General features: G+C 73.9%; 197 protein-coding genes, 1 tRNA gene, 11 pseudogenes and 4 riboswitches (1 of these 213 cut by a window edge). Of the genes and pseudogenes, 125 read left to right on the top strand and 84 right to left on the bottom strand.

The features are described from left to right. A protein-coding gene (locus tag ACFU9E_RS12715; RefSeq protein WP_380681481.1) for a SpoIIE family protein phosphatase crosses the window boundary here: on the bottom strand, window positions 1-1,068 show its 5' portion. 717 nt of this gene lie to the left of the window's left edge; the window shows 1,068 of its 1,785 coding nt (coding positions 1-1,068); its start codon is at window positions 1,066-1,068; its stop codon lies off the left edge, out of view. Window positions 1,069-1,177: 109 nt separating this feature from the next. Beyond that, window positions 1,178-1,642, bottom strand: a complete 465-nt coding sequence (locus ACFU9E_RS12710; RefSeq protein ID WP_380681483.1) for a MarR family winged helix-turn-helix transcriptional regulator — start codon at window positions 1,640-1,642, stop codon at window positions 1,178-1,180. A 96-nt stretch (window positions 1,643-1,738) separates the two neighbouring features. Here ACFU9E_RS12710 and ACFU9E_RS12705 point away from each other — a divergent pair, with 96 nt between their 5' ends. Together ACFU9E_RS12705 and ACFU9E_RS12700 are read left to right on the top strand one after the other, a co-directional pair. After that, window positions 1,739-2,584 carry an SDR family NAD(P)-dependent oxidoreductase gene (locus ACFU9E_RS12705; protein WP_380681485.1) on the top strand — a complete coding sequence of 282 codons (846 nt, stop codon included), beginning with the start codon at window positions 1,739-1,741 and terminating at the stop codon, window positions 2,582-2,584. A 206-nt stretch (window positions 2,585-2,790) separates the two neighbouring features. Continuing rightward, a complete protein-coding gene (locus ACFU9E_RS12700; RefSeq protein WP_380714972.1) occupies window positions 2,791-3,687 on the top strand; it encodes a C40 family peptidase in 897 nt (298 codons plus the stop codon). Between the two features lie 92 nt (window positions 3,688-3,779). Here ACFU9E_RS12700 and helR read toward each other — a convergent pair whose 3' ends face one another. After that, window positions 3,780-6,014 (bottom strand): RNA polymerase recycling motor ATPase HelR, encoded by a 2,235-nt coding sequence (helR, locus tag ACFU9E_RS12695; protein WP_380681489.1) that lies wholly within the window; start codon window positions 6,012-6,014, stop codon window positions 3,780-3,782. Between the two features lie 346 nt (window positions 6,015-6,360). Between helR and ACFU9E_RS12690 the strand changes: the two genes are divergently transcribed. After that, window positions 6,361-7,578 carry an ROK family transcriptional regulator gene (locus ACFU9E_RS12690; protein ID WP_380681491.1) on the top strand — a complete coding sequence of 406 codons (1,218 nt, stop codon included), beginning with the start codon at window positions 6,361-6,363 and terminating at the stop codon, window positions 7,576-7,578. Window positions 7,579-7,611: 33 nt separating this feature from the next. On the opposite strand, the gene ACFU9E_RS12685 is transcribed toward ACFU9E_RS12690, so the two are convergent. Next, window positions 7,612-8,079 (bottom strand): DUF6623 family protein, encoded by a 468-nt coding sequence (locus tag ACFU9E_RS12685; protein WP_380681493.1) that lies wholly within the window; start codon window positions 8,077-8,079, stop codon window positions 7,612-7,614. 41 nt (window positions 8,080-8,120) lie between these two features. After that, entirely contained in the window at window positions 8,121-8,639 is a 519-nt protein-coding gene (locus ACFU9E_RS12680; RefSeq protein WP_380681495.1) for a DUF397 domain-containing protein, read from the bottom strand. Window positions 8,640-8,818: 179 nt separating this feature from the next. On the opposite strand from ACFU9E_RS12680, the gene ACFU9E_RS12675 reads away from it, so the two are divergent. The 5 genes and pseudogenes from ACFU9E_RS12675 to ACFU9E_RS12655 all read left to right on the top strand — a co-directional run. Next, on the top strand, window positions 8,819-9,574 hold the full coding sequence (locus ACFU9E_RS12675) for a class I SAM-dependent methyltransferase (protein ID WP_380681497.1): 756 nt from the start codon (window positions 8,819-8,821) through the stop codon (window positions 9,572-9,574). After that, window positions 9,571-10,164: a DedA family protein gene (locus tag ACFU9E_RS12670; protein ID WP_380681499.1), complete on the top strand. Its 594-nt coding sequence runs from the start codon at window positions 9,571-9,573 to the stop codon at window positions 10,162-10,164. The genes ACFU9E_RS12675 and ACFU9E_RS12670 overlap by 4 nt, the downstream gene beginning before the upstream one ends. 179 nt (window positions 10,165-10,343) lie before the next feature. Continuing rightward, window positions 10,344-10,967 carry a hypothetical protein gene (locus ACFU9E_RS12665; RefSeq protein WP_380681501.1) on the top strand — a complete coding sequence of 208 codons (624 nt, stop codon included), beginning with the start codon at window positions 10,344-10,346 and terminating at the stop codon, window positions 10,965-10,967. 127 nt (window positions 10,968-11,094) lie between these two features. Next, window positions 11,095-11,277, top strand: a pseudogene (locus ACFU9E_RS12660) (transposase); the annotation flags it as partial. A 221-nt stretch (window positions 11,278-11,498) separates the two neighbouring features. Further along, window positions 11,499-11,651: pseudogene (locus ACFU9E_RS12655) on the top strand (transposase family protein); the annotation flags it as partial. Window positions 11,652-11,714: 63 nt separating this feature from the next. Here the strand turns inward: ACFU9E_RS12655 and ACFU9E_RS12650 are convergent. After that, window positions 11,715-12,254 (bottom strand): SMI1/KNR4 family protein, encoded by a 540-nt coding sequence (locus tag ACFU9E_RS12650; RefSeq protein ID WP_380714989.1) that lies wholly within the window; start codon window positions 12,252-12,254, stop codon window positions 11,715-11,717. Between the two features lie 158 nt (window positions 12,255-12,412). Then, complete coding sequence (locus tag ACFU9E_RS12645) at window positions 12,413-13,459, bottom strand: saccharopine dehydrogenase family protein (RefSeq protein ID WP_380681505.1); 1,047 nt, start codon at window positions 13,457-13,459, stop codon at window positions 12,413-12,415. Between the two features lie 128 nt (window positions 13,460-13,587). On the opposite strand from ACFU9E_RS12645, the gene ACFU9E_RS12640 reads away from it, so the two are divergent. Further along, complete coding sequence (locus ACFU9E_RS12640; RefSeq protein WP_380681507.1) at window positions 13,588-14,523, top strand: helix-turn-helix domain-containing protein; 936 nt, start codon at window positions 13,588-13,590, stop codon at window positions 14,521-14,523. A gap of 16 nt (window positions 14,524-14,539) precedes the next feature. Here the strand turns inward: ACFU9E_RS12640 and ACFU9E_RS12635 are convergent. Further along, window positions 14,540-14,728, bottom strand: a pseudogene (locus ACFU9E_RS12635) (transposase domain-containing protein); the annotation flags it as partial. Window positions 14,729-14,819: 91 nt separating this feature from the next. After that, a complete protein-coding gene (locus ACFU9E_RS12630; protein WP_380681509.1) occupies window positions 14,820-15,428 on the bottom strand; it encodes a TetR/AcrR family transcriptional regulator in 609 nt (202 codons plus the stop codon). Window positions 15,429-15,570: 142 nt separating this feature from the next. Between ACFU9E_RS12630 and ACFU9E_RS12625 the strand changes: the two genes are divergently transcribed. The 4 genes from ACFU9E_RS12625 to ACFU9E_RS12610 all read left to right on the top strand — a co-directional run bounded on the left by ACFU9E_RS12625 (window position 15,571) and on the right by ACFU9E_RS12610 (window position 20,105). Beyond that, complete coding sequence (locus ACFU9E_RS12625) at window positions 15,571-16,362, top strand: cyclase family protein (RefSeq protein WP_380681511.1); 792 nt, start codon at window positions 15,571-15,573, stop codon at window positions 16,360-16,362. 103 nt (window positions 16,363-16,465) lie between these two features. Then, window positions 16,466-17,398, top strand: coding sequence for a fumarylacetoacetate hydrolase family protein (locus ACFU9E_RS12620; protein WP_380681513.1), 933 nt, complete (start codon window positions 16,466-16,468; stop codon window positions 17,396-17,398). Then, a complete protein-coding gene (locus tag ACFU9E_RS12615) occupies window positions 17,395-18,624 on the top strand; it encodes a thiolase family protein (RefSeq protein WP_380681515.1) in 1,230 nt (409 codons plus the stop codon). Before ACFU9E_RS12620 ends, ACFU9E_RS12615 begins: the two co-directional genes overlap by 4 nt. Beyond that, window positions 18,621-20,105 carry an AMP-binding protein gene (locus ACFU9E_RS12610; protein ID WP_380681517.1) on the top strand — a complete coding sequence of 495 codons (1,485 nt, stop codon included), beginning with the start codon at window positions 18,621-18,623 and terminating at the stop codon, window positions 20,103-20,105. The genes ACFU9E_RS12615 and ACFU9E_RS12610 overlap by 4 nt, the downstream gene beginning before the upstream one ends. Window positions 20,106-20,314: 209 nt before the next feature. On the opposite strand, the gene ACFU9E_RS12605 is transcribed toward ACFU9E_RS12610, so the two are convergent. The 3 genes and pseudogenes from ACFU9E_RS12605 to ACFU9E_RS12595 form a co-directional block, all read right to left on the bottom strand. Further along, window positions 20,315-20,791: a hypothetical protein gene (locus ACFU9E_RS12605; RefSeq protein ID WP_380689989.1), complete on the bottom strand. Its 477-nt coding sequence runs from the start codon at window positions 20,789-20,791 to the stop codon at window positions 20,315-20,317. A 21-nt stretch (window positions 20,792-20,812) separates the two neighbouring features. Continuing rightward, window positions 20,813-21,106, bottom strand: a pseudogene (locus ACFU9E_RS12600) (peptidoglycan-binding protein); the annotation flags it as partial. A gap of 201 nt (window positions 21,107-21,307) precedes the next feature. After that, complete coding sequence (locus ACFU9E_RS12595) at window positions 21,308-21,670, bottom strand: peptidoglycan-binding protein (protein ID WP_380689987.1); 363 nt, start codon at window positions 21,668-21,670, stop codon at window positions 21,308-21,310. A gap of 529 nt (window positions 21,671-22,199) precedes the next feature. On the opposite strand from ACFU9E_RS12595, the gene ACFU9E_RS12590 reads away from it, so the two are divergent. Further along, complete coding sequence (locus ACFU9E_RS12590) at window positions 22,200-22,694, top strand: helix-turn-helix domain-containing protein (protein WP_380689985.1); 495 nt, start codon at window positions 22,200-22,202, stop codon at window positions 22,692-22,694. 56 nt (window positions 22,695-22,750) lie between these two features. Here ACFU9E_RS12590 and ACFU9E_RS12585 read toward each other — a convergent pair whose 3' ends face one another. From ACFU9E_RS12585 to ACFU9E_RS12565, 5 genes are all read right to left on the bottom strand, one after another. Then, complete coding sequence (locus ACFU9E_RS12585) at window positions 22,751-23,470, bottom strand: peptidoglycan-binding protein (protein ID WP_380714970.1); 720 nt, start codon at window positions 23,468-23,470, stop codon at window positions 22,751-22,753. Window positions 23,471-23,668: 198 nt separating this feature from the next. Beyond that, entirely contained in the window at window positions 23,669-24,748 is a 1,080-nt protein-coding gene (locus ACFU9E_RS12580; protein WP_380684764.1) for an N-acetylmuramoyl-L-alanine amidase, read from the bottom strand. Window positions 24,749-24,891: 143 nt separating this feature from the next. Further along, entirely contained in the window at window positions 24,892-25,257 is a 366-nt protein-coding gene (locus ACFU9E_RS12575; protein WP_380684763.1) for a peptidoglycan-binding protein, read from the bottom strand. 322 nt (window positions 25,258-25,579) lie between these two features. Then, the gene (locus ACFU9E_RS12570) at window positions 25,580-26,119 is read right to left on the bottom strand and encodes an LPXTG cell wall anchor domain-containing protein (protein WP_380684762.1); all 540 of its coding nucleotides are present in this window, start codon (window positions 26,117-26,119) and stop codon (window positions 25,580-25,582) included. 37 nt (window positions 26,120-26,156) lie between these two features. Then, on the bottom strand, window positions 26,157-27,065 hold the full coding sequence (locus tag ACFU9E_RS12565; protein ID WP_380684761.1) for an NAD(+)/NADH kinase: 909 nt from the start codon (window positions 27,063-27,065) through the stop codon (window positions 26,157-26,159). 495 nt (window positions 27,066-27,560) lie between these two features. On the opposite strand from ACFU9E_RS12565, the gene ACFU9E_RS12560 reads away from it, so the two are divergent. Further along, entirely contained in the window at window positions 27,561-28,484 is a 924-nt protein-coding gene (locus tag ACFU9E_RS12560; protein ID WP_380684760.1) for an NAD(P)H-binding protein, read from the top strand. 92 nt (window positions 28,485-28,576) lie between these two features. Continuing rightward, window positions 28,577-28,756 (top strand): annotated as a pseudogene (locus tag ACFU9E_RS12555) (cupin domain-containing protein); the annotation flags it as partial. A gap of 177 nt (window positions 28,757-28,933) precedes the next feature. Here ACFU9E_RS12555 and ACFU9E_RS12550 read toward each other — a convergent pair. After that, window positions 28,934-29,764: an SDR family NAD(P)-dependent oxidoreductase gene (locus tag ACFU9E_RS12550; RefSeq protein ID WP_380684759.1), complete on the bottom strand. Its 831-nt coding sequence runs from the start codon at window positions 29,762-29,764 to the stop codon at window positions 28,934-28,936. A gap of 486 nt (window positions 29,765-30,250) precedes the next feature. Between ACFU9E_RS12550 and ACFU9E_RS12545 the strand changes: the two genes are divergently transcribed. After that, the gene (locus tag ACFU9E_RS12545) at window positions 30,251-30,937 is read left to right on the top strand and encodes an alpha/beta fold hydrolase (protein ID WP_380684758.1); all 687 of its coding nucleotides are present in this window, start codon (window positions 30,251-30,253) and stop codon (window positions 30,935-30,937) included. A 956-nt stretch (window positions 30,938-31,893) separates the two neighbouring features. On the opposite strand, the gene ACFU9E_RS12540 is transcribed toward ACFU9E_RS12545, so the two are convergent. After that, window positions 31,894-32,382 (bottom strand): hypothetical protein, encoded by a 489-nt coding sequence (locus ACFU9E_RS12540; RefSeq protein WP_380684757.1) that lies wholly within the window; start codon window positions 32,380-32,382, stop codon window positions 31,894-31,896. Window positions 32,383-32,642: 260 nt separating this feature from the next. Between ACFU9E_RS12540 and ACFU9E_RS12535 the strand changes: the two genes are divergently transcribed. From ACFU9E_RS12535 to ACFU9E_RS12525, 3 genes are all read left to right on the top strand, one after another. Further along, a complete protein-coding gene (locus ACFU9E_RS12535) occupies window positions 32,643-33,014 on the top strand; it encodes a hypothetical protein (RefSeq protein WP_380684756.1) in 372 nt (123 codons plus the stop codon). 11 nt (window positions 33,015-33,025) lie between these two features. Further along, entirely contained in the window at window positions 33,026-34,378 is a 1,353-nt protein-coding gene (locus ACFU9E_RS12530; protein ID WP_380684755.1) for an ammonium transporter, read from the top strand. Between the two features lie 180 nt (window positions 34,379-34,558). Next, window positions 34,559-34,741, top strand: coding sequence for a hypothetical protein (locus tag ACFU9E_RS12525; RefSeq protein WP_380684754.1), 183 nt, complete (start codon window positions 34,559-34,561; stop codon window positions 34,739-34,741). Here the strand turns inward: ACFU9E_RS12525 and ACFU9E_RS12520 are convergent. Genes ACFU9E_RS12520 through ACFU9E_RS12510 form a run of 3 tightly spaced genes read right to left on the bottom strand, consistent with a single transcriptional unit; the run spans window position 34,728 to window position 43,827 of the window. Further along, complete coding sequence (locus ACFU9E_RS12520) at window positions 34,728-36,416, bottom strand: acyl-CoA dehydrogenase (RefSeq protein WP_380714967.1); 1,689 nt, start codon at window positions 36,414-36,416, stop codon at window positions 34,728-34,730. The two genes, ACFU9E_RS12525 and ACFU9E_RS12520, sit on opposite strands and share 14 nt — an antisense overlap. Continuing rightward, window positions 36,413-42,097 (bottom strand): beta-ketoacyl synthase N-terminal-like domain-containing protein, encoded by a 5,685-nt coding sequence (locus tag ACFU9E_RS12515; protein ID WP_380714965.1) that lies wholly within the window; start codon window positions 42,095-42,097, stop codon window positions 36,413-36,415. Before ACFU9E_RS12515 ends, ACFU9E_RS12520 begins: the two co-directional genes overlap by 4 nt. Further along, entirely contained in the window at window positions 42,094-43,827 is a 1,734-nt protein-coding gene (locus ACFU9E_RS12510) for a methyltransferase (RefSeq protein ID WP_380684085.1), read from the bottom strand. The genes ACFU9E_RS12515 and ACFU9E_RS12510 overlap by 4 nt, the downstream gene beginning before the upstream one ends. Window positions 43,828-44,629: 802 nt before the next feature. Between ACFU9E_RS12510 and ACFU9E_RS12505 the strand changes: the two genes are divergently transcribed. Continuing rightward, the gene (locus tag ACFU9E_RS12505; protein ID WP_380684086.1) at window positions 44,630-45,160 is read left to right on the top strand and encodes a hypothetical protein; all 531 of its coding nucleotides are present in this window, start codon (window positions 44,630-44,632) and stop codon (window positions 45,158-45,160) included. A gap of 223 nt (window positions 45,161-45,383) precedes the next feature. After that, window positions 45,384-45,539, top strand: a complete 156-nt coding sequence (locus ACFU9E_RS12500; RefSeq protein ID WP_380684087.1) for a DUF6131 family protein — start codon at window positions 45,384-45,386, stop codon at window positions 45,537-45,539. 97 nt (window positions 45,540-45,636) lie between these two features. On the opposite strand, the gene ACFU9E_RS12495 is transcribed toward ACFU9E_RS12500, so the two are convergent. The 3 genes from ACFU9E_RS12495 to ACFU9E_RS12485 form a co-directional block, all read right to left on the bottom strand. Then, entirely contained in the window at window positions 45,637-46,560 is a 924-nt protein-coding gene (locus ACFU9E_RS12495; RefSeq protein ID WP_380684088.1) for a Rieske 2Fe-2S domain-containing protein, read from the bottom strand. Window positions 46,561-47,577: 1,017 nt separating this feature from the next. After that, window positions 47,578-47,751 carry a CsbD family protein gene (locus ACFU9E_RS12490; protein WP_380684089.1) on the bottom strand — a complete coding sequence of 58 codons (174 nt, stop codon included), beginning with the start codon at window positions 47,749-47,751 and terminating at the stop codon, window positions 47,578-47,580. 47 nt (window positions 47,752-47,798) lie between these two features. Next, the gene (locus ACFU9E_RS12485) at window positions 47,799-48,404 is read right to left on the bottom strand and encodes a hypothetical protein (protein WP_380684091.1); all 606 of its coding nucleotides are present in this window, start codon (window positions 48,402-48,404) and stop codon (window positions 47,799-47,801) included. Window positions 48,405-48,528: 124 nt separating this feature from the next. Between ACFU9E_RS12485 and ACFU9E_RS12480 the strand changes: the two genes are divergently transcribed. Then, window positions 48,529-49,233 carry a TetR/AcrR family transcriptional regulator gene (locus tag ACFU9E_RS12480; RefSeq protein ID WP_380684092.1) on the top strand — a complete coding sequence of 235 codons (705 nt, stop codon included), beginning with the start codon at window positions 48,529-48,531 and terminating at the stop codon, window positions 49,231-49,233. A 272-nt stretch (window positions 49,234-49,505) separates the two neighbouring features. Here ACFU9E_RS12480 and ACFU9E_RS12475 read toward each other — a convergent pair whose 3' ends face one another. After that, complete coding sequence (locus ACFU9E_RS12475) at window positions 49,506-50,024, bottom strand: winged helix-turn-helix transcriptional regulator (protein WP_380684093.1); 519 nt, start codon at window positions 50,022-50,024, stop codon at window positions 49,506-49,508. 121 nt (window positions 50,025-50,145) lie between these two features. Between ACFU9E_RS12475 and ACFU9E_RS12470 the strand changes: the two genes are divergently transcribed. The 3 genes and pseudogenes from ACFU9E_RS12470 to ACFU9E_RS12460 all read left to right on the top strand — a co-directional run. Next, on the top strand, window positions 50,146-50,931 hold the full coding sequence (locus ACFU9E_RS12470) for an SDR family oxidoreductase (RefSeq protein ID WP_380684094.1): 786 nt from the start codon (window positions 50,146-50,148) through the stop codon (window positions 50,929-50,931). A 25-nt stretch (window positions 50,932-50,956) separates the two neighbouring features. After that, window positions 50,957-51,316: a nuclear transport factor 2 family protein gene (locus tag ACFU9E_RS12465; protein ID WP_380684095.1), complete on the top strand. Its 360-nt coding sequence runs from the start codon at window positions 50,957-50,959 to the stop codon at window positions 51,314-51,316. A 246-nt stretch (window positions 51,317-51,562) separates the two neighbouring features. Continuing rightward, window positions 51,563-52,102 (top strand): annotated as a pseudogene (locus ACFU9E_RS12460) (IS5 family transposase); the annotation flags it as partial. A gap of 42 nt (window positions 52,103-52,144) precedes the next feature. Here ACFU9E_RS12460 and ACFU9E_RS12455 read toward each other — a convergent pair. The 5 genes and pseudogenes from ACFU9E_RS12455 to ACFU9E_RS12435 form a co-directional block, all read right to left on the bottom strand. Then, window positions 52,145-52,204 (bottom strand): annotated as a pseudogene (locus tag ACFU9E_RS12455) (hypothetical protein); the annotation flags it as partial. An 86-nt stretch (window positions 52,205-52,290) separates the two neighbouring features. Beyond that, window positions 52,291-52,689, bottom strand: coding sequence for a DUF2267 domain-containing protein (locus ACFU9E_RS12450; protein WP_380684096.1), 399 nt, complete (start codon window positions 52,687-52,689; stop codon window positions 52,291-52,293). Window positions 52,690-52,746: 57 nt separating this feature from the next. After that, window positions 52,747-53,151: a DUF2267 domain-containing protein gene (locus ACFU9E_RS12445; protein ID WP_380684097.1), complete on the bottom strand. Its 405-nt coding sequence runs from the start codon at window positions 53,149-53,151 to the stop codon at window positions 52,747-52,749. Window positions 53,152-53,200: 49 nt separating this feature from the next. Beyond that, the gene (locus ACFU9E_RS12440; protein ID WP_380684098.1) at window positions 53,201-53,494 is read right to left on the bottom strand and encodes an STAS domain-containing protein; all 294 of its coding nucleotides are present in this window, start codon (window positions 53,492-53,494) and stop codon (window positions 53,201-53,203) included. A gap of 130 nt (window positions 53,495-53,624) precedes the next feature. Then, entirely contained in the window at window positions 53,625-54,059 is a 435-nt protein-coding gene (locus ACFU9E_RS12435) for an Hsp20/alpha crystallin family protein (protein WP_380684099.1), read from the bottom strand. A gap of 109 nt (window positions 54,060-54,168) precedes the next feature. Here ACFU9E_RS12435 and ACFU9E_RS12430 point away from each other — a divergent pair, with 109 nt between their 5' ends. Further along, window positions 54,169-54,858, top strand: coding sequence for a hypothetical protein (locus ACFU9E_RS12430; protein WP_380684100.1), 690 nt, complete (start codon window positions 54,169-54,171; stop codon window positions 54,856-54,858). Continuing rightward, window positions 54,833-55,081: a hypothetical protein gene (locus tag ACFU9E_RS12425; RefSeq protein WP_380684101.1), complete on the top strand. Its 249-nt coding sequence runs from the start codon at window positions 54,833-54,835 to the stop codon at window positions 55,079-55,081. Before ACFU9E_RS12430 ends, ACFU9E_RS12425 begins: the two co-directional genes overlap by 26 nt. Window positions 55,082-55,579: 498 nt before the next feature. On the opposite strand, the gene ACFU9E_RS12420 is transcribed toward ACFU9E_RS12425, so the two are convergent. Further along, a complete protein-coding gene (locus ACFU9E_RS12420; RefSeq protein ID WP_380684102.1) occupies window positions 55,580-56,275 on the bottom strand; it encodes a response regulator in 696 nt (231 codons plus the stop codon). After that, window positions 56,272-57,510, bottom strand: a complete 1,239-nt coding sequence (locus ACFU9E_RS12415) for a sensor histidine kinase (RefSeq protein ID WP_380714963.1) — start codon at window positions 57,508-57,510, stop codon at window positions 56,272-56,274. Before ACFU9E_RS12415 ends, ACFU9E_RS12420 begins: the two co-directional genes overlap by 4 nt. Window positions 57,511-57,644: 134 nt before the next feature. Between ACFU9E_RS12415 and ACFU9E_RS12410 the strand changes: the two genes are divergently transcribed. The 3 genes from ACFU9E_RS12410 (at window position 57,645) to ACFU9E_RS12400 (ending at window position 61,225) form a co-directional block, all read left to right on the top strand. Further along, complete coding sequence (locus tag ACFU9E_RS12410) at window positions 57,645-58,574, top strand: ABC transporter ATP-binding protein (protein WP_380685561.1); 930 nt, start codon at window positions 57,645-57,647, stop codon at window positions 58,572-58,574. Continuing rightward, window positions 58,571-59,410: an ABC transporter permease gene (locus ACFU9E_RS12405; protein ID WP_380685563.1), complete on the top strand. Its 840-nt coding sequence runs from the start codon at window positions 58,571-58,573 to the stop codon at window positions 59,408-59,410. The genes ACFU9E_RS12410 and ACFU9E_RS12405 overlap by 4 nt, the downstream gene beginning before the upstream one ends. A gap of 174 nt (window positions 59,411-59,584) precedes the next feature. Then, window positions 59,585-61,225 carry an MFS transporter gene (locus tag ACFU9E_RS12400; protein ID WP_380685565.1) on the top strand — a complete coding sequence of 547 codons (1,641 nt, stop codon included), beginning with the start codon at window positions 59,585-59,587 and terminating at the stop codon, window positions 61,223-61,225. A gap of 141 nt (window positions 61,226-61,366) precedes the next feature. Here the strand turns inward: ACFU9E_RS12400 and ACFU9E_RS12395 are convergent, their stop codons facing one another. Continuing rightward, the gene (locus ACFU9E_RS12395; RefSeq protein ID WP_380685567.1) at window positions 61,367-62,302 is read right to left on the bottom strand and encodes a CAP domain-containing protein; all 936 of its coding nucleotides are present in this window, start codon (window positions 62,300-62,302) and stop codon (window positions 61,367-61,369) included. Window positions 62,303-62,500: 198 nt separating this feature from the next. Here ACFU9E_RS12395 and ACFU9E_RS12390 point away from each other — a divergent pair, with 198 nt between their 5' ends. From ACFU9E_RS12390 to ACFU9E_RS12365, 6 genes are all read left to right on the top strand, one after another. Beyond that, complete coding sequence (locus ACFU9E_RS12390) at window positions 62,501-63,667, top strand: AAA family ATPase (RefSeq protein ID WP_380685569.1); 1,167 nt, start codon at window positions 62,501-62,503, stop codon at window positions 63,665-63,667. Beyond that, complete coding sequence (locus ACFU9E_RS12385) at window positions 63,664-64,098, top strand: hypothetical protein (protein ID WP_380685571.1); 435 nt, start codon at window positions 63,664-63,666, stop codon at window positions 64,096-64,098. Before ACFU9E_RS12390 ends, ACFU9E_RS12385 begins: the two co-directional genes overlap by 4 nt. Continuing rightward, entirely contained in the window at window positions 64,095-65,783 is a 1,689-nt protein-coding gene (locus ACFU9E_RS12380) for a hypothetical protein (RefSeq protein WP_380685574.1), read from the top strand. The genes ACFU9E_RS12385 and ACFU9E_RS12380 overlap by 4 nt, the downstream gene beginning before the upstream one ends. Next, window positions 65,780-68,647 carry a bpX6 domain-containing protein gene (locus tag ACFU9E_RS12375; RefSeq protein WP_380714961.1) on the top strand — a complete coding sequence of 956 codons (2,868 nt, stop codon included), beginning with the start codon at window positions 65,780-65,782 and terminating at the stop codon, window positions 68,645-68,647. The genes ACFU9E_RS12380 and ACFU9E_RS12375 overlap by 4 nt, the downstream gene beginning before the upstream one ends. Window positions 68,648-68,762: 115 nt before the next feature. Continuing rightward, entirely contained in the window at window positions 68,763-69,302 is a 540-nt protein-coding gene (locus ACFU9E_RS12370) for a hypothetical protein (protein WP_380688163.1), read from the top strand. A gap of 14 nt (window positions 69,303-69,316) precedes the next feature. Next, window positions 69,317-70,168 (top strand): LysR family transcriptional regulator, encoded by an 852-nt coding sequence (locus tag ACFU9E_RS12365; protein WP_380688165.1) that lies wholly within the window; start codon window positions 69,317-69,319, stop codon window positions 70,166-70,168. 216 nt (window positions 70,169-70,384) lie between these two features. Here the strand turns inward: ACFU9E_RS12365 and ACFU9E_RS12360 are convergent, their stop codons facing one another. Further along, the gene (locus tag ACFU9E_RS12360) at window positions 70,385-71,227 is read right to left on the bottom strand and encodes a MerR family transcriptional regulator (protein ID WP_380688167.1); all 843 of its coding nucleotides are present in this window, start codon (window positions 71,225-71,227) and stop codon (window positions 70,385-70,387) included. Between the two features lie 122 nt (window positions 71,228-71,349). Here ACFU9E_RS12360 and ACFU9E_RS12355 point away from each other — a divergent pair, with 122 nt between their 5' ends. Genes ACFU9E_RS12355 through ACFU9E_RS12345 form a run of 3 tightly spaced genes read left to right on the top strand, consistent with a single transcriptional unit; the run spans window position 71,350 to window position 73,771 of the window. Further along, window positions 71,350-71,823, top strand: coding sequence for an Rrf2 family transcriptional regulator (locus tag ACFU9E_RS12355; RefSeq protein WP_355359905.1), 474 nt, complete (start codon window positions 71,350-71,352; stop codon window positions 71,821-71,823). A gap of 59 nt (window positions 71,824-71,882) precedes the next feature. Further along, window positions 71,883-73,103, top strand: a complete 1,221-nt coding sequence (locus ACFU9E_RS12350; protein ID WP_380714958.1) for an MFS transporter — start codon at window positions 71,883-71,885, stop codon at window positions 73,101-73,103. Then, window positions 73,100-73,771: an HD domain-containing protein gene (locus ACFU9E_RS12345; RefSeq protein ID WP_380688566.1), complete on the top strand. Its 672-nt coding sequence runs from the start codon at window positions 73,100-73,102 to the stop codon at window positions 73,769-73,771. Before ACFU9E_RS12350 ends, ACFU9E_RS12345 begins: the two co-directional genes overlap by 4 nt. Window positions 73,772-73,858: 87 nt before the next feature. Here ACFU9E_RS12345 and ACFU9E_RS12340 read toward each other — a convergent pair whose 3' ends face one another. Beyond that, window positions 73,859-75,148 (bottom strand): serine hydrolase domain-containing protein, encoded by a 1,290-nt coding sequence (locus tag ACFU9E_RS12340; protein ID WP_380688568.1) that lies wholly within the window; start codon window positions 75,146-75,148, stop codon window positions 73,859-73,861. Window positions 75,149-75,424: 276 nt separating this feature from the next. On the opposite strand from ACFU9E_RS12340, the gene ACFU9E_RS12335 reads away from it, so the two are divergent. Both ACFU9E_RS12335 and ACFU9E_RS12330 read left to right on the top strand, forming a co-directional pair. Further along, window positions 75,425-76,873, top strand: coding sequence for an MFS transporter (locus ACFU9E_RS12335; RefSeq protein ID WP_380688571.1), 1,449 nt, complete (start codon window positions 75,425-75,427; stop codon window positions 76,871-76,873). 396 nt (window positions 76,874-77,269) lie between these two features. Further along, complete coding sequence (locus ACFU9E_RS12330; protein WP_380689753.1) at window positions 77,270-79,816, top strand: collagenase; 2,547 nt, start codon at window positions 77,270-77,272, stop codon at window positions 79,814-79,816. A gap of 72 nt (window positions 79,817-79,888) precedes the next feature. Here ACFU9E_RS12330 and ACFU9E_RS12325 read toward each other — a convergent pair whose 3' ends face one another. Together ACFU9E_RS12325 and ACFU9E_RS12320 are read right to left on the bottom strand one after the other, a co-directional pair. Further along, the gene (locus tag ACFU9E_RS12325; RefSeq protein WP_380689977.1) at window positions 79,889-80,227 is read right to left on the bottom strand and encodes an ArsR/SmtB family transcription factor; all 339 of its coding nucleotides are present in this window, start codon (window positions 80,225-80,227) and stop codon (window positions 79,889-79,891) included. Window positions 80,228-80,359: 132 nt separating this feature from the next. After that, the gene (locus ACFU9E_RS12320; RefSeq protein WP_380689975.1) at window positions 80,360-81,889 is read right to left on the bottom strand and encodes an FAD-binding protein; all 1,530 of its coding nucleotides are present in this window, start codon (window positions 81,887-81,889) and stop codon (window positions 80,360-80,362) included. A 319-nt stretch (window positions 81,890-82,208) separates the two neighbouring features. Here ACFU9E_RS12320 and ACFU9E_RS12315 point away from each other — a divergent pair. The 3 genes from ACFU9E_RS12315 (at window position 82,209) to pgm (ending at window position 84,548) form a co-directional block, all read left to right on the top strand. Continuing rightward, window positions 82,209-82,288, top strand: a tRNA-Tyr gene (locus ACFU9E_RS12315). A gap of 103 nt (window positions 82,289-82,391) precedes the next feature. Beyond that, window positions 82,392-82,691, top strand: coding sequence for a YciI family protein (locus ACFU9E_RS12310; protein ID WP_380686693.1), 300 nt, complete (start codon window positions 82,392-82,394; stop codon window positions 82,689-82,691). Window positions 82,692-82,892: 201 nt separating this feature from the next. Continuing rightward, entirely contained in the window at window positions 82,893-84,548 is a 1,656-nt protein-coding gene (pgm, locus tag ACFU9E_RS12305) for a phosphoglucomutase (alpha-D-glucose-1,6-bisphosphate-dependent) (RefSeq protein ID WP_380686695.1), read from the top strand. A 78-nt stretch (window positions 84,549-84,626) separates the two neighbouring features. Here pgm and ACFU9E_RS12300 read toward each other — a convergent pair whose 3' ends face one another. Continuing rightward, window positions 84,627-86,162: an oxidoreductase gene (locus tag ACFU9E_RS12300; RefSeq protein ID WP_380686697.1), complete on the bottom strand. Its 1,536-nt coding sequence runs from the start codon at window positions 86,160-86,162 to the stop codon at window positions 84,627-84,629. Window positions 86,163-86,308: 146 nt separating this feature from the next. Here ACFU9E_RS12300 and ACFU9E_RS12295 point away from each other — a divergent pair, with 146 nt between their 5' ends. Beyond that, window positions 86,309-87,064, top strand: coding sequence for a hypothetical protein (locus tag ACFU9E_RS12295; protein ID WP_380686699.1), 756 nt, complete (start codon window positions 86,309-86,311; stop codon window positions 87,062-87,064). A 72-nt stretch (window positions 87,065-87,136) separates the two neighbouring features. Here ACFU9E_RS12295 and ACFU9E_RS12290 read toward each other — a convergent pair whose 3' ends face one another. The 5 genes from ACFU9E_RS12290 to ACFU9E_RS12270 form a co-directional block, all read right to left on the bottom strand. Next, on the bottom strand, window positions 87,137-89,962 hold the full coding sequence (locus ACFU9E_RS12290; RefSeq protein WP_380686702.1) for a hypothetical protein: 2,826 nt from the start codon (window positions 89,960-89,962) through the stop codon (window positions 87,137-87,139). A gap of 67 nt (window positions 89,963-90,029) precedes the next feature. Beyond that, on the bottom strand, window positions 90,030-90,839 hold the full coding sequence (locus tag ACFU9E_RS12285) for a hypothetical protein (protein ID WP_380714956.1): 810 nt from the start codon (window positions 90,837-90,839) through the stop codon (window positions 90,030-90,032). 138 nt (window positions 90,840-90,977) lie between these two features. Further along, window positions 90,978-91,829, bottom strand: coding sequence for a hypothetical protein (locus tag ACFU9E_RS12280; RefSeq protein ID WP_380686541.1), 852 nt, complete (start codon window positions 91,827-91,829; stop codon window positions 90,978-90,980). A 253-nt stretch (window positions 91,830-92,082) separates the two neighbouring features. Next, complete coding sequence (locus ACFU9E_RS12275) at window positions 92,083-92,346, bottom strand: hypothetical protein (protein WP_380686543.1); 264 nt, start codon at window positions 92,344-92,346, stop codon at window positions 92,083-92,085. Between the two features lie 341 nt (window positions 92,347-92,687). Further along, a complete protein-coding gene (locus tag ACFU9E_RS12270) occupies window positions 92,688-93,005 on the bottom strand; it encodes a hypothetical protein (protein WP_380686545.1) in 318 nt (105 codons plus the stop codon). A 354-nt stretch (window positions 93,006-93,359) separates the two neighbouring features. Between ACFU9E_RS12270 and ACFU9E_RS12265 the strand changes: the two genes are divergently transcribed. The 7 genes from ACFU9E_RS12265 to ACFU9E_RS12235 all read left to right on the top strand — a co-directional run bounded on the left by ACFU9E_RS12265 (window position 93,360) and on the right by ACFU9E_RS12235 (window position 102,847). Next, complete coding sequence (locus tag ACFU9E_RS12265) at window positions 93,360-94,592, top strand: Hsp70 family protein (RefSeq protein WP_380686547.1); 1,233 nt, start codon at window positions 93,360-93,362, stop codon at window positions 94,590-94,592. Between the two features lie 173 nt (window positions 94,593-94,765). Further along, window positions 94,766-95,662, top strand: coding sequence for a hypothetical protein (locus ACFU9E_RS12260; RefSeq protein WP_380686549.1), 897 nt, complete (start codon window positions 94,766-94,768; stop codon window positions 95,660-95,662). An 87-nt stretch (window positions 95,663-95,749) separates the two neighbouring features. Next, entirely contained in the window at window positions 95,750-96,805 is a 1,056-nt protein-coding gene (locus ACFU9E_RS12255; RefSeq protein ID WP_380686551.1) for a hypothetical protein, read from the top strand. An 85-nt stretch (window positions 96,806-96,890) separates the two neighbouring features. Next, a complete protein-coding gene (locus ACFU9E_RS12250; protein ID WP_380714954.1) occupies window positions 96,891-98,393 on the top strand; it encodes a hypothetical protein in 1,503 nt (500 codons plus the stop codon). Further along, on the top strand, window positions 98,390-100,426 hold the full coding sequence (locus ACFU9E_RS12245; RefSeq protein WP_380714952.1) for a dynamin family protein: 2,037 nt from the start codon (window positions 98,390-98,392) through the stop codon (window positions 100,424-100,426). Before ACFU9E_RS12250 ends, ACFU9E_RS12245 begins: the two co-directional genes overlap by 4 nt. Before the next feature lie 4 nt (window positions 100,427-100,430). Continuing rightward, on the top strand, window positions 100,431-101,375 hold the full coding sequence (locus tag ACFU9E_RS12240; protein ID WP_380682993.1) for a hypothetical protein: 945 nt from the start codon (window positions 100,431-100,433) through the stop codon (window positions 101,373-101,375). Then, the gene (locus ACFU9E_RS12235; protein WP_380682992.1) at window positions 101,372-102,847 is read left to right on the top strand and encodes a dynamin family protein; all 1,476 of its coding nucleotides are present in this window, start codon (window positions 101,372-101,374) and stop codon (window positions 102,845-102,847) included. Before ACFU9E_RS12240 ends, ACFU9E_RS12235 begins: the two co-directional genes overlap by 4 nt. A 23-nt stretch (window positions 102,848-102,870) precedes the next feature. Here ACFU9E_RS12235 and ACFU9E_RS12230 read toward each other — a convergent pair whose 3' ends face one another. Together ACFU9E_RS12230 and ACFU9E_RS12225 are read right to left on the bottom strand one after the other, a co-directional pair. Beyond that, window positions 102,871-103,524, bottom strand: a complete 654-nt coding sequence (locus tag ACFU9E_RS12230; RefSeq protein ID WP_380682990.1) for a hypothetical protein — start codon at window positions 103,522-103,524, stop codon at window positions 102,871-102,873. A gap of 36 nt (window positions 103,525-103,560) precedes the next feature. Beyond that, window positions 103,561-104,193 (bottom strand): hypothetical protein, encoded by a 633-nt coding sequence (locus tag ACFU9E_RS12225; protein WP_380682989.1) that lies wholly within the window; start codon window positions 104,191-104,193, stop codon window positions 103,561-103,563. A 377-nt stretch (window positions 104,194-104,570) separates the two neighbouring features. Between ACFU9E_RS12225 and ACFU9E_RS12220 the strand changes: the two genes are divergently transcribed. Next, window positions 104,571-105,953: an SMI1/KNR4 family protein gene (locus ACFU9E_RS12220; RefSeq protein WP_380682988.1), complete on the top strand. Its 1,383-nt coding sequence runs from the start codon at window positions 104,571-104,573 to the stop codon at window positions 105,951-105,953. A gap of 317 nt (window positions 105,954-106,270) precedes the next feature. Here ACFU9E_RS12220 and ACFU9E_RS12215 read toward each other — a convergent pair whose 3' ends face one another. Together ACFU9E_RS12215 and ACFU9E_RS12210 are read right to left on the bottom strand one after the other, a co-directional pair. Then, complete coding sequence (locus ACFU9E_RS12215) at window positions 106,271-107,341, bottom strand: hypothetical protein (protein WP_380682987.1); 1,071 nt, start codon at window positions 107,339-107,341, stop codon at window positions 106,271-106,273. After that, window positions 107,338-108,102, bottom strand: a complete 765-nt coding sequence (locus ACFU9E_RS12210) for a Crp/Fnr family transcriptional regulator (RefSeq protein ID WP_380682986.1) — start codon at window positions 108,100-108,102, stop codon at window positions 107,338-107,340. Before ACFU9E_RS12210 ends, ACFU9E_RS12215 begins: the two co-directional genes overlap by 4 nt. A 222-nt stretch (window positions 108,103-108,324) precedes the next feature. Between ACFU9E_RS12210 and ACFU9E_RS12205 the strand changes: the two genes are divergently transcribed. Next, window positions 108,325-109,899 (top strand): S8 family serine peptidase, encoded by a 1,575-nt coding sequence (locus ACFU9E_RS12205; protein ID WP_380682985.1) that lies wholly within the window; start codon window positions 108,325-108,327, stop codon window positions 109,897-109,899. Window positions 109,900-109,944: 45 nt separating this feature from the next. Here the strand turns inward: ACFU9E_RS12205 and ACFU9E_RS12200 are convergent, their stop codons facing one another. Further along, entirely contained in the window at window positions 109,945-110,847 is a 903-nt protein-coding gene (locus ACFU9E_RS12200; RefSeq protein ID WP_380682984.1) for a LysR family transcriptional regulator, read from the bottom strand. Between the two features lie 115 nt (window positions 110,848-110,962). Here ACFU9E_RS12200 and ACFU9E_RS12195 point away from each other — a divergent pair, with 115 nt between their 5' ends. Together ACFU9E_RS12195 and ACFU9E_RS12190 are read left to right on the top strand one after the other, a co-directional pair. After that, on the top strand, window positions 110,963-111,889 hold the full coding sequence (locus tag ACFU9E_RS12195; protein WP_380682983.1) for a pseudouridine-5'-phosphate glycosidase: 927 nt from the start codon (window positions 110,963-110,965) through the stop codon (window positions 111,887-111,889). 3 nt (window positions 111,890-111,892) lie between these two features. Continuing rightward, window positions 111,893-112,798, top strand: a complete 906-nt coding sequence (locus ACFU9E_RS12190) for a carbohydrate kinase family protein (protein ID WP_380682982.1) — start codon at window positions 111,893-111,895, stop codon at window positions 112,796-112,798. A gap of 111 nt (window positions 112,799-112,909) precedes the next feature. On the opposite strand, the gene ACFU9E_RS12185 is transcribed toward ACFU9E_RS12190, so the two are convergent. After that, window positions 112,910-113,947, bottom strand: a complete 1,038-nt coding sequence (locus tag ACFU9E_RS12185; protein WP_380682981.1) for an endonuclease/exonuclease/phosphatase family protein — start codon at window positions 113,945-113,947, stop codon at window positions 112,910-112,912. 11 nt (window positions 113,948-113,958) lie between these two features. Next, window positions 113,959-114,684: a M15 family metallopeptidase gene (locus ACFU9E_RS12180; RefSeq protein WP_380682980.1), complete on the bottom strand. Its 726-nt coding sequence runs from the start codon at window positions 114,682-114,684 to the stop codon at window positions 113,959-113,961. A gap of 142 nt (window positions 114,685-114,826) precedes the next feature. On the opposite strand from ACFU9E_RS12180, the gene ACFU9E_RS12175 reads away from it, so the two are divergent. The 5 genes from ACFU9E_RS12175 to ACFU9E_RS12155 all read left to right on the top strand — a co-directional run bounded on the left by ACFU9E_RS12175 (window position 114,827) and on the right by ACFU9E_RS12155 (window position 119,394). Then, entirely contained in the window at window positions 114,827-115,501 is a 675-nt protein-coding gene (locus ACFU9E_RS12175; protein WP_380682979.1) for a response regulator transcription factor, read from the top strand. Further along, window positions 115,498-116,646 carry a sensor histidine kinase gene (locus tag ACFU9E_RS12170; RefSeq protein ID WP_380682978.1) on the top strand — a complete coding sequence of 383 codons (1,149 nt, stop codon included), beginning with the start codon at window positions 115,498-115,500 and terminating at the stop codon, window positions 116,644-116,646. The genes ACFU9E_RS12175 and ACFU9E_RS12170 overlap by 4 nt, the downstream gene beginning before the upstream one ends. Window positions 116,647-116,983: 337 nt before the next feature. Further along, window positions 116,984-117,775: a putative protein N(5)-glutamine methyltransferase gene (locus ACFU9E_RS12165; protein ID WP_380682977.1), complete on the top strand. Its 792-nt coding sequence runs from the start codon at window positions 116,984-116,986 to the stop codon at window positions 117,773-117,775. A gap of 68 nt (window positions 117,776-117,843) precedes the next feature. Beyond that, the gene (locus tag ACFU9E_RS12160; protein ID WP_380714950.1) at window positions 117,844-118,737 is read left to right on the top strand and encodes an NmrA family transcriptional regulator; all 894 of its coding nucleotides are present in this window, start codon (window positions 117,844-117,846) and stop codon (window positions 118,735-118,737) included. A gap of 105 nt (window positions 118,738-118,842) precedes the next feature. Beyond that, the gene (locus ACFU9E_RS12155; protein ID WP_380682297.1) at window positions 118,843-119,394 is read left to right on the top strand and encodes a DUF1772 domain-containing protein; all 552 of its coding nucleotides are present in this window, start codon (window positions 118,843-118,845) and stop codon (window positions 119,392-119,394) included. Between the two features lie 24 nt (window positions 119,395-119,418). Here ACFU9E_RS12155 and ACFU9E_RS12150 read toward each other — a convergent pair whose 3' ends face one another. Next, a complete protein-coding gene (locus ACFU9E_RS12150; RefSeq protein WP_380682296.1) occupies window positions 119,419-120,180 on the bottom strand; it encodes a CPBP family intramembrane glutamic endopeptidase in 762 nt (253 codons plus the stop codon). 153 nt (window positions 120,181-120,333) lie between these two features. On the opposite strand from ACFU9E_RS12150, the gene ACFU9E_RS12145 reads away from it, so the two are divergent. After that, window positions 120,334-121,422 carry an AraC family transcriptional regulator gene (locus ACFU9E_RS12145; protein ID WP_380682295.1) on the top strand — a complete coding sequence of 363 codons (1,089 nt, stop codon included), beginning with the start codon at window positions 120,334-120,336 and terminating at the stop codon, window positions 121,420-121,422. Between the two features lie 35 nt (window positions 121,423-121,457). Here ACFU9E_RS12145 and ACFU9E_RS12140 read toward each other — a convergent pair whose 3' ends face one another. The 4 genes from ACFU9E_RS12140 to ACFU9E_RS12125 form a co-directional block, all read right to left on the bottom strand. Beyond that, window positions 121,458-121,964: a DUF1772 domain-containing protein gene (locus tag ACFU9E_RS12140; protein ID WP_380682294.1), complete on the bottom strand. Its 507-nt coding sequence runs from the start codon at window positions 121,962-121,964 to the stop codon at window positions 121,458-121,460. Between the two features lie 170 nt (window positions 121,965-122,134). Continuing rightward, window positions 122,135-122,728, bottom strand: coding sequence for a histone deacetylase (locus ACFU9E_RS12135; RefSeq protein WP_380682299.1), 594 nt, complete (start codon window positions 122,726-122,728; stop codon window positions 122,135-122,137). Between the two features lie 134 nt (window positions 122,729-122,862). After that, window positions 122,863-123,879, bottom strand: a complete 1,017-nt coding sequence (locus ACFU9E_RS12130; protein ID WP_380682293.1) for an NUDIX domain-containing protein — start codon at window positions 123,877-123,879, stop codon at window positions 122,863-122,865. A gap of 49 nt (window positions 123,880-123,928) precedes the next feature. Then, window positions 123,929-124,471: a GNAT family N-acetyltransferase gene (locus ACFU9E_RS12125; protein WP_380682291.1), complete on the bottom strand. Its 543-nt coding sequence runs from the start codon at window positions 124,469-124,471 to the stop codon at window positions 123,929-123,931. Between the two features lie 277 nt (window positions 124,472-124,748). Between ACFU9E_RS12125 and ACFU9E_RS12120 the strand changes: the two genes are divergently transcribed. From ACFU9E_RS12120 to ACFU9E_RS12095, 6 genes are all read left to right on the top strand, one after another. Next, a complete protein-coding gene (locus tag ACFU9E_RS12120) occupies window positions 124,749-126,446 on the top strand; it encodes a serine/threonine-protein kinase (protein ID WP_380682289.1) in 1,698 nt (565 codons plus the stop codon). Window positions 126,447-126,656: 210 nt separating this feature from the next. Beyond that, window positions 126,657-127,142, top strand: a complete 486-nt coding sequence (locus ACFU9E_RS12115) for a histidine kinase (protein WP_380682288.1) — start codon at window positions 126,657-126,659, stop codon at window positions 127,140-127,142. Between the two features lie 83 nt (window positions 127,143-127,225). After that, a complete protein-coding gene (gene pepN, locus ACFU9E_RS12110; protein WP_380682287.1) occupies window positions 127,226-129,718 on the top strand; it encodes an aminopeptidase N in 2,493 nt (830 codons plus the stop codon). 1,024 nt (window positions 129,719-130,742) lie between these two features. Continuing rightward, window positions 130,743-131,051 (top strand): GNAT family N-acetyltransferase, encoded by a 309-nt coding sequence (locus ACFU9E_RS12105; RefSeq protein WP_380682286.1) that lies wholly within the window; start codon window positions 130,743-130,745, stop codon window positions 131,049-131,051. Then, on the top strand, window positions 131,048-131,497 hold the full coding sequence (locus ACFU9E_RS12100; protein ID WP_380682285.1) for an OsmC family protein: 450 nt from the start codon (window positions 131,048-131,050) through the stop codon (window positions 131,495-131,497). Before ACFU9E_RS12105 ends, ACFU9E_RS12100 begins: the two co-directional genes overlap by 4 nt. 23 nt (window positions 131,498-131,520) lie before the next feature. Further along, window positions 131,521-132,483, top strand: coding sequence for a pirin family protein (locus ACFU9E_RS12095; RefSeq protein ID WP_380682284.1), 963 nt, complete (start codon window positions 131,521-131,523; stop codon window positions 132,481-132,483). 288 nt (window positions 132,484-132,771) lie between these two features. Here ACFU9E_RS12095 and ACFU9E_RS12090 read toward each other — a convergent pair whose 3' ends face one another. The 7 genes from ACFU9E_RS12090 to ACFU9E_RS12060 form a co-directional block, all read right to left on the bottom strand. Continuing rightward, the gene (locus ACFU9E_RS12090; protein ID WP_380682283.1) at window positions 132,772-133,206 is read right to left on the bottom strand and encodes an NUDIX domain-containing protein; all 435 of its coding nucleotides are present in this window, start codon (window positions 133,204-133,206) and stop codon (window positions 132,772-132,774) included. Between the two features lie 59 nt (window positions 133,207-133,265). Continuing rightward, window positions 133,266-134,462 carry a hypothetical protein gene (locus ACFU9E_RS12085; protein WP_380682282.1) on the bottom strand — a complete coding sequence of 399 codons (1,197 nt, stop codon included), beginning with the start codon at window positions 134,460-134,462 and terminating at the stop codon, window positions 133,266-133,268. Window positions 134,463-134,467: 5 nt separating this feature from the next. Then, the gene (fxlM, locus tag ACFU9E_RS12080) at window positions 134,468-136,543 is read right to left on the bottom strand and encodes a methyltransferase, FxLD system (protein ID WP_380682281.1); all 2,076 of its coding nucleotides are present in this window, start codon (window positions 136,541-136,543) and stop codon (window positions 134,468-134,470) included. 21 nt (window positions 136,544-136,564) lie between these two features. Beyond that, window positions 136,565-137,824: a lanthionine synthetase C family protein gene (locus tag ACFU9E_RS12075; protein ID WP_380682280.1), complete on the bottom strand. Its 1,260-nt coding sequence runs from the start codon at window positions 137,822-137,824 to the stop codon at window positions 136,565-136,567. Next, a complete protein-coding gene (locus tag ACFU9E_RS12070) occupies window positions 137,821-140,823 on the bottom strand; it encodes a lantibiotic dehydratase (RefSeq protein ID WP_380682279.1) in 3,003 nt (1,000 codons plus the stop codon). The genes ACFU9E_RS12075 and ACFU9E_RS12070 overlap by 4 nt, the downstream gene beginning before the upstream one ends. A 78-nt stretch (window positions 140,824-140,901) precedes the next feature. After that, window positions 140,902-141,072, bottom strand: a complete 171-nt coding sequence (locus ACFU9E_RS12065; protein WP_380684983.1) for an FxLD family lanthipeptide — start codon at window positions 141,070-141,072, stop codon at window positions 140,902-140,904. Window positions 141,073-141,177: 105 nt separating this feature from the next. Continuing rightward, complete coding sequence (locus ACFU9E_RS12060; protein WP_380684984.1) at window positions 141,178-142,014, bottom strand: TauD/TfdA family dioxygenase; 837 nt, start codon at window positions 142,012-142,014, stop codon at window positions 141,178-141,180. A 177-nt stretch (window positions 142,015-142,191) separates the two neighbouring features. On the opposite strand from ACFU9E_RS12060, the gene ACFU9E_RS12055 reads away from it, so the two are divergent. From ACFU9E_RS12055 to ACFU9E_RS12000, 12 genes are all read left to right on the top strand, one after another. Next, window positions 142,192-142,623 (top strand): NUDIX domain-containing protein, encoded by a 432-nt coding sequence (locus tag ACFU9E_RS12055; RefSeq protein WP_380684985.1) that lies wholly within the window; start codon window positions 142,192-142,194, stop codon window positions 142,621-142,623. 3 nt (window positions 142,624-142,626) lie between these two features. Beyond that, window positions 142,627-143,775 (top strand): helix-turn-helix domain-containing protein, encoded by a 1,149-nt coding sequence (locus ACFU9E_RS12050; protein WP_380684986.1) that lies wholly within the window; start codon window positions 142,627-142,629, stop codon window positions 143,773-143,775. Between the two features lie 681 nt (window positions 143,776-144,456). After that, the gene (locus ACFU9E_RS12045; RefSeq protein WP_380684987.1) at window positions 144,457-145,317 is read left to right on the top strand and encodes a Scr1 family TA system antitoxin-like transcriptional regulator; all 861 of its coding nucleotides are present in this window, start codon (window positions 144,457-144,459) and stop codon (window positions 145,315-145,317) included. Beyond that, window positions 145,314-145,544, top strand: a complete 231-nt coding sequence (locus ACFU9E_RS12040; protein ID WP_380684988.1) for a DUF397 domain-containing protein — start codon at window positions 145,314-145,316, stop codon at window positions 145,542-145,544. The genes ACFU9E_RS12045 and ACFU9E_RS12040 overlap by 4 nt, the downstream gene beginning before the upstream one ends. A gap of 126 nt (window positions 145,545-145,670) precedes the next feature. After that, window positions 145,671-146,876, top strand: coding sequence for a helix-turn-helix domain-containing protein (locus ACFU9E_RS12035; RefSeq protein ID WP_380684990.1), 1,206 nt, complete (start codon window positions 145,671-145,673; stop codon window positions 146,874-146,876). A gap of 71 nt (window positions 146,877-146,947) precedes the next feature. Then, window positions 146,948-147,547, top strand: coding sequence for an HAD family hydrolase (locus ACFU9E_RS12030; protein WP_380684991.1), 600 nt, complete (start codon window positions 146,948-146,950; stop codon window positions 147,545-147,547). 123 nt (window positions 147,548-147,670) lie between these two features. After that, the gene (locus ACFU9E_RS12025; RefSeq protein ID WP_380684992.1) at window positions 147,671-148,135 is read left to right on the top strand and encodes a hypothetical protein; all 465 of its coding nucleotides are present in this window, start codon (window positions 147,671-147,673) and stop codon (window positions 148,133-148,135) included. A 62-nt stretch (window positions 148,136-148,197) separates the two neighbouring features. Next, window positions 148,198-148,590, top strand: a complete 393-nt coding sequence (locus tag ACFU9E_RS12020) for a hypothetical protein (RefSeq protein ID WP_380684993.1) — start codon at window positions 148,198-148,200, stop codon at window positions 148,588-148,590. Further along, on the top strand, window positions 148,587-150,047 hold the full coding sequence (locus ACFU9E_RS12015; RefSeq protein WP_380684994.1) for a hypothetical protein: 1,461 nt from the start codon (window positions 148,587-148,589) through the stop codon (window positions 150,045-150,047). The genes ACFU9E_RS12020 and ACFU9E_RS12015 overlap by 4 nt, the downstream gene beginning before the upstream one ends. Window positions 150,048-150,105: 58 nt before the next feature. Continuing rightward, complete coding sequence (locus tag ACFU9E_RS12010) at window positions 150,106-150,630, top strand: LuxR C-terminal-related transcriptional regulator (protein WP_380684996.1); 525 nt, start codon at window positions 150,106-150,108, stop codon at window positions 150,628-150,630. Next, window positions 150,630-150,893 carry a hypothetical protein gene (locus ACFU9E_RS12005; RefSeq protein WP_380684997.1) on the top strand — a complete coding sequence of 88 codons (264 nt, stop codon included), beginning with the start codon at window positions 150,630-150,632 and terminating at the stop codon, window positions 150,891-150,893. The genes ACFU9E_RS12010 and ACFU9E_RS12005 overlap by 1 nt, the downstream gene beginning before the upstream one ends. Next, window positions 150,890-151,972: a hypothetical protein gene (locus ACFU9E_RS12000; RefSeq protein ID WP_380684998.1), complete on the top strand. Its 1,083-nt coding sequence runs from the start codon at window positions 150,890-150,892 to the stop codon at window positions 151,970-151,972. Before ACFU9E_RS12005 ends, ACFU9E_RS12000 begins: the two co-directional genes overlap by 4 nt. A gap of 133 nt (window positions 151,973-152,105) precedes the next feature. On the opposite strand, the gene ACFU9E_RS11995 is transcribed toward ACFU9E_RS12000, so the two are convergent. Next, entirely contained in the window at window positions 152,106-152,927 is an 822-nt protein-coding gene (locus tag ACFU9E_RS11995) for an IclR family transcriptional regulator C-terminal domain-containing protein (protein ID WP_380690416.1), read from the bottom strand. Between the two features lie 22 nt (window positions 152,928-152,949). Here ACFU9E_RS11995 and ACFU9E_RS11990 point away from each other — a divergent pair. The 3 genes and pseudogenes from ACFU9E_RS11990 to ACFU9E_RS11980 all read left to right on the top strand — a co-directional run. Beyond that, window positions 152,950-153,057, top strand: a pseudogene (locus ACFU9E_RS11990) (enoyl-CoA hydratase); the annotation flags it as partial. Between the two features lie 164 nt (window positions 153,058-153,221). Continuing rightward, a riboswitch (cobalamin riboswitch) is annotated at window positions 153,222-153,351 on the top strand. Window positions 153,352-153,451: 100 nt separating this feature from the next. Further along, complete coding sequence (locus ACFU9E_RS11985) at window positions 153,452-154,513, top strand: prenyltransferase/squalene oxidase repeat-containing protein (RefSeq protein ID WP_380714947.1); 1,062 nt, start codon at window positions 153,452-153,454, stop codon at window positions 154,511-154,513. A gap of 29 nt (window positions 154,514-154,542) precedes the next feature. Continuing rightward, window positions 154,543-155,007: a flagellar hook-length control protein FliK gene (locus tag ACFU9E_RS11980; RefSeq protein WP_380684141.1), complete on the top strand. Its 465-nt coding sequence runs from the start codon at window positions 154,543-154,545 to the stop codon at window positions 155,005-155,007. A 124-nt stretch (window positions 155,008-155,131) separates the two neighbouring features. Here the strand turns inward: ACFU9E_RS11980 and ACFU9E_RS11975 are convergent, their stop codons facing one another. Then, window positions 155,132-156,559, bottom strand: a complete 1,428-nt coding sequence (locus tag ACFU9E_RS11975; protein ID WP_380684139.1) for a hypothetical protein — start codon at window positions 156,557-156,559, stop codon at window positions 155,132-155,134. Window positions 156,560-156,687: 128 nt separating this feature from the next. Then, window positions 156,688-156,765, bottom strand: a riboswitch (cobalamin riboswitch). A gap of 81 nt (window positions 156,766-156,846) precedes the next feature. Further along, a riboswitch (cobalamin riboswitch) is annotated at window positions 156,847-156,986 on the top strand. A gap of 103 nt (window positions 156,987-157,089) precedes the next feature. On the opposite strand from ACFU9E_RS11975, the gene ACFU9E_RS11970 reads away from it, so the two are divergent. From ACFU9E_RS11970 to tcmP, 7 genes are all read left to right on the top strand, one after another. Continuing rightward, a complete protein-coding gene (locus ACFU9E_RS11970; protein ID WP_380684138.1) occupies window positions 157,090-159,969 on the top strand; it encodes a prenyltransferase/squalene oxidase repeat-containing protein in 2,880 nt (959 codons plus the stop codon). Next, the gene (locus ACFU9E_RS11965) at window positions 159,966-161,231 is read left to right on the top strand and encodes a hypothetical protein (RefSeq protein WP_380714945.1); all 1,266 of its coding nucleotides are present in this window, start codon (window positions 159,966-159,968) and stop codon (window positions 161,229-161,231) included. The genes ACFU9E_RS11970 and ACFU9E_RS11965 overlap by 4 nt, the downstream gene beginning before the upstream one ends. Before the next feature lie 10 nt (window positions 161,232-161,241). Next, window positions 161,242-162,471, top strand: a complete 1,230-nt coding sequence (locus tag ACFU9E_RS11960; RefSeq protein ID WP_380684135.1) for a CbiQ family ECF transporter T component — start codon at window positions 161,242-161,244, stop codon at window positions 162,469-162,471. Next, window positions 162,468-164,111 (top strand): ABC transporter ATP-binding protein, encoded by a 1,644-nt coding sequence (locus ACFU9E_RS11955; protein WP_380684134.1) that lies wholly within the window; start codon window positions 162,468-162,470, stop codon window positions 164,109-164,111. The genes ACFU9E_RS11960 and ACFU9E_RS11955 overlap by 4 nt, the downstream gene beginning before the upstream one ends. Next, entirely contained in the window at window positions 164,108-164,929 is an 822-nt protein-coding gene (locus ACFU9E_RS11950) for an ECF transporter S component (protein WP_380684133.1), read from the top strand. Before ACFU9E_RS11955 ends, ACFU9E_RS11950 begins: the two co-directional genes overlap by 4 nt. Before the next feature lie 18 nt (window positions 164,930-164,947). Further along, entirely contained in the window at window positions 164,948-165,280 is a 333-nt protein-coding gene (locus ACFU9E_RS11945; protein WP_380684132.1) for a hypothetical protein, read from the top strand. 170 nt (window positions 165,281-165,450) lie between these two features. Beyond that, entirely contained in the window at window positions 165,451-166,071 is a 621-nt protein-coding gene (gene tcmP / locus ACFU9E_RS11940) for a three-Cys-motif partner protein TcmP (RefSeq protein WP_380684131.1), read from the top strand. A 140-nt stretch (window positions 166,072-166,211) separates the two neighbouring features. Here tcmP and ACFU9E_RS11935 read toward each other — a convergent pair whose 3' ends face one another. From ACFU9E_RS11935 to ACFU9E_RS11900, 8 genes are all read right to left on the bottom strand, one after another. Further along, complete coding sequence (locus tag ACFU9E_RS11935) at window positions 166,212-166,952, bottom strand: ferredoxin (protein ID WP_380684130.1); 741 nt, start codon at window positions 166,950-166,952, stop codon at window positions 166,212-166,214. Then, window positions 166,949-167,767 carry an ABC transporter ATP-binding protein gene (locus ACFU9E_RS11930; RefSeq protein ID WP_380684129.1) on the bottom strand — a complete coding sequence of 273 codons (819 nt, stop codon included), beginning with the start codon at window positions 167,765-167,767 and terminating at the stop codon, window positions 166,949-166,951. Before ACFU9E_RS11930 ends, ACFU9E_RS11935 begins: the two co-directional genes overlap by 4 nt. Next, window positions 167,764-168,843, bottom strand: a complete 1,080-nt coding sequence (locus tag ACFU9E_RS11925; protein ID WP_380714943.1) for a FecCD family ABC transporter permease — start codon at window positions 168,841-168,843, stop codon at window positions 167,764-167,766. The genes ACFU9E_RS11930 and ACFU9E_RS11925 overlap by 4 nt, the downstream gene beginning before the upstream one ends. Beyond that, a complete protein-coding gene (locus ACFU9E_RS11920) occupies window positions 168,840-169,688 on the bottom strand; it encodes an ABC transporter substrate-binding protein (protein WP_380714941.1) in 849 nt (282 codons plus the stop codon). Before ACFU9E_RS11920 ends, ACFU9E_RS11925 begins: the two co-directional genes overlap by 4 nt. Before the next feature lie 217 nt (window positions 169,689-169,905). Beyond that, window positions 169,906-170,111: riboswitch (cobalamin riboswitch) on the bottom strand. After that, the gene (locus ACFU9E_RS11915; RefSeq protein WP_380682628.1) at window positions 170,098-170,334 is read right to left on the bottom strand and encodes a hypothetical protein; all 237 of its coding nucleotides are present in this window, start codon (window positions 170,332-170,334) and stop codon (window positions 170,098-170,100) included. Its footprint overlaps the riboswitch before it by 14 nt. Before the next feature lie 607 nt (window positions 170,335-170,941). After that, complete coding sequence (locus tag ACFU9E_RS11910) at window positions 170,942-171,802, bottom strand: helix-turn-helix transcriptional regulator (protein ID WP_380682629.1); 861 nt, start codon at window positions 171,800-171,802, stop codon at window positions 170,942-170,944. 44 nt (window positions 171,803-171,846) lie between these two features. Next, the gene (locus ACFU9E_RS11905) at window positions 171,847-172,491 is read right to left on the bottom strand and encodes a hypothetical protein (RefSeq protein WP_380682630.1); all 645 of its coding nucleotides are present in this window, start codon (window positions 172,489-172,491) and stop codon (window positions 171,847-171,849) included. A gap of 237 nt (window positions 172,492-172,728) precedes the next feature. After that, window positions 172,729-173,697 carry a LuxR C-terminal-related transcriptional regulator gene (locus ACFU9E_RS11900; protein ID WP_380682632.1) on the bottom strand — a complete coding sequence of 323 codons (969 nt, stop codon included), beginning with the start codon at window positions 173,695-173,697 and terminating at the stop codon, window positions 172,729-172,731. A gap of 630 nt (window positions 173,698-174,327) precedes the next feature. Between ACFU9E_RS11900 and ACFU9E_RS11895 the strand changes: the two genes are divergently transcribed. The 16 genes and pseudogenes from ACFU9E_RS11895 to ACFU9E_RS11820 all read left to right on the top strand — a co-directional run bounded on the left by ACFU9E_RS11895 (window position 174,328) and on the right by ACFU9E_RS11820 (window position 191,052). Further along, window positions 174,328-175,272: an ABC transporter permease gene (locus ACFU9E_RS11895; RefSeq protein WP_380682634.1), complete on the top strand. Its 945-nt coding sequence runs from the start codon at window positions 174,328-174,330 to the stop codon at window positions 175,270-175,272. A gap of 2 nt (window positions 175,273-175,274) precedes the next feature. After that, window positions 175,275-176,195, top strand: coding sequence for an ABC transporter permease (locus ACFU9E_RS11890; protein ID WP_380682635.1), 921 nt, complete (start codon window positions 175,275-175,277; stop codon window positions 176,193-176,195). After that, the gene (locus tag ACFU9E_RS11885) at window positions 176,192-177,010 is read left to right on the top strand and encodes an ABC transporter ATP-binding protein (protein WP_380682636.1); all 819 of its coding nucleotides are present in this window, start codon (window positions 176,192-176,194) and stop codon (window positions 177,008-177,010) included. Before ACFU9E_RS11890 ends, ACFU9E_RS11885 begins: the two co-directional genes overlap by 4 nt. Continuing rightward, window positions 177,007-177,276 (top strand): annotated as a pseudogene (locus tag ACFU9E_RS11880) (ATP-binding cassette domain-containing protein); the annotation flags it as partial. The gene ACFU9E_RS11885 and the pseudogene ACFU9E_RS11880, both read left to right, overlap by 4 nt. A gap of 116 nt (window positions 177,277-177,392) precedes the next feature. After that, on the top strand, window positions 177,393-177,935 hold the full coding sequence (locus tag ACFU9E_RS11875; RefSeq protein WP_380682637.1) for an ATP-binding cassette domain-containing protein: 543 nt from the start codon (window positions 177,393-177,395) through the stop codon (window positions 177,933-177,935). Continuing rightward, window positions 177,932-179,548: an ABC transporter substrate-binding protein gene (locus tag ACFU9E_RS11870; protein WP_380682638.1), complete on the top strand. Its 1,617-nt coding sequence runs from the start codon at window positions 177,932-177,934 to the stop codon at window positions 179,546-179,548. Before ACFU9E_RS11875 ends, ACFU9E_RS11870 begins: the two co-directional genes overlap by 4 nt. A 28-nt stretch (window positions 179,549-179,576) precedes the next feature. Then, entirely contained in the window at window positions 179,577-180,596 is a 1,020-nt protein-coding gene (locus ACFU9E_RS11865) for an LLM class F420-dependent oxidoreductase (RefSeq protein WP_380682639.1), read from the top strand. A gap of 35 nt (window positions 180,597-180,631) precedes the next feature. Beyond that, complete coding sequence (locus tag ACFU9E_RS11860; protein ID WP_380714987.1) at window positions 180,632-181,168, top strand: LLM class flavin-dependent oxidoreductase; 537 nt, start codon at window positions 180,632-180,634, stop codon at window positions 181,166-181,168. A gap of 11 nt (window positions 181,169-181,179) precedes the next feature. Next, a pseudogene (locus ACFU9E_RS11855) lies at window positions 181,180-181,716 on the top strand (M4 family metallopeptidase); the annotation flags it as partial. A 146-nt stretch (window positions 181,717-181,862) separates the two neighbouring features. Further along, entirely contained in the window at window positions 181,863-183,296 is a 1,434-nt protein-coding gene (locus ACFU9E_RS11850) for an alkyl/aryl-sulfatase (RefSeq protein ID WP_380682640.1), read from the top strand. Window positions 183,297-183,373: 77 nt separating this feature from the next. After that, window positions 183,374-183,700 carry a thioredoxin domain-containing protein gene (locus ACFU9E_RS11845; RefSeq protein WP_380682641.1) on the top strand — a complete coding sequence of 109 codons (327 nt, stop codon included), beginning with the start codon at window positions 183,374-183,376 and terminating at the stop codon, window positions 183,698-183,700. Between the two features lie 640 nt (window positions 183,701-184,340). After that, a complete protein-coding gene (locus ACFU9E_RS11840; RefSeq protein WP_380682642.1) occupies window positions 184,341-185,576 on the top strand; it encodes a condensation protein in 1,236 nt (411 codons plus the stop codon). Window positions 185,577-186,247: 671 nt separating this feature from the next. Beyond that, window positions 186,248-187,684 (top strand): MFS transporter, encoded by a 1,437-nt coding sequence (locus ACFU9E_RS11835; RefSeq protein WP_380682644.1) that lies wholly within the window; start codon window positions 186,248-186,250, stop codon window positions 187,682-187,684. Beyond that, window positions 187,681-189,357 carry a glycoside hydrolase family 13 protein gene (locus ACFU9E_RS11830; protein WP_380682645.1) on the top strand — a complete coding sequence of 559 codons (1,677 nt, stop codon included), beginning with the start codon at window positions 187,681-187,683 and terminating at the stop codon, window positions 189,355-189,357. The genes ACFU9E_RS11835 and ACFU9E_RS11830 overlap by 4 nt, the downstream gene beginning before the upstream one ends. A 104-nt stretch (window positions 189,358-189,461) precedes the next feature. After that, on the top strand, window positions 189,462-190,010 hold the full coding sequence (locus tag ACFU9E_RS11825; protein ID WP_380682646.1) for a TetR/AcrR family transcriptional regulator: 549 nt from the start codon (window positions 189,462-189,464) through the stop codon (window positions 190,008-190,010). A 646-nt stretch (window positions 190,011-190,656) separates the two neighbouring features. Next, window positions 190,657-191,052 (top strand): hypothetical protein, encoded by a 396-nt coding sequence (locus tag ACFU9E_RS11820; RefSeq protein WP_380714939.1) that lies wholly within the window; start codon window positions 190,657-190,659, stop codon window positions 191,050-191,052. On the opposite strand, the gene ACFU9E_RS11815 is transcribed toward ACFU9E_RS11820, so the two are convergent. The 4 genes from ACFU9E_RS11815 to ACFU9E_RS11800 form a co-directional block, all read right to left on the bottom strand. Continuing rightward, complete coding sequence (locus tag ACFU9E_RS11815) at window positions 190,988-191,128, bottom strand: hypothetical protein (protein WP_380714985.1); 141 nt, start codon at window positions 191,126-191,128, stop codon at window positions 190,988-190,990. The two genes, ACFU9E_RS11820 and ACFU9E_RS11815, sit on opposite strands and share 65 nt — an antisense overlap. Before the next feature lie 67 nt (window positions 191,129-191,195). Then, window positions 191,196-192,167, bottom strand: coding sequence for a hypothetical protein (locus ACFU9E_RS11810; RefSeq protein ID WP_380687040.1), 972 nt, complete (start codon window positions 192,165-192,167; stop codon window positions 191,196-191,198). Next, window positions 192,164-193,090 carry an ABC transporter ATP-binding protein gene (locus ACFU9E_RS11805; RefSeq protein ID WP_380687042.1) on the bottom strand — a complete coding sequence of 309 codons (927 nt, stop codon included), beginning with the start codon at window positions 193,088-193,090 and terminating at the stop codon, window positions 192,164-192,166. The genes ACFU9E_RS11810 and ACFU9E_RS11805 overlap by 4 nt, the downstream gene beginning before the upstream one ends. Then, window positions 193,090-193,527 carry a GntR family transcriptional regulator gene (locus tag ACFU9E_RS11800; RefSeq protein ID WP_380687044.1) on the bottom strand — a complete coding sequence of 146 codons (438 nt, stop codon included), beginning with the start codon at window positions 193,525-193,527 and terminating at the stop codon, window positions 193,090-193,092. Before ACFU9E_RS11800 ends, ACFU9E_RS11805 begins: the two co-directional genes overlap by 1 nt. 274 nt (window positions 193,528-193,801) lie before the next feature. Here ACFU9E_RS11800 and ACFU9E_RS11795 point away from each other — a divergent pair. Next, window positions 193,802-194,417 (top strand): annotated as a pseudogene (locus ACFU9E_RS11795) (M4 family metallopeptidase); the annotation flags it as partial. Here the strand turns inward: ACFU9E_RS11795 and ACFU9E_RS11790 are convergent. The 3 genes from ACFU9E_RS11790 to ACFU9E_RS11780 form a co-directional block, all read right to left on the bottom strand. Then, window positions 194,414-194,980, bottom strand: coding sequence for a DUF6529 family protein (locus tag ACFU9E_RS11790; RefSeq protein WP_380687046.1), 567 nt, complete (start codon window positions 194,978-194,980; stop codon window positions 194,414-194,416). The pseudogene ACFU9E_RS11795 and the gene ACFU9E_RS11790 overlap by 4 nt on opposite strands. 4 nt (window positions 194,981-194,984) lie before the next feature. Beyond that, window positions 194,985-195,536, bottom strand: coding sequence for a hypothetical protein (locus ACFU9E_RS11785; protein ID WP_380687048.1), 552 nt, complete (start codon window positions 195,534-195,536; stop codon window positions 194,985-194,987). Between the two features lie 360 nt (window positions 195,537-195,896). Next, a complete protein-coding gene (locus tag ACFU9E_RS11780; protein ID WP_380687050.1) occupies window positions 195,897-196,304 on the bottom strand; it encodes an ArsR/SmtB family transcription factor in 408 nt (135 codons plus the stop codon). Window positions 196,305-196,408: 104 nt separating this feature from the next. Here ACFU9E_RS11780 and ACFU9E_RS11775 point away from each other — a divergent pair, with 104 nt between their 5' ends. Further along, entirely contained in the window at window positions 196,409-198,427 is a 2,019-nt protein-coding gene (locus ACFU9E_RS11775; RefSeq protein WP_380714937.1) for a heavy metal translocating P-type ATPase, read from the top strand. Then, on the top strand, window positions 198,424-198,837 hold the full coding sequence (locus tag ACFU9E_RS11770) for a (2Fe-2S) ferredoxin domain-containing protein (protein WP_380688963.1): 414 nt from the start codon (window positions 198,424-198,426) through the stop codon (window positions 198,835-198,837). The genes ACFU9E_RS11775 and ACFU9E_RS11770 overlap by 4 nt, the downstream gene beginning before the upstream one ends. 171 nt (window positions 198,838-199,008) lie before the next feature. On the opposite strand, the gene ACFU9E_RS11765 is transcribed toward ACFU9E_RS11770, so the two are convergent. Next, window positions 199,009-200,172, bottom strand: a complete 1,164-nt coding sequence (locus ACFU9E_RS11765; RefSeq protein ID WP_380688960.1) for a low temperature requirement protein A — start codon at window positions 200,170-200,172, stop codon at window positions 199,009-199,011. A 26-nt stretch (window positions 200,173-200,198) separates the two neighbouring features. Between ACFU9E_RS11765 and ACFU9E_RS11760 the strand changes: the two genes are divergently transcribed. The 3 genes from ACFU9E_RS11760 (at window position 200,199) to ACFU9E_RS11750 (ending at window position 202,169) form a co-directional block, all read left to right on the top strand. After that, window positions 200,199-200,522, top strand: coding sequence for a helix-turn-helix domain-containing protein (locus tag ACFU9E_RS11760; protein ID WP_380688958.1), 324 nt, complete (start codon window positions 200,199-200,201; stop codon window positions 200,520-200,522). 156 nt (window positions 200,523-200,678) lie between these two features. Beyond that, on the top strand, window positions 200,679-201,689 hold the full coding sequence (locus ACFU9E_RS11755) for an aldo/keto reductase (RefSeq protein WP_380688956.1): 1,011 nt from the start codon (window positions 200,679-200,681) through the stop codon (window positions 201,687-201,689). A gap of 60 nt (window positions 201,690-201,749) precedes the next feature. Continuing rightward, the gene (locus tag ACFU9E_RS11750) at window positions 201,750-202,169 is read left to right on the top strand and encodes an SRPBCC family protein (protein WP_380688954.1); all 420 of its coding nucleotides are present in this window, start codon (window positions 201,750-201,752) and stop codon (window positions 202,167-202,169) included. Between the two features lie 75 nt (window positions 202,170-202,244). Here the strand turns inward: ACFU9E_RS11750 and ACFU9E_RS11745 are convergent, their stop codons facing one another. The 3 genes from ACFU9E_RS11745 to ACFU9E_RS11735 all read right to left on the bottom strand — a co-directional run bounded on the left by ACFU9E_RS11745 (window position 202,245) and on the right by ACFU9E_RS11735 (window position 205,500). Then, window positions 202,245-203,273 carry an alpha/beta fold hydrolase gene (locus ACFU9E_RS11745; protein WP_380684458.1) on the bottom strand — a complete coding sequence of 343 codons (1,029 nt, stop codon included), beginning with the start codon at window positions 203,271-203,273 and terminating at the stop codon, window positions 202,245-202,247. 11 nt (window positions 203,274-203,284) lie between these two features. Then, on the bottom strand, window positions 203,285-204,565 hold the full coding sequence (locus tag ACFU9E_RS11740) for an esterase/lipase family protein (RefSeq protein ID WP_380684459.1): 1,281 nt from the start codon (window positions 204,563-204,565) through the stop codon (window positions 203,285-203,287). A gap of 143 nt (window positions 204,566-204,708) precedes the next feature. Further along, window positions 204,709-205,500, bottom strand: coding sequence for a 3-hydroxybutyrate dehydrogenase (locus tag ACFU9E_RS11735; protein WP_380684460.1), 792 nt, complete (start codon window positions 205,498-205,500; stop codon window positions 204,709-204,711). A gap of 326 nt (window positions 205,501-205,826) precedes the next feature. Here ACFU9E_RS11735 and ACFU9E_RS11730 point away from each other — a divergent pair, with 326 nt between their 5' ends. The 12 genes from ACFU9E_RS11730 to ACFU9E_RS11675 all read left to right on the top strand — a co-directional run. Beyond that, window positions 205,827-208,670, top strand: a complete 2,844-nt coding sequence (locus tag ACFU9E_RS11730; protein ID WP_380684461.1) for an SdrD B-like domain-containing protein — start codon at window positions 205,827-205,829, stop codon at window positions 208,668-208,670. Between the two features lie 560 nt (window positions 208,671-209,230). Beyond that, on the top strand, window positions 209,231-210,268 hold the full coding sequence (locus ACFU9E_RS11725; protein ID WP_380684463.1) for an agmatine/peptidylarginine deiminase: 1,038 nt from the start codon (window positions 209,231-209,233) through the stop codon (window positions 210,266-210,268). Between the two features lie 28 nt (window positions 210,269-210,296). Continuing rightward, window positions 210,297-211,733 carry a M20/M25/M40 family metallo-hydrolase gene (locus tag ACFU9E_RS11720; protein ID WP_380684464.1) on the top strand — a complete coding sequence of 479 codons (1,437 nt, stop codon included), beginning with the start codon at window positions 210,297-210,299 and terminating at the stop codon, window positions 211,731-211,733. Window positions 211,734-212,077: 344 nt separating this feature from the next. Beyond that, the gene (locus ACFU9E_RS11715) at window positions 212,078-213,346 is read left to right on the top strand and encodes a phosphatidylserine decarboxylase family protein (RefSeq protein WP_380684465.1); all 1,269 of its coding nucleotides are present in this window, start codon (window positions 212,078-212,080) and stop codon (window positions 213,344-213,346) included. A 93-nt stretch (window positions 213,347-213,439) separates the two neighbouring features. Then, on the top strand, window positions 213,440-214,615 hold the full coding sequence (locus ACFU9E_RS11710) for an ADP-ribosyltransferase (RefSeq protein ID WP_380684466.1): 1,176 nt from the start codon (window positions 213,440-213,442) through the stop codon (window positions 214,613-214,615). Beyond that, window positions 214,608-214,979, top strand: a complete 372-nt coding sequence (locus ACFU9E_RS11705; RefSeq protein WP_380684467.1) for a DUF6508 domain-containing protein — start codon at window positions 214,608-214,610, stop codon at window positions 214,977-214,979. The genes ACFU9E_RS11710 and ACFU9E_RS11705 overlap by 8 nt, the downstream gene beginning before the upstream one ends. A gap of 171 nt (window positions 214,980-215,150) precedes the next feature. After that, on the top strand, window positions 215,151-216,350 hold the full coding sequence (locus ACFU9E_RS11700) for an FAD-dependent oxidoreductase (protein ID WP_380689371.1): 1,200 nt from the start codon (window positions 215,151-215,153) through the stop codon (window positions 216,348-216,350). Between the two features lie 137 nt (window positions 216,351-216,487). After that, window positions 216,488-217,912: a rhodanese-like domain-containing protein gene (locus tag ACFU9E_RS11695; RefSeq protein ID WP_380689374.1), complete on the top strand. Its 1,425-nt coding sequence runs from the start codon at window positions 216,488-216,490 to the stop codon at window positions 217,910-217,912. After that, window positions 217,909-218,721, top strand: coding sequence for a TSUP family transporter (locus tag ACFU9E_RS11690; protein WP_380689377.1), 813 nt, complete (start codon window positions 217,909-217,911; stop codon window positions 218,719-218,721). Before ACFU9E_RS11695 ends, ACFU9E_RS11690 begins: the two co-directional genes overlap by 4 nt. Window positions 218,722-218,902: 181 nt before the next feature. Then, window positions 218,903-219,682: a GntR family transcriptional regulator gene (locus ACFU9E_RS11685; RefSeq protein ID WP_380687614.1), complete on the top strand. Its 780-nt coding sequence runs from the start codon at window positions 218,903-218,905 to the stop codon at window positions 219,680-219,682. Between the two features lie 416 nt (window positions 219,683-220,098). After that, window positions 220,099-222,999: a LuxR C-terminal-related transcriptional regulator gene (locus ACFU9E_RS11680; protein ID WP_380687616.1), complete on the top strand. Its 2,901-nt coding sequence runs from the start codon at window positions 220,099-220,101 to the stop codon at window positions 222,997-222,999. Between the two features lie 9 nt (window positions 223,000-223,008). Further along, a partial coding sequence (locus tag ACFU9E_RS11675; protein ID WP_380714935.1) for an AAA family ATPase occupies window positions 223,009-225,418 on the top strand: 2,410 nt, incomplete at its 3' end.

Below are 225,418 nucleotides of genomic sequence, written 5' to 3'. Positions count from 1 at the left end.
GCCCTGCGAACGGCTGTAGCGGCGCGCGTTGTCGATGCCGGTGGCGGCCCGGGCGGCGAGGTCGCCGACCAGCACCGCGTCGTCGGGCCCGAAAGCCGGGGAGCCGGCGGTGCGGGCCAGCGTCAGCAGTCCGATCAGCCGGCCACGCGCGGTCAGCGGCACCACCAGCAGCGAGGTCACCCCGGCGGCCCGGTACACGGCCGCGCTGTCCCGGTCGGGCGCAGCCTCGGCCAGTTCCTCGGCGGTGCGCGGTGCGACCAGCACGGCGACCCCGGAGGCCAGGGCCCGGGCCGCCGTCGAACCGTCCCGGTGGCGCACCGACTCGCCCGGGCGCGGCAGCCGGTCCACGGCCGGCCGCAGCTCCTGCGTGCAGTCGAGCGCGGCCCGGTGGAAGCGACGGCCCGGCGCCCGGCCGGTGCGGGCGTCGGCGTCCGGCGGCAGGACGTCGACGGTGGCCAGCTCGGCCAGCCGGGGCACGGCGAACGCCGACAGTTCGGCGCAGGTGGTGTCGACGTCCAGGGTGGTGCCGATCCGTTCGGCGGCGGTCTCCAGGAGGGCGAGGCGGGTGCGCGCCCGGGCGAGTTCGCGCCGCAGTTCCCGGTCCGGGTCGGGGTCGTCGAGGACCAGGACCACCACGCCGGCGGGGCGGCCGTCGGCGGTCAGCAGCCGGTAGCGCACCCGCAGGCCGGGCGGCACCGGCGCTCCCGGACCGTCCGGTCCGCCGGTGGTGCGTTCACGGTCCCGCCCGTCGGCCAGCACGCGGCGCAGCGTGCCGGCGGCGTCCGCGAACGCCGTGGCCTCCACCGGCCGGCCCTGCAGGTCGGCCCGGCGCAGGCCGGTGACCGTGCTGAAGGCCGGGTTCAGGTAGAGCCAGCGCAGCTCGGCGTCGAGTAGCGCCACTCCGGCGGGCAGGACGCCGATCAGCTCACCGAGAAGATCCGGGCCGTCGCCCTCCGTAGCGCCGTAGGCCCTCCCGCGGAGCGCCGCGGCCGCCGCCGTGAGCGCGTCGGTCTCCGCGCCCGGCGGGGTGCCGCCGTCTCCTCCTCCGCCGCCGTATCGGAACCGCATAGGCCCATGATCACGCCCCGGGCCGCGCCGCGCCCACGGAGTGGCGCGTGCTTGACCGGTCGATGGGCTTCCGGTAATGCGACCGCAAGGCGACCGGGTCGGGGACGCCTCAGGCTTCGGGGCGGTGCTTGAGCTTCGCCCAGACCCTTTCCAGCGCGGCGATGTCGGCGTCGTCGAGGCGGTCGTCGAAGGCCTCGGCGAGTGCGGCGCGGCGGGTCGCGTCGGCGGCGGTGAACAGTTGCCGGCCCTCCGGCGTCAGCGCGATCCGTACCGAACGGGCGTCGGTGGGGGAGGGGGCGCGCTCGACCAGGCCGCGCGCCTGAAGGGCGTCGGCGACCCGGGAGACCTGGCTGCGGCTCAGCAGCGTCTTGGCTCCCAGGTCGGAGGCGGCGACCGGCCGGTCCTGGGCGTGCAGCCAGAGCATCACCTCGAACCAGGAGAGCGGCAGGTCGTGGGCCCGGGTGAGGGCCTGGTCGACCCGGGTGCTGAGGGTGGTGCCGGCCCAGACCAGGCCGTAGAAGGCGTGATCGCGGGCTGTGAGGTCTCCCAGGGTGATGTCGGTGCGCTGCGCCATGCCCGTCAGCCTACCTTTGTGCGTGTGCGCGCACACATCTTGCTATGGTGTGTGTGCACGCACACAAGCCGAAGCCGCAAGCGCGAAGGAGCCCTCATGGCCAGTGACCGGATCGTCCTCATCACCGGCACCTCCAGTGGTATCGGCCTCGCCGCTGCGGTCGCGGCCGCCCGCGCAGGCTTCCGCGTCATCGCCACCATGCGCGACACCGGGCGCTCCGGTGCGCTGCTCAAGGCCGCCGAGGCGGCCGGGGTCGCGCACCGGGTCGAACTCGCCCGGCTCGACGTCACCGACGCCGCCTCCGTCGCCGAGTGCCTGGCCGGGGTCCTCGACCGGCACGGACGGCTCGACGCCGTGGTCAACAACGCGGGCGCCGGGCGGGTCGGCACCGTCGAGCAGGACGGGCTCGCCCCCGTCCGCGAGGTCATGGAGGTCAACTTCTTCGGCGTCGTCGAGGTGACCCGGGCCGCCCTGCCGCACCTGCGGGCCACCGGCGGCCGGGTGGTCACCGTGACCAGTGTCGGCGGCGTGGTCGGCCAGCCGTTCAACGAGGCCTACTGTGCGGCCAAGTTCGCCGTCGAGGGGTTCATGGAGTCGCTCGCCCCGGTCGCCGCCACCGTCGGCGTGTCCGTCTCCGTGGTCGAACCCGGCGCCGTGGCCAGCGAGTTCGTCGCCAGCCAGGGCATCGACCTGCCCGCCCTGCTGGCCGCCGCCGGCCCGTACGCGCCCGCCCTGGAGGCCTATGCGGCGCGCACCCGGGCCGCCTTCGACCAGGCGCAGACGTCCGAGCGGGCCGCCGAGGCCGTGATCGACGCGCTCACCGCCGAGCGGCCGGCGTTCCGCCTGCAGACCTCCGACCGGGCCCGCGCCTTCGTCGGCGCCAAGCTCGCCGACCTCGACGGTTCCGCCGTCCAGGCGATGACGAGCGGCTGGGTGGCCTGAGCCTGAGCCTGAGCCTGGGCCTGGGCCTCGGCCTGCGCGTGAGCCTGGGCCTGGGCCTGGGGCGTGAGTCTGAGCCTGGGCGTGAAGCTGGGCCTGCGACGCCGGTCCCGTTCCGGCATGTTCACCTAAAGATCATTGACCCACCGTCAGTGTCGCTGGAACGATTCGGGGTCATGACTACGCGCGTAAACCTTCTGTCCCGTCGGTTGATCGCCCCGTTACGGTGGGCGGCCCTGCTGTCCGTGCTGGTGTCGGTCGGGGTCTTCTTCGCCGGCGCCGGAGCGGCCCAGGCGGCGCCCGCCTGCGGGGTGCTCTCCACCGGGGCGGCGCCCCAGGCCGCCGCCGCCGTCCGCTCCGCCTGCGGGCTGATCGGCACCCCGTACTCGTGGGGCGGCGGCCACGGCGCGACGCCCGGCCCGACGTACGGGCTCTGCGACCCCGCCAACGGCGCGCCCAACGACTGCAACGTCCGCGGCCTGGACTGCTCCGGCATGGTCCGCTACGCCTACGACCTGGCCGTCGGCGAGGACGTCATCAACGGCACCACCCGGACCCAGTGGCCGACCTCCAGAGCCGTCGCCCGCTACTACCGGGCGGACGGAACGGCGCCGCTGCTCCCCGGGGACCTGGTGTACTTCGGGAACACCGCCTCCACCATCCACCACGTCGCGATGTACCTCGGGCAGGGCTGGATCGTCGAGGCCCCGTACTCCGGCGGCTACGTCCAGGTGGCGGCGCTCTCCTCGCACGGCGACTACTACGGGGCCATCCGGCTGTACGGATCCGGCTCCTCCTCGACCACGCCTCCGACCACGCCCCCGGCGGGCGGCGGCCAGTACTGGGTGGACACCTTCTCCAATGCGCCGGTGTACGGTTCGCCGACGTCGACGAGCAGTACGGGGACGCTGTACCAGGGGACGAACTACGTGTACTGCAAGGCGTGGGGCCGTGAGGTGTCCAGCGGCGGCAGCCTCAATCACTGGTGGCTGAAGACCGACCCGGACGTCGGCCCGGGCGGTCAGTGGGTGTCGGCGTTCTACCTGTCCCGGTGGGGCAATGACACGGCCAAGGACAACAACGGCACCACCATCCCCGACTGCTAGGACGCGCTCGGGACGGACGGATGCCGACCGTGCCGCTCGCAGCCTCGAACCCCTGGCTGCGACCGGCACGGTCGCTCGGTACCCGCCCGCCCTCAGCCGCCGCTCGTGAGCACGACGAGCTGCCGGGTCGCCCGCGTCATCGCGACGTAGCGGTCGACCGCGCCCGCGACACCCTCGCCGAAGGACGCCGGCTCGACGAGCACCACCAGGTCGAACTCCAGGCCCTTCGCCAGCTCCGGCGTGAGCGAGCGGATCCGGTCGGTCTCCCCGGCCGCCCCGCCGGACCCCTCCCCGAACGTCTCCGCGAAAGCCGCCGTGAACGCCGCGTCGCCGATCACGCAGGCGGTGCCCTCGGTGTGCGCGTCGATCCAGGCGCCGAGCACGCCGTCCAGCTCCGCGACCGCCCCGTAGGTGACCGGCACCCCGCTGCGCCGCACCGAGGTGGGCACGTTGGCGTCCGGCAGGGCGGCCCGGACGACCGGCTCGGCCTCCGCCATGACCTCCTCGGGCGTGCGGTAGTTGACGCTCAGCGAGGCGACTTCGGCGCGGTCCAGGCCGATCCGCGCCAGCCGCTCCCGCCAGGACTCCGCGAAGCCGTCCCGGGACTGGGCGCGGTCCCCGACGACGGTGAAGCTCCGCGACGGGCAGCGCGCCAGCAGCATCTGCCACTCGGCGTCGGTCAGCTCCTGCGCCTCGTCCACGACGACGTGGGCGAACGGCCCGGCTAGCCGGTCCGGGTCGGCGGCGGGCAGCGCGTTCCCGTCGACCAGGGTGTCCCTGAGGTCCTGGCCGCGCAGCATGGTGACCGCGCCCTCGCCGTCGTCGTCGGCCGCGAGGATGTCCGTGATCACCTCGGCCATCCGGGCCCGCTCGGCGGCGAGCGCGGCCTCCTGGCGCCGCTTGCGCCGGGCGGTCTCCGGATCGCCGAGCCGCCGGCGTGCCGCGTCCAGGATCGGCAGGTCGGACAGTGTCCAGGCCTGCGCCTCGGTGCGCCGCAGCCGGCGCACCTCCTCGGGGGCGAGCCACGGGGCGCACAGCCGCAGGTAGGCGGGCACCGTCCAGAGGTCGCCGACCAGGTCGGTGGCCTCCAGCAGCGGCCAGGCACGGTGCAGGGCGGCGACCAGCTCCTCGTCCCGTCGCAGTGAGCGCAGGAACGTCTCGACCGGAATCTCCTCGCCGCCCTCCAGCTTGGCCAGCAGCAGCTCGGCCAGTTCCGCCCAGATCTCCTCGCGCGCCTCGTTGTGCGGGGTGCCCGGGTCCGGTGCCTCGAAGGCCTCGGCCCAGTCCTCGGCGCTCAGCCACAGGTCGTCCCAGTCCGTGGAGACGGTCATCCCCTCGGTCGGCGGCTCCTCGTAGATCCGCACCGCCTGCTCCACCGCCCGCACCATGGCCGCCGAGGACTTCAGCCGCGCCACCTCCGGATCGGGTTCGGGCGCCGCGTCCGCGCCCTCGGCGAGCAGGTCCCGCACGGTGCAGGTCCGCACGCCCTCCTCGCCGAGGCTGGGCAGCACGTCGGAGACGTAGTCCAGGTAGGGCTGGTGCGGGCCGACGAACAGCAGGCCGCCGCGGCGGTGGCCGAGCCGCGGGTCGGAGTGGAGCAGATACGCCGCGCGGTGCAGGGCGACCACCGTCTTGCCGGTGCCGGGGCCGCCGTCGACCACCAGCGCGCCGCGCGAGCCGGCCCGCACGATGGCGTTCTGGTCCGCCTGGATGGTCGCCAGCACGTCCCGCATCCGCGCCGAGCGGCTGCCGCCCAGGGTGGCGATGAACGCGGACTGGTCGTCGAGGGCGGCGTGCCCCGCCAGTCCCTCGGCGGCGAACACCTCGTCCCAGTAGTCGGTGATCCGCCCGTCCGTCCAGCGGTAGCGGCGGCGGCTGGCCAGGCCCATCGGGTCGCCGTGGGTCGCGGCGAAGAACGGCTCGGCGGCGGGTGAGCGCCAGTCGAGCAGCAGCCGGCGGCCCTCGCTGTCGGTGAGGCCGAGCCGGCCGATGTACACCGGTTCGCCGCCGTCGGCCGGAACGATGCGCCCCAGGCACAGGTCCAGGCCGAAGCGGCGCAGCGTCCGGAGCCGCCCGGTCAGACGGTGGACCTCGATGTCCCGGTCCATCGCGGCCCGTCCGGCACCGCCGGGCGCCCGCCGGGCGGTGTCGAGGAGCTCGGAGACCTCGGCGGTCGCCCGCTCCAGGCTCCGCGCGACGGCCGCGAAGTGCCGCTCGTCCTGGGCGACGAGCGCCGGGTCGGCCTTGGCGCGGAGGCGGTCGGGGAGGCCGAACGCACTGGTGGTGTCCGCGCCGGTGGCGAACGTGCTGGTGGCGGGGGCGGTCATGGCAGCGGCTCCGGTCCTGGAATCCGACACAAGCTGATGCACTACGCAAAACTCCCAAGTGGGGTTGGTTCCGGCTTCGGTCGACGATTGTGCGCCAGGACCGGGGCCTTGCGGCAAGGCCCCCCGTGCGCTATAGCTTGAGAGTGGCAGGAGGAGCGTGCCGTTCTTCCGCTCCCTGCTCTCCCCTTCGGTTTCCGTCCGTGCGCGCGGGACATCCCGCCGATGACGACGTGACGACCGGTCATACTGGCTGATGCCCAGGCCCGGGCACCGACCGACGCACCGCGGAGTGCGCCTGGCTGCGCCTGACCGCGCCCCACTGCCGCGTCCGAGACCGGAGGACCCGATGAGCCGCGACCTGCCGACCACCGTTCCGCCGGGCCCCGCGCCGGCGCAGCCGTGGAACCGGCAGCGGCTGCGCAGCAACAACGAGTGGCTGCTGCTCGAACGGCTGCGCCTCGGCGGACCGTCCTCCCGGGCCCAACTCGCCCGCGACACCGGCCTGTCCAAGCCCACCGTCTCCGCAGCCCTGGCCGCTCTCGAACAGGCCGGACTGGCCCGCGAGGCCGGGCGGTTCATCCCCGAGCGCGGGCGTACCGCCGTGCTCTACGAACCCGACCCGCTCGCCGGGCACGTCCTCGGCGTCGACATCGGCCGGGCCCGGCTACGGGTCGCCGTCGCCGACCTCGCCGGGGACATCGTGGCCCGCCGCTCAGTCCCCAACCGGGGGCGGACGGCGAACGCGGTCGCCGACGCGGTGGTGGCCGCCGCCCACGAGGCCATCGCCGAGGCCGGCGTCGGAGCGGCCGACATCGTGCACGCGGTGATCGGCACGCCCGGCGTCTGGGACGAGCAGCGGCGCGGCGTGCGGTACGCCACCAGCCTGCCCGGCTGGGGCAGACCCGGGCTGTTCGACCGGATAGCGGCCGGGCTCTCGACCACCATCACCGTCGGCAACGACGCCAACCTCGCCGCGCTCGGCGAGTACACGCTCGGCGCCGGGCGGGGGAGCGGCAGCCGGATGTTCGCCTATGTGCTGGTCGGCACCGGCCTCGGCGTGGGCGTGGTCAAGGACGGCGAGCCGCTGGTCGGCGCGCACGGCGCGCTGGGCGAGGTCGGCCTGGTTCCGCTCCCGCCGCACGCCGACGGGACGCCGGGCGGCACCGTCGAGCAGGCGGCGGCCGCCGACGCCGTCGTCCGCACGGCTCTGGACCTCGGCATGAACGGCCCGTTGACGGCCAAGGGTGTTTTCGACGCGGCCCGCTCCGGCGATCCGCTGGCGGCCGTCGCCGTGCACCGAGCCGCCGGTCAACTCGCCTACGCCGTAGCCGTGTTGTCGGCCGTACTCGACCCGGACCTGATCGTTCTCGGCGGCGGCATCGGCGCCGGCGCCGACCTGCTGCTCGACCCCCTCGGCCGGGCCCTGGACCGCCTCAGCCCGATGCGGCCCACCCTCGCCCCGAGCCGCCTCGGTGAGGAGGCCGTCCTCCTGGGCGCCGTCGCCACCGCCCTCGACCGAGCCCGCCCCGAGGTCTTCGAACGCCGCTCGGCGCCGGTGGACTGAGCGGCCGGGATTCTGATTTCCGGTCAGGCCGTGTCAGGTCGTGAAATCACCGCCCGCCGTTCCCAGGATCAGGCGCGAGGGGGCGATCGGCGTGTCGAACCCGATCGCCGCGACGACGAAGAAGGAGATTCCGATCCCGAAGGCCACCGAATGCGGCTGATCGAGGGTGAACGTGTTCTGACCGTCCAGCCCGGTACGGTGCTCGCCCTCGGAGGCGAGGTTCTCAAATTGTTGGAGCGGCCCTCCGGACCCGTCCCAGACGTGAACCCGGGTGAGCCGGCCGAATCCGACGTCGGTCTTGAACAGGACGAACACCCTGACCAGGTTCGTCCGGACGTCATTGACGATCACCGGCGTCGGCACGGCGACGTGGAACCAGCTGGACTTGCCCGGTGTGATGTCCACATCGGAACCCCACCCGAAGTGCCCGTTGCGGCTGAGATTCTCGGGATTCTCCACCACCATGGCGTTCCCGTGGACCCAACTCGCCTGCAATGCCACAAGACCCACCTCCTCGGCAGGTTATTTCTTTTCTTGTAGTCTCACATCCCGAAGTCGGGGCTTTCAAGAGCCGAGCCCTGCATACTTTCCGCTATCAAGGCCCCATTACTGATTCGTACAGTAATGGTGAACACCGCGGCCCCGCACCGGATCGGTGGGGCCGCGCTCGCGGTTTCAGCGGCGGGCGACGAAGCCTTCGACACGGACGCGGCCACGAAGGCGAGCCACGCATCGCTGCTGAAGGTGAGTGCGGGCCCGTGCGGCTCCTTGCTGTCGCGGACCACGATCGTGTCCTCCAGCGTGCCGCACTCCACGCAATCGTCGTTCGGGCTACTGGCCGTCGCCTTCCGCCACATCACTGGGAGGGCGGAAGCAGCGGAATGAAAGCTCGCCTGAACTGTTCTCCTTCGCGGGCGGTCCATCCAGCGGAAGGACTGGCCGAACGCGACGACGTCGAACTCGCCGAGGTCGTCCCGCAACTGCTCGGCCCGGGCCCGGATCCAGTGACACGAATCGCTCAACCCGAGTTCGGCGGCGGCCCGTTCGGCCTCGGCGATCATCCCGGCGTCCGGATCAGGGAAGACCGGGTGGACGTCAAGGGCACCGTCACCCGGGCGACCGCCGGTCTGACCAAGGTCACCGTCACGCCGTGATGACGGGGCGGCCCCCACTTTCGTCGGGGAACCGCGTCGCACAATGGCGGTCCCGGGGCGAACCGACGCTTCCTACCGTCGAGTCCATGAAGCACACCGACCGGCAGGCCGCGGACCGAGGCCCCTCCACGACACTCGGCCGTGCGGACGGTTGGGCGTTCCTGCGGGAGGCCGTGCGGGATCTGCGGACCACTGGCGCCGTCGCCCCCAGTGGCAGGGCCCTGGCCCGGACCGTGACCGACCCGATCCGAGTCCGGGCCCCGCGCCCGCTGTCCGTCCTGGAGGCGGGGGCCGGTACCGGTGCGGTCACCCGTGTCCTGCTGCCCCAGCTGCCGCGCGGCAGCCGCCTCGACATCGTGGAGGCCAACCCGCGTTTTGTCGCCCGGCTCCACGACTTCCTCGACGCGCACCCGGCCCCGCCCGCCCGGCACATCCGGGTCACCGTGCACCAGGCCCGCGTGGAGGACCTGGACACCGAGCAGCGCTACGACGTCATCGTCTCCGGCCTGCCGCTGACCAACTTCACCCCCGACCGGGTCGACCGGATCATGGCCCGCTACCTGGACCTGCTCCACCCCGGCGGCACCCTCTCCTACTTCGCCTACCTCGGCACCCGCCGGGCCCGGACCCTCCTCGCCTCCCGGGCGGAGGCCCGCCGCCACGCCGCCGTCGACGCGGTCACGGCCGCCTACCGGCGCCGCTACGCCACCGGCCGCTGGACGGTCCTCGCCAATCTGCCCCCGGCCCACGTGTGGGAACTGCGGCGCCCCGAGGCGACCGGCGAGCAGTCCGGGGAGCAGGTCGATGGGCAGGTCGATGGGCAGGCCGGTCACCGGAGGTGAACGTCCTGACCGACGCCCTCGGCCACCTGTCGCCGATCGCCGTGTACGCGGTGGTGGCCCTGACCGTCTGTGCCGAGTCGGTCCTGGTGCTGGGCGCGTTCGCCCCCACCCTCGCCCTCCTGCTGACCGCCGGTGCCCTGGCCCGCGCCGGCGACGTCAGCCTGCCGCTGGTGATCACGGCCGCCGCCGTGGCAGCGTTCGCGGGCGACTGCCTCGCCCATCGCACGGGCCGCGTGATGGGTGAGCGCCTGCGGGCCGGCCGCCTCGGCGGGCGCCTCCCCGCCGTGGCCTGGCAGCACGCCGAGAGGCTGATGACCCGCCACGGGGGGCGGGCCGTGTTCCTCGGGCGGTTCCTTCCCGTGGTCCGCACCCTCACTCCCCACCTGGCCGGCGCCACCGGTCTGTCCTACCGGAGCATCGCTCCCTACAGCGCCTGCGCCGCCGGACTGTGGGCCGTCGCCGAAGCCGGCACCGGATACGCCGCGGCGACCTCCCTCCAGCGGCTCCTCAGCGTCGGTGGCCCCGTCCTCGCGGTGGTGGCCGTTCTGGTGGTCACGGGCGCGGTTCTCTGGGTGAGGAAGCGGTACTGACAGATCCACGGCTCAGCTGGACCGAAAGGGGGCGGTATGTGATCGAAACTCTCCGCTGATCGACGCTCCGTGATCGTCAGATCTCGATCTGCTTACAAGTGCTTGAACTATGGACAGATCGTGTGGCTTATCTGGTTGACTCGCGAACCTCTTCCAAGCGGAACGGAGCGTTCACGTCCATGCCTTCACGGATGCGCGGCGGTCGTCGCGGCCTGGCCGCCGTCGCCGGACTCGTCCTCACGGTCGGCCTCGCGCTGACCGGCTGTGACCCCACGACGGGCGATGCCTCGACCACTGCGGCCTCCTCGCCCGCCGTCACGGTCACGGCCACCACCCCGGCCGCGCCGGCTCCGGAGCCGCCCGCGCCGGTGGTCACCACGCCGGTGGTCACCCCGCCGCCGGCCGTGCCCGTCGAGACGCCGCCGGTGCCCCCGGCACCTCCGGCACCGGAGCCGACCGCGGCGGCGCCCGCGCCGACCTCCCCGGCGGTACCGTCGAAGGCGCAGCCGACCAAGACCGCCGCCGCCCCCGCCAACACCCCCAAGCCGCAGCCGACGCCCACCAAGGCCGAGCCGCAGCCCAAGGTGACGACCGCCCAGCCGCCGACCGATCCCGACCCGGCGCCCGCCGAGACCAAGGCCGCGGCGGCCACCGGCGACTGCGAGATCAGGTCGAACGCGGGCAACTGCTACAAGGCCGGCCAGTTCTGCCGCAACGACGACCTCGGCAAGAGCACCCACGAGGCGAGCGGCCGGGTGATCAGCTGCGTGATGGTCAGCGGCAAGCCGCACTGGCAGGCGTGAGCCCGGCGCCGGCAGCCGGGAGCGACGGCTCAGCGCAGCTCGGCGAGCGTGCTCCGGAACAGTCGCTCGTACGCCTGTAGCAACCGGCCGTACTCGCGGGCGGCGTCGAGGTCCGGGCCGGCGTCCCCTGGACCTGCTGCCCGACCGGGAGGCGGCCAGCCGGGCGTCTTGGCTCGCGAAACGGCCGGGGGTGGAGGTGGTCTGCCGCGATCGGGCACCGTTCTTCGCCGAAGGCGCCACGGCGGGGGCGCCGCAGGCGGTGCAGGTCGCGGACAGGTGGCATCTTTGGCGCAACCTGAGCGAGGCTGCAGAGCGGTGCGTCGCAGACCACCGCGGATGCCTGCAGGTCCTGGCGCCGGATCCAGGCCAGCCTGCCCCCGAGCCGAAGAAGTTCGAGGACCCCTCCAGCTCGCCCTGGCCGAGGGGACACCGCTTCGCCGACCGCACCCGTGCCAACCACGCGACCGTCCAGGAACTCCCGCCGCGCGGGGTCGGACTCGGCTTCGGCCATCGTCCCAAGCAGAGCGGGCGATCAACCGGGCCCTGTCAGCGGCACGAGCACCGGTCGAACGAAGCATCGCGCGACTCAAGTCCTGGCAGATCCTCCGCCGAGCCCGCTGCAGCCCCAATCGGATGACCTTCATCGCCGCAGCCATCCTCACCTTGGAACGTCAATGCCGCTGAATCCCATTGCCGTTCCAGGGTGGGGACGGATTGGCAATGGCCGTCATCCAGTTGGGAGCCGTCTCACGACCAGACAAGTCGACCTTCGGTGAACCGACAGACCGGTGAGCTTCCATCGGCGATCCTCGTCAGCGTCTCCGCCACGGAGTCGAAATACTGGGCCATCGATTCGTACTCGCCCGTGACCGTGGGGTCACCCACGAACCAGCTGCCGACGCGCCCGTCCCGAACATCGACGAACTTTCCCGTCCAGCCGTCCTGGTCCGACAGGAACGGGATCCACTCATTCCGCCAGAACGGGGAGTCCGGCTGGTCCGGAGGGTCGAATCCGCAGGACGTGGAGCGGTTCGCGTGGAGCCTCTCCATCGCCCGGATGCCCAGAAAGAAGCTTCCCTCGTCGGGGAACCCGTCGAAGCCGCAGCATGCCGCTTCATCGTCGACGTCTCCCTCTGGCAGATCCAGATTGTTCTGCAACAGCCACGTCCGCAGGTCCCCGTGCAGGGAGATCCCCATCCGTTCCTCGGCTGCCGCGAGCATCTGCTCCGTAGCGGGCCCCGGCAGATCCGCGTGATCGGCCGGTGCGTGCTCCCGAAGAAGAGTCATCACACGCGACCAACTCTCAGTCACACTCATCGCCCTTTGCCCTCCGTCCTCTCCACAGGGATGTCTCCGCCCGACCACGCCACTGCGGGTTGGGAAGTATCGGCCGAAGAACCTTGCAGGGATGGTACTTCGAGCGTGTGTTCCTCCTCTCTCCGTGATCATCTTCCCGTCCGCTCGTGCGGGTGCAGGTCGAGTGTGATGTGCGGGTCGAGCGCGTGCAGGAAGTCGGGGGCGTCGAAGATCTCGCCGGCGGAGACGACGCCGACGGTCTTGGTGCGGCCGGTCAGGACGCGCTCGAGGGCCTCGGTGACGAGGGGCGCGGTGACGGCGTAGATGTCCTTGCCGGCGGCCGTGGCCCGGCGTTCGGCTCCGCCGGAGCGGACGACGACGTCGACGAGGAAGGTCTGGTTCGAGCGCCCGCTCTCGTCGGCGGCGGTCGGGGCCGGCGTGTGGGGCGCGGCGACGTCTCGGGCCGCCTCGGCGGTCATGTAGGTGGTCACATCGGGGATGGAGAGGTGCTGGGGGACGGTGACGACGTCCGCCATCGTGAATTCCCCGATCACCGGCCGGGGTCCCATCGGTTCCGGGAAGGTCCACTCCAGGGTGGGCGCGGTGTCGGTGCGGTGCTCCCACTGTCCGCCGCTGTAGCGCAGACGGTGGTTGCCGCGTCGCTTGCGGGAGACCGCACCCGAGAGCCGGGTGCCGGCGGTGGGGTGCCAGTTGCTGAGCGCGTAGGCGATGTGGGCCTCGTCGGCTTCGGTCCAATCGCCCATCGCGGCGGTGGCCAGCAGGTCGCCGAGGCCGCCGAAAAAGGCCATGGCCGGAACGATCACCGCCTCCGCGTCCCGGGCCCGCTCGCGGTAGTGGGCGAAGGTGTCGAGGTTGGCCTCGAGTTCGGCGGCCACGTCCAGGTAGGGGATCTTCGCGCGGAGCGCGGCCTCGATCACCGGGCCGGTGGTCGAGGCGAAGGGGCCGGCGCAGTTGATGACCGCCGCCGTTCCCGCCAGAGCCCGGTCCAGCGAGGCCGAATCGTCGACCGACGCCGCCCGGGCCTCCAGCCCGTGCTCGTGGGCCAGCTCTTGCAAGGTCTGTGCGTTGCGCCCGGACAGCACCGGGACGAACCCGCGCGCGGCCAGCTCGGCGACCACGAACCGCCCGGTGTGACCGTAGGCGCCGAACACCGTAACCAGCTGACCTGACCCCATGAGACCGCTCCCGTGGATTGCAACGCCCGCTGCGAGGTCGATCCGCCGCGGCTTGACTTCCCCATCCTGTCCCTCGGTCAACGCCCCGCACGAGCGTCGGAAACGACATGCCACGTACAGTTTCGGACATGCCCACCGTTGCGCTGGCCGTCACCGACGGCATGCTCCACTACGAACTCTCCGTGGCTGTCGAGGTCTTCGGATCCGACCTGACCCATATCGTGGACCCTTGGTACGAGTTCTCCCTCTGCGGGAGCGGTCCGGTGCGCATCGACCGTTTCCGCCTGGAGCCTGACCACGGACTCGACCACCTCGCCCAGGCGGACACAGTGATCGTCCCCGGCTGGGCCGACACCGACCTCGACCCGTCCGCCGAACTGGTCGAGGCGGTGCGTGCGGCCCACGCAGCCGGTGCCCGCGTGGCCTCACTGTGCACGGGGGCCTTCGTCCTGGGCGCGGCAGGACTGCTCGACGGCAGACGTGCCACCACGCACTGGGCTCACACGCGGGAACTGGCCCGGCGCCATCCGTCAGCCGTCGTCGATCCGGACGTCCTCTACGTCGACAACGGCGACGTCCTCACCTCCGCGGGCAAGGCCGCCGCCATGGACCTGTGCCTGCACCTGGTCCGCCTCGACCACGGCTCGGCCAACGCCAACAAGATCGCCCGACGCCTGGTCATCCCGCCCCACCGCGACGGGGGCCAAGCCCAGTTCATCGCCACGCCCCTCCCCGCCCCGGGCAACCACCCCCTGGGTGAGCTCTTCCCCTGGGCGCTGGAGCGGCTGGACCAGCCGCTGACCGTGGAGGACCTGGCCCGACAGGCCCGCATGAGCTCACGTCACCTCGGCCGCCACTTCAAGCACCTCACCGGCACCACGCCACTTCAATGGCTCCACACCCAGCGCATTCGCCGCGCCCAGGAACTGCTGGAGACCACCGACGCCACCGTGGACACCATCGCCGCGGCCACCGGCATGGGCACCGCTACTACCCTGCGCCGCCACTTCCACCGCAACGTCGGCGTCCCACCCGACACCTACCGCCGAACCTTCCGTCCCTAGAGGCAATACCGGTGATTTAAGTGGGTTTTCGGTTGGTTGGGCCGGTCTTGGTGTCGGTCCGACCAGCTCGCCGGGCCCGGCCGATGGCCGCCGTCGTCGGCACCCGCCAGGCACCGGCCCACCGGCCCTCCCGCTCCGGGCCCTGGACGAGAAGCCGGGCCACCTCCTCATAGCCCTGCCCGAAGAACAGGCACATCGCCAGGACGAAATGGACACTTCGCGTGCGGCGCGGTCGGCGTGGAGGGGGTCGGGGAGGTGGGTGGAGGGTGGGAAGCCGGTGGTCCGCTCCTCGGGCCTCAGGTGCCTGCGGAGGTGGGGGGCTCGGTGTCGGAGAGCGCGTCGGTGTAGATGCCGGTCATCGCCGTCACGGCGCGTCGGCGGTCCAGGTCCGGGTCCAGGCGGTGCTGGATGTTGATGCCCAGGGTGCCGCCGAGCAGGGCCGCCGCGACGGCCTCCGGGTCGGCGGCGTGCGCGCCGGTCGCGCGCAGGTGGTCGGCGTACAGGCCGCGGATCTTGGCGTACTCCTCGGCGTAGGTGGCGCGCAAGGGGGACTCGCGGCTCACGGCCTCGATCAGGAGCGTCGAGAAGATGTGCGACTCGGGGCGGGACATCAGCGCGAAGTTCGCCTCGATCAGGGCCTCGACCCCGGCCTGCGGACCGGCGGCGGAGAGGCGCTCGCGCATGAACTCCACGCCCCACCGGAACGCTTCCTCGATCACCGCCTTCAGCAGGCCGTCCTTCGAGCCGAAGTGCCAGGCCACCGAGCCCCGGCTGATGCCGGAGCGCTCCGCCACGGCCTGGACGGAGGCCGCGGCGGTTCCGCCCTCGGCGGCGAGTTCCCAGGCGGCGGCCACCAGCCGGCGCCGGGTCTCGGCGGAGATCTCCTGCTTGCGGGTCGCGCCCACGCGGTGTCCTTTCCAATGCTGCGGCCGCTTGACCGGGCCGATTCTGTCACGCCACGGCCGGGTGGTTCCGGGGCGGTGAGCGGTTGCCTGTGTTGGAAGTCCAGTTCTATGCTGAGCGTCCAATAACAAGGGAGGATCCGTGATGGAACTGATCGACCTGACCAGGACGCTGGACCCCGCCGACCGCGAACTGCTCCCCGAGCCGCTGCGCACGCTCGCCGAGGTGATCGCGCCTTCCATCGCCTACGCCCACCCCGCGGGCGAGGGCCGCGAGCAGTTCGCCGCCGCCCTGCACTGCCGCGTCGAGGACCTGCCCGACGGCGAGGGCTGGGGCGCGGAGACGCTGACCGACTTCAGCACCCACCTCGGCACCCACGTCGACGCCCCGCTGCACTACGGCTCGACCTGCGAAGGCAGGCCCGCCCGCACCATCACCGACATCGCCCTGGACGAGCTGTGGTGCGAGGCGCTCGTGCTGGACCTGCGGGGACGCTGCGAGCTCGACGCCCCGATCACCGTCGAGGCGCTGGAGTCCGCCCTCGCCGACAACGGCGCCCCGGTCCCGGCCGGCGGCGCGGTCCTGCTGCGCACCGGCCAGGAGCGCTACGGGCTGTCCGACCCCGAGTTCTTCCGCTACCCGGGGATGAGCCGTGAGTCGACGCTCTTCCTGGCCGACCTCGGGGCCAAGGTGCTCGGCACCGACGCCGGGGGCTGGGACCTGAGCTTCCCCGTGATGGCCCGCAGGTTCCGTGAGAGCGGCGACAACTCCGTGCTGTGGGACGGCCACCGGGCCGGCCGCGAGCGGGAGGTCTTCATCGTCCAGCAGCTGACCAACCTCGCCGCCCTGCCCCCGTCGGGATTCCGGGTGGCGTTCTTCCCGATCAAGATCGCCCGCGCGAGCGCCGCCCCGGCCCGCGTCGTCGCCTTCGTCTGACCCCACCGACCTTCGCCCGATCCCAGGGGTCTTCGTCCGACCCCCTCGGCCTTCGTCCGACCCCACCCCGCTTCCCGTTCCCTCCTGAGAAGAGGAACCGACCGTGAAACTCGCAACCGTGGAACACGAGCGCGCCGAACGGACCGCGCTCGTCCTCGACCAGGGCGCCCGCCTGCTGCTGCTCGACCGCGCCCACCACCTGGCGACCGGCGACCACGCCCCCGCGCTGGCCACCATGCAGGCGATCATCGACGGCGGCGATCCCGTACGGCGGATCCTGGACCGGCTCGCCGGACAGGCCCCGGACGAAGCCGTGGTCGCCGCCGCCGAGGTGCGCTGGCTCTCCCCGCTGCCCAGGCCCGTGCAGATCCGGGACTTCGGCGCCTTCCCGGGCCACTTCCGCAACGCCCGCGCCCGGATCGAAGGCATTCCGGCCGAGCAGGTCGAGCTGCCGGCCGTCATGCTCGAACGGCCCCTGTACTACTTCACCAACCGGCTCTCGGTGACCGGCCACGACAGCGACATCGCCTGGCCCGGCTACTCCTCGGTGCGGGACTACGAGCTGGAGTTCGCCTGCGTGCTCGGCCGCGGCGGGACGGACATCACGGCCGCGGACGCCCCCTCGCACATCTTCGGCTACACCGTCTTCAACGACTTCAGCGCCCGCGACACCCAGCTGGAGGAGATCGCCACCGGCCTGGGCCTGAGCAAGAGCAAGGACTTCACCGACGCCAACGTGCTCGGCCCCTGGATCACCACCGCCGACGAGGTCGGTGACCCCTACGGGCTCACCATGACCGCCCGCGTCAACGGCGAGGAGGTCAGCCGCGGCACCACCGCCGACATGCACCACACCTTCGCCGACATGATCGCCTTCGCCTCCCGGGCGACCCGGCTGCACGCCGGAGAGGTCTTCGGCTCGGGCACCGTGCCCACCGGCTGCGGACTGGAACACGGCCGCTTTCTGGAACCCGGCGACACCGTGGAGCTCGAAGTCTCCGGCCTCGGCATCCTGCGCAACCGGGTGGTGTCATGAACCGCGAAGCACTGATCCTCGGCGTCGGCGCCACCCCCTTCGGCCGCCACCTCGACCGCACCGCCGGCGACCTCGCCGGGCAGGCCGCCCACGAAGCGCTGCGCGACGCCGGACTCACCCCCGCCGACGTCGGCGCCGTCTTCCACGCCACGGTCAGCCAGAAGGCCATCGACGGCCAGCACATGATCCCCGGCCAGGTCGCGCTGCGCCCGCACGGCTTCGCCGGCGTTCCCGTGGTGAACGTGGAGAACGCCTGCGCCGGCGGCGCCACCGCGCTGTGGCTGGCGATCGCCCACGTCCGGGCGGGTCTGGCGGACGTCGCCCTGGCCGTCGGCGTGGACAAGCTGGTCTGCGCCGACCCCGCCCAGGGGCTGGCGGTGTTCGACGGCGCCATGGACGTCGCCCACCGCGAGGAGACCCTCGCCGCCCTCGCCGCCCTGTCCGACCCCCTGCCGCCCGAGCTGTCCGTGCCCGACGGCGACCGGTCGGTGTTCATGGAGATCTACGCCTCCCTGGCCCGCGCCCACATGCGGCGCTTCGGAACCACCGAAGCCCAGCTGGCCGCGGTCGCCGCGAAGAACCACGCCCACTCCGTCCACAACCCCCGGGCCCACTTCCGCAAGCCGTTCACCGCCGACCAGGTCCTCGCGGCGCGACGGGTGGCCTGGCCGCTGACCGTGCCGATGTGCTCACCGGTCAGCGACGGCGCCGCCGCCGTCGTCGTGAGCAGGGCCGGCTTCACCCGCGACGAAGCGGCCGTGGCGGTGCTCGGCAGCGTCCTGCTGTCCGGCACGGACCGGGCGGCGGACGAGGCCGAGCGGCACATCGGCCGCCGGGCCGCCCTCGCCGCCTACGAGCAGGCCGGCGTCGGACCGCAGGACGTCGACGTGGCGGAGGTCCACGACGCCACCGCCTTCGGCGAGATCCAGCAGGTGGAGAACCTGGGATTCTGCCCGATCGGCGACGGCGGCCCCTGGTCCGCCTCCGGCGCCGGCGCCCTCGGCGGCAGCCTCCCGGTGAACCCGTCCGGAGGACTCGAATCCCGCGGCCACCCGGTCTCCGCCACCGGGCTCGCCCAGGTCTTCGAACTGGTCACCCAGCTGCGCGGCCGCGCCGGCGAGCGCCAGGTCCCCGGCGCGCGCATCGCCGTCGCCGAGAACGGCGGCGGCCTCTACGGAATCGAGGAGGCGGTGGCCGCCGTCACCGTCCTGGGGAGAACACGATGAGACCCGGATACGCCGAGCTGATCCTGTCCGCGCTGCGCAGACGGCCCGAACGCACCGCCTTCCGCTTCACCGACGACGACGGGGCCGAGCACAGCTGGACCTACGGCGGGACCGCGGACCGGATCGAGCGCACCGCGGCCGCGTTCGGGCGGCTGGGTCTCGCACCCGGCGACGGCGTCGCCCTGCTGTGCGGCCCGGACCCGCGCGCGTTCACCGTCATGGCCGCCGCCTGCCTGGCCGGACTGCGCTACACCGCCCTGCACCCGCTCGCCACCGCCGCCACCGACCGGACCGTCCTGCGCGACAGCGCGTCGGACTGCCTGGTCGTGGACGACACCCGCTTCGCCTCCCGCGCCCGCCCCGAGGGCGTCCGGGCGATCACCCTCGCCGAACTCGACGGCCTCGCCGCCGACACGGCTCCCGGCCCCGACGACCCGCGCGGCCCCGCCCTGTACCTCTTCTACACCGGCGGCACGACTGGCGAGCCCAAGGGCGTGATGCTGCGCGACCGCTCCCTGCTCGCCAACGCCTGGGCCTGTTCCACCTGGGCCTGGCCGCCGGACACCCACTTCCTGATCACCACCCCCATGTCGCACGCCGCCGGCCTCCTCGTCGCCCCCGGCCTGCTGCGCGGCGCGAGCTTCGAGCTGCACCCCTCCTTCGACCCGGACCGCGTCATCGACGCGATCGAGCACGACGGGGTGAGCGCCACGTTCGTCGTCCCCACCATGCTCTACGCGCTGCTCGACCACCCCCGGCTCCTCACCGCCGACCTGTCGGGGCTGAACTGGGTCCTCTACGGCGCCGCACCCGCCGACCCCGCCCGGCTCGCCGAGGCGCACCGCCTCCTCGGCCCGGTGCTCAGCCAGCACTACGGCCAGGCCGAGGCCCCCAACGCGCTGACCGTCCTGGACCCGGCCGAACACCGCGACGACCCGCACGTCCTGGGCAGCTGCGGCCGGCCGGTGCCCGGCGTGGAGATCGCCCTGCTCGACGCGTACGGCCAGCCGGTCCCGGACGGCGAGCCCGGCGAACTGTGCGTCCGCGGGCCGCTCGTGATGGACGGTTACTGGAACAAGCCCGAGCAGACCGCGGCGGCTCTCGAAGGCGGTTGGCTGCACACCGGCGACCTGGCCCGCCGGGACGGCACCGGCCTGATCACGATCATCGACCGGCTCAAGGACACCATCATCACCGGAGGCTTCAACGTCTACCCGCGCGAGGTCGAGGACGCCCTCGCCGCCCACCCGGCGGTCGCCGCCGCCGCCGTGTACGGCACAGCCGATCCGCACTGGGGCGAAGCCGTCACCGCCGCCGTGGTCCTGCGCCCCGGGCGGCACGCCACCCCCGCCGAACTGGCCGACCACGTCCGGGCCGGCCGGGGCGCCCTCTGGGCCCCGAAGCGGATCCACCTCGTCGACGCCTTTCCCGTCACCGCTCTGGGCAAGATCGACAAGAAGCAGCTCCGCAACCGGCCCTGAACGGCCGCGAGCCCCCGCCCGCACCGACGACTCCGTGGCCGAAGCACCCCGGCCTCGATGGCGCCGGAAAGCCTCGGGACCTCGGGCACCACGCGATCGAGTCGTTTCCCGTGGTCGGCTCCGGCGGCGCGCTCGTGGAGCTGCTCGAAGCCCCGAGGGGCACCGGATGCGTCCGGTGCCCCTCGGGGTGTGGTCCTGCCGGGTGGCCGTCAGCCCGTGAAGGTCACGTCCCAGTGGTTGCCCTCGTTGGCGTAGACGTTGCCCGAGGGGGCGGTGTAGAGGGTGGCGCCGTCGCCGCGCACGCCGCTGTAGGCGAAGTTGCCGGTGATGTGGCTGGTCAGGCAGCCCACCATCGCGAAGTCCAGCTTGTAGCCGTTGGCGTGGCTGTAGGTACCGGCGGCGTGGCCGGTCTCGGTGCCTCCGGTGATGGTCAGGCCGCAGCCGCCCACGGCGTGCTTGAGCGCGACGGCGCCGTCCGCCGAGGCGCGGCGCAGGCCGTCGAAGGAGGTGCAGCTGCTGTTGTTGCGGTTGGAGCAGTTGCCCGAGGAGGACCAGGTGATGCCCGCGGAGGAGAACATCGAGGCGGCCTGGGACTGGCTGAGCAGGTCGCCGCTGCCGCCGCCGGTGCCGCCGCCCGTGCCGGAGAGCAGGGCGGACCAGGTGGCGGGGCCGGCGATGCCGTCCACCGGGCTCAGGCCCGCGGACTGCTGGAAGCCGCGCACCGAGGAGTCGGTGCCGGCCCCGAAGGCGCCGTCCACGGCGAGGTTGGCGCCGCGGGCGTTGAGCTGGACCTGGAGCGCCTTGACGGCGTCGCCGTTGTCGCCCTGGCGGACGGTGACGATCAGCTTCGGCCAGGTGGCGCCGCCGACGATGCCGTCCACCGGGCTCAGGCCGTTGGCGCTCTGGAAGCTCTTGACCTTGGCCTCGGTCGCGGGGCCGAACGCGCCGTCGGCGTCGGTCGCGTAGCCGCGGGCGTTCAGCAGGTACTGGACGGTGGACACCTTGGCGCCCTGGTCGCCGCTGCGGACGACGGGCCAGCTCGCGGCGTGGGCGGCGGGGACGGACAGCACCGCCGCCAGGAGGCCGGCGAAGATCGCGGCCGCGACGGCCGGGAAGCGCTTCACAGAAGTTCCTCATTTCTGCTGAGGTGGAGGAGGGGAAGGGGACGTACCGTCGGCGGACGGCCCCGGGAACGGGTCGGGCTACCAGGTCGGCAGGTTCTCCCAGCAGGTGGTGCCCCAGGAGAACTCGTTGTGGACGATCACTTCCTGCATCTTGCTGCCGGTCTGGATGCCGACGATCCCGTCCACGTCGAGGCCGTTGGCCTGCTGGTACCGGCGCACGGCGGCCTCGGTGCGGTCACCCCAGATGCCGTCGACCTGGAGGCCGGAGTGCAGGGAGGCGTTGACCGCGAGCTGGACGCACTTGACGCCGGTTCCCCGGTCGCCGTAGGCGATCTCGCCGGCGGTGGGCCGCGCACTGGCCGTGCCCGCCAGGACGGTGACGGCGAGGGCGGCTGTGGCCGTCACGACGGCGGCGCGCTTGATGACCGGGAACATGGGCATGGCGGGGCTCCTGGGAGACGTGGGTGAGGACGGCCGCAACGGCCGGTCGACAGCCGACACTAGGAAGCCCCGAGGACGTCCCGCGATCGTTTTCGCGTCCCTGGGACGCCCTCCCTCACGGGGCGTCGGCCGGGGACGGCGGCGGAGTCGCTAGGCCGTGCCGGGCGCTGGGCCCCGGCTCCGGACCGCGGGCGGCGACGGCGTCCCACGGCGCCCGTCCGAGGCCAGCGGTGTCTCAACCTGAGCGGTTCCGGCGTCTCAAACCGCAGCTCAGGGCGGTTCGATGCGTCGTACCCATCCCAAAAATCCGAAAGATCGTGGACTTCGTCCCGGGGATGGCACACAGTGGATCAAGCCGCAGCACGTGACCCGGGGTGGGCCGTGCCGCGGGAGGGCGCACCGTGGGGGCGGGGGGCCTCGGCCGCCGGGAGACCGGTTCGGCCCGTGGGGACCGGCCGGCGGGAGTGCGGCACGGCGCCCGGCTCCGTTGCGCGTCCTCGATCGCACCGGAACGACCTGGGGGGTACACATGATGGACCACGTTCCTTTGTCCGGCGGCGCGCCGAAGGGCCCTGCCGACCGGCTCTGCGAGGAGCTTCAGTCACTGAAGTCCTCGTCCGGCCTGACCTACGCCCGGATCAGCGAGCGCACCCACTACGCGAAGTCCTCGTGGGAGCGGTGGGTGAACGGCAAGCAGTTCCCGCCGCGTGACGCCGTCGAACGGATCGCCGCCGTCTGCCAGGCCGACGAACGGCGCCTGCTGGAGCTGTGGACCCTGGCGGAGGCCTGCCGCACACCGGCCGCCGTACTGGGCGCCGCACCGGGGGCCGCACCGGGGGCCGCACCGGGGGCCGCCGGGTGCGGCGGCGCGCCCGGCGAGGGGGACGCCGCCTCGCCGGACCGCCGGCAGGCGGTCCTGCTGCTGCTGACCGTGCTGGCACTGGCCCTGACGGCGGGTCTGGCGCGGTCCGTGGCCCTGCGACGGGAGCTGCGGCGCGACACCCTTCCCGGCGGCGGCGTATAGGGACGACGCGGGCAGGGCCCCACCCCGCCCGGGGTGGGGCCCTGCCCGCGTGCCGCTCAGTACCAGTTGTGGGACTGCCAGAAGCTCCAGGCCGAGCACGGGTCGCCGTAGCGCGACTTGATGTAGCTCAGGCCCCAGCTGAGCTGGGTGGCCGGGTTGGTCTGCCAGTCGGGCCCGGCGGTCGCCATCTTGGTGGCGGGCAGCGCCTGCGGTATCCCGTACGCGCCGGACGAGGGGTTGGTCGCGTAGACCTTCCAGCCGCTCTCGTGGGTGTAGAGCTGCTCCAGGCAGCCGAACTGCCCGCTCACGCTCCAGCCGAGGGCGGGGAACTTCCACTGCGCGGTGATCCGCACGGTGCGGGCGATCCCCAGCGCGTTCATGGTCGCGGGCCCGGCGATGCCGTCGGCGTCGAGCCCGTGCGCCCGCTGCCAGGCGGTGACGGAGGAGGTCGTCCCCGCGCCGTAGGCCCCGTCGGCGCCCGAGCCGGTCGCGCGCTGGACCTCGGCGACCTTGTTGTGGAGGGCGAGTTCGGTCCGGGGGCCGTACACGCCGTCCTCGTCGAGCCCGTTGTCGCGCTGGAAGCCGCGGACGGCGGCGGTGGTGGCCGGGCCGTAGTCGCCGTCGACACCGCCGCTCGCCAGGTAGCCGATCCCGACCAGGTTGCGCTGGATCCAGGTGGTCGAGTCGACGGCCTGCGCCTGGGCGGGCAGCAGGGCGAAGGCGACGAGTGCGAGCACGGCCACGGCGAGGCCGCGCAGGGCTGCGATGTGTTTCACGGTCATTCCTTCCGGTGCGCCTGTCGGACGAGCAGGCGGTGCGGTTCACTCTCGGCCCGGGTACGGGCGTCCCACCACGGTCCGTGGCGTCCCGGGGACGTCCCGCGACGGCCCCGGGCCGGCCCCCGTGCGCCGGGCGTGGCGCCGCCCGCGGTGACCTGGTCCGCGGGCGGCGCCGGAGCCGTACGGCATCGTGCGTCAGGCGAGCAGCCGGCTCCAGGTCCGGGCGTCGACCACGCCGTCGGCGGGCAGCGACGCCGCGCTCTGGAAGGACGCCACCCCGGACTGCGTCCCGGGGCCGAAGGCGCCGTCGACCGCCACCGTGACGCCGTGCGCGACCAGCTGGCTCTGCACGGCGGTCACCGCGCTGCCCGAGGCCCCGCGCGCGAGCGGCGCGACCGCCTGACTCCACGTCTGGTTGCCCGCCACGCCGTCCGCCGAGGCGTGCACCGTGTTCTGGAAGGCCGTGACGGCGCTGCGGGTGGCGGGACCGAACGAGCCGTCCACGGTCAGGGAGGCGCCCCGCTGCACCAGCAGGTACTGCAGGGTCTTCACCCGCTCGCCCGAGGCGCCGCTGCTCAGCACCGGCCACACCGGGCCGGTCGGGTCCCCGCCGATCTGGGCGGCCACGTCGCGGCGCAGCTGCGGAATCAGCGCGTACAGGCGGTCGCCGGGGCACTCGGTGGCGTTGAAGTCGCGGTGCCCGTAGATCTGGTAGGCCCGCAGTCCGTACTGGCGGCAGATGTGGGTGATGAGGGCGACCAGCGCCGCGTACTGTTCGCTGCGCGGGTCGACGGTGCTGTAGGTGCCCTCGTTCTCGATGCCGATCGCCACCGTGTTCTGCCCCGTGCAGTGGGCGGACTCCACGTGCTGGGTGCCGCCGGTCAGCGTGGAGAGGCTGTTGTGTCGGCCTTCCGTGATGTACGCGCCGCGGCTGACGGTGAAGTGCTGGCCGGTGTCGATCCAGCCCTCGGTGTCCATCTGGTACGTCTGCATCGACCTGGCCAGCGAGAACGCGGCGGCCTGCGAGTAGTCGGTGACGTTGGCGGTCGCGGTGTGGTGCACGATCACCTTGTCGGGCGCGCCGGGCAGGATGTTGAGCGGGCCGGACGCGGGCCGGGCGCCCCAGGCGGCCGTGGAGGCGATCGCCGGGCCGGTGGCGGCGCGTGCCGTCCCGGAGGGGAGCGCGGTGGAGAGCAGCGCGCCGGTGCCGAGAGCGAAGGCGCCGGCGAGTACCGAGCGGCGCCCGGGGTGGGAGGGGGTGGTGTCGGTGGTCATGTCGAGGGCTACCTGGTCCTTCGGAGGAGGAGTGGGAGGTCCGGGGCGCGGCGGAGCACCGCTGCCCCCGCGCCTGCTGTCGGCACGAGGGCAGCGATGGGCCGCCGGGATCCGGCGGGTGGGTGGGGCGTCCGGGCGGCGGGTCAGCTACTGGTGGGGATGTACTCGTAGCAGAGCTCGCTCAGGACCACGTCGCCCGAGTTCAGGAGAAAGCCGTTGTAGAGGACGTCGCCGGTCCTCCTACCGACGATGCCGTCCGCCGAGAGGCCGTGGCGGCTCTGGAAGTCGGTCAGTGCCGCGTAGGTCGCGTTGCCGTACTGGCCGTCGACCGCGAGGGAGTACCCCGCCCTGTTCAGCCCCGCCTGCACGCAGGAGACCGCCCGGCTGTGCTGGCCGGGCTTGATGTTCGCGGCGCTCGTACTGGCCTGGGCGACGCCGGCGAGCGAGGTGACGGCGATGGCCGCGGCGCCGAGGGTGACGGCTCCGCGCCGGAACACGTGCTTGATCATGGAAGGTTCCCCCTTCTCGGAAGCGGTCACGGGCCGCCCCCGCGGGAAACTCCCCCCGAGGCTGCGGTCCGTGACTCGGACACGGCCCATGCTCGGCGCCGCGGCACCCGTCCCTCCAGGGCCTCTCCGTCCCTGGGACGCCCCGGACCGGCCGGGGGAGAGCGGCCGGGGCGTCCCCCTCCGTCCCGCTCCCTCCCTGCCCTTTCCCGCCCGCGTCCCGGCCCCGGTCCCCGGTGCGGGACGCCGTCGCGGCCCCTCCTGGACATGCCGGAGGGGTGTCCGCGGCGGGCTGCCACGGACACCCCTCTCAGGTTTGCCTGCCTCAGCTGTTGCGGCGGCGCCTGCTGAGGCCGAGGGCGAGTCCGCCGATGATCAGCAGTGCGCCTGCGATCCCGACCACCGTGAGGACGGCCGTGCCGGTGCGGGCGAGGATGCCGGTCGGTCCGGGCTCGGTGGGCTTGCCTGGCGTCACCGGGTCGGGTTCGACCTTGACGGTGGCGGTGGCCTCGGAGGGAGTGGCTCCGGGGCCGGTGCCCGTGGCCGTGTTCCTGATCGTGCCCGCGTCCACGTCGGCCTGGGTGACGGTGCAGGTGGCGGTGCAGGTCATCGTCGCGCCCGGGGCGAGGCTGGTGCGGGGGCAGGTGACCTGGCCGGGGGTGGGGTCGTCGACCTTGATGCCGGTGACGGTGGCGGTGCCCTGGTTGGCGACGGTGAGCTTCCACTCGATGAGGTCGCCGGTGTCGATTCGGTTGTTGCCGTTGCCGTTGCCGTTGACGTCGACGGTGTCGGCGGTCTTGGTCAGGGCGAGGGCTCCCTGTCCGGTCGACCGGATCGAGGCCTGGTCCGCTGGTGCGTAGCCCACTGAGGCCGGGCGCGCGTTTCCTCACCGGACCGGGGAGTCAGCCGTGTTCCGCCGAGCCGCTGAGTCGGAGTTTGCGCTGGGCCCGCTGGTAGAAGGTGGTGTGGCCGAGCCGTACGACGCGGGCGGCGGCAGGGAGCATGGTCACCTCGACGGTGTCGCCCGGTGCGACGTGGCCGACCAGGAGGCCGTCGGCCTCGACGGCGAGGTCGCCGCTGTGCGGGAGGACCTTCAGTTCGAGTCGCTCGCCGCTGGAGAGGAACACGGAGCGGTTGAACGCGGCGTGCGGTGCCACGGGCGTGATCAGCAGGCCCTCCGCGTTGGGGGAGACGATCGGGCCGCCGGCGGAGAAGCTGTAGGCGGTGGAGCCCGTCGGGGTGGCCACGACGACCGCGTCGGCGGTGTAGGCCACGAACGGCTCGCCCTGGACCCGCACGGCGACCGCCGCGGACCTGTGCCCGGGGCTGCGCAGGAGCACCACGTCGTTGAGGGCCGTCTCCTGCGCGGCCCCGAAGCGGGCGTGGACGCCGGAGCGGGCCTCCACGGTGAAGCGTTGGGCGTCGATCGCGTCCAGCGCGCCGGGGAGTTCCGGGATGTCGACCTCGGCGAGGAATCCCAGGCGTCCGACGTTGACGCCGAGGACCGGCGCGTGGCCGCCGGTCGCGAGCCGCATGGCGCGCAGCATGGTGCCGTCCCCGCCGAGGCTGATCAGCAGGTCGGCGTTCGCGGCCATCTCCTCGGCCTCGACCGGAACGGCCTCGCAGCCGATCCGCGTCACCTCCGCCGTCAGCCCCAGCACCTTGGTGCCCCGGGCCCGGCTCCACTCGATCACGGCCTCCACGGTGGGCGCGCAGGTGCGCTCGGGGTGGAGGACCAGTCCCACCGTGCCGATGAATCCCATCCGGGCCACCTCGATGTCCGCCTGGCTGCTGTTGCCCCCTCCAGTCATGCACAGCCCGGGCCGGAACGCCTGCGCTGAGGCGGTCCGACTGCTGCTCGTGGCGGCCGCTCCGTGCGAGTCGGCCGGTCGGGATCCGGACGGGCGGCCCGACGGCTTCGGCGTCGACCTGCCCGGGAGAACATCCGCCCCAAGGCCTTCTCGCCTGCGGACCGGCTCTCGGGCGAGCGGGTGTAGAAGACGTCGAGCACCTTCGCGGGATCGATCTCGGGGGTACCGACGGCATCGATGACCCAGGGCGCCCAGCCGTGCATGCCGGGCGCCCCTGAGGTGCGGCCGAGGCGAGCACGAGACGCCGGACCAGTGAGGGTCGGATCAGCGCGATCTCCTGGGCCACGAAGGAGCCCAGGGAGAAACCGTGCGCAGTGATGGATCACCCCGTCGAGCGGGCGGTGCCGGCCGAAGGCGGCTGCGTGGACGATTCGTGGTCCGTAGGGTTGTCCCGAACGGGCCGAGCGGAGTGGCTGTCCGGCCCGGGGGCAGGAGGTGGTCGTGGTGCAGGTCCAACCCGTCCTTGTCACCGGTGTCGGCGGGCGCGTCGGGGGAGTCGGACGAGCGGTCCTGGACCGGTTGCGTGCCGGGGGTGTGCCCGTGCGGGCGTTTGTGCACCACGACGACGAACGGGCCTCGGCGCTGCGGGCCGTGGACGGCGTCGAGGTGGTGGTCGGAGACCTCACCCGCGGCGCCGACGTGCTGAAGGCCCTGGCGGGCTGCCGTCGGGCCTACTTCGGGATGGGCGTGTCGCCCGCGTACCTGGAGGCCGCGACGACGGTCGCCGCGGCCGCACGGGAGGGTGAGGGCCTCGACCTGCTGGTGAGCATCTCGCAGATGACGGTCTCGCAGATGGACCTCACCAGCGCCGCCGAGTCCCGGCAGCAGCGGCTGCACTGGCTGGCGGAGCACGTCCTCGACTGGTCGGGTGCGCCGGTGGTGCACGTCCGGCCCACGGTGTTCATGGAGAATCCGTTGTTCGCGCGGATCGCCGTCGCCTCGATCCGGCGGGACCGCACGATCCGCCTGCCGTTCGGCTCCGCCCGGACCTCACCGGTCGCCGCGGCCGACGTCGCGGAGGTCGTCGCACGGCTGCTGCTCGATCCGGCGCCGCCGTCCCGCCGCGTCTACGAACTGACCGGGGCGCGCTCGCGTGACATGACGGCCGTCGCGGCCGAGTTCTCCGCCGCCCTGGGCGATGCCGTCACCTACGTCGACGTGCCGTACGAGGAGTGGCTGGAGCGCGACCTGAAGACGCAGGACCTGCCGCCCCACGTCTTCGAGCACATCGCCACGATGGCGCGCCTGCACGGCGAGAACCGGTACGACCGGGCCACGAACGACGTCGCCGAGCTGCTCGGGCGCCCCCCGCTGGGGTTCGACCACTTCATCAGGAGCACCCCCGGCCTGCGGTTGTAGGCCGACTCCGCCGGCCCTTGCCGTGGAGGTCGTACGCGGTCCGCAACTGCGTTCGGGCCGCTTGGCAGTGGCGCTTGCGGCGGAGCTGTGCCGTGCCCGGCGGCGGTGCGATCCCGCACGCCCACGGCCGCGAGGAGGAGGCGTTCCACGTGCTCTCCGGCGACTGCGGCTTCGTCAATGGCGACGTGATCATCAAGGCGGGGCCCGGGGACCTCCGCTTCGTCCCACGAGGCAACCGGCGCGGTTCCACCGGCACCGGTGACCTGCCCGGCCGACTGCTCACCTTCATCATGCCCGGCGGACACGAGGGCTTCTGGCTCGACAACGGCATCGCCCCCGAGCCCGGCAAGGCGGCGCCTCCCCTGACCCCGGAGGACCTCGCGGCCCTCACGGCGGAGCCGACGAGGCACCAGGTGACGATCATGCCCGACCGGGAACCCCGCCCCCCCTCACAGGGAGTCCACGAGCCCGCCGTCGATGACGAAGTCGGCGCCCGTGATGTTCGCGGCGCCGGGACCGGCGAGGAACAGGACGAGGTCCGCGACCTCCGCCGGGCGGGTGAAGCGGCCGGTCGCGGACTGGGCCGCGGCGGCCCGGGCCACGTCGTCGGGGCCGGTACCACGGGACCGTCCGATCGTGGCGGCGACACCATCGGCGCCCTTCCACAGCGCGGTCTCCACCGGGCCGGGGCCGATCGTGTTCACCCGTACACCCCGTGGGCCCACCTCCTTGGACAGGGCTTTGCAGAAGTTGGTCAATGCGGCCTTGGCGGCGCCGTAGTCGATGACCAGCGGGTCCGGCAGCCGGGCGTTGACCGAGGAGACGGTGACGATGCATCCCGCGCCGGAGGCCAGCAGGTGCGGCAGGGCGGCCCGGGTGGCGCGGACGGCGCTCAGGAGGTTGACGTTCAGGGCCCAGTCCCACTCCTCGTCCGTCACGCTCAGGAAACCATCCACCCTCGGGCGCACCGCTCCGACGTTGTTCACCAGCACGTCGATGCCGCCATGGAGCCCGGCGGCCTTGGTGATCAGCTCGGCCGGACCGCCCGGTGTCGCGAGATCGACTTCCACGACGGTGAGGTCCGCGCCCTGCTTCACGTGCGCGTCGAGGGCCCCGGTGCGTGCCCGTGATCCCGCGACGACGTGGCATCCCGCTGCAAGGAACGCCTCGGTGATCGCGAGCCCGATGCCGCGCCCGGCCCCGGTGACGACGACGGTCCGGCCGGCCAGACCCGGGTCGGCACCCGGCACTGCCCCTCGCGACGGTGTGGAAGGGGTCATCGCAAGGTCTCCGCGGTCGGTCGTGTCGGACCGCTGAACGCGGTGTCTGCCAGGCTGCTGTGCGGTCGGCGTCCGTGAACGAGGACGACGGGAATCGAGGTTGTCACGGTTGCGGCCTCTCTGCGCGTGCGTGCGCGGGTGCCCTGACCCGGTATGCCCATATCAGACCGGAACCCTGGCGGCCCCGCATCAGGAAGGGCCGTGGTGTTCACGGTCGGTTACCGACAGCCGCGGGCCGGGCGTGAATCCGGCGGGGCTTCGACACCGCCCGCGCGTTCTCCTCGACGCCGGGGCCGCGTGGTCGTCGGCGGTGACGCCGGTGGTCGGGTGGACGGCGTCGGCCTCAGTTCCATGACGACCACGGCAGTCCGAACCCGCAGACGGAGGCGAAAGGAGCAGCAGTCGCGGCCGACTGCGACGAGTCATAGCATGGCGACCCGGTGTAGCCGGATCATCATGGCTCGATGACGACGAAATGAGGAACCCATGGCCAGCAAGGCCGGCATCGTCTTCGCTCACGGGCTCTGGGCCGACGGCTCGTGCTTCAACAAGCTCATCCCCGTGCTCCAGGCCGAGGGGCATGCGGTCTCCAGCTCGCAGCACGGCCTCGACTCGCTCGAAAGCGACGTCGCGTGCGTCACCCGCTCCATCGACCACGTGCCCGGCCCGGTCGTGCTCGTCGGTCACTCCTACGGCGGGACCCTGATCACCAAGGCCGGCGTTCACGATCGCGTCGGCGCACTGGTCTACATCGCCGCGCTCGGCCCGGACGAGGACGAGACCTCGCAGGAGCAGCAGAACAAGTTCCCCCGTACGCCCGTGTTCGATCACATCGACATCTCCCACGGCCGGATCTGGCTCAAGGAGTCGGGCACCGACGATTTCTGCGGCGATCTGCCGCCGGCCGAGCAGCAGCTCGTCCGGGCCGTGGGCGCCGTGCCGGTCCCCGACCTGTTCGACCAGCAGGTACCCGGCACCGCCTGGCGCACCAAGCCGAGTTGGTACATCGTCGCGAACAACGACCGGACGGTGAACCCGGACCTGGAGCGGGCCGCCGCCGAGCGCATGGGCGCCAAGACCTACGCCGTCGACAGCAGCCACGTGCCCATGCTCTCGCACCCGGACTTCGTCCTCGACGTCATCCGCGACGCCGCGAAGTCCCTCGAAGCGTAGGCACCGGTCGAGCGGCTCTCTCCCGGCGGCACACGCGGTAGGTCACGGCGAGCCCCGCAGAATCACGAAGAGCAGTCCGAGGGTGAAGCTCAGGACGGGCGGCGACGGGGTTGGGTGGCGCTGTGACGAGTCGGGTACCGGCGACTTCTGCGGGTACGAGCGGTCCGGCGGGCGGCTTGGAGGCGGCTCCGAGGCCGTGACGGCGGGTGGATGCCGCGCCTCCGGAGGGACATTCGGGCCGGTGGCCGTCCGGGGCCGAGATCGTGTGAGGGCGGTCAGCGGCAGGAGCCGGAGGTGCCCGGCTGCGCGGCGGTCGGACACCTCCCGTCCGTTCAGGGGGCGGCCCGGTGGTCGTCAGCGAACTCGCCGAGCCCGGTCGTGCTTGTGCGAAGCCGCTCGGGGTGGGCGAAGCCTCGTTCCCGCACGCGGTCGCGGTGGATCTCCTTGTCGAAGCCGAGCAGTCCGCCGCCCGGCGCTCGACGGCCGAGGGAGCGCGGGCCAATGGGTTCCGGGAAGTACGGAGTGACCGGAACCGATTGCCGTCCCGATGCTCCGTGCTCCCGGTTCGGGGGGCGGTGGGGCGTCGGTGCGACGATCGACGCGGGGTCCTGCCGGTTGCCGGCGGAGCGCGGTTCCGCAGGGTCGCGGCCGGGCGGTCGCGGCCTGCTGCTGGTACACGGCCATGTGGGCCGAGAGCCCCGTCGCCCGCGCGCCGCCGACGGTCTCGCGCAGCAGGCCCAGCCGATACGGACCGGGTGGCACCCGGGCGGCGGCCAGCGCTGACAGGGCCGTGCCGACGGCTTCTCGCAGGGTGGCCCAGGCCGCGTCCTGCTCCTGGGGCCAGGCCGCATCAGGCACCTGGAGCATCCGCGCCGCACACCCCAGGTGGCGCCGTGCGCCCCGCTCCGCCGCCACGTGAGGGCGGCCGCTGGGTGCGGGGCGAGGGGTGAGGGCGCTCATGCCGGCCATCCCCTTCGGCGGGCGGCCACCAGGAACGAGTGCAATGGCCCGGTCAGCTCCGCAGCGTGGGTGAAGGAGCAGTACCGGGTGTCCACGAGTGGGCTGAGGTCCTGCAGCAGGGTCGTCCTGATCGGGCAGGATGCGTGGACGGCGAAGAAGATGGGCAGCCGGGGCCCGGCGTGGACGTTGTACGCCACCTCGTACGCGCCCGACTCGCTCAGCTCGGTGCGCACGACCAGCATCGCGTGTGCGCTGTCGAGCAGACCCAAGCGCCAGGCCCGGAAATCCGCGGGCGTGAACTCCAGGCCGGTCTCCTCGGTGAAGGCCTCCTTGAACGTGCCCGCGTGCTGGGCGGCGGGATAGGGCAGGAGGGCCACCAGGCCGCTTGCCACCCCGGGATCGGCGGCCAGGTCCACCACGGCCTGCACCACGTTCCGGTCGCCCGGGCCGGAACGGGTCAGCGGTTGGCGGACGAACAGGCGCAAGGGACCCGACGTGGGAGTGGTCGTCGGTGTCGTGGTCAGCGAAGGGGACGAGGTCGGGACGGGAGGCATCAGGATCACCCCAAGTTGATTTACCTTTCCGCAATCTCTCCGTAGCTCCAAGGTTACCCACTGGGGTTGCTCGGCGGCGCGCCGTACACCGACCGCCATGGGCGCTTCCGGCGGGCGTCGGACGGGGAGGCGCCTTAGCATTCCGGTGGGACAGGGGGCCGCACGCACGGGAACATCCGAGGAGTTTCGCAATGAGCACGCAGCCGCACCCTCCTCGCGCACGCCGTGGCCGACGGCTGCGGGTGCACGGTCACCTGTGGCCGCATGGGCAGGCCGCCCGGCAGTATCCTCACCCGCCCACGGTCCATGGCGTCACCACCCATCTGGCGGAGGCGGCGGCCGCGCTGCACAGCCTCGGTGAGGACGACGACCAGGAGCGCACGGCGATCCTGCGGACCGCGCGCCATGCGACGGACACCGCGCTCGGCGTGCTCACCGCCCTGGGTGCCGCTCCCGGCCCCCGCCGACTGGAGCTGTTGCGCGACTCGGTCCGCGCGGCGCGCGGCACGTTGGAGTCCGGGAAGACGGCGATATACCGGAGCACCGGCGACCGGCTCAGCTGAGCCGGCCCGTGATGCCGGCCGGTTTCAGCGCGGGCGACACCGCTTTCGTCCTGGTCAGCGCGGCTCTGGTGATGCTGATGACCCCGGGGCTGGCGTTCTTCTACGGAGGGATGGCCAGGGTCAAGAGCACGCTGAACATGCTGTTGATGTGCTTCGTCGTCCTGGCGATCGTCAGCGTGCTGTGGGTGCTCTATGGCTACTCGCTCAGCTTCGGGCCCGACGCCTTCCACGGCCTGATCGGCAACCTCGACCACTTGGGGATGCGCGGTATCGGGCGGGACGACCTGCACGGCTCGGTCCCGGTCACCGTGTTCGCCGCGTTCCAGCTGATGTTCGCGGTGATCACCCCGGCGCTGGTGAGCGGCGCGATCGCCGACCGGGCCAGGTTCACCGCGTGGACGCTGTTCGTGGCGCTCTGGGCCACGGTGGTCTACTTCCCCGTCGCGCACTGGGTGTTCAGCACCGACAACGGGCGCGGCGGCTGGCTGGTCGACCGGGTGGGCGTGATCGACTTCGCCGGCGGCACCGCGGTGCACGTCAATGCCGGGGTCGCGGGCCTGGCGCTCTGCCTGGTGTTGGACAAGCGGGTCGGCTTTCGGAAGAGCCCGATGCGCCCGCACAGTCTGCCGCTGGTGATGCTCGGCTCCGGACTGCTCTGGTTCGGCTGGTTCGGCTTCAACGCGGGCTCGGCGTTGGCCGCGAACGGCATCGCCGGCACGGCGTTCCTGAACACCCAGATCGCCGCCGCCGCCGCGATGCTCGGCTGGCTGGCCTACGTGCGGGCGAGGAACGGTGTGTTCACCTCGCTCGGCGCGGTCTCCGGCGCGGTCGCCGGCCTGGTCGCGATCACCCCGGCCTGCGGGTCGGTCTCGGTCCTCGGCGCCGTTGTGATCGGGCTGGTCGCGGGCGCGGTCTGCGCTGCGGCGGTCAGCCTCAAGTACCGGCTGGGCTTCGACGACTCGCTCGACGTGGTCGGCGTGCACGCGGTCGGCGGGGCGGTCGGCTCGATGCTGATCGGCTTCCTCGCCACCGGACACGTCGCCCAGAGCGCCCGGGGCCTGTTCTACGGCGGCGGGATCGGACAACTCGGCAAACAGGCGGTCGGAGTGGTCGTGGTCGCCTGCTACTCCTTCGCGGTGTCCTGGCTACTCGGCCGGACGATCGAGCGGACCGTCGGCTTCCGGGTCGCCGAGGAGGTCGAGGTGGACGGCATCGACCAGACCGAGCACGCCGAGACCGCCTACGACTTCACCGCGGCGGGGGCTCCCCGGCGCGAGCCCGCAGCCCCCCGCCCCCGGCTGCGAGGTGCGGTGGGCGGCCTGGCGACGGCCGTGCGGAAGGCGTTGCGAAGGAACGCCCGGTAGGCGCTCGCACTGTCGACGACCTCGCGTAGCGGCGTCGGCGGCGTTCAGCCAGGAGGAGGTGGTGGGGGTGTGGGCGATCTCAACGTCATTGGTCCCGGCCCGGTCCACCACCCGGCGGCCCCTTTCCTGTCGGCGCCGCATTGGTCACACTCCCTGTGGATGGTCAATAGGTGCCGTGCGATGAGGAAGGACAGGAAGCTCTGCAGGAACCGGGTCTCCCACGCCTGTCGGCTGCACGTGCAGGGCCGCGACAGCGACGGCACACCCGTGCAGATCTACTGGTGGAACGGCACCGGAGCCCGGGACGGGACGACCGCCGAATGGACGCCCCCGGAGGTGGGGTGTCGGCTCACTCCCCGCTGAGTGCCGCGATGTAGTCCGGGCGAGCGAGGGGGCTGTCGAGGAGTGCGGGCGGGACGGCCATCAGGTCCACCACACGCGCGGCCAGCGGGCGAAGCCTGTCGTGGATTCCGTCCAGGGCCAGGGACCAGCTGGTGACCTGATCCGCAGTCGCCAGTCCGGACATGAGGTATCCGGCGGGGTCCGAAACCACCCGGTCCAGGCGGGCAGCGCGCAGGAGGTCGGCTGCCACGGGGTCGTCGGCCTGCCGGGGCAGCGCGGTCTCGGCAGCGGTGCGGGTGACGTGGGCGCGGGCCAGGGCTCCCGCCAGGGCTGACTGGTCGTCCCAGGCGTCGGCCGGGTCGGCTCCGTCGGCGGCGGCTCTGGCGAGTCGTTCCGTCAGGTCTTCGTGCAACGTGCGCTCGTGCGTGCGGAAGAGGGCGCCGAGGCCGTCCTCGTCCCGGAGGTGCGCGAGGCCCGCGGGTGGCGCGGGTTGTGCCGCGAGGGAGCGGGCGGCGTCCAGCATGATCAGCCGGTTGTCCCCGCCGGCGGAGTGGAAGGCCGCGGTGAGTGCCTGGTAGTCGACGAGTCGGTTCTCGGAGAAGAAACCGAGTGCTCCGGTCGCCGAGCGGCACCGTGCCACCGCCCGGTCGGCGAGCAGGTCGACGGCCGCCTTGGTGAGCGCCAGGGTGCTCATCACCTCGGGAGATGGTCCGCGGCCGCGGCCGCCGCCTGCGGGGATGTCCCAGCAGGCGGCGGTCACCTGGCGGGCGAGGACGGTGGCGGTGTAGGCGTCGGCCGCCGCACCGAACAGCAGACGCTGCTGGTCCCGGTGATCCAGGGCGGTCCGCTCGCCGCCGTTACGGTCGGCGGTGATGCGGCGCAGCGCGTGCGGCAGTGCGATGGAGACGGCGGCACGGGCGGCGGCGGCCAGGCCGACGGTGACGGCGCCCCACGCGAAGCGGCTCATGCCCAGGCTGCGCCGGGTGCGCTCCCCGGCACCGCCGGCCGGGTCGTGGAAGCCGCCGTCGGGAGTGAGGGTGGCGCCGTCGGCGAGCCAGCGGTGGCCGGGGATCCGGACCCGGTCGAAGCGGACGGTGGCGTAGTCCAGCGGCAGCAGGGCGGTCGGGGGATGTCGGCGGATGGTGACACCCGGCGCGGTGGCGTGCGCGTCGCGGAGCTCGACCAGGAAGAGGAAGACACCACGGTCAGTGCCGTCGACCCGCAGCCGGGCGCTCACGGTGGCGAGCCGTGGCACGCCGGGTTCACCCACGTTGGGCGGGTACTTGGCCGCGCCGGGCTCTGGTGAGTGCAGGACGAACTCGCCGCAGGCGCGGTCGAGGACCGCTTCGGTGCGGATGGCGGCACTGCTGTTCCCCCGTCCGAGTTCGGTCATCAGGGCGGCGCCGACGAAGCTGCCGCTGGCGAGTGCGTCGAGGTCGGCCGGGTGGGCACCGTAGTCGAGTGCGGGGCCCAGCGTCATGCAGTGGTGGAGGAACATGACGTGGAAGAGCCGGGGGTCGGCGGCGGCGGTGAGTTCGAGCAGGTTCCGCAGCCGCGGCTGGTCGGTGATCATGGGCTGGCCGGCGCCGAGTTCGGCGGTGAGCCGGCGCAGCGCGGGGTAGGGAGAGGCCGTCCGGTCCGCGTCGCGCACGCGCAGCAGCGCCTCGGTCACCTGGTGATGGGGGCGTCCGGTCACGGGTGTGGCTCCTCGGGGTGGGGTGGTCCGCCGCACCGGTCGGTGATCCAGGATTCGATGACCCGGGCCAGGGCGGGCGCGTGCTCGGTCATGACGGTGAGGTGGTCGCCCGGGACGTCCGCGGTGGTGTGCGGCAGGTTCCAGCGGGCCAACGGACCGACGCTGGACAGTGGTTCGGCTGCCCGAACCAGCAGCGTCGGGGAGCGCAGGGGGCCGGGAACGAGGTGCTCCAGCAGGCGGAGGTAGCCGCCGGCGGCGCTGAGTCGGCGGGTGCCGATCGGCTCGGTGGCCAGCGGGTCGGGGCGTTGGGCCAGGCGGGCGAGGACGGGCGGGAGGGTGGTGGCGTGGAAGGCGGCGTCGGGCCACGGGGTGTCGAGCAGGACCAGGCCGTGCGGCGGGTGGCCCAGCCGTTCCAGATGCTGGGCCAGGGCGTGGGCCAGCAGACCGCCGGAGGAATGTCCGCAGAGCAGTATCGGCGACTGCGGTGCGTGCCGGCGCAGGCTTTCGACGTGGCTGGTGGTGAGTGCCGTCAGGTCGGCGGGCAGGGCCTCGGTTGCGGCGAAGCCGGGCAGTGGCAGGACGGTGGTTCGGCCGCGGTAGTGCCGGGCGAGTTCGGTGTACTCGTGGGGGCCGCCGGTGGGGAGCACGGAGGGGACGCAGAGCAGGAGGGGAAGGCCCGCGGCGGGGTGTGAGGTCCCGCCGGGCAGCGGGATCGTCCGGGGCGCCTGCGCGCCGGCAGCCTCGCGGACGAAGGTCCGGCGGAGCGCCGCGGCGGCCTGGAGGAGGTCGCGCGCCGCCGCGCCGTTGCCCGTGCGGCAGGCTTCGCGGTACAGCGCGTCCAGGCCGTCCGGGAGTTCGGGGTCGTCGTCGGGAACGGACCGCTCCGGGGGCCTGGCGACATCAGGGGTGGCGGGCTGCTGTCGGAACTGTTGTGACAGGTGGTCGGCGAGCCGTCGCGGGGTCGGGTGGTCGAGGACGACTGTTGCCCGCAGGGCGAGGCCGAGCTCCCGGGCAAGGCGGGTCCGCAGCTCCAAGGCCGCCAGGGAGCCGGCGCCGAGCTCGCTGAAGGTCGCGTCGGTCGGCACTTCGGCGTCCGAGGACTGGCCGAGGACGGCCGCGGTGTGCGCCACCACACGGGTCAGCAGGTCGGGGCCGCCGGTACTGGGCTCGTCATCTTCGACGGGTGCGGCGGGATCGGCGCTGCGGGTGGTGGTGAGCCAGAAGTGCCGGCGCTGGAACGGGTAGGTCGGCAGCTCCACCCGCTCCGGCGGTGCGTCATGCAGAACGGGCCGCCAGTCGACCGGACCGCCGGCCGTGTGGACCTCGGCCGCCGAGAGCAGGAAGCGGTGCGGGCCGGGCTCCCCGCGGACCAGGGTGGGGATGACGGTGGCGGGCAGGTCGGCCGCGTCGGCGGTCTCCGCCACGGCCTGGGTGAGCACGGGGTGGGGGCTGATCTCGATGAAGCGCCGGTGGCCGCCGTCCAGGAGGGTGCGGACGGTGTCGGCGAAGCGCACCGGTTCGCGCAGGTTGCGGTACCAGTACCCGGGGTCCAGGCGGACGGTGTCCAGGTGGCCGGGTTCGACGGTCGAGTAGAACGGCACGGTGGCGGGGGCGGTGCGGACCCCGGCCAGCGCGGTGGTCAACGTGGCGGCGAGCGGTGCCACGTGGGCGGAGTGCGAGGCGTAGCCGACGGGCAGCAGTCGGGCCGGTACGCCCTCGGCGGTGAGATCGGCGACCAGCCGTTCGACGGCCGCGGTCTCCCCCGCGACGACTGCGGAGCGAGGCGAGTTGCGGGCCGCCACCGTGATCGCGCGGCGGCCCGCCAACTCGGCGGCCAGTCCGTCCTCCGGCAGCGCCACGGCTGCCATCGCGCCGGGCGCCAGCCGCCGGACCTCGCGGGCGCGGACGGCGACCAGGCGGGCCGCGTCCTCCAGGGAGAGGGCTCCGCACACATGCGCGGCAGCGATCTCGCCCTGGCTGTGGCCGGCCACGGCGTCCGGGTGGATGTCGAACGACCGCCACAGCGCCGCCAGGGACACCATGACCGCGAACAGCGCGGGTTGGGCGACATCGGCGCGTTCCAGCGGGGGCGAGTCGGCCTCATCGCGCAGCAGTGCCGTCAGGGACCAGTCGACGTGCGGGCTGAGCGCGCTCTCGCAGGCGACCAGCGATCGGGCGAACGCCGGGAAGGCCGCGGCCAGGTCGCCGGCCATACCCGGCCACTGGGGTCCCTGCCCGGGGAAGACGAACACCGTGCGGCCCGGCTCGTCGGCCCGTCCGAGGACGGTGTCCGGCGACCACGCGCCCGCCGCCACCGCGTCCAGCCCGGTGAGCAGCGTCTCCTGGCGGGTACCGACGACGACCGCCCGCTGCCGCAGCGCCGGGCGGGTCCCGAGCAGGGCCCGCCCGACCGCTGCCGGTACCTGCTGCGGCGCCGCCCGTACGGTCGCCGCCAGCCGCCCGGCCACCTCGCGAAGCGCCTGTGGGTCGTGCGCGGAGAGCAGCCAGGGCACTGGGGTGTCCGCACGGAGCTCCGGCCGTGGCCGCGCCGGTGCGGGCGGCTCCGGCGGCGGTTCGGCGAGGATCACGTGGGCGTTGGTGCCGCTGATGCCGAACGCCGAGACGCCGGCGCGACGCGGCCGGTCGGTCGAGGGCCAGGGCCGCGCCCGGTGCAGCAGTTTGAGCGCGCCGTCCGCGAGGCCTGGGGGCAGGTCCGGCCCGGTGACGTGGCGGGTGGCAGGCAGCGTGCCGTGCCGCAGCGCCAGTACCGTCGTGACCACCCCGGCCATGCCGGCCGCGGCCTGGGTGTGGCCGAGGTGGGACTTGACCGAGCCGAGCCACACCGGGCGATCGGCGCGCGTGAAGACGGCGGTCAGCGCCCCGGCTTCGATCCGGTCGCCCAGCGGGGTTCCGCTGCCGTGTGCCTCGATGGCGTCGATCTGTTCGGGTGTCAGGTCGGCGTCCGCGAGGGCCTGGCGAATCACCCGTTCCTGGGCGGGACCGCTGGGTGCGGTCAGGCCGTTGCTGGCCCCGTCCTGGTTGACGGCGCTGCCCGCCACCACGGCGAGCACCGGGTGGCCCTTGGCGCGGGCGTCGGACAGCCGCTCCAGGACGATCACCGCGGCGCCCTCGCCCCAGCCCGTGCCGTCCGCCTCCGCGGTGAACGGCTTGCAGCGGCCGTCGGGGGCCAGCGCCCGCTGCCGGGCAAAGTCCACGAAGGGGGCGGGCGTTCCCATCACGGTGGCACCACCCGCCAGGGCCAGGTCGACCTCGCCCTCGCGCAGGGCTCGCACGGCCAGGTGCATCGCCACCAGGGAGGACGAGCAGGCGGTGTCGAGGGTCAGGGCGGGCCCGGTCAGGCCGAGCTGGTAGGCCAGCCGGCCGGAGGCGACGCTCGGCGCGGTCCCGATGAGCAGCTGCCCGTCGTACAGTCCCGGGGCCTCGCCCACGCGCGGCGCGTAGTCACCGGGCATCACCCCGAGGTAGACGCCTCCGGCAGTGCCTTGCAGGGTGGTGGGGTCGATGCCCGAGCGCTCCAGCGCCTCCCAGCCAGTCTCCAGCAGCAGGCGCTGCTGCGGATCCATCCGCAGGGCCTCCCGGGGCGAGATGCCGAAGAAGGCCGCGTCGAAGCCGGCGGCGTCGGACAGGAAGCTCCCGCCGCGGGCGTACGTGCGCCCGGGGCGCCCCGGTTCGGGATGGTACAGCCGGTCGACGTCCCAGCCCCGGTCACGGGGAAGGCCGGTCACCGTGTCGCGGCCCTCGGTGAGCAGCCGCCACAGTGTCTCCGGGGAGTCCACCGCGCCGGGGAAGCGGCAGCCGATGCCGGTGATCACCACGGGATCGTCATCGTGCTCCCGGAGCCGGTCGGCTGCCGGGGCGGGCGAGGGTGTGGCCGTGAGGAAGCGGGCCAGTTCACGCGGCGAGGGGTGGTCGTAGGCCGCGGTGCTCGCCACCGGCCGCCCGAGCCGTCCGGACAGGCGGACAGCCAGGCGCACGGCCCCGGCCGAGTCCAGCCCCAGCTCACGGAACCGGGCCCCGGGAGTGGGAGGGGCGCCGGTGAGGCCGGCCAGCTCCGCCTCGATCAGCGCCAGCACGGCCTCGAACGACGCCGGGCCGCCTGGGGCGGCCGACCCGGGGGCCGCCAGGTCGGCCAGCAGGTCAGCGAGCCTCGCGCGGGCCACCTTTCCGGTCGGGGTCAGCGGGATCGCGTCGACTGCGAACAGGTCCAGGGGCCACTTGTAGCGGGCCACGCCGCGCTCGGCCAGCAGGTCGTGCACCTGGGCCAGGTCCAGCGCCGTCCCGTCCCGGAGGGCCACCAGCAGCACCGGGTATTCGCCGAGCCGGGCGTCCGTGCGCGCGGCGACGGCCAGCGTCCGTGGTTGCGGCAGGGCGGCGAGTTCGGTCTCGACCTCGGAGGCGGTGAACTTCAGGCCGCCGACATTGATGAGTTCGGCGTTCCGGCCTCGGTGGACGAGGTTGCCGTCGGCCCGGCGCAGGGCGCGGTCCCCGGTGCGGAGCCAGCCGTCCGGGGTGAACGCCGCCGCGGTCGCCTGTGGATCGTCCAGGTAGCCGCGGAACAGATGCGGTCCGCGGAACTGGAGTTCGCCGGTCACGTCGTCGGGGCACAGTGTGCCGTCCTCGGCGACGACCCTGGCGTGCGACCCGGAGACGGGACGGCCGATGGCGGCCACCGTCTCGGGCGGATCGTCCGGCCTGGTGAAGGCACCGGCGCCCAGTTCGGACATCCCCCACTGGACGACCGTCCGCGCGCTCAGCACCTCGCCCACCTGGGCGACCAGTTCGCCGGGCACGGCCGCGCCGCCGGTGCGCACCTCCCGCAGGGTCAGGTCGCCGGGCTCGACCTGCCGGACCAGGTCACGCAGTTGCGCGGGCACGGCGAACAGCACGCTCGCCCCGCTCTCCCGCGCCAGCGCAGCGAACGCGTCCGCGTCCCAACGCTCCAGCAGCACCTGCCGGGCGCCGGTGACCAGGGCCAGGTGAACGGAGAGCAGGCCGAACAGGTGCGTGAACGCGCTGGCGCTGACCAGCACGTCGGCGGCCTGCGCCTGACCGTCCCGGGCGACCGCCTCGGCGTTGGAAAGCAGTCCGGCGTGGCTGTGCAGGCAGATCTTGGGCCGCCGCGAGGTGGTGCCGGAGGACGGCATGAGGACGAGCGGACGGTCCGGGGTGACCTCCACAGGCTCGGGACCGCGCCCGCTGAACCGTTCCACCAGCTGCGCGAAGTGCGGCGCGGAACCGGCGCCAGGTCCAACGGCGAGCCGGCGGACCCCGGCGCTCTCCTGGCCGGTCGGAGCCACGAGGAGTGCGGCCCGCGCCCGGTCGAGCAGGGCGGCCGACTCCCGCGCACCGAGCGCGAGGTGCAGCGGTAGCAGGACGGCACCGAGTTCGGCGACGGCCGCGTGGGTGACCAGGTACTCCCAGCAGTTGGGCAGTTGGACGGCCACCACGTCGCCGGGGCCGATGCCGAGGTCCTGGAGGCCGGCTGCCAGGGCGCCGGCCTCGGCCCGCCAGTCGGCCCAGCTGTGGCTGCGCCGCCCGTCGGTGGCGGCGACCGCCGCACCGAGGGCGGCGGCCCGGCGGTCCAGCAGCCCGGGCAGGGTGTGCCGATAGGCCGCGTCCGGCCCGGGGGCGACCAGGTAGTCGGCCGTGGTGACGCTCATGCCCGCACCTCACGTTCGGCCGGGGCACCGCCCGGTTCGGGCCAACTGGCGCGCAGCAGGTGGCCGTCCAGCGGCAGGGGACGGACCTCCGTCACCCGCGGGCCCGCCGTGGCCGGCAGTTGCTCGTAGTGGCCGAGGGCCCGCTCGCGGCCGCCGACGTCGCACAGCATGTGCAGGTCCCAGGGAACGGCGAGCGAAGGCCTCTCGTCCTCCGGCAGGAGCCTTTCCACCACGAGGAGTTCGGCGTGTGCGGGAATGGCCCGCGCGCAACGCTCCAGCAGGTCGGCGCAGAAGCCGTCGTCCCAGTCGTGCAGGACCCGCGAGAGCACGTACACGTCCCCACCGCCCGGCACGGTCCGGGTGAAGTCGCCGGACACCACCTCGCAGCGGTCGGCGAGGCCGGCGGCAGCCAACCGGGCGCGGGCGGCCCGGGCGACCGCCTCCCGTTCCAGCAGCACCCCCCGCGTCGCCGGGGCACGGGTCAGCACACCGCGCAGCAGCTCACCGTCGCGGCCCGCCACGTCCACCACCACCCGGGCCCGCGAGGCCGCCACCGCCTCGGCCACCGGTGCGAACATCGCGGCGCCGGCCGCCATCGCCCGGTCGAACAGGACGGACAGCTCGGGATCGGCGGAGAAGTGCTCGAAGTGCCCGCGTCCGAAACGGTGCGCGAAGGCCTCGCGGCCCGTCCGCACGGCGTGATCCAGGTCGGCGAAGGAGTCGTGGAACGGGCCGCCGTACAGCAGCGCCAGCGGCCGGAGGCTGTGCGGGACGTCGCTGCGCAGCGACGCGCCCAACGGCCCCAGGCGATAGCCGCCATCGTCGCGGGCGGCGATCCCGAGGGCCGACAGGTGACGCAGCAGCCGTCCGAGCCCGTCCGGATCGGCGCCCGCCCGCTCCGCCAACTCCCCGACCGACGATGCCGGTTCGGCAGGCGCGGGCAACAAGTCGGCCAGACCGGGCCGGGCGGCCACGGCGATCGACTGGCTGGTCCAGGCGCCCGTCATCAGCTCCAGGAGCCGGCGCTCCGGTTCGACAGCGGGCTCCTCCAGGTGGGCCGCCAGCACCTGCGGGTGCGCGCCGCGTGCATACAGCTCCAGGCGGCGGCGCAGCGCCGGTCCGCCTCCGGAGCCGGCCCGGAAGTAGAGCACCGTGCCGTCCTCGTGTGCGTTGTAGCCACCCCCGTCCGGCCGCATCCCTCCCGCGCCGGTCAGCAGCACTCGTAGACCGTCCAGGACAACGCGGTCCGGCCGGACCACCCGCAGCGCCAGGTGCTCCTCGCCGCGCTCGACCGCCTCCCGCTCGGCCACCCGCCGGGCGGGCGACCCGTGCGGCGCGACCAGGGCGAAGACCTCGACCTCCCGCGGCCGGCCACCGGGTCCCGGCACCGGGGCGCTCAGTATGCTGACCTCCAGTTCCCGCGGAGCCAGTCCGTAGCGGTCGGCCAGGCGCTGCCGCACCACCGTACTCGGACGGGAGGAGCCCACCTCCAGCCCACGCGAACGCACTGCCGCGCGCAGCACCGGTTCCGACGGAGCACTAAGCAGTACGGCCGCATGGGCGAGTTCGCAGTGCCGGGCGAGATCGGCGCGCTCCCCGGGAGCGAGGGCGGGGGCCACTGCGCCCAGCGCCTCCTCGATCCCGGCCTCGCGGATCAGCGCGAGCGCCTCGTCGAGCGGTGCGAGATTCACCGGGCTGGTCGCGGGCTCCGACTCCGGACGATCCGTCATCGTTGTCTCCCCTTCTCGGCAAGCTGCACCGCTCCTGCTCCGCGTGACGCAGCCCCGCCAGGAACTTCCCCGACCGCGGTGCCCGAACACATCAAGGTCAGGAGAGATCCGCACGGGATTCCCGAGGCGGGCCGTGAACGCGCAGTTGATCTTGGCCAGGCAAGAGGTATCCCGTGGCGAGGTGATGAACCTTCGCTGAGGACGCACATGCGAACGCGGGGGGCGCCCGCGGTGGGCCACAGGACGCCACCGCCCTTGAGGCGGCATCCCCGTAAGCCTTCCGGTCGGCTCTCCCGGCTGCAGGACCGCATCGAAGTCGCCAAGGGCAGCGCTCTGACCAGCGGCGAGGGAAGTGATCTTCGAGGAAGGGGGAACCTGCGCAGCATGACTCACCGCTTGTTGCAGGTCAACCGATTGTGTCGAGCGGCCGCGGCCGTGGTCAGAGGGGAGTCGACCCACAGGCACCCGGCGTGATCACCGTCACGGAAGACGCCGACGCCATCCCCCGGCTCGTGGACCTGCTCGGCACCCACCGCATCTGGGAGCGGTTCTCGGCGCAGAACTGACATCCGTCGACGTGCCTGCACGCGTGCTGAAGTACCCAGACGTGCAGGCACGTCTCGCCCGGGAGGCGCCCGGAAGAGCGGGCCAGGAGCAGGAGAGCAGACGGCTGGGTCTGCGGGCTGTCTCCCCGGCGGCGGCCCCGGTGGGCGGGCGTCCGTCGGCCGTGTGCGCAACGATGGACAGGGACAGCTCCCTGCGGGGCTGCCCTCAGCAGGCTCAGGTCTTCGGAGGACAGGCGATGGCTGCGCGGCTGCGGACGGATCCGCTGAACGTCTACTTGAACGACCATCTCACGGGCGCCTTCGGCGGAAGCGCGCTCGCCCGCCGTATGGCCGGCACCCACCCCCACCTTGCGCGCGCCTCCGCGCTGCGCCAGCTGGCCCTGGATGTGGAGCAGGACCGGGACGACCTCGTGCGGATCATGAACCGGCTGGGCGTACCGGTCCGGCACTACCGCACCTGGCTGGGCGTGGCCGGCGAACGGCTCGGGCGCCTCAAGCCGAACGGCACGCTGGTGCGCCGCTCCCCGTTGAGCGATCTGATCGAGCTGGAGACGATGCGCGTCGGCGTCGAGGGCAAGGCCGCGCTGTGGCGGGCGCTGCGTGCCATCGCCGACCAGGACGCCCGCCTGGACCCGGACGACCTGGACCGCCTCACACATCGGGCCAACGAACAGGCCCGTCTGCTGAACGGCTGGCATCACGAGGTCAGCGTGAACGTCCTCGCCCCGCAAGGCGCCGGTCACCACCGTTCCGCGTCCACCCGGTGAAGCCTACGACGAGCGCCGTACGGCGGTGGAGTGGCAGTTCTCAGCCTCGATCGATGCCGGGGCGCGAGTTCGGGGGCCTGCGCCGGCAAGAGGCAGCCGTCAGACGCGAAGGGCGACGCTCGGACCGAGGTCGGAAGCGCCCGACTCGGAGACGCGTGTGTGAGCTGTCGCCCCCGCGGCACCGGTGGGCAGCATTGAGGGGGGACAGACAGTGGAGGTCATCGTGATCATCCTCGGAGTAATCCTCCTGGTCATCGGATTCCTCACCAGCATTCCCATCCTGTGGACCATCGGCATCGTTCTGGTCGTTATCGGCCTGATCCTCTGGATCCTGGGCGCGGTCGGCCACGAGGTCGGCGGTCGGCGCCACTACTTCTAGTACTTCTAGACACGGTGTATCCGGCAACCTGACGTTGAACGCGGTCGCTCCACGCGCGTACTGGCGACTGTTGCCGCAGCCGGGAGGCGTGCAGCCGCTAGTAGCCGGCATCGGGCAGGCGGGCCTGGAGGTTGCCCTCGCGGTCCGTGCGGGTGGCGAAACACGGCTGCGGGGCGGTCGCCGGGCCGGCGACGTTCCAACCGTCGGACAGGCGGAAGACGCTCCCGTGCCAGGGGCAGGTCACGCAGCCGTCGGCAACGTGGCCCTCCGAGAGGGGACCGGAGGCGTGGCTGCAGCGGTCGGCCAGCACGTGGAACACGTCAGCGGATTCCCGCACCACGAGCACCGGCACCTCGCCCACCGCCCGACGTGCCGGCCGGCCCTCGGCGAACTCCTCCGTGCGCCCAAGCGTGTGCCAGCCCGGCTCCACCAGATGCGGGACGGGCTCCGCCTTGTTCGCACCGGTCGCCTGGCGGTAGGCGAGATGGCCGCCCACCGCCGCTCCGCTGCCGGCCGCCGTGAGCCCTACCAGGCCGAGCGCGCGCCCCATCCGGTGGCGGCCGCGCGAGCGGGCCGCCCACGACGCACCGAACAGGCACGCCGCGGCGGCCATCGCCCCGGCGTGCAGCAGGCCGGTACGCATCTGCTGGTTGGGTTGTTCGGCCCAGTCGACCCACCCGGTCAACGCTGCCGGAGCCGCGGTGATGACACCGACAGCGACGAGAAGGCGTGCCGCGCGCTCCGAGCCGGGCACGAAGTCGAGGACGGTTGAGGACATCCACGCGCCGACCGGCAGCTGGACGAGGGCCGGGTGCAGCGGGTGCCCAAGGGGCCGGCCGTGCAGCACCCCGCGCAGCCGCCCCAGCGGCAGTGCCTGGACGACGCGCTTCAACGGCGCGGTCACCGTGTCGAACTCCGCCGCTCCGCCCACGGCGTCGAGCGTCCGCAGGGCCCGGGCCCCGGGCGCGTCGCCGTGGCCGGACCGGGTGGCGGCGCTCATGCGCGCGATGAAGGTTCCCATGAGGACAACGCTGCCCGCACGGCCGTCCGGGCGCGGCCCGTGTTGAGCCGGACGGTGCAACGACGAGCCGCGCGCTCCGGGCCCGGTCGGAGGGCTGCGCCGGTCGTCGGGAGGAGCGGCCCGGACGGTGCCGCACGCACGCCCGGCGAGTGCCGGACGCGCCCGGCGCTCCGGTCAGGGCCGTTCGTCCTCGGGCCAGGGTGTCTCGGGAGCCGGACGTACGGCTCCTCGTCCTTCGGCAGGCCGCCCTCGATGGCGCGTGCGCGGGAGAGTTCGGCGTCGAACTCCAGGGCCGAGCAGGTTGGCAAGGTTGGAGAGCCACAACCAGACCGTGTCCGACGCCATTGTCATCGGAGCAGACCCAACGCGCTGGTGGCCGCCAACATCCTGGCCGATGCCGACTGGCAGGTCGACGTCCTGAAAGGCCGGCCCGAGCCCGGCACGAGCGGGTCCGGGGTTGCGCCGGCCGACGGTCGTGGGGACCGGACCGGTTTCCGGAGCCGGGTCCACAGGGTCACCTGCCGGCCGGGTTGGGCGGGCCCGGCGGGCTCAGTGCCCGGGGGAGCCGTAGTAGGTCGCGAGGCCCTCGCGATAGCCGGAATCTCCCTGGTGGACGTTGGAGTCGTACTCGGGCGCGTCCTTGATCTGCTCCTTGGAGCGGTTGATGTGGATCGTCTCGCTGTGGTGGTCGACCCGGGAGATGTGCCGGCCGGCAGCATCACGTGCTTGCCGATCAGCCAGGGCTTGCAGTTCACGACGATGTAGGCGGCACCGACGTCGTCGGTGGCGTCGTCGACCTTGCCGATGTGACCGTCGTTCGCCTCGACCTTGTAGCCCGTCAGGCTCGTGCCGGGCGTGTACTGCGACTCGGGGCTGAAGCCCCGGATGGTGGTCATGGTCGTTCTTCCTGTTCTTCGGTTGCCCCCTCAATGTCCGGTCGTCCGGCCCGGGCGCCTACGGTTTCGAGCCGGACGGCGCCCGGGACCGGACGGACCCGGCGGGCGGGTCCGGAAGGGGTCAGTGCTTGAACGCGTCCTTGACCTTGGCGCCGGCCTGCTTGAGGTTGCCCTTGGCCTGGTCGCCGCTGCCCTCTGCTTCGAGGCTGCGGTCGCCGGTGGCACGTCCGACGGTCTTCTTCATGCCGCCCTTGACCGCTTCGGCCTTGTGGGCGGTCTTCTTGCCGATACCCATGACTGGTTTCCTTTCGTGGCTGCGGACGACGGGGCAGCTGCGGCGGCCTACTGGCGGCCGGAGCCGCGCCCGAGGAGCAGGTGGGGTCTGCGGTGCCCGTTGTCGGGCTCGGGTTCGACGTCGTCCGGCGGCATCGGGGCCGCCGGTTCGGCATCGCTCTGCGGCATCCGGGCCGACGGTGTGGCGGTGCCCTGCGGCATCGGGGTGAGGCGTGTGCCGGCCGTCTGCTCGTTCGTGTGGAGCTGCCGGCTCATGAGGTCGTCGCGCTGCTCGGCGAGCGTGTTGCGTTCCTGGGCGACATTGTCCCGGTCCTTCGCCATCGCGGTCGCCTCCGCACGGGCGCTGTCGCGTTGCTCGACCAACTCGTCGCGGCGCCTGCTGGCGGTCGCCGTTTCCTTGCGGGAGTGCCGCAGTCCACGGCGCGTATTGGCCGCGCGGCGCGCGCCGACCAGCAGGAGGCCGAGCCCCAGCATGCCCACGGCCCCGACGACGATGCCGTAGAGGAACAGTGTGCCGGTGGAGCCGGTCATGTGGTGCCCGAACACCGTGAACGTGTCGGTGAGCCCGTGTCCGCTGCCGGTGTTTCCGAGAATTCCCGCCACCGCGACAACGGCCGCGGCGACCAGGATGATGAGTCCGAGAAGAATGATCATGACGTGCTCCAGGGGATCTACGTCGTATGTCTACAGTGAACTCCTGGACTAGACTGGCGTCTACACCGTAGGTCTACGAACTTTTAGTCACCTGCCATCACGCCGAGCGAGAGAAGGTGCGGACATGGTCGCCGCCCCGGTCGATTCCGCCAGCGCGGACGGCGCCCCGTCCACGGGCGGAAGGCTCAGCCGAGAGCGGATGCTGGCCTGCGCACTGGAGATCATCGACAACGAAGGCGTCGACAGAATGTCCATGCGGCGGCTGGCCCGCGCGCTCGGCCACGACCCGATGAGCCTCTACCGCTACGCGCCGAACAAGGCCGCTCTGCTCGACGGCGTCGCCGAGACCGTCCTGGCCGAACTCGCTGTGGACCCCACCGATCCCGACTGGGCCGCCCAGCTGCGCACCGTCGCCCGCGACTACCGCCGCCTCGCCCTGGCACACCCGCACGTCGTGCCGCTCCTGGTCACTCGCCCGCTCGCCACCCCGCTCGCGCTGCGTCCGCTCGGCACCCTGCGCCCGCTGGAAGCCATCCTCGCGCTGCTGACCCGGGCCGGCTTCAGCGGCCCGGACGCCCTGCACGTCTATCGCGCACTGTTCGGTCTGCTCCACGGCCACATCCTCAACGAGCTCCAGGAACTCGTCGAGAACGCCGACGAAACCGACGACCTGCTCCGCCTCGGCCTGCACCGGCTGCCAATCGCCGAATTCCCCCTCCTGCGGAGTCTCGCGACGGCCATGGTCACCTACGACGGGGCAGCCGAACTCGAACGCAGCCTCGACATCCTCCTCACCGGTCTGGCCTCCGGGCTGGCCCCGGCCCCGTAGCGCCCCGGCGGGGAACCGCAAGACCGGCGGCCGGACCGGACGACGCCGCAATTCCCGGATTAGAAACCCGCGAACAGGAAAAACGCAGTACGCCGACGGCTTCCGCGCGCCCGAGCCGGCTCCGGCGGGTGATTGTCTGGTGAGGTCGCGTTCAGTGGCTGTTGTCGGGTTGGCAGGTATCACGCCGGCGACAAACCGGCGCTTCGAGGCGGTCAGGTGCAGCCCATGCACGCGGCCCTGCTAAAGGCTGTACGAGGCTCTTCCGGGCGGGCTTACGCCTCTTCCGCGGGAATGGCCGGCCGTGCCGCGTAGCGGCTGCGCATCGCGTCGCTGGCTGCGGGGCCGGCGGCGAAGACGTAGGCGGTGCTGTCGTCGAGTCGGCGGCCGGTTTTGGCGTCGACGACGACGGGCTCGACCTCCTCGCCGCTGTGCGCGTCGACGAGGATCATGCTGCGCTCCGCCGCCGTGAGGCGGGCATTGCCCCACGCGGCCAGGGCGACGATCACCGGGCGCAGCGAGCGCCCGAGTTCGGTGAGTACGTACTCGTGCCGGACGGGGCTGGTCCGGTATGGCCGGCGCTCCAGTAGACCGTCCGCGACCAGGGTCTTGAGCCGGGTGGTGAGCATGCTGGAGGAGATGCCCAGGCTCTCCTGGAACTGGTCGAAGCGGGTGTAGCCGTCGAAGGCGTCGTGGAGGATCAGCAGCGTCCACCACTCGCCGACGTGTTCCACCGTCGTGGACAGCGGGCACTCCCGGTCCTCCAGCCTGATCCGGCTCGCCACGGCGACCATCCCCTCAGTTGCTGCTAAAGTCGAAGTTAGTAGCTTCTATTTTAGCAGTAGAGGTGGGGCGGCTTTAGCAGTAGAGACGGGGCGGCGCCTCGTATGCCCGCACCCGGGAACGGAGCACACCGTGACCACATCCATCAGCGAATCCCTCGAGGGCCGACGCGCTCTGGTCACCGGCGGCACCAAGGGCACCGGAGCCGCGATCGCCCGACGCCTCACCGAGGCCGGCGCGACCGTGCTGGTCACCGCCCGCAGCCGCCCCGACGACGTCGAGGAGAAGGCGTTCATCACCGCCGACCTGTCCACCGCCCAGGGCGCCGCCCACGTCGCCTCCGAGGTGGACGCCCGCGTGGGAGGCGTCGACATCCTGGTCAACACCCTCGGCGGCTCCGAGGCATCGGCAGGAGGATTCGCCGCGCTCGGAGAGGACGACTGGGCCCGGGAGCTGAACACGAACCTGCTGGCCGCCGTCCGCCTGGACCGCGCACTCCTGCCGCACATGATCGCCACGGGCAAGGGCGTGGTCGTGCACGTCACCTCGATCCAGCGCCGCATGCCGCTGTGGAACGGCACCCTGGCCTACGCTGCCGCCAAGGCCGCCCTGACCACGTACAGCAAGGGCCTGGCCACCCAGGTCGCCCCGCACGGCGTCCGCGTCAACACCGTCTCACCCGGCTTCGTCCAGACCTCGGCCGCCGACAACCTCGTCGCCCGGATCGCCCACGACGCCGGCATCAGCCCGGAAGCGGCGCTGGGCCGGCTGATGGACTCCCTGGGAGGCATCCCGCTCGGCCGTCCCAACCGGCCCGAGGAGGTCGCCGAGCTCGTCGCCTTCCTCGTTTCCGACCGCGCCTCGGCCATCGTCGGCGCCGAACACGTCATCGACGGCGGCACCACCCCCACCGTCTGAACCCGCCACCACCATCAGGAGCGTCATGCACGACAACCAGCCCCGGACCATCACCCCGGACGACCTGCCCGAGGTGATCACTCGCTACCTCACAGCGCACCGCGCCCACGACACCGCCACCGCGGTCACGACGTTCACCGACGACGCCACAGTGATCGACGACGGCAACACCTACCAGGGCAGCGCCGCGATCGAGCGGTGGCTGGACCACTCCGCCACCGAATTCACCTACACCATCGACCTCACGAACGCTCAGCAGACCGACACGGCCCACTACATCGCCACACACCGCCTCGAAGGCAACTTCCCCGGCGGCACCATCGATCTCCGCTATCGATTCACGCTGCGCGACGACCTCATCGAACACCTCTCCATCGAACCCTGAGACCGCTCCCACGTGCCCACCCAGCCACCCGATCAAGAGCCAGCCGTCGAGTTCGGCATCCACCCGCAGACCAGCACATGCACGCCTGAGGAATCAAGGCGAGCAACTCCGGGGCCATCCTCAGCACAGGGTGAGGAGGTTCAAAGATCCCCATCGACTTCGGTCACCCTCGCGTGTAACTGCCTCGCTCACCGGTTCGGGAATGCCGCCGACCGCGGGGTCCGTGCGCGCCGCTACCCGACGGACATGTCGGACGCGGAGTGGGCGGTGGTGCGGCCGCTGCTTCCGGTGCCGGCCTGGCTGCGAGGCCGGGGCGGTCAGCCGGAGGCCTACTGCCACCGCGTGATGTTGGACGCGATCCGCTGCCTCGTCGACAACGGATCGAAGTGGCGGGCGATGCCGGCCGCCTTCCCGCCGTGGGACCGGGTCTACGCGTTCTTCCGCCGCTGGCGCGACCACGGTCTGGTGAAGGAGTTCCACGACCGGTTGCGTGGAAGGGGCCGGGAGAGGGCGGGGCGGGATCCGGAGCCGAGCGCGGGCGTGATCGACTCCCAGTCCATCAAGGCGGACGCCGTCGTCGGCGCCGACAGCCGCGGCTTCGACGGCGGCAAGCTGATCAACGGCCGCAAGCGCCACGTGGTGGTCGACACGCTCGGTCTGCTGCTGGGGGTGATGGTCACCTCGGCGGACATCGGCGACCGCGCCGCCGCCCATGTCCTGCTCGCCCAGGTGGCTGCCGCGCACCACCTGTTTGCGCTGGTCCGGGCCGATGGCGGCTACACCGGCAGCGGTGTACGCACCGGTGAGATGGACGACGACGACCTCGGGCGGCCCATGCCGGCCGGGCCGGCCGGGCAGGGTGACCGCGTAGCGGTGGGGTCCGTCCATCGGTCGCCTCGCCTCATCCGGTGTGCGGTTGGGTGCTTGCCAGGGCAGCTCGGAGCGCTCCCGCGCTGGCGGGTCGGGCCCGCCGCTCAGGCGACGGCGGCCAGGTCCGCGCGGCCGAACAGCAGGGCGTAGTCGCGGGGCAGGTGGGTGAGGAGGCGGTCGGTGAGGGTGTCGTCGGTGAGGGTGGTGAGGGTGGTCAGGACGGAGGAGGCGTCCCAGCGGGCGGCGGTGAGGCTGGTGCCCAGGGTGTGGGCGAGGGTCTCGACGAAGGCGGGGGCGGTGACGGGATGGGGCAGGGGGATCTGGGTGGCGAAGACGGCGCGGGCCCGTTCGGGCAGGGCGGCGGCGAGGTCGCAGCGTTCGTCGCCGGTGAGCTGGGAGCCGAGGAGGGCCAGGACGGCGTCGAGGACGCGTTCGGCTTCCTCGTTGGTGGTGTAGCGGCCGAGGTTGCGGACCTGCTGGAGGAGGTGGCGGTAGCGGGTCATGACCGTGGGGCCTTCCAGGGGCGGGCCGACGGCGGGCCGGCGGCGGGTGAGGGGTGGTCAGGGTCGTGTCCCTGCGGTGGGACGGCCGAACAGCAGGTCGTAGCCGGGCGGCAGCTGGAGCAGGACGCGCCGGGTGAGGTCGTCGCCGGCGGCGTCGGCCACCGTGGACAGGACGGCGCCGACGTCCCACAGGGCCGTGGCGTCGGTGGCGCCCTCGACCCAGGCCGCGGTCGCGCGCACGAACCGCTCGGCGTTGAGGGGCTCGGCGGCCTGCAGCGGGTTGAGCAGGATCAGGGCCATGGTCTCGGGCAGTCGGGCGGCCAGTTCGGCCCGTACCTCGCCGACCAGATGGGCGCCGAGCAGGGCCAGGACCACCCGGGCGGCCCGCTCGGCCTCCTGCGGGCTGTTGTACTCACCGCGTTCCCGGACCTCTTCCAGGAACGTCTCCCATCGAAGCGTCATCGCGGTTCTCCCTCCGTCCCGGCCTGCCCGGTACGCCGCCCGCCGCCGGTCAGGGCTCGACGGCCAGGCGCCGGTGCAGACCGGTCAGCTTGAGCAGCCGCACCACGCAGCGCCCGGCCCCGCGCAGGGTCAGGCGGGCACCGCACCGGTCGGCCTGGTTGCGGGCCCGGACCAGGGCGCCCAGGCCCGCGCAGTCCATGAACGTCACCTCCGACAGATCCAGCACCACCTCCCGGTGCGACTCGAGCGCGGTGGCCAGAGCACGGCGCAGCGAGGGGGCGGTGTCGAGGTCGATCTCTCCGTGGGCTCGCACGATGAAGGGCTGGTTGCTCTGGCCGTTCATGGCGTTTCCGCGTCGCTGCGGGCAGGCCGGCCCGGGCGATGCCGGCCCGGCGGTCGAGGGGTGTTCCGGCCGCCCCTTTCGATCGAGGGGGGAGAGATCAGGGGCGGCCGGAACGGCATCGGGGAACGGGTCAGGCCTGGATCTGCTTGCGGCTTCCGCTGTGGCTGATCTCGATCTTGCGGGGCTTGGCCTTCTCGGCGACCGGGATCTTCAGGGTCAGCACGCCGGCGTCGTAGTCGGCGGTGATCCCGGCGGGGTCGAGGGTGTCGGAGAGCATGACCTGGCGGGAGAACACGCCGAGGGGGCGCTCGGACAGCTCCCACTTGATGCCCTCGCCTTCCTGGCGCGGGCGGCGCTCGGCCTTGACGGTCACCATGTTCCGCTCGACGTCGATGTCGATCGCCTCCGGGTCGACCCCCGGCAGGTCGAAGCAGATCACGTACTCGTCGCCGGACCGGTAGGCGTCCAGCGGCATCGGCGTCGGACGCGACCAGGTGCCGGTCGTGTTGAGGAACTGCTGGGTCAGCCGGTCCAGCTCGCGGAACGGGTCAGTGCGCAGCAGCATTGCGAAACACCTCCATGGATCGAATGGGTGCCAGTGCGCTTCACCTGACTCCTTTCTAGCGCGTCATCCATCCGATGACAAGTTGCCGTGTCGCCTATAGAGTGACTGCATGAGCGAGAAGTCCCGCAGAGCCGCCCCAGACGCCTTCCCGCCGGTCGAGCCGGTCCCGTTCCTGGCAGCCGCGGCGGCGCTGGCCGCCATCGACCACGCCGTCCGCACCGCCCAGAACCCGACGTCCCCGCCCCCGACCACCCCTGACGAGCACGGTGGCCCCGAGCAGGCCCTGGCCGCACTCGTCCTGCTGCGCGAACTGCGCGGCCAGCTCGCCGGCTGGGAAGCCGGCCTGGTGGAGAGCGCCCGGCAGGCCGGCGCCACCTGGGCCGACCTCGCCCACCCGATGGGCGTCGCCAGCCGCCAGGCCGCCGAGAACCGCTACCTGCGCCTCAAGCCCTCCGCCGGCGGCGCTTCGCGGTCCGGTACCGGCGCCGAACGGGTCAAGGCCGTCCGTGACCGGCGGGCCGCCGACCGATCGGTCACCGTCTGGGCCCGCGACCACGCCGCCGAGCTGCGGGTCCTCGCCGCCGAGATCACCACGGCCGCACTCGCTCCCGACGCCCGTCCCGCCCAGGCTGCCCTGACCGCCGCCCTCGGCGCCACCGACCCCGCCGACCTCATAGAGCCTCTCGCCGCCGTCCGCCCCCACCTCGGCACCAGCCAGGGCGACCTCGCCACCCGCCTCGACGCCCTCACCCACCACACCACCCGGCTCCGCGATGACAGCGACCGACGCCGCGCCTGACCCTGCCACCGCCGCCGAAAGGCGCTGGCAGGACCTCCTGGACCGGATCCACGACCTCGAAGCGCGAGTGGCCGCCACCACGAGCACCGTCAACGCCGCCCTCGACCACCACCTCGCCCGGCTCGACGCCCTGCGCCGTCATCTCGCCCACCCCACCTGGCCGCTGCCCGCCCCTGATCCCGGCAGTCCGCAGACCGCACCGGCGAACAACCGGCCGGCCTGACGAGGCCGGGAGCCACCGCAACCACCCCGGCCGTCAGAAACGGCTCCCGTGTCCCACCGGCGCACCGAGGGGGCGGGTCAGCGCTGGTGGTCTCCGGCGGCGTACCGGCTCCAGGCGGCCCCGGTGTCCGTCGCGGCCTGCTCGGTGGTGAAGTCGGTGTAGCTGCAGTCCGACCGGACCGGGCGGGCAGGGACCTTCGGTCACGTCTCATCGCTCTCCGTCCATCGCATCGGATGCGAGAAACTCGCATCCGATGCGACCGCCCGGCGTCTTCCCAGCTCAATCGCCCGATAGGAGGTGGACAGAACCCGTCTTTCGTGTCCGGCCCCGAGAAGCAGTGAACACCGGGCGGCGCCTGAATTCACCTGCGCCGGCCGGATCACGAACGTCAGGTGATGACCGTCGTCGACCGACGCCTCCCGGCCCCGGTTCCGCCCCGGCCCCCGCGCCCGCTGCGGCGTGTGGGGGCCGGGCCGCGGCCCCCGCACGCCGACGGGATCATCCCCGGGCGCCGACCAGGCCGGACTCGTAGGCCAGGATGACCAGGTGGACGCGGTCGCGGGCGGCGAGCTTGGTGAGCAGCCGGGTCATGTAGGTCTTCACAGTGGCCGGACTGAGCACGAGTTCGCCGGCGATCTCGGTGTTGGACAGCCCCCGGCCGACGAGGGTGAGGATCTCGCGTTCACGGTCGGTGATGCCGGTCAGCCGGTCGTCCGGGGAAGCGCCCGGGCGAGCCGTGGGGGAAGCGGGGGCGGGGCGGGCGGCGAACTCGGCGATCAGGCGGCGGGTGACGCTCGGGGCGATCAGGGCGTCGCCGGCGGCCACCACCCGGATCGCGCCGAGGATGTCGTCCAGGGCCATGTCCTTGACGAGGAAGCCGGACGCCCCGGCGCGCAGGGCCGCGTGCACGTTCTCGTCCTCGTCGAAGGTGGTGAGCACGACGACCCGGGCCGGGTCCGGTCCGGCCGTCACCCGGCGGGTGGCCTCGATGCCGTCGAGCACGGGCATCCGCAGGTCCATCACCACGACGTCGGGCCGCAGTTCCTCGGCGAGCCGGACGGCCTCGGCACCGGTGGCGGCCTCGCCGACCACCTCCAGGTCGGGCGCCTCGGTGATCACCATCTCCAGCGCGGCCCGGACGAGCGGCTGGTCGTCGGCGAGGACGACGCGGACGGCGCGGGCGGGGGCCGTCACCGGGTCGCCGCCTCGGCGACCGGCAGGCGGGCGGCGACCCGGAAGCCGCCGCCGGGGCGCGGCGCGGCGTCGAACTCGCCGTGCAGCAGGGCGACCCGCTCGCGCAGGCCCGCCAGGCCGTAGCCGGCCCCGGCGGCGGTGCCGTGGCCACGGCCGCGGTCGGTGACCTCGATGGAGAGCTCCGCCGGACGCCGGTGGTCGACGGTGACCCGGCAGGACGGGGCGGCGGCGTGGCGGACCACGTTGGCCACCGACTCCTGGACGATCCGGAACGCCGCCAGGTCGATCTCCGGTGGCAGCGGCCGCCGTTCGCCCTGCCACCGGACGTCGACCCGCACGCCCGCCGCCGTGGTGGCGGCGGTCAGCCCGTCGAGGTCGGCCAGGCCCGGTGGACGCAGCGCGGCGCTCACGGGCTCGGCGGTGTCGTCTGCCCGGCGCAGCGCGCCGAGCATCCGGCGCAGGCCCGCCAGCGTCTCCCGGCCGGCGGTCTCGATCTCGCCGAGGGCCTCGCGCGCCCGGTCCGGCCGGGTGTCGATGACCCGGCGGGCCGCGCCCGCCTGGAGGGCGACGATGCCGATGCTGTGGGCCACGGTGTCGTGCATCTCGCGGGCGATCCGCAGGCGTTCGGCGGTGACCGCCTCGGCCGCCGCCCGGGTGCTCAACGCCTCGGCGTGCTCCCGGGACTGGTGCACCGAGCGGCCCACCAGCCAGGCGATGACGGCGATCAGCACGCCGGCGTCGTTGGCGCCGATCCGGGTGCCGGTGAGCAGCAGACCGCCGCCGAGGGCGGGGGAGAGGATCAGATGGAAGGTCAGCGTGCCCAGCACCATGGCCAGTGCGGCCCGTGAGGTCCGGCGCGGTTCGGCGGCCGTGACCAGGCAGAGGGCGGCGGCGACCGCGAGCAGCGCGGTCGGCGGCAGTTCGAGCTCCCAGCGCCAGGCCTTGGTCTGCGCCACGGTGGCGGCGAGCAGCAGGGCGACGGCCGTGCGCGGCCGGCGGCGCAGCAGAGCGGCGGCGAGGAACGCGACGGGAGTGGTGAAGGCGGCGGTCGCCCAGTCCTGCGGCGCGGGCGGGGCGAGTCTGCCGTCCGCGGAGGCCGGGCGGCCGGGGACGGCGCCGAGGACGAGGGAGGGGTAGAGCAGCGAGACGCACCACGCGAGCGCCGTCCAGGCGCCGGGCGGCACCCGCCGGAGCCGGGGCGGGAGGAGTATCGGTGGCGGGGGCGTCGCGGACATGCGGTGATCGTAACGAGGCGGCCTGCGGCGCGGCATCGGACCACGGGTGTACGCCCGGAGGTGACTGCGGGGCCGGGCGGGTGTCGGCCCGGGGCCGATGTGCCGCCCGGCCGTTCGGCGGCACCGTGGTCGGCATGATCGAAGTGCACCGACTGACGAAGCGTTACGGCCGCACCACCGCCGTCGACGACCTCACCTTCGCCGTCCACCCGGGTCAGGTCACCGGGTTCCTGGGACCGAACGGCGCCGGGAAGAGCACCGCGCTGCGGATGATCCTGGGGCTGAGCGAGCCCACCGGCGGGACGGCGACCGTCGGCGGCCGCCCGTTCCGGGAGCGGCCGCGCGGTCTGCGGCACGTCGGCGCGCTGCTGGACGCGGGCGACGTGCACGGCGGGCGCAGCGGCCGTGCCCATCTGCGGGCGCTGGCCCGGGGCAACGCCGTGCCGCGCGCCCGGGTGGACGCGGTACTGGAGGAGGTGGGGCTCGCCGGGGCGGCCGGGCGTCGGATCGGCGGGTACTCGCTCGGGATGAAGCAGCGGCTCGGGATCGCGGCGGCGCTGCTCGGCGATCCGCCGGTGCTGCTGTTCGACGAGCCGCTGAACGGGCTGGACCCGGAGGGGGTGCGCTGGGTGCGCGGTCTGTTCCGGAATCTGGCGGCGGAGGGGCGGACGGTGTTCGTCTCCAGTCATCTGATGAGCGAGATGGAGCACACGGCGGACCGGTTGGTGGTCATCGGACGCGGTCGGTTGATCGCCGCCGAGAGCGTGGCCGAATTCGCCGCCCGAGGCACGGGGCCGGCCGGCGCCCGGCCGGGGGTGACCGTGCGCGCGGCCGAACCCGAGGCGCTGGCGGGCGTTCTGACGGCGGCCGGTGGCACGGTGTCGCGCGCGGAGGCGGACGGCGCGCTCGCCGTGACCGGCCTGGACGCCGCGCGGATCGGCGCGCTCGCCCTCGACCACCGGATCCCGCTGCTCGAACTGACCACCCGCACGGCCTCCTTGGAGGAGGCGTTCATGGCACTCACCGCCGACCGCGTCGACCACCCCGCCGGAGGGCCGCGATGACCACCGCGACGATCGGCACCGCCACCACCGAACCCCGGCCGCGCCCGCGCGACCTGCTCGCCGCCGAGTGGATCAGGTTCTGGTCCCCGCGCTCGATCCCCTGGGTGCTGGGCCTCGGCGTGCTCGTCCTGGTCGCCGTCAACCTCAACGCCGCGCGCTACACCTACACGCACACCGAGCCAGGTGGCCCGCCGCCCGGCTCCGGAGTCGTCGCCGTGGCGGTGAACGCCTCGTTCACCGGGCTGGCCGCCGACCTCCTGACGCTCCTCGCGGGAGGCGTCGGCGCCGCGGTGATCGTCGGCGAGTACACGACCGGGATGATCCGCACCACCTTCGCCGCCGTCCCGGACCGCCGGGCGGTGCTGCTGGCCAAGGCCGGGGTGCTGGCGGCGGTCATGCTCGGCCTCGGCGTGTGCGCTTCGGGTGTCTCCTTCGGATTCGCCCAGGCCCTGCTCGGCCGACGGCACGCCGGGGTGTCGCTCGCCGATCCCGGGGTGCTGCAGGCTGTTGCCGGGGCCGCCGCCCTCGCCCCGGTCTGCGCGCTGATCGGTTTCGGGCTGGGGACGCTGGTGCGGCACGCCGCCGCGAGCGTGGTGACCACCGTGCTGGTGCTGTTCCTGCTGCCCGCCTCGTTCAACGAGGACCACCGCTGGTCGGCGGTGGTCGAGCACGCCATGCCGTTCATCGCCTGGCGGCGGCTGGCCACGCCCGACCCGACGCAGGTGCTGGCGCCGCCGTACCCGGCCACCGCGCTCGGGTCGTGGCTCGCCTTCGCGGGCTGGGCGGTGGGCGCGGTCGTGGTCGCGACGGCCGCCGCGCACCGCAGGGACGTCTGAGGCCGGCGGACGGACCGCGCGGACCCGTGCACTCCCGGGGCAGCGCCGGTGCGCCCGCGGGCGCACCAGGGCGCGCGGCCCGTCCTAGCCTCCGTACGGCCGACGCCGGACCGCGGCAACCCCCACGGCCGCCGCGTCGGGCCGCGCCCCGACCCCCACCCGCAACGGACCGGTATGAGCACAGAGACCACCACCCCCGCCCGACGCCCGGCGGACGACTCCGCGTGGGCCCCGCTCACCGGCCGGGTCTTCCGCGCCCTGTGGATCGCCCAACTCGTCTCCAACGTCGGCAGCTGGATGCAGACCGTCGGCGCCCAGTGGCTGCTGGTCGGCCACGACGCCGCCCTGCTGGCGCTGGTGCAGACGGCCGCGAGCCTGCCGGTGGTCCTGCTGGCGCTGCCCTCCGGGGTGCTGGCCGACCGCCGCGACCGCCGTTCGGTGCTGGTCGCCTCGCAGCTCGTGATGCTCGTCGTCGCCACCGTCCTCGCGGTGCTGGCCTTCGCCGGCGCGCTGACCCCCGGTCCGCTGCTCGGCCTCACCTTCCTGCTCGGCTGCGGCACCGCCGTGATGGGCCCGGCCTGGCAGGCCGTCCAACCGGAGCTGGTGGAGCGCCGGCAGCTCGGGCAGGCGGCGGCGCTCGGCGCCGTCAACATGAACCTCGCGCGGGCGGTCGGCCCGGCGATCGGCGGCGCGGTGGTCGCGGCGGCCGGCGCGGGCTGGGTGTTCGCCTTCAACGCCGCCTCCTACCTCGGCGTCCTGGTCGTCCTGCTGCGCTGGCACCGGAGCGCGCCGCAGGACGGGCCGGCCGGCGGGGGCGAAGGACTGCTCGCCGCCGTGCACGCGGGCCGCCGCTACATCCGGCACGCGCCGGGCGTACGGCGGGTGCTGCTGCGCACCGCGCTGTTCGTGCCCGGCGCGGGCGCGCTGTGGGCGCTGCTGCCGCTGGTCGCGCGCCGGTCGCTGGGCCTCGGCCCCGGCGGCTACGGGCTGCTGCTCGGCGCGGTCGGCGTCGGCGCGGTGGGCGGGGCGTTCGCGCTGCCGCTGATGCGCCGCCGGCTCGGGGCCAACGGCACCCTGGTGGCGGGGACCGTCGCGCTCGCCGGGGTGCTGGCCGTGCTGGCGACGGTCCGGCTGCCCTGGCTCGTCGGCCTCGCCCTGCTGCCCGCCGGGGTGGCCTGGATCGGGGTGCTGTCCACCCTCAACGCGGCCGTCCAGACCCGGCTCCCCGGCTGGGTGCGGGCCCGCGGCCTGGCCGTCCAGCTGCTGGTCTTCCAGGGCGGCCAGGCCCTGGCGGCCCCGCTCTGGGGCGTGCTGGCCGAGCGTCACGGCCCGGGCGCCGCGCTGCTGACCGCCGGCGCGGTGCTGCTGCTCGGCGCGCTCGGCGCCCGCCGGCTGCCGCTGTACGACGGCGACCGGGTCGACCCGACGCCGTCCGGCCACTGGCCCGAGCCCCTGCTGGTGGTCGAACCGGGCGACGCGGACGGACCGGTGCTGGTCACCGTCGAGTACCGGGTGGAGGCGGAGCACCGGGCCGCGTTCACCGCGCGGATGCGCCGGGTCGCCGCCTCGCGCCGCCGCACCGGCGCCCTCAGCTGGGGCCTCTACCAGGACGGCGGCGAACCCGAGCGGTTCGTCGAGACCTACCTGGTCTCCTCCTGGGCCGAGCACCTGGCCCAGCACGGCGGCCGGCTCACCGCCACCGACCGCCGGGACGAGGAGCAGGCCCGGGCCCTGCTGCGCCCCGGGACCGCGCCGGAGGTGACACACGCCTTCGACGTCTCGGCGGGGCCGCTGGCGCCGGCGGCGGGGCACTGAGACCGCGCCGCGGTCCGGGCCCGCCGGTCGGACCTGTTCGCCCGCACGCCCACCCGCCGCGACCACGCGTCCCGCCGGACCACCAGGGCTGGCCGGACCTCCGGGCGTAGGAGGTCCGGCCGGCCCGTCGGGGGACGCGTCTCAGCGGGTGCCGAAGTCGGCGTTCCAGGAGGCCGCGCCCACCTGGGAGAGCCCGACCTCGGCGTAGTCGCCGACCATGATCGTGAGGTGCGGGGAGGAGTTGACCCAGCCGTCGAAGGCGGCATCGATGCTGGTGGGACCGTAGAAGGCTATTTCGCCCCAGGCCCGCGCGTTGTACCCGAGACCGCGCGCGACGGCGTCCGAGGCGCAGAAGTGGCCGGAGACGTGGCGCTGGTCCATCTGGGCGGCGTTGCATTGGGCGGCCTGGGAGAGCGTCGGGTTGAGCCGCACCGGCGCCTTGCCGTACCGGGCGCGCAGTTCGTTGAGGCGCTGGAGGAAGCGCTGCTCGGCCGGGGGAGACGGGGGCGGGGTGGTGCCGGACGGCACCAGGTCGAACCGCTGGGACGCGCTGCCGTCGCAGGTCTCGACGGTGACCTCGCGGTCCAGGCCGTGGTAGGTCAGACAGCGGTTGTCCCGGGCGTTGTGCAGATACGTTCCGCCCTCGGCGGCGTCCTCCAGGGTCCACTGCTGGTTGTCGCCCGCCCACCAGTGGATGAACTGCGTCGTCCGGCCGTCGTTGAGGTCCATCTCGATCACGCGCTCGGTGCCGTTGACGGAGCGGACGAAGTCGACCCGGCCGTTCGGCTTGTTGGAGATCCAGAACCGGGTGGAGGCGTCCTGGTAGCCGCGCGCGACGATCCGCGAGCCCTCCCCGTCCGCGGTGGCCAGCGCGTGGTGGTTCTGGTGGTCCTGGATCGTGATCGTCTGCTCGACCACGGCCGTCGCCGCGGCGCCCGCCGGTGCGGCGGCCGTGGTCGTGGCGCCCGCGGGTGCGGCGAGCACGGCCAGGCCGCTCACGGACAGCGTGCACGCGGCGAGAGCCAGCCTCGCCAGTCGGGCGCCGACGCCGGTGGCCCGGGTGGAGGTGTCTGACACGGGGTTCCCCTTCGGTTCGATGGCCCGCGTCCGGTCGGGGCGGCGGGCCCGAGCAGGACACCAGCGGCGCGTCTACAACCGGTCAGCGATCCGTAGACGCCGCGGGCGGGCGAAGCCCCCCGGGGGCGCGGGTCGCGGCCGGGGCCGACGGAAACCCGCTGGTGACGGCAGGTCCGGGGCCCGTAGACTCCGGTGCTCGTGACCCACATCAGCACCCCGCCCGACGCCCGCTCCGCCGCGCTCCGACCGGACGCCGAACTGATCGGCGCCGCCGTCGCCGCCGCCGGGCGCGGCACCGTCGACCGCGAGACGGTCGCCGAGGTGGTCGCGCTCTGCGCCGTCGCGGGGGAACACCTGCTGGTCGTCGGCCCGCCCGGCACCGCCAAGTCGCAGGCCGTGCGCCGGGTGGCCGGGCAGCTCGGCGGCCGCTACTTCGAGTACCTGCTCGGCCGGTTCACCGAACCCAACGAGCTGTTCGGCCCCGTCGACCTGCGCGGCCTGCGCGAGGGCCGGGTCGAGTTCGAGACGGCGGGCATGCTGCCCGAGGCCGAGATCGCCTTCCTCGACGAGGTCTTCCTCGGCTCCACCGCCGTCCTCAACACCCTGCTCGGCCTGCTCAACGAGCGGGTCTTCCGGCGCGGCGGCACCGTCCTCGCCAACCCGCTGCGGGTCTGCGTCGGCGCGGCCAACCACCTGCCGGAGGACCCGGCGCTCGCCGCGTTCGCCGACCGCTTCCTCGCCCGGGTCTTCGTCGAGCCGGTCGCCGACGCCCGCCTTGAGGAACTGCTGGAGGCCGGACGGCGGCCCGCCGCGCCCGCTCCGGCCGCCGGCGCTGACGTGCTCGGCGCGCTCGACCGGCTCACCGCCGCCGCCTGCGGCTGCGACCTCGACGCCGTCACCCCGCTGCTCGCCACCGCGCTGCGCCGACTGCGCGCCGCCGGCGTGCCCGTCGGCGACCGGCGGGCCGTCCGCTCGCAGCGGCTGGTGGCGGCCGCCGCCGTCCTGGACGGACGGGACGTCGCCGGTGCCCGCGACCTGTGGGTGCTGCCGCTGATCGCCCCCACCGCCGACACCCAGGCGCTGGCCCGCGACACCCTCGGCGACCTCATCGAGAAGGCCGCCAACGAATCCCTCATGCACGCCGCCGAGGAGCTCTCGCGCAGCACCGCCGCGCGCGCCGAACGCCTCGCCCGCACCGGCGCCGCCCTGCTCGCCGAGCACCGTGGCCTCCCCGGGGGGCGCGACTCCCGGCTCCGGCTGGAGGCCGCGCTGCGCGAGATCGACGCCGGATTCGCCCCGGCCGACCTGCCCGCCGCGCTCGCCGGCATACGGGCCGAGCTCGTCGCGGCGGTCACGCCCTCGTGACGGCCGCCCCCGCTCCGCTCGCGCCGCCCGCCGTGGCCCTGCGCTGGGAGCGCCGCGAGCCGCCGCTGCCCGCCACCGCCGTGCTCGCCGTCGGCGCCGCCGTCCCCGCGCTGGCCGCCGCCACCCGGGAGCGGCTCACCGACGGCGCGCGGCTCGGCGTCCTCGCCGACGACACCACGCTGCTCGTCCTCGGGGCGGAGGCCGACCTCCCGTGGGCGGACGGCGCCCGCTACCTCGGCCACGACGGCGAGCTGCTCGTCCCCACCACCGCCCGCCCCCGGCCCGCGCCCGCCCTGTGGCGCACCGCGCTGGGCGCCGAACCCGGCGACCTCTGCGTGCTCGTCCCCGGCCACGCCCTCGTCGCCGCCCGGCCCGCCCCCGCCACCGACCCGGACGCGCTCGCGCCTCTCTCCGGGGAGCCCGCGCGATGACCGCCGCCCCGCTGCCGGCCGGACTGGCCGCCTGGGCCGGTTCGCTGTCCGCGCTCACCCCCGAACTCGCCACCGCCCTCGGGCCGTTGCTGCGCCGCCTCGACGTACTCGTGGGCGAGCGCGAGCCGGTGACCGACGGACCGGGGGAGCCGGACGGCCTGGGCGGGCTCGGCCGCTCCGGGCGCCCCGACCAGCTGCTGCCCGCCGAGTGGCTGCTCGCCGAGGAGTACCCCGAGGAGTTCCTGCGCCGCTTCGTCGACCGTGAACTCCTCTACTTCGCACCCGAGTTCCATTCCACCGCGCCGCGCGGGCGGACGGTCGCGATGGTGGACGCCGGCCCGTCGCAGGCCGGCGCCGGGCGCCTCGTCCAGCTGGCCGCGCTGCTGGTGCTGCACCGCCGGGCCACCGCCCGGGGCGGCGAGCTGCTGGTCGGCGTGCTCGGTGACGAGCCCGTGCACTGGTTCGGGGGCGAGCCCGCCGAGCTGCTGCCCGCCTGGCTCGCGGCCCGCCGCACCACCGAACCGACGCCCGAGGACGTCGAGTTCGCCGCCGCCACGCTGGACGCCGCCGACCGGGCCTGGGTGCTCACCTCGCCCCGGCTCGCCGACCGGCTCCCCGGCCTGCCCAGGGTCCTCGCGAGCGAGGCGACCCGCTGGGGCTCGGCGGGCGCCACCCATGTCACCGTCCGTCTTGACCGCGCGGAGTTCGAACTGCCGCTGCCCGCCGCCGACATCGCCGTCCGGGCGCTGCGCGGAGCGGAGTTCCGGCGCGCCGCCCCGAAGCCCGTCACCCCGTCGCCGGCGGCGGCTCCGCTCGGGCGGGGGCTGCCCACCTTCACCACCGAGGCGCCGTTCCTGCTCGCCCGCGGCCGGGACGCCGGAACGCTGCTCGCCGTGGACGTGCGCGACATCGAGCGGCGGCACGGCGGCGTCGTAGGGCCCAAGGCGCACCGCGTGAACGGCCAGGTGATCGCCGCCGGACGGCACGGCCGCCGACTGATCGCCCTGCACCTCGCCCAGGGCCGGGTGCTCCGGTACGTCAGCGGCCGACCGCTTGCCGGTCCCGCGGAACTCTCCGTCGAACCGGCCGAACTCGGCCTGGACGAGGGCTTGGTGGCACGCCTCGCGGGGCGCCCCGTGCTGCCGCTGCTGCGCGCCGGGGACGATCTGCTCCTCCCGGTCGCCGGACGCTGGCGCCGGATCGCCCCCGATGGCACGGTCACCGACGACGGGCCGGTCGGCCGGGGGACGGAACGCGAGCGCGGCTTCGACCGGTTCCGCGAGCCGCGCCTGGTCGAACGCGCCCTGCTGCCGGAGGCCGCGCAGGCGCGGCACCTGGTGCACGCGGGCGGGACGGCCGCCTGGTCGGAGGACGGCAAGCACTGGACGGTGTGGACCAGGCTCGGCGACGAGCGGCGGCTGGCGTTCCGGGAGAACGCCGAGGTGCTCGGCCTGGTGCACGACGGCCGCGAGCCCGCGCTGATCACCTGGTCGGCGGGCGGCCGCCTGATCCGGGCGGTCCGCGCCGACGGCGTCCGCACCCTGAGCCGGTTCTCCGGCGGCACCGTCCCGCCCGCCGTGCACCCCGCCCTGCCGCTGATCGCGGCCGAGACCTCGTCCGGGCGGATCGTCGTCGGCGACGCCACCACCGGCCGGATCCACCACCTGTTCGGGAGCGACGAGTGAACGCCGCGGGCTTCGTCTTCGACGTGCCGCTGATCGGCCCGGCCGAGGCCGCCGACCGCGTCCTGGCGCTCTGGTGCGACGGTGCGATGCTGCGCGAACTTCCGGACGGACGCTGGCTGCTGACGCTGCCCGAGCCGGTCCGGATGCGCGCCGACCGGCCCCTCGGCCTGCCGCTGGAGCGCACCGGAAGCGGTGCGCTGGCCGCCCCGGGAGCCTCCTCGGAGGGCGCCGGCCTCGGTCATCTCGTCCTGCTGCAGGCCGATCTGACGATACGTCAGATCATCGGCGAATTGCCGACGGTGGACCCCGCCGACTGGCTGCTGCTGAGCGGACTCACCCTGCACCGCCCGCGCCCGCTCGGTGTCGCCCCCGCCCCCCGTGCCGAGCACGTCGAGGAGTCCCTGCCGCCGTTGCCCCGCCCGGACCTGCGGACGGCGGCCGGCATCCGGCCGCCGTCCGACCGGGCCCGTCGGCTGACCGCCGAGGAGCCGCCCGCCACCGGCGCGCGCTCGCGGCGGCAGCGTGGCCCGCAGCTCGCCGTGGACCCCCGCACCGCGAAGGTCATCCTCGCCCTGACGGTGGTGCTGCCGCTGGTACTCGTGGTGCTCCACGGCGTCGGACTCCTCGCGGACGGCGGCCTCCACCCGGGCCGTGTGGTGGTCGTGGCAGCCGTCTCGGGCGCCGTATACGGACTGCTCTTCGGTAGAAGGGCCACCCAGGAGGGGGGCGGCGGCACCGCAGGCACCCCCACCGGTGGGCCGGCCGCGCCGCGCCGCACCGGTCGCCCGTGGCTCGGCGACCTGCTGGCCCGCCTCACCCTGCGCACCCCCGCCGCCCACCTGCTGCACGGCCGCCACGCCCGCTACCTGCGCGAGCTCACCCGGGCCTTCGAGCAGCACCGCTGGGAGGACGCCCTGCGCGACGCCTTCCCGCTCGCCGCCGGGCAGCAGACCGCGGCCACCGCCCGCGGCTGGCTCACCCTCACCCTGCCCAAGCGCTTCACCGGCCCGCTGCGCCCCACCCCGGCGACCGGCGGCCGGACGGTGACGAGCCCCTTCCACGGCCCCACCGCCCACGCCCACCTCACCGCGCTCTACCGCGCCGCCGCCGAGCGCCTGGAGCAGCAGGGGCGGATCGACGAGGCCGCGTTTGTCCTCGCCGACCTGCTCGACGCGCCCGCCGAGGCCGTCGCCCTGCTGGAGCGGCACGACCGCCGCACCCAGGCCGCCGAACTCGCCGAGGGCCGAGACCTGCCCGCCGACCTGGTGGTCCGCCTCTGGTGGCAGGCCGGCGAGCACGAGCGCGCCGTCCGCACCGCCCACCGCCGGGGCGTCTTCGCCGCGGCCGTCGACCGCCTGGCCGCCGTCGACCCGCGGGCCGCCCGCGCCCTGCGCGCGGCCTGGGCCGAGCACTGCCGCGCGGCCGGCGACCGGCTCGGCGCCGTCGAGGCGGCCTGGCCGGACGCGGCGCTGCGCCCCACGCTCGCCGCCGACCTGCGGGACGCCGTCGCCCTCGGCGGCCCCGTCCGTGGCCGCGCCCTGCCGTACCTGCTGGCGCTGGGCGCCGGCGACGCCACCCGCGCCCTGGCCCGCGCCGTCCTCGACGGCGACGGCGACCCGCACACCACCGGCCGCTCCGCCCTGGCGGCCGCGCTCGCCGACCTGCCGGCCGCCGACGAGGCCACCGACCGCGAACTCGCCACCGCCGCCGCCCGGGCCGCCGTTCGCGACGGCGGCTTCGGCGGTGCCGACGGCAGTGGCCCGGGCGGCGCGGCCGAGAAGGCCCTGTTCGACGGACTGCTGCGCCGCGCCGACCCGCTGGCCGCCGCCGACCTGGCCCGCCCCCGGCCGCTGCCCCGCCTGCGCACGGCCGCCCCCGCGTACACCGCCGCCGACCGTCCGGGCACGCTCCCGGTCCTGGACGCCGCCCTGCTCGCCTCCGGCTCCGTGCTGGTCGCCTGCGGCCAGGCGGGCGTGCGGCTGCTCGCCCTCGACGGCCGCACCCGCGCCCGCTGGGACACCCCCGCCGACCGGCTCGTCCTCGCCGACCACGGCGGCAGCGCGCTGCTGGTCGCCGACCACGGCCCGGAGTCGAGCGCCTTCGCCCGGCTCGACCTCGCCACCCGCACCGTCCGGCCCTGGACCACCCTGCGGGCCCGCCGGGTGGCGCCGTCCTTCGACGGCCGGCACCTGCTCGCCGAGGACGAGGGCGCCCTCGTCGTGCTCGACACCCTGACCCCGCGCCCGACCGCGGTGTGGCGCGAACTCGGCGGCGAGCAGCGACTATTGGGAGGCATCACGCGTACCCCGGGCGGCTGCGCGGCCGTCGTCCGCTCGCCGCTGCCCGACGGCTCCCCGCTCACCGAGGTGTGGCGCTGGGACCTGCCCGGCTGGGAGCTGCGCGGCCGGCTGCGGGTGGACGACGCCCTCACCGGCGCGGCCCTCACCGGCGCGGCCCTCGCCGAGGAGCCGCTCGCCGACGTTCCCCTCGACCCGGTGGCCCTGGCCGCCGGCAGCCTGCTCACCGCCTTCGCGGGGGAGTCGGAGCACACCCGCCTGCGCTGGACCTCCGACCTCCCCGCCGTCGAACTGGGCGTCGACGGCCGGGCGTTGACCGGCCCAGCCGCCGACGGCGAGCACTGGGCGCTGGCCGTCCCGGAAGGGGCGGACCTGCGCGTCCACGCCGGCACCGGCCCGTCCGCCGCGCCCGCGCTCACCCTGCTCGTCCGCGACGCCTCCGATCCCCGGATCGGCGTGCGCCGTCACGCCGGCACCGTCACGTACTGGCACCGCTCCGGACGGGTCCTCGCCACCTCCGCCGACGGCACCGCCCTCCTCGTCAACCTCCGGGTGACCACCGGCTGACGGGCCGCCACCCGCCTCGTCGGCGAGCAGAAGGATTCGGCGGATTCCCACCCCGGGGAGGACTACCCTACGAACATGCGCCGCTACCCAGTGCGGCCGGCTGAGGAGGATTCCCGTGTCGTCTCCCTGTGACCCCGCCTACGCCCGCGCCGGCGATGTGAGCACCGCCGTCATGGTGATGGACTCGCGACTGAAGGCCATCTACGACGGCAAGAGCGGCACCGACCCCGAACAGCAGCGACTGGCCGACGAGTTCGCCGCCTCGATGGGCCCGGAGGACGCGGACGCGCTGCTCGACGGGGTCTGCACGCTCATCTACATGTACATGGACTGGCTGCGGACGGTCTGCGAGCGCCATGACAAGGACGTCATCGAGCACGTGGTGCCCACCCTGGTGGCCACGATGCGGATGATGCCCAACACCTTCCGCCGCGAGGTCATCCCCACCATGGCCGGCCTCCTCATCGCCTCGGGCACCGGCCTGAGCCCCAACCTGTGGCGCGCCCAGTACGGCGACTGGACCCGCGCCGAGATGAACCCCCTGGAGGCCACCGCCGTCCTGCTGGCGGAGCAGATCAACCGCATGGTCGGCGACGACCAGGAGTTCGCCACCCGCCTGATCACCGACGCCCTGGCCGTCACCGACGACAACTGACCTATCGTTGCGGCGTGGAGCTACGGACCCTGCGCTACTTCGTGGCCGTCGCCGAGGAACTCCACTTCGGCCGGGCCGCCACCCGACTGCACATCAGCCAGCCGCCGCTGAGCCGGGCGGTCAAACAGCTGGAGGCCGACCTCGGGGCCCTGCTCCTGGTCCGCTCGCCCAGTGGCGTCACGCTCACCCCGGCGGGCGCGGTGCTGCTCGACGAGGCGCGGTCCCTGCTCGACCACGCCGACCGCGTCCGCCTCCGCGTGAGCGCGGCGGCCGGTTCCGCGGCCATCACCGTCGGCATCCTGGGCGACGGCACCGACCCGGCGGTGGCCAGGCTCGCCGCCGCCTACCGCCGGAACCACCCCGGCGTCGACATCCGCATCCGCGACACCGACCTGACCGACCCGACCTGCGGCCTGCGCGCCGGACTCGTCGACGTCGCCCTGACCCGGGCACCGTTCGACGAGACCGCCCTGACGGTGCGCACCCTGCGGACCGATCCGGTCGGCGTGGTCCTGCGTGCCGACGACCCGCTGGCCCGCCACGACCGGTTGCGGCTGGCCGAGTTGGACGGGCGCCGCTGGTTCCGGTTCCCCCGGGGCACCGACCCGGTCTGGCAGGCGTACTGGCACGGCGGCACCCCGCGCGAGGGCCCGGTCGTGCGCGCCGTCCAGGAATGCCAGCAGGCCGTGCTCTGGAACGGCACGATCGGCCTGGCCCCGCTCCGGCACGACGTACCGGCGCAGCTGACCGTCGTGCCGCTGACCGACATGCCGCCGAGCCGGGTGGTGGCGGTGTGGAACGAGGGCGACACCAACCCGCTGATCCGCTCCTTCGTCGAGATCGCGACAGCCGCGTACTGCCGTTAGCCGGCGACGCGGGCCGGCTACCCGTCCGGGTCCCGTCCGGGTTCTCGTCCGGGTGGAGGGCGTCGAGGACGAGGGTGGAAGCCGTACAGGTAGCTGTCGATCAGTGAGACCGCGTGCGCCGTCATCGGCACGGAGAATCCGCCGCCGCGCAGCGCGCCGATGACGGCGTCGTGGTGGCGAAGGGGCGCAGGGCCGGGCTTGGCGGAGACCGCGGACTCAGCCCTCGTCGGGCTCCGCGATCGGCCAGGCGATCTCCAGGCGGTTGTCCGGGTGGTCCGGCGTGCCGGTCCAGCGGCGGTAGATCATCCGGGCCGGGCCCCCGAAGGCGAAGCCGTGCTCGGTGATCCAGCCGGCGACGGCGTCGTACGCCCCGAGGATCCGCGGGAACGCGGCGGCCTCGCCCTCGACCTCCGTGCACGCGAGGGTGCTCGCGGGCAGCTCGCGCACGGCCATGCCCTCGGGCAGGTCCGTGGGCTGCGCGCCGTCCTCCCGGAACGGCAGGCAGGCCTCGACGAGCGTCGCGTTCTCGTCGTCGCACACCCCGTGGAAGCGGACGAAGGCGGGCCCGGCGAAGGTCAGCGGGCCGCGGCCGGCGACCTCGTACATCTCCTGGTACGCGCCGCGCAGGAAGGCGTCCAGCCCGGAGTTGTCCAGGGTCGCCCCGCGGACCAGGATCCGTTCGGCGGCGCCCTGGCGGACGGTGACACGGTGGGTCATCTCTGCTCCTTCGGTCAGTCGGCTCAACAGGCTGTGGACCACGGAGCGCTGCACCTCCAGCCGCCGCTCGGCCGCCCGCAGCTGTTCCCGCAGGGCGGCGGCGAGCCCCTCCTCCTCGGCCAGCAGCCGGCTCAGCTCCTCGACCGGGATGTCCAGTTGCCGCAGCGCCCTGATCAGCTGCGCCGTCCGTACCTGGTCACGCCGGAAGTACCGGTAGCCGCTCACCGGGTCGACGAACGCGGGCACCAGCACGCCACTGGCGCCGTAGTACCGGAGCGCGGTGACCGAGAGGCCGCTGGCCTGCGAGAACTGCCCGATCGGCAGCAGGTTTCTCCTGTCCACGGCGTCGACTGTGCCGTCTCGTGCCACCTGAGAGTCAAGCCCGGTGTCCCGGAACGGCCCCGGGAGCGGGCGGGCACGGGGTGACGGGGGATATCGAGATATGTAGTATCCCGATTGTGCTGATGGGTGAAGGCGTGGAGTGGGGTCTGCACTGCTGTCTGGCGCTGGCGTGGCTCGATGAGCAGGCGCCGATTCCCGCCGGGCGGTTGGCGGAGATCTTCGAGCTGCCGCCGGTGTATCTCAAGAAGCGGCTGCAGCCGCTGGTCAAGGCCGGCGTGCTGGTCTCGGTGGCGGGGGCGCGCGGGGGGTACCGGCTGGGGCGGGCACCCGAGCGGATCACGCTGATGGATGTCGTCGCGGCCGTCGAAGGGGCGACCGAGGCGTTCCGCTGCACCGAGATCCGGCAGCGCGGTGCGGGCGTGGAGGCGGTGGGCGGGGAGTTCGCGAAGCCGTGCGGGGTCGCCGGGGCGATGCGGCGTGCCGAACTCGCCTGGCGGCGGGAGCTGGCGGCGCAGACGATCGCCGACCTGCTCGCCGTGAGTCCGCCCGGCGCTCCGGACCGGATCCGCCGCTACCACGAGCGCCTCGGGTCCTGACGGCACATCGACGACCGGCCCGGCCGAGCGGCCGGGCCTTCCTGTGGAGGGGAATCGGGATGTTCAATGTCTCGTTAAGCGGATCGAAGAAGGCCAAGACGCCGGGCGAGGTGCCCGGGCGGGACGTGCTCGGCGCCGTCCCGGCGCTGGCGCTCGGCACCTTCGCGGTCGGCACCGACGCCTTCGTGGTCGCCGGCTTCCTGCCCGAACTCGCCGCTGACCTCGGCGTCCCGACGGCCACCGCCGGGCAGGCCGTCACCGTCTTCGCCGCCTCGTACGCGCTGCTCTCACCGGTGCTCGCCACCCTGGCCGCCCGGCTGCCCCGCCGCCGACTGCTGGTCGGCGCGCTCGTCGGTCTCGCGCTCGCCAACCTCGCCTCCGCCCTCGCACCCGACTTCGCCGTGCTGCTCGCCTCCCGGGTGGCCGCCGCGGCGGCCGCCGCGGCGTTCACGCCCAACGCGGGCGCCGTCGCCGCCTTCCTGGTCCGCCCGCAGCGGCGGGCCCGGGCGCTGGCCGTGGTGGTGGGCGGGCTGACCGTGGCGACCGCGCTCGGCGTGCCACTGGGCGGCCTGGCCGGCCAGTGGACGGGATGGCGCTGGGCGCTCGGCGCGGTGGCGGGGCTGGCCCTGCTGGTGGCCGGGGCGGTCGCCGTGCTGCTGCCGTACCTGCCGGGCGACCCGCGCGTTCCACTGCGCGAACGCCTCGCGGTGCTGCGCCGCCCGGCGGTGCGGGCGATCCTGCCGTTGACCGTGCTCGGCATGGCGGCGGCGTACACGGTGTACGCGTACAGCGTGCCGGCGCTGGCGGCGGTCGGCCTGACGGCCCGCGACACGGCGTGGGCGCTCGGCCTCTACGGCGTCGGCGCGATCCTCGGCAACCTCGCGGCCGGGCTCGCCACCGACCGCCTCGGCGGCGTGCGGGTGCTGACCGCGGGCTACGTCGTGATGGCCGCCGGACTCGCCGGCCTCGGTGCCCTCGCCGCGACCGGCACGCACGCGCCGGCGCTGGTCGGACTGCTCATGGTGGCCTGGGGAGCGGGCAGTTGGTGCCAGACGCCCCCGCAGCAGCACCGCCTGATCGCCGCCGCGCCGGGGGAGGCGCCGCTGGTGGTGGCACTGAACTCCTCCGCCATCTACATCGGCATCGGCACCGGTACCCTGATCGGCGGCCTGACCGCCGGCCCGGGGGCGACCACGATGTACGTGGTCGCCGCCGGACTGGCGCTCCTCGCGCTCGCCTACCTGTCGCTGACGGCAGGAGAACGGACCACCACCTCGTGAACGACGAACTGGCGCTCCCCGGCACGGATCTCGCGCGGCACACCCTGGCGTTCGCGCGGAGTCTGCTCCCGCCCGCGCTGGCCCACCACAGCGTGCGGACCTACCTCTACGGACGCCTCCTCGGCGAGCGCCGCGGACTGCGGCCGGACCACGACTACGACGACGAACTCCTCTTCCTGGGCTGCGTCCTGCACGACTGCGGGCTCAGCGCGGAGGGGAACGGCGACCAGCGGTTCGAACTGGACGGCGCCGACCTCGCCGTCCGCTTCCTGGAGGGGGAGGGCGTGGCGGCGGACCGCACGGAGGTGGTGTGGGACGCGATCGTGCTGCACATGGACCGCGAGGTCGCCGAGCGCAAGCGCCCGGAGATCGCCCTCGTCGCCCTCGGCGCGGGCTTCGACCTGGGCGGCGGCCCGGACAGGCTCCCGCCCGGCTACGCGGACCGCGTCCACCGGACGCTGCCGCGCCTGCACACGGCGGCGGTGCTGCACGACGCCATCGTCGGCCAGGCGCTCGAAAATCCCCGGAAGGCACCGCCGTTCACGATGCAGGGCGAACTCCTCCGGCAGGCGACCGACGGGAGCCGGCCGTCCTGGGAGCAACTCGCCCGGTCGGCGGGGTGGAACGACTACGACGGGTACCGGCCCGACCCGCCGACCGCGAACTGAGGCGGGTTCCGGGCGGCTTCGAGATCCTTCCCCGGACGTCCCCAGGGCCGGGCGACGGTCGTGGGGACATCCGGGGAGGGCGGAGCCTCAGCGGAGGTCCGGGCCGGTGAGGGGGAGGGGCGGGAGCGCGGGCGCGGCCGCGAGGGCGCCCGCGTCCGCCGCCGGGTCGCACAGCGTCTTGGCCACCAGCGAGCCGATGGCCTCGTTGCTCGCGGAGGTATCCCTGCCCAGGAACGGGTTGTGCGAAAGGGCGAACTGGCGGCGCCCGTCGCGGCTGCCGAGCAGCAGGGTGCTCCAGCCGGCGAGGCTGCCGTCGTGGCCCCAGGCCGGCTCGCAGCCCGGGCCCAGGTCGAGCCGGAGCACGCCGAGTCCGTACCGGCCGCCCCCGATCGTGGTCGGCACGGTGTTCGTCAGGGCGGCCATCTCGGCCGGGCGCAGCAGCTTGCCGCCGAACAGCGCGGCGTGAAAGCGGTCGAGGTCGGACGTGGTGGAGATGCCGTTGCCGGCCGCGTCCACGAGGCTGGGGTTGAGCCGGGTGATGTCGGCGGGGCTTGTCGGCATGTCGACGTACGCGTGGGCGTGGGGGCCGCCGAAGCCGGTCTCGGAGCCCGGGAACAGTGTGTCGTCCAGGTGCAGGGGCCGGACGATCCGGCGCTCGACCTCGTGCTGCCAGGTGTGCCCGGTGACCTTCCGGACGATCATTCCGGCGAGGACGTAGTTGGTGTTGGAGTAGTGCCAGCTCTGCCCGGGCGCGAAGTACGGCGGGTGCTCGGCGGAGACCGCGGCCAACTGCTGCGGCTGGTAGTCCCGATAGCGCCACGTCCCGTACACGAAGTCCTGGAGGTCAGCCTCGGTGCGGACCTGGAAGCGCTCGTCGTCCGTGTAGTTGAACAGGCCGCTGGTGTGGTTGAGGAGCTGCCGGACGGTGATCGCCCCGCCGTTCGGCACGACGCCCGGCAGGTGGCGCTCGACAGGGTCGTCCAGCCGGAGTCGGCCCTCGCCGACCAGCTGGAGGACGACCGTCGACACGAAGGTCTTGGTCACGCTGCCGATTCGGAACCGGCCGTCCGACCCGGCCGGCTGCCCGGTGGCCAGGTCGGCGGTCCCGGCGGCGCCCCGCCACGGGGAGCGGCCGGGGATGCGGATCTCCGCGAGCGCGGCGGTCATCCCGCCGTGGTCCACGAGGTCCCGCAGCTCCTGCTGTCCGTCGACGCGCGGGCGACCTTCCACAGTGGACCCGGTTCCGGCGGCGGGGGCGTCCGCCGCCACCGCTGCCGGGGCGATTGTGACGACGGTGGCCCCGGCCAGGGCGACGGCGGCGAGCCGCTTCCCCAGCCGGCCACGCCGGTGCGATGTCCGAGCCTGAACGATGGTCATGGTTCCCGCCCCTTCCCGCCCGGCGGCCCCGGGCCGTCAGCCCCATGATCGCACCCGCCGTACGCCCCGTACGTCCTCCTACGGGGGCAGCTCCGTGCACCGGCGGCGGGGGTGACACCGAATCAAATCGTCGTCGGGTTGCTTGACTTGGTCTTTCGGCCCGGCCGTGGCGCCGGCCTTGGCGCCGGGGCGGACCGGTGTTGCCTGACTGTGCAATCGTACGTGAATATACGTACCATCAGTCATGGTCTCACCGAGATCGAGGAGCACCTCCGCATGCCCGTGACACCGATCGCGCCCGCCCGCCCGGGCTGGACCCTGGTCCTGCTGGCCCTGGGGCAGACCGTGTTCGCCCTGGACCTCAACATCGTCTTCGTCGCCCTGCCCGAGATCGGCACCGACCTCGGCTTCCCCGGCCAGACCCAACAACTCGTGGTCAGCGCCTACGTCGTCTTCGCCGGGGGCTTCCTGCTGCTCGGGGGCCGCGCCTGCGATCTGCTCGGGCGGCGGCGGGTGTTCGTCTGCGCGCTGGTGCTCTACGCGCTGTCCTCGCTGGCCGGTGGGCTGGCCCGGTCGCCCGAGGTCATCGTGGCCGCCCGGGTCGTCCAGGGGATCGGCGGGGCGCTGCTGCTGCCGTCGATCCTCTCGCTGGTCAACACGCTGTTCGAGGAGGGGCCGCGGCGCAACCGCGCCCTTGCCGTGTGGGGCGGCGCGGGCGCCAGCGGGCTGACCCTGGGTGCGCTGCTCGGCGGCGTGCTCACGCAGGGCTTCGGCTGGCCGGCGGTGTTCTTCGTCAACGTGCCGCTGGCCGGGGCCATCGCGCTCGCCGCCGTGTTCGTCATCCCGCCCGACCCCGCGCGGACCGGGCGCCGCCGCTTCGACCTGCCGGGGGCGCTGACCGTGACGGCGGGCGCCACCCTCCTGGTCTTCGCGCTGGTCGAGGGCCCCGAGCGCGGCTGGGCCGACCCGTGGATCCTCGGCGCCCTCGCCGCCTCGCTCGTCCTGCTCGCCGCCTTCGCCGTGATCGAGACCCGCAGCGCCGACCCGCTGATGCCCTTCCGGCTGTTCCGCAACCGCAGCCTGAGCGCCGGTGCGGCGATCACCTTCCTCTACATGGCCACCTTCGGCGTCCTGCCGTACTTCCTCACCGTGCTGCTGCAGAGCGTGCACGGCTACAGCGCGCTGCAGAGCGGACTCGCCTTCCTCGCCCCCTCGCTCGCGATCGCCGCCGGCACCCAGCTCGGCGAGCGGCTCACCACCCGGGCCGGCCTGCGGCCCACCCTGCTCGGCGGGTTCGCGGTCGGTGCCGTCGGGACCGCCGCGCTGGCCGCGGGGTTCGACGCGGACGCCGGCTACCTCGCGCTGCTGCCCGGGCTGGTGGTCTCCGGGCTGGGCCAGGGCGTGGTCTGGACGGCCATGTGGATCGCGGCGGCCGCCGGCACCCCCGCCCATGAGCAGGGCATCGCCGGCGGCGCCGCCTCGACCACGATGAACCTCGGCAACGCGATCGGCCTCGCGCTCTTCACCGCCGTCGCCGACGCGGGCACCGACGGGCTGAGCGGCGAGGGGCTGGCCCGCGCCACGGCGGACGGCGGGTTCCTGGTGGTCCTGCTCACGGCGGCGGGCATGCTGCTGGGCCTGCTGTTCGCGCTGACGCTGCGCCCGGCGCGCGCGGACGCCGCCACGGCCGTTGCCCCCGACTGCCCCATGGCCGTGTCGGGTTGACCGCCCCTCGCGTGGGCGGCCTGGGCCGGACGGTGCTTCCACCGTCCGGCCCAGGCCGTCCGTCGTCCCCGGACCCGGCCGGTCACCCCGCAGGCCGCCCGGCCGGTCGCACCGCCCGGGGGTCGGGCCAGGAGGGGGCGAGTTCCGCGGAACGCAACCGTCGCCGCGCACCGAACCGGCCCGGAGAGCGCTCGTGATCACTTGGTGTGATCAAGTGAATTCACTGAATAGCTCGGCTGAATAACGATGCACATGTGACATGTCACAGGCTATTGATGCGCGGTCGGTCGTGTGAGACGGTTCGTCACGCGCTTCGACGGCCTCTTCCCCCCACGCCCGAGGCGCGTTCATATGCCCTTCCCCCACGAAGGAATGACGATGCGTCCACTCTCACGCATGCCCAGACTGCTGTCCGCAGTCGCCGCGGCAGGTGCCACTCTGCTCGGCATGGCCGCCGGCCCGAACCTGGCAGTCGCCGCCCCCACTCCCGCACCGGCCATATCGAACACGCACCAGCCCTCCGGCAGCTCTTCGGAGGTGCCCGGCAGCCCGTTCGCCGATCCCGAGAGCCCGGGCGCGCCGCAGTCCCGTCCGCTCACGGCCGCGCAGCTGCCGCTGGTCAACCCGCTGTCCGTCACGGCGCCGGCGGAGACCGGCGCGGACCAGGGCCTGGCCAAGGCCGCACCGCGCGCGCTCGCGGCGGAGCCGGTCACCGCCCAGTCGTGCACCCCGGCCGACTTCGCCGGCCGGACCGGGGCCGCCCTGGTGTCCTACGTCAAGGCCTCGACCCCCCAGTGCATCGGCTCGCTGTTCTACACCGCGGGGAGCCCGTACGCCTCGGCCCTGTTCCGCCAGGGCCAGATGGCGACGATGGCCGACGCCTTCCAGAGCGCCGCCGCCTCCTACCCCGGCGACAACTCGGCCGCCACCTGGCAGGTCGTCCTGTACCTGCGCGCGGGCTACTACGTGCAGGACAAGGACCTCGCGCACGTCGGCCCCTACGACGCGACGCTGACCGCCGCCGTGACGCGCGGCATCGACGCCTTCCTGGCCGGCCCGCACGCCGCGGACGTCACCGACGCGAACGGCCAGGTCGCCAACGACGTCATCATCCTCACCGACAGCGCCGGGCAGCAGGGCCGCTACCTGAACACCTACCGGCAGGTGCTGAACGGCTACACCAGCGCGTACGACGGCTCGAAGAACCTGCTCACGTACGTCAACAGCGCCCTCGGCGCGCTGGACCGGGGGCACGAGAACAAGGCCTTCGTCGACGCGGTGACCGCGGACCCGGGCATCGTCGACACCCTCGACGCGTTCACCCGCACCCATCACGACCTGCTCGGAACCTACCCCGGCTTCCTGGTCTCCAACGCCGGCATCGAGCTGACCCGGTTCGTCAAGTACCCGGCGCTCCAGGCCAGGATCCGCCCGCTGGCCAAGGCCCTGCTCGACAGCTCGTCGATGACCGGCCCCACCGCCCCGCTGTGGGTCGGCACGGCCAACGCGGCCGCCTTCTTCGACAAGGACCAGTGCTCCTACTACGGCGTCTGCGACCTGAAGCAGCGGCTGACCAAGGCCGTGCTGCCGATCAGGCAGACCTGCAACGCCACCCTCACCGTCCTGGCCCAGGACCTCACCGCGGCCGAACTCGCCGCCGTCTGCGCCGACCTCAAGGGCGAGGACGCGTACTTCCACGGCCTCGTCCGCGACAACGGCCCCATCCCCGGCCAGTACGAGTCGTCCGTGCAGCTCGTGGTCTTCGCGAGCCAGGCCGACTACCAGACCTACGCCGGCGCGATGTACGAGGCGAACACCAACAACGGCGGGGTCACCCTGACCGGGACCCCGAGCGACCCGGCCAACCAGCCGGTCTCCCTCATGTACCGGCATCCGAACGAGAACGGCTTCACCGCCCGGATCTGGAACCTCAACCACGAGTACGCCCACGTCCTGGACGCCCGCTACGACATGAAGGGTGACTTCTACCAGCAGACCAGCGTGCCCGACCTGTGGTGGATCGAGGGTGTCGCCGAGTACGTCTCCTACACCTACCGCGGCGTCACCGACGTCAACGCGGTCGCCCTGGCCCCCAAGCACACCTACGCGCTCAGCACCCTGCTCCAGAGCACGTACCTGAACAGCGACGTGGTCCGCACCTACCACTGGGGCTACCTGGCCGCCCGCTACATGATCGAGCGCTTCCCGGGCGTCGTCCAGACCATGCTCGGCCTCTTCCGCACCGGCGACTACGCCCGCGCCTACGCGTACTACAACGGCATCGGCACCGCCTACGACGCCGACTTCACCAGGTGGGTCGACACCTGCGCCACCGACACCTGCCTCACCGCGGGCACCCCGAAGGCGGCCTTCGACGCCACGGTGCGGGACCTGAACGTCCAGCTGACCGACCGGTCCACCGAGACCGGAGGCAAGGGCAGCATCACCGGCTGGGCCTGGAACTTCGGCGACGGCACCACCGGTGCCGCGGCCTCCCCGGCGAAGTCCTACCGTGCCGCCGGCACCTACACCGTCACCCTCACCGTCACCGACAGCAACGGCAAGACGGCCACCACGACCCGGACCGTCACCGTCACCGCCCCGGCCGCACCGGCGGCCTGCACCGACCCCGACGCCCGGAAGATGGACTACAACTGCTTCCGCACCGGCCGCTCGGCCGACGCCGGAAGCTCGGACCAGATGTACATCTACATGCCGGCCGGCACCACCACGCTGACCGTCTCCACCACCGGCGGCACCGGGACCGCCCACCTCTACTACAGCCCGGACCGCTGGGCCTCCACCACGGACTACGCCGCCTCCTCCACGAACAGCGGCACCACCCAGACCATGACCGTCACCAACACCACGGCCGGCTACCGCTACATCACCCTCTACGGCAAGACCGCCTTCAGCGGCGTCACCGTCACCACCCAGTACTGACGCGGCGACCGGCCACCGTGCGAACGGCCCGGGGCGGACGGCCTTCCACCGTCCGCCCCGGGCCGTTCGGCGTCAGTCGGCGGCGGGCTCCTGCCGTTCGTCGTCGCGGGCGCCGGACAGCACGGCGTCGAGCAGGCCGGGGTAGCGCGCGTCGAGGTCTTCGCGGCGCAGGTGGAGGAGGTTCTCGCGACCCGAGGGCTGCTGGTGGATGACACCGCTGTCGCGCAGCACCCGCCAGTGGTGGGTCATCGTCGACTTGGCGGTGATGCCGATCGCGGCGAGCACGCTCCCGCAGTTGTGCTCCCCGCCGCCGTCCAGGACGCGGACGGCGGAGAGTCGGACGGGGTTGCCGAGAGCGGTCAGGACGTGTTCGATCCGGATCTGCTCGCGGGCGGGATGGCGGTAGCTCATGACCCCACCGTAACGCGAGGATTGACGGCAGCCGCCGGCCCGGCGCCGGTCGGTCGGCATGCACCGGCCGGTACGACGCCCGCCCGCCGCTCACCCGGGGGCGGGCGTGGGGCGGGCCGGACGTCGGCGGGCTCAGGAGTGGATGCCCTGGCCCGGTGTCAGGATCCCGGCCGGGTCGAAGCGGTGCTTGGCGGCCACCGCGCGCCCCCACTGGGTGCCGTAGTGGCGGCGCCACTCGGCGGGCGTCACGTCCGGGATCGCGCCGATCAGGTACCGCTTGCCGCCGAGCCGCACCGCCAGGTCGTGCAGCCGGCGGTTGCGCCGCAGCGCGGCGGCGTGGTCGGCGCCCGGGAACGGGAAGGACAGCAGATCGAAGTGGAAGCCGACCGGCTCCTTCGGCATCACGGTCATCGGGCGGGTGAACACGTCGGTGCGGAACGGGTAGAAGAGCAGCAGGCCGGCGCCCAGGTCCTCCGGCGTCAGCATCGCGGTGGCCTCGCGCATGAACGTTTCGGTGGTCGAGGCCGGCAGGAACAGGCTCAGCCACGGCTTGGGCTGCGACCAGAGGCCGGCCCCCTTCAGGTACCCGGCGAAGGCGTCCACCCGGAACGCGTACTCGCGCGCCGTCTGGTCGACGAACGTCGTGTCGGCCGCCACGCAGCGCAGGCCGCGCACCAGCTTCGCCCGGTCCGGCGCGGCGGCGCCGTCGTAGTGGACGACGCCCTCCACCTTGTACCGCCAGCCGGTCCCGGCGGCGTTGCGCGAGACGTCGCCGACGTGCAGGTCGAAGCGCCGCTCCAGCATCAGCTTCCGCTGGTCCGCGAGGTAGTCGGCCAGGTCGTCGTAGAACAGGTTGAGCACCAGCGCCCGCTCGCGGGCCCGCACCAGGCGCAGGGTGGCCCGGACGATGATGCCGGCCTGGCCGCCGCCGCCCAGCACGGCCTCGAACAGCTCGCGGTTGGCGCTCGCCGAGGCGGTCACCAGCTCACCGGTGCCGGTGACCACGTCCACCGACTCGACCGTGTCCACCTGGAAGCCGAAGCGCTGCACGCCGCCGCCGATGCCGCCGACGCTCAGCGTGCCGCCGACCGACAGGTGGAGGTAGTCCGTCAGGCTGGGCGGCATCCAGCCCTGGGCGAGCGCGGCGTCGGTCAGCTGCGCCCACGTGACGCCCGCCTCGACCACGGCGCGGCCGGGGGCGATCCGGACGATCCGGTTCAGCCCGCGGGCGTCGATCGCGACGCCGCCGGGCGCGGCGGCCTGGCCGTAGCTGGAGTGCGACTCCAACTCGGCGGCGCTGCCGGTTCCGCTCTGGCCGTTCATCGCGACCGGGATGCGGTGGCGGCGGGCGAAGTCGACCATCGTGGCGACGTCGCGCACCGAGCCCGGGCGCAGTACGGCGCGCGGCGCGGCCGTCACCAGGTGCCCGAAGTCCCCGCCGAACCGGGCCAGCGTCCCGGTGTCGGCGACCATGCTCCCGTCCAGCCGCGGCAGCGTGGCGAGGGAGGCGTCGGCGGAGGCTCCGGCCGCCTCGGCGGGGGCGTCGGCGGCGGCCTCGCCCGGGGTCTCCACGGCCCAGGAACGGCCGACGGTGTTCCAGCCGATGACGGTGGCCGCCGCGCCGACGATCACGCTGCGACGGGGCAGGGATGACTTGCTCATTACAGATAACTCCGATCAATCGTCATATGAGCAGTGTTGTATCGCAGTCAGCACGTACACGCGCAATAGGCCGGACCTGAACACTTCGGTGACGTTCCGTCCCGGGCGTCACCGCGGCAGGGACGGGGGCGGTCTACACCACCTCCGGTGCGGGCACAGGATCCGGACAGTCGCGACACTTCATCGCCATGTCCCTGACCAGCGGAAAGCGTCGGCTGACGGGGCGTCGGCGGCCGGGCGCGGTGGCCGGAAACCCGGTTGTCCGGCTGTGCTGATCGAGAGAGAGTGGAGTCGTCGGGATCAAGGGAACGACAACCGAGGGCGAGCTGGGCCTGGGAGAGCCCAAGGGCCTGTAAAGCCCCCGCTTCGGCTGTGGTGGTTCGAATCCATCCTCGCCCACCTCGGACCGCCCCGGGCCGTACCACGGCCCGGGGCGGCGTGCGTCTTCCGTCCCGGCGGGCAGCCGATCGGCACCGGACCGGTAGCGGATAGGCTCGGCCGCATGTTCGTTCTGGAGCTGACCTACACCGCACCGCTCGACCGCATCGACGCTCTGCTGCCCGCCCACGTCGAGTGGCTCGGCCGGCACTACGAGGCCGGTGCCTTCCTCGCCTCCGGCCGCAAGGTGCCGCGCGACGGCGGCATCATCCTCGCGGTGGGGGAGGACCGGGCGGCGGTCGAGGCGCTGGTGAGTACCGACCCGTTCGCCGTCGAGGGCCTGGTCGAGTACCGCGTGACGGAGTTCCTCGCCACCACCGTCGCCCCCGTCCTGGAATCCCACCGGCAGCAGCTCCCCGCCTGATCCCCCGCCGGATCCCCGTCCGATCCTCCGTCCGGTCGTCCACGGGTCCGGGCCGTCGCCCCGCCGATGCCGCGCCACCGGCCCGGACGGCCCGCCCCGGTTCGGAGCCCGGTCGCACACTGGCTACGATCGGTGAGCACGGGGCAAGGAAGCGCCGGGCCGCGGTCCGGCGCACGGCGAGAAATCCAGTGGGAGTAGACGATGGCACACGCACGGGCCGGGCAGCCGGCGCAGCCGGGCGACCTGGTGGACGTGGCGCGGCTGGTGACGGCGTACTACACGCTGCACCCGGACCCGGAGGAGCCGGGCCAGCGGGTCGCGTTCGGCACCTCGGGCCACCGCGGCTCCTCGCTGGACGCGGCGTTCAACGAGGACCACATCGCCGCCACCACCCAGGCGATCTGCGAGTACCGCGCGGCCCAGGGCATCACCGGCCCGCTGTTCCTCGGCGCCGACACCCACGCGCTGTCCGAGCCCGCCCGGGCCACCGCGGTCGAGGTGCTGGCGGCGAACGGCGTGACCGTCCTGCTGGACAGCGCCGACGGCTACACCCCGACCCCCGCCGTGTCGCACGCGATCCTGACCCACAACCGGCGCAGCCCGCAGTCGCTCGCGGACGGCATCGTCGTCACCCCCTCGCACAACCCGCCCCGCGACGGCGGCTTCAAGTACAACCCGCCGAGCGGCGGCCCGGCCGGCTCGGAGGCCACCGGCTGGATCCAGGACCGTGCCAACGCCCTGATCCGCGAGGGCCTGCGCGGCGTCAAGCGGGTCCCGTACGCGCGCGCCCTGGCCGCGGCCACCACCGGCCGCCACGACTACCTCACCGCCTACACCGAGGACCTGGTCTCCGTCCTCGACCTGGACGCGGTCCGCGCGGCCGGCCTGCGGATCGGCGCCGACCCGCTGGGCGGCGCGTCCGTCGCCTACTGGGGCCGGATCGCCGAGACCCACCGCCTCGACCTGACCGTGGTCAACCCGGCCACCGACCCGACCTGGCGCTTCATGACGCTGGACTGGGACGGCAAGATCCGGATGGACTGCTCCTCGCCCGCCGCGATGGCCTCGCTGATCGCCCGCCGCGACGAGTACGCCATCGCCACCGGCAACGACGCCGACGCCGACCGGCACGGCATCGTCACCCCGGACGGCGGCCTGATGAACCCCAACCACTACCTGGCGGTCGCCGTCGACTACCTCTACCGCCACCGCGCCGAGTGGCCGGCGGACGCGGCCGTCGGCAAGACGCTGGTCTCCTCCTCGATGCTCGACCGGGTCGCCGCCGACCTCAAGCGCGAGCTGGTCGAGGTGCCGGTCGGCTTCAAGTGGTTCGTCGACGGCCTGCTGGAGGGCTCGATCGCCTTCGGCGGCGAGGAGTCGGCCGGCGCGTCGTTCCTGCGCCGCGACGGCGGGGTGTGGACCACGGACAAGGACGGCATCCTGCTCGCCCTGCTCGCCGCCGAGATCACCGCCGTGACCGGCCGTACCCCGAGCGAGTACTACCGCGACCTCACCGACCGCTTCGGCGCCCCCTCCTACGCCCGCGTCGACGCCCCGGCGGACCGCGAGCAGAAGGCGCTGCTGTCCCGCCTGTCGGCCGAGCAGGTCACGGCCGGCGACCTCGCCGGCGAGCCGGTCACCGCCGTGCTCACCGAGGCCCCGGGCAACGGCGCGGCCATCGGCGGCATCAAGGTGTGCACCGAGAACGCCTGGTTCGCCGCCCGTCCGTCCGGCACCGAGGACGTGTACAAGATCTACGCCGAGTCCTTCCACGGCCCCGAGCACCTCGCCCGGGTCCAGGAGGAGGCGCGCACCCTGGTCAACGGCGTGCTGGCCGCCGGTCCGGCGAACGGCTGATCCGCGCCGTACCGCGACGGCCGCGGCCCCGGTGGGTGACCCGTCGGGGCCGCGGCCCGGTGTTCGGTCAGCGGCGGGTCAACTACGGTTCAGCGTACGGCTGATGCCCGCCAGGACCGCCGTCGTGAGCAGCCATCCGAGGGCGATGAGGGAGTAGCCGAACCACTGCTGGGCCCCGGTCCAGTACCAGGCGGTGCGCTGGCCGAGGCCGCCGATGGGGATCAGCAGGTCGAGGGTGTAGACGAGCGGGCTGAACGGGACGCTCTCGCCGGCCTTGACCTCGTGGGGCGTGCCGTGGCGGAAGACCAGGGTGCCCAGCAGGGCGAGGCCGGCCAGCCACAGCCCGGCCTGCCAGGGGCGGTAGCCGTAGCCCACGGTGGCGTCCAGCAGCCGGCCCCAGAGCCGGCCGGGCGCGCCCAGGGTGCGGCGGCGACGGCGCTGCTTCGCCAGGAGCACCCGCCGGGCGTCGTCGTCGTGGCCGATCCTCCGGTACCAGGCGGCGAGTTGCTCGTAGGGCTGGGGGGAGTAGCCGGGGAGCGCGGCCAGCCAGGCCAGTCGGCGGGCGACGGGTTCGGGGGCGGGGGTGGAGGTCTGGAGGGAGGTGTAGGTGAAGCCGTCCAGGCGGGTGTCGGCCGGCCAGCTGTGCTCGTTGTCGTGCAGGACGACGGTCTGCGCGTCCTGGAGGTCGACCGTGCCGATCGGGAGGGCGGCCGGGGTGAGCCGGAGGTCGCCGGCGGTCAGTCGGTTTCCGTCCAGGGCCACCGCGCCGCAGCCGTCCAGCACGGCGGCGTCGAGCGAGAGCCGGCTGCGGATCGCCGCGCCCGGGAGGCGGACCGAGCCGTTGGCGGTGAAGCCGCCGGCGAGGACGAGGGTGGAGGCGGTGAGGTCGTCGCCGGTGAACGCGTCGCCGCCGTGGCTGTCGATCCGGGCCCGCTCCATGAACAGCCCGCCGTTGAACCGGGCGCCGACCAGCCGTAGGCCGCCGCGGGCGTGGAACCCGTCGCGGGCGAAGCAGCCGCCGTCCATCACCAGGCCGCCCGCCCACAGCGCCCAGACGCTCGGGGCGCGCGCCGGGTCCGGGACCGCACCGCCGGCACCGTCGGCGCCGAGCAGTTCGGTGGCGGTGAGCCGGGCGCCGCTGAGCCGCAGTTCGCCGGTGATCTGGGCCCGGGTGAGGGTCAGCCGCCCGTCGAGGACCGAGTTCTCGAAGAAGAGGTTGCCGTCGACCTTCAGCAGCCATCCGTCCAGCCCGGGTATCCGGCAGCGGCTCAGGCTGGTGGAGCGCAGCGTCGCGTCCCGCAGTACCACCTGCTCCTCGAAGTGGCAGCCTTCGAGGCGGAGTTCACCGGCCGCAGCCAGCCCACGCAGGTCGAGGCGCCCGGCGACGCGGGCGCCGATCAGGTACAGCGTCCGGATCGGGCCGACCGGTCCGGCGCCGCCGAGCAGGGCGGTCGTGATCACCTCGGCGCGCACCGTGCGTGCGTCGCCCCAGGCCGCTCCGCCGACCGGATCGTCCGCGGCCGGGTCGCCGCTGCGCAGGTCCACCGCCGCGCCCGTGGCGCAGGCGTCCCACACCCGCCGTTCCGGTCCGGCCAGGTCCTGGTACGTCAGCATCCCGCCCCCTCGGTGTGATCATCCGCGGAGGCAGCCTAGTCGGGCGACCGGCAGCGTCTGTAGTCGCGGCTCCGGGCTGCGGAGGGGAGGACCTCACCCTCCGCGCGCGCCGCATACGGGCTTCGCCCGTGGGGAATCACGAGGGTGTGAAGAGCCGGGGGTACGGGCGGGGTTGGTACGACGGGCGGCTGCCCGGCTGGCTGCCCGGCTGGCTGCGCGGACTGGTCGTCCTCGCGGCCGGGTGGGGAGTCCTTCTCTGCGGTCAGGAGGTCGCCGAAGGGTACCGGGCGACCATGGTGTACCGCGCCTCGTCGGCCTGCGAGGTCGGGAACCAGGAGGGGAAAGGGGCCGACGGGGCGGAGTGCGTGGGGCGCCGGGCGGTCACGGTGCTCGACCGCCGGAAGGGCGAGCACTGCACCTCCAACGGCGGCGGCGCGGGCGGTGCGGAGATCGGTGGTGGCGTGGGCGGTACCTCGTGCACGCCGTACTACGAGGTGAAGGTCGAGTGGCCCGACCGGATCGCTTGGTTGGACGTCTCGTCGGAGACGTACGGTGAGGTCCGCGAGGGCGACCCCGCCGAAGTCCGGCTGTGGCACGACGAGGTGGTGGCACTGAAGGTGCGCGGCCACACGCACTCCTACGCGCCCTCCTCGGAGAGCGGGGTCCTGGTGTGGATCGCGCTGGGCTGCCTGATCCTGGCGGCGGGCGCGTGGGGAGCGGTGAGCGGACGGCTCTCGGGCCTGATCGCCTTCCCCAACTTCGGCTGGCTGTTCGTAGCCTTCGGGGTCGGAATGCTCGGCTCCATGGCGCTGTTCGGCGGACCCCTGCTGCTCTGGGGCTTCATGATCCTGTGGACCGGGTTCGCGGTCTTCTGGATCGTGGGCGCCTGGCGGACGGGGTGACGGCCCCGCTGCGGCCGCCCGCCACCCGTCCCGGGAGCGGGGCCGCACCCGGGACAGGCGCTCGGACCCGCGCTACGGCGCTTCGTCCGGTTCCGCGCCCGTCGCGCCGGTCGTGGCGGCGGGCGCGGTGTCGGCGAGGGTCCGCAGTTCGTCGGCCTCGCGCGGCAGGCCGTTGACGTCCAGCACCTCGCACAGGTTGAGCTTGAACTCCCAGGCCCTGGTGCTGTCGGCGATCGCGCGGATCACGGTGCGCTGCGCGCCCGTGAGCGGCTCGCCGTCGTCGTAGGCCTCGGTCGGGAAGACGATGTCGAGCAGGGCGTTGGCGACGGAGACGGCGGCGATGGCGGTGACCTCGTCCAGGACTGCGCACAGCTCGGCCAGCAGGGGTTCGGCCTGCTCGGAGGGCAGGAGCGCCAGAGCGGTGGCCGCGTCGGTGGCCGGGTCGCCCGCGCCGAGGTGCAGGTCGGCGAAGCCGGCGGCGTCCAGCTCGCCGCGGAGCGCCTCGACCAGCGGCCTGGCGCCGCGACGGGCGGGGGAGCGGTGGGTGCGCACCCAGGTCAGGGCGGCACAGAAGCGGAGCAGCGGATCGTCGTCGGCGAGGTGCCGCTCCAGCGCCCGGAGGGTGTCGGGGCCGGCCTCGTGCAGGGCCAGGCCGAGCAGGATCTCCGCGCGGATCCGGGGCTCGGGCTCGACGGCGAGGCGCTCGTGCAGGGCCCTCGCCGCCGCCTCGCCCGGCGCCGCGGCGAGCAGGACGACGGCCCGGCGGCGGATCCCGGGTCGCTCGTGGGCGGCCTGGCCGGTCCAGGTCGGAACCGTGTCGGCGAGCACGGTGTAGACCTCGTGGTAGGCGGACTCGGCGCCGTGGTCGGCGAAGTGCTCGGCCGGGTCGGTGCCGTCGGCGGGAAGACCGGCGAGGACGCGCTTGAGTTCCCGGGCGGCTTCGAGGCCGCCGTCACGCGTCGCGATGTCGGTCAGGAACTCCAGCAGCGCGGGCCGGGGTCCGGCATCGTCGACGCGGCCGACCAGCGCCGCCATGTAGCGGAACGCCGGACCGGTGGCCGCCGTGATGGTGTGCTGGTGCAGCAGCAGGTCGGACAGCTGTCCCAGGGCCAGGTGGAAGGCCTCCGGGTCGTCGACGGCCAGGCCCTTGAGCAGGAACGGCACATCCTCCGGGTCGCCGTAGAAGGTTTCGAGCTCGTCCCACGGCACCTCCTCGACGCCGTGCAGCTCGCTCGGCACGGGCGCCGTGCGCCAGGTGTGGAGGGCGCGGGCGGCCGTGCCGAGGTCCTCGTCGCGGGCGAGGTCGAGACCGTCGAACGTCACGGTTCCCGGCTCGGTGTTGCCGTTGCCGTCGGTGTCGGCGGTTCCGGTTCCGGTGTCGAACACGTGCCATTCCCCGACCGGGCCGCCGCGGATGCCGGGCTCGACGTACCCCTCGGCGATGACCGCCCCGGCCGCGTCCACGGCGCGCCACCGTTCGACCGCCGCCCCGTCGACCGTGACGTCGGTGGGCGTGACGTCCGCCGTCCGGGTGCCGTCGGCGCCGTACCAGCGCTCGGTGACGAGGACGCCGTCCCGCTCGGTGCGTTCGGCACGGAGGGCGCCGTCGGCGTGGAACCGGCGCTGGACGGTGCTGCCGTCCGCGGGCCACTCGCGCTCGCGCCTGGGCACCCCGTCCTGGTACTCGCGATCCAACAGCAGGGTGCCGTCCGGCCGGTAGCGCTTCAGCCGGTACGGGTTGCCGGAGTTCAGGTACCTTCTGCGCTCCACCTGTCGGCCGTCGGCGAAGTCGGCCTCCTCGTAGCCGTGGTAGAAGCTGTCGGGCTCGTAGTAGCTCGGTCCCTCCGTGTCGCAGGTGCTCTCCCACGCCTGCTCCCACAGCCGCCACGTCCCGACCGCCGCCCCGGTCGTCCCGTCGACCGCGCCGTCGACGAACGCGAGCAGGCCCGCCACCCACACCGCGTCCTCGGGCACGCCGGTGGACGGCACCGCGGGCGGGGTCCGTATCTCGGCCAGTTGCCCGGCCTCGGCCGGCTCCGACCGCAGCAGCCGCAACGCCAGCTCCGGAAGCCCCTCGAAGGCGGCGTGCCGGGCCGCGCCCGGGGAGGCGCCGAGCCCCGCCTCCAGGCACAGCTCGACCGACGCGGCGTCGCCGTCGCGGGCGGCCTCGATCAGCGGGGAGGCCTTGGCGTCGCCCCGGGGGAAGCGGGCGATCTCCCTGCCGTCGCGGTTGTAGACGAGCCGGTCCGCCGCGCCGTCCCCCGTCCAGTGCCGGGCCACGCCTTGGAGGACGCCGTCCTGCCGCCAGCGGGGCGCCGACCACTCGCCGTCCGGCCAGAAGGTGGCGGGCTCCGGCACACCGGCCGGACGCTCCGGTACCGGCCCGCCCTCGAAGGTCACCTCGGTGCCGTCGGCGGCGAAGCAGGCCTGACGGATCCGGATGCCCTGCTCGTCGTACTCCTGGACCACGGTACGGAGGACCGGGTCCAGGCCGTCGAACGAGAACGGGTCGCTGCTCGGGTGGTCGCAGCGGTGGCCGGTGACCGTGACCGGCACGCCGTCGCGGTGCTCGGCACGGACGGCCAGGGTGCCGTCGTCGTGGTGGCGCAGCAGCGTGCCGTGGCGCCTGCCGGCGCGCCAGTCGCTCTCCTCCAACGGCGTCCCGTCGGTGCGCCACAGCTGCCACCGGCCGGTGAGCGCGTCGCCGTCGCGCTCTCCGACCGCCCATGCGGGCAGCTTCGGGCTGCCCTTGGAGAGCTCCCACTCTTCGACGAACTCGGCCTCCGGGGGGACGGAGGCGGGCCGGTCGGCCGCGGCTTCCGAGGTCCCGGCCCCCGGGCTCCCCGGTACCTCCCCGGGGTGGGTCCCGGCACCATCGACATGCAGATCGTCAGACATGCCCCGTATGCAAGCACCTTCCACCGACATGTCGCATCCCGAGGCGCCCGGCGGAGCCGACGCAACGTCAAGATGCGGGTGAGAGACGGTTTCCATCGGTGGCGGTGGGCCGTGGGCCGACCTTCGCGGGCTCCGGGCGGGGCGACGTCGTTCCGGGGCTCCCGCCGAGGACGAGGATGAGTGCGATCGCGACGAAGCCGGCGACGAGGACCACCAGGACGGCGAGCGCCAGGGGCCCGCAGCCGCCCGGCCGCCGGCCGGGCGGCTGCTCGCCGTGGTGCTCCCCGGTGTTGCTCCCGTCCCGCGGGCGTCCGTCGGTGGCGGCCCCGGGACGCTCGGGGTGCGCGGGTCGCCCGGGCGGCGCGGGGCGTTCCGGCACGTCCACCGCGAACGCCGCGCAGGCCGCGCCCAGGCGCTCCGGCACCGCGGCGACCCGCAGCGCCACCCCGATCCGGGCGTGCGGCGTGCCCTGCACCCGCCCCGCCGCGCCGGCGCCGGGAACGCCGAACCGGGAGGCGATGTCCGGGCCCAGCGCGACCAGGTCGAGCGGCACCGTGTACCGGAGCTCGATCCGGCGGGTCGCGCCGGAGGACAGCGGCTCCTCGACGGCCCGCCGGTCGAAGTCCAGCCGCCCCCGGAGGGGTTCGACGGGGTCGAGCCGGAAACCGGCCGGCTGCGGCCCGGCGTTGTGCACGAGCAGGTCCAGGAGGACCGTGCCGCCGACGGTCCCGAACCGGCGCGGCGGTTCGCACCAGGCCCGCACACCCGCGTCCGGACCGGCCCGCAGATCGGTGCCGCAGTACTCGCCCGGGCAGTAGCGGCCGAGCCGCTCGGCGCCGTCGGTGCGACTGCCGCACAGTTCGCAGTGGAGCGCCATGGTCGTCCCCTCCGTGCCGGTGGCCCCCGCCCCGTCCAGTCCCGCCCCCGGGGGTACCCGGCCGGCCGCCGGAACAACCGCTGCCGCCGGGACCGGAACCGCTCCGTGATCGGGTGCGGCCCGTCCGCCGTAACGCCGTCAGGTCGCCGCCCCGGCGGTGGCGGGCTGTTCGGCGTCCCCGAAGCGGGCCAGGGTGAGCGCCCCGAACACCGCCGCCGCGAAGCCGAGGACGGCGAGCGGTTCGAGGTCGTGGCGGGTGTGGTCGCCGAGCAGCAGCACGCCGACGACGGCCGGGCCCAGCGTCTCGCCGAGCACCATGGCGGCCGTCGCCGCCGTGACCGACCCGTTCTGCATCGCCCAGGTCAGCGCCGCGAACCCGCCCAGCCCGGCGAACGCGATGGCGTAGGCGGCCGGTTCGGTCAGCAGGTCCGGGAACCGGGCGTCCGGCAGCACCCGCACGGCGACGCCGACCACACCGAACTGCAGGCCGGCGACCAGCCCCAGCAGCGGCGCCCGCCGACTCCCGCCGAGCCGCACGGCCGCCAAGCCCGCGCCGATCAGCAGCACCGAGCAGATCAGCGTCCCGAGCCGCAGCGCCGGGGTGCCGTGGCCGGGGCCGTCGCGCCCCGCGCTGACCGCGAGCACGCAGAGCCCCGCGCACACCGCCGCCACCCCGACCCACTCGCTGCGCCGCAGCCGCACGTCCAGCACTCGGGCCGCGCCGACGGCGGTCACCGCGAGCGCCGACGCGAGCACCGCCTCCACCTCGTACAGCGGTAGCCGGTCCAGCGCGAGGAGCTCGGCGCCGAACCCGAGCATGTCCATCCCCACCCCGGCGAGGAACGGCCACTGCCGGAACGCCCCCGCCAGCGCGGCCGCCCCGCCGGGCCGCTGCCCGGCCGCGGCTCGGCGGGCCCCGACCGCCTGGAGCACGGTGGCGGACCCGGTGAGCAGAGCGGCGGCCAGCGCCGCCGGCAGGCCGAAGAGCATGCGCCGACCGTACGGGCCCGCCCCGCTCCGGCGCGGGTGCGGCACGCCGGGCACGGTGGGCCGTCGATCGTGGATCAGGGGCGCCGGCGCGGCGCCTCGTCGTCGGGGGAGTCCGGGGAGGCGAAGTGGAAGGGCACCGAGAGGCGGGCGGCGAGGGCACGCCCGGCCCGTTCGGCGGACACCTCCACCGGGTGGCGCGGGCGGTGGTCCTCGTCCGTGCCGAGGTACCGCTCGGCCGTTTACCAGTCGTCGGTCAGTCGTCGAGCGGTGACGGGTCGGTGGCTCCGGAGGGGTCGGGGGTGCGCTCGCGGGCGGTGCGGCAGGGGAGGTGACGGGTGAGGGCGTCGCTGCAGTTCGCGGCGGCCATCCGTTGCACCAGACCGGCAAGGCGGGTGACCAGCGGGCGCAGCCGAGCCCGCAGGGCGGCGTCGGCGCGGGCGTCGAGGCGCTCGACGGCGGAGCAGATACGGGTGACGAAAAGTGCGGTACCGCGAACGGCGCGGCGGACGTGGTTCACGCGAGTGCAACCGGTCGGTCACCCGGCCGGTTCCGGCCCACGGCCGGGTGGCCGATGGAAGAGAAGCTGGCGCGCGCCCGGCGCGCCCGGTCCACGCCCGCGCGGGCTGCCCCGGCGGGCGCGGCCGCCGGGGCGGTCCGCCCGCCATCAAGGTTGCGCCGACGCTCCGTCTGCTTCATCGGCAGGTTGCCGACCGGGAGCCCAAGGGCACCGTGATGCGGACCTGCTTGATGGGGATCGGGTGTGCCGTGGTGGTGGGAGGGGTGTGGCCGGGTTTGGGTGGGGAGTGGGGCTGCACAGGAAGTCGGGTGGGCCGACTTCCTGTGCAGCTCTACGGGGGGCTATCCGCTGCGGTGGCGTAGGAGGGTGGTGGCGATGGCGATCTGGGTGCAGGCGCGTAGTCCGGCCGCCACTCCGGCGGTCTCGGGGCGGACGTGGTGCAGCCGCAGCACGGCCGGCGAGCCGTCCGCGCGGCGGACCGGTAGGGCGAGGGAGGCCATGCCGTGGGCGGGCGCACCGTCCGGGCTCAGCGTCCAGCGGTCGAGGAAGTCCGTGGCGATCGTGGGGAGTTCGCGGATCCAGCGGCGTTCGGCGGGGCCGTTGGCGCCGTAAGCGGTGGCGAACGCCCCGGGGACGGTGGTCGGGCCGGGCGTGCTCATCGGAACCTCCCTGCGCGGGGTGGCGGTGTGTCCCGCGCTGTCCGGTTCCGACTCTTGCACGGACCGGTCGAGAGGGCGAATCGATAAGGAGCTGCGCGAATTCGGTCACCTGACGGTGTTTCGGTCGAACGCCGCGCCGAGACTGGTCGCGGCACCCCGGCCCGGGGGAGCGGGGTGCCACCCGGCGCGTCCGGGCCGTGCTCAACCGGCAACGGCCATGCCATTGTTACAAGATGTGCCGAATTTCTCCACAGTTGCCCCCGGGGCCCTACCATCCTGGCGGGGGTGCCGGAGGCCCGACTTCCCGCTCCGCCCGTGCGCCCGTGCGCCGCAGCAACTCACCTGTGAGGTCACGTGTCTGACTGGTCGTTGGCGATCGACTTCGGTACCTGCTTCACCAGCGCGGCCGTACGCGTCGAGCAGGCCGGCACGGCGGCGTCCGGCGCGGTGGCGTCCGGTGTGGTGGTGACGGCGGTCGAGATCGAGAACAGCCGCTACCTGCCGTCCCTGGTCTGCCTGGACGACGACGACCGGCTGCTCACCGGCCGGGCCGCCGTCCAACTCGCCGCCCAGCGGCCGGAACGCGCCGAGTTGCACCCCAAGCGGGCGCTGCTCCGGCAGTCGGCCGTGCTGCTGGACGGCGGCGAAGTCGCCACCGTCGAGCTGGCCGCCGCCGTGCTCGCCCGTGCCGCGGACGAGGCGCGGGCGCAGCGTGGCGGGACGGAGCCGGCGCGCACCGTGCTCACCCACCCGGCCGACTGGTCCCCGGGTGATCTGGACCGGCTGGTCGAGGCCGCCCGGCTGGCCGGGCTGGACGCGCCGGAACTGCTGCCCGAGCCGGTGGCCGCCGCTCGCTTCCACGCGGCGGAGGTCCAGGCGGAGGGCGCCGGGCCGATCGCCGTCTACGACCTCGGCGGCGGCACCGTGGACACCGCCGTGCTGCGCCGCGAGGGGGCGGGCTTCCGGGCCGTCGCGGTGGCCGGGGACCCGGACTTCGGTGGCCGCGACCTCGACCAGGCCCTGTTCGAACTGCTCCGCGACCGGGCGCTGGACCTCGACCCCGAACCGTGGCAGCGGCTCTGGGCCGACCGGACGCCCACCTCGACCCATCAACGCGCCCAGCTCGCCCGCGAGTTGACTTTGGCCAAGGAGTCCCTGTCGAGCACCGGCACGGTGTACCTCGCGGTGCCGGGCTACCCCGAGCCGTTCGTCGTCCAGGGCGGCGAATACCGGGCGGCCGTCGCCCCGGCGCTCACCGCCTCGATCGAGCTGCTGGAGCGGACCGTCTCCCGGGCCGGGCTGACCCCGGCCGAGCTGGGAGCCGTCGTGCTCTGCGGCGCGGCCAGCAGGACGCCGCCGGTGGCCGACCTGGTCGCCACCCGGCTGGGCCGGATCCCCGACCTGGCCGCCGACCCGAAGGCCGCCGTGGCCCTCGGCGCACTCACCGACCCGCCCGCCCCGGCCGGCGCCGACACCGGAACGGATGCGGGGGAGGAGGCCGCACAGGAAGCCGCGTCGGCGGACGGCCCCCGCCGCTGGACCGTCGCCCACTACCCGGACGAGGTCGATCCAGAACTCTGGTTCTGAGCACGTCTGCCGTCCACGTCGCCGTAGTCACTCCACCTCACCCTGCCTGGCCCCGCCCTGCCCGGCCCCTCCCTGCCCCGAAAGCGGCCGGTCCGGAAACGGCCGGTCCGGAAACAGTCGGTCGGAGCGCGGACCGCCCCGCCCGAGGACCCGCGAGAGCCGCGAGGAACCCCATGGACATCGTGATGCTCGGCCACAGTGCGGCCGGGAAGACCAGCTACCTCTCCCTCATGTACGCCGCCATGTGTGACGGGGTCGAGGGCATGACCCTGCGCACCGACGACCGTGACGCCCACCGCTCGCTGCTCGCCGACGCGCGCGCCATCCTGCGCGGTCGCTACCCCCGCGCCAGCGACCGGCCCCGCTGCTACGAGTTCGTGCTCTGCCACGACGGCGACGGGATCTTCCCGTTCCGCTGGACCGACCACCGCGGCGGCGCGCTCACCGAACACCGCCGCTCCAGCCGGCAGGCCGCCCAACTGCACGACGACCTGGTCGCGGCGGACGGCATCGTGCTCTTCGTCGACGCCCTGCGTCTGGACACCGACCCCGAGGCGGCCGAGGACGTCCGCCGGCTCGTCGTCCGCGTCCACCAGGCCGTCACCGACCGCGAGGAGAGCGTTACCCCGCTGGTGATCGCGCTCACCAAGACCGACCTGGTCGACCTCGGCGCCCCCGACGCGGAGGAGCGCTTCTTCGTCCCGTTCCTCCCGCTGATCGAGGCGGTCCAGGAGACCCGGCACATCCAGGGGGCGTTCATCCCGCTGGTCTGCGGACCGGAGCCGGAGGGCGTGGCGCTGCCGGTGCTGTGGACGCTGAGGTTCGGCATCATCGGCCGGGCCATGGAGCTGTCCGCCTCGATCGAGCGGCTGATGGCCTCGGCGCGGCTCGCCGACCAGCGCGACACCCTCTGGGACCGGATCAGCAGCTGGTGGGAGGACGAGCCGTCCTGGGCCTCCATCCGCGACCGCGACCGCTCCCGGGCCGCCGCCGAACTGGCCCGCCTGGAACCGCTGGTGGAGCCCGCCGACCGGCTCGGCGAACTGCTGGCGGACGTCCTCTCGTTCTGACGCCCACCGAGCGGGTGAGCACCCGCCCCACCCCCTGGACACCGAACAGCGCCACCCCCGACCCCGCGAGACGAAGGACAGCGCACCATGACGGTTCCCACCCTCACCATGACCATGCTCGGCGCCAGCGGCTCCGGCAAGACCGCCTACCTGCACGGCATGTACAACCGCCTCTCCATGGGTGTGCAGGGCTACTACCTCTACACCACCGACCCGGACCTCGACCTCGACCTCGCCGAGGACTGGGCCCGGCTGCGCCGCACCGGCACCATGCCCAAGGCCACCTCGGACCGGCCGATCTCCTACGAGTTCGTGTTCCGCCGGGGCATGCGCGACCTCATGAAGATCGACTGCGTCGACTTCCGCGGCAACGCCGCCCTGGACCGCCGCAACGCCGCCGAGGACGTCGCGCTGCTGGAGGACCGGCTGATGCGCTCCGACAGCATCATCCTGGCGCTGGACTCCGAGCACGTGGCCGAGTGGATCAAGCACGGCGCGCCGGGCAACCTCGACCGGGACGACGACCCGATGGAGATCTCCCGCTTCAGCCGCGCGATCTCCCGGGTGTTCAGCGAGCGCCTGGCGGAACGCGAGCCGGTCCCCGGGGTCACCGTGCTGCTCACCAAGGCGGACCTGCTGGCCGAGCGCACCGGACTGCGGGCCTCCGAGGCGCTCCAGACGGCCGGCCGGAACTTCCCCAGGCTGGTCCCGGTGCTGGGGGGCGACGACGCCGAGGGCGTCACGGTGGCCCTCTGCGCCGTCCAGCTCGGCAACTTCGGCGCGGCGGCCCAGGCCACCGTGGACGCCAGCCGGATCGCCCCGAAGAACCTCCACCTGCCGATCATCTTCAGCCTCCGCCACTACCTCAGCGAGGGCATCGTGCGGAACCGGCAGGAGATGGGCCGGCTCGCCGACAGCCTGGACGCCTCGCGCGGTGAACTGGCCGCGCTCAGCCAGGGGTTGTTCGGCGGACTGTTCAAGGGCGCGCAGAAGACCAGCGCCCGGCAGGAGATCGACCGGCTGGTCGCGAGCAGCTCGGCGACCTCGGCCGACCTGGAGCGGGCCCAGGACCGTTGCCGGGAGCTGGACGAGGAACTGCGCGGGGTCGCCATCTTCCGCGACGGCCGGCTGCTGACGGACTGATGGGCAGGACGGGCGGGACGGACAGGACGGGGCGGGACGGGATGGACGGGCCGTGGAACCGAGGACTGACGGACGGACGAATGCCATGACGAGTGCGACGAACCACGGGCCCGAGTCCGAGCGCGCCGCCGCCGTCGCCGGAACGGCGGGGAGTGCCGCGCCCGGCGGCTGGTCGGCGGTCGTCTACGGGCGGACCCTGCGGGTCGACCAGTGGTGGCGGGCGCTGCCCGCGGGGGTCGACCGGCAGGGGCCGGTGGGGGACGCCGTGCGCGCCGCCGTCGCCGGCGGGATCCGGTTGGAGTACGGCCCGCGCTTCCTGCTGCACCGCGACGGCCGGGGCGTCCTGATCGGGGTCGCCTGCGAGCTGGGCCTGATCAGCCGGGTGATGGTGCAGGACCGCTTCGGGCGACCGCTGTACGGCTTCGTCGGCTGGTACCGGCCCGGGTCGGCCGGCACCGGTGGGCGGATCCCCGAACTCGACGAGCTGGCAGGTCACTTGGCCGACTGGGCCGGACCGGTCTACACCGAGTGGATCGCCCCGACCTGGGAGGCGGTCGGCCGGGACGAGGCCGAGCCGCGCACCACCCGGCCGGTCGCCGCCCCCTGGCCGGAGCACGCGGAGCACGCGGAAGGGGCGCCCGGGGCCGCGGGGTCGGCGGCCCCGGTGCTGCTGCCGCCGGCCTGGCGGCCCGCCCATCCGGCGGGGGGCCACCTGCTGCCCGAGGCGGACGCCCCCGGTCTCTGGGCGGCGGCCGTGGCCGGGCTCGGCAGGTGCGTGCTGGTCACCGGCTGGCGGCGGCGCTCGGACGCCGACGCGGGGCGGATCACCCATCTGACCAGCGCGGACTGCCGCGGGTACGAGCTGCTGCGACCCCCGCCGCCCCCGCCCCCGCCCCCGCTCGCGCCCGCGCCGCCGACACCTCCGAGGCCATCGCAGTTCGGGCCGACGCCCGAGCAGGGGTCGGAGGCGAAGCCGGGCTCGTCCGGGTGGGTGCGAGGGGCGCGCGGCCTGGGGAAGCTCCGGAGGGCCGTGGTCGACGCCTTCTGGTCGGAGGATCCCGAGCAGGAACAGGCCGGGCAGGGCGAACCGGAGCGCCGGGACGCCGCACCGAAGCACCGGGGGCGGTCGGAGACCGACCGGCCGGCCACCGGGAAGCGCCCCGGCGGAGAGCCTCCGCCCGGCCAGCACCCGGTCACCGCGCCGCACCCGGCGGCGGGCCCGTACCCGGTGGCGGGCCCGTACCCGGCCACCGGTCGTGACCCGTACGACGGCTTGGGCGAGCCGGGCTCCGGACCGGCGCGCCCGGCGCCGTTCGGCGGCGAGCCCGGGCCCGGTGCGCCCCGTCCGGGCACCGACGAGCGGCCGCGCTGGCGCACCCGGTCGGTCGACCCGAAGGAGGCCAACCTGTCGGGCATGTTCGGCGAGTTCGACGACGAGCCCGAGCCGCCGCCCGTCGCACCGCCGCCCGTCGCACCGGCGGCCCCGGCCCCGGCCGCCGACCCCGCCCACCCCGCCGACCCCGCCGACCCCGCCCACCCCGCCGACCCCGCCGACCGGACCGACCCCGCCACGGGAGAGCCCTCATGACCCGGCCCCGCCCCGAAGCCCCGTCCCGCGCCCGCGTGCTGGACTTCGCGACCCGCACCGCCGACCTCCTCGAACGCGCCGCCCGCGCCGCCGCCGAGACCCCCGACGATGGCCGGAGCGCCGGCAGCAGCACCGGCACCGGCACCGAGGCCGCCGCCGACGGCGCCCGGCGCGTCCGCGCGGAGGCCGCCCGGGCCGCCGCCGGCGCCGCCTCCCTGGTCGTCGTCGGCGAGAAGAAGCGCGGCAAGAGCTCCACCATCAACAGCCTGGTCGGCGTCTGGGACCTCCTCCCGGTCGACGCCGACGTGGCGACCGGCGTGCACGTCGTCGTCCGCCACGGTGAACGACCGCGCGCCGAGGCCTTCCTGCTGCCCGGCCCCAATCCGCCCGACGGCACCCCCGGCACCCCCGGCACCCTCGGCACCCCCGAACCGATCCCGCTGGAGCGGATCGCCGAGTACGCCGCCGTCGACCCGGCCACCGGCCGCCCGCACCGCCTCGACGTGCACCACGTCGAGGTCGAACTGCCCGTCCCGCTGCTCGCCGCCGGCCTGGAACTCGTCGACACCCCCGGCGTCGGCGGCCTGGTCAGCGGCCACGCCCAACTCGCCCTGGCCGCCCTGGAGAACGCCGACGCGCTGGTCTTCGTGGTCGACGGATCCAGCGAACTCACCCGCTCCGAACTGGACTTCCTCGCCCGCGCGACCGAGCGCACCGCCGAGACGGTCTTCGTGCTCACCAAGACCGACAGCCACGACGCCTGGCCCGCCGTTCTCGAACGCAACCGCGAACTGCTCGCCCGGCACGCCCCCCGGCACGCCGAAGCCCCCTGGTTCCCGGTCAGCAACCGGGCCCGTCGGGACGCCGCCGACGCCGCCGGATCGGGCGAACTCCAGGACGCGGAAGAACTGTTGGAGGAGAGCGGATTCGAACCGCTGGACGCGCTGCTGCGCCGACGGATCGCCGCCCGCGCCGCCGACCTGCGGCTCGCCAACGTGGTGCACGTCGGTCTCGCCGCGCTCGCCGCCCCGCTCGCCGACCAGGAGCTGCACCTGCGCTCGCTGCAGCAGGACCCGACCCTGGCCGCCGAGGTGGAGCGAGCCGAGGAGGGGCTGCGCCTGCTCCAGCCGGAGAGCGCCCAGTGGCGGCGCGCTCTGTCGACCGGCGCCCGCGATCTCAAGAACACCCTCCAGCTCGGCTTCCGGCGCAGCCTCAACGACGTCCGCCAGCTCGCCGAGGCGAAGATCGCCACCGCCGAACCCGCCGCTCTGGCCCAGGAGTTCCCGGCCGAACTGGAGGCCCAGGTGGAGGCGGTCTGGCTGCAGCTGGACAACGCCGCCCGGCGCGGTCTCGCCGTCCTGGAGGAGCGGGTGCGGAGCGAGTGCGCCACGGTGCTCGACGCCGGACGGCCGGATGCCGGCCGGGGGCCCGCCGGACGGCCCGGAACGGAGCTCGCCACGGTCGAGGGCGGCGCCCTGATCCGTGCCGAACGCGGCGCCGCGCTGCCGGAGATGGTGCACTCCACCCATCGGGAAGGCGGCGCCCTGGGTGTGATCGAGAGCGTCATCCCGTCGGTCGGCACCGCCGCCACCTTCGGCACCGTGGTCGCCCTGGTCACCAGCAGCGTGCTGCTGCCCGCCGTCGCCAGCTACGCGATGCTCGCCGTGCTCACCCGCCGCCGTCGCCAGCGTGCCGAGCTCGGCCGGGTGCGCGGCGACGCCACCCGCCACCTCAACCGGGTGCTCACCGAGCTGAGCACCGAGATCCCCGCCCAGATCACCGCCCACGTCGACGAACTGACCGACCGGCTCGCCGTCGCGCTCGACCAGGCGATCGCCGACGAGCGGCTCCGGCTGGAGCGCCAACTCGCCGACCACCGCCGCAACCTGGCCACCGCCGCGGCCGACCTCGGCGCCGCCCGGGACCGCGCCAAGCGCCGGATCGGCTCGCTCACCGCCCTGCGTGACGAGGGCCTCGCCCTCGCCCACGCGCTCGGCGCCACCCCCGGCACACCCGACCCGTACCGGAGCTGACCGCATGGACCTGATGAACCTGCGGGTGGTCGCCCTCGGCCACAGCAGCGCGGGCAAGAGCAGCTACCTGGCCGCGATGTTCACCCACCTCGCGAGCGACCGCAAGGGCTTCCGGCTGGTCACCGCCGACCGCCGCACCGCCGACGAACTGACCTCCACCGGGCGCCGGTTGGGCAAAGGCGTCTACCCGCCGCCGTCCTCGCGGCGCACCGAGCTGACGGCCGGCCTGCGATACGGGCGGAGCGAGATCCTCGGCTTCGCGTGGACGGACTACCGGGGCGGGGCGCTCACCAGCTCCGCCGCCGACGACCCGGAGACCGCGCAGCTGCTGGAACGGCTCACCCACGCGGACGCGGTGGTCGTCTTCGCCGACGCCCACCGCCTCGCCACCGACCCCGACTCCCACGAGGAGGTGCGCCGCACCGTCGTCCTGCTGCACCGTGCCGTCGACGGACAGCAGACGCCGCTGCCGGTCGTGCTCGCCTACACCAAGGCCGACCTGGTGAGGGACCCGGCCGACTGGGCCCGTGCCCGGGCGGCCATGGGCCCGCTGGAGGAGCTGGTGGCCGAGGGCGGCCGGGTCCGCGGGACGGCGGTCGCGGTCTCCTGCGGACCCTCGCCGCGCGGCGTCGCCGTGCCGGTGCTGTGGTGCCTGTCCACCCTGCTCAGCCACCAGGAGCGGCAGGTGGCGGGGCACCTGGAGACGGCCAAGGGCTTCGTCAAGGACCTGCGCAAGGAGGCCAACGGCGTCGACAGCCTGGTCTCCTGGTTCAAGGGTGTGGAGAGCGCGGCCAAGCGGCTCAAGTACTGGGAGGAGGAGCTGCGCGAGCGCAAGGAGGAGCTGGCCGTACTGAGCCGCCCGGCCCGGCGCCTGGCGAAACTGCTGGACCGCGAGCAGCGCGGCACCGCCCCGCCGGCCGGCGCGCCCGCCCGGGCGGTGAGGCGGTGACCGTCCCCGCGCCCGACGCGGAACTCGCCCCGGTGGTGGCCGCGTTCTGCGCCGGGCTGGCGGACAGGCTGCCGCCCGGGCCGACCGCGGAGGCGGTCCGGGCGGTCCACGAACGGCTGGCCGAGCGCACCCTGCGGATCGCCGTCGGCGGCCGGATGAACGCGGGCAAGTCCACCCTGGTGAACGCCCTGCTCGGCCGGCGGCTCGCCGCTTCGGCCGCCACCGAGTGCACCACGGTGGTCGCCTGGTTCCGGCCCGGCCGGCTCAACCGGATCCAGGTCCGGCAGCGGGACGGCACCGCCCACTGGCAGGCCGGCGGTCTGCCGCGCGACCCCCGGGACCTCGGCGTGAGCACCGACCGGATCGCCGAGGTCGTCGTCGAGGCCGCCGGGCTGCGGCCCGCCGGCGACTGCGTGCTCGTCGACACCCCCGGCCTCGACTCGCTCAGCGGCCTCGACGAGCCCGCGCTGGACGCCCTCGCCCGCGCCGATGCGATGATCTACGTCATGCCGCACCCCGGCGCGGGCGACGCCGAGGCGCTGGGCGCCCTGCGCTCCCAGGCCGACGGCCGGATGACCGCGCTCAACGCCGTCGGCGTGCTCAGCCGGATCGACCTGCTCGGCGAGGGCCACGGCGACCCCTGGCCGCGCGCCCGGCAGGTCGCCGCGACCAACGCCGGCCGGCTCGCCGGACTGGTCGACGAGGTGCTCCCGGTGGTCGGCCTGCTCGCCCAGACCGCCCTCGGCGACGACTTCACCGAACCGGACGCCGCCCTGGTCCGCCGACTCGCCGAGGCCCCCGCCGGCGCGCTGCGCCGCGCCCTCTACTCCGGCCGGCGCTTCCTCGACTGGGACGACGCGCCGCTCACCCGCCCCGAACGGGAACGGCTGCTCGGCCTGCTCGGCGTCCACGGCATCGACACCGCCCTGACCGCCGCCCGCCGGGCCCGGGCCGAGGGCCGCCCGATCGGGGCCGCCGCCCTGCTCGCCGAGTTCCGGGCGGCCTCCGGCATCGCCGCCGTCGTCGAGCACCTGCGGCTTCGCTTCGTCGACGCCGCCGACGCGCTGCGGTCGGCCGCCGCGCTGGGCGCCGTCGAGACGGCCCTCGGTTCCGGCGAGGGCCTGCCCGCCGACGTCCTGCGGGAGGCCCGCACCCGGATCGGCGAGCTGCGCGGTCACCCGGAACTGCGCCGTCACGAACTCGCCCGGGCCCTGGCCGCGGTGGCCGGGCAGCGGCTCGAAGTCGACGAGGACACCGCCGCCGCCCTGATCGCCCTCGCCACCGGCCGCACCCCCGCCGCCCGGCTGCGCCTGCCCGACGACACCGGCCCCGCCGACCTTCGCCGGGCGGCGGCACGGGCGGTCCGGGACTGGCGCCGCCTGGAGGACGGCCCGCTGCGCGACGTCGGCCGCTACGCGCGGATCGCTCGCGAACTGTGCGAGGGCGTCTACTTCGCGACCCCGCCCGCCTGACGCGCGCCGTGGGAAGGCGCCCGTCAGGGCGCGGTGGGTGTGGGGGTGGGGACGCCGGGGCCGGTCGGGGGCGTGGTCGGGCGGGGCATGCAGGGCTTGGTGGAGGTCGGGGCCGGCACCCCCGGGGTGGGGGTGGGGAACTCGCACCCGCTCGGGTAGATCGGCCCGATCATCTGGACCTGGCTGACCTGGTACGGCCCCTGGCCGTACCAGCCGTGGAAGGTGACGGTGACCTCCCGGGAGTCGCCGATGAGGAGGGTCGTGGCCAGGGACTTGAAGGTCGTCCCGCTGTCCCAGAGCGTCACCGTCCCGGTGTCCGTCCCGGTCCCGGAGATGGTCACGAAGGTGTAGGGGCCGGACATGTACGCCGAGAACTGGTACCGGGTGTCGGGCACGACCGGTACCGTCTGCGTGCAGCCGGCGTAGTCCGTTCCGCTGGGGCGGCCTTCGACGACCTGGCCGGTCTGCACGAACTCGCCCTGGCAGTGCCAGCCCAGGGAGAGCGGGTAGCGGAAGTTGCCGTTCTGGATCCAGTCCAGCGGCGCGGGCTGGGCGGTGGCGGTCCCGTGCGCGGTGAGGGCGGCGGTGCCGGCCAGGACGAGGGCGCCGAGGGCGGCGCCGACGGAGCTGCCGCGATGGGCGTGGCGGGGCCGAGGGCGGGGGCGGAACGAGCGCATGGCATCCTCCGATGCGAGGTGGGGGGCGGTCGGCCGTCAGGGGATGTACGTACGCCGGCAGGTGGGGGACGGCGAGGGGGTCGCGGGGCCGGTCGCCGTCGGCGACGGGGTGGCCGACTCACCGCACGGGCTCGGTTCGAAGCCGGGGCCGACGAAGGACACCCGCCGTACGTCGTAGGCCGCCTGCTCGTACCAGCCGTGGAAGTACACGGTCAGCTCGGTGGTGGCCGGTCCGGTGGTGACCTGCACCGACAGGTTGTTCCAACTGCTCTGGCTCGACCAGGTGGAGGCGTTCTCACCGGCCGCGCCGGTGACGCCGACGAAGGCGTACGCGCCGCGCACCGTGGCGGAGAGCGTGTAGTCGGAGTTCGGCTGGACCCGCACCCGCTGGGCGCATCGCGCGTTGCCGGTGGCGGTCGGCGCACCCGACACGTAGTGGTCGTGCGGGATGCTGCTGGTCCGGACCTCGGGGTCGCACGTCCAGATCCAGGGGTACGAGTCGAAGGCCCCGTTGACGATCAGGTCGACCCTCGGGAGCGGATCGGCCGCCGTGACGGCCAGGCCGACGGTCGAGGCGGCCGCGGTGAGGGCGGCGACGGCGAGGCCGACGGACAGCCCGCCGCGTCCGCGCCGGCGGGTGGCGGGGTGGGGGTGAACGGGTGCACGCATGCCGTCTCCGGGTGGGGGTTCCGATGGGGCAGCGGTGCGAGGGAGTGGTGCACACCATGGTGGACACGGCCCGCCGCCGTCAAGAGGAGGACGGGGCTCCGGGCGCACGGCCGCGCCGGGCTCCATCTGCCCTCGTCCAAAGGTGTGATGACGAAGGGTCAGCGCGGTTCCGGGCGCCGCAGGACCGGCGCCTCCCAGGATCGTGGGATGTCCGCACGGCGACCGGGACTGCCAGGATGCGGCGGACGGAGTTCCACCCGATCCGGCCGTCTCGAAGGAAAGGCCCGACCTCACGAGGATCCGCCGGTCGAGGGGGTTGTCGTAGGGGGCGGGCACAATCGCGGACGCCGCGATCACCGCACTCATCGGAGGCCCGTTTGTCCTCGCTGTACGACTTCAGGACCTGGGAGCCGCTGCTGCGGCTGCTGCGGGCCGCGCACGCGCAGACCCTGGCCGTGCCCGGCGGCCAGGTGGCGGGGAGCATCGGCCGCGGCTCGTACAGCGTGCCCGTGAAGTGGCGCTACCCGCAGCCCGGCCGGGCCATGCTGGTGTCGGACAACCAGGCGGAGCACGACGCGATCGAGCGGGTGCGGGACACGCTCGTCGGGGCCGGAGTGAGCGACATCGAGTTCACCGCGGAGATCCCGCCGGACGGAGCGGCGGTGCTGCGGCTGTTCGACCACGGTCCGGCGGCCGTGTCCGGCATCGGCAGGGCCGTGGGCGCGCTGACCCTGGTCGAGGGCGCCGTCCCCGAGCCGTGGCGCCGTCTGCCCGAGCCGTCGGACGGGGCCCGCCCGGCCCCGTCGGCGGACGCGGCACTGCTGGAACGGACGCTTCGCGGACGGCTGCCGGACGCCATCGGGGCCACCGAGGAGGAGATCGCCGCCGCCGAGCAGCGCCTGGGCCTTCCGCTGCCCGAGGAGGTCAAGGCGCTCTACCGGGTGACGCGCGCGGGGTGGGAGGACTGGCTGGCCGACCCCGAGGCCGGCCGGCGCCTCGTGGCGACGCTCGGCTTCGAACCGGTCGCTCCGGAACACCTCGACGTCGCCCACCTGTCCCACCGCTGGTCGTTCCAGTGGGAGCACGCGGCGATGGAGGCGGCTCTCACCGGGCCCGACGACGCGGTGCAGGACCTCGTCGGCTCCCCGGGATGGATCGTCATCGGCGTCACCGGGGGAGGGGACCAGGTCGCCGTCGACCTGACGCCGGGCCCCCGCGGTCACCTCGGCCAGGTGATCGTGCTCGACCACGAGCAGAGCGTCGGAGCGTCGTTGTGGGCCGAATCGCTCACCGGCCTGGTCCTCGGCCCGGAGCGGAGCTGGAACACCGGGTACCGCGGGGACAAGCGACCGGTCAGGGCCATCGTCCACGACCGGAGCATCGGAAGTGTCGAGGGGGCCGCCCATCCGGCGCTGGAGGTCCTGCAGATCGGGGCGTGGACCGGTGCGCCGCTGAGCCTCGCCCCCGTCGTCGGCCTGCCCCGGCTGCGCACGTTGTGCGCCTACCCCGGCACGCTGGCCGACCCGCTGGAGATCGCCGCGCTGACCGGGCTGGAGTTCCTCGAACTCGCGCCCGAGGACTGGCGCGCCCTGCTCGACGCCGGGGCCGTTCCGCGCGGCCTCTCGGCCGCCGCGATCCGGACGTTCGGCAGGAACGGCACGCGGCCCGTCATGGCGCTGGCGGACGAGATCCTCGCGCTCTTCGGCCGCCCTCTGATCACCGAGACCGTCGTCAACGGCGACCTCGGCCCCCTGCGGTGACGAGGGGCCGCAGGCCGAAGGCCGGCCGTGGCTACGCGTCCGGGTCCCGGGCCACCGGCCGGTCGAGGACGCGGCGGTCGCCGTCGATCTCCGCCTCCGGGAGGGGCTTCCTGGAGTCGCTCGGCTATCCGTGCAACAGCCCCCAGTTCGTGGTCTCGGGTGGCGGCGGGGTGCCCTTCCAGCCCGGCATCCCGGGCGCCGGCTCCTGCGTCGGCGGTCGGCCCGGGAAGGCCGTCACCGTCGAGGCGCACGGGAACCACCTGGACGGCGGCTGTTCGGAGCCGAGGAGCGGCCACCGACCCGGGCGGCCGACCGGCTCAGTGGTGCGGCCCGTGCCCCCAGTGGTCCGACGGGTCGTCGGGCGGCTCGTGGCCGTGGTGGTCCTGGTGGTCCTGGTGGCCGTGCGGGTCGTGGTGGTCGTCGTACGGGGTTCCGGCGTCGTCGTGGTGCGGGTCGTGGTGGTGGTGCGGGTCGGTGGACCAGGCATCGGTGTCGTAGCCGTCGTGGTGCTGCCAGTGGTCGTCGTGGTGGTCCGGGAGGTGGTCCGTCCGGTGGTCCGGGTGGTGCCCGTCGTCGTGCCCGTGGTGGTGGTCCCGGTCGTGGTGCGCGTCCTGGTCGGGCTGCCCGTGGTGGCCGTGGTGGCCGTGGTGCCCGTGGTGGCCGTCGTCGTGGTGGTGCGGCGGGGTGACGCCCAGGGCGGCGCCGGCCAGCGCGTCGCCCAGCCCGCGCAGCAGCGCCGAGCCCGCCGCCCGGCGGCGGGAGCCGGCCGGGGCGGGTGAGGGCATCGGCACCAGCGCGCCCGAGCGGGGCGTGCCCACCCAGGCGCGCGCCTCGAAGCGCTTGGCCGGGATCGCCACGGTGATCTCGGTGAACTCCTCGACCGGCACGCCGTCCGCGCCCGCCGCGACGGTGTCGGTGAACAGGTCGTCGGCGATCACCACCGCCAGGTCGGTGTCCGGGGCGCCCTTGAGCGCGGCCCGGGCCTCCTGGCAGTCCAGCAGCCGGCAGGCCGTCTCCACCGAGCGGGCCACGAAGCCCAGCGCCGCCCGCTGCACCCCGCCCTGGGCGAGGGCCGCCCGCACCCGCAGCCGCCCGGCGGTCCCGGGTGCCCGGTTGAGCGTGTGCAGCGCGTCGCGCAGGCCGAGGACCAGGCCCGGCAGCGCCTTCGCCTCGTCGACGTCGGGCGGCAGCAGGAGCAGTTGGCCGTCGCCCCGGTCCTGGGCCTCGCAGCGCGCCCGGTCGACGCCGGCCCGGCCGCAGGCGTGGTCCAGCGCGCGGTCCAGCCGCTCCTGGACCTTCTGCTGCACCCGGTACGGCCGGCCGCTGTAGGCCTCGATGTCGACGACCAGGCAGATCCGGCGCAGCCGGGGCGCCACCGCGTCGCTCATGACCGGCCACCGCCGTCCGCGGGGAGCGGCACACCGGCCGCCCGGGCGAGCAGATCCGGGTCGCGGACCACGAGTTCGCGGTAGCTGGTGCGGACCGCGCCCTGGTCCCGCAGGGTGCGCAGCGAGCGTTCGACGCTGGCGAGGGAGAGCCGGGCGAGCGCGGCCAGGTCGGCGTGGCTGAGCGGGATGTCGATCCGCAGGCCGTCCTCGCCGGGGGCGCCGTAGGAGCCGAGCAGGGTGTGCAGGGTGCGGGCGAGCCGGGCCAGGCCGGTGCCGTGGCCGGCGTCGACCCGGTGGCGGGTGGCGGAGCGGAGCTTGCGGGTGACCGAGCGCTGGACGGCGAGGGCGGCGGCGGGCCGGTCGGCCAGGAAGTCGAGGAAGGCGGGGCCGCCGATCTCGCGGGTGGTGCTGGTGCGTACGGCGAGGACGCTGGCCGAGCGCGGTTCGCCGTCCAGCACGGCCAGTTCACCGAGGAGTTCACCTGGCAGTCGGACGGCGAGCAGGGCCTCGCCACCGTCCTCGGTGGTGGCGACCACCTTGACGCAGCCGGTCAGCAGCAGGGCGGCCCGGTCGCCCGGCTCGCCCTCGATCATCAGGGCCTCGCCGGGGGCGTACACCCGCCGGGTGCCCAACCGCCCGAGTTCCCGCAGGTCCGCGGCGTCGAGCCCGCTGAACGGACCGCGGACGAAGCGGGCGACCGGGGCACCGCCGGGTCTGCCCGGCCCCCCGTCGGATCCGGTGACGTCACGCGCGCTGTGCATGGTGCCTGCCCCCACCCGGTCGGCAACCCCGCCCCAACGGGGCGATTCCGTACGGAAGATAGCGCACCGCCCGGCACGGTGTCAGTCCCGGGCGCATCGCGCACCGACCGTTGTCCCGTCCCGTCGGGCCCGCGTCGGACGGAGCCCAACAGTCGGTGGTTGCCAAGGAACTGACGATCCATCAGGCTTTTCGACAGGTCGACATCGGAGGGGGATGGGACGATGGCTCCAGGGCAACGGCTGCGCAGGGTCTGCGCGGTGCTCGGTACGGCGGCGGTCCTGACGATCGGGGCCGGCGGGGTGTTCCCCGCCGCGGCGGCGGTCCCGGAGGGGGTGGTGCAGGGCGAGGGCTCGCCCTCCGCCGTCCCCGGAAGCTATCTGGTGGTGCTCAAGCCCACTGCCGCAAAGGGGAGTTCGGTGGCGGACGGCGCGGCGGCGCTGGCCCGCGCCTACGGCGGCACGGTCCACCGCAGCTACGACGCCGCGCTGCGCGGCTTCTCCGCCGGCCTCACCGGGAAGCAGGCCCGCCGGCTGGCCGCCGACCCGTCGGTGGCGCTGGTCTCGCAGAACCGCCGGGTGCGGGCCGACGGCGTGCAGACGGCGCCGGGGTCCTGGGGCCTGGACCGGATCGACCAGCGCCGCTTCCCGTACGACGACCGCTACGCCTACCCGGACACGGCGGGCGCGGGGGTGACGGCGTACATCGTGGACACCGGGGTGCGGATCACCGCCGAGGAGTTCGAGGGGCGCGCCTCCTACGGCTACGACGCGATCGACGGCGACAACGTCGCGGACGACGGCCACGGCCACGGCACCCATGTCGCGGGGACGGTCGCCAGCGCGTCCTTCGGGGTCGCCAAGGCCGCGAAGATCGTCGCCGTGCGGGTGCTCAACGACGACGGCGAGGGCACCACCGAGCAGGTGGTCGCGGGCATCGACTGGGTCACCAAGCACGCCGTCCGACCGGCCGTGGTCAACATGAGCCTGGGCAGCGACCCGGACCCGGTGATGGACGCCGCGGTCGCGGGGTCCATCGCGGCGGGACTGACCTACACGGTCGCCGCGGGCAACCAGAGCGTGGACGCGAGCCAGCACTCCCCGGCCCGGGTGCCGAGCGCCATCACCGTCGGCGCGACCGACCGGGACGACGTCGAAGCCTCGTTCTCCAACTACGGTCCCCTGGTGGACCTCTACGCGCCGGGGGTGGACATCACCTCGGTGTGGCACGTGGTCGACATGGGCGGTCTGGGCATCGACATGTCGGGCACCTCGATGGCCGCCCCGCACGCGGCGGGCGCCGCCGCGCTCTACCTGGCGTCGCACCCGGGCGCCACCCCCGCCCAGGTGTCCGCGGCGCTGACCTCGGCGGCGACCGTCGGCGCGCTGCACGGGCTCGGCACGGGCTCCCCGGACCGCCTGCTGTACACCGGCACGGTGCCGAACCGGCCGCGCGGCCCGCTGTTCGCCGCCCCGGGGCCGGTGGCCTTCGACGGGATCGGCACGGTCGAGTCGCCCGTCACCGTCACCGGGGTCGCCGGCAAGGCGCCCCGCGACCTCGACGTCTCCGTGGACATCGCCTACTGGTGGCGCGGGGACCTCAAGGTGGAGCTCGTCGCCCCGGACGGCGCGGCGTTCCTGCTGCACGACACCAACATCGGGGAGGCCTACACGAACCTCGTCGCCGTCTACGGCGTGGACGCCTCCGCGCACACCGCGGCCGGGGTCTGGCGGCTGCGGGTGACCGACGTCGGCGGCTACTTCCCCGGCACGATCAACGGCTGGTCGCTGCGGTTCTGAGCGGTCCGCCCAGGGTCTGAGCGGTCCGCGCAGGTTCCGCGCAGGTCAGAACGGTTCCAGGGCGGCCGCCTCCTCGCGGATCAGCTCGCGCAGCGCGGCGAGCGCGGGGCGGCGGTCGTCCAGGCGCCACTGCAGCTCCAGCGGCAGGGTGGCGCGGCCGGCCAGCCGTACGGTGACCACGTCGCCGGTGAGGTGGCCGGTCATCGAGGCGGGGACGAGCGAGAACGCCCGGCTCTGCGCCAGCAGGTAGAGCCGGGAGCCGACGATCCGGGCCGGCCCGACCAGGACCGGCGGCTCCACCCCGCGCTCGGCGCACAGCGCCAGGACGTGGTCGTAGTAGCGCGGGCTCTGCTCGCGCGGCCACAACAGCAGCGGCAGGTCGCCCAGTTCGTCCAGCCGCACCGCGTCCCGCCCGGCCAGCGGGTGGTCCCGGCTGAGCGCGATCCGCACCGGCTCGTCCGCGATCCGCTCCCGCCGGTAGCCGGGGACGTCGTCGAGGAAGCGGCCGAGGCCGATGTCGGCCAGTTCGGCGGCCAGCGTCGGCGAGACCCGCCCGGTGTCCACCGACAGCTCGGCCAGCACCAGCTCCGGCAGCTCCCGTTCGGCCCGGCTGACCACGGCCGGCAGCAGCCGGTTGACCACGGTGGGGGAGGCGACGATCCGCGCTGTGCCCAGCCGGGCCTCCTCGTGCAGCCGCACCCGGGCGAGCAGCGCGTCGGCCCGGGCCAGCATTCCGGCGGACTCGGCGGCCATCACCTCCCCGGCGGAGGTCAGCCGCACCGCCCGCCGGCTGCGGTCGAACAGCTCCACCCCGACGGTCCGCTCCAGCCGGGCGACCTCCTGGCTGACCGTCGGCTGCGAGATGTGCAGCCGCTCGGCGGCCCGCCCGAAGTGCAGGGTGTCGGCCACCGCGAGGAAGACCTCCAGCTGGCGCAGGGTGAGACTCATAGCCGGAAGTCTATGAGAAGGGCCGGTATTCATTCTGGATCCCGATGTGATCGCTCCCTACGCTGAAGCCACCCCTGCCACACCGTGGTGGCAGCCTCACAGGGAGCACACCGCCATGACCGGACTGCCCATCCGCATCTCCCAGGAAGTCGCCGAGGCCGTCGCCGCCGGCGCCCCCGTCGTCGCCCTGGAGTCGACGATCTTCACCCACGGGCTGCCCCGGCCGCGCAACCTGGAGGTCGCGCTGGAGGCGGAGGAGCGGCTGCGCTCCACCGGCGTCGTCCCGGCCACCATCGGCGTCTACGCGGGCGTGCCCACGGTCGGCCTGTCCACCGGGCAGATCAAGGAACTGTCCGAGGCCGACGACCTCGACAAGGCCAGCCTGCGCGACCTCCCGGTGGTCGCCGCGCTCGGCCGCCACGGCGGCACCACGGTCGCCGCCACCGCCTTCCTCGCGTACCGCGCCGGCATCCGGGTCTTCTCCACCGGCGGCCTCGGCGGCGTCCACTTCGGCGCCTCCGAGAGCTTCGACGAGTCCGCGGACCTGACCACCCTGGCCGCCACCCCGGTCACCGTGATCAGCGCCGGCGTGAAGTCGATCCTCGACATCCGGGCCACCCTGGAGCGCTTCGAGACCCTCAACATCCCGGTCATCGGCTACCGCACCCGCAACTACCCCGGCTTCTACGTCACCGACTCCGGCCACCGGATCGGCTACCAGGTCGACTCCCCCGAGCAGGCCGCCAGGGTGATCGAGGCCCGCGACGGACTGGACCTGCCGCAGGCCGTCCTCATCGCCAACCCGGTCGACCCGGACAAGCAGCTCCCGCCGAAGGAACTCGACGCGCTGCTCACCCGCGCCTGGGCCGAGGCCGAGCGCCAGGGCGTCACCGGCAACGCCTCCACCCCGTTCCTGCTCGACTTCATCCAGCGCGACACCCAGGGCCGCAGCCTGGAGGTGAACGTCGAGGTCTACCGGGGCAACGTCCGGCTGGGCGGCGAGATCGCCACCGCGCTGGCCGCCGCCCGAAGCGAGGGCTGACCCGTGCTCGGAGTGCTCGGCGACCTCGTGGAGGACATCGTCGTCTGGGTGGCCGGCCCGCTGCGGCACGGCACCGACTCCGACGCCCGGGTCTTCCGGCAGCGCGGCGGCAGCGCCGCCAACGTCGCCGCCTTCGCGGCCGGACAGTGCCCGACGAGGTTCCTCGGCTGCGTCGGCGACGACCCGGCCGGGCACGGCCTGGCCGCCGAACTGGCCGGCCGCGGCGTGGACGTCAGGGTCGCGCGGCACGGGCGGACCGGCAGCATCGTGGTCCTCATCGACGACGCCGGCGAGCGCACCATGCTCCCCGACCGGGGCGCGGCCACCCTGCTGGAGACCGTCCCGGACGCCTGGCTGAACGGACTCACCCACCTGCACGTGCCCGCCTACTCCTTCGACGGCGAGCCGGTCGGCACGACGGCCGTCGACGCGCTGCGCCGGGTCCGCGCGGCCGGCGGCACCACCTCGCTGGACGCCTCCTCGACCGGGATGCTGGAGGGCTTCGGCCGCGAGCGCTTCCTGGCCCTCGCCGCCGAACTCGCGCCCACCCTGCTGTTCGCCAACCGCGAGGAGTCCGCGTTCCTGGGGCTGCTCACGGACGGGCGCCCCGGGCCGCAGCGTGCCCGGCTGGCGGCCACGACGGTGGTCACCAAATCCGGGGCCGAGGCGACCACCGTCGACGTGCCGGGGGAGCGGCCGTTCACCGTGCCGGTGCCGCCGGTCGGCGAGGTCCGCGACCTCACCGGCGCGGGCGACGCCTTCGCGGCGGGCTTCCTCGCCGCCTTCCTGGACGGCCGGCTGACGGGCACCGGGCTCGGCGAGGCCGGGCTGCGCGAGGCCGCCGCGCGGGGGCACCGCTGTGCGGCGCGGGTGCTCGCCTCGCCCGGCGCGTCCTGCCCGCCGGACTGAGTCGTACGCGCTACCCGCGCCGCCGCCCTCGGACTGCCGACAGTTCGAGGGCGGCGGCACGGCGGCACACCGCCGCGGCCCGCACCGTCCGGCCGTAGGGAGGCACGGCCGTCACCCCGTGAGCCTCGCCGCCACCGGGCGGTGGTCACTGGGCGTCGCGGGGAGCGTCCAGGTGTCGGTGGCGGAGAGCTCGCGGGTGAGGATGTGGTCGATGCGGACCAGGGGGAGAGCGGCCGGCCAGCTGAATCCGAAGCCGGTCGCGGCGGGCCTGAGGCGCTCGGTGAGCGGGGCGAGGGAGCGGTCGCCGGAGGCCGTGTTGAGGTCGCCCAGCAGGAGCACCCGGCGCAGTGGCTCGCCGTCCAGCGCCTCGGCGAGGGCGGCGATGTCCCGGTCGCGGTGGGCGGTGGCGAATCCGGCGAGGGTCGTCCGCACTGAGGCGAGGTGCGCCACGTAGACGGCCAACGGCCCGCCGGGGGCCTGGACTTCGGCCCGCAGGGAGCGGTTCCAGCCGGGGTCGATGATCAGCCGCCGGGACTCCGTCACCGGGTACCGGCTCCACAGGGCCACGGTCCCGGTGCGCGCGTAGTGGGGCAGCGCCCTGTCGAGCACGCTCCGGTAGGCGGGCAGGGCGGCGTCGGTGACCTCCTCCAGCGCGACCAGGTCCGGGCCGGCGGCGAGCAGCGCGCGGGCGGTGCCGGCCGGGTCGCGGTTGGCGGCGTTCACATTGTGGGTGACCACCGTCAGGCCCTGCCCGCCGGGTGCGCCCGGCGCCCCGCCGGACAGCAGCAGCGGTCCGAACACCACCGCCCACACCGCGGCCAGCACCCCGCCCGCGCAGGCCGCCGTCGGAGCCCGGCGCAGCGCCGCGCACAGCAGCACCGCCGGCACCGTCAGACCGCTCCAGGGCAGGGCGCTCTCCCACAGACGGCCGAGGCCCAGGCCCAGGTCCGGTACCAGCCGGTGGCCGCCCAGGGCGAGCGCGGTGAGCAGCCCGAGTGCGGCGGGCACCAGCCCGCGCCGCCGGCGGGGTCGGGGCCGCTCCGCGGGTGCGGCCCGCCGGCGCCGGGGTGGGCGGGGCGACTGGGGGGCCTGGGGCGGCTGGTCGGCTTCGGCGCGGGGTTCGGGGAGGACCGCGGTGATCGCCGTCATGATGCGCCTCCTCATCCCGCGGCGTCCTGGAGCTGCGCCGGGCAGGTCCCGCCGGGCCGGGTGAGCAGTTCGAAGTGCCAGATCTCGTTGGCGTACACCTGGCACAGCCCGTACTCGGCGCCGTGCTGGACGAGCCAGTAGTCGGCGTCGGTCGGGCCGACGTCGACCGCCTTGCCGGTGACGTGCGCGGACTTGTCCGGCGTGTTGACGAACTGCCGGGCCCGCTCCGGGCTCCCGTACCTGATCACCGCCCGGTCCAGGAGGCGCTGCTGGTAGGCCTTGCTGCGCCAGCCGGAGGTGACGGTCATCTCGATGCGCTGGGCCCGGGCGTCGGTGGCCGCCCGCTGCAGGGCCTCGCGCAGGGGGGCGTCCAGGTTGCCGACGGCCGGGGTGGCGGTGTCGAAGGGGCTCGGCGCGCGGCCGTCGGGTATTTCGCCGTCCGCCTCCGGCCCGGTGGCGGTCGCGGTGGCGGTGGGCTTCGCGGCGGTCGTCCCCGTCGCCGTCCCCGTTCCCGTGGTGACGGACGGGGTGGCCCGGGAGCCGGCGGTGGCCGCCGGCGCGGGCAGGGCGGCCCGGGTGCCCGCCGGGTCGGCGGCGCACGCCCCGGCCAGGGTCAGCAGCGCCACGGCCGAGGCACCCGTGGCCAGCCGCCGCCGGCCGGCCCGCGCCGTCGTCCCGGCGGGCGTGCCCGTCCCCGTGCCCGTCCCGGTGCCCGTCCTCGTGCGGGGCGTGTCCATCGCTGCCTCCCGATGTGCTCGTGTGTTCCGGGACCATTGGAGGAGGCGCCGTGTTGCGAGGACGTCTGCGCGAACCGATACGTTTTCGATAGGCCCCATCGGGTCCAATGGGGTGTGAACAGCGAAGACGGGAGAACGGCACGTGCGGGTCCTGGTGGTGGAGGACGAGATCTATCTCGCGGAGGCGGTGCAGGCCGGGCTGCGGCTGGAGGCGATCGCCTGCGACGTCGTGACCGACGGTGACGCCGCGCTGGAGCGCCTGGCCGTCCACGGCTACGACGTCGTCGTCCTCGACCGCGACATCCCCGGCACCCACGGCGACGACGTCTGCCGCAGCATCGTCGAGTGCGGTCTGGGCTGCCGGGTCCTGATGCTCACCGCCGCCGCCCGCCTCAACGAGAAGGTCGCCGGCTTCGAACTCGGCGCCGACGACTACCTCACCAAGCCCTTCGACCTCGCCGAACTCGTCGTCCGGCTGCGCTCGCTGGCCCGCCGCCCGGCCCAGGCCGCCCCGCCCGTGCTGGAGTACGCCGGGGTACGCCTGGACCCCTTCCGGCGCGAGGTCTACCGCGACGGCCGCTACGTGGGCCTGTCCCGCAAGCAGTTCGCCGTCCTGGAGGTCCTGATGGCGGCGCGCGGCGGCGTCATCAGCGCCGAGGACCTGCTGGAACGCGCCTGGGACGAGAATGCCGACCCCTTCACCAACGCCGTCCGCATCACCATCTCCGGCCTGCGCAAACGCCTCGGCGACCCGTGGGTGATCCAGACCGTGCCGGGCGTCGGCTACCGCCTCGGCGTGGAGGAGTCCCGACGGTGAACGGACCCTTCCGTGCCGGGCGCCCGCGCGGCACCCGCCCGCGCCGGCTGACCGCCCGGATGCGGCTGACCCTCAGCTACACCCTCTTCGCCGTCACCGCCGGCACCCTCTCGCTAGCCGTGGTGTACGTCGGCATGAAGTACATCCCCAACTACCCCCTCACCTCCGCCAGTCCCCGCTACCGCTCCGACGCCCCCTCCCGCCAGGAGATCCTCGAATCCCTCCTCCGCGCCGGCGGCTACGCCCTGGCCCTGCTCACCGCGGTCGGCATGATCGGCGGCTGGCTGATCGCCGGCCGGGTGCTGCGCCCGCTCCAGGACATCACCCGCGCCGCGCACCGCGCCGCGAGCGGGGCGCTGGAACACCGGATCGCCCTCGCCGGTCCGCGCGACGAGTTCACCGAGCTCTCCGACGCCTTCGACGAGATGCTGGCCCGCCTCCAGCGCTCCTTCGAGGCCCAGCAGCGCTTCGCCGCCAACGCCTCCCACGAGCTGCGCACCCCGTTGGCGATCACCCGCACCATGCTCCAGGTCGCCGCCGCCGACCCCGCCGGCCAGGACTGGGGCAAGCTGGTCACCCGCCTCCAGGACACCAACCAGCGCGGCATCGAGATCAGCGAGGCCCTGCTCCAGCTCGCCGATCTCGGCCACAGCGAGCCCGAACTCGGCCCCACCGACCTCGCCGCCGCGGCGGAGGAGGCGCTGGCCGCCGTCCGCGAGGAGGCCGCCGCCCTCGGCGTCCGGCTCACCGCGGAGCTGCGCCCCGCCCCGACCACCGGCAACCCGGTGCTGCTGCGCCAGGCGGCCGTCAACCTGCTCCACAACGCGTTGCGGCACAACCTGCCCGCGGACGGGCGGGTCACCCTCGCCACCGGGGCCGACCCGCAGCGGCCGGGGTGGGCGCGCCTCACCGTCGCCAACACCGGCCCCGCGCTGACGGAGGAGGCCGTGGCCACCTTCACCGAGCCCTTCCTGCGCGGGCGCGGGCGCACCGCCGAGAGCGATCCGGCCCGCCGCGGCCACGGCCTGGGCCTGGCGATCGTGGCGGCCGTCGCCGAGGCCCACCACGGCGAACTCCAGCTGGCCCCCGAACCGGCCGGCGGCCTCCGGGTGACCCTCGACCTACCCGGCGCGCCCGAGGAGTAGCGCGCCGACGGCGTCCCTCCGCCACCGGCGGCTACGGTCCTCAGCCGCGGCCACCGGGCCGGAGCACCGCGAAGAACCGGGCGCGGCCGCGTCGCGGGTGCGGTATGGTGACGGGCGCCGCAATAGAGCGAGTAGAGACGGGGAGGTGAGAACCCATGACCGCTGTGCCGGAACGGGTGCTCCCCGGCCGCGACGGCGACACCCTCGTGCGGGACCACGCCCGGCCGTAGCGCCGGCCGCAGTCCGGAGCGCGCGGGAGCGTTCGCCGTCCGGCCAGGCATCGGGCGGGAGCCCCGGGTCGGACGACGTCCTCCCACCTGTGCTCCGAGAGGTTCCCTTGCCTGTCCACCCGTCCACCGACCTCCGCTCCACCGTCACCGCCCGGCTGCGCGCCGCCGGTTGCGTCTTCGCCGAGGACGAGGCCCGCATCCTGCTCGCCGCCGCCGCGACGCCCGCCGAACTCGCCGCCATGGTCCGCGACCGCGCCGCCGGCCGACCGCTCGAACACGTCGCGGGCTGGGCCGAGTTCGCCGGTCTGCGGATCGCCGTCGACCCCGGCGTCTTCGTGCCCCGCCGGCGCAGCGAGTTCCTGGCCCGCGCCGCCGGTGCGCTCGCCCGCGAGAACGCGCTGGTGGTCGATCTGTGCTGCGGCACCGGCGCCCTCGGCGCGGCGCTCGCCGCCACCGCGGGCCACCCCGTCCGGCTGTACGCCGCCGACCTCGACCCCGCCGCCGTCCGCTGCGCCCGTCGCAACCTCGGGCCGAGCGGCGCCGAGGTGTTCGAGGGGGACCTCTTCGACGCCCTGCCGGCCGGCCTGCGCGGCCGGGTGGACGTGCTGCTCGCCAACGTCCCGTACGTGCCCACCGCCGACATCGCGCTGCTGCCGGCCGAGGCCCGGCTGTTCGAGGCCCGCCCGGCGCTGGACGGCGGCGCCGACGGCCTAGACGTGCTGCGCCGGGTGGCCGCCGACGCCCCGCACTGGCTCGCCCCGGGCGGCGCCCTGCTCTTCGAGACCAGCGACCAGCAGGCCGCCACCGCCCTCGGCGTGGTCACCGCCGCCGGCCTGACCGCCGCGCTCGGCCACGACGAGGACCTCGACGCCACCGTGGTCACCGCCCTCCGCCCGTAGACGCGCACACATGCGGCTGAGCGCGACGGCCATGTCCGGGCGGCGGCGCGCGGAGTTGACTGATGCCCATGAACGAGAACACGAACGAGAACACGAACGAGAACACGAACGAGAACGCGAACGGCACCCAGCAGGCCGGCACCTCCACCGCCGCCGCCCGGACCGTCCTGGTCACCGGCGGGACCGGCAAGACCGGCCGGCGCGTGGCCGAGCGCCTCACCGCGCTCGGCCACACCGCCCGGCTCGGCTCGCGCACCGCGCCGGTCCCGTTCGACTGGGACGACGAAACCACCTGGGACGCCGCCCTCGACGGCGTCGGCGCCGCCTACCTCGCCTACTACCCCGACCTAGCCTTCCCCGGCGCGGTCGAGACCGTCGGGGCCTTCGCCCGGCGCGCCGCCAAGGCCGGGGTCGACCATCTGGTGCTGCTCTCCGGGCGGGGCGAGGAGGCCGCGCAGGCCGCCGAGGCGGCGGTCGCCGCGGCCGGCACCGGCTGGACGGTGGTCCGCTGCTCCTGGTTCGCCCAGAACTTCTCCGAGAGCTTCTTCCTGGAGGCGGTGCTCGCGGGTGAGCTGGCGCTGCCGACCGGCACCGCCGTCGAGCCGTTCGTCGACGCGGACGACATCGCCGACGTCGCCGTGGCGGCGCTCACCGAGGACGGCCACGACGGCGAGATCTACGAGCTGACCGGCCCGCGCCTGCTCTCCTTCGCGGACGCCGCCGCCGAACTCTCCGCGGCGACCGGGCGGGAGATCCGCTTCACGGCGATCACCGTCGAGGAGTGCCGCGCGATGCTGGCGGCTCTCGGCCTGCCCGGCGACTTCGCCGACCTGTTCACGATGATCCTGGACGGCCGCAACGCCAGCCTGGCGGACGGCGTGCGGCGGGCGCTCGGCCGGGAGCCGCGCGACTTCGCCGACTTCGCCCGGGACGCCGCGGCCTCCGGCGTCTGGAAGGTCTGAACACCCCTGCCGAACCCCGCGGTTCAGCACCCCTGCGGTCCGGGGACCCCGCACCTGGTCCCCGGGCCGCCGCCCGCCCCGGCGCACACCTCCTGGAGCCCGCTCATGTCCACCACCGCCACCGCCGCCACGACCGCCGTCACCACCCCCGCCCGCGAACTCGCCGCCACCGGCCCGGTGCTCGCCACCGCCACCACCGCGATGGGCCTGATGTCCGGCCTCTTCTTCGCCTTCGACGTCTCCGTGATGCCCGGACTCGCCGCCGGGGACGACCGCACCTATGTGACCGCGATGCAGAACATCAACACCGCCATCACCAACCCCGTCTTCGGCGCGGTCTTCCTGGGCGCCCTCGCCATGCCCGCCGTCGGCACCTGGCTGCTGCACCGCTCCGGGCGGCGCGCCGCCACCCTGTGGACGGCCGTGGCGACCGTCCTCCACCTCGCCGCGCTCGTCCTCACCACCGCCGTCAACATCCCGCTCAACGACCGGCTCGCCGCGGCCGGCGACCCCGCCGCCATCACCGACTTCGCCGCCGTCCGGGCCGCCTTCGCACCGACCTGGACGACCGCCAACATCGCCCGCACCGTGCTCTGCACCGCCGCCCTGGCCGCCCTCACCCGGGCCCTCCTGGTCCACCGCCGGGCCGGCCGCTGAGCGGTCGGAGCGGGAGGCTCACGGCTACGACCGGACCGGAGCGCCGCCGGTCGCCTCCGGTGGCGGCACCCGCCGCACGTGCCGGCGCAGCAGCACGAGGCCCAGTGCGAGGCTGACGAGGATGTCAAGTCCCTGCAGCCAGTCGGGCGTTCGGCCGGGCGAGTAGATCCCCAGGTAGTCCGCCTGGGCGTGCACCAGGACCAGTGGCCAGACGCTCCCGATGACGAGGCGGGCCGCACCGAGGCAGAACCCGAACAGGCCCGCGGACAGCAGCTGCCACCGGGTGTCGTTCCAGGACGCCCCGAAGAACAGGTAGTTGTCCAGGTGGGCCGCCCCGAACAGGACCGCGCTCAGTGCCACCGAGCGCACCGCGCCCAGCGGTTGGGCGACCTGGAGGACCAGCGCCCGATAGCCGAGCTCCTCGCTGAGGCCGATGCCGAGCGTGAGCACCACGCCGCCGATCAGCGTCGGCGTGTCGCCTTCGAGGCCGGGTAGCGCCGCGAGGCCGGACACCACCACGACCGGCAGCAGCACCGGCCAGCGGGCGAGCCCGCCCCAGGTCGCCACCCCCGCGACCCGCGTCATCCCCCAGGCCCGCAGCAGTGCCAGCGCCGCCGCGGCGGCCACCAGGTTGACCACCGTCGGACCCAACTGCGGGAACCAGTGCGGCGTCAGCGGCGGCAGCGCCTTCGCCACCAGCACCACCACGCCCTGCCACCCCAGCGCGAGTTCCACCGCCCCGAGCACCGGCCTCCGGCGTACGTGCTCTCCCCAGCGCGTCACCATGCTGCGAGCATAGGCCACACCCCGGGACCCGGAGCCCCGCGATTCCGGTCATCGGCGGTGCGGGGCCGGGCCGGGCGGCAGGGCCGCTGGACGGATGCGACAGTCGATCAACTGTCCGGCGCGGCGTGGTGAAACTCCCTAGGCTTGCCCGCCATGGACACCCTGACCGGGCTGCTCGACGGCCCCAAGGCCCGCGGCGCGTTCGTGCTGCGCTCCGTCCTCAGCACGCCGTGGGCACTGCGGATCGAGGACCGCGCACCGCTGTCGCTGCTCACCATGCTGGACGGCGAGGCGTGGATCCTGCCCGACGGCGGGCAGCCAGTGCCGGTCCGGCCGGGGGACCTGGCGCTGTTGCGCGGGCCGGACGCCTACACCGTCGCGGACGACCCGCGGACCGCGCCGGAGATCGTCATCGGACCCGGGCAGATCTGCTCCAAGGACGGCGTCAGCGTCGCCACCTCGATGGCCCTCGGGGTGCGGACCTGGGGCGAGAGCCGGCCGGGCGACGAGCACCCGTCGGTGATGCTGACCGGCACCTATCTGGCCGAGCACGAGATCGGCCGCCGGCTGCTGGCCCACCTGCCGACCCTGCTGGTGCGACCGGCCGGGGTGAACACCACCGAGGACACCCTGGTCCGGCTGCTCGCCACCGAGGTCACCCGGGCCGAGCCCGGCCAGGAGGTGGTGCTGGACCGGCTGTTGGACCTGCTGGTGGTCGGGGTGCTGCGCGGCTGGCTGGCCGCCCCGGATGCCGACGCGCCCGGCTGGCTGCGGGCCCAGGCCGACGAGGTGGTCGGCCCCGCGCTGCGGCTGCTGCACGACGACCCGGCCCGGCCGTGGACGGTGGCGTCGCTCGCCGCCGAGGTCGGGGTCTCCCGGGCCGGGCTGGCCCGGCGGTTCACGGCGCTGGTCGGCGAGCCGCCGATGGCCTACCTGGCGAACTGGCGGCTGACGGTCGCCGCCGACCTGCTGCGCGACCCGGAGCTCACCATCGCGGCCGTGGCCCGGCGGGTGGGCTACGGCGACGCGTTCGCGCTCAGCACCGCGTTCAAGCGGGTGCGGGGGCTGACCCCGCAGGAACACCGCCGGCCGGCCGCCGCCGGCGCTCCGGAGGCCGGCCCGGACGGCGTTCCGGGGAGCGCGCGGGGGGATGCTCCGGCGATGGCGGCCGGGGCGGCGCGGGGCGCCGGGGCGCATCCGTCCCGGCCCGGGCCCACCACGGTGGTGCTGGCGGCCGGCTGAGCGCCGAAAAGAGTCCAACCGGATTGCCGGGAGCCTCAGTTCGGCCTCATGTCGCAGTGCAGGACCAGCGCCCAGCAGAGGAAGCCGAGCGCCGCGGTGGACAGCAGCGCCCGCGCCGCGGTCCACCGCATCCGGCGCGCGCCGCACCGGTCGAAGGACTCGGCGGGCCACGCCCGGTCCGCCCGGCCCGCCCCGTCCGACCGGTCGGCGTCCGCCAGCGCCTGGCTCAGCGGGAGGTTGACCACCCTGGTCGCTACCAGTGAGCCGGTGTAGCAGACCAGCGCGCCGACCGACGCCGGCAGTGCCTGGCGTGCGTCGCTCGGCAGGTGCAGCAGGACGGACGCGCCCGTGAACACCAGCGCGCCGACGAAGCCCAGCAGGTACCACCCGTTGAGGACCGCCACGTTGAGCCGCTGCATCACCTGGACCACCGTGAGACTGTCGGCGGTCCGCAGCCCCGGTGTCAGCGAGGCGTAGGTGTAGAAGAGCCCGGAGGTCACTCCGGTGGTGACGGTCGCCGCCACCAGTGCGAAGACCCGCATCGCCTCCATGCCGCCCTGCCCCCGTCCTCTCGGTCGGCGCCGCCCGGTCGAAGTGGCCCCGAGTGCCGATCATCCGTCATCGAACGGCCGATTGCCCACCGAATTGGCCGATAGGGCAATGACGATGACGCATGGTCATGGCTCGGCGGCCGGAACCCGCCCGCGGAGGCTCAGCCTCCGCTGCGCCGCCCGGCGAGCGCGGTGAGCAGCGCGTCGACGGTCCAGTGCCCGGCGGCGCCCGGACGGGTGCTCAGGTAGGCGGCGGTGCGGCGCGGCGACCAGCCGTGCGCCTCGGCCAGTCCGGTGGCGAGGTTGCGCAGGTAGCGGGCGCGCGGGGGGTTGAGCGGGGCCTCGGCCAGGGACCACGGGGCGGTGAACGTCAGCACCGGGACGCCGTCCAGCGTGCCGGGGCACACCAGGGTCTGGTACCGGCCCGGCCCCTGCGGGTCGCGCCCGGTCCGCAGCACGGTGGCCAGGTCGAGGTCGGTGCCCGGCCCGCCGCCCATCTCCTGGGCGGCGATGTCGCTGAACTGTTCGGCGGTCAGCAGGTATGCCCGGGCGGGCACGGTGCCGGGGCGCTGCGGGTCGTGGAGGGCCAGGCCGCCGCCCCAGGTCCGCGACTCCAGGGCGAAGTAGAGCAGCCCGGGCAGCCGCACCGGAGCCGAACGCCGGGGCGGACTGGCGTCGCGGCAGCCGGGGTAGTCCCGTTCGCCCTGCTCGGGCCGCCCGCCGCGCAGGTAGCAGGCGAGCCGCCCGGCGTGCATGTTCGAGCCGTACGCGGCGTACCAGACCAGCGGCGGCGGCCCGGCCGGGGGCGGGTCGGCGGGAACGGGGTCGGCGGGAACGGGGTCGGTCGGCGGGCCGACGAGCGGTCGGATCTGCTCCACGGCCGGTGACGCTACCCGCCCGACCCGCCGGGAGTCCGGACGACAGACCCGAGCTGGGTTCGCGACGGCCCGGGCGGGTAGCCGGCGGTGACGGCGCGCCCGGCCGCGCGGGCCGCCAGCGCCTGCCGCGCCGCGTACCCCCGGGCCGGACCGGCCGCGGCGTCCAGCTCCTCGCCCGGGTGGAACCAGGCCCAGTCGGTGATCTCCCCGTCCGGGCAGTGGAGCCGGACCGACGCGGGGTCGGCGGTGCCGAAGTCGTGGAAGAACTGCACGATGGGGTGGTCCGCGCCCGGCGCCGGGTGCTGCCAGACGACCGCGAGCAGCGGCCCGGGCGGCCGGTCGAGGCCGGTCTCCTCCAGCAGTTCACGGGCCGCCCCGGTCGGCGAGTCCTCATGGGCGTCGAGCACGCCGCCCGGGAAGTTCCACCGTCCGGCGTCCGGCCGCCGGTCCGGCTCCCGGACCCGCGACATCACCATCAGCAGCCGGCCGTCCGGCGCGGTCAGCACGGCGGCCGTGCACAGCCACGCGCGCGGCGTGGTGGCCAGCCATTGGGGGCGTGGAAGGTGCGGCCGCGCCGGAGCGTGCGCCCGCAGGAACCGGACGGTGGCGGGGGAGACGCCGGGAAGGTTGTCCGTGAAGAACCAGGCGTGCGTGGCGTGCCGGGGGAGCACGAGTCGGTCCAACGCGCCGGGCGCGGTGGCCGACAGCGCGAACACCTGCCGCCGCGCCGGGTGGGGCCCGCCGTCGGGCCCGTCCTCGAACACCCCGGCCGGTCGCACCGCCTCGGCGGTCACCCCGCAGACCTCGGCCAGCGCGCGAACGGCCGCCGCCGCCGGGGTCTCGGCCGGGCGGACGGGGACGGACGGCAGCTCCCAGCCGCCGTCCGGGCGGCGCAGCAGCAGGACCCGGCCGATTGCGTCCGTGACGAGCGCGGCGGCGACGAGCTCGGCGCCGGCGGGCACGGCGCCGGCGGGCACGGTGGCGGCGAGTTCGGTGGTGAGCGGTGAGGGGCGGGACGGACGCTCCACCTGGAGGCCTCCTTCGACGGGACGGGTGGGCCCACGGGACGGCGGTGCGTCAGTGGCCGCCGGGCGGTGGTCGTGTGGCCCCGAGGTCCAGCCGCATGTACCCGTCCACCGGCCCGAAGCCGAGCGTCCGGTACAGCGGAGCCCCGGCCTCGGTGGCCCGCAGCTCGATCGACCCGCAGCCGCACGCCCCGAGCGCCTCGACCAGCGCCGCCGTGACGGCGCGGGCGTGCCCGCGCCGCCGGTGCGCCGGGTCGGTGACCACCGTGTGGATCCGCCCCCACTGCCCCGTCGGGTGGGTCGGGCCCCGGTAGCCGCGGTAGACGATGCCGATCGCGCAGGCGGCCAGCCCGCCGCCGTCGGCCGGCACCACGTAGGCGAGCAGGTCCGGGTCGCGGCCCAGCCGGGCGCGCATGTCCTCGCGGAAGGTGGCGCGCCATGCCTCGTCCAGCGGTCCGCCGTCCAGCACCGCGACCCGCAGCCGCAACAACTCGTCCGCGTCCCCGGGCCCGGCCGGCCGTACCCCGCCACCCGCCGCGTCCGCGCCCGCCGCGTCCCGACCCGCCGCGTCCTGACCCGCCGAGTCCCGACCCAACCCGGTCACCTCCGTCCGTCGCGCGCCGCCCCGGTGCCGGTGCGGCCCCTACCCGCCCGCACCCGGCCCGGAACCCCCGAGGGCCGGGCGGGGCGGGGCGGGGCGGCCGAGCAGGAAGCGGAGGACCCGGCCCGTCGGACCGCCGGGCCCGCGTGCCCCGAGCCCCGCCCCCCTTCCCGCCGTGACGCAGACTCGGGCGCGGACGGGTCGCCCACGCACCGCCGGGCCGCCCGGGTGGCCGCCGCCGCTGTCCATGGCGGCCCCTACGATGTCCGGCATGAACACTGGGGCGCCGGAGACGCGGCTCGTCGACAACCGCTTCGAACTGCTGGAACGACTCGGCGGCGGAGGCATGGGCCTGGTCTGGCGCGCCCGCGACACCATGCTGCACCGCGAGGTCGCGCTCAAGGAGGTCCGCCCACCGGACCCGGCCATGGCCGCGGCCGACCCCGCCGCCGCCGACGAACTGCGCGAGCGCGTACTGCGCGAGGCCCGGGCGCTCGCCCGCCTCCAGCACCCCAACGTCGCGGTGATCCACCACATCGTCGACACGCCCGGCCACCCCCACCCGTGGCTGGTCATGGAGCTGGCCACCGGCGGCAGTCTCGCCGACCGGATCGCCCGCGGCCCGCTCACCGTCCCCGAGGCCGCCCGGATCGGCCGCGGCGTGCTGGCCGCGCTGCGCGCCGCGCACGCGGCCGGCATCCAGCACCGCGACGTCAAGCCCGCCAATGTGCTGCTGCGCGCCGACGGTACCCCCGTCCTCACCGATTTCGGCATCGCCGCGATGCAGGACGCCACCGCGCTCACCGCCACCGGCGCGCTGATCGGCTCGCCCGAGTACATCGCGCCGGAGCGGATCCGCGGCGAGGAGGGCAACCCGTCCTCCGACCTGTGGTCGCTCGGCATGCTGCTGTATGTCGTGGTCGAGGGCCACCACCCACTGCGCCGGTCCACCTCGCTGGCCACCCTCGCCGCCGTGCTCGACGAGCCGCTGCCGCCGCCGACCCGCTGCGGGCCGCTGGGGCCGGTGCTGGCCGCGCTGCTGGCCCGTGACCCGGCGGTGCGGCCGGACGCCGCGCAGCTCGACCAGGCGCTCGCGGCGGCCGAGACGGGCGCCGGTGCCGGACCGCACCCGGGCCAGTACGCCGGTCCGTCGGGCACGGCGTACCTCCCCGCGCCCGGCGCCGGCGGGGCGGTCGACGGGACCGGGACCCACTACCTGGGCCCGACCGACCCGGCCGCGATGCCCCCGCCGCCGAGACGCCGCCGGACCGGGGCCGCCGTCACCCTCGCCGTCACCGGGGTCGCCCTGGCGGGCGTGCTCGCCTGGACACTGCGCCCCGACGGGACCGGCGGCGCTGCCGGCGCGGCCAGCGCCCCGAGCGGGTCGTCGGCCACCGCCGGTGCGGCCGGCTCCCCGGCGGTCCCGGGGGACACCACCGCGCTCACCGGCCCGGCCGTCCCGCCCTCCCTCACGCCGCCCGCGGCGGGCACCACCTCCGCCACCCCGGCCGCCAAGCCGTCGGCGAACACCTCCAAGGACCTGATGACCCCGGACGGCGTCCGAACCGTCGTCGCGGCGATCACCGGGCAGAGCGGCGGTACGAAGGTCAAGGCGCTCAACGTCTACCCGGGCTACGCCAACGCCCAGGTGCCGACCGCCGACGGGCGTGGCTACGACTGGTACGACTACCGGGACGGCAAGGTCACCAAGCGCACCGGCGGGCCGTTGGGGAAGGACAAGCCGGTGGACCTCGCGCAGTACGACTGGGACGTCGTCCCCGCCCTGCTGAAGAAGGCCAACGACACCCTCAACGTGAAGGACCCGACCAGCCGCTACCTGGTCATCGACACCTTCCCGGGCGACGGTGTGGCGAGCATCCGGGTCTATCTCTCCGACGAGTACCACAACAGCGGCTACCTGCTGGCGGACACCAAGGGGAACGTGCGCCGCACCTTCGCCGCCGACTGAGCCCGCCACCGCGCCGGCCACCGCGCCCGCCACCGCGCCCGCCACCCGACCGGGACGCGTCGGGCGGGGCCGGGACAACCACGGACGGTGCACCAGCACAGGGCGGGCGACCCGGCGGTGGACCATGCTGGACTGGTCCCGTGCCGCGCCGCCGCGCCCCGGCACCGACCGACCGACCCACCGACCGCCGAGCGAGGAGCCGTCGCGACCATGAGCGAGAACCACCACGTCCTGCTGCTCGACTTCACCGACCACGCCGCCTGCCGGGCCGCCTTCGACGAGGCCGCCCACCTGCCGGGCCTGCGCCAGTCCGCGATCGTCGAGCGCCTGGCCGACGGCACCCTGGACTTCCCCGCCAGCCAGGTGCGCGGCGCGGGCGCGCCGACCGTGGGCGCGGGCGTGGTCGGCGGCCTCGCCGGACTGCTCGGCGGCCCGATCGGCGTCCTGCTGGGCTGGGCCGCCGGGACGGTGATCGGCAACGCCGCCGAGACCTGGCGCGACCACGAGGGCGGCGCCGGCCTGATCGTGCTCAGCGAGGAGGTGGACGAGGGGCACAGCATGCTGGTGCTCGACCTCGCGGAGACCTCGCCGGACCCCGCCGACGCGCTGGCCGCCCGCCACGGCAGCACGCCCCGCCGCATCCCGGCCGCCGAACTGGCCGAGCGCGTCAAGGCGGCCCGCCGCGCCGCCGAGTAGCCCGCCACGCCGCTGAGCACCGCGGTGCGCCCGGAACGGAAAACCAGGTGTCGTTCGCCGTCGGAGGGAGCAACATGCTCGATATGTCTGATACCTCAGTACTCACCCGGGCCGAGGCCGTCGAACGCCACCAGCTGCTCGACGTCCGCACGGTCCACGTCGACCTCGACCTGACCCGCGGTCGGGAGGTGTTCGGCTCGACCACGGTGATCCGCTTCGGCTGCACCGCCCCGGGCGCCGGGACCCAGGTGGACGTCAAGCCGTCCGTGCTCCACCGGGTCGTGCTGAACGGTCGTGAGCTCGACGTCGCCGCGCTGCGGGCCGGGCGCTTCCCGCTGACCGGCCTGGCGGCCGAGAACGAACTCACCGTCGAGGCCGACATGGCCTACTCGCACACCGGCGAGGGCATGCACCGTTACACCGACCCCGCCGACGGCGAGGACTACGTCTACACCCAGTCCTTCCTCGACGACGGCCCGCGGGTGTTCGCCTCCTTCGACCAGCCCGACCTCAAGGCGCGGTACACGGTGTCCGTCACCGCGCCGCAGCCGTGGACCGTGGTCGGCAACGGCGTGTCCGACCAGGTCGCGCCCGGCCGCTGGGAGTTCGCGCCCACCCCGCCGATCAGCAGCTACCTGGTCTCCGTGGTGGCCGGCCCGCTGCACTCGGTGCGCGCCGAGCACGACGGGATCCCGCTCGGCCTGCACTGCCGCCGCTCGCTCGCCGCCCACCTGGACGCCGACGCCCCCGAGCTGCTGGAGATCACCCGGCAGGGCTTCGACCACTACCACCGGGCCTTCCGGCACCGCTACCCCTTCGACAGCTACGACCAGTGCTTCGTCCCGGAGTTCAACGCCGGCGCGATGGAGAACCCCGGCTGCGTCACCCTGCGCGACGAGTACGTCTTCCGCTCCGCCGTCGACGACACCAAGCGCGAGGAGCGCGCCCTGGTGGTGATCCACGAGATGGCGCACATGTGGTTCGGCGACCTGGTCACCATGAAGTGGTGGGACGACCTCTGGCTGAACGAGTCCTTCGCCGAGTACATGGCCTACAGCGTCACCGCCGCCTCCACCCGCTTCGGCGCCGCCTGGACCGGCTTCGCCGCCAACCGCAAGACCTGGGGCTACGACGCCGACCAGCGCCCCTCCACCCACCCGGTGGCACCCACCACGGTGGAGGACACCGCGCAGGCGCTGCAGAACTTCGACGGCATCTCCTACGCCAAGGGCGCCGCCGCGCTGCGCCAGCTGGTGGCCTGGCTCGGCGAGGAGACCTTCCTGGCCGGAGTCAACGACCACTTCGACGCGCACGCCTTCGGCAACGCCACCCTCGACGACCTGCTCCGGGCGCTGACGGCGGCCAGCGGCCGCGACGTCCACGGCTGGGCCGACCGCTGGCTGCGCACCACCGGCGTGGACACCCTGCGGGTGGCCGACGGCCGCATCGAGCACACCGCCGCCGACGGCGTCCCGCGCCCGCACCAGCTGACCGTGGGCCACTACCGCCGCACCGCCGACGGCACCCTGGAACTGGCCGACCGGGTGCCGCTCGACCTGTCGGCGGACGGCGCCGTGCCGCAGCCGGTGGCCGCCGCCGAGCTGACCCTGCTCAACGACACCGACCTCAGCTTCGTCAAGATCCGCCTCGATCCCGACTCCTGGCGGACCGTGCGCTCCTCGCTCGGCGCCGTGCCCGAGGAGCTGGCCCGCGCGGTGCTCTGGAGCGCCGCCCGCGACCAGGTGCGCGACGGGGAGCTGGCGCCCGGCGAGTACCTGGAGCTGGTCGCCGACCACCTGCCCGGCGAGACCTCCGTGCACCTGGTGGACGCGGTGCTCTCCTTCGCCCACGGGTTCGTGGTGGACTGCGCGGTGCCGCCGGCCGACCGCCCGGCGGCACTGGCCGGGCTGGCCCGGGTCTGCCGCACCCTGCTGCGGCGCACCGAGGGCGAGCCGGACCGCACCGGTCTGCGCCTGGTGGCCGCGCGCGGCGTGATCGCCACCGCCGCCGACGAGTCGCAGGTCGCCGAACTGCGCGACTGGCTGGCGGCCGGCACGGTGCCCGGCGGGCCGGCGCTCGACCCGGACCTGCGCTGGCGGCTGCTGCTGCGACTGTGCGTGCTCGGTGCGGCGGGCGAGCCGGAGATCGCCGCCGAGTTCGCCGCCGACCCCAGCGACACCAGCGAGGAGGGCGCCGCCCGCTGCCGTGCCGCGCTGCCCGACCCGGAGGCCAAGGAGGCCGCCTGGCAGGCGCTGTTCCACGGCGAGCTCTCCAACTACCTGGCCACCGCCACCGCCGACGGCCTGTGGCAGCCCGAGCAGGCCGAGCTGCTGGAGGAGCTGACCGTGCGCTACTTCAAGGAGCTGGGACCGGCGTCCGGCCGCCGCGGACCCGCGCTCGCCCGGGTGCTCACCCGGGCCGGATTCCCCGCCTTCGCCGCGACCGAACGGACGGCGCGGGCGGCCGAGGCCTGTCTGACCGACCCGGACCTCACGACGGCGACCCGGCGCGGCCTGGTGGACCAGCTGGACACGCTGCGCCGCGCGGTCCGGGCGCGGGCACTGGCCGAGCGGTAGCACCTGGCGGCCGGGGGCGGGCGGCGGAGCGACCCGGGTGGTCGCTCAGCGCCGTCGGCCCCCGTCTGCCGTCTGCCGTCTGCAGCGGGCGGCCGTCGGTGGGGAAGCGGTGGTGTGCGCTGCTAGCATCCGCGCATTCCGAACGAAGATCGAACAGGGCGAGGCACGGTGCAGGAAGACCAGCTACAGAAGCAGGAACAGCCGCAGGAGCAGTCGCACGATCAATCGCAGGACCCGGACGGGAGAGCCACGGCCCGGCGCCGCCGCATTGCCGCCGGCGTCGCGGCTGCGGTGTGCACGCTGGCGCTGGTGGGCGCGGGTGGCTGGGCGATGAGCGGGGCGGACACCACGCAGCCGTCACCGACGGGCTCGCCGACCGCCCCGCCGACCGTGTCGACGTCCCCGACGGCGGCGGCGCCGGCCCCGTCCGAGACCTCGCCGTCCGAAGCCCCGCCGTCCGACACCCCCTCCGCTCCGGCTGTCCCGGCCGCTCCGGTGATCCCGGATCCGCCGGCCGAGGCCGAGCCGGCGGCCCCGCCGGCCGCCGAGCCGACGCCCGTCCGACCCGCCTCGCGCCCGACCGCCCCACCGGCTCAGCCGGCCCCGGCGTCCCCGCGCCCGACCGCCCCTCCGAAGGCGGCCCCGACCGCACCCCCCGCGGCGCCCGCGCCCCCGCCGGTCGAGCCGCCTGCCGCCCCGCCGGCCGCCCCGCCCGCGGCCCCCAAGCCGGCGCCCAAGCCGACCGCCGACCCGCCCGAGGGCCCCGGCCCGGGGGAGTGGACCGTACCGCCACGCCCGGTACCCACCTTGCCGACTCGCCCGGCCTCCTGCCCGCCCGGCCAGATCGCCTCCTGGGACGGCTGCCACCCCCTGCCCCCGCCGATCACACTCTCCTGACGTCCCCTCCCGACGTCCCCCTCGGGCTTCCCCCGACCGCCCGGTTCGCGCCGGGCGGCCTTGATCGCCCTTTAGTTGAATGCTAAATTACTTCTGACGCCAAGCTCCGAAGCCGTAGGAGGCCACGATGACGACGACTACCGTCACCGACAACCCCGAGAAGTCCCGCTACGAGATCACCGCCGACGGCGAACTCGCCGGCTTCGCCGAGTATCACCGGCACGCGGGCGAGATCGCCTTCATCCACACCGAGATCGACCCGCGTTTCGGCGGTCAGGGCCTCGGCGGCGTCCTCGCCCGCGCCGCGCTCGACGACGCCCGCGCCAACGACCTCGCGGTGCTCCCGTACTGCCCGTTCATCCGCGGCTGGCTGACCAAGCACCCGGAGTACCACGACCTCGTCCCGGCCGCCCAGCACGAGCGGTTCGGCCTGTGACCGCCGTGGCCACCGGGGGAGTCCCGGACGCCGAGACCGGCTTCGTCCGCGCCGCGGCCGCCGTCGCCACCAGCACCACCGACGACTACCGCGTCGACATCCGCTCCGGCCGCCACAGGCTGACCGCCGACGAGCCCGAGTTGGCCGGCGGCGCCGACACCGCCACCACCCCGGTCGGCCTGCTGCTCTCCGCGCTCGGCTCCTGCACCGCGATCACCCTGCGGATGTACGCCCAGCGCAAGCAGTGGCCGCTGACCACCGTGCGCGTCCACCTCGGCTACGAGAAGGGCCCGGAGAAGGCCGTCCGCATCACCCGGCGGATCGACCTCGTCGGCGACCTCGACGACGCCCAGCGCGCCCGCCTGCTCGACATCGCCGAACGGACCCCGGTCACCCGCGCCGTCTCCGCCGGCACCCCCATCGTCCCGGCCGCCCCGCGCGGCTAGCCCTCCGGAAAACGAGGCCCACCATGGCTGAACCCGACCTCGCCACCCCGACCGTGCGCGGCGGCCGCGCCGACACCCCGGGCGGCCCCGTCCACGAACTCCTGGCCCCGCGCGAGACGGCCCTCGGCGGCAGCACCGTCGTGCGCCGGCTCCTGCCGAACCTGGGCCGGCGGATGGTGGGGGCGTGGTGCTTCGTGGACCACTACGGTCCGGACGACATCGCGGACGAGCCGGGCATGCAGGTGCCCCCGCACCCGCACATGGGCCTGCAGACGGTCAGCTGGCTGCACGCCGGGGAGGTCCTGCACCGCGACAGCCTCGGCAGCCTGCAGACCGTGCGCCCGCGCGAGCTGGGCCTGATGACCTCCGGGCGGGCGATCTCCCACTCCGAGGAGTCCCCCCGCCCGCACGCCCGCTTCCTGCACGGCGCCCAGCTCTGGGTCGCCCTGCCCGACGCCCACCGCCACCGCGAACCCGCCTTCGAACACCACCCCGACCTGCCCACCGTCACCGCCCCGGGTCTGTCCGCCACCGTCATCCTCGGCACCCTCGACGGCGCCACCTCCCCGGGCACCACTCACACCCCCCTCGTCGGCGCCGACCTCACCCTCACCGCCGGCACCGACCTGCGCCTGCCGCTGGAGCCCGACTTCGAGTACGCCGTCCTCACCATGTCCGGCACCGTCGACGTCGACACTGTCCCCCTCGACCCCGGCGCCATGCTCTACCTCGGCACCGGCCGCCGCACCCTCCCCCTCCACGCCACCACCGACGCCACCTTCCTCCTCCTCGGCGGCGAACCCTTCGCCGAAAAACTCGTCATGTGGTGGAACTTCATCGGCCGATCCGGTGACGAGATCGTACAGGCACGAAACGACTGGGAAAAGGGAATTCGCTTTGGCGAAGTGCACGGCTACGACGGGGCCCGATTGAGGGCGCCGGAGCTTCCCGACATCCCGCTGAAGGCGCGTGGACGCCAGCGCTGACCTGCGAGAATGCTGCCACGAGGGCGTGCTCGGCTGTCGCTGTCGACAGGGTCGGGCGGACATTCTCCGACCCCCGGCGACGGGCGGTCACTCCCCGGATCGGCAGCCCTCGGGATGCGATGCGGGTGGCCTCGCAATTCTCAAGTTTGGGCGTCTCCGGCAAGGTCTGCTCGTATCGATGCTGACCTCTTGCTGACTTTTCTGACGGGTAGTCAGTGAATGGTGAGCCGAACACCTGTCGGTCCGGCCGTGATCACGGTGGGCGCCTCGGTTGCCTCCTTGCTGCCGTTAGTCGGAGAGGCGTGAGAGGAGGGCGCCCTGGCCGGACTGGAGGATGTGCGCGGCCTCCAGCGGGATCCAGAAGCACTCGAAGCGGGTGGGCTCCTGCTCGCCGTCGTGGTCCTCCTGGCTCGTCCACCGCTCCGGGGTGGGCTCGGTGAGCTCCAGATGGAAGACGTGGCGGTGCTGGATCTCGAACCTGTACGGGCTGATGTCGTACTCGGTCTCGCCGAGCTTGCGCACGATCTTGAAGTCTGCGAGCCCCGTCTCCTCCCGGGCCTCCCGCAGCGCGGCGGCCTCCGGGGACTCGCCCGGCCGGATGCTGCCGGCCGGGACCTGGATGCCGACCTCCTCGTAGCTGTAGTCGGTGTGCCGGAACACCAGCAGCCGCCCGTCGCGCACGACGTAGACGAGCACCTTCTCTTTGGTGACCTTCTCGGGCATCGGAAAACCTTAGGGCGTAGTGGGCGGTGACAGGAGTACTACGTGCGGTGCCCGGCTGGTCAAGTGGGCTGATCAGCAGGTGAAGTCAGGGATGCGCCTCGGGTGCCGGGACCGTTCGGCGGTGGTGTTGATCGGCTGTGGTGGCGATCAAGCGGATCACTGTCGGGCGACCTGGAGTCGAACGGGGATCTTTCGATCGCTTCCCGGGCGAGATCCAGACCGGTCTCAAGCCGGTCCTGTATGGCCCTGGGGAGGGTGGCGGAGCCCAGTGCGCAGGTGGCGAGGATTCGATTGAGTGTGGCGGCCCGGTCGGGGGCGAGGCGGTTGACGACGTCCTCGTGGACGAGGAGGTCACGCAGTGCGTAGCCGTCGCCGGATTCACTCGTTCGGCTGGTCAGCTGATTGAGTAGATGCTGGGCCGCCGGTGAGCCGGGGCCTGCGGCATCGAGTGCGGTCAGGGCGAGGCGGGTGGAGAACACGGCCAGTCCCTCGGCCGGTTCGTAGGCGAGGCATTCAGCTACGGCGACCTCGGCGGATTCCTGGCATCCGGGTCGGCACAGAGCGGTGAGTACCGAGGTGACGGCGTCTTCCCAGGGCGCGCCCGGTTCGGTGTCATCCAGGAGCGCAAGGGCGCCGGGCAGATTGCCGGTGGTAGCGGCGGCGAGGACGGCGGTCTGGCGACCGTCGAGGATGCGCCGGCCGATGCCGCGGTGCTCTTCGATGTGGCGCAGGGCGTCTGTCCAGCGGCTGGCGGAGGTGAGGGCGCGGGTGCCGTCGGCGATGACGACGCGCCACAGCCACGTGCGGACCTCGCCGCGCTGCTGGTCGGTCTCGGTGAGGCGCGCGGGGACGACGATGCCGTCGAGGACGGTGCCGGTGGCGGTGATGACGGCGCTGTAGAGGTCGAGGAGGAGCTGGTGGCCGCGCTGGTGACGGCCGGCGCGGATGTGGAGGCGCGCGAGGTTGACGATCGGCTCCAGGCCGCGGATGGCGCTCATCGCGGGGAGCGGTCCACGGGCGAGGTAGAGGGCGGCGTGGCGGTGGCAGAGCTCGCGGGCGTAGTCGGGCAGGTCGAGGTCGGAGGCGAGGAGGGCGGCCTGGTTGAAGACGGTGGACGCGAGGCCCGGGTCGGCCTGCCGGGAGGCCGTGTCGGCCAGCTCACAGAGCCGGCCGACACGGGCGTTCAGGGGCAGGCACGCGGGCCGGTGGCGTGCGACCAGCGGGAAGCGCTGGGCGACGGGTCCGGTCGGGTGCACGGGGGCTACTCCCAGGTGACGGTGATCGGGTGGTTGGGGCGGGCCAGGACGAAGCGGCCGGCGGTCGGGTCCGCGGTGGCGGTGGCGTCGGGGAGTTCGATACGCAGGGTGCGGTCACGGAAGCCGGCGTTCCATGCGCGGATCTGCCCGGTGACGAGGTCGGCCAGGGCGGCGCCCGCTGGACCGTGCCCGATCGCGCCGGTCTCATAGGTCTTGCGGCCGTCGGCGGCGGGCGTGCCCGGGCGCAGGGTGAGGTAGGCGAGGGAGCCGGCGTCCACGGTGGCCATGGCGCCCCAGCCGAACATCGGGTTCACGCCGCGTTCGCGGGCGTTGCCGGTGACGCTCATCCGCATGATCGAGTTCGGGAGGGTGAGGGCCAGCCACAGGTCCTGGTACTCGTAGGTGGTGCCGGCCGGGATCGTCACGCCGGTCCACGTCTCGTGGCGCTCGCTGTCGAGGACGCCGGCCAGGAGTTCGGCGTCGACGGCGGCGTGCTGGTCCTTGTGGACCTGGAGGGTGACGTCGCCCTCGCGGGTGAGGGTGACGGTGCGACGGGCGTCGTCCATGCTGCCGCGCAGCGGCATGAAGACGGCGAGCCGGTCGTCGACCGACACCCAGCCGCCCTCGCCGCGCTCGAAGGCGATGGTCCGGGAGGCGGTGCCACGCAGGCGCATCGGGAGCACGATCCGGCCGGTGGGTTTGACCTGCTGGAGCCAGGCCGTGGGCATCTCGCTGGTGCTCACCGTGGCGATGACGCGATCGTACGGGGCGCCGTCCGGGTGCCCGAGCGCGCCGTCGCCGAGGACGACGTCGACGTTGGTGATGCCGGCCTCGGCCAGGTGTTTGCGGGCGCCGTCGACGAGGTCCTCGTCGACGTCCACGGTCACCACGTGCCCGTCGGGTCCGACGATGTGGCCCAGGTAGGCGGCGTTGACGCCGGTTCCGGCCCCGGCTTCGAAGACCTTCTCCCCGGGCCGCGCGCCGAGCTGTTCGAGCATCAGGGCGACGATCGCGGGCTGGGACGCGGCACTGATCTGAGTGCCGGAGCCGTCGGCCTTGGTGTAGGTGGGGTTGTCCGCGTAGGCGGCGTCCAGCGGGAAGCCGGGCAGGAAGGGCTCGCGGGGCACCGCGCGGAAGGCGGCCTCGACCGCCCCGGTGCGGATGGCTCCTTGGTCGAGCAGGCGGGTGGCGAGCCCGCTGCGGAGTTGTTCGGCCGATCCGGCTTCGTTGCCGAGAGTAGTCATATCGGTGACCCTAGTGGTTGTGCGGATGGTGGAATCCGAGGGCTCGGAGCCCTCGGCGGAATGGAAGACGGCGTCCAACGCCCGCGCAGCCAAAGCAGATTGGTATTCGACCGGCAGGCCGGCGCGGTTGGCGTGGAAGACGATGTGGTGGGCGAGGACAGCGCGCAGGCCGCGGGTGAGAACGCCGTCGTGGGCGAGGCGGGCGAGGTCCTGGCCGGCCTGCTGGAAGGCGTGGACCCAGATGGCGTGGTGGGCGAGCGGGGCGGTCTCGCGGGTGAGTGCCCAGGTGTCGAGGCGCATCAGGTGCTGCATGGAGGCGGTCAGGGCGGTAGCCCGCTCGGAGGTCACGGGCGCGGGGGCATCGCGTAGCTGGGCGAACCGGGCCCAGACGTCGCCCTGTTCGTACCAGTCGAGTCCGGCCGCTCGGAGCATGGCGGAGACGAGGACGACCACGGTCTCGGCTCGGCCGAGCGTGGGCGTGCTGTTCTCGGCTGCGCGGGCCAGCAGGTGACGGCTGTCGGTGTGGAAGAGGCGGTGAGCGATGTCCATGCCCTCGGGGCCGCCGAACGCCTCGGTCTCCGGCTCGTAGATCACGGTGGCCCAGCGCTCGACGAGACCTTCCCCGGCGGCCGCGTCCAGCAACGCGGTGACGGCCTGATCGGGCGCGGTGGCGCGGTAGCGCAGCCGCAGGCCCTGCTTGCGCATGTACCACCAGCTGTTCAGTGCGCCGGAGCGTTGCGCGGCGTCGAGGACGGGGACGAGGCGGTCGGCGGCGAGACTCTCGGTCGTCCCCGGGTCGGTGGGTGTGATGTTGTGCTGGATCCAGCCGGTGGGCATCGGGTTGGTCCTCGGTCGGGGTCAGGTGGTGAGGAGGCAGGTGTCCCAGCCGGTTGCCGGGGTATTGCCGGTGGCCGGGGCGAGCAGGGCGAGGGCGGTTCCGGCCGCGCCCTCCAGGAACGCGGGCCCTGCCGTGGCGAGCAGGCGGTGGGCCTGTTCGTCCGGATCGGTCTGCGGTGGGTGCGCGGTGTCCAGGAGCAGGTCGGCGGCCGAGCGCAGCCGGGCGGCGTTGCGCGGCGCGGCGTCGTCGGCGGCGCGGTGGGCGATGTGGGCGAGTCCGGCGTAGCCGTGGCAGGCCGAGAGGTCCGTGGTCGCGGAGAGGGCCTTCGCGTCCGACAAGGCACCGGCGAGGGCGTCCTCGGCTTCGTCGCGCAGCAGGGAGTCGTCGAGGGCGAGGGCGGCGATCTGCTGGGCGCGCGCGACGCCGGCCGTGCCGTAGCACCAGCTCGGTCGCTGTGGTGCCAGCGGCCTTCGGCTGGTGCACGCCAGGTCAGCAGGGGTGATCCAGTACGGCCAGGCGTGGCCGTCGCGCCAGCGCGCCAGCCAGGCCAGGACGGTGCCGATGGCCTCGCGCTGCCCGTCGACCTCGACGCCCCGCTGTACGGCGAGGGCGAGCAGCGCGAGCGGGCCCGCGATGCCGTGCGCGACACCGGTGTTGGCGTGCCCGCCAGGGAACCGGTCGTCCGGCCTGCCGGACGGTCCGTCCGACGTCCACCAGCCCGGCAGTGGTGCGCCGTCGTGCTTGACGTCCTTGGTCAGGCGGACCAGGCAGCCCAGGATCCGCCGGATTGCCTCGCCGTCCGGAGCCCGGCGCAGGAGCACAGCACCGACGCCGGCCAGGCCGCGGATGGTGTCGAACTCGGCCAGCGCCGGCGGTTCACCGTGGCCGATCCGGGCGACGGCTTCGTCGCAGCGCCGGACCGCGTCGGCCGCCACGATCCGGTCGAGATGGGCGAGGGCTCTGCGGAACGAGCCGGCACGCGCCTGCGCTGCGCAGGCGAGCGTGTGCGCGAGCGCCGGAGCGCCGTAGTACAGGTAGCTGTCCGCTCCGCTTGTGACCGGCGCCTCGGTCACGACCGACAGCCAGGCCAGGGCGGTCTCCCAAGGGCCACGGCCGGTGGCGGCGCGCTCGATGTGGAGCAGGGCGATGCCCGGGGCGCCGTGGGCGAGGGACTGGCGCCAGTGCGGACGCGACGACCAGGCGGCAGGCACCGCCGACGGATCGGCGAGCAGTTCGGCGATCCGGTCGGACAGCCGCAGGGCCGGGTGCGGGCTGGTCACTGGTCACCGTCCCGGGACAGACGGGCGAGGGCGGCGGCGCGGGCCAGGTACAGGATCCGGGCCTCGTCGTCGAAGTCGATGCGGTGCGCGCGGACGTAGCTGCAGTGGAGGAGGGACCCGAGGACATCGTCCACCCGCACTCCCCGGGTGTGCGGGCTGGGGAAGTGCCGCCGGTAGGAATCGAGGGCCTGATGCCGGGCTGCCCAGGCGTCGACGACGGCGCTGCCTGCGGGCTCGGCGCGTAGCGCTGCCCAGCCACGGGCCGGGTCGGCCAGGCGCACGGCCCGTTGGAAGACCGGCCTGGGCACACCAGTTGGGGCCTGGGCGGGGACGTTGTCGACGAGCCAGCGGAGCCCGGCTTCGGACGAGCCTGTGAAACCGGCGGCGATGGCGACGGCGTGGGCGGCGAGCACGGCCTGCCGGTCGCCGGGAAGCACGGGCTGGGACAGCTGGGCGAGGACGGCGGCGGAGTCCGCACGGAAGACCGCCTCTGCTGCGGACCACGCGGGGCCCTCTCCCCAACGTCCGGTCTCCGTGTAGGAGGTCGGGTACACGACCTCGGAGAGCAGCCCGGCCTGATGGAGTTCGGCGGTCCAGGTGCTGATCGCGGTGGCGGTGGGGCCGAAGGCGGCTGGATCGGGAAGGGCGATGCGCAGTCGTAGGTGCTGGCGCGGGTCGCGGAAGCGGACGAACCACCACTTCGGGTGCCCGAGGCGGGCGAGGAGGTCCGGCAGATGCCGGGCGAGGACGGTGTCCTGGCGTTCCAGGTCGCCGTAGAGGGCGGCGAGCAGCACGGGGGAGGTGCCCGGGGCGTCGCCGTGGCCCCGCTGGAGCACCCTCGCCGTGGTGGGCTTGGGAAGACGTGGCCAGGCCGGGGTGCGGGTGGCGGTGACAGGGACGACGATCTCGTGGGCCCGGCCGTCGGCCCAGCCGAGGTCGACCGGGTCGGGCTCCTCGACGAGGACCGCGTGCGCGGCGGACCGTAGGTGATCACGGAGCAGGGCCCGGTGGCCGGGCTGGTCGAGGTCGAGCGGAAGGCCCTGGCTGTTCGCAGCCAGCATCACGTGCCGAGGAGCCCGGCGGCGTGTCAACCATGATGTGAGGGCCTCGTCCCACAGTTGCTGCGAGGCGGTCCGCACGGGGAGTTCGGTGGCGGTGAGCCGCCAGGCTGCGGGGGAGAGGATGACGCGTCGGTGCCGCAGCCGGGGCCGGAACGGCAGCGCGTGCAGCGAGCCCCAGTCGAAGCGGGTGACCTGCGCGCTCTGGGCACGGGACAGCTCGGTGATCAGCCGGGCGAGCGGTGGGGTGTGGGTGCGCAGGTTCAGCGCGTGGGTGGCGGCGGCCTCGACCCGGATACCGAGCGCTGGTGCCGCCAGGTACATGCGCCGTCCGTCGCAGCCGATCGCGAGGTCCTGCGGGCCGAGGACGCCGTCGGCGGCGGGACGGTGTTCGGCGAGGCTGATCACCAGCTGGCCGGTCGCCACGCTCCGGGCGACGTGGCCGGCCGCCGCGTCCAGTGGCGGGTAGGAGAGCTGTGCGGTCACGGCGTGCTCGTCCATCGTCGGCAGGTTCGCCAGCATGCCGGTGAAGGCTGTCCGGTGCCCGGGTTCGAGCAGGTGGAGGAAGCGTCCGACGGAGACGCCGGCCGCGCGGGACGCCGACACGGCCTCCAATCGGAATTCGCCCCGGTCGAGGGCCTGCCGGGAAGCGGCATGGAGACGGGCGACGACCTCCAGGTGCGGAGGCAGACGCGGCTCGGCCGGGCCCGATCCGAGCACCGACAGCAACGCCTCGTCGAGGACGACTTCGCGCTCACCGTCGAGCGCGGCCCGCTGGGCGAGCGCGGCGAGCCGTTCGTCGCGCTCGTCGAAGCGCGGTGCCGTGATCGGTCGGGCGCCGGGATAGCCGTCGGGCCAGCCGATCCCACTGTCGGCCACGACGTCGAGCAGCGGGACCAGCGCGCCGCGGCCATAGCGCTCGTAGAACCTCTGGTGGTAGGCCCTCCAGGCTGCCGTGCCGTTGGGGGCGGCGCTGAGCCGCGCCAGCAGACCGGCGGCTCGGGCGGCCTCCTCGGCCACCGCCTGCGGGAGCACGAGGTCGGCGTCCAGCCGGAGGTCGACGGCCGGCTCGGGACGACCGCCGTCGACGGCGCGGAGATCCGCCAGGACCTCTGCTACCTCCTCGCTGTGTTCCACGCCGACCCTTTCCAGAGCCGCGAGGAGGTGCCCCTCGGGATCGGTTTCGGTCGCCGGGGCACGCAGGTTCGTGATGAGCACCTGGTGGGCGACGAGCTCGGACAGGGCGCCGGTGACCTGGTCGCCGGTCGCGCCAGGGAACTCGGTGTGGACTTTGGCGGCCAGCTCCTGGAAGGGGAACGGACGGTGGGCGGCAGCGAGCACGAGCGCGACGGGTGGTGTGTGGCGCAGGCTCGTCTCGGCGGCGGTGCCGTGGTCGGGCCTGGCGAGTGGCCGGTGCGGAACGACGAGGCGGTCGCCGCGCGCCTGGACTGTGTTGTTCGCCGCGACGTCCAGGCGGGCGAGCACAGCGGGGCAACGTTCCAGGTACTCGATCGCCCGAGCGAGCCGGGCGGTCGAGACACGGGTGACAATGAGGTGCTCGTCGCCCCATCGCAGGTCGGCAGTGGGGCCGAACGAGGCTGCCTGTACACCGGCGAAGTACCCGAACGGCGTCGGGCGGCGGGTCGCTCGAACGAGGTAGCGGGCGGTGGAGCGCACCGCGCGCCGTACCTCGCGTGCGCCCGGATCTGGGGCGGCGATCAGCTGGGCGACCCGCTCGGCAAGGGCAGGGCTGGCCAATTCGAGGGCCTGGGCGAGCCGTTCGTCCGCCCACACCGTGCGCAGCCACTGCTTCTGCCGGTGGGCCGCAGCAGGGCTTTCGTCGTCGAGGTCCGGCCAGCTGGGAACGGGCGGGCCGGGGCGGGCGACGGCGCGAACGAGTGCCACGTTGGCGGGGCGGTAGTCGGTGGTGAGGGTGGGCATGGTGGCGGACCTCAGGCTTCAGGGGCAGGGCGGGGGCCGGTTCCCCGGGAGCACGTCCCGGGGAACCGGTCGCAGGCGTCAGTGCAGGCCGGTGGTGCAGGCGCCGCAGGTGCTGCCGCAGCCGTCGTCGGTGAGGGTCTGCAGGCTGGCCGCGTCGGTGGTCTCGACGGTGCTGACGTCGAGGTCGAACTCGTCGCCGACGACGACGGCCGCGGCGGCCTTGGTCTCGGCCTGGATCGTCTGAGCCATGGTGGCTCCTCCTTCGGAGTTTCCCTTGCGGGACCTGGGGCCGGGGCGCGGGATGCGCCCCGCATCACCAGGAGTCGGTGGTGCGGCGGTGCCGCGTTTCGGTGGTCAGCCGCTCAGCGGGAGCGGGTCGTTTGGAGTGCTTGCGAGGCGGGCTACCGCTGACGGGTCGGTGGACCACGGCTGGAGGAAGCCGGGCCCGAGGCCGAGCGCCGGGTGCGGTTCGCCGAGCGCGCGCAGTAGCAGCCGCTCGCCGGAGAAGGCGGTGCGCCCGTGCAGCAAGCGATGGTTGTCCAGCACGACGCCCTGACCAGGGGAAAGACGCAGCCGATGGGTGCTCCGGTCGATGGCTCGACGGAGAGCGGGCAGGTGTGCCTCGGCGTCGGGCGAGAACCTGGCGAGGCCGTCCTGTCGCAGCCTCAGTTGCCAGCGGCCGGCAGGCAGCTGCTGAAGTACGGGTGCGAAGCGGCCGCCCGATCCGCCGAAGTAGGCGGCGCGTTCCGCGGAGAGCGCCTCGATGGCGGCGGGGCTGTGCGAGGCAAGTTCGGCGAGCACGGTCCGGGCATCGACCAGCAGGTTCTCGCCCCCCGCGTCACCGGCCCGTGCGCACGCCAACAGGAGCAGGCGGGGCGGTTCCGGGTGCTGCGCGCACTCGGTGTGCACGGCCAAGGCGCCGCGACCCAGGCCCGCGAAGCCGGCCCGCCCGGCATGGCGGCCGGTGTCGCGGATGACGGTCAGCCCGTCCGGATCCGCATCCCGGTGCTGCCACAGCGAGGACATCAGCCATCCGGCCGCGAGCAGCACGTCGTCGCGTCCGCCGAGCCTGGCGAGCCTCAGCAGTCCGTACTCGCGCAGCATCGCTCCGGCCCGCTCGCGCGCTGCTCCGTCGAGCACGCTCGCGGTGAACTCCCCGCGGCTGGTGCCGTTGATGTCGGAAGACGGCATAGTGGATCTCCCTCGTGAGGCCGAGTGGATGGGAGGCGACACACTCTCCACGCCGGATCGGCCCGATGGAAAGTGACAGATTGTCAAAGCCAGATCGCGCAGCAGCAGGCCGTGTCGCCGCCGTGCGACTGCTACCGTCGACAGGCCCGTGCCAGCCCACGCGCCCCGGAAGAAGCGATGACCGGACAGACAGAACAGCCCTACGTGCCACCGGCTTTCCCGATCTCGATCAAGGGCGTCGTGCTCGATCCGCAAGGCCGGGTACTGCTGCTGAAGAACGAGCGCCAGGAGTGGGAACTGCCCGGCGGGAAGCTGGAAGGGACGGAGACTCCCGAGGAGCGGGTGGTCACGGAGATCCAGGAGGAGAGCGGCTGGACGGCCGCTGCCGGCCCGCTGCTGGACGTGTGGATGTACGAGCCGATCCCCGGCCGCAAGGTCTTCATCGTCACCTACGGCTGCACCGCCACCGACGCACACCGGGCCCCGGTCGTCAGCCACGAGCACAAGGAGGCCGGCCTCTTCCACCGCGACGAGGTGCCCGGCCTGGTCATGCCGCACGGCTACAAGGACTCCGTCGCCCGCTGGTACCAGTTGCAGGACCGGGCCTGACCCGTGACCCGGATCGACCCCGACGGCGGGATCCGATGGCACTGGACCACCCCCAGGGCCCAGGACATCCTGCGCCGCCGAGCCCTGCCCGAGATCCTGCAGCTCTACCGCGAACTCCACGGCCTGCCGCAGCAGGAACTCGCCGACCTCCTCGGCTACTCCACCAGCTATGTCTCCCGCATCGAAACCGGCTCGCGCACCATCACCGACATCGGCGCCCTGCACCACATCGCCGAACGCCTCGGTCTGCCTCCGCATTGCCTCGGCATCACCGACCAGGCCGACGGAGACCACCAACTCGTGATCCAGCTCGCCGACTCCGTGTTGCGCCTGGCCGAGATCGCCCGCCAGGCCGGCCAGGCCACCACCGCTGTTGCAGAGTTGTGGCCCCTGGTCGCCCGCCTGGAGGCCCGGACCGCCGATGGCCACGCCGATCTCGAAACGCTCCGCCTCCTCGCCCGTTCCAGGATCGGCCTCGGCGTTGCCCTCGGCCACGTGCTGCCGGAGGAGCGACTGGCTACGGCGGCCCGCTGGACCGGCAAGGGTCTCAACATCGCCCGCCGCCTGGGCGATCCGGCCCTGCACGCCCACGCCCTGCGCCACCATGGCAACGAGCTGCGCAAGTCCGGCTTCCTCCTTCGTGCCGTGGACCGGCTCGAACAGGCTCGCGACACCGCCCGCACCGCGACCGAGCGCGCCGAGGCGGTTGTGCTGCTCGCCCGGGCTGCCGGAGCGGCCGGGAACGGCATCGCCTTTGACAGGGCGGTCGAGGACGGTCGCCGGCTCCTCGGTGAGGCGGCGCCCACGGCCCTTTTCTCCGAGTTCACCCTTCACGAGGTCCGTCTTCGCGGCCTCATGGGCACCGGCCGGGTCGCGGAGGCGGTCCGGCAACTCGACCAGGGGCCGGCCGCAGGACTTGGTGCGACCTCGCAGTGGCGGATCATCGCGGCGATCACCGGCGGCGAGGTGCTGCTCAGGAGAGGCGACGTGACCGGCGCCGCGCAGCAGCTGACCGTTGCAGTCGACGGGGCGACGCTTCACCGGCTGCCGCACCAGCTTCAGCGTGTCGTACGGGCAGGCGCTCGCCTGCCCGAGGTGCGGGCGCGGGCGGACGGCGCTCTGGCGCGGCTGAGGGCCGAGATAGCGGCCTGACACTCTGCAGAGGGCGGTGATGGCAACTGGTGCGCAGGCCGAACCAGCTGGTTCTCGTAACGCCCATGCGGTATCCGGGGCGAGGGCGCGCGGGGCCGTGGTCATTTGGCCACCTCGCTTGTGGGAGACGGCGTGGTCGAGGGCCCCGGCGCCGGGATGATCCCGGATACGGCGGCGCTCCCCCGGCCGCCGTGGCGTCGTCCTGCAGACGCCTCGCCCAGGGCAGTTTCGCGGCTGGCGATGGACGCAGCCAGCGCGTCCAGGCTGTCGGTTCCGGTGATCAGCCCGTGCTCCAGCGCGTGGCGAACGGCCTTCATCGGGCATCGATCAACCTCACATGGTCGGGAGTCGTGGTCTGGAGCTCGCTGAACAGCGGATCCAACCCCTGGGCCAGCCGACGAGGCGGCGCCGGGGGCAACGGAGCGTCATGCATTCCTCACGGCGCCATTTCCGGCAGGTGGGTGCGACCGGGGCGGCCGTGGGTGCAGAACCCGCCATTGCATTCCGTGTCCGTTGGAGCACTCTGCGCTGGCGCGGGATTCGATGATGGGCCGCCCGTGGCGGAGAGGCAAGGGAATCGGGTAGGAAAACCTTTCCTTCTGGCGATCTGTCATATGCGCACGGTGGCTGGGGCACTACGCTTTCCCGGGGAAGCTGCGGTTCCGGACTTCAGGAGGTGCGATGCCCGTCGATCCGACCCCGCGCCGAAGGCGCCTGGGGGCTGAGATCCGGCGCGCCCGCGAGGCGCTGGGGTGGAGCCTGGAGGAGGCCGCCCAGCGGCTCGGCTACAAGGCGCTGTCGACCGTCAGCAAGATCGAAAATGGGACGCAGGGAGTCAAGCTCCAAGCCCTCGCGCACTTCTTCGAGGTCCTTCAGGTCCACGACGAGGCCCGGCGTGAACAGTGGCGCGAGCTGGTCCGACGCGCCGGCGAACCGGACTGGCACCAGCGCTACCAGGGCGTGGTCGAGGACCCCCTCAGCGACTACCTGACCGAGATCGAAGAAGCCCTCGACCTGTTCCACTGGAACTCGGGTGCCCTGCACGGCCTCCTCCAGATTCCCGCCTATGAGCGGGCGATCGTGGAAGGCAGCCGGGCCTGGACCACCGCTGAGGACATCGAACGCTTCATCGCCATGCGCGCCGAGCACCGGCAGGCCATGGCCGAGCGCCAACCGCCCCTGAAGATCTGGTCCGTGATCCCCGAAGGGCTTCTGCGGCAGGAGGTCGGCGGCCGGGCGGTCGCCAGGGCTCAGATCGATCACCTCATCGAGCTGCTGAAGAGTGATCCGAACACCACGATCCAGGTCCTGCCGCTGAGCGCCGGCGCGCACGCGGGCATGGACGGATCGTTCATGCTGATGTCGTTCGCCACCGGTGGCGACACGGTCACCATCGAGGCGACTCGCACACGGCTCCACCTGACCGACCCGGAGTCGGTGGGGGTCTACCGCACCACCAGCCAGCACCTGAAGTCCGATGCCCTCGGTCAGAAGGCATCGTTGTCCCTGCTCAAGACGATCGCCAAGGAACTCGCGTCATGAACAAGAACGACCTCGACCCCGCCTGGCTCGACGAGCAACTCGCCGGAGCCGAGTGGCAGACCGCCAGCAGCGGCGGAACCAACTGCGTAGAGGTCGCCTTCCTCGACAACGCCATCGTGGCGATCCGAGACTCCAAGAACAGGCACAAGCCGCCGCACATCTTCGACGACGCCGAGTACGACGCCTTCGTCGCCGGCATCGTGCGCGGCGACCTCCGCCGGCGCTGAACGTGTGACTCTGCATTGAGCAACACCACCTCTTCGCGTACCGCGTCGCAGGTGACACCGCGGTCCGGTCGCCAGCCCGCACGGGGGCGACCGGACCGTGTGCCGTTCCAGTCGAGGGGGAGACCAGTGAGTCAATGGCAGGACTTCACCACCGGTGAGCGGATCAAGATGCTCCGGGGCAAGGAGGTGACCCAGGAGGCTCTCGCGGCACGCAGTGGCCTGTCCTTGCACACGATCCAGAAGGCGGAGCAGGGCGGGAACGTGTCGCTGCCGACGCTGTTGCGGCTGGCGGAGGCGCTGCACTCCGACGTGTCGGTGATCCTCGGTCAGCAGGCTCCGCGGCGCGGGATGGGCCGGGACGACCGTGCGATGCTTCGTGAGCTGTCCCGTACGGTCCACGACACCGCCGCAGGCGTGCTGGCCGACCCCGCCGAGGGTTCCGCGCCGGGGGCGGCCGATCTCGCCGAGGCCGCCGAGCGGTTGTGGCGGGTCTACTGGCGCGGGGCGTACACCGAGGCCGGTGTCCTCGCGGCGCCGTTCCTGCGGTCGGTGGCGTTGTACGCCCAGGGGGCGCCGGCTGGCCAGGAGGCCGCCGCGAGCGCCCTGCTCTCCGACGCCTACCGAGCGGCCGGGCTGATCGCGAACTTCCTCGGCGCGCGCGATCTCGCGTACGCGGCCGTCGGTCACGCCCTCCGACACGCGGAGCTCGCCGCCGATCCGGTGCGGGTGTCGATGCTGGGATCCGCACGAGCGCGTGTGCTGCTGCGGGACGCGCGCGTGGAGCAGGCGCTTCGGGAGGCCGAGGCGGCGGCGGTACGCGCCGAGCCGAGGTTCTCCGAGCAGGGGGCCGGGCTGCTGGCGGCGTACGGAAAGAACATCGTCTTCGCGGCGGTCGCCGCGTCCAGGCTCGGGGACTCTGACCGGGCGGCGGACCTGCTCTCCCAGGCCCACGCGGTCGCTGCCCGGCTGGGGCGCGACGTCTTCGGGAACGGGCTGCAGTTCGGTCCGTCCTACGCGGGGGCCCAGGCCGTGGGGATCAACGTCACCCTCGGGAACGCCGGCCGGGCGCTGGACCTCTCCCGCCGGTTCGACCCGTCCGGCCTGACGCAGGCCGCGCACAACCGGATGCAGCTCGATGTCGCGCTGGCACAGTGCGACGCGCGGTTGTGGGACGTCTCGCTGGACACGCTGCTGGAGGTCTGCTCGGCCCATCCCGAGTGGGCCACGCACCAGGCCATCCCGGGGGTCATCATCCAGCGGGCCGGACGCGCCGGGGCCTCCAGGATCCGGAAGTTGTCTGGGATCCTGGGGATCTCTCCCACCGGCCGGTGAGGGTGAGCCCGACCCGTCTGCTTGGAGTGCGTGTGTCCTACCGCGGCCTGATACTCGACTTCGCGGGAGTGATGACCACTCCGATCGGCCAGTCCTCGCAGGCGTGGTGCGTCGGCGAGGGCCTTCCCGCCGACGCCTGGCGGCGCACGCTGGAGGACGATCCGGCGGGGCGGGCGCTGTACGTGGAACTGGAGCTGGGGCGGATGCCGCAGGCCGAGTGGAACTGGCGGACCGCGGCGCTCCTGGGGGTGCCCGGCGACAACCTGATGGGGCGCGTCCACAGCGGGGTGCGCGCCGTGGCACAGATGGTGGAGCTGGCGGAGCGGGCCCGGGCCGCCGGGATCATCGTCGCCCTGCTGTCGAACTCCTACGGCGTCGACCCGTACAACCCGTACACGGCGACCGGGGTCTGGGACCTCTTCGACGTGCGGGTCATCAGCGGGACGGAGGGCGTCGCGAAGCCCGATCCGGCGATCTACCGGCGGACGCTGGAGCGTATGGGCCTGGCCGGCTCCGACTGCGTGTTCGTGGACGACCACCGCCCCAACCTGGCACCCGCCGAGGCGCTGGGGATCACCACGGTGTTCGCCGACGGGCCTGGCACGGCAGGCCGGGTGGCGCGGCTGTTGAACCTGGACCCCGTCGAGCCGTGCTCAGCGGCCTCTGTCTGACAGCGCGGCAGGCCCGGCGCAGCGTGAACTCCTACGCGCCGTACGAGTTCGACCTGCCGCGACCTTCCGAAGTCGTACGATGCGCGGGTTCGCTGAAAGCGACGTCGGCGTGACAGTAGTGACATGCCTTCGGACGTACCTCGATCGCCGGGCCGGGTGCCCATAGCGGTCTACATCGCCTCGCCCGGCGGAGACCCGGGCGGTGTGCTGGAGACCCATTGCCGCCAGTACGCGGAGACTCGCGAGTGGGTGGTGGCCGTTGTGTTCACGGACTCGGGGCCGCTGCCCGCACTGGAGGAGCGGGCGGGCTGGCGCGCAGTACAGAACGCCCTGGAGACCGGGGCCGCGCGGGGCGTCGTGATGTGGACGCGCTCGATGGTGGTCGACAGCGCCGAGGCGTGGGAGCGCCTGGCGGTGCTCCTCGGCGAGCTGGGCTGGTTCCTGGCGGCGGGAGCGATCGACACCCCCGGTCAGCCCCTCTACGGCCGCGGCGGAGAGCAGGCGCCCGGCGGCGGCCCGGTCGCCTTCCGCGCAGCGGCCGGCGGTCTCTCCGATCCGGAACTTCTGGGTGGGGCCCGCAGTCCGTGATCGCTGACCGCGCCAGGTCCTCCCCTCGCCGTTACCCCTCACCTTCTGGCCAAGGAGCCAACGTGAAGTCGTATCCGCAACCACCGTTCCTCGGCGCTCTGGTGACCGGCACCGCCGGTGCCGTCGCCGCCATCCATGTCAGCCCCGAGGGGCTCGTCGTGGGAACGTCGCCCGGCATCGGCACCGACGACGCCGACCGCTGGGCGGCCGCGATGTCGGCGTTGGGCGCGGTGAGCATCAACAGCGTCGCCACCGTCGGAGTGCTCACCTCGGGCGAGTACCCGTGGGGCCACAGCGTGATCGAGGACCGGTTCGGCCAGACCCTCACGCTGGTCGGGGCGCCCGACCGGTCCATGCTCGCCGTGGTCGGCGCCAAGGGCGCGGACCTGGGACAGATCGCCGCGCAGCTCATCGAACTCGCGGACCACGGCCTGACCGCAGCGGCGGCGGCGTGAGCACGGCGTCGGCGGACCGGAGAGGCTCGGCCCGCCCGCTGCCGTTGCCCGACGTCCTGGCCGCCCCTCACTTCCCCGACGCGGACAGCCCCGGCATGGCCGGGCTCGCGGCCTACCTCGCCCGGCGCGACTCCCGGGTGACGATCGAACCGCGGCCGGACGGCCACCGCAGCGATCTGCTCCGGCACCTCGACCGCACCGGTGCGGTGCTCCAACCCGTGGACCAGCGAACGACGAGCCTGATCTGGGGCGGGGACAACGCGGCCGTGCCGCAGATCCTGGACCTCGCGAGCGGCCGGGGCCTGCCGACGATGGGCCACTGCCGGGCGATGGAGTTGCTCGCTGCCACCGCGCCCACCGTCGTCGCCGTCGCGGGCAGCCACAGCACCGCGACGGCCGCAGCCGCCCTGACCTGCGCGCTCACCGTCCGCGACCCGGGCTGGATCCTCAACGCCGCTCCGCGAGGCGACGCCCCTGGCTACGACGGCGGCGGCGAGGTCCTGGTCGTCGACCTCTGCCCGGACACCGCGCTCCACGAAGCCGCCGCGCCCGGGCGGGACCACCACGCCCTCGGGGAGGGGCTCCGGCGGGCGGTCACGCTGGTCACCGCGGTCGACGCGACACCGCCGGCGGTCGCGACCCTGGAGAACGCGCTGGACGAGATCGAGGCCCTCGCCCGCCGCAGCGAGAGCGTGGTGGTGTGGTCCAGCCAGCCGGGCTGCGCCGAGCTGCTGGAACGGCTGCGCCGAACGCCGGGCCCCAGGGTGGTGACGGTCGGCCGGGGCGACGGCATGGACGTGCAGGTCCTCAGGGCACTGTGGAGCGGTGAGGACCACCGGATCACCCTTCAGGCCGACGGCGAGCGGTTCGCCGTCACGGTGCCCGTCACTGGCACCCACGATGCTCTCGGCGTCGCGGCGGCGTTCGCGGCAGGCTGGGCGCTCGGGCTGTCCGGCACGGACCTGGCCGACGGGCTGGGGGCGTTCCCGGGCGTCGAGCGGTCGCTGACCTGCCTGGGCACGGTCGGCGGTGTCGCCGTGGCGGAGTCCTACGCCCAGCACCCGGACGAGATCGCCGCCGCCATTCAAGGCGCCTGGATGCTCACCGAGGGCGCGGTGATCGCGGTGTACGAACCGGTCGGTCACCTGCGCACCGAAGCGCTCGCCGAACGGATCGCCGACGCCTTGCGCGGGGCCAACCGCACCGTGGTGCTGCCCGTCCACTCGACCCTGTCCCGCTCCCAGTGTCACGCCGACGGCATCGAGGCCCTCGCCCGAGCGGACTTCGGCGGCACCCTGGTGATCCCCGGCCCCGGTCCGTGCCGGCCCGGTCCCGCGGTCGTGGCCGCATCCCTCGCCCGCCGCGGCGATCTGATCCTCACCATCGGCCCGCACGCCGCCCCCCGGATCGGCCCCGAGCTGCTGGCCGCGCTCGGCCTTCCCCGCTTGGCCCCGTAGCCAGGCCCCGATCCCTCCCCCTCTCCCTCCGTTCGATTTCATCGCGAGGAGCTTCACCATGCCCGATTCCCTGCCCGACAAGCCGAAACTGTCCGAGACCGAGGTCCTGCTGCTGCGCCAGGTGGCCGGCGGCCACCTGCACGCCGCGGTCAGCCGCGCCACCGGCATCCCCGAGGCGAAGGTCGGCGATGCCGTCACGGCGCTGACCTTCAAGCTCGGAACGTCGGACCGCCACCACGCCGCCGCCCTCGGTGTCGGCTGGGGATGGGTCCGGACCGAGGACGTGCCGGTCCTCAACCCCAGCGGCCTGCCGCTGCCCCGGCGCCACCGGGAGGTGCTCGCCGCCCTGGTCGGCGGGGAGGACCCGAAGGCGACCGCGAAGCGGCTCCACCTGACGACGGGCACCGTCAAGACGTATGTCCAGGACATCCTCCGCACCCTGGGCGTCCGTTCCCGGCCGCAGGCCGCCGCGCGCGCCCTCCTGACCGGCCTCGTGCCGCTGAGCGCGCTCGGCGACGGCTGGCCGAACACCAGGCTCGGCCGCCCGAGCGATCGGACCGCGCGGCCGGCCGGGACGACCTGATGCTCCACCGTGCCCGATTCTTCCCAGTCCTGCTCGCCGGGGCGGCCAGTCTGCTGCTGGCACTGGCCGGCGGAGCGGCGACGGTGGCGGCACTGCACTACGAGCAGGCGGAGCACGGACTCGTGGTGCTGGCGGGCACCGCCTACGCGCTCGGCCTGGTCCTGCTGCTGGTGGCCGGTCTGGTTATGGATGAGGGCTCCGCCTTCCGCGCTGTGATCCCGAACGGTCACCCGTGCGCGTGTGGAGCTTGGCCGGAGGCATGACGAACCTCCTGATCCGTGCCGCCGACGGTCCGCTGCCACGTCGCGTCCTCGGTTGGGCCTGCCCGCACTGCGGCGAGCGCCTTGCCCTGACCTGGGACCAGCAACAGGCGCTGGCGCTCGTTGCCCGTGGGGTGTCTGCCTACGGGATCGCCCGCCGACTTGGACTCGGCGTCGCGAGCCCGAACGAGACCGCCGCCGACGAGCTGGTGGCCCAGGCCCTGGACAACCTGGGAGCGACAAGCCGCGCCCAAGGCATCGACATCGCACACCGGGCGATGCTCCTGGCGGCCCCGGTCCGGCCCGGGTTCCTCAACCGCGACCTGACCGAGGTCGAACGCGAGATCGTGGGGCGTCTCGTCCTCGGCCACAGCCTCACCGAGACCATCGCCCTCCTGGGGCTCACACGCGGGAAGATCGTCTACGTCCTCGGTCGGCTCGGCACCGAGCTGGGAATCCCCGAAGGTCCGGGCCGTACCGTGATGACCGTCCACCACCTGCACGGGGCCCGGCTGCTGCCCGACGGCCACCCCTGTCGGTGCCGGGCCGCTCCGGACGGGGCCGTCGAACGCTGGGTCCGCGGGACCGCCTGTCCCGCGTGCCGGGTGCGACCGGTGCTGGCCACCACCGACCACACCGTCCTCGGTCTGCTCGCCACCGGCATGACGGACCAGGAGGTCGGCCGGCACTACGACACCACGAGAACCGGTGGAACCCGGCGGGTCCGGAAGGCGCTCGGGGCTCTGGGCGTGGCCACCCGTGTGCAGGCGGTCGACATCGGTTGCCGTACCCGGCTCCTGACACCACCGACGGATCCGCGCGATGCCCACGGGCTCGTCAAGCCCCAGGACCTGGACGTCATGGCGGAACTCGTCCGCGGCTACACCCTCGCGGACCTCGCCGAGCACGGCGGCCCGAGCCACCGTGCCCTCAAGTCGCAGATGACCCGCTTCTACGCCCGGCTGGGTGCGGGCATGGCCCCCTCTTCGCCCGGCTTGGCCGTGCACATGCTGCACGGCCTGGGCGTCCTCCCGCGCTCGCACCCTTGTGAGTGCGCTCTTCCTGCCCTTGCGGCGGCTTGAGTTCAGGGCGGCAGGTCAGGCCGGTGCATCGGCCGGGTGGCCTGCGTCCTGGCGGACTTGCGGCCCCAGGCCTTGGCGCTGCCGCCCGATGCTGGTCACGGGCGGCAGCGCCAAGGCCTGCACGTGCTGCGCGCTACATGGTGGCCGGGAGCGGGCTGGTGGTCAGTTCGCTGATGTTCTCGGCGGCTTTGAGGGTGTGGAAGATCAGCGGGCGCAGGTCGGTGGGCATCTCGGTGGAGCGCTTGAGCATGAGGACGGCTCCCATGATGGAGTCGTGCCAGTGGACAGGGGCGGCGACGGAGTCCCAGCCGGGCATGCATTCCTGGCGGCCGACGCCGAAGCCGAGGCGGCGGATCTCGTCGGGGGAGGTGGTGAGGGCGTCGTTGTCGCGGATGACGCCCGGGCCGGCGGTGGGCGGGATCTCTTCGGCGAGGACGAGGTCCTGGATGGTCTGCGGGAGGTAGGCGAGGATGACGCGTCCGGAGGCGCCGGTGCGCAGGGAGCGGGAGACGGAGACGACGTCCTCGGCGGTCATGCCGACCTCGGCGGGGTCGGTGTCGCCGATGGCGTAGTCGGTGCACAGGCGCTTCGCGCCGCCGAAGGGGGAGAGGACGTAGAGCAGGGCGAGGCCGCCGGTGGCCTGGTGGAGGCGTTCGAGGATGCCGTGGGTGGAGGCGGCGCCGGGGGAGTGGGCCATGGCCTGGACGCCGGCGCGGGCGGTGCCGGTGCCGAGGCGGTAGCGGCCTCGGCCGACCTGTTCGAAGACGCCGTCGCCGACTCCTGTCTGCAGGATGCGGTGGGTGGTGGCGTCGTCGAGGCCGGCGGCGCCGGCGATGGCGCGCAGCGGGTGCACGTCGCCGGGCAAGCGGGCGAAGGCCTGTTGCACGGCGAACGCGCGGGCCGCGAGGGAGGACGGCGGTTTGCTCGGTGCGTCGCTCGGGCGCTGCCCGGGCACGGCATCGATCGCGGGTGCGGTAGTCCGCTTCGAGTGCCGCCTCTTCCACGCCACGTTCGCCACCGCCGACCAGAAGGAGGGCATGGCCGCCTTCGCCGAGAAGCGCCCCGCGCGGTTCGAGCACCGCTGACGCGGGCGGTGGCGCGGCAGCCCGGCTCCGGGGTGCCGCGCCCCGCCGTCCGCGGATCCGCCGCAGACACCCGCGCGGCTTCCGCAGTCGGTCGCCGACGACCCGGCCGGCAGCCCGACGATGTGACGCACGGGACCTTGACCCGCCCTTCCGCGCGTCGCCATGATGAGCCGTCAAGTTCTGACTCCGCCGTCGGGGGAAGCCGGTCCGAATCCGGCGCTGACCCGCAACGGTAGGCCGTCGACCCGGTGTCGGCGGCGAGCCCGAGTACCCGTCGGCGGAGGTGTGTCGTTCCCTCCTCCCGTCGTGGTCTGCGGGCCGGAGCTCCGAGGGCTGCCCGGGTCCGTGCCGGCGCCCCTCCGGGCCCCTGCGTCCAGGCCCGGAAAGGATCCTCGTGACCGCGCTCCGCCGCACCCTCGGCCTCCTCGCGATACCGGCCCTCGCCTTCGCCGGCGCCCTCCCGGCGGCCGCCGCACCGGCCGGCGTGGACTCGCCCACGATCCGTCCGGACGCCGCCGCGTCCGGCTGGCTGGCCCGCCAGCTCGTCGACGGCGACCACTTCGAGTCCGTCTTCGACGGCACCGCCTACCCCGACCAGGGCCTGACCATCGACGCGGTGCTGGCCTTCGCCGCCGCCCGCAGCTCGGACACCGCCGCCGCCAAGGCGACCGCCTGGCTGGCGCAGCCCGCGATCCTCACCGGCTACCTCGGCGACGGCACCACCGAGGCCTACGCGGGGGCCACCGCCAAGCTGCTGCTCGCCGCCGAGGTCCGCGGCGCGGACCCGACCTCCTTCGGCGGCGTCGACCTGCCCGCCCGGCTGCGCTCGCTCCAGGCCCCGAGCGGCCGCTTCTCCGACCGCTCCCAGTGGGGCGACTACAGCAACGCCTTCGGCCAGTCGCTCGCCCTGATCGCCCTGCACCGCACGCCCGGCGGCGCCCCGGCCGCCGCCGTCGACTTCCTGGCCGACAGCCAGTGCGCGGACGGCGGCTTCCCGGTCTCCTTCGGCCAGACCACCTGCGCGAGCGACACGGACGCCACCGCCCTCGCCGTCCAGGCCCTCGCCGCCACCGGCCGCGCGGCCAAGGCGGCCGCCGGACTCGGCTGGCTGACCGCCCACCAGAACGCCGACGGTGGCTTCGCGGCCGCCGGGGCCGCCACGTCCAACGCCAACTCCACCGGTCTCGCGACCCAGGCGCTGCTCTCCAACGCCCGCTTCGGCGCGGGACTCAAGGGCTGGAGCCGGCTGGTCAAGTTCCAGCAGCGCTGCGACGCCGACCCGGCCGTGCGCGGCGCGATCGCCTACGACGCCTCCGGCTTCAACCCCGGCAACGCCGCCCGGGCGACCGGCCAGGCCGTCCTCGGCCTGGCCGGCACCCCGCTGGCCACCCTCTCCGCCGCCGGGGCGCGCCCGGACGCGCCCACCCTGGCCTGCCCCGCTCCCGCCACCCCCTGACCACCCGCGACCGCACGAGGAGAGTCCTGATGACCGAGCACCTGACCCGCCGCACCCTCGGCTCGATCGCCGCCGTCGCGGCGCTGACCGCGAGCCTCCTCGGCGCCGGCGCCGTGCACGCCCCCGAGGCCCGGGCCGCCGCCTGCACCGGAACCACCGGCGTCACCGTCGTGGTCGACTTCACCGCGGTCGGCGGCGGCATCCAGACCGGCTGCGCCCTCGGCGACCCGGCCAGCGGCCTCGCCGCGCTCACCGGCGCCGGCTTCTCCTACACCTTCCACCCGCGCTACCCCGGCTTCGTCTGCACCATCAATGCCCTGCCGACGACCTGCACCAACCCCACCGGCAGCGCGTACTGGTCGTACTGGCACGCCCAGCACGGCGGGCCCTGGTCGTACAGCAGCCTCGGCGCCGGCAGCTACAACCCGGCCCCCGGCGATGTCGAGGGCTGGGCCTTCGGCGCCGGCGGCCAGCCGGGCATCACGGCGCCCTGAGCGTCGTCCTGAGCGCTCTGAGCTCCCTGCCGACGACGCACCGGTGCCCCGGTCCTCCGCGACGGAGACCGGGGCACCGGCGGTTCCGGGGGCGTTCAGGCCGTCCGGCGCGGCCGCTGCCGGATCAGCTGCCGTAGCGCAGCGAGACGGTGTCGCCCAGGTGGACGGTGGTGGCCCGGGTGGCGGCGATGGCGGTGGCGCCGTCCAGGCTCACCTTCCAGGTGGCGGAGCCGCTGTTGGCGGTGCCGTTGAGCGCGGTGATCGTCCCGCCGCCGGTGGCGGGGGTGACGGAGGTGACGCAGCCGGCCGGGGTGGCGGTGGCGGCCGCGTCGAGGACGTCGCCGAGCGTCGCGGTGGTGCCGGTCGGGGTGACGGTGACGGCGCAGACCTTGAGCGCGCCGGTGCCGTCGTCGACGACCAGGGCGAGCCTGGCGGCGGTGCCGGAGGTGAACGCGGTGGTGGCCGACCAGGTCGGCTCCCCGGCCGTGGCCGGGGCGGGCGGGGCGGCGGTGAACCCGGCACCGGCGACGGCGCGCAGGCCGTCGACGGAGGCGTAGGGGGAGGGTGCGGTGTCGCTCGGCTGGTACTTGAAGCCGCCGCCGGGCTTGAACTGCTGGGCGATCAGGAAGTCGACCGGGGTCTTGCCGGTGCCGCTGGTGAAGTCGGCGCCCTGGGGGTTGATTCCGCAGGCGTTGAGACCGGAGACGGCCCAGCCGTTGGAGTCGGTGTTGACGCCCCACAGGGCGTTGAACGCCCCGGAGGCCAGCAGCTTGCCCTTGAGGAAGTTCTTGGCGGCGACGACCGCCGGGTCGGTGTTGGGGACACCGCCGACGCACAGGGAAGCCATCGCGGCCCCGGTCATGTCGATGTCGCTGCCCGTGCCGAGCTCGGTGGGGTCACCGGCGGCCTTGGTGTAGTTCCAGCCGCCGTCCGTGTGCTGGTTGGCCCGCACAGCTGTGACGGAGGCGTCCAGCAGGGCCTGCGGAACGCGCTTGGCGCCGCCCTGGGTCTTGGCGCCGCCGAGGGCGAGGAGGCCGAACACGGTGCCGTTGAAGTTGGCGGACGGGCCCCAGTAGCCGGGTTCGGCGGTCTGCCAGTAGGAGACCGCGTCGGCGATCAGGTTGCGGCCGGGGCCGACGCGCGCGGGGTCGACGCCGGCGGCGTAGGCGTTCAGGATGCCCCGCTGGTAGTCGGTGACGACCGGTGAGGCGCCCGGCCAGCCGGCGGCGGCGAGCTGGTTGCGGTAGACGAGGCGGGCGTTCTTGGTGACGTCACCGCCCGGTGTCACGTCGGCCGCCGCGGTGCCGGCCGCGGCCAGCGCGCTGAAGGCCCACTCGTTGGAGAGCCCGCCGCCGGTGACGTAGCTGCCGTCGGCGGCCTGGAGGGACTTCAGGTAGGTGACGCCGGTGCTCTTGGAGGTGGCGATCTGGGCCGGGGTGGCGGTCGCGTGGGCGGGGACGGCCGACAGCAGCAGCGCCCCGGCCGCCAGTGACACGGTCACGGCGGAGGCGAGGCGGGAGGAGGTGGTGCGGGGCGTCGTGAGGAAGGTCACGGAACGGCTCCTTGGGGTGGCGGGCGCCGACCCGGCCCCGGCCCCGGCGCTCCCGGGGGAGCACGACGGCCGGAGCGGCCGCCGCCCGGATCGCGTGGGCAGGCTTTCGCCGTGGTACTCGGCCGGGCGGGCATTCGGGCTCGGGGTGCCGCAGCACACCACCCCACACCGCTGCGCGTCAGCCCCGGATTCGCACCGGGTTCCCCCGCTCGGCCACCGCGGACGCTACCGCACCGCCGGACGTTCCACGAGGTGGGGAAGGCGACATGACGCACCGTTGACTCCGACTCGCAGACGTGGTCAGATGAACCGGTTTTTCATCCTCGGTATCAGGGGAAGCCGGTCCGAATCCGGCGCTGACCCGCAACCGTAGATCCGCCCCAGCGGCGGATGAGCCGGAATGCCTGCACCGGGGCCTTGTCACAGAAGTGCTTGCGTCGTCGTGGACTACGACGCGGTCGGGGCGGTTCCTCCTGGGGGGAGCCGTCGGCTGCGCCGTGCGGACCCGATGACCGATCGGGGAGTCGCCAGTGAGGGCCAGGAACAGCCGTACGAGCCGCGGATTCCGAGGGCTCACGTCCCTTCTCGCCACCGGTGCCGTCGCGGTCGCCGCGGGCGGCACCGTCCTGCTCGCCCACCCCGGCCGGGCCGCCGCCGACCCGATCGAGGAATGCACGGCCACCACCGGCGCGATCGTCGCCGTCGACTTCGGCCACTGGGGCGGCGGGGTCGTCCGCGGTTGCGACGCCCGGCCCACGACCGGGATGAACCTGCTGCACAACGCGGGCTTCAGCACCACCGGCACCGAGCACGACGGCCCGGCCTTCATCTGCCGGCTCGGCAACGGGAGCTTCAACGGCGGCACCCAGTACCCGACCGCCGCCGAGGAACCCTGCACCAACACCCCGCAGGCGACGGCCTACTGGTCCTACTGGATCGCCGAGCCCGGCCAGGACACCTGGTCCTACAGCAGGTTCGGCGCCGCCACCCAGAAGCCCAAGCCCGGCGAGGTCGAGGCCTGGGTCTACGGTGGCACCGACATCGGCGGCACCAGCGGGAAACCGACCTTCACCCCGGACTCCGTCCGCGCCAGGAACGGCGGACCGTCGCCCACCGCGACCCCGACCGCCTCCCCGAGCCCGACCGCCCCGACGTCCTCCGAGGGCGACCCGAAGGCCGCGGCGGCATGGCTGGCCGGCCGACTGGTCGGCGGCGAGTACATGGGGAACTGGGCCTTCGAAGGCCCCGACTTCCCCCGGACCTCCCTCACCGCGATCGCCCTGGCGGCCGCCGGCACCCAGGACCCTGCCCTGCGCAAGGTCGTCGGCTACCTCGCGGCGCACACCGGCGAGTTCCTGTACCCGGACGGACCCGCCGGGAAGCCCGACGCCAGGGCCGCCGCGCTGCTGGCCCTGGTCGCCGAGAGCACCGAGGGCAACCCCCGGGACTTCGGCGGCCGCGACCTGATCGCCGCCCTCACCGACCACCTGTGCACCGCGCAGGGCGAGAACGGGAAGTGCACGGCCGCTGGGGACTTCCACGGCGCCGCCTCGCCGTGGGTCCAGGCGTGGGCCGTGATCGCCCTGCGGCGCGCCGGTGTCACGCCGCCGCCCCAGGCGCTCGCCCGCTTCACCGTCCTCCAGTGTGCCGACGGCGGGACCGCCGGTTCGATGATCGTGGCCGGGGGCTCCTGCGAGTCCGACCCGGTGGCCACCGGCCTCACCGTCCTCGCGCTCCGCGGAACGGCCGGGGGCGAAGCCGTCGCGAAGAAGGCCTCGGACTGGCTCACGGCGAGCCAGCAGACCGACGGCTCCTACGCCCCGTACGCCGGTGCCGCCGGGGACACGGTGAGCACCGCCGCCGCGGCCCAGGTCCTGCGGGCCACCGGCCAGGGGTCCAAGGAGGCGTCCGCCAAGGCTTGGGTGAGCGCGCGGCAGAACACGGACGGCGGCTTCGGCCCCGACGAGTCGACGACCGAGTCCGACCCGGCCACCACCGAACAGGCGATCCTGGCCCTGACCGGCACCGACCCGACCACGGTCCGCCACGATCCGAACGGCGCCACCACCCCGCCGACCACGCCCGCCGGCCGGACCCCCGACCTCGCCAAGGGCAGCTCCTACCTCACCGCCCCCGCGAACCTGATCGGCGGCCACTACTACGAGGGCTTCCCGGACTTCGCGGACTTCGGCCTCACCATCGACGGAGCCTTCGCGCTCGCCGCCACGGGCACGGACGACGCGGCCCTGCGCCGGATCGTGGACTTCCTCGACCAGCAGGGCAAGGACGGCGGCGAGCGCACCGTCAACGACTGGACCGCGATCGGCACCGAGTTCGCCGGAGGCGGCTCCATCGCCAAGGAGGCGCTGCTCGCCGAGGCCGTCGGCCGCGACCCGCGCGCCTTCGGCGGCCACGACCTGATCGCCGCCCTCGCCGCAGCCGTCTGCGCCAAGGCCGACGCGGCCACCGGCTGCGCCGGCCCCGGCAACTACACCTACGCCACCTCGGTGTTCTCCCAGGCGCTCGGCATCATGGCGCAACTGCGCGCCGGCGACACCGCGAACGCGGACTCCGCGGTCGCCTACCTGAATAGCCTCCAGCACGCCGACGGCTCCTGGCCGAGCCTGATCCCCGCCACCGGCGACTCCGACGTGGACAGCACCGCGATGGCGGCCATGGCGCTCGCGCTCGTCCCCGGCACCGAGGCCGCTCAGGCGGTCGACAAGGGCATCTCCTGGCTGGCGGGTCGGCAACTGCCGGACGGGGGCTTCCCCGGCGCGGCCGGCAACTCCACCAACTCGGCCGCGCTCGCCGTCCAGGGCATGAGTCTGCGCCAGTCCGCGTACGCCCCCCGGATCGCGAAGGCGCTCGACTTCCTCGCCGGACAGCAGAACGGCGACGGCGGCTTCAACGTCGCCTCCGAGGGCCAGCGGGGCTCGGACGTGCGGGCCTCCGCCCAGGCGGTGGGAGGCGCCACCGGGATCTCCTTCGGCACCCTGCGCCGGGACCTCGGAGGCTCTCCGACCCCCACCCCGACCCCCACCGCCACCTCGACGCCGACCGGCTCTCCGACCCCCACGGCGACCTCGACCCCGACCGCGAGCGGCAGCCCCTCGCCGTCCCCGACGGTCACCGCCTCCCCGGCACCGACCGGAACGTCTGCGGCCGCCACCACCCCCGGGAACGCGCCCACCGGTGCTCCGGTCCCGGGTGACGGAGGCGGCGCAGGCCGGGGCGGCGGGGCGCCGATCGATGCCACGCCGGCCGGGACGGACACCGGAAGCCTGGCACGCACCGGAGCCGAGACGCTGGGTCTGGCGACCGCCGCGGCCCTGCTGGCCGCCGTCGGAGCGGGCGCGGTCCTGATCGCCCGCCGCCGCGCGGGATCGACCCCGGGGCGTCACCGGTGACCCGGCGGCTCGGCCGGCTGTTCGGAGCCGCCGGCGTGACGCTCGCCCTCGCGTCCGGCGGGCTCGGCACGGCCGTGACCCCGGCGACTGCGGCGCCACTGCCCATCGAGCAGTGCACCACCAGCTCCGGCGTGGTGCTCGCCGTGGACTTCGGCAAGTGGGGCGGGCCGCTGCTGCGCTCCTGCGGCACGACCCCCACCACCGGCTACACCTTGCTCAACCAGGGCGGCTGGAAGACCACCGGCACCGGGCACGACGGTCCGGCGTTCATCTGCCGGATCGGCTACAGCGGGTTCCAGGGCGGCAAGCAGTTCCCCGCCCCGGACCAGGAGAAGTGCGTCCTGACGCCCCCGGCCACGGCCTACTGGTCGTACTGGCACGCGGACCCGGGCCAGAACGAGTGGTCGTACAGCCAACTGGGCGCGATGAGCTACCAGCCGAAACCGGGCAGTGTCGACCTGTGGATCTTCGGCGGCACGAACATCGAGGGCACGGAGGGGCGGCCCACCTTCTCGCCGGACACCGTGCGCGCCCACAACACGGTGCCCGGCGGTGGAACGGCCACCACCCCCGCCCAGCCCTCGCCATCGACCGACCCCGGAAGCGGCAGCACCGGCGGTTCCACCAGCGGTTCCACCGGGGGCAGCACCGGTGGCTCCACCGGCGGTGCGGCGGCCGGCGGTGGTACCTCGTCCGGCGGGAGCGGCTCGTCCGGCGGCGGCAACCCGTCCGGCGGCGGTACCTCGTCCGGTGGCACCGGATCCACCGGAGGCACCGGTTCCACCGGAGGCTCGACATCCTCCGGCGGTGGCACCGGACCGGGCGGATCCTCCGGCGGCGGCAGTGCAAGCGGTGGAGGCACGGCGCCGAAGCGGCCGACCGCGGCCCCGAGCGCCACCTCCGGCGCCGCTCCTCCCCGGCCGACGACCCCGCCGGCCGAGGTGCCGACCGCAGTGGTGCCGCTACCGGAGACCACGGAGCCCCCGGCCCCGAGCGGCGAGAGCACCGAGCCGCCCGCTCCGGCGCCGTCGGAGACGCCTGCGGCCGTCGAGACCGCTCCCGCGCCGGAGTCCCCGACCGAGACACCGGCCCCGTCGGCGTCCGTGAACGCCGCAGGGCCGCTGGTGGTGGACGCGGCCCCGGCGGCCGAGGCCCCGCACGACGCCGGGTCGATGGTCCCCGCCGTGGTCGGCGGTGCCCTCCTGGTGCTCCTGGGGCTGGTCACCTTCGGCGTCGCGCGCCGTCGCCGCCGGGCCGAGTGACCGGGTGACCATGCCCGGCACACCCGACACCGGCCTCCCCCGACCCGCCTCCGGGCGCACCGGGGGAGGCCGGCGCAGCCCGCGCGACCTCCACCCCCTGGCCTGGTGGACCTGGGCCCTGGCCCTGGCGACCGCCGCGAGCCGCACCACCAACCCGCTGCTGCTCCTGCTCGTCCTCGCCGTCCTCGGCTACGTCGTCACCGCCCGCCGCACCGAGGCCCCATGGGCCCGGGGCTTCAAGTACTACCTGGTGCTGGCACTCACGGTGGTGGCGATCCGGGTGGTGTTCCGCTGCGTCTTCGCCACCGGCATCACACCGCACGACCACCTGCTCTTCTCGCTGCCCCACATCCCGACCCCCGCCTGGTACGCGGGCATCCGGATCGGCGGGCCGGTCTCGCTGGAGGCCACCCTCTCGGCGGCCTTCGACGGACTGCGCCTCGCCTGCCTGATCTGCTGCATCGGCGCCGCCAACACCCTCGCCAACCCCAAACGCGCCCTTCGCGTCCTGCCCGGCGCGCTCTACGAGCTCGGCGTCGCCGTGACGGTGTCGCTCAGCGTCGCCCCGCAGCTGGTCCAGAGCGTCCAACGGGTCGCGCGGGCACGGCGGTTGCGGGCGGGCCGGGCCAAGGGCGTGCGGGCCCTGCGCGGCATCGTCGTCCCGGTTCTGGAGGACGCCCTGGAGCGCTCGCTGCACCTGGCCGCCGCGATGGACTCGCGCGGCTACGGACGCTCGGGTACCGCCACCCGCCGCTCCCGCCGGACCACCGGCGCCCTGATACTGCTCGGCATGTGCGGGCTCTGCGCCGGGGTGTACGGGTTGCTGGACGGAACCGCCCCCGCCGCGCTCGGACTGCCCGCCTTCGTCATCGGTGCCGGGCTGTGCGTGGCCGGGCTGCTGCTCGGGGGCCGCCGGGTACGGCGCACCACCTACCGCCCGGACCGCTGGCGGGCCGCCGAGTTCGGGGTCGCCGGCTGCGGGATGGCCGCCGCCGTCCTGCTGTTCGCCACGGTCGGCTACGCCGCCACCGACCTCAACCCCTCCCTCTACCCGCTGAGTTGGCCGACGCTGCCGCCGGTCCCGGTGCTCGCCCTGCTGCTGGCCGGCGCCGCCGGCGTCATCGCACCGCCACCCGGCCGCCCGACGGTGCCCGGTGCCGTGCCCCGTCCGCGGGGCGGGACGGCCGCGCCCACGCGTACCGACAGTGCCGACCACCCGTCCACCGAGGTGACCAAGTGATCCGATTCGACCAGGTCGGCGTGGTGTACGACGGCGAGACCACTCCGGTCCTGCACGACGTCGATCTGCACATCCCGGAGGGCGAGCTCTGCCTGGTGGTCGGCCGCACCGGCGTCGGCAAGTCGACCCTGCTCGGCGCCGTCAACGGCTTGGTCCCGCACTTCACCGGCGGCACCCTGCGCGGCCGGGTGACCGTCGACGGCCGGGACACCGCCCACCATCCGCCACGTGAACTGGCCGACGTGGTCGGCGTGGTGGGCCAGGACCCGCTGGCCGGCTTCGTCACCGACACGGTGGAGGAGGAGCTCGCCTACGTCATGGAGCAACTGGCCGTCCCGCCGGAGGTGATGCGCAAGCGCGTGGAGGAGACCCTCGACCTGCTCGGCCTGGCCGACCTGCGCCACCGCGCGCTCCACGAGCTCTCCGGCGGTCAGCAGCAGCGCGTCGCGATCGGCTCCGTGCTGACCGCGCACCCCCGGGTCCTGGTCCTGGACGAGCCGACCTCCGCCCTGGACCCGACCGCGGCCGAGGAGGTGCTCGCCGCCGTCACCCGGCTGGTCCACGACCTCGGCGTCACCGTCCTGCTCGCCGAACACCGCCTGGAGCGCGTCGTCCAGTACGCCGACCGGGTCGCCTACCTGCCCGGTGACGGCACCGTCGTGCACGGCCCGCCCGCGGAGGTCTTCCGGGGCACGACGGTCGCGCCGCCCGTCGTCGACCTCGGACGCCTGGCCGGCTGGGAGCCGTTGCCGCTCTCCGTCCGCGACGCCCGCCGCGCCGCCGCGCCGCTGCGCGAGCGGCTCACCGAGGTGCGCGTCCCCCCGCCGCGCCCGGCGGCCACAACGGGGGAGACCGTGCTGGAGGCCCGCAAGGTGGTCGTCCGCCACGGTCCGGTGACCGCCGTCCGGGAGGCCGGACTGGAGCTGCGGGCCGGGGAGGTCACCGCCCTGATGGGGCGCAACGGCTCCGGCAAGTCGTCCCTCCTCTGGGCCCTCCAGGGTTCCGGGCCCCGGCAGGGCGGCAGCGTGCGGGTCGCGGGGACCGGCGGAGGACAGCCCAAGGACCCCAGACGGGGCTCTGCGGCGGAGGCCCGCCGGCTGGTGGGACTCGTCCCGCAGACCCCCACCGACCTGCTGTACCTGGAGACGGTCGCCGAGGAACTCGGCCAGGGTGACCGCGAGTCCGGCCGGGCGGCCGGGGCGACCGCGCGGCAGATCCTCGACCGTCTCGCCCCCGGAATCCCCGACGACAGCCATCCCCGCGACCTCTCCGAAGGCCAGAAACTCGCCCTCGTCCTGGCGATCCAGCTGGCCGCGGCACCCCGGGTGGTCCTGCTGGACGAACCCACCCGAGGGCTCGACTACCACGCCAAGGAGGCGCTCGTCGGCATCGTCGACGCCCTGGCCGCCGAGGGACGCACGGTCATGGTCTCCACCCACGACGTCGAGTTCGTCGCCTCCGCCGCCGACCGCGTGGTGGTGATGGCCGAAGGCGAGATCGTCGCCGACGGCCCCACCGCCGACGTCATCGTCGCCTCACCCACCTTCTCCCCCCAGACCGCCAAGATCCTGGCGCCACTGCCCTACCTGACGGTCGCCCAGGTGGCGAAGGCCCTGGAGACCGCGGAGGCCGCCCGATGACCGCCGTCCGGATCCCAGGCCGGGCCCGCGTGGTCGTCGCCCTCGCCGCCTTCGTCGGCCTGGTCGCCTTCACCTGGCCGTTCGTCGTCGCCCCCGGGAAGTTCGGCTCCAACTACGCCCCACCGCTGATCTTCGGCGCCCTGCTGGTCCTGGTCCTCGCCGTCGTGATCGCCGAGATCGCCTCCGGCGGCATCGACGCCAAGGCCCTCGCCATGCTCGGCGTCCTCTCCGCCGTCAACGCCGCACTCCGGCCGCTCGGCGCCGGCACCGCCGGGGTCGAGACGGTCTTCTTCGTCCTCGTCCTCGCCGGACGCGTCTTCGGCCCCGGTTTCGGCTTCACCCTCGGCTGCACCTCCCTGTTCGCCTCGGCCCTCCTCACCGGGGGCGTCGGGCCGTGGATGCCCTACCAGATGTTCGGCTGCGCCTTCGTCGGCCTGCTCGCCGGGCTGCTCCCGCGAACCCGGCGGCGCTGGGAGGTCCCGATGCTGGCCGCCTACGGGGCCTTCTCCGGCTACCTCTTCGGCTTCCTGCTGAACCTCTCCTTCTGGCCGTTCTCCACCGACCCGAACAGCTCCATCGCCTACCTGCCCGGCCTCCCCTTCACCGAGCAGTGGCACCGCTACCTGCTCTTCGACCTCGCCACCTCCCTCGGCTGGGACACCGGCCGCGCCGTCACCACCTTCACCGCTGTCCTCGTCGTCGGCCCCGCCGTCCTCACCGTCTTCCGCCGCGCCGCCCGCCGCGCCAACTTCGAACCCACCGTGCGCTTCGAGACGCCGGAGGCCACCGGCCGGCCGGCCGCGGAGCCAGTCCGGTAGTCGGAAAGGGTCATCACCATGCCGAAGGCCGGGAAGCCCCGGACGGAGACCGTGGACGGGGTGCAGGTCGTCGTCCTGTCCCCGGAGCAGTACGACGGGCTGGAGGCCAACCGGCGCCGGGTCGGGGGCCTGCAGACCCTGGTCGCCCGGATGAAACAGGAGCTGCGCCACGGGCGCGGGCTGCTGAGGGAGGTGGAGCAGCTGCTGGCGGAGCTTCCCGCCGAGCTGCTCGCGGACCTGGAGGACCGGATGGATCCGGGTCGCGGGCTCTCCGAGCTGCTCGGTGACATCCGTGCGGCACTGCCGGCCGGCGCCGCGTCGTCCGGACGCTCCGACACGCCCGGGAAGTGACGCCGCGTGGCCCCGTCGGCCGAGCCGGAGCGGCCGGAACCGCGTTGACCACCGGTGAGTCGGCTGTCGCACGTGGTACTGGACCGGACGGCGGTCTTTACGGACGGGCTGCGGCTCGCCCACCCTGGAACGGTCGACGAGTCGTGCGGGTCTCGGGCCGGGAGGGACGGATGTCGAAGGGCACCTCGGGGGAGTGCTGGACCGCGCCGGCGCTGCCCAGCCGGTTCAAGCACGACCTGTTGAGCCGGTACATACCGAAGTTCGGCGGAATGACCGGCTCACCGGGGGGTGAAGTGGTCTACCTGGACGGGTACGCGGGAGAGGGACGCTATCTCAACGGCGAGTCCGGGTCGGCCGACCGTGTGCTCAGGGTCGCGGCAGCGCACCAGGACCGAGGACAGGTCCGCTGGACGTGCTTCTTCGCCGAGAGGTCCGCCGAGTCGTTCGTCCAGCTCGAAACACTGGTGAACGAGTACCGGTCCCGAGGGGTGGATGCCCGGGCGTTCCACGGCGACGTCCACGGGCTGGTGGACGAGGTCCTCGCCGCGGCGGTCGGCAGGCCGCTGTTCCTGTTCCTCGACCCGTGCGGCCTCGCGTTGCCGTTCGAGCGCCTGGTGGACATCCTCGCGCGTCGCCGGAGCACGGCGAGGTGGCCGCCCACCGAGCTGCTGCTCAACTTCAGCATGATGGCCGTGCGCCGGATCGGCGGGAACTCGCACTCCCCGAAGGGCAACGAACGCACCAACGAGCGGCTGGACGCGGTCTGCGGCGGCACCTGGTGGCGCCGCTAGTTCGGCCGCCATACCGAGGTCGAGGAGGCGAATGGCGGGGCCGTGGCCGACCATGCCGACGAGGCTGCTTCACCGCGCCGTGGGTGGATCGCCGCGGGCCGGGAACGGGGTTCACCCCGCTCCCGTGCCGGTGATCGTGATCAGCCGTGGTGGCCTGTCTGCTCCTTCCGGTGGCGGGGAAGCCGATGGGACTCCACCGGTCGTCCGCCGGTGAGGTGCTCGGTGACGATGCGGTCTGCGGCGGCCGGGTCGACCTTCCCGTACCAGATGTCGTCGGGCTGGACGCTGACGACGGGGGCCTGGTTGCAGGGGAACTGGCATCCCGTCTGGGTGACGAGCACGTCGTCGTCGCCGAGGCCCTGCTCGGTCAGCCCCTGTACCAGGGCGCGCAGTCCTTCCTCCGCGCCCATGGCCGTGCAGCGCGGGCCGCGGCACACCAGCACCTGGTGCCGGTGGCCGGGGACGTCCTCCCAGGCCGCCGACGTGAGACCGGGCTCCGCGCCGGTGACGGCCTTCGTCACCCCGGCCACCGTGGCGACCGCCTCGGGCGAGTCGGCGAGGCGGGTCGCGACGAGGAGTTCGGGGCGGTGACCCGCGCGCTCGTGCCACCAGTGCGCGGCGATCCGCCGGAGCCAGGAGTGGGCGGGGCCGGAGGCCGCGAGGCGGACGCCGACCACGAGTACGGTCCCGGTGCCCGCGTCGGCCAGTCTGGTCAGCTCGGCCGACAGGGAGGGGTCCGCCTGCTGCAGGAACGCGATCGAGGCCCGGTGCGGGGCCGCCGCCCGGAGGAGCTCGTCGCGGCGGACGGCTTCCGCGATCGACATGCCGACCAGGAGCACGGCGCTGCGGCGGGCGGGGGCGTCCGGGACAGGGGAGGTCATGATGCTGTCCTTTCGCGGAGCAGTCCGTTCCACCGGATGTGCGGTCGGTCGTGCCGGGGGTGCCGTTCCACGGTGGCGTCGACGCCGTAGACGTCCGCGATCATCGACGAGGTGAGCACCTCGGAGCCGGGCCCGTGGGCGACCAGCCGGCCGTCGCGCAGGACGGCGATGTCGTCGCAGTAGGCGGCGGCGAGTTCGAGGTCGTGCAGCGCGGCCACCGTGGTGATGCCCAGCCCGCGTACGGTGCCGAGGAAGCCGAGCTGGTGGCGCAGGTCGAGGTGGTTGGTGGGTTCGTCGAGTAGGAGCACACCCGGCTCCTGCACCAGCGCCCGCGCGAGCTGGACCCGTTGGCGCTCGCCACCGGACAGCGTCGGCCAGGACCGGTCGAGCAGGTGGCCGACGTCGGCCGCCGCGACGGCGCCGGCGATCACGGACCGCTCGTGGGCGTCGGCGGCGGCGTTCGCCGGGACGGGCCAGCGGCCGCGGTGCGGGGTGCGTCCGAGCTCGACGACCTGACGGACCGGCAGCGACAGCCGGGTGTCCGCCTGCTGCTCCATGAAGGCCACCTCGCGGGCCCGTCGGCGGGCCGTGAGCGCGTGCAGGTCCTCCCCGTTCAGGAGGACCCGTCCGGCGCTCGGCCTGGTCAGTCCGGCGACCGTGCGCAGCAGGGTGGTCTTCCCCGCGCCGTTGGGCCCGAGCAGGCCGGTGACCCGGCCGGGGGCGAACGCGAGCGAGACCGCGTCCAGCAGGGTGGCTCCGCCGACCCGGACCCGGAGTCCCTCGGCGCGCAGCTCGACGGGGGGCGTCGCCGTCACTGTCCCCTCCCGTCGGCCCGGCCCTGGCGCCACAGCAGCCAGGCGAAGAAGGGTGCTCCGAGCCCGGCGGTGACGACGCCGACGGGGATCTCCCGGTCGGGGAGGACCGAGCGCGCCACGATGTCGCTGCCCACCAGGAGGGCCGCGCCCACCAGCGCCGACACGGGCAGCAGGACGGCGTGGCGCGGGCCGCAGACGAGGCGGACCACGTGCGGGACGACCAGGCCGAGGAACCCGATGACGCCGGTGTGGGCGACCAGGCAGGCGGTCACCAGTGCGGCGGTGGCGACCAGGACCCAGCGGGTGCGCTCGACGTGGACGCCGAGCGAGCGCGCGGCGGTCTCGCCGAACGCAAAGGCGTCCAGGTCACGGGCCGAGCAGGCCAGGACCGTGACCCCGGTCAGCGCGACCGCGGTCAGGAAGACGGCGGTGGGCCACCGCACGCCGGCGACCGAGCCGAGCGTCCACTCCATGACGCCGCGCGCCGCGTTGCGGTCCCCGAGGACCAGCACGGCGAAGGAGGTGTAGGCCCCGCACATCTGTCCCACGGCGATGCCCGCCAGCACGGTCCGGGTGGTCGGCAGCGTTCGGGTGCGGGCACCGGCCAGGGCCAGCACGACCACGGCGGCGAGCAGGGCACCGGCGAACGCCGCCGTCGCCACCGCGCCGGTACCCACGGCGCCGGACACGCCGACGCCGAGGACGATCACGGTGACGGCGCCGGCGGCGGCCCCGTCCGAGATCCCGAGCAGGAAGGGATCGGCCAGGTCGTTGCCGGTCAGGGTCTGCAGCACGGCGCCGCAGACCGCGAGGCCGGCGCCGGTGGCAGCCGCTCCCAGAACCCGGGGCAGCCGCAACTGCCAGACGATCTGGTCGTCCAACAGCGTCACGTGCGGGTCGCCCAGCCCGAGACGGCGCACCACGACCTCGATCACCGTCCGGACCGGCTCGTGCTGCGAGCCCACGGCCAGACCGAGGAGCACGGTGGTCAGGAGCAGGGCTCCGGCCGCGGCCAGGACCCCCGCCGTGCGGCCGGGACCGGCGGGCCGCACGGCGGGGCGGGGTGCGGCGGTCATGAACCCTGGCGCAGTCGGCCCAGTTCCGCCGACACCCGGGCGGCGCCGTCGGCGAGCAGCACACCGGGGGTCGACTCGGAGAACGGCACCACCACGAAGGCCTTGCGCTGCACTGCGGTGAGCCTGCTGAGCACCGGGTCGCCCTGCAGGTAGTCGATCTTGGACTGGGCGGTGTCCCAGTCGGCGTCCGCGAGCACGATGGCGTCGGGATCCGCGGCGACGACCTTCTCCCAGCTCACGCTCTGCCAGCTGCCGGGCAGGTCCGCGAAGACGTTGCGGGCGCCCACGGCGTCGAGCACGAGCTGCGGTCCGCCGTGGCCGGCGCCGACGTACGGCGTCTTGGTGTCCGAGTCGAACCACAGGACCTTCAGGTTCTTGCCCGTTGCCGTCGCCGTGAACCCCGCCAGCTGGTCCTCCTGCTGCCGCTGAATCGCGGCGGCCCGTTCCGGTACGCCGAACACCTTGGCGACGTCGTTCAGTTCGCCCCACATCGCCTGCCACGTGGTCGGCGGTACCTGACTCTTGTCCGAGCAGCCGAACGGGGACAGGTAGGACGCGATGCCCTGGCCGCGCAGTTCCTCCCGGGTGCCCGCGACCTTCTCGGTGTACGCGCTGGAGTAGGAGGCGTACAGGAAGTCGGGCCGGGCGGTGAGGAGCTTCTCCTTCGTCGGGTAGTCCTTGGAGAGCACCGGGACGGAGTCGTAGGCCGCCTTCCACTTCTCCGGGACGGGGTTGTCGAGGAAGGCGGTTCCGGCCATGCGGGACTCCAGGCCGAGGGCCAGGGCCACCTCGGTGGCACCCTGGTTGAGCGTCACCAGCCGCTCGGGCGGGGCGCCGACCGTCACAGTGGTCCCGCAGTTGTCCACGCTGACCGGCGCAGCACTTCCGCCCGTCGCAGTGGACGCGACGGGCGCGGGGGCGCCCGCGCAGGCGCCGAGCACACCGGTGAACAGAACGACCGCGACCGCCCGGCCGGCACGTACCCGACCTGCGGGGCGTGCGGAACGTATGGACGCAAACGGGTACGGCAAAGTGCGGGGCACGTGTTCTCCAAAACCCTCGTGGAACATGTCGCGCCGTGGCCGGTCTCCTGGCTTCCGCATCGACGCACCGCAGCCGACCTTCCCGGGTGGCTCTTCGAGCCGTCCCAGTGGCCCTGACCGCTGGCGGAGCCGGTCAGCGAGGGCCGCGGCACTCCGCGGCAACAGTGGCGAGGGCCGCACCGGACTCAGACCGGTTTCCCGAACACCATGGCTATCGCAAACTATCAGGCGTGGCCAGACCGGTGCCGACCAGTACCTGGGATGATCGTTCGGACTCTTCGCCGACCAGCGCGGTGGCACCTCGACGTTCCTCGAGTACTCCCTCATGGTGAGCGTTTGCCTGAGTGCTGTCCTGGGTGGCGAAGCCGGACTCCTCGGCCTGCCGTCCGGCGGCGTTGCGGTAGCGGATCTTGTACTCGTCTTGTACTCGTGCGGGCACCTCGGCCACCGGCTCTCGGGGTGCTCGCACTCCTTGAAGAGGCTGCCCATGCCGCGGACGAGGTTGATGGTGGCCATGGTGTCGACTCCCGGGTGTCTTGCTACGTCGGTATCGACGTGCACCGCAAGCGGTCCCAGATCGCCGTGATCGACGAGGACGGCGCGGTGCGGGTCAACCGCAACGTCCCCAACGGCGTGGAGACGGTGCTCGCGGTGATCGGGGATCTGCCGATCGGCACCCCGGTCGCGTTCGAGGCCGCCTACGGCTGGGGCCGGCTGGTCGAACTCCTGGAGGACTACGGCACGGGAGCCGATGCGGCGGCTGATCGTACCGAGGGCGGCGATGATGTCGGCGCAGAACTGCCGGTTCTTGAAGAGCCCCAGGTCGAGCAGGGGGTGGTCGCTGCGCAGGCAGCGCCGTACGAACCAGGTGAGGGTGAGCGCGGCGAGCGCGAGGGCGGTCCAGGCGGAGGGCACGGCGAGGTGGACTCCTCGCCGAACTGCTTGATCGCCCACACCAGGGCGACCATGCCGACCGGGGAGAGCGGCGCAGAAGGGGAGCACCGAAGCCCGTACGGGGTTCCGTACGGGCTTCGGCGCGTGCCGGGGCGGTGCGGTCAGCCCGCCTGCTGGACGGGCAGCGGGCGCAGCGGGCGGTCCACCAGGTCGGTCATCCTGCTGCGATCCTCGGCGGCGACCGGGGTGAAGAGCAGCACCAGGGCGGAGGGGTCGTCCACCGGGTGGAAGGAGGAGAGCGAGAGCCGGACGGGCCCGACGCCGGCCGGCTCCACGGTGACCGTGCGGGCGGTCAGTTCGGCCACCGAGTGGCAGCCCCACCAGTGGCGCAGCTCTGGTGCGTCCTGGTCGAGCCGGCGGTACAGCTCGCCGGTGCGAGGGTCGGCGAGGGCCGGGCCGGCCTGGGCGCGGAAGTGCTGGAAGACGTTCATGGCCAGCGGCTCCCAGTCGCGCAGCACACCGCGCAGCCTGCGGTCGGCCGCCATCAGCCACATCAGGTTGCGCCGGTCGGCGGGGACGGCCTCCGGCGGGCCCCAGAGCGCGGCCCAGGCGGCGTTCCAGCCGAGCATGTCGAAGTGGCGGTCCAGCAGCACGGCCGGGCTGGCCGGCCAGGAGTCCAGCACCGGCTGGACGGCGCTGGCCAGCCGGGCGGCGGCGCCGTCCGCCGGGGCGGCCGGCTCGTGGTAGCCGGCCAGCCGCATGGCGTGCCGCAGCCCGGCCGCGTCAAGCCGCAGCGCCCGGGTGACCGCCTCCAGGACCTGCCGAGAGGTGGTCACCCGGCCCTGCTCCAGCCAGGTGTACCAGGCCAGCCCGACCCCCGAGAGCGAGGCCACCTCCTCCCTGCGCAGGCCCGGGGTGCGGCGGCGTGCGGTGGACAGCAGGCCGACATCGGCGGGCTTGAGCCGCTCGCGGTGGGCGCGCAGAAACGCGCCGAGTTCCTGGCTGGCGAGGGGAGATGACATGGCGTGGGCTCCTCGGGGGGGGCGGGGCTGCGTCGTACCTCAGACTAGAGCGGCAGCCGTACGGATCGGTCAGGTCGGCCCGGTGCAGGACGGTGCGGCCGGGGAAGCGGGTCAGCCGCTCGGTGGCCTCGGCCATCCGGTGCGGTCCTGGACCTGGCGCAGCCGGCCGGCGTCGGCGTAGCCGGCCGGCGTGCCGGCCTGGATCTCGATGGCGGATGCGGTGACTGCCGGGCCTCCTCGGGGGCGGTGCCGGCTGCGGTGGCGGCGTGCGGCTCGGGGGCGGTGTCGATCAGGCGCAGCAGCCGTTCGCGGGCGCTGCTCTGGTCGTAGCAGTTGACCGGCTCGCCGTACCGGGACACCAGGAAGCGCTCCATCAGCGCCTGGCCCCGGAAGAACACCCGCTGCCACTCGGGCGCGCCGGCCGAACGCTCCTCGGGGAGATCCGCGGATACGGCGGACTGCAGGGCGAACCAGTCGGTCGGGTGGACCTCGTCCCGACGGGACGCCAGGAACGTGGTCAGGCCGGCCTCGGCCTCGTGCAGGCGGCGGCGCCACAGCGCCGAACGCGCGGCGTCCGACATCGAACGGTACGGGGACGGGGGCAGCTCGGGCGGCAGACCGGGGCGGGCCACCGGCAGAACGGCGGTGGCCGGCGCGGGCGCTACGGCACCCTCGGGCGGAGTGCTCAACGGGTCACCCCCTTCGGCGGATCGCGGTGTCGCAACCGTATGAAGGGGGCTGGTGGGGGGAGTAGCCCCGAACGGAGCCACTTGTGGCGACGATCGGAGACCGGGAGTGCGCCGAAGGTCGCCCTCGGGGGCGCGCGGTGGCTGGGGTGGGAGCGGGGTGGTTGTGGGTGGGTTGAGTGTGGCTTTGGGGGTCTGGTGCTGCGCGCGGTTCCTCGCGCCCCTGAGGTCGGTGGCGGGTCAGCCGGCGAGGCCGTGGCGGTGGGCGTAGAGAGCGGCGCGGAGGCGGTCGGAGTGGCCGGTCTTGCGCATGGCGGAGGTGAGGTGCTTCTTCACGGTGGCTTCCGCGAGGGCGAGTTCGCGGCCGATCTCGGCGTTGCTGAGGCCCCGGGCGAGCTGGGCGAGGACTTCGCGTTCGCGTTCGGTCAGGCCGACCTGCTGGAGGGGCGGTTCGGCGGCCTGGCCGGCCAGGCCGGCGGGGTGGACGCGGGCCGGGGGCGGAGCGGGGAGGAAGACCGAGCCGCCGGCGGCGGCGAGTTGGACGGCGCCGATGATGCGGTCCTCGGGCAGCTCCAGCGGGAAGCAGCCGACGGCGCCGGCCAGCAGGACGCGGCTGGCTTCGGCGGTGGACTCGGCGCGTCGCAGCAGGACGACCCGGGTGTCCGGGGCGCCCTCCGGCCCGCGCAGGGCGACGGCGGCGGCCAGGTCCTCGCCGAGCGAGGCGCCCCGGCCCAGCAGGACGACGTCCGGCCGTACCCGGCGGACGGCGGCCACGGCGGCGGCCGGGTCACCGGTGCTGCCGACCACGGTCAGCCCCGGCGCCGTGGCCAGTACGGACCGCAGGCCGGCACTGGCCACGGGGTGCCGTTCGACCAGGAAGACCCGGGTGGCGCCGGCCGCGGCCTCCTCGCTGCCGCACACCGGGTGCCCGCAGTCGCAGGCGGCGGCCGGTGCGGCGGGCTGCGGGCCGGGTTCGGCCAGCAGCTGGTGACCGGCGATCAGGTCGAGCGGGTTGTCGATCTCGCTGTGCAGTGCCTCGGCCCCGATCACCGGGCCGACGCCGATGTGGGAGAGCCGGCGGGCGCTGCCCCGGTGCGGGGCCCGGTGCGGATGCGGGTCCCGGGCGCCGGTGGGGAGGGCGCGCTGGGGGGCGTACTGGGCGGGTGCGTACTGCGACGGGGCGTACTGCGACGGGGCGTACTGCGGCATGGCGGGTGCGGTTCCCTCGGACGTGGCGGGCCGGCTCGTGGGCACGGCTGCTGCGGCGGGGCCTGGTACGGAGGTCGCGGGCCGGAGACGGCGGGCGGCGGGGCGTACGGGCCTGGTGCGGGAGCGCTGCTGCCGGGGTCGGGGCTCGGCGTCAGCGCTGGAGAGCGCGAGGACACAGCTCGTCGAAACACCTGCGGTGCCACGAGCCGCCGATACCGACCAGGGTGAAGCCGGTCCGCCGGATTGCCATGCCACCAGGGTAGTTCCGGGCCTCGTAGCAGGTCAAGGACGGGACGGCGGTCCGGCGGAGGCGGTAGCCGGCTGCCCCGCGCGGCCGATCCTATGACCGGGGGTAACAGCATGAACTGCTGACTGGCTGTCAACGCCGCCCATCCGCGATCTTCATGACGTCGACCTTCCGCCGCCCACCCGGTGCGCCGAGCCGTTCCGGCGTGCCCCGGACAGCTCCGGCGCGTCCCGGCCCACCGCCGGGGCCGCCCCCCCCGAAGGTCCCCCGCAGACCGCCCGCCGGTGCCACCGGCCCCGTCCGGAAAGGAATTCCGCCATGCCCGCCGCCGACCACCGGACGGCCGCCCGACCCGGCGCGGCCCAGCCCCGAAGGGTGCGCGGATGACCGGGTTCCTGCTGCGCCGCCTGCTGCTCACGGTGCCGACCCTGCTCGGGGTGACGGCGGTGGTGTTCGCCACGGTGGCCCTGGTGCCGGGCGATCCGCTGACCGCGCTGCTGGGGCCCGGCGCCCCGCCGGAGGCCCGCCGCGAGCTGTCCGAACGACTGGGCCTGGACGAGCCGTTGCCGCTGCGCTACCTCGGCTGGCTGGGCGAGGCGGCCGGCGGCGACCTCGGGGTCTCCATCTCGGCGCAGCGCCCGGTGGCCGAACTGCTCGGCTCCGCGCTCGGCCGGACCCTGCTGCTGACCGGCGCCGCCTTCCTGCTGGTGCTGGCCGGCGGGGTGCTGCTGGGGGCCCTCGGCGCGCTGCGGCCGAACGGCCCGCTGGGCCGGCTCTGCGACGCGCTGGGCACGCTGGCGGTCTCCGCGCCGCAGTACTCGGTGGCGCTGCTGCTGATCGCGGTGTTCGCGGTCAACCTGCGCTGGCTGCCGGCCGGCGGCACCCACGACGTGTTCGGCGACGGCGGCGCGGGCGACCTGCTGCGCCACCTGGTGCTGCCCGCCGTGGCGGCGGCACTCGTACCGCTGGGCCTGACGGCCAAGGTGTTCCGGGCGGCGCTCTCCGCTGTGCTGGCGGGGGAGTTGGCGGACAGCCTGCGGGCCCGCGGCCTGAGCCGGCTCGCGGTGCTGCGGCACTGCGTGCACAACGCCTCGCCGGCCCTGCTGACCATCGGCGGCCTGCAACTCGCCTACCTGCTGGAGGGCGTGGTCTTCGTGGAGACCCTGTTCGCCTGGCCGGGCGTCGGCCGGCTGCTGTACGACGCGCTGACCGCCCGCGACCTGCCGCTCGTCCAGGGCGGGGTGCTGGTGGTGGCGGTCGCCTTCGTCGGGATCAACCTGCTGGTGGACGCCGCGCACGCGGCGATCGACCCGCGCGTGCGGAGCTGACCGTGACGCTGACCGCCAAATCCGCCAAATCCGCCAAACCCGCCAAATCCGCCGGACCCGCCGGACCCGTCGGGCCCGGAGCCGTCCGGCGCGCCCCCCGGGACGTCCTGCTGCTGCTCTCCGCCGGGGCCGCCGCCCTGCTGGTGCTGCTCGCCCTCGGCGCGCCGCTGGTGGCCCCGTACGACCCGGCGGCCGGCTCGCTGGACGACCGGCTGCTCGACCCGGGCGCCCCCGGCCACCCGCTCGGCACCGACGGCCAGGGCCGGGACGTGCTCAGCCGGCTGGTCTGGGCCGGCCGGGCCTCGCTGGTCGGCGGCCTGGTACCGGTGCTGGTGGCCGTCACCGCCGGCACCCTGCTGGGCATAGCCGCCGGGCTGGGCGGCCGGGTCACCGAGCAGGCGCTGCTGCGCACCCTCGACGTGCTGTACGCCTTCCCCGGGGTGCTGCTCGCCATCGCGGTGGCCACCCTGCTGCGGCCCGGTCTGGGCGCCACCGTGCTCGCGCTCTCGGTGGTGCTCACCCCGGCGGTGGCCCGGGTGGCCTTCACCGAGGTGCGGCGCATCCGCACCGCCGAGTACCTGGAGGCCGCCCGGGTCAGCGGGGCCGGCAGGCTGGACCTGGCGGTGCGCCAGGTGGTGCCGGTGGTCGCGCCGGTGGTGCTGGTGTACGCGGCCTCGCTGGTCGGCCTGTCCGTGGTGTACGCGGCCGGGCTGTCCTTCCTGGGCCTGGGCGTGGCGCCGCCCACCGCCGAGTGGGGCGCGATGCTCGACGAGCTGCGCCCCAGCCTGTTCACCCACCCGTGGGTGGCGGTGCAGCCGGCCCTGGTGATCCTGCTGGTCTCGGTGGTCTTCAACATCCTCGGCGAGCGGCTGCGCCGGCGGATCGGCGACAGCGGAGCACACCTTCCGGAGGCGGGCCGATGAGTGTCCTGGACGTGGCCGGACTGGCCGTGGAGTACCCCGGCGGAGTCCGGGCGGTGGACGGGGTCTCCTTCTCCGTCGATGCGGGCGAGGCGCTGGTCCTGCTGGGCGAGTCCGGCAGCGGCAAGTCCACCGCGGCCCGTACGGTGCTCGGCCTGCCCGGGCGCGGGGCCCGGGTCAGCGGCTCGGTGACGCTCTGCGGCACCGACCTGCGGGCCCTGGACGCCCGGGGCTGGTCCCGGGTGCGCGGCGCCCGGATCGGATACGTCCCGCAGGACCCGACCGGCTCGCTGGACCCGCTGCGCCGGATCGGCCCGCAGCTCGCCGAAGTCCTGCTGCGCCACCGGCGGGCCGACGGCCGCCGGGCCGCCCGGAAGGCCGTGCCCGCCCTGCTCGCCGAGGCCGGGGTGGCCGAACCGGAGCGCGTAGCCCGCGCCTACCCGCACGAACTCTCCGGCGGGCTGCGCCAGCGCGCGGCCATCGCCATCGCGGTCTGCTGCGGACCCGAGCTGCTGATCGCGGACGAGCCCACCACCGCCCTGGACGCGCTGGTGCGGGGCCGCGTCCTCGACCTCTTCGGCGAGCTGCGCCGCGAGCGCGGCATCGCCCTGCTGCTGGTCACCCACGACCTGACGGCGGCCCGCCGGATCGGCGGCCGGGTGGCCGTGCTGCGGGCCGGCCGGATCGTCGGCACCGGGCCGACCGAGCAGGTGCTCGGCGCGAGTCCCGGCACCGCCGCCGATGCCGATGCCGAAGCCGACCCTGCCGCCGATGCTGCCGATGGCCTGATGGCCGCCGAACCGGGAGGCCGCCAATGAGCGCCGAGTCCGCCGCCGGCACACCGCTGCTGGAGATCACCGAGGTCCGCAAGGGCTTCCGCCGGGGCACCCTCGCCCTGGACGGCGTCAGCCTGCGGGTGGCACCCGGCGAGACGGTCGGCCTGGTCGGCGAGTCCGGCTCCGGCAAGTCCACGCTGGCCCGGCTCGCCCTGGGCCTGCTCGCCGCCGACGAGGGCACCGTCCGGTTCGCCGGACAGGACCCGTACGGGCTGCGCGGGCGGCGGGCCCGACCCGTCCGCGCCCGGCTCCAGTTCGTGCCGCAGCACCCGCGCGGCTCCCTCAACCCCGCGCTGCGGGCCGGCGAGGCGGTGGCCACCGCGCTGCGCCTGCACGGCACCCGCGCCGGGAGCGGCGCGCCGCCGTGGCGGAGCTGTTCGGGCAGGTCGGCCTGGGCGCCGAGCTGGCCGCGCGCTACCCCCGGGAGCTGTCCGGCGGGCAGCTCCAGCGGGTGGCCGTGGCCCGGGCCCTGGCCACCCGGCCGGACCTGGTGGTCTGCGACGAGCCGACCTCCGCCCTGGACCCCGCGGTGCAGGAGAACCTGCTGGACCTGCTCGCCGGACTCCAGCAACGCACCGGCCTGGCCTACCTGTTCATCTCGCACGACCTGGCGGTGGTCCGCCGGCTCGCGCACCGGGTGCTGGTGCTGAGGCACGGCCGGGTGGTCGAGGAGGGCAGCGCCGACACCCTGTGGTCGGCCCCCGCCCACCCGTACACCCGGGCCCTGCTGGCGGCCGCCGGGTGCGGGCCGGCGCCCGTCCTCCCGGGCGCCCGCGACGGAGCCCGTCCACAACCGCACGTCCCGTCGCCCCATCGCCGCCCCTCCAGACCCCGACCGCGCGCCCTTCCGCCGCCCCTTCCCCGTCCCCGTACCGCCGACCCGACCAGCGACAAGGAACAGCCATGACGCACCACCGCCCCGCCCGCATCAGCCCCAGAGCCGGCGCGCTGCCGGCCGCCGCCGTCGTGCTGCTCGCCGCCGCCGGCTGCGGCTCCGGGGCGGAGGCCCCGGCCGCCGGCGGCGAGGGCCGGGGCGGCACCCTGGTCGTCGGCGCCACCGGCAAGCTGCCCAACCCCGACACCGTGATCGGCGGGGCCGGCTTCGAGGGCAAGCGGCTGGTCAGCTTCCAGATCTACGAGGGCCTGACCCGCTACGACCTGTCCGTCACCGACCGCCCGCCGGCCGTCACCGGCGCGCTCGCCGAGTCCTGGAAGGTCGCCGAGGACTCCCGTACCTGGACCTTCAAGCTGCGCAAGGGCGTCACCTTCCAGGACGGCACCCCTCTCGACGCCGACGCCGTGCTGTTCAACCTGGACCGCTACCTCAACAAGCAGAGCGAGTACTACACCGACGCGATCGGCGCCGCCGCCGAGGAGTACGCGGGCTCCATCACCACCTACCGCAAGCTCGACGCCGACCACGTCGAACTGGTCACCAAGGACCCCAACGGCCACTTCCCCGAAGACCTGGCGCACGTCCTGATCGCCAGCCCCACCGCGGTGAGGAAGACCGGCTCCAAGGACTTCGCCAAGCAGCCCGTCGGCACCGGCCCGTTCTCCTTCGTCTCGTACACCGAGGGCCAGCAGATCGAACTGGCCGCCAACAAGTCCTACTGGCGCGGCGCGCCCAAACTGGACCGGCTGGTCGTCAAGCCGCTGCCGGACGCCGCCGCCCGCACCGCCGCACTGCGCTCCGGCGGGGTCAACTGGATCGAGTACCCCAACCCCGACGACATCGAGAGCCTCCAGCGGGACGGCGTCCGGATCGCCACCAACAGCTACGACCACATCTGGTACTGGATCCTCGACACCTCCAGGGCGCCCTGGAACGACCCCCGGGTGCGCAAGGCCGCCAACTTCGCCGTCAACCGGCAGGCCATCGCCGAGAAGCTGCTGCGCGGCACCGCCGACTTGGCCCTCCAGGCCGCCCCGCGCGCCACCTTCGCCTACGACCCGGCCGGCGACGCCTACGGCTACGACCCGGCCAAGGCCAAGGCGCTGCTCGCCGAGGCCGGGGTGGCCGGCGGCTTCAGCACCTCCGTCACGGTGCCCACCGGCGGCTCCGGCAACCTGCTGCCCGTGCCGATCGCCGAGGCCATCCAACGCGACCTGGCAGCCGTCGGCATCAAGGTCGAACTGCGCACCACCGACTGGTCCACGCTGATCGGCGCCGAGGCCAAGGGCCAGGTCGCGCTCGGCTCGGACGCCATCGCGCAGTCCACCACACTGTTCCAGTCCGAGGCGCTGCTGCCGCTGTTCATCGGCTCCAAGAGCCCGTTCTGGACGGGCCACTACAGCAACCCCAAGGTCGACGAACTGCTGAATTCCGCCTCCGCCCAGCCCGACCAGGCCAAGCGGCAGGCCGACTACCGGCAGGCGCTCTCCCTGGTGACCGCCGACGCGCCCTGGCTGTTCGTGGTCAACGACCGCAACCCGCGCGCCCTCTCGCCCAAGGTGCAGGGCCTGGTGCAGCCGCAGTCCTGGTTCATCGACCTGACCACCGTCTGGGTCGGCAAGTAGTGACCCCCGTACGAGAGAAGGCCGCTCGATGACCACCCCGCACGCACCCGACCGCCGCGCCGAGCCGCCGAAGTGGGGCATCACCCTCCCACTGCCCGGCCTGACCATCGACCGGCACCGCTTCATCGTCGAACGGCTGCCGGAACTCGGGTACACCGACGTCTGGAGCGCCGAGGGCGGCGGCACCGACGCCTTCACCCCGCTGGCCGCCACCGCCGCCTGGTCCCCCTCGCTGCGGATCGGCACCGGCATCGTCCCGGTGCACACCAGGGGCCCCGCCGTACTCGCCCAGACCGCCGCCACCCTGGCCCAACTCGCTCCCGGCCGCCTGCTGCTGGGAATCGGCGCGTCCGTGCCGGCGCACGTCACCGACATCAACGGCATCCCCTTCGACGAACCCTTCAAGCGCACCCGGGACGTCCTGCGCTTCCTCACCCGGGCACTGCGCGGCGAGCACATCGCCGGGGACTTCGACACCTTCTCGATCACCGGCTACCGGCTGCCGCACCCGCCCGTCGAACCGGTCAAGGTGATCCTGGGCGCGCTGCGCCCCGGCATGCTGAAGCTCGGCTTCAACGAGGGCGACGGCGCGATCACCAACCTGCTCTTCCCCGAGGACGTGCCCAAGGTGCTGGACGCCGTCGGGCCGCAGCCGCCGGGCAAGGAACTGGTGGTCAAGGTGTTCGTCTGTCCCACCGAGGACGCCGACTACGCGCACCGGGCCTCCCGGCCGTTCCTGGCCTGGATCCTCAACCGCGAGCCCTACCGCAAGTTCCACGAGTGGCTGGGCCACGGCGAACTGCTGAAGGAGGCCCACGAGCGCTGGGCGGCCGGCGACCCGGAGGGCTCGCAGCGGGCGCTGCCGGACGAGGTGGTCGACGGCCTGTTCGTCTCCGGCTCGCCCGAGGAGTGCCGGGAGCGCATCCTGCGGTACCACCGGCCCGGCGTCACCACCATCCAGCTGTACGTGTCGCTGCCGCCCGAGGTCTTCGTAAGCCGGGCCCGACTTCTCGACACCCTGGCCCGGCTCGGCCCGGCCGCCGGGTAGCGCCGCCGGGCAGCGCGGCCCCGGTCCATGGCACTCTGCCACTGTCCAGGTACGGCCCGGCAGGGGCCCGGGCAGGGCGCGCACCCCCCGTACACCCGCCAACGCGGAGGCAGAGCAATGGAGCCGGAGATCCGGGGCGGTGTGAGAGCCGCCCCGTACACGGCCGGACACCGCGCGAGCGGCAGGCGCTGCGCTTCGCCCCGGACCTGCGGGAGCGCGCCGCCGACGCCGGACACGTCGCCCGGACGGCCCGCGAGAACGAGGAGGACGGGCTGGACAGCGCCCTCGTGGTGCAGTCCAGCTCCTGGCCGGACCCGTGGCTGGTGGCGACCTGGGCCCTGGCCGCCGCCAGCCGGCTGCGGATCGCCGTCGCCCACCGCGTCGGCACCACCGCGCCCACCGTCGCCGCCCGCCAACCGGCCACCCTGGACGGGCTGTCGGGCGGCCGGGCGGCGGCCCACGTGATCGTCGGCCCAGCGACCTCGACGTCGCCCGGGACGGCGACCTGCTCGGCAAGCAGGACCGCTACCGGCGCGCCGACGAGTACCTCACCCTGCTGCGCCGCTCACTGACGGCGGAGAAGGAGCTCGACCACAGCGACCCGCAGCTCCTGTACGTCTTCGAGCCCGGGGCGCTCTCCGAGTCCGTCGCCGACGTCTTCGCTTCCCTCGTCAAGCAGCACGCTCTCGGCCGGAGCGCTGACCGGGCCGACTGGCTCCTCGGCATCGGGATGATCGCCGCGGGCGTCAAGGCCAAGGCCCTGCGCTCGCTGGCCGCACCCGGCACGGCCTACGACGACCCCAGGCTCGGCAAGGACCCGCAGCCGGCCCACACGGACGACTACTACGACATGTCGATCCACCGCGACGATGGCGGAGTGCACGTCAACTCGGGCATCCCCAACCGCGCCTTCCATCTCACCGCCACCGCCATCGGCGGCAACGCCTGGGAGAAGGCCGGCCGGATCTGGTACGACGCCGCCACCGGCGGCAAGCTTTCCGAGGAGGCCACGTTCGCCGACTTCGCCAAGCTGACCGCGACCGCCGCCGAGGAGCTCTATGGCACCGGTGCCGAACTGGACGCCGTCAACAACGCCTGGAAGACCGTCGGCGTGCTCTGAACCCTCCCTCCCCACCGGACGTGCTGTACCCAACGCCTGGATGCGGCGGGGCGCAGGCCGTCCGGTGGTGTCAGCGGCGATCAGTCGCCGGGGGCCAGGGCGGCGTCCGCGGGGGTGGGGGCGGGGTCTTGACGCAGTACTCCTGCTTGCCGAAGACGCTGTCGCAGTACTGCCACGTCTACGCGGGCAACGCCATGCAGCGCCGCGCCCAGTTCATGTACGGCTCCCTGCTGGAGCGCTCCGCGCAGGGCCAGGTGGACGCCGGCCTCGGCAAGGCCAACTCCCTGGGCACCTCGGGACTGCTCGCCCCCACCTTCACCGTCACCTCCGACCTCGCCGCCCCCGGCACCGTCCACACCTTCGGACCGGTGAACATCGAGTTCCAGCTCACCCCCGGCACCGAGGCCCCGGCCGAACTCAACTTCTACCTCCCCGACATCCGCTCCCTGTGCATGGCCGAGAACGCCACCCCCACCCTCCACAACCTCTACAGCCTGCGCGGCGCCCAGGTCCGCGACGCCAAGGCGTGGTCGCAGTTCCTGATCCAGTCCACCGACTGGTACGCCGACCGCTCCGACTCCCTGTTCGCCTCCCACTTCTGGCCCCGCTGGAACAGCGAGGAGCAGCCGCAGACGGTCCGCTCCTTCCTCACCTCCCAGGCCGACCTCTACCGCTACCTGCACGACCAGTCCCTGCGCCTGGCCAACCAGGGCCTGACCATGGCGGAGATCGGCGAGGAGCTCGACGGCGCCGTACCCGAGTCGCTGGCCGGGCAATGGTTCAACCGGGGCTACTACGGCACCGTCAACCACGACTCCAAGGCCGTCTACCAGCGCTACCTCGGCTGGTACGACGGCAACGCCGCACACCTGCACACCCTGCCGCCCGAGGAGGCCGGAGCCCGGTACGTCGACGCCTTCGGCGGCGCGGACAAGGTCGTGGACATCGCCCGGTCGACCTTCGACAACGCCAAGACCGCCCAGGACTACCGGTTCGCCGCCGAACTCCTCACCCACGTGGTCTTCGCCGACCCGACGAACACCGGCGCCCGCGGCCTCCAGGCCGACATCCTCGAACAGCTCGGCTACCAGGCCGAGAGCGGGCCGTGGCGCAACTTCTACCTCGCCGCTGCCAACGAACTGCGTGTCCGCCCGGTGGACAGCCCCGTCACGCTGCCCTCCCCGCAGATCATCACCCCGCCGGTCCTCGCCGCGATGCCGCTGGACATGCTCTTCGACTACCTCGGCATCCGCCTCAACGGGCCGAACGCGGCCGACCGGCCCCTGACCATCGGTCTCACCGTCACCGACGGGATCCCGGACGACCCGGCCACCTACACCCTGCGGGTGCGCAACGGTGTCCTCGTCCAGTACCCCGGCACCCTCGACGCGGCCACCGCCGACGCCGTCTACGACATCACCCGCGACGGCCTCAACCGGCTCGCCATCGCCGCTGCCACCCCCGACCAGCTGCTCGCCGACGGTTCCCTCACCGTGACCAGCGGAACCATCGACCCGCTCGACACGCTCAACGCCCTCCTCGACACCTTCGAGTACTGGTTCGGCCTCACCACCCCCTGACCCCGCCTGTGGGTCCTGTCCCTTCCCCGCACGTGGGGAAGGGACAGGACCCGCGCCGACACCTTCGGGAGGGCTTCATGAGCGGCACCGTCGTCCAGGTCACCGATGCCACCTTCGACGCCACGGTCGTCAAGGTGTCCGGCCCGGCCCTGGCCTCCTTCCTCGCGGAGTGGTCCGCGCCCGGCAAGCAGGCCCAGCAGGTCCTCGCGCAGATCGCCGCCGAGTTCGGCGGGCGCCTGACCGTCGCCAATCACGACATCGACAACGGTCCCGCCACACCGCCGAAGTACAACGTCAACGCCGTTCCGACCCACCTGCTGTTCAAGAACGGCAAGGTCGTCGCCACCCGGGTCGGCCCGTTCTCCAAGGGACAGCTCACCGAATGGCTCAACAGCAGCATCTGAGCCGAGCCCGGCCGGCTGGTGCGCTCCGCCGGCTCCAGCCGCTCGAAAGGCGGCAGGAGCCCGGACACCTGGTGTCCGTCGGCCACGGCGTGCTGGTGCACCTACTCCGGTGCGTGGACCGACGCCAAGTACGTCTACGGCCTCAGCGTCACCAAGCCCGAGAAGGCGGTGCTGAGCCGGATGCCCGACACCTGCGCGCGGCCGGTGGCCGGGGCGGCCTTCGACGGCGCCCCGGCCCTGCGGCCCGCGGTGGTCCCTCAGGTGCCGGCGCTCGTCCGCCTGGTCGAGGTCGAGGTCGAGGTAGAAGTAGGCGGTCTCGTTGGGGGAGTTGACGAAGATGTCGGCCTTGGCCATGGCGGTGCGGGAGCGGTAGTCGGTGCCGAACCCGGCGCCGTCGTGCTGGGTGGTCCAGTGGTTGCCCGCCGGCACCCCGATGTTGCGGAACTGCAAGAGTGGGCCGATCAGGTCCTCGTCCAAACGTCGGGCGGAGGATCGGCTTGCGGTCGCGGGTGCGGAAGGGGCGGGTCCGTAGGTCGCCGCTGTCGCTCGTCCGGGTGAATAGGGGCCGATTTGGAGTCTGCGGTTGCCGTCAGAAGTGATGGTGCTCTTGTCAGTCGGGCAGACAGCGAGGGGGAGTGTGGTGGAGCGTCCTCTGGCGCCGCACGAGGCGGCCATCGCCGCGGCCGGGGTTCGCCTGGTGCTGCACTGCGAGGTCATCGGAGAACTGGACGAGGGGGTCCTGTCGCGGGCGCTGGCCCGGCTGGTGGCCTGCTATCCGCTACTGGCCGGCGCGATCACCGCCCCGGACGAGCAGGGTCGGCGGCTGGTCCGTACCCACCCGGCCGGTCCTGGGCCGGTCCTGGGGTGCGGCGTTGATCTGCAGGAGGAGATCAACGCGCCCCTCACCTGGGAGCAGGGCCCACTGCTGCGGGTCACGCTGCTGCGCGAGCCGAACCGTCAGGGCCGCAGCAGGCTGGTGATGACGCTGCCGCGGGCGTTCGCCGACGCGATGAGCTACCAGGCCCTCCACCGGCGCCTGTGGTCCTTCTACGCTGACCTGGCCGCCGGCCGACACGTGGCCGCCGCCCCCGTCCAGCCGGTCCTGGGCCCGGCGCTCGACGATCTGCTCGCGGCCCGCTTCCCCGCGCGGGAACTGCGCGACTTCGTCGCCGAGCGGGCCCGGGTGGATACCGAGTCCCCGCCCGCGCTCCTGCCCGCCCATGCCTCCCTCAACGGCGGCCCCGGCACCGATCCGAGCTTCCGCGTCATCGGCATCGACGTCGACGCCGACCGCTGCGAACGGCTCGTACAGCGTGCCCACGACGCCTCTCTCACGGTCAACGCGCTGGTCAGCGGCATCCTGCTGACCAGCTTGCGCACCCTGTTCCCCGCCCGCGGACCGATTCGGCTGCTGTGCACCACGGCCGTGGACATGCGCCGCAGACTCTCCCCACCGATCCCGACCGAGGTCCTGCAGTCGGCGGCCACCACCACCTCCATCCGCCTCATGGTCGACGACCACGCCCACCCGGTCGACGTCGGACGCGACCTGGACGCCCGACTACGCGCGGACCTGGAGAGCGGGGCCGCGGCGATGGAACTGGCGGCCTTCCCCTACATGCTCGACCAGCACCCGCCCAGCCTGGTCATCACCAACGTCGGAACCATTGCCGAACCGGTTCTGCCCGCAGGACTGCGGATCGGCGATGTACGGCTCGCCCCGCTGGGCCACGTCCCGATGCTCTTCGCGGTCGTCAGCCGCTACCGCGGCCGCCTGACCGTCGACCTGGTCTACAGCAGGGCCTGGTACACCGACCTCCAGATCGACGAAGTGGCCCGCACCGCCCGCGCCACCCTGCACGAGGCGGCGGGGTGACGGCACCGGCGACGTCGGCCGCACGGGGCCGCGACCTGCTGCGCCACTCCCAGTAGACCGTCCAGCCACCCCGACCCCGACAAGGCCGCGCGGAGACTCTGCCCACCGTTGATGACGCTGCGCAGTGACCGATCTCCCACCCCCGCTGCGGCTGCGGCTTCCACCCCGCACCCGACGCCGGAAACGACGGGTCAGGACCGGGCCCGGAATGAGCCGGCTCAGGTCAGGTCGTCGGGGTGGCGTGGTGTCGAACCGCTCGGTTCGGCGCGTCGCTGTCGTCCGCGCCGTCGAGACGGGCGCGCTCACCGCGGACGACCAGGTCGTGGGCGAGTCCCGGTGCCCGCGCGGGGACCTGGTTGCGCGGGCGGGTGAGGACGGGCCCACCTGCGGCAGTCGTGGCAGGCCGCAGCGGCGGCCGACGGCCTCCAGCCGCCGGGTCGAGGCGCTGGACGAAAGCCGCATCGGCTCACGAAATACCAGGCTAGCGCTGGACGAACGCTTGATGTACGGTCGTACACATCGATGATGTACGGTCGTACATCATCTCGGCGTGAACGGCCGCCGACAGCGACTCCGCGCACCGCCCATGAAGCGGTGCGTGTGCGCAACGCATGCCTTTCCTCACCTCAGCGACGAGGCGCTCTTCCGGAGCCTCGAAAGGACCGTTTGTGATGTCAAGAATCGGCGGCTCGGTGGCAGGCCGTGTCCCATTTCCGGAGAAAGTCGCCTACTCGACCGGTGACCTCGCGTTCAACCTCGTGTATGTCGCCACGGGCACATACCTCATGTTCTTCTACACCGAGGTCGTCGGAATTCCGGCAGCTACCGTCGGCACGATGTTCCTGGTGGCCCGCCTGCTTGATGGAGTCTGGGACCTCGCCGTCGGCGTCCTGATGGAGAAGCTCACCTCGCGGTTCGGGAAAGCCCGGCCGTGGCTGCTCTTCCTTGCCGTTCCTTATGGCGTGAGTGCCGCACTTCTGTTCTCGGCGCCGGACCTCGGCGAGACCGGGAAGGTAGTCTACGCATTCGCGACCTACATGCTCTCCGGTGTCGTCATCTATACCGCGATGAACATCCCCTACGGGGCTCTCAGTGCTCTGATGACCGAAGACTCCGGCGAACGCGGCCTGTTGAGCACGTTCCGCATGGTCGGCGCGTATGTGGGGACACTCATCGTCGCCGCGCTCACCATGCCCCTCGTCGACGCGTTCGGGGGAGGCGCCGGCGCGTGGACGCTGACTTTCTCCCTGTACGGCGGACTTGCCGTCGTCCTCTTTTTCATCGTGTTCGTGTTCTGCAAGGAGCGCATCGGTTCGCATCGCGCGCCGGACGAGGCCGGTTCGTCCGACGCGGCCATCCCCGCCGTAGCGGCGGGCCGTCCGTTCACGACCCGTGAGGGTCTCGCGTCGTTGCTGCGCAACAAGTACTGGCTCCAGCTCACACTCCTCGGGATCCTGCTGCTGTCGGCGTACGGCCTTGTCGGGGTCTACCCGTACTACGCCCAGTACGCGCTCGGTGACGAGAACCTCGCGACGATGCTCTTCACGTTCCGCACCATCGTCGAGTTCGCCGGTGTGTTCCTCGCCATTCCCCTGGTGAGGCGGATCGGCAAGCGCAACATCTCGCTGCTCGGATGCGCCGCGATGGTCGTGGGACAACTGGTCATCGCGACGGCCCCCACGGCGCTTCCGGTCGTCCTCACCGGCCTCTCGATCGGCGGCGTCGGTGTGGGAAGCATGTTCGCGGTTCTGTTCGGCATGGTCGCCGACACGATCGAGTACGAGGAGTGGCGCAGCGGTATTCGCGCCGAGGGGCTCGTCTTCGCGGGCGCGACCATCGGGCAGAAGATCGGCGGCGCTCTCGGCGGTGTCGCCATCGGCTGGATGCTCGGATTCGGCGGTTTCAGGGAGGGCGGCGGCGCGAACCAGCCGGCATCCGCCCTCGGTGCGATCGACTTCGTCTTCATATGGCTGCCCCTGATCTTCGCCATCGCGATGGCCGCCGTCCTGGCCTTCTACCACCTCGACAAGGAGCACCCGCAGATTCTCGCGGACCTGCGCAAGCGCCGTGCCGAGTCCGTTTCTCCCGCTCCGGAGGGCGCGGCATGAGCCCGCGAACGCACCACGCGACACCCGATTCCGCCGTCGAACCCATACATGACGCCTTCGGCACTGCGGAATGGTGGCGCACCGCGGTGATCTACCAGGTGTACCCGCGCTCGTTCGCCGACTCGGACGGCGACGGGAACGGAGATCTCGGCGGCATCAAGAACCGCCTCGCCTACCTTCACGACCTCGGTGTCGACGCGATCTGGATCTCCCCCTTCTACCCTTCCCCGCAAGCGGACGGCGGCTACGATGTCGCCGACTACCGCGACGTCGATCCGATGTACGGAACGCTCGCCGATGCCGACGACCTGATCGCGACCGCGCACGCGCTCGGTATCCGGGTGATCATCGACATCGTGCCCAACCACACGAGTGACGAGCATCCCTGGTTCCAGGCGGCACTCGCAGCCGGTCCGGGGTCTCCCGAGCGTGCCCGGTACTGGTTCGTCGACTCGCCCGGGGTGCCGAACAACTGGCCCAGCGAGTTCGGCGGACCGGCGTGGACCCAGGTGGCGGACGGGCAGTGGTACCTGCACCTCTTCGACCGAAAGCAGCCCGATCTCAACTGGGAGAACCCCGAAGTACGGGAGATGTTCGCGGGGACACTGAGGTTCTGGCTGGACCGGGGCGTCGACGGTTTCCGGATCGACGTCGCCCACCACCTGGTCAAGGCGCCCGGCCTTCTGGACTTCGATGCCGACTGGGACGCGTACAACAGGGGCGCGCTCCCCACCAACGCCGTACCGTTCGCCGACCAGGACGGCGTGCACGACATCTACCAGCAGTGGCGGGCGATCCTCGACGGCTACCCGGGGGAGCGGGCGATGGTCGCGGAGGCCTGGGTGACGCCCCACGACCGGCTCGCCCTGTATGTGCGAGCGGACGAGTTCCAGCAGGCGTTCAACTTCGACTACATGCGCGCGACCTGGGATGCCGATGCCCTGCGGGCGCAGATCAGGACCACGCTGCGGAACGCGGACTCCGTCGGCGCGCCGGCGACCTGGGTGCTCTCGAACCACGACGTCATTCGTCACGCGACCCGGCTCGTGCGGGCCGACCCGACGATGGCACCGTGGATCCTCGAGGCCACCGAGCCCCGGCCGGACACCGGACTCGGCCTGCGCAGGGCGCGGGCGGCGACGGCGCTCATGCTCGCCCTCCCCGGCAGCTCGTATCTGTATCAAGGCGAGGAACTCGGCCTTCGAGAGGTGATCGAGCTCCCCGCCGAGGCCCGCACGGACCCCGACTTCCTTCGCGGGGGCGGGCACCGCCTCGGCCGTGACGGATGCCGGGTGCCGATCCCCTGGAAGAAGGACGCCCCGGCGTTCGGCTTCAACGACACCGGCGCCTCGTGGCTCCCGCAGCCCGCCGACTTCGGCGACTACGCCGTGGACCGGCAACGCGGCCGCGACGGCTCCACCCTGGAGCTCTACCGGAGCCTGCTCGCCGTACGGCGGCAGCGACAGCTGGGGAACGGGTCGCTCGCGCTCGTCGACCTCCGACCGGACGTCGTGGCACTGGACGTCACCAACGATCGGGGAACCACCCGGATCGTGCTCAACCTCGGCTCCGAGCCCTGGCCGATTCCCGCGAGCGCGCGAGTGCTCGTGGCGAGCACGGACGGCGTGACGGACCTCCTTCCCACCGACTGCGCCGTCTGGTTGACGGACTAGACCAGCGGGTGGTCGCCCGACGGGGCGGCCACCCGCCGCGGCGGCTCGCGTACGATCGTCCCCGTACAACGCGCAGCCCATACGCAGTCCGGAGGCGGAACCGAATGGCCAGGCAAGTCGACGCGGGACGTCGGGACCGCATCATTGACGCCGCCGTCGACTGCATCGCGGAACAGGGCGTGGCAGGAACGTCCCACCGGGCGGTCGCCAAGCGCACCGGAGTCCCGCTCGGCTCGATGACGTATCACTTCTCCGGCATCGACGAACTCCTCTACGAGGCGTTCCACCGCTTCACCCAGCGGATCCGCGACATCGTCCAGAGGAGGTTCCAGCACACCGAAGGACCCGCCGACGCCATCGATGCGGTGATCTCGCTCATCTACGACGACTTCGGCGAGGACCAGAACATCTACCATCTCACGTACGAGCTGTACGCCATCGCCTCTCACCGCGCCGAATTCCGCCCGCTGGTCCACGAGATGATCGACGCCGGATTCACCGCACTCCGGGCGCACTTCGACGAGGCAACCGCCCGAGCGATCAACACGTACATCGAGGGCGCGTCCACGCACCTCACCCTGGACACGCGCCCGCAGAGCGTCGATCAGATGCGCCACGCCCTCCAGCGACTGGCCGGACTCGACGCCCGCTGAGCCCTGGGCGTTCGGTACCGCGGCTCACCGTGCCGTCGATGCGGACACGTCGGGTTCACGCTCCGGACGGAGACGGCCGCGGCGAGCGTGGCCACCATCTCCTCGCGCAGGTTTTCCCGGAACGCCGGACCAAGGTCATCGATGGTCCTCGACGTGAAGACGCGGAGGATCGCCCCGTCCTGTGATGCGCCCGGCCATGGCCACGGAGCGTTGACACCCAGGTAGCTGCGGACCTCTCCTGGCCCGAACCGGTCGATGAACTCGCGGTAGTCCGCGGGGAACTCAACTCCGCATGCGTCGGGCCACCGCTCCCACGGTAGCGGTGGCCCGACCGGCTCGGCCGTCAGGTCGGGCAGTTCAGCGAAGTGCGTCACGTCCGTGCGCATGGCGTCACCCCCTTGCGGATCACGTCATCTGTCGCCGACACGTGATCAAGGGGCAAGGAGGACCCGGGGCCAGCCACGGCTGGCCGGCGCGCAGGGCCAACGAGCTCGCGGCCGAGCGCGGCGCGCGTACCGCATACACCCATACGGGTGCAAAACGCTGGGCCGAGTTGGGCATGGTGCCGCGCCGGCCGGCGCCCGCCTGCCTGGCCGCTGCGCTGGGCGAACGCCTCGGGCGGCCGGTCACGCTCGGGGAGACGGGTATGGGCGAGGTGCGCCCAGTCGACCCCGGTGTGGGGTTGTACTTCCCGCGTGACCCCGAGGTCGCCCTGCGCGGCGCCATCGAGCACTGGAGCGTCCCCGTGAACCGTCGAACTCTCCTCCCCGGCGCCGGCTCGTTCGCGATCGGCGCCTGCACCACTCCGGCCCTGCGCCTGGCCCGCGCGGCCGGCGACGTCGAGGTCGCCGCGTGCACCCTGGCGACGATCAGCCTCCGGGCGATGCTGCGCGGATACCCGCAGGAGGTGATCGACATGGCCCAGGGTGCCTACGACCGCGCCCGTCACCGGGCCGCGCCGCGCGCGCTCGCGTTCATCAAGCCCTCCGCTCGGCTGCTCCCGAGACGTGCCGGTGCTGGATCTCGAACCGGTACGGGCTGATGTCGTACTCGGTCTCGCCGAGCTTGCGCACGATCGTGACGTCAGTGAGCCCGGTCTCCTCCCGGGCTTCCCGCAGCGCGGCGGCCTCCGGGGCCTCGCCCGGCCGGACGCTCCCGGCCGGGACCTGGATGCCGACCTCCTCGTCAGACCGCCCGGCGGCGCACCCACCACAGGGCCGCCGCGGCCAGGAGGAGGGCCAGCAGGAACATCCAGCCGGCTTCGATCCACTGGAACGGCCAGTAGCGGTGGGCCGGTTGGTAGACCTCGTGCGCGGTGAACGTGCCGTCGCGCAACAGCGCCCGGCCCTGGGCGAAGGTGTCGACCTTGCGGTAGAACTCGTCCGAGGTGTACCGGTTGCCCGCCACGTCCGAGAACCAGACGGAGGAGACCCAGCTCTGGTCCGTAGTAACCGAGTTGAGAGTCTGGACAGTGCGTTCCATCGGCGGCAGGTAGTTGAACCGCACCGCCTCCGCCACGAACGGCAGCGCCACCGACACGGCCAGGGCGATGCCGATCGCGACGACGGTGCGGCGCAGGACCGCGCCCGCGAGGACGGCCACGGCGAAGGTGAGCAGCGAGCGGGCCACCATCACCGGCGCCCCCTGGACGAAGAGGTCGCGGCCGAAGCGGCTGCTCTCCTGGGCGAGCGGCGCGTTCCACCAGGCCAGCACCAGTGCGAGCAGCAGTGATCCCGCCGCCAGCGCGGCGCCCGCGACGGCCGTCACGCCGACCGTCCAGCGGGCGCGGCCGGCGCCCTGCGTCCAGGCGAAGCGGTAGGTGCCGTGCTCGAACTCCCTGGCCAGCAGCGGGCCTCCGAGGAAGGCGCCGAACGCGCCGCCGAGCGCGTAGAGCAAGCTGTCGCCGACCTGGAGCGCGGCGCCGTACTCCCGGAGGAAGTTCTTCCACATGGTGATGCACTCGTCGGAGGCGGGGTCGCAGGTGTCCGCCCCGGTGGCCGTGAGGCCGTCGTGCACGTACCAGCCGTGCGCCCAGAACAGGGCGCCGAGGGCGGCGAGGACGCCGAACAGGGTCAGCAGGGACGTGCGGTGCCGCAGGGCGGCGGCCTTGGTCACCCCGAGCGCGGAGGCGCCCGGGGTTGCGGTCAGCGTGCTCACGCGCGCAGTGCTCCTTCACCGGTAGGAACGGCCCGACGTGGGCCGGGGAGGGCGGAGGCCGTCGGCTCGCGCAGGTAGGCGAGCACCAACTCCTCCAGGCCGACGCGCTGTTGGCTCCAGGCGCCGGAGACCGGGGCGTCCGCGCCGCCGGTGCGCACCAGCAGGTGGGACTGCGCTCCGGCGCGGCGGTCGCGCACGACGGGCAGTCGGGCGGCCACCTCCTCGGCCTCGGCGGTCGGGCCGGTGAGCATCCGGTGGCCGACGAGCAGGTCGTCGACCTCCCCCGCGACCTGCACCCGGCCGCCGCCGAGCACCACCAGGTAGTCACAGGCCTGTTCGAGCTCGCTGACGGCGTGCGAGGAGAACACCACCGAGAGGCCGTCCTCGGCGACGGCCGTGAGCAGCGCGGCCATGAAGTCGTGCCGGGCGAGCGGGTCGAGTGCCGCCAACGGCTCGTCCATCAGCAGGAGTTCGGGGCGCTTGGCCAGGGCCAGGGCGAGCGAGACCTGGGCCTGCTGGCCGCCGGAGAGGCGCCCGTACTTGCGCTCGACCGGGATGCCGAGGTCCGCCAGATGGGTGCGCGCCCGGGCGTCGTCCCAGCGGCGGTTGAGGTGGCGGCCCATCGCGAGCAGGTCGCCCACGCGAAGGCCCGGGTAGAGCGCGGCGTTCTGGGCGACGAAGGCGATCCGGTCCAACGCCTCGGGGGAGCCCGGGAGTCGGCCGCCGAGGACGCTCATCGCACCCTCGGTGGGAAGGGAGAGCCCGGCCAGGAGGCCGAGCAGGGTGGTCTTGCCCGCGCCGTTGGGGCCGACCAGCGCCACCACGTGCCCGGCGGGGATCGCCAGGTTGCAGTCCTTCAGCGCCCAGGAACGGCGGTAGCGCTTGCCGATCCCGCCGCAGTCGATCACCGTGTCCCCCGCCATCAGGCCACCACCCCGTCACGGCCCTCGCGCAGGTCGCGCAGCGCGTCCTCGAACACCGCAACCATCCCCCCTTCGTCCAGCCCGGCGGCTCGCGCCGAGCGCATCCAGTCCAGCAACCCCCGCCGCAGCGCGGCCCGTTCGCGCAGCGGCACCACCCCGGCGGGCAGCCCGCGCACGAAGGTGCCCTGGCCGCGCCGACCGGTGGCCAGGCCCCGGTGTTCCAACTCCCGGTATGCCTTGAGCACGGTGTTGGGGTTGATCGCCAGGCCGGCGACCACCTCGCGCACCCGGGGCAGCCGGTCCCCCTCGGTCAACCAGCCCATCCGCAGCGCCTGTTCGACCTGCTGCACGAGTTGCAGGTAGGTCGGGACACCGGAGGCCGGGTCCAGGCGGAACTCGATGGGAGAGGGCTGGTCAGCACCTTTATCTAGTTCCATAGGTAAAGAGATAAGCGGCTGGATGGCGGTCCGTCAAGTCGAGGAAGCGCAACGGGCTCCGCCCAGCCCGTCACCGGACACGCTTGGTGACTCCGGGGCCTGACGCAACGTCGGCTCCAGCGAGCTGAAGTGGTGAGTCCGGCCACCAGCTCGGTGCGCCCGTCGCGCGCCTGGGCCCGGTTGACGAGCGAGCCGCCGCCGTCACCGACCGCAGGGGCGGTGCCGCCTACGGCATGCTCGGTGGCCTGCTCGCCGCCCCAGGCCGGTACACAAGGAGCCCGGCGCGCTCTCCGTGCCCATCTCCGACGTCTTCGCGTCCCTCGTCAAGCAGTACGCGCTGGGCCGGAGCGCCGACCGGGCCGACTGGCTCCTCGGCGCCGGGATGCTCACCCCGGGTGTCAACGGCAAGGCCCTGCGCTCGCTGGCCGCACCCGGCACGGCCTACGACGACCCCAGGCTCGGCAAGGACCCGCAGCCGGCCCACACGGACGGCTACCACGACATGCCGATCCACCGGGACAACGGCGGAGTGCACGTCAACTCGGGTCTCGGGTGTCCGCAACCGCGCCTTCCACCTCACCGCCACCGCCATCGGCGGCAACGCCTGGGAGAAGGCCGGCCGGATCTGGTACGACGTCGCCACCGGCGGCAAGCTCTCCGAGGAGGCCAGGTTCGCCGACTTCGCGAAGCTGACCGCGGCCGTCGCCGAGGAGCTCTACGGCGCCGGGACCGAACTGGACGCCGTCACCTCGGCCAGGCATCCCGCGCACCGACCACCACTTCCGCTCCCCGGCGCTCCCCGGCGTTCCGCCGGAGGCCCGTGGACGGGTGCCCCGAGCTGCGAGGGGGCTTCCGGTGGGATCGGCTACGGACCGATCCCACCAGGCTAGAAGCCCGGTGCGTGGTAGCCGTTGAGGTACCAGAGCGCCGCCGAGTACCAGAGCAGTGCGATGGTGAGGACGAGGACGCCGCCGGCGGCGGGCAGGGCCCAGCCGGGCAGCCGCCGGTGGCGGACGACGATCACTTTGGCGACGAAGGCGCCGTAGAGGAAGCAGCCGCTCAGTGAGTGCAGGGTGGTGCGGGCGTCGGTCAGCTGCACCCCGTAGGCGACCAGGCAGTGCCGGGCGATCGGCAGGGAGAGCAGGAAGGCGGCGAGGCCGCCGAGCCGGTGGATCCGTCCGACCGGTCGTGGCGCCGCTCCCAGGCCGGGGAGTCGCCCGTACAGCCAGAGAGCGAGCAGCAGTTGGATCAGGGCGAGGCCGAGCAGGGCGGTGCCGAGCTCGGCCTTCAGCTGCTGGGCGTCGCCGAATCGGGCGCCGAACAGGGAGGTGGCGTACGCGGGAGTGTGCGCGCGGCCGAACCAGAACACGCCGACCACCGCCGCGACCGGCGGGAGCGCCCAGAGCGCGGCCCGTAGCGTTCGCCCGGACTCCGGGCGCTCGTCGCCGGTCACCGGATCAGCTGCTCTCGACCTTGTTGCCGGCCGGGTTCACGACGTACCACTTGGCGCCGAAGGCGCTGGATTCCTGGCCGTTGGTGTCGCCCTGGGCCTTGTCGCCCTGGAAGTGGTAGAGCGGGTGGCCGTTGTAGACGATCTGGGTCTTGCCGTCGGTGCGGGTGCTCGTGGACAGCTTGGTCTGCTCGGCGCCGTGGGCGGCGGTGGGGGCGCCCTCGGTGAGGGCCGGTGGCCAGGCCGCGGCGCAGTCGCCGTAGCAGGTGGAGGCGGTGGAGGTGTCCTTCTCGAAGAGGTAGAGGGTCATGCCCTGGGAGTCGACCAGGATGTCGCCGAACTGGCCGATGGGTGCTGCCGCGACGATCGCGGCGCCGCCCGCACCGGTCGGGGTGCTCGTGGCGGTGGCGGTGCTGGTGGCGGTGCTGGTCGGCTGCGTCGCGGTGGGGGACGGGCTTGACGGACCGGTGGTCGATTTACTGCTCGAACAACCGCCGCACACCGCGGTGAGCAGGGTGACGGCGGCGAGCGAGACGGCCGCGAGGCGGCGCTGGTTCATGGGGCTCTCCGGCGGATCGAGGACGCTGGGCTCCACTACGGCCAGATCGGCCCGACGCGGCCCCGGCGGCGCGCCGGACGGTCAGCGCGTCGGGGGACACGGGGGGAGCCGATCAGGTGAAGGCGTGACGCCGGGTCGGCGGTGGTGAGGGGCGGCGCGGCCGCCAGGGTGCCGCGTCTCTTCGCGCCGTTCGTGCTCGTGCTCGTCGTCATCGCCGTGCCCTCCGTCGTCCTGCGGTCGGTGTGGGTACGACGGTGTCGGGCGCCCGTCAGCCGCTCGGCAGAGCGACGGCAAAGGCGTGTAAGACGTCATCGGGGGGTTCCCGCCGGACTTCGTCCCGCCCGGTGCGGGGAGGGCCGGTCAGGGCGTGGGGTCGAGCGCCGGGTCCGATCCGTCGGCCTCGGCCTCGGCCTCGGCCGCGTCGCTCAGGCCGAGGCGCAGGTGCTCGGTGTGGTAGACGGCCTGGTCGAGGAGTTCGGCGACGTGGTTGGCGTGCAGCGCGTAGACGACCGAGCGGCCCTGGCGCCGGCCGACGACCAGGCCGAGGTTGCGCAGCAGGCGCAGTTGGTGGGAGCAGGCGGACTGTTCCATGCCGACCTCGTGGGCGAGTTCGGTGGCGGCGCAGGGGCCTTCGCGCAGACGGGCGAGGATCAGCAGCCGCGACGGTGTGGCCAGGGCTTGGAGAGTGCCGGCAACCCGGGCGGCGTTGGAGGCGTCCAGGCGTATGCGGGGGACGGCGTTCTTCGGGGGAGCGGCTCCATGACCCATGGGCCAATACTACAGACCATAGATGAAGAGCTGTTCATATGTTCCTGTATTGTGAGTTGAGTCGTTAGTCCTGCCCATGGCCTGTGCGAAGGGTCCTGCCTGCCATGTCCTCCACCCTGACCGAGCGCCCCGCCACCGCGGTGGCCGCGGCGCCCACGACTGTCGCGCCCCGGCGGCGCACGCGGATCTTCGCCCTGCCGGAGGCCCGATGGGCCGCCGCCTCGCTGGTGCTGTTCCTGATCGCGCTGCCGCTGCAGCTGACCGGCGCCCCGGCCTGGGCGTGGGGGCCGCTGTACGCGCTCGCGTACCTGACCGGCGGGTGGGAGCCGGCCTGGGCGGGCCTTCGGGCGCTGAGGGAGAAGACGCTCGACGTCGACCTGCTGATGATCGTCGCGGCGCTGGGCGCGGCGGCGGTCGGGCAGGTGATGGACGGCGCGCTGCTGATCGTCATCTTCGCCACCTCCGGTGCGCTGGAGGCGATCGCCACCGCCCGCACCGCCGACTCGGTGCGCGGACTGCTCGACCTCGCCCCCACGACGGCGGCCCGGCTGCTCGACGACGGCACCGAGGAGACCGTGCCGACTGGGCACCTGGCCGTCGGCGACACGATCCTGGTCCGGCCGGGCGAGCGGATCGGCGCCGACGGACGGGTGCTGGACGGCGCGAGCGACGTCGACCAGGCCACCATCACCGGCGAGCCGCTTCCGATCGCCAAGGCGACCGGCGACGAGGTGTTCGCCGGCACCCTCAACGGCACCGGTGCGCTGCGGGTGAAGGTCGAGCGGGACGCCTCCGACTCGGTGATCGCCCGCATCGTGAAGATGGTCGAGGAGGCGTCCGAGACCAAGGCGCCGACGCAGCTGTTCATCGAGAAGGTCGAGCAGCGGTACTCGATCGGCATGGTCGTCGCCACCCTCGCGGTCTTCGCCGTGCCGCTGGCCTTCGGCGCCGCGTTCACCGGCTCGCTGCTGCGGGCGATGACGTTCATGATCGTTGCTTCCCCCTGCGCCGTGGTGCTGGCCACCATGCCGCCGCTGCTCTCCGCGATCGCCAACGCCGGACGGCACGGCGTGCTGGTCAAGTCCGCCGTGGTGATGGAGCGGCTGGGCCAGGTCGACGCGGTCGCTCTGGACAAGACCGGCACCCTCACCGAGGGCACTCCGCGCGTCACCGACATCCGTCCGCTGGCCGGAACCGGCTGCACCGCGGAGGAGCTGCTGGCGCTGGCGGCGGCGGCCGAGCACCCCAGCGAGCACCCGCTCGCCCGCGCGATCGTGGACGCCGCCCGCACCCGCGGGCTCACCCCGGCCGCGGCGCAGGACTTCTCCTCCGCCCCCGGCATCGGTGTCACCGCCATCGTCGACGGCCGCGCCGTCGCCGTCGGCGCCCCGGCGCGGCTGCGCGGAGGCGCCTCCCGGCCGGAGGGCGGGGGAGGCGCCGACGGCGGCATCCGCGCGCGGGCCGCCGCCGTCGCGGCCGAGTTGGAGGACGGCGGCCGCACCGCGGTCCTCGTCGAGGTCGACGGCGTCCCGGCCGGCGTCCTCGGCATCGCGGACCGCCTGCGTCCGGACGCCCCCGCGACCGTCGGCGCGCTGACCGCGCTGACCGGTGCCGCCCCGGTCCTGCTGACCGGCGACAACCCGCGCGCCGCGAAGCGCCTGGCCGGCGAGGTCGGCATCACGGACGTGCGGGCGGGGCTGCTGCCGCAGGACAAGGTCGCCGCGGTCAAGGAGTGGGAGGCGGCCGGGCGCAAGGTGCTGGTGGTCGGCGACGGTGTCAACGACGCTCCCGCGCTCGCGGCCGCGCACACCGGCCTCGCGATGGGCCGGGCCGGCTCCGACCTCGCCCTGGAGACCGCCGACGCGGTCATCGTCCGCGACGAACTCGCCACCGTCCCCGCCGTCGTCGCGCTCTCCCGCCGGGCCCGCTCCTTCGTGGTGCAGAACCTGGTGATCGCCTCGGTGTTCATCGGCGTGCTGGTGGTGTGGGACCTGGTCGCCACCCTGCCGCTGCCGCTGGGCGTGCTCGGCCATGAGGGTTCCACCGTGATCGTCGGCCTGAACGGGCTGCGCCTGCTGCGCGACGCCGCCTGGAAGCGGGCCGCCGCCGAGGGCCTCCGATGAGCCGCCGGGCGCGCGAGAAGGCCCAGGCTCCCGCCCCGGGGGCGGCGGCCCGCTGCACAGTGACCGTCTGCCGGGGCTGCTGCTGCGGTACGGCGAAGGTTCCCGGCCTCGATCACGCCGCCCAGCTCGCCGGGCTGCGGGCCGCGCTGGCGGGAACGGCGAACGTGCGCCCGGTCGACTGCCTGGACGCCTGCGAGCGGGCCAATGTGATCGTCGTCCAGCCCTCCCCGGAGGGCCGGAAGGCGGGCGGGCGGCCGGTCTGGCTCGGGCTGGTCAACGATCCGGAGGCGGCTGCCGACCTCACCGCCTGGATCGAGGCGGGCGGCCCCGGCGCGGCCGGGATGCCCGGTGTCCTCGACCTGTACGCCTTCCAGCCGTCCCGCCGCATCCGGGGGCGGATCGGCGACTGAGCCCTGCGGCGGCTGCGCGGACCTCGGCACGACTTCGCCACTCCGGGCTGGATCGGCTGGGGCCGGATCCTGCCCACCGCCTGATCCTGTCCGCCGTCCGACTCCTCCTGTGACCGCGGTGCCCCATCGCCTCCCGGCGGTGGGGCACCGCGCGTTCCGGCGGGCCGACGGTCAGGGCGGGCCCGCGTCGGGCATGGCGGCGAGGACACGGCGGTGCACCGGTTTCAGGGCGAGGACGAGCGACACGAGGACGGCGTCCAGGAGCAGGACGGACACCAGGGGCGGCAGCCAGCGGGCCGGGACGGCAGCGAGGGCGCAGGCGAGGCAGGCGAGCAGGCGGGTGCCCCAGGCCTGGCCGGTGGAGGTGTAGTACCACCAGGCCTGGGTGATCACGTAGAGGATCGGGCCGCCGAACAGGAGGAGGCTGAGCGTGGTGCTGCCGTGGCCGGTGGGGTGGGCGATGGCGAGTTCGGCGCCGACGGCGAGGGCGACCAGGCCGGCCAGGGTGGGGTACTGGCCGCTGACGGCGTGGCGGACCGGCAGCAGGCGGTCGGTCGCGGTGGCGACGTGCCGCGCCAGGATGGACTCGCCGCCCCGGAAGTAGCTCGCACACAGGCACACCACGGCGACGAACACGCCCAGGCCGGTGGTCACGGTCGGCGGGTCTACCGGGGCGGCGGAGATCGCCCCGCCGATGGTCAGCACGGTCTCGCCGAGCTGCAGGATGATGAACAGACGGATCCGTTCCACCATGTGGTCGGCGTCGAAGACCAGGTCGCGGGAGGTGAGGACGTTGCCGGGCAACGGGTGCGCCAGCCACACGCCGGTCATGTCGACCGCGGCGGCAGCGGCCCACCAGGCCAGCCGCGGCCCGGAACCGACGCCCGCCCCGACGAGCCACAGCGGGACGGAGACGACCGCCCACGCGGTCACCCGGCGGTAGTGCCGGCGCAGCACGGCCGTCGGGGCGGTCACGGCGGCCGTGACGTCGGTCAGGAACAGGATCGCGACCAGGGGGACGGCGAAGGCCCACGGCCGGCCGGCGAACGCGTGCGGCACCTGGGCGTTCATGAACAGCCCCAGGCCCATCACCGTCAGCACCAGCCACCGCGTCCGGGGCAGCTCCACGTCCAGGAAGGTGGCGTCGAAGCTGGTGAGCGCCCAGCAGCTGAGCACCGCGACCAGCATCACCGCGGTCTCCGCCGCACCGCGCCAGGACAGCTCCTCGTGCAGGTGCTCCGCGAGCTGGCCGATGGCGAAGACGAAGACCAGGTCGAAGAAGAGCTCCAGCGGGGAGACGCTGCGGCGCAGGACGGAGAACGGCGCGCGGCTCACCTCGCCGCGCCCTTCCGGTACACGCGATGGCTCGGCATGGGTTCACGATCGGACGGGGCCCGGCCTCGCGCAATCGGGAGTCCGGCCCGCGGGTCAGGCGATGCGGAGGGTGGCGGCGCGTACTCCCAGAGCGGGTCGGCGGGGCGGCGGGGTCGAGGGCGTGGGCGGCGACGCCGCCGGGGCGGTTCGCCGCCCGACGGCTACGCGAGGGCCAGGACAGCCTGGCCGCCATCGCCCACGCCGTCGGCTACGGGGCGGCGAGCGCGCTGAGTGTCGCGTTCAGGCGGGCGTCGGGCGTACCCCCGGGCGACTACCGCCGGAACCCGGTGGCGGCCGAGCACTTGCATTAGCAAGCGTGTGCAACTATTGTCTTCACATGTAAGGCGCTTCCGCATCTATCCGGAACGCCTCGCGTCCGCCCCTGAGGCATCCATTCCTTCCTGTCTCATTCCCTGTGCCCGGGACGCCGTCATGTCCCCGGCGACGCTGATCGAAAAGGTACTGTCATGTCCCTGAAGAAGATCCTTCCCGGCAAGCTCGGCTTCGGTACCGCCCCGCTGGGCAACATGTTCCGCGCGATCCCCGACGAGGAGGCCGCCGCCACTGTCGAGGCCGCCTGGGACCAGGGCGTCCGCTACTACGACACCGCCCCCTTCTACGGCGCGGGCCTGGCCGAGGAGCGCCTGGGCGAGGTCCTCGCCACCAAGCCGCGCGAGGAGTACGTGCTGTCCACCAAGGTCGGCCGCGTCATCCTCGACGAGGTGGAGGAGGGCGAGCGCGACCTCGGCGAGAAGGGCGGCCTGTTCGAGCACGGCAACCCCAACAAGATGCTCCACGTGTGGACGGCCGACGCCGCCGAGCGCTCCATCGAGGACAGCCTCAAGCGCCTGCGCACCGACCGCCTGGACATCGTCTGGGTCCACGACATCGCCCAGGACTTCCACGGCGACGCCTGGCTGAGCAAGTTCGAGGAGGCCCGTACCGGCGCCTTCCGCGTCCTGTCCCGCCTGCGCGACGAGGGCGTCATCAAGGCCTGGGGCCTGGGCGTCAACAAGACCGAACCCATCGAGCTGACCCTCGCCCTCGACGAACCGCAGCCCGACGGCTTCCTGCTCGCCGGCCGCTACACCCTCCTCGACCACGACCACGCCCTCCAGCGCCTCCTGCCCCTCGCCCAGGAGCAGAACGTCGACATGGTCGTCGGCGGCCCCTACAGCTCCGGCGTCCTCGCCGGCGGCACCCACTTCGAGTACCAGGCCGCCCCGCCGCAGATCATCGAGCGCGTCGGCCGCCTCAAGGACCTCGCCGCCGCCCACGGCGTCTCCACCAAGGCCGCCGCCCTCCAGTTCTCCCTCGCCCACCCCGCCACCGCAGCCGTCATCCCCGGCGCCACCAGGCCCAGCCGGATCGCCGAGGACACCGCCGCGCTGAACGAGACCGTCCCGGCCGCGTTCTGGACCGACCTGCGCGCCGCCGGCCTGGTCAGCCCGGCCGCCCCGCTGCCCAACGGCGCCTGAGCACCCCCAGCCCCTACACCCCCCCACACCCCACACACGCCCCCACCAGGAGAAGTCACCATGGCCTCCACCTCCGTCAGCCGCACCGTCCCCGCCACCCCCGAGAAGGTCTGGAACCTCATCGGCGGCTTCGACGCCCTCCCCGACTGGCTCCCCTACATCCCCGAGAGCGTCGCCTCCCAGGGCGGCCGCGTCCGCAGCCTCAAGAACCCCGAGGGCCAGGTCATCGTCGAACGCCTCGTCGACTTCAACGAGACCGAGCGCCAGTACAGCTACGCCATCCTCCAGGCCCCGTTCCCGGTCGACGGCTACGTCTCCACCATCCGCGTGCACGCCGTCCCCGGCCGCGACGACCTCGCCGAGGTCCAGTGGTCAGGCCGCTTCAACCCGGTCAACGCCACCGACCAGGAGGTCGTCGACCTCTTCACCGGCATCTACACCGACGGCCTCGACGCCCTCCACAAGACCCTCGCCGGCTGAACGGCACCGAACAGCCCCGTGGCCCCGGCCCGCACAACGGCGGATCGGGGCCACGGGGCTGTGGCGGCCGTGTCGTCAGGCTCCGTCCAGCACCTCCACCAGCGCGGCCAGGAACTCCTTCGGCCGCTCCAGGTGCACGCTGTGCCCGGCGCCCTCGACGACCACCTCGCGCACCCGCCCGCCGGCGGCGGCGTAGCGGTCGAGGACGGCGCGGGTCTGCGCCACCATCGGCTGCGCCGGGCAGGCGTCCGCGCCGGGCCAGCCCGGGACCGCGCCGATCGCCCCGAGGTGGGCGAGGTCGAACAGCGAGGTGTCGGAGACGATCACGTCGGCCGAACCGCGGATCCACAGGACGGGCGGCTTCGGTTCGACCAGTTCCAGGTCGTCGATCCGGAAGTGGACCGGCGCCATGGAGTTGAGGACGCCCCGCTCGCCGGGTGCGACGCCCGGCCAGGTGTCGCTCGGCCGACTGTCGCCGGGGTAGTGGTCCTCCCCGGTCCGGGTGGTCAGCATGGCGGCCACGTAGCGGTCCGGCTCGGCCAGCGGCGCGCTGACGTAGGCGGTGTCCAGCACCGAACGCGGCGCGAACGGCGACCCGGCGCCCGACTCGCCCTCGCCCAGCAGCCGGACGAACTCCGCCGCCGCGGTGCCGGCGCCGGAGCCCGCCCCGTCGGGCGAGTTGAGCGTCCCGTCCACCCCGTGGGTGCCGCCGAACCCGTACGGGGAGACCGGGTTGACCAGGGTGAGCGAGCGGACCAGCTCAGGGTGATCGCGTAGCAGTTGCAGCGCCACCCCGGCGCCCATGCTCCAGCCGACCAGGTGCACCGGGCCCAGGGACAGCTCCTGGAGGTAGGAGAGCAGGTCCTCGCTGTGGTCGCGCAGACCCCGGGTGGCGTCCACCGGCAGCGGCTCGGTGCCGCCGAAGCCGCGCAGGTCGGGCGCCAGCGGGCGGTAGCGCTCGGGCAGGTCGGCCATGGTCGGGTGCCAGAACACGCCGGAGGAGACGTTGCCGTGGACCAGGACCACCGGCTCGCCGGTGCGGCCCTCGATCTCGGCGTGGTTCACGGTCAGCCGTTCGGTGGTGATCAGTCGATCGGTGATCATCGGGCGTGTCCTCAGTTCAGCCAGCCGGCGACCTGGGCGCTCGCCGCGCCGTCCCAGCCGAGTTGCAGGTGGTTGGCGAGGGAGATCAGCGCGGTGCCGCCGACCGTGGCGATGCCGGTGGTGTCCAGGGCGCTGGCCACGAAGACCACGCCGTCGCTGGGGGCGCGGTTCTCGTTGAAGATGCCGACGACGCTGGGCGCGCCGCCCGCCAGGAGGTAGGTCGTCACCGAGGCGGGCACCCCGGCCTGGTGCAGCGGGGCGATCAGCGAGCCGGCGTTGATCGCGGCCTGGATGCCTCCGCCGTCGGTGTAGAAGCCCTGCCCGCCGTAGTAGGTGGTGTACCAGTCCTGCTGGGTCTGGTCGATGCCGAAGACCGAGTCCCAGCGGGCCAGCATCTGCCGCTGCCCGGGGTAGACGTCGTAGCCGCCCGAGGGGGCGAAGGAGAACTCCGGGTGCGCGGTGTAGGTGCCGTAGCAGGTCATCCGCAGGTGCGGCGCGGGGGCGTTGACCTGGCCGCCGCACTGCGGCCAGATGGAGAAGTCGTGCGCCCACCCGTGGGCGAACGGGTAGTCGTAGCCGCCGTTCGGGCCGCCCATGGTGATCAGCTTGCGCACGTCGCCGGCGTACGGGCGGCCCCAGGAGGGCTTGACCGAGGACACGTAGGAGCGCGCGGACATCTCGCCCTTGCTCCAGCCCACCACGTCCACCTGGGGGACGCCGAGCTTGGCGCGGATCAGCGCGACGGCGTCGCCGACCGCCTGGGCCTGCATCAGGTTGTCGCCCTGCTTGTGCGCGAAGCCGACCGCGAAGACCCGGTAGCCCCGCCCGGACAGGTACTGCATCAGACCGGTGCCCGGACAGGAGACGGCTCCGCAGCCGTAGCCGCCGGACTCCCCGGGATTGGCCCAGGCCCGGTCCGGGTTGTCGTTGGCGCCGTGCACCAGCAGCACCGGGACCTGGTGCGAGCCGGTGTTCCAGCCCGGGGCCGAGTAGAGCAGGAAGCGGCCCGAGAACGGCTGCTTGACGCCGCCGAAGAAGGTGAGCCGCTGGCCGTCCTGGTTGCCGCGGCCGTCCGGCGGATACTGCTCCTGCTGGAAGCCGGGGGTGGTGTCGAGGTACCGCTCGACGCGGTCCCAGCCGTTGGCGACGCTGCTGTAGCTCGCCTCCAGCGTCAGGTTGGAGGGCACCGCCGCCGAGGCCGGCACCGCCGGGACGACCGCGCCGATCAGCGCCAGCACGCTCGCCAGCAGCCATCCGAAGCCTCTGCGCCTGCCACGTCCGCTTCTCCACATACCGCGTTCACTCCTCCACACCGAGGGTCCAGTGCGTGACACCCTAGGGACGCCGCGGCGTGCGCCCTATGTCGGCGGCGCATACCTCGGGCGGCACGGTGTGGGCGTCGGCCACCTGGCCAGGGGGTGGGGTGCCGGTCGGGTCAGTGGGCGGTCCAGCCCCCGTCCAGCGGGATGGACGCGCCGGTGACGAAGCCCGCGTCCGGGCCGCAGAGGAAGAGCGCGGCCCGCGCGACCTCCTCGGGCTCGATGAGCCGCTTGATCGCGGTGCGGTCGAGCATGATCCGTTCCACCACCTCCTCGGCCGGGATGCCGTGCGCGGCGGCCTGCGCGGCGATCTGGTTCTCCACCAGGGGCGTGCGCACGTACCCGGGGTTGATGCAGTTGCTGGTGACGCCGTGCGGCGCGCCCTCCAGGGCGGCGACCTTGCTGAACCCCTCCAGGGCGTGCTTGGCCGTCACGTACGCCGACTTGAAGGCACTCGCCCGCAGCCCGTGCACGGAGGAGATGTTGACGATGCGCCCCCACCCGCGCTCGTACATGTGCGGCAGGGTGCGCCGGACGATCCGGAACGGCGCTTCGACCATCACGCGCTGGATCAGTACGAAGCGCTCGACCGGGAAGTCCTGGATCGGCGCCACGTACTGGAGCCCGGCGTTGTTCACCACGATGTCGGCGTCGTCCGGGAGGGCGTCCACCGCCGCCGGGTCCGCCAGGTCGACCACATGGGCCGTGCCGCCGATCTCCGCCGCGACGGCCTCGGCGGCGTCCCCCGCCAGGTCGACGACGTACACGTGCGCGCCCGCCTCGGCGAAGGCGGTGGCGCACGCCCGGCCGATGCCGCTCGCCGCGCCCGTCACCAGGGCCTTCCGCCCGGTCAGGAAGCGGGCGGCCGGGGCGGCGGCCCGGCCGCCGGTGCTCTCGGTGTTCTCCATGGCCGCCACGCTAGGAACCCGGCGGGGTCGGGCACACGTCGCCCGGTACCACAGTTGCGTACCGGATGGTGGTGGCCACCACCACAGCGCGTCGCCTCCATCGGGCCCTCGGCCACCCGTCGGCTGAACCTGGCCAAGGTGCCGCCCCGCGGCGACGGTGTGTCGGTGTCCCGTCGAGGCGATGTCCGGCCTGGGCGGGATGGGAGTGATTTGACGTCAATTCGACTGAGTGATCAAGGGATTGTCGAACCTCCTCTAGGATTCGGGCCACGAGGCGGATCATCGCCTGAACCATGAGAGCGGGAATGACACCTACAAGTGAAGAGATGAACGGCGCCGCGCGCGGGCCGGGGCGGCGACGGTCGGGGTTGCCCGGCCGCCGTGCGGTGGGCCGGGTCGCGGTGCTCGCCCTGGGGATCGGGAGCTGCTCGATGCTGGCGGCTCCGGCGGCGTATCCGCAGGAGGCCGACGGCTCGGTGACGGTGCGGGTGGTGCGGGCGGTCGACGCCACCGGTGTGTGGAGCCCGGTCCTGGAGCCCGGCATCGGCGGGGTCACGGTGGTCCTCACCGGCGACGACGGCGCCGAGGTCACCGGAGTGACGGCCGCCGACGGCACGGTCACCCTGGCGCCGGGCACGGCCCGGTCCGCCGGCGGGAAGTACCGGGTGCAGGTCGTGAACCCGAAGCCGGGCCTGCTGTTCCCGGCCTTCGCCTCGCGGCAGGGCCTCGACGGCGCGCCGAACCAGCTGAGCAGCAACGAGGAGTTCGTCGACCTCGCCGGTGGCCGGAACGTCGCGTACACCACGGGGCTGTGGAACCCCGGCGACTACTGCCAGAAGAACGCGCCGCTGGTCACGGCCTGCCAGCCCGCGACGAGCGAGACGCAGCACCCGCGTACGCTGGTGAGCTTCCCCTACGGCGCGCGCGGCGAGAACACCGATACGACCGACCTGGCCACCAACGCCGAGACCGGCGCCGTCTACGGCATCGGGTGGAGCAAGTCCGGCAAGCGGCTGTTCAGTTCGGCGCTGGCCAAGCGGGACACCACGTACGGCCCCGGGGGCGCCGGCGCGATCTACGTCACCGACCCGGCGAACCGGACGACGTCGCTGTTCACCACCGTCCCGGACGCCGGGGCGGCGGCGCACGGTGTCGGCGCCTCCGACGACGCCTTCCTCGCCGCGCCGGGCAAGGAGAGCCTGGGCGCCCTGAAGCTCTCCGAGGACGGCCGCGACCTGTTCGTGGTCAATCTCAACAACCGCAGGCTGTACCGCTACGACGCGACCAAGGCGACGGCGTCGGCGCCGCAGGCCTCCTACCCGATTCCGGACCCGGGCTGCCCCTCGCCGGCGGACTGGCGTCCGTTCGGCCTGGGTGTGCAGGACGGCGTCGGCTACCTCGGCGGTGTCTGCTCGGGCGAGTCGACCGGGAAGGCCTCGGACCTGCGCGCCGTCGTCCTGCCCTTCGACCCGGCGACCGGAGCCTTCGGCAGGGCGGTGCTGAACCAGCCCCTGGACTACCCGCGCGCGGTCTCGGCCAAGGGCCTCTGCCCCGGGGCGGGCTGGTTCCCGTGGACGGACACGATCCCCGCCGAGCAGGACGGCAAGGCGTGCACCGGCACCGGGTTCTACGCCAACCCCGAGCCCGAGCTGGCCGAGATCGTCTTCGAGACCGACGGCTCCATGCTGCTGGCGTTCCGCGACCGGCTCACCGACAAGGCGACGGCGTTCCCGCGGACCGGCGACCCCACGACGTACCACAGCTTCGCGGCCGGCGGTGACCTGAACAAGGCGTGCCTCTCCGACGGCATGTACGTGATGGACACCAACCTCGGCTGCGGGACCGCCACGCGGGGGACCAGGTTCTTCAGCGTGGGCACCTTCCAGGGCTACCACCCGAACGCGGCCTACGCCGGCATGGCGCTGTCGAAGGTGGAGGACTCCATCGCGATCTCGGCCGTGGACCCCACCGACGTCGCGTGGCGCATCGGCACGATGTTCACCAACCGCGACGGGACGAGGGCCGCCGGCTCCGGCCTGGGCCTGAACACCTCGACCGCCAGGCCCGCCTTCGGGAAGGGCGCCTCGATGGGCGACCTGGAGGTGCTCTGCGACCAGGCGCCGCTGCAGATCGGCAACCGGGTCTGGTACGACCCCGAGCGCAAGGGCGTCCAGAGCCCGGGCCAGAGCCCCGTCCCCGGCGCCACCGTCAACCTCTACGACGAGTCCGGCAAGCTGGTCGCGTCGACGACCACCACACCGCGCGGCGAGTACTACTTCGACGACTCCAACGTGCCCGGCGGTCTGAAGCCCAGGACCGAGTACACGATCAGGATGGACAACCCGGCGGACTACGCGTCGGGCGGGCCGCTGTACCGGTGGGTGCCGACCGAGGCGGGCGTCGGCGACAACCGCTTCGTGGACTCCAAGGGCACCGTCCCGGACGGCGCCCGCTATCCGGAACGGACGCTCACCACCGGCGGACCGGGCGAGAACGACCACACCTTCGACCTCGGCTTCCGCCGCCAGGAAGGCGCGGTCCGCCTGGTCAAGCAGGACCAGGACGGAAAGCCGCTGGCGGGCGCGAGGTTCGCGCTGTGGCGGGAGACGAACGGCACCGACGGGCCGCAGACCTCCGGGGAGAAGCCCGACACCCGGGTCGGTGAGCCCTGTACGACCGGGGCCGACGGACTCTGCACGTCCACGGTCGAACCGGGAGCGTACTACTGGCAGGAGGTCAGTCCGCCGGAGGGCTACGCGGTTCCGGACAACCCGGTGTCCGGGCCGCTGGTGCTGAACTCCGAGAACCTCGACGCCGGGGTCTCGGCGACCGTGGTCAACCGGCTGCTGCCCATCCCGACCCCGACCCCGTCGCCGACGGTGACCGCGACGGCGACGGTGGCCCCGACCGCGCCGGTGAGCACCCCGGCGGCCACGCCGACGGCCACGCCGGCGGTCGCGCCCGAGGCGCCGGCACCGGCGGTACCGGCGGCAGCGGTCACGCCGACCACGTCGCCGGCCGCACCGGCCGCGCCGGGCGCCGCGCCCGGCTCGCACCTGGCCGACACCGGCCAGGACCGGGTCGTGCCGATGGCGGTCGCGGCCGTGGCGTTCACGGCCCTCGGCTGGGCACTCGTGGAGCTCCGCAGGCGCAGGGCCCGGCGCCACTAGCGTCCGGGCACGGCGTCCGACCCCGTGGTGCGTGCAGGCCCTCTCCCGGTTCAGGGGGAGGGCCTGTGCGTGTTCCGCGAGGCCTTCGCGGTCCCGCCCCGCGAGTGGCCGGCCCACGTGGCCCAGGCCGACGGCCGCAGCCCGGAGGAGGAAACCGGCCGTCCTGACGGTGGGACGGATCGCCCGTCGTGCCCGAGTCCCCCCGCACGGGTGCGGCGCCACGCCACGTGGAGGCGGTCGCCGAGGGCTCGTTGACGGTGCGTGACGGCGACACGCTGAGTGACATCGCGGAGGTCTCCGGGATCGTCGGCGGCGAGGAGTCCGGCGGACGCGACCGGAACGGGTCGGGAGTTCCGGGTGCGCCGACGGGCCGAGTTCCTACGATGGAGGGAGGGGGCCGAACGGGGGTGACCGGGGGCGAAGACAACGAGGATCCAGGCTCGGCGATCTCCCCGGCCGCGGCTGCGGCGTCGGGGCGGAACCGTTCGCACGGGGCCGTCGGCAGGGGGCCGTCCGCGTGAGAGCGTCCATGGGACGCCGCCGAGCGGGACGGAGGAGCGATGAGTGGCCTGGAGAGCAGTGCGTGGCGGATGCCCGCCGAGACCGAGCCGCAGGAGCGCACCTGGATGGCGTGGCCGGTCCAGTGGTACCCGCCGGATTCCGACCCCGACGAGATGCGCGGGGCGTGGGCCAGTGTGGCCAACGCGATCCTGGATCACGGGGGTCAGCCCGTCACGATGCTGGTGACGCAGCAGGAGAAGGCGCAGGCCGAGAAGTGGGTCCCCCGCGCGACGATCACGGTGGTCAGGCACGACGACGGCTGGGCGCGGGACACCGGGCCGACCTTCGTCGTCGACCCCGAAGGCGCGCGGCTGGGCGCGGTGGACTGGGTGTTCAACGCCTGGGGCGCCCAGCCCTGGACCAGGTGGGCCTGGGACGCCCGGGTGGCGACGGCGATCGCCGAGCAGGTCGGCGCCGAGATCATCCCGTCGGAGCTGGTGACCGAAGGGGGCGACATCCACACCGACGGACAGGGGACGTTCCTGGTCTGCGAGACGGTGAAGCTGGACCCGTACCGGAACCTGGGCTGGACCCGGGAACGGGTGGAGGGGGTCTTCGAAGAGATCTTCGGTGAGTGCAAGCTGATCTGGCTGTCCCGGGGTCTGACCGCCGACTACTCGCCGTACGGCACGCGCGGGCACATCGACATCGTCGCGACCTTCACCGCGCCGGGCCAGGTGCTCGTCCACAGCCAGGAGAACAAGGACCATCCCGACTACGAGGTGTCGAACCGCGCCGTGAAGCTGCTGAGCGAGGCCACCGATTTCAAGGGCAAGCCACTGACGGTGACCAGGGTGCCCGCGCCGGCGAGGCTGACGGACGACTCCGGGGAATGGCTCGACTGGAGCTACATCAACCACGTGGTCTGCAACGACGCCATCATCGCGTGCAACTTCGACGACGAGAACGACAAGCAGGCGAACGACATCCTGCAGAAGGCCTACCAACGGGACGTCCACGGCATCGACGCCAGGCCGCTGTTCGAACGCGGCGGCGGCGCCCACTGCATCACCCAGCAGCAGCCGCTGCTGCGGTAGCCGGCCCCGTACCGAGGAGGCGGGAACCATGGGCAACGATGATCTGGCTGTCAAGATCAGCCAGTTGAAGAAGGGACTGATCGACGACCTGACGGAGTTCGTCAAGATCCGGTCGGTCTACAACAAGGACGCCCTGACACCGGTGAAGGACGCTGCCGACTGGTGTCAGAAGAAGCTGACCGACCCGGCCTTCAAGCTGGAGCACGTCCACGTCGAGCAGCTGAACATAGGCGACGTCACCAGGAACGCCCCCCTGGTCCATGCCACGTGCGGACCCGACGGCGACACCGCGGGCCTGCCCACGGTGATGCTGTACGCCCACTACGACGTCGTCGGGGACGGCGGGTGGACCGAGGCGTGGGACCCGAAGCCGATCGACAACGGCACCCGGCTGCAGGGCCGTGGCGCCGCCGACGACAAGTCAGGGGTCATGATGCACCTCGGTGCGCTGCGCGCGTTCGAGGGCAGGCCGCCGGTTCCGCTGAAGATCTTCCTGGAGGGGGAGGAGGAGTCCGGCGACACCCTCGACGGCTTCGTGCAGGACCCCAGGAACAAGGACCTGTTCACCGCCGACGTCATCGTCGTCGCGGACAGCGGCAACCACGAGCTCGGCGAACCGACCTTCACCACCAGCCTGCGCGGCGTCGTGGCGGTGGACGTCACGGTCAGTACGCTCAGGAAGCCCAAGCACAGCGGTGTGTACGGAGGCCCGGCGCCCGACGCCTTCATGGCGCTGGCGCGCATCCTCGCGGCGCTCGTCGACGACCGGGGCGACGTCACCGTGCCCGGCCTGGTCCGGGAACACTGGCAGGGCGAGGAACCCGACGAAGCCGCCTTCCGCGACGAGGCGGGGATGCTGCCGGACGTCCGGCTCATCGGCAGCGACACGCTGGGCAGCCGCCTGTACGACCGGCCGTCCGCCAACGTCGTCGCGCTGAGTGGCCCGCCCTCGTACGACCCGCCCGTCAACCAGCTGACCGCGACGGCGAAAGCCCGGGTGAGCGTGCGCATCGCCCCGCTGGAGCGGCCGGAGGACGCCATCGCGCGCCTGGAGCAGTTCATCTACCGGCCCGACCTCAACCCGTGGAACGCCGACATCACCGTCGAGAAGGCGGACGCCGCTCCGGGCTTCCAGGCGGACACCACCGGGCACGGCTACGCGCTCGCCAAGGAGGCCATGGAGCACGCCTACCCGGGCAAGCGGACCCTGCTCACCGGAGACGGCGGAACGATTCCCCTGGTCACCGAGCTCCAGCAGATCAACCCCGGGGCGACGGTGCTGGTGATCGGCTGCCAGGAACCGCTGTGCAACATCCACTCCTCGCCCGAGAGCGTGGACATCGCCGAGTTCGCCGCGATGACGCTCGCCGAGTGTTACCTGTTGCGGAACGTGGCCCTGCGCCAGGACGAGCAGCCCACCGGCCTGGAGGCCATGGGGCCCACGGCGGTGCCCCTGGCGTCCTAGGTTCCTTCCTCGCGGCGCGGCGCCGACGGCCGGACAGGTCGTGGGCGCTACGCCGTTCGAGTGGCCGGTCAGGTGGCTCCGCACCGTGCACGGGTCGGCGGTGGTGCCGGGACCGGACTGCGCCGCAGGGCGGGCCCGGTGACGCCCAGTGAGCACGTTCCCGCTCCGTCCGGCCCGAACCGGTCCGGCCCTGGCGACCCGTCCGCCTTCGTGCCTACGGTGGAAGTACCGGGGCCCGCCCGTACCCCTGCCGCGTGGGACGCGGCCGGGACCGCGGCCCATGTCCGCCGCGCAGCGGCGATGCCGTCCAGGGCGGTCCCAGACATCCACAGGCGAGGACAATCATGGACTTCTACTCCACCGTGCGCGCGGGCGGATGGCTCCCGTCGGACCACGACGTCCTGCGGACCTGGCTGGACGACCTCATCGGGCGGGTCGAGGAGACGGCCCGCACGGGTGAACCGAAGAAGCTGAAGCCTTCCGTCGCCGCGCTCCGCGACCTGATCGAATCCGACCCGAAGATCTACATGCTGTTCAACGACATGCTGTGGCAGCTGTCCCACCGCGAGACGCCGACCGGTTTCCCCCAGGTGAAGACCGTCGACCAGCTGCTGCAGCTGTTCAACGAGGCCATCGGCACCGCGCCGGAGTACAACGACTCCGGGCTCGTCGGCTTCCCCGTCAACGCGATCCTCAACTGGGCCATGGGCACCCAGGCCGGCTTCGCCGCGTTCCTCGACGACAAGGTGAACGCGCACCTCAAGGCCATGCTCGACGAGTGGAGCGTGTACCTGGCGAGCCCGGACTCGGCCTACGTGCTGGACGCGGAGAAGAACCACTGGTTCAGCGAGGAGGCGCTCGCCGCGCTGGAGAAGTCGGCGGGCGGCAAGTTCGAGGACCTCTACGAGTGCGACCCCAAGCTCCCCCACTACGGGTTCACCTCCTGGGACGACTTCTTCACGAGGAGGTTCAAGCCCGGCGCGCGGCCCGTCGACGAGGACCCGAGGACCCTTGCCAGCGCGGCCGAGTCCGTCCCGTACCGGCTGGCCCACGACGTCCAGGAGCGCAACACGTTCTGGCTCAAGGGCCAGCCGTACGCCCTCGCGTTCCTCCTCGACTCCGCCCACAAGGGCCCCGCCGAGCCGGACCCGGAGACCTTCCACGGGGGCACCGTCTACCAGGCGTTCCTCAGCGCCCTCAACTACCACCGCTGGCACAGCCCCGTCGACGGCACCGTCGTGGCCGTCCGCAACATCCCCGGCACCTACTACTCCCAGACACCCGCGGCGCTGTGCGACGTCGCCGCCCCCGACCTCTCGCAGGGATACATCGCGCACCTCGCCGCCCGCGCGGTGGTCTACATCGAGGCCGCGGAACCGGCCGTCGGGCTGATGGCCTTCGTCGCCATCGGCATGGCGGAGGTGTCCTCGTGCGAGGTCACCGTGGCACCCGGCGACACGGTCGAACGCGGCGAGGAGCTCGGCTCGTTCCACTACGGCGGCTCCACGCACTGCCTGGTGTTCGGACCGGACGTGGACCTCGACTTCATCCCCGACATCCCGGGCAACTCCAACATCCACGTCAACGCCCCGCTCGCGAAGCTGAAGGAGTGAACCGCCCCTGACCTTTCACGACCGTCGTGCCCCGAGCGTCGGGGAGGTGCCTTCCTCCCCGGCGGACCCCGAACAGTTCAAGGTGGACCACCCATGGCCCTGACCAAGATCGACAGTTTCAAGGTCGACCATCCCGACAAGGACGAGCGCACAGTCCAGTTCCTGTGGGGGGACCTGACGAAACTGGCGCCGGCCGACGCGGTCGACGTCCTCGTCGTCTCCTGCCTGCCCGACGACTACACCCCCACGGAGGGGAGCCTGGTGGGCGCGCTCGCCAAGGCGGGCGTCTCCGTCGAAGCGCTGGCGAAGGACAAGGAGAAGGACTACCGGCCCCTGTTGCCCTGTTGGATCTCGAAGCCGGTGACGGCCGCCGGGATCCAGTTCAAGCGGATCCTGGTCTTCGAACCGAAGGACTGGGACGCCGACGCGGGGGTCCCCGTCCGGGCGATCTTCCAGGCACTCGCCTGCTTCTACCCCACCGAGCCGGTACGCGTCGCCACGTCCCTCGTGTGCACCGGAGCGCGCAAGGCGGACCCGAAGGAGGTGCCGTCGGCGCTCACCTGGGCGGCGGCGCACTACGCGTCGTCGAACACCACAAAGGTGTCCACCGTGAAGGTCGTGGCGCTGACCAAGGAACTCGGCGACCAGCTGACGCCCGCGTTCACCGAGATCAAGAACAACTACGACAACGTGTTCGATCTCAAGCTGCCCGCCGACTACGACGTGTACGTCAAGCAGGCGAAAGCGAAGATCGGCAGCATCAAGCTGCCGGCCTCGGTGACCTATCGGCAGGCCGTGGCGGTCAGCATCTACACGACGAACTACTACAAAGCGATCAACTCCGTGCTGTACAAGAAGAAGCCGACCGACCCGGAGTACCGGCAGCTGCTGCCGCTCTTCGAGGCCATCGACTCCGGCCTGTGGAACCTGAAGCTCCACACCGGCACGACCTACCGCGGGGACAACATGAAGGCGGACCGCCTGGCCAAGCACCAGGTGGGTGCGAAGATCCTCAATACCTCGTACACGAGCACGAGCACGGACCGGAAGGTCGCCCAGGGGTTCGCCACCAACGCCCTGCTCGACATCGACGGCCGGACCGGTGCGGAGGTGTGGGACTACTCGGAGTTCCCCAATGAGGAGGAGGTGCTGTTCCCGCGCGACCTCACCTACCAGGTGGACGCCCGCAAGGAGAACCCGAAGGACTTCTGGAACTTCGCGGTCCACGAGATCCTGACCAACTGGTGCGGAGGTTCGAACCATGCCTGAGCTGACACAGGAATCGGCCCGCGAGATCATCGCCCTGTACCGACCTGCGCCGGAGGCCGCCGCGGCGCCCGTCCGGCTGCCGCTGGGCCTGGCCCCCGTCGAGCACTTCGCCGTGGTGGCCTCGGCCCGCGGCCTGGTCGAGGAGGGCTTCGACTGGAAGAACTGGGCTCCGTACCAGGACGGCCGGATCTCCGATCCCGCGTTCATCGCCTCGGCCGACGCCGACACGCTCCGCCGGATCGCCACCGCGCACCTGCGGATCGACCGCTTCGTCGGCGGTCACCTCGAACAGATCGAGGCGGACGGCACCCTGGGCACGGTCGTCAACCGGCTCCAGGCTCTGGTGGAGACCGGCGCGCTGTAGGCGCGTACGGCACCGGGCGCCGGCCGGCCCTCATGGCTCATCGAGGGTCGGCCGGCGCCCTTGCCATGGGCGGACCGTGCCCCGGAGGCAAAATGTACGGACAAATCTTGCGGCTACGACCGCTCGCTCCTAGTTTAATGTCCGTACATTTGGTCAGGCCGGGGAGGCCCCTTGATAACCAAGCATCACCGGATCGTGATCATCGGCGGCGGGACCGCCGGGATCTCGGTCGCGGCCCGGCTCCGTCGGGCCGGCGAGCAGGACGTCGCGGTGCTCGATCCGAGCGAGCGGCACTACTACCAGCCGCTGTGGACGCTGGTCGGCGGCGGACGGGCGCCGCTGGCGGAGAGCATCCGGCCGCAGGCGTCCGTCATGCCGAAGGGCGTGGCGTGGATCCGCCGGGCCGCCGTCGCGATCGATCCCGAGGCGCGGGAGGTGGCGCTGGACGACGGCGGCACGGTCTCCTACGAGCACCTCGTCGTCTGCCCCGGCATCCAGCTCGACTGGGACCGGGTGCCGGGCCTGGAGGCCGGGCTCGGCAGGGACGGACTGTCCAGCAACTACCTGCCGCAGTACGCCCCCGCGACCTGGCGCTTCATCCGTGAGGCCCGCTCCGGCAGCGCGGTGTTCAGCATGCCCACCGGGGCCATCAAGTGCGGCGGCGCCCCGCAGAAGATCGCCTACCTGGCGGCCGACCACTGGCGCAAGGAGGGTGTGCTCGGCCGGATGGACGTCCACCTGGTGATCCCCGGCGCCGCCATCTTCGGCGTCCCGGAGTTCGCCCGGGTGCTCGACGACGTGGTGCGCCGCTACGGCATCAAGGTCCACTACGGGAGCGAGGTCTCCGAGGTGCGCCCCGAGGCCCGCGAGGTGGTCGTCACCGACCTCGGGACCGGGGGCACGACGACCCTGCCGTACGACGTCGCCCACCTGGTACCGCCGCAGAGCGCCCCGGACTGGATCAAGCGCAGCCCGCTCGCCGGTGCCGACGACCCGGCCGGCTACGTCGAGATCGACAAGCACACCATGCGGCACGTCCGCTACCCGAACGTGTGGGCGCTCGGTGACGCCGGCTCCTCGCCGAACTCCAAGACCGGCGCCGCGGTGCGCAAGCAGGCGCCGGTGCTCGTCGAGAACCTGCTCGCCGTGCTCAACGGCCGGGAGCCGAAGGCCTCCTACGACGGCTACGCGTCCTGCCCGCTGACCACCGCGCGCAACAAGATGCTGCTCGCCGAGTTCGACTACAGCGGCCGGCCCACCCCGTCGATCCCGGTGATCAACACCATCCGCGAGCGCACCGACATGTGGCACCTCAAGCGGCGCGGCCTGCCGTTCCTCTACTGGAACCTCATGCTCCGCGGCCTCGCCTGACCCCTGCCGGGCACACCCCGGATCCCGCCTCGCCGCAGCCCGTCGCAGCCCGCCGTCCGGGCCGTGCGGCCATCCCACCCGTGCCCCCGCCCGCAAGGCCGCGGGGCGCACCCACCGTCCACCCTCAGGAGCCTGTGATGCCGAAGCCCGCCGGACCGCTGGTCTTCGTGCAGTTCTACCTGGACTGCCTCTCCCACGCCTCGTACCTCGTCGGTGACCGCACCACCGGCCGGGCCGTCGTGGTCGACCCCCAGCGCGACGTGCACGAGTACCTCGCGACCGCCGAACAGCACGGCCTGACCATCGAGCGGGTCATCGAGACCCACATCCACGCGGACTTCCTCTCCGGTCACCTGGAGCTGGCCGAGCGCACCGGCGCGCGCATCTCCTACGGCTCCGCCGCCGCGCTCGACTTCGACACCGACCCGGTGGCCGACGGCGAGCGCATCGGCCTGGGCGAGGTCGACCTGGAGATCCTGCACACCCCGGGGCACACCCCGGAGTCGATCTGCGTCGTCGTGCGCGAACACGCCGGTGACGACGTCCCGTTCGGCGTGCTCACCGGCGACACGCTGTTCATCGGCGACGTCGGCCGCCCCGATCTGCTCAGCTCGCGCGGCCGGTCCGCCGAGGAGATGGCCCGCCACCTGTACCGGTCCACCCGCGCGCTGCTCACCCTGCCGGACGACACCCGGGTCTACCCCGCGCACGGCGCCGGCTCGGCCTGCGGCAAGAACCTCTCCACCGAGCTGAGCTGCACGATCGGCAACCAGCGCCGCGGCAACTACGCGCTCGCCGAGGTGACCGAGGACGCGTTCGTCGCCGTGGTGACCGCCGGTCAGCCCGCCGCGCCCGCCTACTTCGCGTTCACCTCGGTGCGCAACCGCCAGGCCCGTCCGGTCCTGGACGAGGACACCCCCGTCCCCGCGCTCCCCGCCGAGGAGTTCGTCGCGGCCAGGGCCGGCGGCGCCACCGTGCTGGACACCCGGGAGCCGGAGGCGTTCGCCGCCGCCCACCTGCACGGCGCGGTCAACATCCCGCTCGGCGGCCGGTTCGCCGAACTGGCCGGCCAGGTGCTCGACGCCCAGGACGCCATCATCCTGTGCGGCGACCCGGACACCGTCGTCGAGGCCCGCAACCGGCTGGCCCGGATCGGCTTCGACCGCGTCCTGGGCGCGCTGGCCGGCCCGGTGGACGCCGTCGGCGCCGAGCACCTGACCGCCGCCGGACGGGTGGACGCCGACACCCTCGCCGAGCAACTCGCCGAGGGTGCGGTCGGGTTCGAGCTGCTGGACGTGCGCGGCCCGGGCGAGGTGCGGGAGAAGGGCGGCATCCCCGGCGCCCGGCTCGTCCCGCTGCCCGAACTGCTCGCCCGGCTGGCCGAACTGCCGACCGAGCAGCCGCTGACCGTGATCTGCGCGGGTGGCAACCGCTCCTCGGTGGCCGCGTCCGTGCTGCGGGCCCGCGGCTTCGAGGCGATCGACCTGCGCGGTGGCTTCGCCGCCTGGAACGGTGAGGTCGTCCACCCCGCGGACCTGGCTCCGGACGGCGTCACGGCGTGAGCGTCCTGATCACCGCTCTGCTCTGCGGAGCCGTGGTCGGCGTGGCCCTCGGCGCGCTGGGCGGTGGCGGGGGCGTGCTCGCCGTCCCGGCGCTGGTGTACCTGCTGGGCGTCTCGCCCGCCGAGGCCGGGACCACCAGTCTGGTCATCGTCACCGCCACGTCCGTCACCGCGCTCGCCCGGCACGCCGGTACCGGCACCATCAGCTGGCGCACCGGCGGGCTGTTCGCCGCGGCCGGCGTGCTCCCGGCCGCCGGGGCGGCCGGGCTCGCCCACCGCATCCCGCAGTCGGTGCTGACCTGCGCGTTCGCCGTCCTCGCCGCACTGGCCGCCGCCGCGATGCTGCGCGGCACCCGGGCGGCGCGGCGCACGCCGGCCGAGGACGGGCGGTCCGAGGAGGGGCTTGAGGGCGGCGGGCTCGACGGTGACCGGCGCCCGGGCGGCAGCCACCTGGGCACGCTCGCGGCCGGAGCCGGCCTGGGCGCGGTGACCGGGCTGCTCGGAGTGGGCGGCGGCTTCCTCGCGGTGCCCGCGCTGGTGTCCGTGCTCCGGCTGCCGATGCGCAAGGCGGTGGCCACCAGCCTGGTGGTCGTCCTCGTCAACTCGCTGGTCTCCCTCGCCACCCGGCTGACGGTCACCGGCATCTCGCTCGACCCGGCGGTCTTCGGACCGTTCGTGGGCGCCGCGGTCCTCGGTGCCTGGGACGGCAAGCGACTGGCCGCCAAGCTGTCTGGCGCCGCCCTGCAGCGGGCCTTCGCCGCCGTGCTGCTCGCGGTGGCCGGCTCGATGCTGATCGGCGTGCTCGCCTGACGGATCCCACGACCGCCGCCCGGGACACCCCGCCCCGGGCGGCGGCCACCCCGTCGGCGCCCGCCGGTCCCGGCGGGCGCCGATTTTGTGCTCTCCCCGCAGAGGTACGACCATTCAAGGCGTGTCCCGCACCACCCGATCCCGCACCACCCATCCGATCCCTGACCCCCAGGACGGCGCCGTGACCTCCGAGCCGGGCCCCAGGCCACTGACCCGATCGGCGGGCAACCCGCTCTGGGCGCAGCTGCGCGCCGACCTGCAACGCCGGCTCGACGAGGGCGAGTTCCGCGACGCCTTCCCCGGCGAGCACGACCTCGTCGCCGAGTACCGGGTCAGCCGGCACACCGTGCGCGAGGCCCTGCGCACGCTCCGGGAGGAGGGTGTGGTCAGCGCTCAGCGCGGCCGGGCCTCCCGGTTCACCGCGAGCCGCCCGCTGGAGCAGGACGTCGGCGAGGCGTACAGCCTGTTCCGCGCGGTGGAGGAGGTCGGAGCCGTCCAGCGCAGTGTCGTGCGCGCGCTCGACCAGCGCGCCGACGGCGTCATCGCCGCCCGCCTGGGACTGGAGGAGTCCACGCCGCTGGTCTACCTCGAACGCGTCCGCCTGGCCGACGAGGAGCCGCTCGCCGTGGACCGGGTCTGGCTGCCGGCCGACCTGGCCCGCCCGCTGCTGGACGTGGACTTCACCCGCACCTCGCTCTACGACGAGCTGGAGCGTCACTGCGGCAGCCGGATCGGCGGCGGCTGGGAGCGCATCCGCGCCGTGGTCCCCGGCCGGGGGGAGCGGATCCTGCTCGACTGCCCGCCGGCCACCGCGCTGCTCGCGATCGACCGGCTCGGCCGGGACGCCGGGGGGCGCCCGGTCGAATGGCGGCAGACCCTGGTCCGCGCGGACCGCTTCGCCGTCGCGGCCGCGTTCACCGCACACGACTACCGGCTGGGCGCCCCGGTCCAGACGCCCTGACGGGAACGGGGTGGGAACGGGAAGAGAACGCGGGCGGAGACTGTCGGGGCGGAGGGTAGCGGGTTCGGCTCGTTGGCATGACATGCATAGTGCAGTTCACGCCGTTGTGTCCGATGCTCTTGCCGGTCCCGTTCATGTGGGCCCTCGAAGGACGGTCGTGCACGAACCGGCGCCGTTGGGCTGGCCGCCGGGGTCGTGGCCGAGGTTCCGGCCGCGGTGAACGGCCGGGGTGGCGGTCCGGGTGGGCCGTGCGCCGGAGGGCGGGCTTCGGCCGTCTCTTAGCTCAAAGTTGATCATCAGTCACCGGCGGTGAGGCTAACATCGATTCCGATCGGGTTTGGTCGGCTTCGTCGGGAAAGCCGAAGCCGACCGGATCGCGTCGATCAAACCGGGGGCGGGGATGCAGGGTTTCGGGGATGGGAGACGTCATGGGCGTGCACAACGCCATGGGCCGGCGAACCGAGATACGCGAGATCGATCGAGTCGCTGAACCGGCGGGGCTGCTCAGGCTGGCGGAAGAGGCGCGCGGGGGCGTCGCACGGGCGGTGCTGGTCCGCGGACCGGCCGGGATCGGGCGCAGCCGGCTGCTGGACGCGGTGGCCGGGCGGATGGCGGAGGCCGGGACGACGGTGCGCCGGTCGGCGGGCCCGGCGCCGGGGGCCGGGGTCGGGGCCGGGGTCGGGGAGAACGAGGGGGGCGAGGGGGACCGGGGCGGACGCGGGTACCGGTCCGTTCGCGAACTGTTCGGCATGCGGCCGGACCCCGCAGGGACCACCGCACCGAGGGCCGCCTTCGCGGTCCAGCGCGAGGTCTACGGGCACGCCGTCGAGCTGCTGGCCGCCGGCCCGATGGCGCTCGTCCTGGACGACGCGCAGTGGTGCGACGAGGAGTCACTGCGATGCGTGCACTTCCTGCTGCGCCGCGCGGCCGGGCGTCCGCTGCTGGTGCTGCTCTCCCAGCGCACCGCCGGCGAGGGCCCGGGCGCGGCGATGCTCACCGAGATCCTGGCCGAGGGCTGCTGCGCGCTCCTGGAGCTCGGCCCGCTGAGCGAGGCCGAGACCGGCCGGGCGGTGGCCCGCGCCCTGGGTGGCCTGCCGGACGAGCGGTTCGTCCGGCGCTGCCGGGCGCTGTGCGGCGGGAACCCGCTGCTGCTGGAACGGCTGCTCGGCAGGCTGCGCGCGGCCGGGGTGCGCCCCGACGAGCGCGGGCTGCACCGGCTGCGCGTGCTGGGCGAGGCGGTCGGCGTCGACGCGGCCCGCACCGCGCTGGCCGCCGAGCCGCGCCAGGTGCGCCAGGTGGCCGTGGCGCTGGCCGTCCTCGGCGGCGCCGACCCCGATCTGCTCGGGTCGCTCTGCGGGGTCGGCGGCAGCCGGCTGGCCCTCGCGCTGGACGGGCTGCGGCGCCTCGGGGTGATCGGGCCCGGTCCGGGGGCGCCGATGGCCGAGGCGGTGCGGGCGGCGGTGCTGACCGAGCTGCCGAGCCCGGAGCTGGAGCGGCTGCGCCTGCGCGCGGCCCGGGTGCTCAACGACGCCGGGCGCCCGGCGGCCGAGGTGGCGGACCAGCTGGCCCTGCTGTCCGACCTGCCGGAGCCGTGGATGCTCACCGTGCTGCGTGAGGCGGCCGCCCAGTCGCCCGGCGGGGCGACCGCCCGGGCGGCGGCGCGTTACCTGCGCGGGGCGCTGGCCGCCGAGCTCGGCGGGACCGAGCGCCGCAACGTGCGGATCGAACTGGCCAGGGCCTCGGCCCGGGTGGCGCCGGCCGCCGCCCTGGAACAGCTGCGGCACGCCCTGCGGGAGAGCGACGGGGTGCGGGAGCGGGCGTCGATCGCCCTGGAGTACGGGCGGGCCGCCCTCGGCTCGCGCGACGTCCCCGAGGCGGTCCGGGTGCTCGGCGCGGCGCTCGTCGACCTGCGCCGGCAGCTGGGCGCCGACCCGCTCCCGGCCGACCGGGAGCTGCGGACCTCGCTGGAGTCCGCCCTGCTGGTGGCCGCCGTCAACGGGAGGTCGACGATGGCGCCGGTCGGGGCGCTGGTCGGCGGCTGGCCGGTGCCCCGCGGCGACAGTCCGGCCGAGCGTCAGCTGCTCTCCGGCATGAGCGTGTTCGCCGCGCTGACCGGCCGTCCGGCCCGGCAGGCCGTGGCGCTGGCCCGGCGGGCCCTGCGGGTGGAGGAGACCGTGCCCGCCGGGTGGGAGGCGCTCGCCTCCTCGCTGGTCCTCGGTCTGGCGGACGAGGTCGAGGAGGCCCTGGGGGCGCTGTCCCGCTCGCTGTCCAACGGCATCGCCCTGCACGAGCCCTGGATGCGGCTGTCCGTCCTGGCCGGGCGCGCCCACACCCTGCACGGAGTGGGCGACCTCGCCGGGGCGCAGACGGTCGCCCGCACGGCGGTCGCCCTCGCGGAGCGGGACGACCGGGCCACGGTCTGGCCGCTGCCCGCCGTCGAGCTGGGCAGTGTGCTGCTCTCGCGCGGCGAGGTCGCGGAGGCCGCCGCCGTGCTCGACCGGATCCGCCCGGCCGGCCTGGAACAGCAGATCTGGGAGTGGCACCAGTACCTGTACGTCGGCGGCAGGCTGCGGCGCGCGCTGGGCGACCTCGACGGCGCGGTGGAGCTGTGGCGGCGGTGCGGCCGGAGCCTGGCGGAGGCCGGGGTCGCCAATCCGGTGCTGGCGCCGTGGTGGCTGGCCGCCGCGACCACGCTGGCCGGCCAGGGCCGTACCGCGGCGGCGGCCGGGATCGTCGCCCAGGTCCAGGAGGCGGTGGACGGCTGGGACACCGCGCGCGCCCGCGGGCTCGGCCTGGTGGCCGCGGGCGTGATCGCCACCGGCGCGGCCCGCACCGAGCTGCTCGCCGAGGCCGTGGAGGTGCTCGAACAGTCCCCGGCCCGCCTCGTGCAGGCCGAGGCGCGCTACCGGCTCGGCCGCGAGCTGCTGCTGCGCGACGACCTGCCGGGTGCCCGCCGGCACCTGCGGCAGGCGATCGAGACGGCCACCCGGTGCGGCTACCACCTGCTCAGCGCCGCCGCGCGCCGGCTGCTCGCCGACGCGGGCGGCCGGATGCCGCAGGTCGCCGTCTCCCCGCTCGACACCCTCACCCGCAGCGAGCGGCGGATCGCCACCCTCGTCAGGACCGGCGTCAGCAACCGGGAGATCGCCGAGCAGCTGTTCATCACCCCCCGGACGGTGGAGATGCACCTCACCAACATCTACCGGAAGCTCGACGTGCGGGGCCGGACCGACCTGGTCCCGGCGACGGGATCCGGCGCGGCCCCCAGACATCGCCCGAGGAGCGTGGCGGAGCACGTCCGCGTACCGAGTCGCTAGGGGCGGGCAGTGGCCAAGGGGAGGACCGAAGAAGCGGCGCGCGGGACATCGGCCGGGACCTGCGGGCCGAGCGGGCGGCTGGTCGAGCGGGACCGGGAGCAGCGGCTGCTGGACGACCTGCTCTCCGGGCTGCGGGGCGGGCGCTCGGCGCTGGTCGAGGTGCGGGGCGTGCCCGGTGCCGGACGCAGCGCGCTGCTGCGCCGGGCCGAGGAGCTGGCCGCCGCGGCCGGGGTACGGGTCGCCGGCGCACAGGCGTGCTGGGAGGAGACCGGGGTGCGCCACGCGGTGGCGGCCCAGCTGCACGCGGCGATCGCGCCGCGGGACTCGCCACTGGCGCGGGAGCTGCTGCGGCCCGGCGCGGCGTCGGACGCAGCCGTGTCCGGGCGGCTCTGCCGCGCCTTCCTCGCGGCGGCCCGTGACCGGCCGCTGCTGGTCGTGGTCGACGACGTGCAGTGGGCCGACGTGGAGTCGCTGCGCCTCCTCCAAGCGCTGGCGCGGCGGCTGGCCGGTGCCCCGCTCCTGCTGCTGACCGCGCGCAGCGACGCGCTGCCGCCGGGGCCCGGCGAGCGGATCGAGCTGTGCCCGCTCGCCGACCCGGGAACCGTCGCGGCCCACACCCTCGTGCTCGACCCGCTGTCGGCGGCCGGGGCGGGCGAGCTGCTGGCCAGGGCGCTCGGGGGGCCGGTCGAGCCGGAGCTCGCCGAGGCCGCGGCGCTCGCCGTGGACGGCAATCCCGCCGTGCTGCGGGTGGTCGCCGACCTGCTCGCCCGGCCCGACCGCGACGCCGGGCCGGGCCGGCCGGCGGCGCCCGACCGGGTGGCGCGGCTGCGCGGGTACGCGGCGGAGGCGGTCCGCGACCGTGCGGTCCGCACCCTCGGCGTCCTGCCCGAGGGCGTACTGGACGTGCTGCGGGCGATCGCGGTGTGCGGGCCCGACGGCACCCCGGAGATGATCGCCGCCCTGATGTGGCCGCGGTCGGTGGACACCGCGCGGGCCCTGGAGTTCCTCTCCGGGACCGGCCTGCTGGCGCCGGGGGAGCGTCCGGCGTTCCGGTCCGAGCGGGCCGCCGAGGCCGCGCTGGCCGGCCTCGGCGCCGAGCGGCGCGAGGAACTGTTCGCCCGCGCGGCCGAGTTGGCGAACCGGGCGGCCCTCCCGGACGGCACGCCGGCCGGGATGCTGCTCGGCGCCCGGGTGATCGGCGCACCCTGGGCGGTGGAGGTGCTGCGCCGGGAGGCGGCGCGGCTGCGGGTCGCCGGCGATCAGGAGGCCTCGGTCCGGCTGTTGCGGCGCGCGCTGCGCGAACCCGTGGGCCCGCGGCTGCGGGTGGAGATCCTCACCGAGCTGAGCGTTCTGGTGCTTCCCGCCGCGCCGGAGGGCAGCGACCGCTTCCTGCAGCAGGCGCTGCTCGACCCGGTGGACGCGAGCGCCGGGCCCGCCTGGGTGCGCGCGGCCGACCTGCTGGTGGCCCGGGGCGACTTCGCCTCGGCGGTGCCGCTGATCGCCGGCGTCTGCGCCGTCCCGGGCCTCGGAGGCCGTGCCCGCGCCGGGTTGCGGGCGCTGTTCTGGATCGCCCGGCACGGCCAGGACGGCGCGGTGCGGGAGCCGCACCGCCCGACGGTGGCCGAGCTGCCCCGCCGGCCCGTCGAGCCCGCCGAGGCGGGGGCCGCCGCCTGGCTGGCCGCGCTGCGCGGGCGGGACCTCACCCGGACCAGGGAGCTGGCCCGCGCCGCGCTGTCCCCGGCGGCGCTGGACGGCACGCCGCTGAGCGTCCAGGCGGCGGCCTGCCACGCGCTCGTGCTCACCGAGGACGTGGCCGAGGCACAGCTGGGCCTGGACGCCGTGCTGGCCCGCGCGCACCGCTCCAACGCCCGGGCGGTGGCCGCCCTGGCGCTGCTGATCAAGGCGCTGGCGACGCTGGGCGAGGACCGCGCGGAGGAGGCCTCGGCCCTGCTGGACCGGGCCGAGGAGGTCCTGCCGGCGCGCTGCGCGCACCCGCTGCTGGCCCCGGCACTGCCCGCCCTGCGGACGATGGCGCACCTGGCGCGGGGCGACCTGGCCGGGGCCGAGCGCTCGGCCGCGGCGGCGCGGCCGGAGGACGCCGGGGGCGGCATGGCCCGCGCCTACCTCGCCTATGCCCGGGGCCGGGTGCGGCTGGCCGCGGCGGACGCCGAGGGGGCACTGGGCGACCTGCAGGAGTGCGGGCGGCTGCTGCTCGCCCGGCAGGTGGCCAACCCCGCGCTGCTGCCCTGGCGTTCGGCGGCCGCACGGGCCCGGGCGCTGCTCGCGGACGAGGCCGGGGCGGCCGGACTGATCGCCGAGGAGCGCCGCCTCGCCCTGGTCTGGGGCGCGCCGCGCACGCTCGCGCGGGCGCTGCGGGCCGCGGGTGCCGTCGAGCGGGAGCCGGGCCGGGGCCCCGGCC

It is taken from the genome of Kitasatospora sp. NPDC057595 (assembly GCF_042800875.1).
Classification (GTDB): domain Bacteria; phylum Actinomycetota; class Actinomycetes; order Streptomycetales; family Streptomycetaceae; genus Kitasatospora.
This window is presented reverse-complemented; position numbering and strand designations above follow the sequence as displayed.

What these genes read in the sequence shown, in the direction of transcription:
- ACFU9E_RS12710 (WP_380681483.1), bottom strand. Translation starts at nt 1,642, where the DNA reads ATGGCGCAGCGCACCGACATCACCCTGGGAGACCTCACAGCCCGCGAT.
- ACFU9E_RS12705 (WP_380681485.1), top strand. Translation starts at nt 1,739, where the DNA reads ATGGCCAGTGACCGGATCGTCCTCATCACCGGCACCTCCAGTGGTATC.
- helR (WP_380681489.1), bottom strand. Translation starts at nt 6,014, where the DNA reads ATGACCGCCCCCGCCACCAGCACGTTCGCCACCGGCGCGGACACCACC.
- ACFU9E_RS12690 (WP_380681491.1), top strand. Translation starts at nt 6,361, where the DNA reads ATGAGCCGCGACCTGCCGACCACCGTTCCGCCGGGCCCCGCGCCGGCG.
- ACFU9E_RS12680 (WP_380681495.1), bottom strand. Translation starts at nt 8,639, where the DNA reads ATGATCGCCGAGGCCGAACGGGCCGCCGCCGAACTCGGGTTGAGCGAT.
- ACFU9E_RS12675 (WP_380681497.1), top strand. Translation starts at nt 8,819, where the DNA reads ATGAAGCACACCGACCGGCAGGCCGCGGACCGAGGCCCCTCCACGACA.
- ACFU9E_RS12665 (WP_380681501.1), top strand. Translation starts at nt 10,344, where the DNA reads ATGCCTTCACGGATGCGCGGCGGTCGTCGCGGCCTGGCCGCCGTCGCC.
- ACFU9E_RS12650 (WP_380714989.1), bottom strand. Translation starts at nt 12,254, where the DNA reads ATGACTCTTCTTCGGGAGCACGCACCGGCCGATCACGCGGATCTGCCG.
- ACFU9E_RS12645 (WP_380681505.1), bottom strand. Translation starts at nt 13,459, where the DNA reads ATGGGGTCAGGTCAGCTGGTTACGGTGTTCGGCGCCTACGGTCACACC.
- ACFU9E_RS12640 (WP_380681507.1), top strand. Translation starts at nt 13,588, where the DNA reads ATGCCCACCGTTGCGCTGGCCGTCACCGACGGCATGCTCCACTACGAA.
- ACFU9E_RS12625 (WP_380681511.1), top strand. Translation starts at nt 15,571, where the DNA reads ATGGAACTGATCGACCTGACCAGGACGCTGGACCCCGCCGACCGCGAA.
- ACFU9E_RS12615 (WP_380681515.1), top strand. Translation starts at nt 17,395, where the DNA reads ATGAACCGCGAAGCACTGATCCTCGGCGTCGGCGCCACCCCCTTCGGC.
- ACFU9E_RS12610 (WP_380681517.1), top strand. Translation starts at nt 18,621, where the DNA reads ATGAGACCCGGATACGCCGAGCTGATCCTGTCCGCGCTGCGCAGACGG.
- ACFU9E_RS12595 (WP_380689987.1), bottom strand. Translation starts at nt 21,670, where the DNA reads ATGCCCATGTTCCCGGTCATCAAGCGCGCCGCCGTCGTGACGGCCACA.
- ACFU9E_RS12590 (WP_380689985.1), top strand. Translation starts at nt 22,200, where the DNA reads ATGATGGACCACGTTCCTTTGTCCGGCGGCGCGCCGAAGGGCCCTGCC.
- ACFU9E_RS12580 (WP_380684764.1), bottom strand. Translation starts at nt 24,748, where the DNA reads ATGACCACCGACACCACCCCCTCCCACCCCGGGCGCCGCTCGGTACTC.
- ACFU9E_RS12575 (WP_380684763.1), bottom strand. Translation starts at nt 25,257, where the DNA reads ATGATCAAGCACGTGTTCCGGCGCGGAGCCGTCACCCTCGGCGCCGCG.
- ACFU9E_RS12565 (WP_380684761.1), bottom strand. Translation starts at nt 27,065, where the DNA reads ATGACTGGAGGGGGCAACAGCAGCCAGGCGGACATCGAGGTGGCCCGG.
- ACFU9E_RS12550 (WP_380684759.1), bottom strand. Translation starts at nt 29,764, where the DNA reads ATGACCCCTTCCACACCGTCGCGAGGGGCAGTGCCGGGTGCCGACCCG.
- ACFU9E_RS12545 (WP_380684758.1), top strand. Translation starts at nt 30,251, where the DNA reads ATGGCCAGCAAGGCCGGCATCGTCTTCGCTCACGGGCTCTGGGCCGAC.
- ACFU9E_RS12535 (WP_380684756.1), top strand. Translation starts at nt 32,643, where the DNA reads ATGAGCACGCAGCCGCACCCTCCTCGCGCACGCCGTGGCCGACGGCTG.
- ACFU9E_RS12530 (WP_380684755.1), top strand. Translation starts at nt 33,026, where the DNA reads ATGCCGGCCGGTTTCAGCGCGGGCGACACCGCTTTCGTCCTGGTCAGC.
- ACFU9E_RS12525 (WP_380684754.1), top strand. Translation starts at nt 34,559, where the DNA reads ATGAGGAAGGACAGGAAGCTCTGCAGGAACCGGGTCTCCCACGCCTGT.
- ACFU9E_RS12515 (WP_380714965.1), bottom strand. Translation starts at nt 42,097, where the DNA reads ATGAGCGTCACCACGGCCGACTACCTGGTCGCCCCCGGGCCGGACGCG.
- ACFU9E_RS12510 (WP_380684085.1), bottom strand. Translation starts at nt 43,827, where the DNA reads ATGACGGATCGTCCGGAGTCGGAGCCCGCGACCAGCCCGGTGAATCTC.
- ACFU9E_RS12505 (WP_380684086.1), top strand. Translation starts at nt 44,630, where the DNA reads ATGGCTGCGCGGCTGCGGACGGATCCGCTGAACGTCTACTTGAACGAC.
- ACFU9E_RS12495 (WP_380684088.1), bottom strand. Translation starts at nt 46,560, where the DNA reads ATGGGAACCTTCATCGCGCGCATGAGCGCCGCCACCCGGTCCGGCCAC.
- ACFU9E_RS12490 (WP_380684089.1), bottom strand. Translation starts at nt 47,751, where the DNA reads ATGGGTATCGGCAAGAAGACCGCCCACAAGGCCGAAGCGGTCAAGGGC.
- ACFU9E_RS12485 (WP_380684091.1), bottom strand. Translation starts at nt 48,404, where the DNA reads ATGATCATTCTTCTCGGACTCATCATCCTGGTCGCCGCGGCCGTTGTC.
- ACFU9E_RS12480 (WP_380684092.1), top strand. Translation starts at nt 48,529, where the DNA reads ATGGTCGCCGCCCCGGTCGATTCCGCCAGCGCGGACGGCGCCCCGTCC.
- ACFU9E_RS12475 (WP_380684093.1), bottom strand. Translation starts at nt 50,024, where the DNA reads ATGGTCGCCGTGGCGAGCCGGATCAGGCTGGAGGACCGGGAGTGCCCG.
- ACFU9E_RS12465 (WP_380684095.1), top strand. Translation starts at nt 50,957, where the DNA reads ATGCACGACAACCAGCCCCGGACCATCACCCCGGACGACCTGCCCGAG.
- ACFU9E_RS12450 (WP_380684096.1), bottom strand. Translation starts at nt 52,689, where the DNA reads ATGACCCGCTACCGCCACCTCCTCCAGCAGGTCCGCAACCTCGGCCGC.
- ACFU9E_RS12445 (WP_380684097.1), bottom strand. Translation starts at nt 53,151, where the DNA reads ATGACGCTTCGATGGGAGACGTTCCTGGAAGAGGTCCGGGAACGCGGT.
- ACFU9E_RS12440 (WP_380684098.1), bottom strand. Translation starts at nt 53,494, where the DNA reads ATGAACGGCCAGAGCAACCAGCCCTTCATCGTGCGAGCCCACGGAGAG.
- ACFU9E_RS12435 (WP_380684099.1), bottom strand. Translation starts at nt 54,059, where the DNA reads ATGCTGCTGCGCACTGACCCGTTCCGCGAGCTGGACCGGCTGACCCAG.
- ACFU9E_RS12430 (WP_380684100.1), top strand. Translation starts at nt 54,169, where the DNA reads ATGAGCGAGAAGTCCCGCAGAGCCGCCCCAGACGCCTTCCCGCCGGTC.
- ACFU9E_RS12425 (WP_380684101.1), top strand. Translation starts at nt 54,833, where the DNA reads ATGACAGCGACCGACGCCGCGCCTGACCCTGCCACCGCCGCCGAAAGG.
- ACFU9E_RS12415 (WP_380714963.1), bottom strand. Translation starts at nt 57,510, where the DNA reads ATGTCCGCGACGCCCCCGCCACCGATACTCCTCCCGCCCCGGCTCCGG.
- ACFU9E_RS12410 (WP_380685561.1), top strand. Translation starts at nt 57,645, where the DNA reads ATGATCGAAGTGCACCGACTGACGAAGCGTTACGGCCGCACCACCGCC.
- ACFU9E_RS12405 (WP_380685563.1), top strand. Translation starts at nt 58,571, where the DNA reads ATGACCACCGCGACGATCGGCACCGCCACCACCGAACCCCGGCCGCGC.
- ACFU9E_RS12400 (WP_380685565.1), top strand. Translation starts at nt 59,585, where the DNA reads ATGAGCACAGAGACCACCACCCCCGCCCGACGCCCGGCGGACGACTCC.
- ACFU9E_RS12380 (WP_380685574.1), top strand. Translation starts at nt 64,095, where the DNA reads ATGACCGCCGCCCCGCTGCCGGCCGGACTGGCCGCCTGGGCCGGTTCG.
- ACFU9E_RS12355 (WP_355359905.1), top strand. Translation starts at nt 71,350, where the DNA reads ATGGGTGAAGGCGTGGAGTGGGGTCTGCACTGCTGTCTGGCGCTGGCG.
- ACFU9E_RS12350 (WP_380714958.1), top strand. Translation starts at nt 71,883, where the DNA reads ATGTTCAATGTCTCGTTAAGCGGATCGAAGAAGGCCAAGACGCCGGGC.
- ACFU9E_RS12340 (WP_380688568.1), bottom strand. Translation starts at nt 75,148, where the DNA reads ATGACCATCGTTCAGGCTCGGACATCGCACCGGCGTGGCCGGCTGGGG.
- ACFU9E_RS12335 (WP_380688571.1), top strand. Translation starts at nt 75,425, where the DNA reads ATGCCCGTGACACCGATCGCGCCCGCCCGCCCGGGCTGGACCCTGGTC.
- ACFU9E_RS12330 (WP_380689753.1), top strand. Translation starts at nt 77,270, where the DNA reads ATGCCCAGACTGCTGTCCGCAGTCGCCGCGGCAGGTGCCACTCTGCTC.
- ACFU9E_RS12325 (WP_380689977.1), bottom strand. Translation starts at nt 80,227, where the DNA reads ATGAGCTACCGCCATCCCGCCCGCGAGCAGATCCGGATCGAACACGTC.
- ACFU9E_RS12320 (WP_380689975.1), bottom strand. Translation starts at nt 81,889, where the DNA reads ATGAGCAAGTCATCCCTGCCCCGTCGCAGCGTGATCGTCGGCGCGGCG.
- ACFU9E_RS12310 (WP_380686693.1), top strand. Translation starts at nt 82,392, where the DNA reads ATGTTCGTTCTGGAGCTGACCTACACCGCACCGCTCGACCGCATCGAC.
- pgm (WP_380686695.1), top strand. Translation starts at nt 82,893, where the DNA reads ATGGCACACGCACGGGCCGGGCAGCCGGCGCAGCCGGGCGACCTGGTG.
- ACFU9E_RS12300 (WP_380686697.1), bottom strand. Translation starts at nt 86,162, where the DNA reads ATGCTGACGTACCAGGACCTGGCCGGACCGGAACGGCGGGTGTGGGAC.
- ACFU9E_RS12290 (WP_380686702.1), bottom strand. Translation starts at nt 89,962, where the DNA reads ATGTCTGACGATCTGCATGTCGATGGTGCCGGGACCCACCCCGGGGAG.
- ACFU9E_RS12285 (WP_380714956.1), bottom strand. Translation starts at nt 90,839, where the DNA reads ATGGCGCTCCACTGCGAACTGTGCGGCAGTCGCACCGACGGCGCCGAG.
- ACFU9E_RS12280 (WP_380686541.1), bottom strand. Translation starts at nt 91,829, where the DNA reads ATGCTCTTCGGCCTGCCGGCGGCGCTGGCCGCCGCTCTGCTCACCGGG.
- ACFU9E_RS12270 (WP_380686545.1), bottom strand. Translation starts at nt 93,005, where the DNA reads ATGAGCACGCCCGGCCCGACCACCGTCCCCGGGGCGTTCGCCACCGCT.
- ACFU9E_RS12260 (WP_380686549.1), top strand. Translation starts at nt 94,766, where the DNA reads ATGGACATCGTGATGCTCGGCCACAGTGCGGCCGGGAAGACCAGCTAC.
- ACFU9E_RS12255 (WP_380686551.1), top strand. Translation starts at nt 95,750, where the DNA reads ATGACGGTTCCCACCCTCACCATGACCATGCTCGGCGCCAGCGGCTCC.
- ACFU9E_RS12250 (WP_380714954.1), top strand. Translation starts at nt 96,891, where the DNA reads ATGACGAGTGCGACGAACCACGGGCCCGAGTCCGAGCGCGCCGCCGCC.
- ACFU9E_RS12245 (WP_380714952.1), top strand. Translation starts at nt 98,390, where the DNA reads ATGACCCGGCCCCGCCCCGAAGCCCCGTCCCGCGCCCGCGTGCTGGAC.
- ACFU9E_RS12240 (WP_380682993.1), top strand. Translation starts at nt 100,431, where the DNA reads ATGGACCTGATGAACCTGCGGGTGGTCGCCCTCGGCCACAGCAGCGCG.
- ACFU9E_RS12230 (WP_380682990.1), bottom strand. Translation starts at nt 103,524, where the DNA reads ATGCGCTCGTTCCGCCCCCGCCCTCGGCCCCGCCACGCCCATCGCGGC.
- ACFU9E_RS12225 (WP_380682989.1), bottom strand. Translation starts at nt 104,193, where the DNA reads ATGCGTGCACCCGTTCACCCCCACCCCGCCACCCGCCGGCGCGGACGC.
- ACFU9E_RS12215 (WP_380682987.1), bottom strand. Translation starts at nt 107,341, where the DNA reads ATGAGCGACGCGGTGGCGCCCCGGCTGCGCCGGATCTGCCTGGTCGTC.
- ACFU9E_RS12210 (WP_380682986.1), bottom strand. Translation starts at nt 108,102, where the DNA reads ATGCACAGCGCGCGTGACGTCACCGGATCCGACGGGGGGCCGGGCAGA.
- ACFU9E_RS12205 (WP_380682985.1), top strand. Translation starts at nt 108,325, where the DNA reads ATGGCTCCAGGGCAACGGCTGCGCAGGGTCTGCGCGGTGCTCGGTACG.
- ACFU9E_RS12200 (WP_380682984.1), bottom strand. Translation starts at nt 110,847, where the DNA reads ATGAGTCTCACCCTGCGCCAGCTGGAGGTCTTCCTCGCGGTGGCCGAC.
- ACFU9E_RS12195 (WP_380682983.1), top strand. Translation starts at nt 110,963, where the DNA reads ATGACCGGACTGCCCATCCGCATCTCCCAGGAAGTCGCCGAGGCCGTC.
- ACFU9E_RS12185 (WP_380682981.1), bottom strand. Translation starts at nt 113,947, where the DNA reads ATGACGGCGATCACCGCGGTCCTCCCCGAACCCCGCGCCGAAGCCGAC.
- ACFU9E_RS12180 (WP_380682980.1), bottom strand. Translation starts at nt 114,684, where the DNA reads ATGGACACGCCCCGCACGAGGACGGGCACCGGGACGGGCACGGGGACG.
- ACFU9E_RS12160 (WP_380714950.1), top strand. Translation starts at nt 117,844, where the DNA reads ATGAACGAGAACACGAACGAGAACACGAACGAGAACACGAACGAGAAC.
- ACFU9E_RS12155 (WP_380682297.1), top strand. Translation starts at nt 118,843, where the DNA reads ATGTCCACCACCGCCACCGCCGCCACGACCGCCGTCACCACCCCCGCC.
- ACFU9E_RS12150 (WP_380682296.1), bottom strand. Translation starts at nt 120,180, where the DNA reads ATGGTGACGCGCTGGGGAGAGCACGTACGCCGGAGGCCGGTGCTCGGG.
- ACFU9E_RS12145 (WP_380682295.1), top strand. Translation starts at nt 120,334, where the DNA reads ATGGACACCCTGACCGGGCTGCTCGACGGCCCCAAGGCCCGCGGCGCG.
- ACFU9E_RS12140 (WP_380682294.1), bottom strand. Translation starts at nt 121,964, where the DNA reads ATGCGGGTCTTCGCACTGGTGGCGGCGACCGTCACCACCGGAGTGACC.
- ACFU9E_RS12135 (WP_380682299.1), bottom strand. Translation starts at nt 122,728, where the DNA reads ATGCACGCCGGGCGGCTCGCCTGCTACCTGCGCGGCGGGCGGCCCGAG.
- ACFU9E_RS12120 (WP_380682289.1), top strand. Translation starts at nt 124,749, where the DNA reads ATGAACACTGGGGCGCCGGAGACGCGGCTCGTCGACAACCGCTTCGAA.
- ACFU9E_RS12115 (WP_380682288.1), top strand. Translation starts at nt 126,657, where the DNA reads ATGAGCGAGAACCACCACGTCCTGCTGCTCGACTTCACCGACCACGCC.
- pepN (WP_380682287.1), top strand. Translation starts at nt 127,226, where the DNA reads ATGTCTGATACCTCAGTACTCACCCGGGCCGAGGCCGTCGAACGCCAC.
- ACFU9E_RS12105 (WP_380682286.1), top strand. Translation starts at nt 130,743, where the DNA reads ATGACGACGACTACCGTCACCGACAACCCCGAGAAGTCCCGCTACGAG.
- ACFU9E_RS12095 (WP_380682284.1), top strand. Translation starts at nt 131,521, where the DNA reads ATGGCTGAACCCGACCTCGCCACCCCGACCGTGCGCGGCGGCCGCGCC.
- ACFU9E_RS12090 (WP_380682283.1), bottom strand. Translation starts at nt 133,206, where the DNA reads ATGCCCGAGAAGGTCACCAAAGAGAAGGTGCTCGTCTACGTCGTGCGC.
- fxlM (WP_380682281.1), bottom strand. Translation starts at nt 136,543, where the DNA reads ATGCCCACCGGCTGGATCCAGCACAACATCACACCCACCGACCCGGGG.
- ACFU9E_RS12070 (WP_380682279.1), bottom strand. Translation starts at nt 140,823, where the DNA reads ATGCCCACCCTCACCACCGACTACCGCCCCGCCAACGTGGCACTCGTT.
- ACFU9E_RS12065 (WP_380684983.1), bottom strand. Translation starts at nt 141,072, where the DNA reads ATGGCTCAGACGATCCAGGCCGAGACCAAGGCCGCCGCGGCCGTCGTC.
- ACFU9E_RS12060 (WP_380684984.1), bottom strand. Translation starts at nt 142,014, where the DNA reads ATGCCGTCTTCCGACATCAACGGCACCAGCCGCGGGGAGTTCACCGCG.
- ACFU9E_RS12055 (WP_380684985.1), top strand. Translation starts at nt 142,192, where the DNA reads ATGACCGGACAGACAGAACAGCCCTACGTGCCACCGGCTTTCCCGATC.
- ACFU9E_RS12045 (WP_380684987.1), top strand. Translation starts at nt 144,457, where the DNA reads ATGCCCGTCGATCCGACCCCGCGCCGAAGGCGCCTGGGGGCTGAGATC.
- ACFU9E_RS12040 (WP_380684988.1), top strand. Translation starts at nt 145,314, where the DNA reads ATGAACAAGAACGACCTCGACCCCGCCTGGCTCGACGAGCAACTCGCC.
- ACFU9E_RS12030 (WP_380684991.1), top strand. Translation starts at nt 146,948, where the DNA reads ATGACCACTCCGATCGGCCAGTCCTCGCAGGCGTGGTGCGTCGGCGAG.
- ACFU9E_RS12025 (WP_380684992.1), top strand. Translation starts at nt 147,671, where the DNA reads ATGCCTTCGGACGTACCTCGATCGCCGGGCCGGGTGCCCATAGCGGTC.
- ACFU9E_RS12010 (WP_380684996.1), top strand. Translation starts at nt 150,106, where the DNA reads ATGCCCGATTCCCTGCCCGACAAGCCGAAACTGTCCGAGACCGAGGTC.
- ACFU9E_RS12005 (WP_380684997.1), top strand. Translation starts at nt 150,630, where the DNA reads ATGCTCCACCGTGCCCGATTCTTCCCAGTCCTGCTCGCCGGGGCGGCC.
- ACFU9E_RS12000 (WP_380684998.1), top strand. Translation starts at nt 150,890, where the DNA reads ATGACGAACCTCCTGATCCGTGCCGCCGACGGTCCGCTGCCACGTCGC.
- ACFU9E_RS11980 (WP_380684141.1), top strand. Translation starts at nt 154,543, where the DNA reads ATGACCGAGCACCTGACCCGCCGCACCCTCGGCTCGATCGCCGCCGTC.
- ACFU9E_RS11960 (WP_380684135.1), top strand. Translation starts at nt 161,242, where the DNA reads ATGCCCGGCACACCCGACACCGGCCTCCCCCGACCCGCCTCCGGGCGC.
- ACFU9E_RS11950 (WP_380684133.1), top strand. Translation starts at nt 164,108, where the DNA reads ATGACCGCCGTCCGGATCCCAGGCCGGGCCCGCGTGGTCGTCGCCCTC.
- ACFU9E_RS11945 (WP_380684132.1), top strand. Translation starts at nt 164,948, where the DNA reads ATGCCGAAGGCCGGGAAGCCCCGGACGGAGACCGTGGACGGGGTGCAG.
- tcmP (WP_380684131.1), top strand. Translation starts at nt 165,451, where the DNA reads ATGTCGAAGGGCACCTCGGGGGAGTGCTGGACCGCGCCGGCGCTGCCC.
- ACFU9E_RS11935 (WP_380684130.1), bottom strand. Translation starts at nt 166,952, where the DNA reads ATGACCTCCCCTGTCCCGGACGCCCCCGCCCGCCGCAGCGCCGTGCTC.
- ACFU9E_RS11925 (WP_380714943.1), bottom strand. Translation starts at nt 168,843, where the DNA reads ATGACCGCCGCACCCCGCCCCGCCGTGCGGCCCGCCGGTCCCGGCCGC.
- ACFU9E_RS11910 (WP_380682629.1), bottom strand. Translation starts at nt 171,802, where the DNA reads ATGTCATCTCCCCTCGCCAGCCAGGAACTCGGCGCGTTTCTGCGCGCC.
- ACFU9E_RS11900 (WP_380682632.1), bottom strand. Translation starts at nt 173,697, where the DNA reads ATGCCGCAGTACGCCCCGTCGCAGTACGCCCCGTCGCAGTACGCACCC.
- ACFU9E_RS11895 (WP_380682634.1), top strand. Translation starts at nt 174,328, where the DNA reads ATGACCGGGTTCCTGCTGCGCCGCCTGCTGCTCACGGTGCCGACCCTG.
- ACFU9E_RS11885 (WP_380682636.1), top strand. Translation starts at nt 176,192, where the DNA reads ATGAGTGTCCTGGACGTGGCCGGACTGGCCGTGGAGTACCCCGGCGGA.
- ACFU9E_RS11870 (WP_380682638.1), top strand. Translation starts at nt 177,932, where the DNA reads ATGACGCACCACCGCCCCGCCCGCATCAGCCCCAGAGCCGGCGCGCTG.
- ACFU9E_RS11865 (WP_380682639.1), top strand. Translation starts at nt 179,577, where the DNA reads ATGACCACCCCGCACGCACCCGACCGCCGCGCCGAGCCGCCGAAGTGG.
- ACFU9E_RS11845 (WP_380682641.1), top strand. Translation starts at nt 183,374, where the DNA reads ATGAGCGGCACCGTCGTCCAGGTCACCGATGCCACCTTCGACGCCACG.
- ACFU9E_RS11835 (WP_380682644.1), top strand. Translation starts at nt 186,248, where the DNA reads ATGTCAAGAATCGGCGGCTCGGTGGCAGGCCGTGTCCCATTTCCGGAG.
- ACFU9E_RS11830 (WP_380682645.1), top strand. Translation starts at nt 187,681, where the DNA reads ATGAGCCCGCGAACGCACCACGCGACACCCGATTCCGCCGTCGAACCC.
- ACFU9E_RS11825 (WP_380682646.1), top strand. Translation starts at nt 189,462, where the DNA reads ATGGCCAGGCAAGTCGACGCGGGACGTCGGGACCGCATCATTGACGCC.
- ACFU9E_RS11820 (WP_380714939.1), top strand. Translation starts at nt 190,657, where the DNA reads ATGGGCGAGGTGCGCCCAGTCGACCCCGGTGTGGGGTTGTACTTCCCG.
- ACFU9E_RS11805 (WP_380687042.1), bottom strand. Translation starts at nt 193,090, where the DNA reads ATGGCGGGGGACACGGTGATCGACTGCGGCGGGATCGGCAAGCGCTAC.
- ACFU9E_RS11800 (WP_380687044.1), bottom strand. Translation starts at nt 193,527, where the DNA reads ATGGAACTAGATAAAGGTGCTGACCAGCCCTCTCCCATCGAGTTCCGC.
- ACFU9E_RS11785 (WP_380687048.1), bottom strand. Translation starts at nt 195,536, where the DNA reads ATGAACCAGCGCCGCCTCGCGGCCGTCTCGCTCGCCGCCGTCACCCTG.
- ACFU9E_RS11780 (WP_380687050.1), bottom strand. Translation starts at nt 196,304, where the DNA reads ATGGGTCATGGAGCCGCTCCCCCGAAGAACGCCGTCCCCCGCATACGC.
- ACFU9E_RS11775 (WP_380714937.1), top strand. Translation starts at nt 196,409, where the DNA reads ATGTCCTCCACCCTGACCGAGCGCCCCGCCACCGCGGTGGCCGCGGCG.
- ACFU9E_RS11770 (WP_380688963.1), top strand. Translation starts at nt 198,424, where the DNA reads ATGAGCCGCCGGGCGCGCGAGAAGGCCCAGGCTCCCGCCCCGGGGGCG.
- ACFU9E_RS11760 (WP_380688958.1), top strand. Translation starts at nt 200,199, where the DNA reads ATGGCTCGGCATGGGTTCACGATCGGACGGGGCCCGGCCTCGCGCAAT.
- ACFU9E_RS11755 (WP_380688956.1), top strand. Translation starts at nt 200,679, where the DNA reads ATGTCCCTGAAGAAGATCCTTCCCGGCAAGCTCGGCTTCGGTACCGCC.
- ACFU9E_RS11750 (WP_380688954.1), top strand. Translation starts at nt 201,750, where the DNA reads ATGGCCTCCACCTCCGTCAGCCGCACCGTCCCCGCCACCCCCGAGAAG.
- ACFU9E_RS11745 (WP_380684458.1), bottom strand. Translation starts at nt 203,273, where the DNA reads ATGATCACCGATCGACTGATCACCACCGAACGGCTGACCGTGAACCAC.
- ACFU9E_RS11740 (WP_380684459.1), bottom strand. Translation starts at nt 204,565, where the DNA reads ATGTGGAGAAGCGGACGTGGCAGGCGCAGAGGCTTCGGATGGCTGCTG.
- ACFU9E_RS11735 (WP_380684460.1), bottom strand. Translation starts at nt 205,500, where the DNA reads ATGGAGAACACCGAGAGCACCGGCGGCCGGGCCGCCGCCCCGGCCGCC.
- ACFU9E_RS11730 (WP_380684461.1), top strand. Translation starts at nt 205,827, where the DNA reads ATGAACGGCGCCGCGCGCGGGCCGGGGCGGCGACGGTCGGGGTTGCCC.
- ACFU9E_RS11725 (WP_380684463.1), top strand. Translation starts at nt 209,231, where the DNA reads ATGAGTGGCCTGGAGAGCAGTGCGTGGCGGATGCCCGCCGAGACCGAG.
- ACFU9E_RS11720 (WP_380684464.1), top strand. Translation starts at nt 210,297, where the DNA reads ATGGGCAACGATGATCTGGCTGTCAAGATCAGCCAGTTGAAGAAGGGA.
- ACFU9E_RS11715 (WP_380684465.1), top strand. Translation starts at nt 212,078, where the DNA reads ATGGACTTCTACTCCACCGTGCGCGCGGGCGGATGGCTCCCGTCGGAC.
- ACFU9E_RS11710 (WP_380684466.1), top strand. Translation starts at nt 213,440, where the DNA reads ATGGCCCTGACCAAGATCGACAGTTTCAAGGTCGACCATCCCGACAAG.
- ACFU9E_RS11705 (WP_380684467.1), top strand. Translation starts at nt 214,608, where the DNA reads ATGCCTGAGCTGACACAGGAATCGGCCCGCGAGATCATCGCCCTGTAC.
- ACFU9E_RS11695 (WP_380689374.1), top strand. Translation starts at nt 216,488, where the DNA reads ATGCCGAAGCCCGCCGGACCGCTGGTCTTCGTGCAGTTCTACCTGGAC.
- ACFU9E_RS11680 (WP_380687616.1), top strand. Translation starts at nt 220,099, where the DNA reads ATGGGAGACGTCATGGGCGTGCACAACGCCATGGGCCGGCGAACCGAG.